Source organism: Pantoea sp. A4 (assembly GCF_000295955.2).
GTDB classification, from domain to species: Bacteria; Pseudomonadota; Gammaproteobacteria; order Enterobacterales; family Enterobacteriaceae; genus Pantoea; species Pantoea multigeneris.
Map to the genome: position 1 here is coordinate 173,015 of NZ_ALXE01000019.1, position 230,686 is coordinate 403,700.

209 protein-coding genes, 1 tRNA gene and 7 pseudogenes (2 of these 217 cut by a window edge) are annotated in these 230,686 nt (G+C 51.4%); 106 read left to right on the top strand and 111 right to left on the bottom strand.

Going from position 1 to position 230,686, the window contains the following annotated elements:
* From pabB to B880_RS24745, 4 genes are all read left to right on the top strand, one after another.
* Nucleotides 1-106, top strand: the 3' portion of a protein-coding gene (gene pabB, locus B880_RS0105310; RefSeq protein WP_017346342.1) for an aminodeoxychorismate synthase component 1. Its footprint begins 1,256 nt before the window's first position; the window shows 106 of its 1,362 coding nt (coding positions 1,257-1,362); its start codon lies beyond the left edge, outside the window; its stop codon occupies nucleotides 104-106.
* Complete coding sequence (locus B880_RS0105315; RefSeq protein WP_017346343.1) at nucleotides 103-669, top strand: CoA pyrophosphatase; 567 nt, start codon at nucleotides 103-105, stop codon at nucleotides 667-669. The genes pabB and B880_RS0105315 overlap by 4 nt, the downstream gene beginning before the upstream one ends.
* 190 nt (nucleotides 670-859) lie before the next feature.
* A complete protein-coding gene (locus B880_RS0105320) occupies nucleotides 860-2,224 on the top strand; it encodes an L-serine ammonia-lyase (RefSeq protein WP_017346344.1) in 1,365 nt (454 codons plus the stop codon).
* 225 nt (nucleotides 2,225-2,449) lie between these two features.
* A complete protein-coding gene (locus B880_RS24745) occupies nucleotides 2,450-4,054 on the top strand; it encodes an EAL domain-containing protein (RefSeq protein WP_017346345.1) in 1,605 nt (534 codons plus the stop codon).
* 3 nt (nucleotides 4,055-4,057) lie between these two features.
* On the opposite strand, the gene exaC is transcribed toward B880_RS24745, so the two are convergent.
* Nucleotides 4,058-5,578 (bottom strand): acetaldehyde dehydrogenase ExaC, encoded by a 1,521-nt coding sequence (gene exaC, locus B880_RS0105330; RefSeq protein ID WP_017346346.1) that lies wholly within the window; start codon nucleotides 5,576-5,578, stop codon nucleotides 4,058-4,060.
* A gap of 228 nt (nucleotides 5,579-5,806) precedes the next feature.
* Between exaC and B880_RS0105335 the strand changes: the two genes are divergently transcribed.
* Complete coding sequence (locus B880_RS0105335) at nucleotides 5,807-6,370, top strand: class I SAM-dependent methyltransferase (RefSeq protein ID WP_017346347.1); 564 nt, start codon at nucleotides 5,807-5,809, stop codon at nucleotides 6,368-6,370.
* Here B880_RS0105335 and B880_RS0105340 read toward each other — a convergent pair.
* Nucleotides 6,358-7,077, bottom strand: coding sequence for a glutamine amidotransferase (locus tag B880_RS0105340; protein ID WP_017346348.1), 720 nt, complete (start codon nucleotides 7,075-7,077; stop codon nucleotides 6,358-6,360). The genes B880_RS0105335 and B880_RS0105340 overlap by 13 nt on opposite strands.
* Nucleotides 7,078-7,256: 179 nt before the next feature.
* Between B880_RS0105340 and B880_RS0105345 the strand changes: the two genes are divergently transcribed.
* Together B880_RS0105345 and B880_RS0105350 are read left to right on the top strand one after the other, a co-directional pair.
* On the top strand, nucleotides 7,257-8,141 hold the full coding sequence (locus B880_RS0105345; protein WP_017346349.1) for a DMT family transporter: 885 nt from the start codon (nucleotides 7,257-7,259) through the stop codon (nucleotides 8,139-8,141).
* A 41-nt stretch (nucleotides 8,142-8,182) separates the two neighbouring features.
* Nucleotides 8,183-9,541, top strand: a complete 1,359-nt coding sequence (locus B880_RS0105350) for a CoA transferase (protein WP_017346350.1) — start codon at nucleotides 8,183-8,185, stop codon at nucleotides 9,539-9,541.
* A gap of 3 nt (nucleotides 9,542-9,544) precedes the next feature.
* Here B880_RS0105350 and B880_RS0105355 read toward each other — a convergent pair whose 3' ends face one another.
* A complete protein-coding gene (locus B880_RS0105355; protein ID WP_017346351.1) occupies nucleotides 9,545-10,132 on the bottom strand; it encodes a TorD/DmsD family molecular chaperone in 588 nt (195 codons plus the stop codon).
* 632 nt (nucleotides 10,133-10,764) lie between these two features.
* Between B880_RS0105355 and B880_RS0105365 the strand changes: the two genes are divergently transcribed.
* The 5 genes from B880_RS0105365 (at nucleotide 10,765) to B880_RS0105385 (ending at nucleotide 18,163) form a co-directional block, all read left to right on the top strand.
* A complete protein-coding gene (locus B880_RS0105365; RefSeq protein WP_017346352.1) occupies nucleotides 10,765-11,817 on the top strand; it encodes a LacI family DNA-binding transcriptional regulator in 1,053 nt (350 codons plus the stop codon).
* Between the two features lie 782 nt (nucleotides 11,818-12,599).
* Nucleotides 12,600-13,328: a gluconate 2-dehydrogenase subunit 3 family protein gene (locus B880_RS0105370; protein ID WP_017346353.1), complete on the top strand. Its 729-nt coding sequence runs from the start codon at nucleotides 12,600-12,602 to the stop codon at nucleotides 13,326-13,328.
* A gap of 15 nt (nucleotides 13,329-13,343) precedes the next feature.
* Complete coding sequence (locus B880_RS0105375; protein WP_017346354.1) at nucleotides 13,344-15,113, top strand: GMC family oxidoreductase; 1,770 nt, start codon at nucleotides 13,344-13,346, stop codon at nucleotides 15,111-15,113.
* 2 nt (nucleotides 15,114-15,115) lie between these two features.
* Complete coding sequence (locus B880_RS0105380; protein WP_017346355.1) at nucleotides 15,116-16,429, top strand: cytochrome c; 1,314 nt, start codon at nucleotides 15,116-15,118, stop codon at nucleotides 16,427-16,429.
* 555 nt (nucleotides 16,430-16,984) lie between these two features.
* Nucleotides 16,985-18,163 carry a Gfo/Idh/MocA family protein gene (locus B880_RS0105385; protein WP_017346356.1) on the top strand — a complete coding sequence of 393 codons (1,179 nt, stop codon included), beginning with the start codon at nucleotides 16,985-16,987 and terminating at the stop codon, nucleotides 18,161-18,163.
* 227 nt (nucleotides 18,164-18,390) lie between these two features.
* Here B880_RS0105385 and B880_RS0105390 read toward each other — a convergent pair whose 3' ends face one another.
* On the bottom strand, nucleotides 18,391-19,218 hold the full coding sequence (locus B880_RS0105390; RefSeq protein WP_017346357.1) for a sugar phosphate isomerase/epimerase family protein: 828 nt from the start codon (nucleotides 19,216-19,218) through the stop codon (nucleotides 18,391-18,393).
* Between the two features lie 14 nt (nucleotides 19,219-19,232).
* Nucleotides 19,233-20,237 (bottom strand): LacI family DNA-binding transcriptional regulator, encoded by a 1,005-nt coding sequence (locus B880_RS0105395; RefSeq protein ID WP_026042438.1) that lies wholly within the window; start codon nucleotides 20,235-20,237, stop codon nucleotides 19,233-19,235.
* A gap of 347 nt (nucleotides 20,238-20,584) precedes the next feature.
* Between B880_RS0105395 and B880_RS0105400 the strand changes: the two genes are divergently transcribed.
* Together B880_RS0105400 and B880_RS0105405 are read left to right on the top strand one after the other, a co-directional pair.
* On the top strand, nucleotides 20,585-21,508 hold the full coding sequence (locus B880_RS0105400; protein ID WP_017346359.1) for a substrate-binding domain-containing protein: 924 nt from the start codon (nucleotides 20,585-20,587) through the stop codon (nucleotides 21,506-21,508).
* Nucleotides 21,509-21,766: 258 nt separating this feature from the next.
* Nucleotides 21,767-22,689 (top strand): annotated as a pseudogene (locus tag B880_RS0105405) (TIM barrel protein).
* A 49-nt stretch (nucleotides 22,690-22,738) separates the two neighbouring features.
* Here the strand turns inward: B880_RS0105405 and B880_RS26630 are convergent.
* Nucleotides 22,739-23,101 carry a hypothetical protein gene (locus tag B880_RS26630; protein WP_157060511.1) on the bottom strand — a complete coding sequence of 121 codons (363 nt, stop codon included), beginning with the start codon at nucleotides 23,099-23,101 and terminating at the stop codon, nucleotides 22,739-22,741.
* Nucleotides 23,102-23,477: 376 nt separating this feature from the next.
* On the opposite strand from B880_RS26630, the gene B880_RS0105415 reads away from it, so the two are divergent.
* On the top strand, nucleotides 23,478-24,104 hold the full coding sequence (locus tag B880_RS0105415; RefSeq protein ID WP_017346362.1) for a DUF6216 family protein: 627 nt from the start codon (nucleotides 23,478-23,480) through the stop codon (nucleotides 24,102-24,104).
* 167 nt (nucleotides 24,105-24,271) lie between these two features.
* On the opposite strand, the gene B880_RS0105420 is transcribed toward B880_RS0105415, so the two are convergent.
* Together B880_RS0105420 and ghrA are read right to left on the bottom strand one after the other, a co-directional pair.
* Nucleotides 24,272-25,009, bottom strand: coding sequence for a phosphatase (locus B880_RS0105420; RefSeq protein ID WP_017346363.1), 738 nt, complete (start codon nucleotides 25,007-25,009; stop codon nucleotides 24,272-24,274).
* A gap of 39 nt (nucleotides 25,010-25,048) precedes the next feature.
* Nucleotides 25,049-25,990, bottom strand: a complete 942-nt coding sequence (ghrA, locus tag B880_RS0105425; RefSeq protein WP_017346364.1) for a glyoxylate/hydroxypyruvate reductase GhrA — start codon at nucleotides 25,988-25,990, stop codon at nucleotides 25,049-25,051.
* A 141-nt stretch (nucleotides 25,991-26,131) separates the two neighbouring features.
* Here ghrA and treA point away from each other — a divergent pair, with 141 nt between their 5' ends.
* Nucleotides 26,132-27,814, top strand: coding sequence for an alpha,alpha-trehalase TreA (gene treA / locus B880_RS0105430; RefSeq protein ID WP_017346365.1), 1,683 nt, complete (start codon nucleotides 26,132-26,134; stop codon nucleotides 27,812-27,814).
* A 40-nt stretch (nucleotides 27,815-27,854) separates the two neighbouring features.
* Here treA and B880_RS0105435 read toward each other — a convergent pair whose 3' ends face one another.
* Entirely contained in the window at nucleotides 27,855-28,103 is a 249-nt protein-coding gene (locus B880_RS0105435) for a GlsB/YeaQ/YmgE family stress response membrane protein (protein ID WP_017346366.1), read from the bottom strand.
* A 230-nt stretch (nucleotides 28,104-28,333) separates the two neighbouring features.
* Here B880_RS0105435 and B880_RS0105440 point away from each other — a divergent pair, with 230 nt between their 5' ends.
* Nucleotides 28,334-29,068 carry a flagellar brake protein gene (locus tag B880_RS0105440; RefSeq protein WP_017346367.1) on the top strand — a complete coding sequence of 245 codons (735 nt, stop codon included), beginning with the start codon at nucleotides 28,334-28,336 and terminating at the stop codon, nucleotides 29,066-29,068.
* A 2-nt stretch (nucleotides 29,069-29,070) separates the two neighbouring features.
* On the opposite strand, the gene B880_RS0105445 is transcribed toward B880_RS0105440, so the two are convergent.
* The gene (locus B880_RS0105445) at nucleotides 29,071-29,697 is read right to left on the bottom strand and encodes a transglycosylase SLT domain-containing protein (RefSeq protein ID WP_017346368.1); all 627 of its coding nucleotides are present in this window, start codon (nucleotides 29,695-29,697) and stop codon (nucleotides 29,071-29,073) included.
* Nucleotides 29,698-29,865: 168 nt separating this feature from the next.
* Between B880_RS0105445 and ldcA the strand changes: the two genes are divergently transcribed.
* A complete protein-coding gene (gene ldcA, locus B880_RS0105450; RefSeq protein ID WP_017346369.1) occupies nucleotides 29,866-30,792 on the top strand; it encodes a muramoyltetrapeptide carboxypeptidase in 927 nt (308 codons plus the stop codon).
* A 97-nt stretch (nucleotides 30,793-30,889) separates the two neighbouring features.
* On the opposite strand, the gene B880_RS0105455 is transcribed toward ldcA, so the two are convergent.
* On the bottom strand, nucleotides 30,890-31,096 hold the full coding sequence (locus B880_RS0105455) for a hypothetical protein (protein ID WP_017346370.1): 207 nt from the start codon (nucleotides 31,094-31,096) through the stop codon (nucleotides 30,890-30,892).
* Between the two features lie 207 nt (nucleotides 31,097-31,303).
* On the opposite strand from B880_RS0105455, the gene B880_RS0105460 reads away from it, so the two are divergent.
* Nucleotides 31,304-31,639: a hypothetical protein gene (locus B880_RS0105460; RefSeq protein ID WP_026042440.1), complete on the top strand. Its 336-nt coding sequence runs from the start codon at nucleotides 31,304-31,306 to the stop codon at nucleotides 31,637-31,639.
* 5 nt (nucleotides 31,640-31,644) lie between these two features.
* Here the strand turns inward: B880_RS0105460 and B880_RS0105465 are convergent, their stop codons facing one another.
* Nucleotides 31,645-31,851 carry a DUF2767 family protein gene (locus B880_RS0105465; protein ID WP_017346372.1) on the bottom strand — a complete coding sequence of 69 codons (207 nt, stop codon included), beginning with the start codon at nucleotides 31,849-31,851 and terminating at the stop codon, nucleotides 31,645-31,647.
* Between the two features lie 134 nt (nucleotides 31,852-31,985).
* On the opposite strand from B880_RS0105465, the gene B880_RS0105470 reads away from it, so the two are divergent.
* From B880_RS0105470 to B880_RS0105495, 6 genes are all read left to right on the top strand, one after another.
* Nucleotides 31,986-32,234: a DUF883 family protein gene (locus B880_RS0105470; RefSeq protein WP_017346373.1), complete on the top strand. Its 249-nt coding sequence runs from the start codon at nucleotides 31,986-31,988 to the stop codon at nucleotides 32,232-32,234.
* Nucleotides 32,235-32,548: 314 nt separating this feature from the next.
* Nucleotides 32,549-34,753 carry a FepA family TonB-dependent siderophore receptor gene (locus tag B880_RS0105475; RefSeq protein ID WP_071524380.1) on the top strand — a complete coding sequence of 735 codons (2,205 nt, stop codon included), beginning with the start codon at nucleotides 32,549-32,551 and terminating at the stop codon, nucleotides 34,751-34,753.
* Nucleotides 34,754-34,918: 165 nt separating this feature from the next.
* Complete coding sequence (locus tag B880_RS0105480; protein WP_017346375.1) at nucleotides 34,919-35,281, top strand: hypothetical protein; 363 nt, start codon at nucleotides 34,919-34,921, stop codon at nucleotides 35,279-35,281.
* A 116-nt stretch (nucleotides 35,282-35,397) separates the two neighbouring features.
* Entirely contained in the window at nucleotides 35,398-35,496 is a 99-nt protein-coding gene (locus tag B880_RS26635; protein ID WP_157060512.1) for a YoaK family small membrane protein, read from the top strand.
* A 390-nt stretch (nucleotides 35,497-35,886) separates the two neighbouring features.
* Nucleotides 35,887-36,402, top strand: a complete 516-nt coding sequence (locus tag B880_RS0105490; protein ID WP_017346377.1) for an Ail/Lom family outer membrane beta-barrel protein — start codon at nucleotides 35,887-35,889, stop codon at nucleotides 36,400-36,402.
* A gap of 280 nt (nucleotides 36,403-36,682) precedes the next feature.
* The gene (locus B880_RS0105495) at nucleotides 36,683-38,797 is read left to right on the top strand and encodes a TonB-dependent receptor (RefSeq protein WP_017346378.1); all 2,115 of its coding nucleotides are present in this window, start codon (nucleotides 36,683-36,685) and stop codon (nucleotides 38,795-38,797) included.
* A 43-nt stretch (nucleotides 38,798-38,840) separates the two neighbouring features.
* Here the strand turns inward: B880_RS0105495 and B880_RS0105500 are convergent, their stop codons facing one another.
* Genes B880_RS0105500 through B880_RS0105515 form a run of 4 tightly spaced genes read right to left on the bottom strand, consistent with a single transcriptional unit; the run spans nucleotide 38,841 to nucleotide 42,285 of the window.
* Entirely contained in the window at nucleotides 38,841-40,274 is a 1,434-nt protein-coding gene (locus tag B880_RS0105500; protein ID WP_017346379.1) for a 6-phospho-beta-glucosidase, read from the bottom strand.
* A gap of 33 nt (nucleotides 40,275-40,307) precedes the next feature.
* Nucleotides 40,308-40,649 carry a PTS lactose/cellobiose transporter subunit IIA gene (locus B880_RS0105505; RefSeq protein WP_017346380.1) on the bottom strand — a complete coding sequence of 114 codons (342 nt, stop codon included), beginning with the start codon at nucleotides 40,647-40,649 and terminating at the stop codon, nucleotides 40,308-40,310.
* Nucleotides 40,649-41,965 (bottom strand): PTS cellobiose transporter subunit IIC, encoded by a 1,317-nt coding sequence (locus B880_RS0105510; protein WP_017346381.1) that lies wholly within the window; start codon nucleotides 41,963-41,965, stop codon nucleotides 40,649-40,651. The genes B880_RS0105505 and B880_RS0105510 overlap by 1 nt, the downstream gene beginning before the upstream one ends.
* Nucleotides 41,962-42,285 carry a PTS sugar transporter subunit IIB gene (locus B880_RS0105515; RefSeq protein ID WP_017346382.1) on the bottom strand — a complete coding sequence of 108 codons (324 nt, stop codon included), beginning with the start codon at nucleotides 42,283-42,285 and terminating at the stop codon, nucleotides 41,962-41,964. The genes B880_RS0105510 and B880_RS0105515 overlap by 4 nt, the downstream gene beginning before the upstream one ends.
* 257 nt (nucleotides 42,286-42,542) lie before the next feature.
* Here B880_RS0105515 and B880_RS0105520 point away from each other — a divergent pair, with 257 nt between their 5' ends.
* Nucleotides 42,543-43,550 (top strand): LacI family DNA-binding transcriptional regulator, encoded by a 1,008-nt coding sequence (locus B880_RS0105520; protein ID WP_017346383.1) that lies wholly within the window; start codon nucleotides 42,543-42,545, stop codon nucleotides 43,548-43,550.
* Between the two features lie 228 nt (nucleotides 43,551-43,778).
* Here B880_RS0105520 and icd read toward each other — a convergent pair whose 3' ends face one another.
* A complete protein-coding gene (gene icd, locus B880_RS0105525; RefSeq protein ID WP_017346384.1) occupies nucleotides 43,779-45,029 on the bottom strand; it encodes an NADP-dependent isocitrate dehydrogenase in 1,251 nt (416 codons plus the stop codon).
* A 131-nt stretch (nucleotides 45,030-45,160) separates the two neighbouring features.
* On the opposite strand from icd, the gene rluE reads away from it, so the two are divergent.
* The 8 genes from rluE (at nucleotide 45,161) to B880_RS0105565 (ending at nucleotide 52,969) form a co-directional block, all read left to right on the top strand.
* Complete coding sequence (gene rluE, locus B880_RS0105530) at nucleotides 45,161-45,781, top strand: 23S rRNA pseudouridine(2457) synthase RluE (protein WP_017346385.1); 621 nt, start codon at nucleotides 45,161-45,163, stop codon at nucleotides 45,779-45,781.
* Between the two features lie 46 nt (nucleotides 45,782-45,827).
* Nucleotides 45,828-46,301 carry an NUDIX domain-containing protein gene (locus B880_RS0105535; protein WP_017346386.1) on the top strand — a complete coding sequence of 158 codons (474 nt, stop codon included), beginning with the start codon at nucleotides 45,828-45,830 and terminating at the stop codon, nucleotides 46,299-46,301.
* Nucleotides 46,302-46,342: 41 nt separating this feature from the next.
* Entirely contained in the window at nucleotides 46,343-47,455 is a 1,113-nt protein-coding gene (mnmA, locus tag B880_RS0105540) for a tRNA 2-thiouridine(34) synthase MnmA (protein WP_017346387.1), read from the top strand.
* Nucleotides 47,456-47,485: 30 nt separating this feature from the next.
* Nucleotides 47,486-48,127: a high frequency lysogenization protein HflD gene (gene hflD / locus B880_RS0105545; protein ID WP_017346388.1), complete on the top strand. Its 642-nt coding sequence runs from the start codon at nucleotides 47,486-47,488 to the stop codon at nucleotides 48,125-48,127.
* Between the two features lie 47 nt (nucleotides 48,128-48,174).
* Nucleotides 48,175-49,545 carry an adenylosuccinate lyase gene (gene purB, locus B880_RS0105550; RefSeq protein WP_017346389.1) on the top strand — a complete coding sequence of 457 codons (1,371 nt, stop codon included), beginning with the start codon at nucleotides 48,175-48,177 and terminating at the stop codon, nucleotides 49,543-49,545.
* 108 nt (nucleotides 49,546-49,653) lie between these two features.
* A complete protein-coding gene (phoP, locus tag B880_RS0105555) occupies nucleotides 49,654-50,328 on the top strand; it encodes a two-component system response regulator PhoP (protein WP_017346390.1) in 675 nt (224 codons plus the stop codon).
* Nucleotide 50,329: 1 nt separating this feature from the next.
* Nucleotides 50,330-51,790 carry a two-component system sensor histidine kinase PhoQ gene (gene phoQ / locus B880_RS0105560; RefSeq protein ID WP_017346391.1) on the top strand — a complete coding sequence of 487 codons (1,461 nt, stop codon included), beginning with the start codon at nucleotides 50,330-50,332 and terminating at the stop codon, nucleotides 51,788-51,790.
* Between the two features lie 57 nt (nucleotides 51,791-51,847).
* Entirely contained in the window at nucleotides 51,848-52,969 is a 1,122-nt protein-coding gene (locus B880_RS0105565) for a ribosomal protein uL16 3-hydroxylase (protein WP_017346392.1), read from the top strand.
* A gap of 50 nt (nucleotides 52,970-53,019) precedes the next feature.
* Here B880_RS0105565 and B880_RS0105570 read toward each other — a convergent pair whose 3' ends face one another.
* Genes B880_RS0105570 through B880_RS0105580 form a run of 3 tightly spaced genes read right to left on the bottom strand, consistent with a single transcriptional unit; the run spans nucleotide 53,020 to nucleotide 57,490 of the window.
* Entirely contained in the window at nucleotides 53,020-54,978 is a 1,959-nt protein-coding gene (locus B880_RS0105570; protein WP_017346393.1) for a hydantoinase B/oxoprolinase family protein, read from the bottom strand.
* A gap of 1 nt (nucleotide 54,979) precedes the next feature.
* A complete protein-coding gene (locus tag B880_RS0105575) occupies nucleotides 54,980-57,025 on the bottom strand; it encodes a hydantoinase/oxoprolinase family protein (RefSeq protein WP_017346394.1) in 2,046 nt (681 codons plus the stop codon).
* Between the two features lie 18 nt (nucleotides 57,026-57,043).
* Nucleotides 57,044-57,490: a GNAT family N-acetyltransferase gene (locus B880_RS0105580; RefSeq protein WP_017346395.1), complete on the bottom strand. Its 447-nt coding sequence runs from the start codon at nucleotides 57,488-57,490 to the stop codon at nucleotides 57,044-57,046.
* A 248-nt stretch (nucleotides 57,491-57,738) separates the two neighbouring features.
* Here B880_RS0105580 and B880_RS0105585 point away from each other — a divergent pair, with 248 nt between their 5' ends.
* Entirely contained in the window at nucleotides 57,739-58,053 is a 315-nt protein-coding gene (locus tag B880_RS0105585; protein WP_017346396.1) for a hypothetical protein, read from the top strand.
* On the opposite strand, the gene B880_RS0105590 is transcribed toward B880_RS0105585, so the two are convergent.
* From B880_RS0105590 to yedD, 18 genes are all read right to left on the bottom strand, one after another.
* On the bottom strand, nucleotides 58,054-58,854 hold the full coding sequence (locus tag B880_RS0105590) for a DUF4225 domain-containing protein (RefSeq protein ID WP_017346397.1): 801 nt from the start codon (nucleotides 58,852-58,854) through the stop codon (nucleotides 58,054-58,056).
* Between the two features lie 468 nt (nucleotides 58,855-59,322).
* The gene (locus B880_RS26640) at nucleotides 59,323-59,547 is read right to left on the bottom strand and encodes a hypothetical protein (RefSeq protein ID WP_157060513.1); all 225 of its coding nucleotides are present in this window, start codon (nucleotides 59,545-59,547) and stop codon (nucleotides 59,323-59,325) included.
* 123 nt (nucleotides 59,548-59,670) lie between these two features.
* Complete coding sequence (locus B880_RS0105600; protein ID WP_017346399.1) at nucleotides 59,671-60,183, bottom strand: Lrp/AsnC family transcriptional regulator; 513 nt, start codon at nucleotides 60,181-60,183, stop codon at nucleotides 59,671-59,673.
* A gap of 141 nt (nucleotides 60,184-60,324) precedes the next feature.
* Entirely contained in the window at nucleotides 60,325-61,641 is a 1,317-nt protein-coding gene (gene gabT, locus B880_RS0105605) for a 4-aminobutyrate--2-oxoglutarate transaminase (protein ID WP_017346400.1), read from the bottom strand.
* A gap of 134 nt (nucleotides 61,642-61,775) precedes the next feature.
* Nucleotides 61,776-62,702 carry a 2-hydroxyacid dehydrogenase gene (locus B880_RS0105610; protein ID WP_026042441.1) on the bottom strand — a complete coding sequence of 309 codons (927 nt, stop codon included), beginning with the start codon at nucleotides 62,700-62,702 and terminating at the stop codon, nucleotides 61,776-61,778.
* A complete protein-coding gene (locus B880_RS0105615) occupies nucleotides 62,702-63,550 on the bottom strand; it encodes a GNAT family N-acetyltransferase (RefSeq protein ID WP_017346402.1) in 849 nt (282 codons plus the stop codon). The genes B880_RS0105610 and B880_RS0105615 overlap by 1 nt, the downstream gene beginning before the upstream one ends.
* A gap of 10 nt (nucleotides 63,551-63,560) precedes the next feature.
* Nucleotides 63,561-64,892 (bottom strand): NAD(P)/FAD-dependent oxidoreductase, encoded by a 1,332-nt coding sequence (locus tag B880_RS0105620; protein ID WP_017346403.1) that lies wholly within the window; start codon nucleotides 64,890-64,892, stop codon nucleotides 63,561-63,563.
* An 86-nt stretch (nucleotides 64,893-64,978) separates the two neighbouring features.
* Nucleotides 64,979-66,643, bottom strand: coding sequence for an ABC transporter ATP-binding protein (locus B880_RS0105625; protein ID WP_017346404.1), 1,665 nt, complete (start codon nucleotides 66,641-66,643; stop codon nucleotides 64,979-64,981).
* Nucleotides 66,640-67,491, bottom strand: a complete 852-nt coding sequence (locus B880_RS0105630; RefSeq protein ID WP_017346405.1) for an ABC transporter permease — start codon at nucleotides 67,489-67,491, stop codon at nucleotides 66,640-66,642. The genes B880_RS0105625 and B880_RS0105630 overlap by 4 nt, the downstream gene beginning before the upstream one ends.
* Nucleotides 67,488-68,444, bottom strand: a complete 957-nt coding sequence (locus tag B880_RS0105635) for an ABC transporter permease (protein ID WP_017346406.1) — start codon at nucleotides 68,442-68,444, stop codon at nucleotides 67,488-67,490. The genes B880_RS0105630 and B880_RS0105635 overlap by 4 nt, the downstream gene beginning before the upstream one ends.
* A gap of 28 nt (nucleotides 68,445-68,472) precedes the next feature.
* Nucleotides 68,473-70,077 carry an ABC transporter substrate-binding protein gene (locus B880_RS0105640; RefSeq protein WP_017346407.1) on the bottom strand — a complete coding sequence of 535 codons (1,605 nt, stop codon included), beginning with the start codon at nucleotides 70,075-70,077 and terminating at the stop codon, nucleotides 68,473-68,475.
* Nucleotides 70,078-70,121: 44 nt separating this feature from the next.
* Nucleotides 70,122-71,399 (bottom strand): NAD(P)/FAD-dependent oxidoreductase, encoded by a 1,278-nt coding sequence (locus B880_RS0105645; RefSeq protein WP_017346408.1) that lies wholly within the window; start codon nucleotides 71,397-71,399, stop codon nucleotides 70,122-70,124.
* Nucleotides 71,400-71,416: 17 nt separating this feature from the next.
* Nucleotides 71,417-72,085 carry a haloacid dehalogenase type II gene (locus tag B880_RS0105650; protein ID WP_017346409.1) on the bottom strand — a complete coding sequence of 223 codons (669 nt, stop codon included), beginning with the start codon at nucleotides 72,083-72,085 and terminating at the stop codon, nucleotides 71,417-71,419.
* Between the two features lie 30 nt (nucleotides 72,086-72,115).
* Nucleotides 72,116-73,585: an aldehyde dehydrogenase family protein gene (locus B880_RS0105655; RefSeq protein WP_017346410.1), complete on the bottom strand. Its 1,470-nt coding sequence runs from the start codon at nucleotides 73,583-73,585 to the stop codon at nucleotides 72,116-72,118.
* Between the two features lie 352 nt (nucleotides 73,586-73,937).
* Nucleotides 73,938-75,398, bottom strand: a complete 1,461-nt coding sequence (locus tag B880_RS0105660) for an NAD-dependent succinate-semialdehyde dehydrogenase (RefSeq protein ID WP_017346411.1) — start codon at nucleotides 75,396-75,398, stop codon at nucleotides 73,938-73,940.
* A 165-nt stretch (nucleotides 75,399-75,563) separates the two neighbouring features.
* The gene (locus B880_RS0105665) at nucleotides 75,564-79,412 is read right to left on the bottom strand and encodes a membrane-targeted effector domain-containing toxin (protein ID WP_017346412.1); all 3,849 of its coding nucleotides are present in this window, start codon (nucleotides 79,410-79,412) and stop codon (nucleotides 75,564-75,566) included.
* Between the two features lie 93 nt (nucleotides 79,413-79,505).
* Entirely contained in the window at nucleotides 79,506-80,465 is a 960-nt protein-coding gene (gene cbl, locus B880_RS0105670) for an HTH-type transcriptional regulator Cbl (protein WP_017346413.1), read from the bottom strand.
* A gap of 206 nt (nucleotides 80,466-80,671) precedes the next feature.
* Nucleotides 80,672-81,148 carry a lipoprotein YedD gene (gene yedD, locus B880_RS0105675; RefSeq protein WP_017346414.1) on the bottom strand — a complete coding sequence of 159 codons (477 nt, stop codon included), beginning with the start codon at nucleotides 81,146-81,148 and terminating at the stop codon, nucleotides 80,672-80,674.
* Nucleotides 81,149-81,317: 169 nt separating this feature from the next.
* Here yedD and B880_RS0105680 point away from each other — a divergent pair, with 169 nt between their 5' ends.
* Complete coding sequence (locus tag B880_RS0105680; protein WP_017346415.1) at nucleotides 81,318-81,641, top strand: DUF6388 family protein; 324 nt, start codon at nucleotides 81,318-81,320, stop codon at nucleotides 81,639-81,641.
* A gap of 339 nt (nucleotides 81,642-81,980) precedes the next feature.
* Complete coding sequence (locus B880_RS0105685; RefSeq protein WP_026042442.1) at nucleotides 81,981-82,220, top strand: DinI-like family protein; 240 nt, start codon at nucleotides 81,981-81,983, stop codon at nucleotides 82,218-82,220.
* A 38-nt stretch (nucleotides 82,221-82,258) separates the two neighbouring features.
* Here the strand turns inward: B880_RS0105685 and B880_RS0105690 are convergent, their stop codons facing one another.
* The 4 genes from B880_RS0105690 to B880_RS0105705 all read right to left on the bottom strand — a co-directional run bounded on the left by B880_RS0105690 (nucleotide 82,259) and on the right by B880_RS0105705 (nucleotide 84,015).
* Complete coding sequence (locus B880_RS0105690) at nucleotides 82,259-82,525, bottom strand: hypothetical protein (RefSeq protein ID WP_017346417.1); 267 nt, start codon at nucleotides 82,523-82,525, stop codon at nucleotides 82,259-82,261.
* Nucleotides 82,526-82,805: 280 nt separating this feature from the next.
* Complete coding sequence (locus tag B880_RS0105695) at nucleotides 82,806-83,228, bottom strand: hypothetical protein (protein WP_017346418.1); 423 nt, start codon at nucleotides 83,226-83,228, stop codon at nucleotides 82,806-82,808.
* Nucleotides 83,229-83,309: 81 nt separating this feature from the next.
* Entirely contained in the window at nucleotides 83,310-83,645 is a 336-nt protein-coding gene (locus B880_RS0105700; RefSeq protein ID WP_017346419.1) for a hypothetical protein, read from the bottom strand.
* The gene (locus B880_RS0105705) at nucleotides 83,626-84,015 is read right to left on the bottom strand and encodes a hypothetical protein (protein WP_017346420.1); all 390 of its coding nucleotides are present in this window, start codon (nucleotides 84,013-84,015) and stop codon (nucleotides 83,626-83,628) included. Before B880_RS0105705 ends, B880_RS0105700 begins: the two co-directional genes overlap by 20 nt.
* A gap of 135 nt (nucleotides 84,016-84,150) precedes the next feature.
* On the opposite strand from B880_RS0105705, the gene B880_RS0105710 reads away from it, so the two are divergent.
* The gene (locus B880_RS0105710; protein WP_017346421.1) at nucleotides 84,151-84,780 is read left to right on the top strand and encodes a helix-turn-helix domain-containing protein; all 630 of its coding nucleotides are present in this window, start codon (nucleotides 84,151-84,153) and stop codon (nucleotides 84,778-84,780) included.
* Between the two features lie 129 nt (nucleotides 84,781-84,909).
* Here the strand turns inward: B880_RS0105710 and B880_RS0105715 are convergent, their stop codons facing one another.
* The 4 genes and pseudogenes from B880_RS0105715 to B880_RS0105720 all read right to left on the bottom strand — a co-directional run.
* Nucleotides 84,910-85,383 carry a type II toxin-antitoxin system YafO family toxin gene (locus B880_RS0105715; protein WP_017346422.1) on the bottom strand — a complete coding sequence of 158 codons (474 nt, stop codon included), beginning with the start codon at nucleotides 85,381-85,383 and terminating at the stop codon, nucleotides 84,910-84,912.
* Nucleotides 85,368-85,514 carry a hypothetical protein gene (locus B880_RS26875; protein ID WP_192841068.1) on the bottom strand — a complete coding sequence of 49 codons (147 nt, stop codon included), beginning with the start codon at nucleotides 85,512-85,514 and terminating at the stop codon, nucleotides 85,368-85,370. The genes B880_RS0105715 and B880_RS26875 overlap by 16 nt, the downstream gene beginning before the upstream one ends.
* A gap of 318 nt (nucleotides 85,515-85,832) precedes the next feature.
* Nucleotides 85,833-85,997 carry a hypothetical protein gene (locus B880_RS27310; RefSeq protein WP_443146813.1) on the bottom strand — a complete coding sequence of 55 codons (165 nt, stop codon included), beginning with the start codon at nucleotides 85,995-85,997 and terminating at the stop codon, nucleotides 85,833-85,835.
* A gap of 73 nt (nucleotides 85,998-86,070) precedes the next feature.
* A pseudogene (locus B880_RS0105720) lies at nucleotides 86,071-86,457 on the bottom strand (terminase); the annotation flags it as partial.
* Nucleotides 86,458-86,613: 156 nt separating this feature from the next.
* Between B880_RS0105720 and B880_RS25605 the strand changes: the two are divergent.
* Both B880_RS25605 and B880_RS27050 read left to right on the top strand, forming a co-directional pair.
* Nucleotides 86,614-87,102, top strand: coding sequence for a hypothetical protein (locus B880_RS25605; RefSeq protein WP_017346424.1), 489 nt, complete (start codon nucleotides 86,614-86,616; stop codon nucleotides 87,100-87,102).
* A gap of 56 nt (nucleotides 87,103-87,158) precedes the next feature.
* Nucleotides 87,159-87,355, top strand: a pseudogene (locus B880_RS27050) (hypothetical protein); the annotation flags it as partial.
* 35 nt (nucleotides 87,356-87,390) lie between these two features.
* On the opposite strand, the gene fliE reads toward B880_RS27050, so the two are convergent.
* Nucleotides 87,391-87,702 carry a flagellar hook-basal body complex protein FliE gene (gene fliE / locus B880_RS0105730; RefSeq protein WP_017346425.1) on the bottom strand — a complete coding sequence of 104 codons (312 nt, stop codon included), beginning with the start codon at nucleotides 87,700-87,702 and terminating at the stop codon, nucleotides 87,391-87,393.
* Between the two features lie 222 nt (nucleotides 87,703-87,924).
* Here fliE and fliF point away from each other — a divergent pair, with 222 nt between their 5' ends.
* The 17 genes from fliF (at nucleotide 87,925) to B880_RS0105815 (ending at nucleotide 104,282) form a co-directional block, all read left to right on the top strand.
* Nucleotides 87,925-89,616: a flagellar basal-body MS-ring/collar protein FliF gene (gene fliF / locus B880_RS0105735; protein ID WP_017346426.1), complete on the top strand. Its 1,692-nt coding sequence runs from the start codon at nucleotides 87,925-87,927 to the stop codon at nucleotides 89,614-89,616.
* Nucleotides 89,613-90,605 (top strand): flagellar motor switch protein FliG, encoded by a 993-nt coding sequence (fliG, locus tag B880_RS0105740; protein ID WP_017346427.1) that lies wholly within the window; start codon nucleotides 89,613-89,615, stop codon nucleotides 90,603-90,605. The genes fliF and fliG overlap by 4 nt, the downstream gene beginning before the upstream one ends.
* Nucleotides 90,598-91,293: a flagellar assembly protein FliH gene (fliH, locus tag B880_RS0105745; RefSeq protein WP_017346428.1), complete on the top strand. Its 696-nt coding sequence runs from the start codon at nucleotides 90,598-90,600 to the stop codon at nucleotides 91,291-91,293. The genes fliG and fliH overlap by 8 nt, the downstream gene beginning before the upstream one ends.
* Nucleotides 91,293-92,654: a flagellar protein export ATPase FliI gene (gene fliI / locus B880_RS0105750; protein WP_017346429.1), complete on the top strand. Its 1,362-nt coding sequence runs from the start codon at nucleotides 91,293-91,295 to the stop codon at nucleotides 92,652-92,654. Before fliH ends, fliI begins: the two co-directional genes overlap by 1 nt.
* A 29-nt stretch (nucleotides 92,655-92,683) precedes the next feature.
* A complete protein-coding gene (gene fliJ / locus B880_RS0105755) occupies nucleotides 92,684-93,127 on the top strand; it encodes a flagellar export protein FliJ (protein WP_017346430.1) in 444 nt (147 codons plus the stop codon).
* Nucleotides 93,124-94,383: a flagellar hook-length control protein FliK gene (locus B880_RS0105760; RefSeq protein ID WP_017346431.1), complete on the top strand. Its 1,260-nt coding sequence runs from the start codon at nucleotides 93,124-93,126 to the stop codon at nucleotides 94,381-94,383. Before fliJ ends, B880_RS0105760 begins: the two co-directional genes overlap by 4 nt.
* A 129-nt stretch (nucleotides 94,384-94,512) precedes the next feature.
* Nucleotides 94,513-94,998 (top strand): flagellar basal body-associated protein FliL, encoded by a 486-nt coding sequence (gene fliL, locus B880_RS0105765; protein WP_017346432.1) that lies wholly within the window; start codon nucleotides 94,513-94,515, stop codon nucleotides 94,996-94,998.
* 4 nt (nucleotides 94,999-95,002) lie between these two features.
* A complete protein-coding gene (fliM, locus tag B880_RS0105770) occupies nucleotides 95,003-96,010 on the top strand; it encodes a flagellar motor switch protein FliM (RefSeq protein WP_017346433.1) in 1,008 nt (335 codons plus the stop codon).
* Nucleotides 96,003-96,413, top strand: a complete 411-nt coding sequence (gene fliN, locus B880_RS0105775) for a flagellar motor switch protein FliN (RefSeq protein ID WP_017346434.1) — start codon at nucleotides 96,003-96,005, stop codon at nucleotides 96,411-96,413. The genes fliM and fliN overlap by 8 nt, the downstream gene beginning before the upstream one ends.
* Before the next feature lies 1 nt (nucleotide 96,414).
* Nucleotides 96,415-96,810 carry a flagellar biosynthetic protein FliO gene (gene fliO, locus B880_RS0105780; RefSeq protein ID WP_017346435.1) on the top strand — a complete coding sequence of 132 codons (396 nt, stop codon included), beginning with the start codon at nucleotides 96,415-96,417 and terminating at the stop codon, nucleotides 96,808-96,810.
* On the top strand, nucleotides 96,810-97,544 hold the full coding sequence (gene fliP, locus B880_RS0105785; protein WP_017346436.1) for a flagellar type III secretion system pore protein FliP: 735 nt from the start codon (nucleotides 96,810-96,812) through the stop codon (nucleotides 97,542-97,544). Before fliO ends, fliP begins: the two co-directional genes overlap by 1 nt.
* 19 nt (nucleotides 97,545-97,563) lie before the next feature.
* Nucleotides 97,564-97,833 carry a flagellar biosynthesis protein FliQ gene (gene fliQ / locus B880_RS0105790; protein ID WP_017346437.1) on the top strand — a complete coding sequence of 90 codons (270 nt, stop codon included), beginning with the start codon at nucleotides 97,564-97,566 and terminating at the stop codon, nucleotides 97,831-97,833.
* Complete coding sequence (gene fliR, locus B880_RS0105795) at nucleotides 97,833-98,618, top strand: flagellar biosynthetic protein FliR (protein ID WP_017346438.1); 786 nt, start codon at nucleotides 97,833-97,835, stop codon at nucleotides 98,616-98,618. Before fliQ ends, fliR begins: the two co-directional genes overlap by 1 nt.
* A 620-nt stretch (nucleotides 98,619-99,238) precedes the next feature.
* Complete coding sequence (rcsA, locus tag B880_RS0105800) at nucleotides 99,239-99,877, top strand: transcriptional regulator RcsA (RefSeq protein WP_026042444.1); 639 nt, start codon at nucleotides 99,239-99,241, stop codon at nucleotides 99,875-99,877.
* Nucleotides 99,878-100,004: 127 nt separating this feature from the next.
* Nucleotides 100,005-101,705, top strand: coding sequence for a methyl-accepting chemotaxis protein (locus B880_RS0105805; protein WP_026042445.1), 1,701 nt, complete (start codon nucleotides 100,005-100,007; stop codon nucleotides 101,703-101,705).
* A gap of 525 nt (nucleotides 101,706-102,230) precedes the next feature.
* The gene (locus B880_RS0105810) at nucleotides 102,231-103,031 is read left to right on the top strand and encodes a mannosyl-3-phosphoglycerate phosphatase-related protein (protein ID WP_017346441.1); all 801 of its coding nucleotides are present in this window, start codon (nucleotides 102,231-102,233) and stop codon (nucleotides 103,029-103,031) included.
* Between the two features lie 30 nt (nucleotides 103,032-103,061).
* On the top strand, nucleotides 103,062-104,282 hold the full coding sequence (locus tag B880_RS0105815; protein WP_017346442.1) for a glycosyl transferase: 1,221 nt from the start codon (nucleotides 103,062-103,064) through the stop codon (nucleotides 104,280-104,282).
* A gap of 39 nt (nucleotides 104,283-104,321) precedes the next feature.
* Here the strand turns inward: B880_RS0105815 and B880_RS0105820 are convergent, their stop codons facing one another.
* The 7 genes from B880_RS0105820 to B880_RS0105850 all read right to left on the bottom strand — a co-directional run bounded on the left by B880_RS0105820 (nucleotide 104,322) and on the right by B880_RS0105850 (nucleotide 107,851).
* Entirely contained in the window at nucleotides 104,322-104,501 is a 180-nt protein-coding gene (locus B880_RS0105820; protein WP_017346443.1) for a YodC family protein, read from the bottom strand.
* A 163-nt stretch (nucleotides 104,502-104,664) separates the two neighbouring features.
* Entirely contained in the window at nucleotides 104,665-104,796 is a 132-nt protein-coding gene (locus B880_RS27235) for a hypothetical protein (RefSeq protein ID WP_017346444.1), read from the bottom strand.
* A gap of 30 nt (nucleotides 104,797-104,826) precedes the next feature.
* Nucleotides 104,827-105,738 (bottom strand): DUF808 family protein, encoded by a 912-nt coding sequence (locus B880_RS0105830; protein WP_026042446.1) that lies wholly within the window; start codon nucleotides 105,736-105,738, stop codon nucleotides 104,827-104,829.
* Nucleotides 105,739-105,753: 15 nt separating this feature from the next.
* Nucleotides 105,754-106,026 carry a hypothetical protein gene (locus B880_RS0105835; RefSeq protein ID WP_017346446.1) on the bottom strand — a complete coding sequence of 91 codons (273 nt, stop codon included), beginning with the start codon at nucleotides 106,024-106,026 and terminating at the stop codon, nucleotides 105,754-105,756.
* Between the two features lie 64 nt (nucleotides 106,027-106,090).
* On the bottom strand, nucleotides 106,091-106,567 hold the full coding sequence (locus B880_RS0105840) for a very short patch repair endonuclease (protein WP_017346447.1): 477 nt from the start codon (nucleotides 106,565-106,567) through the stop codon (nucleotides 106,091-106,093).
* A gap of 254 nt (nucleotides 106,568-106,821) precedes the next feature.
* Nucleotides 106,822-107,073 (bottom strand): hypothetical protein, encoded by a 252-nt coding sequence (locus tag B880_RS0105845; protein ID WP_017346448.1) that lies wholly within the window; start codon nucleotides 107,071-107,073, stop codon nucleotides 106,822-106,824.
* Nucleotides 107,074-107,158: 85 nt separating this feature from the next.
* Entirely contained in the window at nucleotides 107,159-107,851 is a 693-nt protein-coding gene (locus B880_RS0105850) for a phosphohydrolase (protein WP_017346449.1), read from the bottom strand.
* 542 nt (nucleotides 107,852-108,393) lie between these two features.
* Between B880_RS0105850 and B880_RS0105855 the strand changes: the two genes are divergently transcribed.
* The 3 genes from B880_RS0105855 to B880_RS0105870 all read left to right on the top strand — a co-directional run bounded on the left by B880_RS0105855 (nucleotide 108,394) and on the right by B880_RS0105870 (nucleotide 110,712).
* On the top strand, nucleotides 108,394-109,077 hold the full coding sequence (locus B880_RS0105855) for a hypothetical protein (protein WP_026042447.1): 684 nt from the start codon (nucleotides 108,394-108,396) through the stop codon (nucleotides 109,075-109,077).
* A gap of 153 nt (nucleotides 109,078-109,230) precedes the next feature.
* Nucleotides 109,231-109,306: transfer RNA gene (locus tag B880_RS0105865), tRNA-Asn, on the top strand.
* A gap of 161 nt (nucleotides 109,307-109,467) precedes the next feature.
* Nucleotides 109,468-110,712 (top strand): tyrosine-type recombinase/integrase, encoded by a 1,245-nt coding sequence (locus tag B880_RS0105870; protein WP_017346452.1) that lies wholly within the window; start codon nucleotides 109,468-109,470, stop codon nucleotides 110,710-110,712.
* Nucleotides 110,713-110,833: 121 nt separating this feature from the next.
* Here the strand turns inward: B880_RS0105870 and B880_RS0105875 are convergent, their stop codons facing one another.
* Complete coding sequence (locus tag B880_RS0105875) at nucleotides 110,834-111,292, bottom strand: GNAT family N-acetyltransferase (protein WP_017346453.1); 459 nt, start codon at nucleotides 111,290-111,292, stop codon at nucleotides 110,834-110,836.
* A gap of 52 nt (nucleotides 111,293-111,344) precedes the next feature.
* Nucleotides 111,345-111,872 (bottom strand): Lrp/AsnC family transcriptional regulator, encoded by a 528-nt coding sequence (locus B880_RS0105880; RefSeq protein ID WP_017346454.1) that lies wholly within the window; start codon nucleotides 111,870-111,872, stop codon nucleotides 111,345-111,347.
* An 86-nt stretch (nucleotides 111,873-111,958) separates the two neighbouring features.
* Here B880_RS0105880 and B880_RS25945 point away from each other — a divergent pair, with 86 nt between their 5' ends.
* The 16 genes from B880_RS25945 to virB10 all read left to right on the top strand — a co-directional run bounded on the left by B880_RS25945 (nucleotide 111,959) and on the right by virB10 (nucleotide 124,834).
* Entirely contained in the window at nucleotides 111,959-113,134 is a 1,176-nt protein-coding gene (locus tag B880_RS25945; RefSeq protein WP_071524376.1) for an MFS transporter, read from the top strand.
* 150 nt (nucleotides 113,135-113,284) lie between these two features.
* A complete protein-coding gene (locus tag B880_RS0105895; protein WP_237760987.1) occupies nucleotides 113,285-114,160 on the top strand; it encodes a hypothetical protein in 876 nt (291 codons plus the stop codon).
* Nucleotides 114,161-114,280: 120 nt separating this feature from the next.
* Nucleotides 114,281-114,475: an AlpA family transcriptional regulator gene (locus tag B880_RS0105900; RefSeq protein WP_017346458.1), complete on the top strand. Its 195-nt coding sequence runs from the start codon at nucleotides 114,281-114,283 to the stop codon at nucleotides 114,473-114,475.
* A 15-nt stretch (nucleotides 114,476-114,490) separates the two neighbouring features.
* On the top strand, nucleotides 114,491-115,075 hold the full coding sequence (locus B880_RS0105905) for a DUF2857 domain-containing protein (RefSeq protein ID WP_017346459.1): 585 nt from the start codon (nucleotides 114,491-114,493) through the stop codon (nucleotides 115,073-115,075).
* A complete protein-coding gene (locus tag B880_RS0105910; RefSeq protein WP_017346460.1) occupies nucleotides 115,065-115,274 on the top strand; it encodes a TraR/DksA family transcriptional regulator in 210 nt (69 codons plus the stop codon). Before B880_RS0105905 ends, B880_RS0105910 begins: the two co-directional genes overlap by 11 nt.
* 392 nt (nucleotides 115,275-115,666) lie before the next feature.
* Nucleotides 115,667-115,900, top strand: a complete 234-nt coding sequence (locus B880_RS0105915) for a hypothetical protein (RefSeq protein WP_017346461.1) — start codon at nucleotides 115,667-115,669, stop codon at nucleotides 115,898-115,900.
* A gap of 77 nt (nucleotides 115,901-115,977) precedes the next feature.
* Nucleotides 115,978-116,688: a lytic transglycosylase domain-containing protein gene (locus tag B880_RS0105920; protein WP_017346462.1), complete on the top strand. Its 711-nt coding sequence runs from the start codon at nucleotides 115,978-115,980 to the stop codon at nucleotides 116,686-116,688.
* Nucleotides 116,688-116,981 carry a TrbC/VirB2 family protein gene (locus tag B880_RS0105925; RefSeq protein ID WP_017346463.1) on the top strand — a complete coding sequence of 98 codons (294 nt, stop codon included), beginning with the start codon at nucleotides 116,688-116,690 and terminating at the stop codon, nucleotides 116,979-116,981. Before B880_RS0105920 ends, B880_RS0105925 begins: the two co-directional genes overlap by 1 nt.
* 10 nt (nucleotides 116,982-116,991) lie before the next feature.
* On the top strand, nucleotides 116,992-119,736 hold the full coding sequence (locus B880_RS0105930; protein ID WP_017346464.1) for a VirB3 family type IV secretion system protein: 2,745 nt from the start codon (nucleotides 116,992-116,994) through the stop codon (nucleotides 119,734-119,736).
* A 20-nt stretch (nucleotides 119,737-119,756) separates the two neighbouring features.
* Nucleotides 119,757-120,461: a type IV secretion system protein gene (locus B880_RS0105935; RefSeq protein WP_017346465.1), complete on the top strand. Its 705-nt coding sequence runs from the start codon at nucleotides 119,757-119,759 to the stop codon at nucleotides 120,459-120,461.
* Nucleotides 120,462-120,472: 11 nt separating this feature from the next.
* On the top strand, nucleotides 120,473-120,697 hold the full coding sequence (locus tag B880_RS0105940; protein ID WP_017346466.1) for an EexN family lipoprotein: 225 nt from the start codon (nucleotides 120,473-120,475) through the stop codon (nucleotides 120,695-120,697).
* A gap of 10 nt (nucleotides 120,698-120,707) precedes the next feature.
* Nucleotides 120,708-121,772 (top strand): type IV secretion system protein, encoded by a 1,065-nt coding sequence (locus B880_RS0105945; RefSeq protein ID WP_026042449.1) that lies wholly within the window; start codon nucleotides 120,708-120,710, stop codon nucleotides 121,770-121,772.
* A gap of 83 nt (nucleotides 121,773-121,855) precedes the next feature.
* Nucleotides 121,856-121,993: a hypothetical protein gene (locus B880_RS26880; RefSeq protein ID WP_017346468.1), complete on the top strand. Its 138-nt coding sequence runs from the start codon at nucleotides 121,856-121,858 to the stop codon at nucleotides 121,991-121,993.
* Nucleotides 121,986-122,669, top strand: a complete 684-nt coding sequence (locus tag B880_RS0105955) for a virB8 family protein (protein ID WP_017346469.1) — start codon at nucleotides 121,986-121,988, stop codon at nucleotides 122,667-122,669. Before B880_RS26880 ends, B880_RS0105955 begins: the two co-directional genes overlap by 8 nt.
* Nucleotides 122,669-123,580: a P-type conjugative transfer protein VirB9 gene (gene virB9, locus B880_RS0105960; protein ID WP_017346470.1), complete on the top strand. Its 912-nt coding sequence runs from the start codon at nucleotides 122,669-122,671 to the stop codon at nucleotides 123,578-123,580. Before B880_RS0105955 ends, virB9 begins: the two co-directional genes overlap by 1 nt.
* Before the next feature lie 12 nt (nucleotides 123,581-123,592).
* Nucleotides 123,593-124,834, top strand: coding sequence for a VirB10/TraB/TrbI family type IV secretion system protein (gene virB10 / locus B880_RS0105965; RefSeq protein WP_017346471.1), 1,242 nt, complete (start codon nucleotides 123,593-123,595; stop codon nucleotides 124,832-124,834).
* Nucleotides 124,835-125,143: 309 nt separating this feature from the next.
* On the opposite strand, the gene B880_RS0105970 is transcribed toward virB10, so the two are convergent.
* The gene (locus tag B880_RS0105970; protein ID WP_017346472.1) at nucleotides 125,144-126,151 is read right to left on the bottom strand and encodes a hypothetical protein; all 1,008 of its coding nucleotides are present in this window, start codon (nucleotides 126,149-126,151) and stop codon (nucleotides 125,144-125,146) included.
* A 37-nt stretch (nucleotides 126,152-126,188) separates the two neighbouring features.
* On the opposite strand from B880_RS0105970, the gene virB11 reads away from it, so the two are divergent.
* From virB11 to B880_RS0106025, 8 genes and pseudogenes are all read left to right on the top strand, one after another.
* Entirely contained in the window at nucleotides 126,189-127,208 is a 1,020-nt protein-coding gene (gene virB11 / locus B880_RS0105975) for a P-type DNA transfer ATPase VirB11 (protein WP_017346473.1), read from the top strand.
* Complete coding sequence (locus B880_RS0105980) at nucleotides 127,205-127,603, top strand: cag pathogenicity island Cag12 family protein (protein ID WP_017346474.1); 399 nt, start codon at nucleotides 127,205-127,207, stop codon at nucleotides 127,601-127,603. Before virB11 ends, B880_RS0105980 begins: the two co-directional genes overlap by 4 nt.
* 48 nt (nucleotides 127,604-127,651) lie before the next feature.
* Complete coding sequence (locus B880_RS0105985; protein ID WP_017346475.1) at nucleotides 127,652-127,954, top strand: TrbM/KikA/MpfK family conjugal transfer protein; 303 nt, start codon at nucleotides 127,652-127,654, stop codon at nucleotides 127,952-127,954.
* 49 nt (nucleotides 127,955-128,003) lie between these two features.
* Nucleotides 128,004-128,309, top strand: coding sequence for a dopa decarboxylase remnant (locus tag B880_RS0105990; RefSeq protein WP_017346476.1), 306 nt, complete (start codon nucleotides 128,004-128,006; stop codon nucleotides 128,307-128,309).
* A gap of 779 nt (nucleotides 128,310-129,088) precedes the next feature.
* Nucleotides 129,089-130,825 (top strand): type IV secretory system conjugative DNA transfer family protein, encoded by a 1,737-nt coding sequence (locus B880_RS0106000; RefSeq protein ID WP_017346477.1) that lies wholly within the window; start codon nucleotides 129,089-129,091, stop codon nucleotides 130,823-130,825.
* Between the two features lie 8 nt (nucleotides 130,826-130,833).
* Nucleotides 130,834-131,637, top strand: coding sequence for a MobC family replication-relaxation protein (mobC, locus tag B880_RS0106005; RefSeq protein WP_026042450.1), 804 nt, complete (start codon nucleotides 130,834-130,836; stop codon nucleotides 131,635-131,637).
* Nucleotides 131,630-132,679: pseudogene (locus B880_RS24765) on the top strand (DNA-methyltransferase). The gene mobC and the pseudogene B880_RS24765 overlap by 8 nt, the downstream one beginning before the upstream one ends.
* A 367-nt stretch (nucleotides 132,680-133,046) precedes the next feature.
* Entirely contained in the window at nucleotides 133,047-134,120 is a 1,074-nt protein-coding gene (locus B880_RS0106025) for a hypothetical protein (protein WP_017346482.1), read from the top strand.
* Between the two features lie 423 nt (nucleotides 134,121-134,543).
* On the opposite strand, the pseudogene B880_RS27315 reads toward B880_RS0106025, so the two are convergent.
* Nucleotides 134,544-134,776, bottom strand: a pseudogene (locus tag B880_RS27315) (zincin-like metallopeptidase domain-containing protein); the annotation flags it as partial.
* A 511-nt stretch (nucleotides 134,777-135,287) separates the two neighbouring features.
* Here B880_RS27315 and B880_RS24770 point away from each other — a divergent pair.
* Both B880_RS24770 and B880_RS0106035 read left to right on the top strand, forming a co-directional pair.
* Nucleotides 135,288-137,339: a retron Eco8 family effector endonuclease gene (locus B880_RS24770; protein WP_017346483.1), complete on the top strand. Its 2,052-nt coding sequence runs from the start codon at nucleotides 135,288-135,290 to the stop codon at nucleotides 137,337-137,339.
* Nucleotides 137,340-137,527: 188 nt separating this feature from the next.
* Complete coding sequence (locus B880_RS0106035; protein WP_017346484.1) at nucleotides 137,528-138,583, top strand: reverse transcriptase family protein; 1,056 nt, start codon at nucleotides 137,528-137,530, stop codon at nucleotides 138,581-138,583.
* 252 nt (nucleotides 138,584-138,835) lie between these two features.
* Here B880_RS0106035 and B880_RS0106040 read toward each other — a convergent pair whose 3' ends face one another.
* The 5 genes from B880_RS0106040 to B880_RS0106060 all read right to left on the bottom strand — a co-directional run bounded on the left by B880_RS0106040 (nucleotide 138,836) and on the right by B880_RS0106060 (nucleotide 147,678).
* Nucleotides 138,836-140,293: an argonaute/piwi family protein gene (locus B880_RS0106040; protein ID WP_017346485.1), complete on the bottom strand. Its 1,458-nt coding sequence runs from the start codon at nucleotides 140,291-140,293 to the stop codon at nucleotides 138,836-138,838.
* A complete protein-coding gene (locus B880_RS0106045) occupies nucleotides 140,290-142,152 on the bottom strand; it encodes an SIR2 family NAD-dependent protein deacylase (protein ID WP_026042451.1) in 1,863 nt (620 codons plus the stop codon). The genes B880_RS0106040 and B880_RS0106045 overlap by 4 nt, the downstream gene beginning before the upstream one ends.
* A 404-nt stretch (nucleotides 142,153-142,556) precedes the next feature.
* Nucleotides 142,557-143,501, bottom strand: a complete 945-nt coding sequence (locus B880_RS0106050; RefSeq protein WP_017346487.1) for an ArdC family protein — start codon at nucleotides 143,499-143,501, stop codon at nucleotides 142,557-142,559.
* 628 nt (nucleotides 143,502-144,129) lie between these two features.
* Nucleotides 144,130-145,356, bottom strand: coding sequence for a hypothetical protein (locus tag B880_RS24775; RefSeq protein ID WP_051005680.1), 1,227 nt, complete (start codon nucleotides 145,354-145,356; stop codon nucleotides 144,130-144,132).
* A 39-nt stretch (nucleotides 145,357-145,395) separates the two neighbouring features.
* A complete protein-coding gene (locus tag B880_RS0106060) occupies nucleotides 145,396-147,678 on the bottom strand; it encodes a hypothetical protein (protein ID WP_017346489.1) in 2,283 nt (760 codons plus the stop codon).
* A 183-nt stretch (nucleotides 147,679-147,861) separates the two neighbouring features.
* On the opposite strand from B880_RS0106060, the gene B880_RS0106065 reads away from it, so the two are divergent.
* The 7 genes and pseudogenes from B880_RS0106065 (at nucleotide 147,862) to B880_RS26645 (ending at nucleotide 157,270) form a co-directional block, all read left to right on the top strand.
* Complete coding sequence (locus tag B880_RS0106065; RefSeq protein ID WP_026042452.1) at nucleotides 147,862-148,266, top strand: transposase; 405 nt, start codon at nucleotides 147,862-147,864, stop codon at nucleotides 148,264-148,266.
* Complete coding sequence (gene tnpB / locus B880_RS0106070) at nucleotides 148,263-148,628, top strand: IS66 family insertion sequence element accessory protein TnpB (protein ID WP_017346491.1); 366 nt, start codon at nucleotides 148,263-148,265, stop codon at nucleotides 148,626-148,628. Before B880_RS0106065 ends, tnpB begins: the two co-directional genes overlap by 4 nt.
* An 11-nt stretch (nucleotides 148,629-148,639) precedes the next feature.
* Nucleotides 148,640-150,178: pseudogene (gene tnpC / locus B880_RS0106080) on the top strand (IS66 family transposase).
* Nucleotides 150,179-150,603: 425 nt separating this feature from the next.
* Nucleotides 150,604-153,270, top strand: a complete 2,667-nt coding sequence (locus B880_RS0106085) for an AAA family ATPase (RefSeq protein WP_017346494.1) — start codon at nucleotides 150,604-150,606, stop codon at nucleotides 153,268-153,270.
* A 79-nt stretch (nucleotides 153,271-153,349) separates the two neighbouring features.
* A pseudogene (locus B880_RS0106100) lies at nucleotides 153,350-154,460 on the top strand (IS3 family transposase).
* A 983-nt stretch (nucleotides 154,461-155,443) separates the two neighbouring features.
* The gene (locus tag B880_RS0106110) at nucleotides 155,444-156,691 is read left to right on the top strand and encodes a hypothetical protein (RefSeq protein WP_017346500.1); all 1,248 of its coding nucleotides are present in this window, start codon (nucleotides 155,444-155,446) and stop codon (nucleotides 156,689-156,691) included.
* 159 nt (nucleotides 156,692-156,850) lie between these two features.
* Complete coding sequence (locus B880_RS26645) at nucleotides 156,851-157,270, top strand: hypothetical protein (RefSeq protein ID WP_157060514.1); 420 nt, start codon at nucleotides 156,851-156,853, stop codon at nucleotides 157,268-157,270.
* 448 nt (nucleotides 157,271-157,718) lie between these two features.
* Here B880_RS26645 and B880_RS0106115 read toward each other — a convergent pair whose 3' ends face one another.
* The 10 genes from B880_RS0106115 to zwf all read right to left on the bottom strand — a co-directional run bounded on the left by B880_RS0106115 (nucleotide 157,719) and on the right by zwf (nucleotide 171,969).
* Complete coding sequence (locus tag B880_RS0106115) at nucleotides 157,719-161,711, bottom strand: NACHT domain-containing protein (RefSeq protein ID WP_017346501.1); 3,993 nt, start codon at nucleotides 161,709-161,711, stop codon at nucleotides 157,719-157,721.
* A 639-nt stretch (nucleotides 161,712-162,350) separates the two neighbouring features.
* Nucleotides 162,351-162,650, bottom strand: coding sequence for a hypothetical protein (locus B880_RS26885; protein ID WP_192841073.1), 300 nt, complete (start codon nucleotides 162,648-162,650; stop codon nucleotides 162,351-162,353).
* A gap of 22 nt (nucleotides 162,651-162,672) precedes the next feature.
* Entirely contained in the window at nucleotides 162,673-163,257 is a 585-nt protein-coding gene (locus B880_RS25970) for a hypothetical protein (RefSeq protein ID WP_157060515.1), read from the bottom strand.
* Nucleotides 163,258-163,317: 60 nt separating this feature from the next.
* Entirely contained in the window at nucleotides 163,318-164,028 is a 711-nt protein-coding gene (locus B880_RS0106125) for an NlpC/P60 family protein (RefSeq protein ID WP_017346503.1), read from the bottom strand.
* 450 nt (nucleotides 164,029-164,478) lie between these two features.
* Entirely contained in the window at nucleotides 164,479-165,411 is a 933-nt protein-coding gene (feaR, locus tag B880_RS0106130) for a transcriptional regulator FeaR (protein ID WP_017346504.1), read from the bottom strand.
* A gap of 56 nt (nucleotides 165,412-165,467) precedes the next feature.
* Nucleotides 165,468-166,955, bottom strand: a complete 1,488-nt coding sequence (locus tag B880_RS0106135) for an aldehyde dehydrogenase family protein (RefSeq protein ID WP_017346505.1) — start codon at nucleotides 166,953-166,955, stop codon at nucleotides 165,468-165,470.
* Nucleotides 166,956-167,014: 59 nt separating this feature from the next.
* Complete coding sequence (locus B880_RS0106140) at nucleotides 167,015-168,460, bottom strand: APC family permease (protein ID WP_017346506.1); 1,446 nt, start codon at nucleotides 168,458-168,460, stop codon at nucleotides 167,015-167,017.
* Nucleotides 168,461-168,520: 60 nt separating this feature from the next.
* Nucleotides 168,521-168,895, bottom strand: a complete 375-nt coding sequence (locus tag B880_RS0106145; RefSeq protein ID WP_017346507.1) for a cupin domain-containing protein — start codon at nucleotides 168,893-168,895, stop codon at nucleotides 168,521-168,523.
* A gap of 41 nt (nucleotides 168,896-168,936) precedes the next feature.
* The gene (locus B880_RS0106150) at nucleotides 168,937-170,238 is read right to left on the bottom strand and encodes an NAD(P)/FAD-dependent oxidoreductase (protein WP_017346508.1); all 1,302 of its coding nucleotides are present in this window, start codon (nucleotides 170,236-170,238) and stop codon (nucleotides 168,937-168,939) included.
* A 255-nt stretch (nucleotides 170,239-170,493) separates the two neighbouring features.
* Nucleotides 170,494-171,969, bottom strand: a complete 1,476-nt coding sequence (gene zwf, locus B880_RS0106155) for a glucose-6-phosphate dehydrogenase (protein ID WP_017346509.1) — start codon at nucleotides 171,967-171,969, stop codon at nucleotides 170,494-170,496.
* A 359-nt stretch (nucleotides 171,970-172,328) separates the two neighbouring features.
* Between zwf and B880_RS0106165 the strand changes: the two genes are divergently transcribed.
* The 3 genes from B880_RS0106165 to B880_RS0106175 all read left to right on the top strand — a co-directional run bounded on the left by B880_RS0106165 (nucleotide 172,329) and on the right by B880_RS0106175 (nucleotide 176,074).
* Complete coding sequence (locus B880_RS0106165) at nucleotides 172,329-173,180, top strand: MurR/RpiR family transcriptional regulator (protein ID WP_017346511.1); 852 nt, start codon at nucleotides 172,329-172,331, stop codon at nucleotides 173,178-173,180.
* A gap of 138 nt (nucleotides 173,181-173,318) precedes the next feature.
* On the top strand, nucleotides 173,319-174,761 hold the full coding sequence (gene pyk / locus B880_RS0106170) for a pyruvate kinase (protein WP_017346512.1): 1,443 nt from the start codon (nucleotides 173,319-173,321) through the stop codon (nucleotides 174,759-174,761).
* Nucleotides 174,762-174,841: 80 nt separating this feature from the next.
* On the top strand, nucleotides 174,842-176,074 hold the full coding sequence (locus B880_RS0106175; RefSeq protein WP_017346513.1) for an MFS transporter: 1,233 nt from the start codon (nucleotides 174,842-174,844) through the stop codon (nucleotides 176,072-176,074).
* A gap of 37 nt (nucleotides 176,075-176,111) precedes the next feature.
* Here the strand turns inward: B880_RS0106175 and lpxM are convergent, their stop codons facing one another.
* The 3 genes from lpxM to znuA form a co-directional block, all read right to left on the bottom strand.
* Nucleotides 176,112-177,086 carry a lauroyl-Kdo(2)-lipid IV(A) myristoyltransferase gene (lpxM, locus tag B880_RS0106180; RefSeq protein WP_017346514.1) on the bottom strand — a complete coding sequence of 325 codons (975 nt, stop codon included), beginning with the start codon at nucleotides 177,084-177,086 and terminating at the stop codon, nucleotides 176,112-176,114.
* Between the two features lie 121 nt (nucleotides 177,087-177,207).
* Nucleotides 177,208-178,545 (bottom strand): murein DD-endopeptidase MepM, encoded by a 1,338-nt coding sequence (gene mepM, locus B880_RS0106185; RefSeq protein ID WP_026042455.1) that lies wholly within the window; start codon nucleotides 178,543-178,545, stop codon nucleotides 177,208-177,210.
* A 14-nt stretch (nucleotides 178,546-178,559) separates the two neighbouring features.
* The gene (gene znuA / locus B880_RS0106190; RefSeq protein ID WP_017346516.1) at nucleotides 178,560-179,519 is read right to left on the bottom strand and encodes a zinc ABC transporter substrate-binding protein ZnuA; all 960 of its coding nucleotides are present in this window, start codon (nucleotides 179,517-179,519) and stop codon (nucleotides 178,560-178,562) included.
* A gap of 78 nt (nucleotides 179,520-179,597) precedes the next feature.
* Here znuA and znuC point away from each other — a divergent pair, with 78 nt between their 5' ends.
* Both znuC and znuB read left to right on the top strand, forming a co-directional pair.
* Nucleotides 179,598-180,353 carry a zinc ABC transporter ATP-binding protein ZnuC gene (gene znuC / locus B880_RS0106195; protein WP_017346517.1) on the top strand — a complete coding sequence of 252 codons (756 nt, stop codon included), beginning with the start codon at nucleotides 179,598-179,600 and terminating at the stop codon, nucleotides 180,351-180,353.
* Nucleotides 180,350-181,135: a zinc ABC transporter permease subunit ZnuB gene (gene znuB / locus B880_RS0106200; RefSeq protein WP_017346518.1), complete on the top strand. Its 786-nt coding sequence runs from the start codon at nucleotides 180,350-180,352 to the stop codon at nucleotides 181,133-181,135. The genes znuC and znuB overlap by 4 nt, the downstream gene beginning before the upstream one ends.
* Before the next feature lie 7 nt (nucleotides 181,136-181,142).
* On the opposite strand, the gene ruvB is transcribed toward znuB, so the two are convergent.
* From ruvB to aspS, 6 genes are all read right to left on the bottom strand, one after another.
* Complete coding sequence (gene ruvB, locus B880_RS0106205; RefSeq protein ID WP_017346519.1) at nucleotides 181,143-182,150, bottom strand: Holliday junction branch migration DNA helicase RuvB; 1,008 nt, start codon at nucleotides 182,148-182,150, stop codon at nucleotides 181,143-181,145.
* 8 nt (nucleotides 182,151-182,158) lie between these two features.
* Nucleotides 182,159-182,773 (bottom strand): Holliday junction branch migration protein RuvA, encoded by a 615-nt coding sequence (gene ruvA, locus B880_RS0106210; protein WP_017346520.1) that lies wholly within the window; start codon nucleotides 182,771-182,773, stop codon nucleotides 182,159-182,161.
* Nucleotides 182,774-182,850: 77 nt separating this feature from the next.
* A complete protein-coding gene (gene ruvC / locus B880_RS0106215; RefSeq protein ID WP_017346521.1) occupies nucleotides 182,851-183,378 on the bottom strand; it encodes a crossover junction endodeoxyribonuclease RuvC in 528 nt (175 codons plus the stop codon).
* Between the two features lie 78 nt (nucleotides 183,379-183,456).
* Nucleotides 183,457-184,200, bottom strand: a complete 744-nt coding sequence (locus tag B880_RS0106220) for a YebC/PmpR family DNA-binding transcriptional regulator (protein WP_017346522.1) — start codon at nucleotides 184,198-184,200, stop codon at nucleotides 183,457-183,459.
* Between the two features lie 141 nt (nucleotides 184,201-184,341).
* Nucleotides 184,342-184,773 (bottom strand): dihydroneopterin triphosphate diphosphatase, encoded by a 432-nt coding sequence (gene nudB, locus B880_RS0106225; protein ID WP_017346523.1) that lies wholly within the window; start codon nucleotides 184,771-184,773, stop codon nucleotides 184,342-184,344.
* Nucleotides 184,773-186,560, bottom strand: coding sequence for an aspartate--tRNA ligase (gene aspS, locus B880_RS0106230; protein WP_017346524.1), 1,788 nt, complete (start codon nucleotides 186,558-186,560; stop codon nucleotides 184,773-184,775). The genes nudB and aspS overlap by 1 nt, the downstream gene beginning before the upstream one ends.
* 221 nt (nucleotides 186,561-186,781) lie before the next feature.
* Between aspS and B880_RS0106235 the strand changes: the two genes are divergently transcribed.
* Nucleotides 186,782-187,603: a DUF72 domain-containing protein gene (locus B880_RS0106235; protein WP_017346525.1), complete on the top strand. Its 822-nt coding sequence runs from the start codon at nucleotides 186,782-186,784 to the stop codon at nucleotides 187,601-187,603.
* A gap of 6 nt (nucleotides 187,604-187,609) precedes the next feature.
* Here the strand turns inward: B880_RS0106235 and B880_RS0106240 are convergent, their stop codons facing one another.
* Nucleotides 187,610-188,041, bottom strand: a complete 432-nt coding sequence (locus B880_RS0106240) for a hypothetical protein (RefSeq protein ID WP_017346526.1) — start codon at nucleotides 188,039-188,041, stop codon at nucleotides 187,610-187,612.
* 521 nt (nucleotides 188,042-188,562) lie between these two features.
* Between B880_RS0106240 and cmoA the strand changes: the two genes are divergently transcribed.
* Together cmoA and cmoB are read left to right on the top strand one after the other, a co-directional pair.
* Nucleotides 188,563-189,291 (top strand): carboxy-S-adenosyl-L-methionine synthase CmoA, encoded by a 729-nt coding sequence (gene cmoA, locus B880_RS0106245; RefSeq protein ID WP_017346527.1) that lies wholly within the window; start codon nucleotides 188,563-188,565, stop codon nucleotides 189,289-189,291.
* Nucleotides 189,288-190,256, top strand: a complete 969-nt coding sequence (cmoB, locus tag B880_RS0106250; protein ID WP_017346528.1) for a tRNA 5-methoxyuridine(34)/uridine 5-oxyacetic acid(34) synthase CmoB — start codon at nucleotides 189,288-189,290, stop codon at nucleotides 190,254-190,256. The genes cmoA and cmoB overlap by 4 nt, the downstream gene beginning before the upstream one ends.
* A gap of 2 nt (nucleotides 190,257-190,258) precedes the next feature.
* Here the strand turns inward: cmoB and B880_RS0106255 are convergent, their stop codons facing one another.
* From B880_RS0106255 to B880_RS0106280, 6 genes are all read right to left on the bottom strand, one after another.
* Complete coding sequence (locus tag B880_RS0106255; RefSeq protein WP_017346529.1) at nucleotides 190,259-190,882, bottom strand: LysE family translocator; 624 nt, start codon at nucleotides 190,880-190,882, stop codon at nucleotides 190,259-190,261.
* A 75-nt stretch (nucleotides 190,883-190,957) separates the two neighbouring features.
* Entirely contained in the window at nucleotides 190,958-191,806 is an 849-nt protein-coding gene (locus B880_RS0106260) for a hypothetical protein (protein WP_017346530.1), read from the bottom strand.
* A 77-nt stretch (nucleotides 191,807-191,883) separates the two neighbouring features.
* Entirely contained in the window at nucleotides 191,884-192,510 is a 627-nt protein-coding gene (locus B880_RS0106265) for a glycoside hydrolase family 19 protein (protein ID WP_017346531.1), read from the bottom strand.
* Between the two features lie 114 nt (nucleotides 192,511-192,624).
* On the bottom strand, nucleotides 192,625-193,680 hold the full coding sequence (locus tag B880_RS0106270; protein ID WP_017346532.1) for an acyltransferase family protein: 1,056 nt from the start codon (nucleotides 193,678-193,680) through the stop codon (nucleotides 192,625-192,627).
* A gap of 905 nt (nucleotides 193,681-194,585) precedes the next feature.
* Nucleotides 194,586-195,338, bottom strand: coding sequence for a copper homeostasis protein CutC (gene cutC / locus B880_RS0106275; protein ID WP_017346533.1), 753 nt, complete (start codon nucleotides 195,336-195,338; stop codon nucleotides 194,586-194,588).
* Between the two features lie 260 nt (nucleotides 195,339-195,598).
* The gene (locus tag B880_RS0106280) at nucleotides 195,599-196,156 is read right to left on the bottom strand and encodes a VOC family protein (RefSeq protein ID WP_017346534.1); all 558 of its coding nucleotides are present in this window, start codon (nucleotides 196,154-196,156) and stop codon (nucleotides 195,599-195,601) included.
* Between the two features lie 621 nt (nucleotides 196,157-196,777).
* Here B880_RS0106280 and argS point away from each other — a divergent pair.
* The gene (gene argS / locus B880_RS0106290; protein ID WP_017346535.1) at nucleotides 196,778-198,508 is read left to right on the top strand and encodes an arginine--tRNA ligase; all 1,731 of its coding nucleotides are present in this window, start codon (nucleotides 196,778-196,780) and stop codon (nucleotides 198,506-198,508) included.
* Nucleotides 198,509-198,590: 82 nt separating this feature from the next.
* On the opposite strand, the gene flhE is transcribed toward argS, so the two are convergent.
* The 18 genes from flhE to B880_RS0106385 form a co-directional block, all read right to left on the bottom strand.
* Nucleotides 198,591-198,980: a flagellar protein FlhE gene (flhE, locus tag B880_RS0106295; RefSeq protein WP_017346536.1), complete on the bottom strand. Its 390-nt coding sequence runs from the start codon at nucleotides 198,978-198,980 to the stop codon at nucleotides 198,591-198,593.
* 1 nt (nucleotide 198,981) lies between these two features.
* Nucleotides 198,982-201,069, bottom strand: coding sequence for a flagellar biosynthesis protein FlhA (gene flhA, locus B880_RS0106300; RefSeq protein ID WP_017346537.1), 2,088 nt, complete (start codon nucleotides 201,067-201,069; stop codon nucleotides 198,982-198,984).
* Nucleotides 201,062-202,213: a flagellar biosynthesis protein FlhB gene (gene flhB, locus B880_RS0106305; protein WP_017346538.1), complete on the bottom strand. Its 1,152-nt coding sequence runs from the start codon at nucleotides 202,211-202,213 to the stop codon at nucleotides 201,062-201,064. The genes flhA and flhB overlap by 8 nt, the downstream gene beginning before the upstream one ends.
* A gap of 225 nt (nucleotides 202,214-202,438) precedes the next feature.
* Nucleotides 202,439-208,522 (bottom strand): hypothetical protein, encoded by a 6,084-nt coding sequence (locus tag B880_RS0106310; protein ID WP_017346539.1) that lies wholly within the window; start codon nucleotides 208,520-208,522, stop codon nucleotides 202,439-202,441.
* A 215-nt stretch (nucleotides 208,523-208,737) separates the two neighbouring features.
* Nucleotides 208,738-209,376 carry a protein phosphatase CheZ gene (gene cheZ, locus B880_RS0106320; protein ID WP_017346541.1) on the bottom strand — a complete coding sequence of 213 codons (639 nt, stop codon included), beginning with the start codon at nucleotides 209,374-209,376 and terminating at the stop codon, nucleotides 208,738-208,740.
* Between the two features lie 9 nt (nucleotides 209,377-209,385).
* Nucleotides 209,386-209,775, bottom strand: a complete 390-nt coding sequence (cheY, locus tag B880_RS0106325) for a chemotaxis response regulator CheY (protein WP_017346542.1) — start codon at nucleotides 209,773-209,775, stop codon at nucleotides 209,386-209,388.
* A 39-nt stretch (nucleotides 209,776-209,814) separates the two neighbouring features.
* Nucleotides 209,815-210,864, bottom strand: coding sequence for a protein-glutamate methylesterase/protein-glutamine glutaminase (locus tag B880_RS0106330; protein ID WP_017346543.1), 1,050 nt, complete (start codon nucleotides 210,862-210,864; stop codon nucleotides 209,815-209,817).
* Entirely contained in the window at nucleotides 210,864-211,733 is an 870-nt protein-coding gene (cheR, locus tag B880_RS0106335) for a protein-glutamate O-methyltransferase CheR (protein WP_017346544.1), read from the bottom strand. The genes B880_RS0106330 and cheR overlap by 1 nt, the downstream gene beginning before the upstream one ends.
* 84 nt (nucleotides 211,734-211,817) lie before the next feature.
* Nucleotides 211,818-213,488: a methyl-accepting chemotaxis protein gene (locus B880_RS0106340; RefSeq protein WP_017346545.1), complete on the bottom strand. Its 1,671-nt coding sequence runs from the start codon at nucleotides 213,486-213,488 to the stop codon at nucleotides 211,818-211,820.
* 140 nt (nucleotides 213,489-213,628) lie between these two features.
* A complete protein-coding gene (cheW, locus tag B880_RS0106345; RefSeq protein WP_017346546.1) occupies nucleotides 213,629-214,129 on the bottom strand; it encodes a chemotaxis protein CheW in 501 nt (166 codons plus the stop codon).
* A gap of 23 nt (nucleotides 214,130-214,152) precedes the next feature.
* Nucleotides 214,153-216,111, bottom strand: coding sequence for a chemotaxis protein CheA (gene cheA, locus B880_RS0106350; protein ID WP_017346547.1), 1,959 nt, complete (start codon nucleotides 216,109-216,111; stop codon nucleotides 214,153-214,155).
* Nucleotides 216,112-216,121: 10 nt separating this feature from the next.
* A complete protein-coding gene (gene motB, locus B880_RS0106355; RefSeq protein WP_017346548.1) occupies nucleotides 216,122-217,066 on the bottom strand; it encodes a flagellar motor protein MotB in 945 nt (314 codons plus the stop codon).
* Complete coding sequence (gene motA, locus B880_RS0106360; protein ID WP_017346549.1) at nucleotides 217,063-217,950, bottom strand: flagellar motor stator protein MotA; 888 nt, start codon at nucleotides 217,948-217,950, stop codon at nucleotides 217,063-217,065. Before motA ends, motB begins: the two co-directional genes overlap by 4 nt.
* Nucleotides 217,951-218,085: 135 nt before the next feature.
* Entirely contained in the window at nucleotides 218,086-218,664 is a 579-nt protein-coding gene (flhC, locus tag B880_RS0106365; protein ID WP_017346550.1) for a flagellar transcriptional regulator FlhC, read from the bottom strand.
* A complete protein-coding gene (gene flhD, locus B880_RS0106370) occupies nucleotides 218,661-219,014 on the bottom strand; it encodes a flagellar transcriptional regulator FlhD (RefSeq protein ID WP_017346551.1) in 354 nt (117 codons plus the stop codon). The genes flhC and flhD overlap by 4 nt, the downstream gene beginning before the upstream one ends.
* Nucleotides 219,015-220,009: 995 nt before the next feature.
* The gene (otsA, locus tag B880_RS0106375; protein ID WP_017346552.1) at nucleotides 220,010-221,446 is read right to left on the bottom strand and encodes an alpha,alpha-trehalose-phosphate synthase; all 1,437 of its coding nucleotides are present in this window, start codon (nucleotides 221,444-221,446) and stop codon (nucleotides 220,010-220,012) included.
* On the bottom strand, nucleotides 221,443-222,228 hold the full coding sequence (gene otsB / locus B880_RS0106380; protein WP_017346553.1) for a trehalose-phosphatase: 786 nt from the start codon (nucleotides 222,226-222,228) through the stop codon (nucleotides 221,443-221,445). Before otsB ends, otsA begins: the two co-directional genes overlap by 4 nt.
* Nucleotides 222,229-222,507: 279 nt before the next feature.
* Nucleotides 222,508-222,915, bottom strand: a complete 408-nt coding sequence (locus tag B880_RS0106385; protein ID WP_017346554.1) for a MarR family winged helix-turn-helix transcriptional regulator — start codon at nucleotides 222,913-222,915, stop codon at nucleotides 222,508-222,510.
* Nucleotides 222,916-222,995: 80 nt separating this feature from the next.
* Here B880_RS0106385 and B880_RS0106390 point away from each other — a divergent pair, with 80 nt between their 5' ends.
* The 4 genes from B880_RS0106390 (at nucleotide 222,996) to B880_RS0106405 (ending at nucleotide 227,284) form a co-directional block, all read left to right on the top strand.
* The gene (locus B880_RS0106390; RefSeq protein WP_017346555.1) at nucleotides 222,996-224,762 is read left to right on the top strand and encodes a chloride channel protein; all 1,767 of its coding nucleotides are present in this window, start codon (nucleotides 222,996-222,998) and stop codon (nucleotides 224,760-224,762) included.
* Between the two features lie 242 nt (nucleotides 224,763-225,004).
* Nucleotides 225,005-225,529: an HPP family protein gene (locus B880_RS0106395; RefSeq protein ID WP_017346556.1), complete on the top strand. Its 525-nt coding sequence runs from the start codon at nucleotides 225,005-225,007 to the stop codon at nucleotides 225,527-225,529.
* 67 nt (nucleotides 225,530-225,596) lie between these two features.
* Nucleotides 225,597-226,475 (top strand): substrate-binding domain-containing protein, encoded by an 879-nt coding sequence (locus tag B880_RS0106400; protein WP_017346557.1) that lies wholly within the window; start codon nucleotides 225,597-225,599, stop codon nucleotides 226,473-226,475.
* 62 nt (nucleotides 226,476-226,537) lie between these two features.
* A complete protein-coding gene (locus B880_RS0106405; RefSeq protein ID WP_017346558.1) occupies nucleotides 226,538-227,284 on the top strand; it encodes an SDR family oxidoreductase in 747 nt (248 codons plus the stop codon).
* A gap of 54 nt (nucleotides 227,285-227,338) precedes the next feature.
* Here the strand turns inward: B880_RS0106405 and B880_RS0106410 are convergent, their stop codons facing one another.
* The 4 genes from B880_RS0106410 to umuD all read right to left on the bottom strand — a co-directional run.
* Complete coding sequence (locus B880_RS0106410; protein WP_017346559.1) at nucleotides 227,339-228,523, bottom strand: aminotransferase-like domain-containing protein; 1,185 nt, start codon at nucleotides 228,521-228,523, stop codon at nucleotides 227,339-227,341.
* Between the two features lie 259 nt (nucleotides 228,524-228,782).
* A complete protein-coding gene (gene umuC, locus B880_RS0106420) occupies nucleotides 228,783-230,045 on the bottom strand; it encodes a translesion error-prone DNA polymerase V subunit UmuC (protein ID WP_017346561.1) in 1,263 nt (420 codons plus the stop codon).
* A 134-nt stretch (nucleotides 230,046-230,179) separates the two neighbouring features.
* Nucleotides 230,180-230,482, bottom strand: a complete 303-nt coding sequence (locus tag B880_RS0106425) for a DUF2913 family protein (protein WP_017346562.1) — start codon at nucleotides 230,480-230,482, stop codon at nucleotides 230,180-230,182.
* A gap of 52 nt (nucleotides 230,483-230,534) precedes the next feature.
* Nucleotides 230,535-230,686 carry the 3' portion of a translesion error-prone DNA polymerase V autoproteolytic subunit gene (umuD, locus tag B880_RS0106430; RefSeq protein ID WP_017346563.1) on the bottom strand. It continues 271 nt past the right edge of the window, so only the last 152 of its 423 coding nucleotides appear in the window; its start codon lies off the right edge, out of view — the gene reads right to left on this strand; the stop codon is at nucleotides 230,535-230,537.

The window sequence follows — 230,686 nt, forward strand, 5'->3', positions numbered from 1 at the left end:
AGCGGGCGGTGGCCTGGTGGCTGACAGCCAGGTGGATGCCGAATACGAAGAAACATTCCACAAACTGAGCCGTATTCTGCCCGCGCTGGAGGAAACCGGGAAATGAGTCAACTCACGCTGGATCAGTTTATTACCCGCTTCCAGCTCCATCAGCCCGTTGCCGGATATCAGGCGCCCGCGCAGCGCCATGCCGCCGTGCTGGTGCCGGTTATTGCGCGCCCACAGCCTGGCCTGCTACTGACTCGCCGCTCACTGGCGCTGCGTAAACACGCCGGGCAGGTGGCATTTCCTGGCGGGATGCAGGATGCGGAAGATCGTGATGCTAATGCAACCGCACTGCGCGAAACCTGGGAAGAGGTCGGGATTACGCCGGATCGCGTGCGGGTGATTGGACAGCTTCCTCCGGTAATCAGCAGCACCGGTTTTCAGGTGACGCCAGTGGTGGGGGTGATTGCCCCCGATTTTACCCTCACCCTCAATCCCACTGAGGTGGAAAGCGCCTTCGAAATGCCCCTGGCTGAGGCATTGCGTATCAGCCGTTACAGCGCACTGGATATTGAGCGTGCCGGAAAACGCCACGCAGTGTGGCTTTCGTGGTATCAGGATTACTTTGTCTGGGGCATGACCGCAGGCATCATTCGCGCTTTGGGACAACAAATCGCCTGGTAACCAGGCGATTCAGCACAATATTCTGCTTTTTCACGCTCTACCCCGCCACTCCCGCTTAAATAAGTTTTTTCTCAGCACTGCATAAGTTAATTTCATGCGAAAAGCCACATCTTTTTCTGCACGGATCGTTACTATTAGCCCCATAAACTGCTGTGGCAGCAATAATTATTATTTGTGAGAGGTGTCTCCCGTGATTAGCGTATTCGACATGTTCAAAGTGGGCATCGGCCCATCCAGTTCCCATACCGTAGGCCCGATGAAAGCGGGCAAACAGTTCGTAGAGTTGCTGGTTGAGCAGGGAAAATTACTCGACGTGACGCGGATTGCCGTAGATGTGTATGGCTCCCTCTCTTTGACCGGTAAAGGCCACCACACGGATATCGCCATTATCATGGGACTTTCAGGTGCCGCGCCCGATACGGTAGACATTGACGCTATTCCGGCATTTATTCAGGACGTTGAGCAGCGCCAGCGCCTACTCCTCGCGAATGGCCAGCACGAGGTAGATTTCCCGCGTGAAGGTGGCATGGTGTTCCGCAGTGATAACCTGCCACTGCATGAAAACGGGATGCGCGTGCTGGCCTTTTCCGGCGAACATCTGATCCTGAGCAAAACCTACTACTCCATCGGCGGCGGATTTATCGTCGATGAAGAACATTTTGGTAAATCCGTACTGGATGAAGTCAGCGTGCCGTGGCCGTTCAATTCGGCGAAAATGCTGCTCAGCCACTGTCAGGAGACCGGGCTTTCCCTGTCTGGGGTAGTGATGAAAAACGAACTGGCGCTCCACAGCAAAGCTGAAATTGAATCCTACTTCACGCAAATCTGGCAGACCATGCAGGCCTGTATCGATCGCGGTCTTAATACCGAGGGCGTGCTGCCTGGCCCATTACGCGTGCCGCGCCGTGCCGCCTCCTTGCGCCGCCTGTTGGTCTCCTCCACCAAACACTCCAGCGACCCGATGAACGTCATCGACTGGATCAATATGTTTGCCCTGGCCGTGAACGAAGAAAATGCCGCGGGAGGACGTGTAGTCACTGCGCCGACCAACGGCGCTTGTGGCATCGTGCCGGCGGTATTGGCCTACTACGACCACTTTATCGAAAAGGTGACGCCGGAAATCTTTATCCGCTACTTCCTCGCTTCAGGGGCCATTGGCGTGCTGTACAAAATGAATGCCTCCATCTCCGGCGCAGAGGTGGGTTGCCAGGGTGAAGTGGGCGTGGCCTGTTCAATGGCTGCCGCCGGTCTGGCGGAGTTACTCGGTGCCAGCCCGGAACAGGTGTGTGTCGCCGCCGAGATCGGCATGGAGCATAACCTTGGCCTCACCTGCGATCCCGTTGCAGGCCAGGTGCAGGTTCCCTGTATTGAACGCAATGCTATCGCTGCAGTAAAAGCGATCAATGCGGCACGCATGGCACTGCGCCGTACCAGTGAACCTCGCGTTTCACTGGATAAAGTGATTGAGACCATGTACGAGACCGGTAAGGACATGAATGCCAAATATCGCGAGACTTCGCGCGGTGGCCTGGCGATCAAGGTCCAGTGCGACTAGTGACAGTGTCACTAAAATAAATTCACCACCCTGACGCAATATTCAAACAGTCAGCGCTGTCACATTGCCCGCAAACGCTGTAGATTGTTGTTCCACGTGATCTTTTCAGTTCACGTGGTCATCGAAACCACTTTATTTCGCAGCACGGCTAAATTTGCGACGTGCCATGCCGATAACTTTTCCGTCAGGTTGGTTTTTTTTATTGTCTTTGGAAGGTGGTTACTGATGCACATGGCCCAGCAATCTGTTGGCAAATTTCGCCGTCAGCGTTTGCTGATCGCGCTGGTCGTTGCCGCTATGGTGCTGCTGCTGACGCTGACCTTCCGCTTTGTTCAGGCGCGTTCAAATATCGAACAGCGCTCACAGGACTTTGCCAACAGCGCTATCGATCGCTTTGACCGGATGCTTTCGCCACTCGACGTATCAGCCAGCAATACCCTGGGTCTGGTCGGTGTGCCCTGCCAGAACGTCCGTTTTCCCCTGATTGAAAAAATTGCGGCGCTGCAAACAGTGCGCGCAATGCTATTGGTGGATCAGGACACCATCTACTGCTCCAGCATTTACGGTGAACGTAATCTCTCCTTCAGCCTGGCCTTTCCTGAACTGGCGCTGAATGGTCAACGTATGCTGTTAACCACCGACGCCTGGCTGCTGAAAGGATCGCCGGTTCTACTGCTCTGGAGCCCCAAGTCGCTGGACAATCGCTCCGGTATCGTGCAGATCGTCAATATTGAACTCCTCAGCAATTACCTGCTGGTGCCAGAGTTGCCCTGGGTCGAGCGCGCTATTTTCAATGTGGGCAATGAAAGCCTGGAATACGGTAATCCGCTGCTTGAAGGTACGATGCCGGCAGAAGATGAAGTGAAGTTTGAGCAAGCCTCACTGCGCTATCCCTACACCATTACGCTGTATGGCCCTGCCCCCTGGCGATTAGCACTGGCCACACTTCCCGGGCAACTGCCGCTCGCACTGCTGCTGAGCCTACTGTTTGGTTACATCGTCTGGATGGCCACCGCCAACCGTATGAGCCTGAGCTGGCAGATCAATTACGGCATCGGCGCCGATGAGTTTAGAGTGTATTGCCAACCGTTAATTGATGGCCGCAACGGCGAGTGCGCCGGCATTGAACTACTCCTGCGCTGGCACAACCCTCGCCATGGCTGGGTCGCGCCGGATGTGTTTATCCCGCTGGCAGAACGCCACAACCTGATTGCGCCTTTAACCCGCTTTGTCATTAGCAAGGTGGTTGAGCAGTTGCCGCAACTGCCGCAACATAGTGATTTCCATATCGCGCTTAACGTTGCCGCCAGCCATTTTCGCGACTGCGAAATTGTGCATGATCTGGAAGCATTATGGTGGCCAGCCGAGCCAGGCCCCAGGCTGGTGCTGGAGTTAACCGAGCGTGATGCGCTGCCGGTGGTGGATCAGCAGGTTGTGGCGATGCTGCATAAAGTGGGCGTACAACTGGCGATTGACGATTTTGGCACCGGACACAGTTCGCTAGCCTACCTGAAAGATTTACAGCCCGATATCCTGAAAATCGATAAAATTTTCACCGCTGCGATCGGCACGGATGCGATTAATGCCACCGTTACGGATATGGTGATTTCCCTGGCTCAGCGGCTGAATATCAGCCTGGTGGCCGAGGGTGTCGAAACCGCAGAGCAGGCAGAGTATCTCCGCCTGCGCGCTGTAGATGTTCTACAGGGCTACTTCTTTGCCCGGCCAATGCCAATAGAAGATTTTTCGAACTGGCTGCGGCAGTTTGAGATGCAGCGCAGCCAGGTGCACATGAACAGTGCCAGCGCCACACAGGGCACGCTGGCCTGACACTCAGAAGAACCCAAGCGGCTGGACGCTGTAGCTCACCAGCAGATTTTTGGTTTGCTGGTAATGGTCGAGCATCATTTTGTGGGTTTCACGCCCGATGCCCGATTTCTTATAGCCGCCGAAAGCCGCATGGGCCGGATAGAGGTGGTAGCAGTTGGTCCAGACGCGTCCGGCTTTAATCGCCCTGCCGACCCGATATGCACGGTTAATATCCCGCGTCCACACCCCAGCCCCGAGACCATAGATAGAATCATTGGCAATCGCAATTGCTTCGGCTTCATCCTTAAAGGTGGTGATACCCACCACGGGCCCAAAGATCTCCTCCTGGAACACCCGCATACTGTTAGTCCCTTTCAGCAGCGTAGGCTGAATGTAGTAACCGCTGGCAAGCGAGCCTTCCAGGATTTCTACTGCTCCCCCGTGCAGCACTTCTGCCCCTTCCTGCTGCGCAATCTCCAGATAGGAGAGAATTTTGTCGAATTGCTGCTGCGATGCCTGAGCACCAATCATCGTTTCGGTATCTAATGGGTCACCACGCTTAATGGTTTTCACCCGTTTCAACACCGCCGCCATAAATGGCTCATAAATGGACTCTTGTACCAGTGCGCGTGACGGGCAAGTGCATACCTCACCCTGGTTCAGGAAACCTAACACCACGCCTTCTGCCGCTTTCTCAATAAAACTCTCTTCCGCCTGCATAATATCTTCAAAGAAGATGTTCGGTGATTTACCACCCAACTCCACGGTAGAGGGGATCAAACTTTTGGCGGCCAGCTCAAGAATATGTCCGCCGGTGGCGGTTGAGCCAGTAAAGGCTACCTTTGCGATGCCGGGATGCGAAGCCAGCGCCTCACCCGCCTCTTTGCCATAACCATGTACGATATTCACCACCCCTTTGGGCAGCAAATCCTGAATCAGATCGACAAACAGCGTAATTGACAGCGGGGTCTGCTCGGCGGGTTTCAATACCACGCAGTTACCCGCCCCTAACGCCGGAGCCAGTTTCCACGCGGCCATCAGCAGTGGGAAGTTCCACGGGATGATCTGCGCCACCACGCCCAGTGGCTCATGAAAATGGTATGCCGCCGTGAACTCATCAATTTCAGCGGCACTGCCCTCCTGAGCACGCACACACCCGGCAAAATAGCGGAAATGATCCACAGCCAACGGCAGATCCGCCGCCAGCGTCTCGCGTACTGGTTTGCCGTTGTCCCAGGTTTCATTCAGGGCCATGTACTCAAGATTTTGCTCCAACCGGTCTGCAATTTTTAGCAGAACCAGGGAGCGCTGCTGGGGTGATGTTTTGCCCCAGCTATCTGCCGCAGCCTGTGCCGCATTGACCGCGAGGTTTACGTCATCACCATCGGATCGCGGAAACTCACCAATGGTCGAACTGTTGATGGGTGAGGTGTTGACGAAATAATTCCCGTTGACGGGGGCAACGAATTCGCCGTTGATGAAGTTGTGATAGCGCGCTTGCAGTGTAATCAGGGAACCCGGCTCGCCCGGTGCAGCATAACGCATGATGTCTCTCCTTCAGGCTTGAATTTAACAACCACAAAACATGCAATTAACATGGTGGATAAATGCCAGCTTGTCAGATCGCCTCTGCGTAAACTGTGAGCGGGATGGAGGAAAAACGTTATCGTTTCGGGCCGGAAAATTCTGAGTTTAGGCCGCATGACGCAAATAGACGAAACTTGTCCCGGCGTTGTGGTCAATATGGGAGAGATGACAAATAAGGAGACCGGCATGTTAGCTTCCGCTTTCACTATGATGCGTGCCAAGGCTGATTTTGTGCAGCAGTTCATTCGTAATCCGCGCGCAATCGGCAGCATAACGCCATCCTCTGAAGCACTGTGCCGAGCCATGACAGAGGCTGTTAATCTGCAACGCCCGCTGCGTATTGCAGAACTGGGTGCAGGAGACGGCGTACTGACCCGACAAATTCTGCTGCGCATGGGGTCAAAATGTCAGTTGGATGCGTTTGAAATTAGCCCGCCGCTGGTTGAGAAACTGCATCAGATTAACGATCCCCGCTTGCACGTGCGGGCTTGCTCAGCAGAGCTGCTGAGCGGTGAGTATGATGTGGTATTTTCCGGCTTGCCGCTGCTGTCGCTAGCGCCCGCTTTGCGTAACACTATTCTGGCCGCGGTACACGATGTCCTGGGCACCCATGGGGTTTTTGTCCAGTTCCAATACACATCTCTGACGCAGCCGGATCTGTCACGTTACTTTACCTGGCAACGCCAGCGAGTGTTAAAAAACGTCCCGCCAGCGTGGGTTTATCGCTGCACCCGTCACTACGCGCCCTGAGCCGCACTCAACGGACGCGTTTGCTGCCAAAAGGCTTCAATCAACGCACGTGCCCAGTCTTTGCCCTGCACGTCCTGGCTTTCGTCGAGAATACCGGGCGGCGTGCAGGCAATCATAATGCGGCGATCAAATTCTGGGTGGAACTGTACGGACAGCGCCTGTGGGCTGTAGCGCAGGATCTGGCAGCCATCGCTAGCCGATGCCGCCAACACCGTCGCGTTTGACGGCGGCACCAGCACTGACTGCCGGTGAGACAGCCAGGCACTGAACTGGGCGGGAAATGCCGCCAGCAGTGGATCTTGCTGAATGGCTGGGGCACTCACTAGCGGTAACAAACCCCGCTCCCAGCCGTGCGGATTATCATCCACCTTTCCGCCGAGCGCATAGGCCATCAGTTGGTGCCCATAACAGACGCCTAACAGCGGCAATTTCGCATCAACCGCCGCACGTACCCAGGCCGCCGTGCGCTCACTCCATTCGGCATGATCCGTCACCATCGCCCAGGAACCACTCAGGATAGCGCCGCTGACTGTGCCAAATTCCGGCAGCGATTCACCGAGATCCGGTCGCACAATGACATACTCATCAGGCTGGAGTGCTAACGCCTCAACAAACCACTGCGACTGTTCGCCAATTTTGGCGGCGACGTGTGCGGGAGGAACTTCAAGTTGAATTAAAGCCAGGGGTAAAGCCGTGCTAGCGGTCATACGTGCAGGTGTCCTCGTCTTAGGTGCGATGCGAATCTCAGTCTGCCAGTAAACCTACAACCTGTCTTATATTTTTCCTGAAATTGGTGCACAGTTTTTTTACTGTAGGCACAGCTAATCCCCCTGGTTCATGTCAAGATAGGCTTATCATGTCGTCACTCGCACAATAAGGAACTGCTGTGGCAACCCGGCATTTTTTTCTGATTTTACTGGTGGTTTCGCTGTGGGCATTTAACAACATCGCGGTGAAGTGGGGCCTGTATGAACTGCCTCCGCTGTTCCTCACGTGGATGCGTTTTGTCGTTGTTGCTCTGCTGCTGGTGCCATTTTGTCGTATTAACCGCCAGCAACTTCCCTGGCTCCTGCTGCTGGGTTTTACCTTTGGCTTTTTGCATTTCTCGCTGCTGTTTGTCGGTATGCGCTACACCGATGCGGGCACCGGTGCGATTGTCGTGCAACTGGGCACACCGATTGCGATGTTGCTGGCCATGGTGGTGTTGAAAGAGAAACTCCGTCCCATACAGCTGTTCGGCATTATGATTTCTCTCAGCGGGGTTGTGGTCCTGGCAGGCAGCCCGACGATCCCGGCCTGGTGGGTATTGCTGATCTTGATCTGTAGCGCAACGGGCTGGGCTATCAGTAATCTGATTGTGAAAAAATCACCGCCGATTCCCCCGCTCACCATGACTGGCTGGATCGCGCTTTTCGCTTTGCCGGTGGTGGGCCTGGCCTCACTGACACAGGAGAGTGAACAACTGACTGCACTGCGTCATGCGGGATGGCACGGCTGGTTTGGTATTTTCTACAGCGCCATTGCTTCTTCCATTGTGGCTTATACCCTGTGGTACTGGCTGCTGAAGAAATATAACGTCAATCTGATCATGCCCTATTCGCTGCTGACGCCGGTGCTGTCGGTCATCATGGGGATTTTATTCCTTGGTGATAGCCTGAACAGCTTCAAGATTTTGGGGGCTGCACTGGTGGTGCTCGGCACCGCTATCGCGGTCGTCAACTTGCGCAATTTGCGGATGCACGCGCGTTTTCCCCGCCTGCGCCGCCGCTAAAATCCCCTGCTATGCTTTGCGGCAGACTTAAAGGAGCCAAAATGGACCGTTTACTCGCACAGTCGCTGTGGCAAGAGATGAACACAGCGCTCTATCCAGATACTCTGCCCCGTGCCGTTCCCCTCTGGCAGGAGCCGCAGGGTTATGCTTCCGCCTTTGCGGTGAGCGAGTTGGCAGCCACCTCAATGGGCCTCGCCACCCAGGCAGTGGCGGAGTTGATCGTATCGCCTCATCCAGTGAGTGTGAATGTGCGTCTCGCTTCACGCTGGTTTAGCAGTAGCTTTAAGCCACTGAATCGTCCCCCTGCCGAGCTATGGGATGCGTTCGCGGGGGATTATGCAGGTGCTGACGGCTGGATCCGCCTCCATACCAACGCGCCACACCATCGTGCGGCGATGGAAGCGGTATTGGGCAAAAGCGACCATCGCGAGCAACTGGCCGAACGGGTTGCCCAGTGGCGCGTGGAGGAACTGGAGCAGTTAATTGTTGAGGCTGGAGGCTGTGCCGCAGTAATGCGCAGTGCTGAGGAGTGGCAACGGCACCCGCAGGGGCAGGCGGTCCAGCAGGAAGCCCTGATTCAGTGGCACCCTGCGCCAGCGGCAAAAAAACCGCACTGGCTACTGCCTCCAGCCCGCCCGCTGTTGGGCATCAAAGTGCTGGATTTAACCCGCATCATCGCCGGTCCGGTAGCAACGCGTTTTCTCGCCGGGTTGGGAGCAGAAGTACTGCGCATTGATCCTCCGGGCTGGCAAGAACCCTCGCTGGATGAAGAGATCACCTGCGGCAAGCGTCGTGCGGTGTTAGACCTGAAGCGCAGCGAAGGACTACAGCATCTGCGCCAGTTACTCGCGCAGGCTGATGTGTTAGTACACGGCTACCGCGCCGATGCACTGGAAAGGTTGGGCCTTGATGCGGAAGAGAGACAACGTATTGCACCGGGATTGGTGGATATCTCGTTAAATGCCTGGGGCTGGAACGGCCCGTGGCGCAACCGACGCGGCTTTGATAGCCTGGTGCAAATGGGATGTGGTATTGCCGAGGCAGGCATGCACTGGAGCGGTAACCCGCGGCCAACGCCATTACCGGTGCAGGCACTGGATCACGCCACGGGCTATCTGATGGCCGCCGCCGCGCTGCAAGGCCTGCGGCAGCGGCAGATTCATGGACATGGCAGCCGGGCACAACTTTCCCTGGCCCGCACCGCACATTTACTGATTCAGCACCCCAGCGTGACGCCTGCCAGTGGCATCACGGCAAAAGCCGGTGATGCACTGACCGCGCTGGAACTGACGCCATGGGGCATCGGCGAGCGACTGCATGCCGCCACCCATCTCCCCGGTACGGCGCAAATATTCAGCCGACCAGGCTCACTGCCAGGCAGCAGCAACGCACAGTGGTGACGCTCAGGCGTCATCACCCTCTTCGTCATCTTCACCCTGTTCAGCTTCAATTTCTGCCAGCTCTTCGCGCATCGCCTGAATCGCCTCGCGGCTCAGTGCCGCCAGAGTACGGTAGAACGGCGTAGTCGCATGTGCTTCTACTTTGCCAAGGAAGGAGCCACACCATGGCATCAGGTATTCATCAAACAACTCGCTGAGGGCCTGGAATTCATCCGCCTCCGCATGATCTTCCAGCCAGGATGCTGCCAGCAGCAAAACACCAAAGTGGTCGGCTGGGGCTTCGCTTAATGGCATACCGCGCGCTGACAGGAAAGCACGAATTTCCGCTTCCGGTTTGCCCTGTGGCCACTGTGAGGCATAAGGGGAGACGCGACACTCGGTGCCAATAAACAGCGCGTTATAGTCACTCGCCAACGCCTGGGGATCGCTATCTTTTTCCAGCCGTTGCAGCAGTTCATCCTGCTCCAGCGGCCACTGCGCCCGCAGTTTGCCCTCTTTCAAGGCGGTGAACAACGGCACCAACAATGGATCCTGAGGTTGGCGGTTAAACAGAGTACCAATAACGCGACACAGGATAGAAAACTCATTCATGCAACAATGTTCCTTGAGAAAGCAGACAAAAAGAGGGGTAAACACACGCTATGCACGCCATTAGACACGTCTCAGGCGGGAAAAGCCACAGCCTGTTCAACACCTGAGAGTGTAAACTGGCAACGTCTGCTCACACTGTACCGAACTCCGTAACTTATCCAGACTAGCGGCTTACATCTAACCCACGCATTCTCACAATCTATCCATCTTTATTTTCAGTCATCGGGCTACAATTCCGCCCCCTGGAGGTATTTATGAGATTGTGCTTTCACCCTGACCTGGCATTGATTTTGTTGCCGGTGGCCTGTTATCTGCTGTTTAAACTGATGAAGCCTTGATGACGGCAGGCACCTGCCGTCACGTCAGCTCACCGGCAGGTTGCAGCGCAATAATCTGCGTGAGATCAGAGTCCCGCGACCAGCCCTGAGGGCGGCCTCGCCTCTTTACTCTCTCTTTGATGTATTTTTTCTGCACCCATAAAAAACCATCATTTTTTTAACTCAGTTCAATCACACCAACTTAGTGTTTAAAATCATTATGATAAATGAAAAACTTTCGATGGATGACAGTACATCAGCAGGAAAGTGATAAGATAAGCCGTTATCAACACATGAAAAAACGGCCAACCTGCCATGACAAACTCTCAAAACAAAAAGAAAAAAGTGACTCTCGCCGACGTTGCCGCAGAGGCCGGTGTTGGCCAGGCTACGGTGGATCGCTTTTTGAGCGGCCGTACCACGGTGAAGCCATCGACCGCCGATAAAATTAGCCGTGCTATGGCTAAATTAGATTATCGCCCCGTTAATTCCAGCAGTTCGGTGGAAGCATTAACGTTCGATCACATTTCGCCCGCCAGGATCGGCTTTATATTCCCGTCGGTCTCCGACAGCATGTACGATACGTTGCTTAATGGATTAAAAGAAAAACTCGCCCAAACATTTAAAAGCTCACCGGATATTATTGTTTATGAATGTGACATTCAAAACCATGCTGCGGTGGCATTATTAATTGAGACGTTGAGTCATAAAGTGGGTTATATAGGATTAGTCGCGCTGGATGATCCTATCATTGGCCTGTCAATTAAAACTGCTGCGGATTCAGGCGTGAAAATCTTTACCTTATTCTCTCCTCTCGCCGATTACGGGCAGGTTGCTCACCTCGGTCTTGATGACAGAAAAGCAGGCAGAAGTGCAGCGTGGATAGCCTACAAGCTGCTCAAGGAAGGCGACAATGTTGCTATATTTCAAGGTCATAACCGGTTCTTGTGTCAGGAAGTTTGCGAGATTAGCTTCAGATCTTATTTCCGCGAAAAAAATGTCAATATCAATATTCTGGGTCCAGTCCTGACGCATGAAAAGATCGAACTGGCGCGTAAAGAGACGCTAAGTCTCGTCAATAAAAATGCCAAAGTGGATCTGGTTTATGCCCCATGCGGGGGCGTCGTGGGTATTATTGATGCTCTGAAAGAAAATGAAAACAAAAAGAACACCTTCTTGATCTGCCATGGCCCGTTCCCAGGTTGGCAAGCCATGCTCATTAATGATGCAGTCGATGTTATTATTTATCATGACATTCACGGCCTGATAGAAAATATCACCAAAGTCATCAATACCGATTTTCAAACGGCAGCTTCGCCTCTGTTTATGCCGGTAAATTTTGAAATAAAAATGCGCGAAAATATTTAATTCGCCACCATCGCGTTATGCACCTGGACCCTGCCGGTCAACCGCAGGGTTCACTCATCGCTATCGACTGAAAGTGTATCCCCCTGATGCTGGCCTCACCAGTGATCAATCGCTCTCAACTCATTTCCCCCTTTTCCCGGCAAAATCCTCACTCTTGAGACAACGAGCTGTATAAAAATCCCTCATTAGCACCCGGTTGCAAATCGTCGAATTGATCACAAAAAAATTTGCAATCGGGTGCAAAGATCAAACATAATCGCAACATTAGTAGGGGATAGCCATTAACCCTCATTTTGATAGTTTTCCATCATTTAAGGCTATAAGCGGTAATGTGTGACCTGAACTAACAAGGCTGCGGGCGTATCTGAGCAAAAAATGACACTGCAAAATAGCAGGCGAATGTGGGTGGCAGCGAGAAAGCTGTCATGGCGCTAATGACCAACGCATGGCGATGAAACTGGCATCGTTGGCTCCTTACACCCAGGTAATTTTTTATCGTTGAGTCATGTCATCCAGACACGGGATAAAAACAGACAAATATTTTATAGGGTACTGACTGTCCATTTCATCAGCTGATCAATGCGTCAGTTTTAGGGACGGGCGTTATTTCGCCTCGGGTTATTTTTATGTGATTTTATTATCACAGGAAATACTGCGCCTGAATAAATGCAAGGTCGTGTTCTTTTACAGGGCGAGTATGTGAAAACATACTCATTTTTACTATGTCACAAGCATAGAGACAGTGCGGCTGGTATTTTATCAGCTTGTTGAAGGTATTATTTATGAACCGAAGAGAAGCACTCTTTTCCTTGAGTTCAATCGTGGCGACGCTCACGGTTGCACCTAAACTTCGTGCCGAAGAATTGCACAATGTGCCGTTAGAAACACAGCTTAATGCCGACCATACGCCGCAACCCGCGTGGGAAAAAGGCTATCAGGTCCTTACCGATGAGAACGACCGTAAAACCCTTACCGCCATCTTCGATCGCCTGATTCCAGCAGATAAACTGGGCCCTTCCGCCAGTGAAGCGGGCTGTATCGAGTTTGTCGATAGCCAACTGGCAGGCGACTACGGCAGCGGTGCTGCACTCTATCTTGAGGGTCCGATGAACCCACAAAATGAAGCCGCGATCATGGGCAGCCCACAATTCCTGAGCACCCCGCGTGAACGCTACTTAACCGGTTTAAAGGCCTTACACCGCTGGTCACAGGCGCACCTTAATAAGCCTTTTTTTGAACTGGAGAGCACGCAGATTGATGCCTTCCTGACAGAAATGGAAAAAGGGAAAGTCGACTTAGGTGGCGATATTAATAGCCAGGCACTGTTTGAGTTAATGTTACAAAATGCGCGCGAGGGTTATCTCGCCGATCCTGTCTATGGCGGCAACAAAAATATGGTCGGCTGGAAAATGATTGGTTTCCCCGGCGCACGTTATGATTATCGCCCTTATATTGACCGTCGTAATGAAAATCTTCAATTAATCCCCGTTAGCCTGATCCCTGATAATTAATCCCGGAGCTGTAAAATGTCGTTAATAAGAAAAAAAGCGGATGTTGTCATCGTCGGCTTAGGCTGGGCGGGTTCCGTCATGGCGGAAGAACTTACCCGTGCAGGACTCGAAGTGGTTGCGATTGAACGAGGTGCCTGGCGTGACACCTCAACGGATTTCCCCCCTGCTGTGGACCCCGATGAACTACGCTGGCATACCCGGCGCAAAATCATGCAGCCGATGAGTGTAGAAACCACCACGTTCCGCAATCGTAGCGATCAAGATGCCGCGCCGGTGCGCAACTGGTCTGCATTCCAGTTTGGCTGGAACGTTGGTGGCGCAGGAACACACTGGGCGGGCATGTCCTGGCGTTTCACACCGTGGGATTTTGAAGTTGCCACACAAACCCGTGAACGCTATGGCGCGGACAAAATGAAAGGACTCCAGCTACAAGACTGGGGGGTGACCTACAGTGAAATGGAGCCGTTTTACGATCGTTTTGAACGTATTGCCGGGACGTCTGGCAAAGCGGGGAATTTAAACGGACAACCCCAACAGGGAGGCAATGTCTTCGAAGGCCCACGTCAACGTGACTACCCTACTCCGCCACTCAAAGACACGCACTGGATGAGTAAGTACCGCAATACCACGGAAAAGATGGGATATCATCCGTTCACCGTGCCAGCAGGTAACATTTCTCAGGCCTATGTGAACCCGTTAGGCGTCACCATGGGTCCATGCACTTACTGCGGATTTTGCGATTTTCACGGCTGCGGCAACTTCTCTAAATCTTCGCCGCAGGCCTGTATTCTTCCGGCTCTAATGCGCCGTAAAAACTTTACGCTGCTGACGAATACCGAAGTGTTACATGCGGTTAAGCATGCAGACGGTAAAACGGTGACCGGCGTGAAGTTTATCTCTGAAGACGGTAAAGAGGGCTTCCAGCCTGCGGATATCGTCTGCATCACCGCGTACCAAATGGATAACGTGCGTCTGATGTTGCTCTCTGGCGTTGGCGAGCAATACGACCCACGCACCGGTCGCGGCACCATCGGGCGCAACTATAACTATCAAACCTGCTCCAGCGTCACCGGCTTCTTTGATAATGAATATATGAATCCGTTTATTGGCGGCGGCGCGCTGGCGGTGCAGATCGACGATTTTAACGGTGATAACTTCGACCATAGCCAGCTGGACTTCATTGGTGGGGCCGGCATCATGGGCTTCTCCACCAATGGCCGTCCGATTCAGAACATGAATGGACTGCGCCCAGGCACGCCGCGCTGGGGTAGCGCATGGAAAGCAGGCTATGCCCGCGATTACCAGACGGCAGGCACCATTTTCTGCCAGGGCACCTCAATGCCGGTGCGTGAAGCCTTCCTTGACCTCGATCCGGTCTATAAAGACCGTCACGGCCAACCGCTGATCCGCATGACCTTCGACTGGAATAAAAACGATATCCGGATGGCAAATTACGTTACCGACCGCGCCATCAATATCATGAAGGAAGTGGGTGGTCAGCATCTGGTGGTGGATAACCAGACGGAGAAAAGCTGGAACCCCTATATGCAGCACAGCTCGCACACCATTGGCGGCGCGGTAATGGGGGCAGACCCAACCACCTCTGCACTTAACCCTTACCTGCAAAGCTGGGATGCCCACAATCTGTTCGTGGTGGGTGCCTCGGCATTTCCTAACAATGGCGGATACAACCCAACGGTCACGGTGGGCGCATTAGCGGTTCGTGCAGCACAGGCTATCTACCAGAAATACATCAACAATCCATCACCACTGGTAGGAGCATAATCATGGGAGTGAAGAAAAAGCTGATTTACGGTGCCGCCATCGTGGTGGTATTGGCCGGTTTAGGCGGCAGCTATCGCTTGTGGACGGTATTAGAAAGCTCACGATCTGCTGTCGCGGACAACAGCGTCAAACTGGCGGATTTTAAGAGCAGTGATGTTGACGCTATCAAGCGCGGTGAGTATGTCATGCGCCTGGCAGACTGTGCGGCCTGTCATAATGCCTCTTTCAACGGAGGCTATAAAATCGATACGCCATTTGGTGCGCTCGAAACCTCAAACATTACGCCCGATCGCGCAACCGGCATTGGCAACATGACGGAGCGAGACTTCTTTACGGCGGTGCGTCAGGGTCGTGGTGAACATGGTTTCCTCTATCCCGCCATGCCTTACACCGCCTATGCGAAAATGTCGGACCAGGACATGCACGACTTATGGGCCTATTTCTCCACTATCGCGCCGGTGAATCATGCGGTTGACGAAAATGCGGGCATGCACTTCCCGTATAACATCCGCCTCGCCATGCTGGGCTGGAACGTCCTGTTCTTTGACAGTTCCGCCTATAAAGTGGAAACAGCCAAAGACGAAGCCTGGAATCGCGGCAAGTACATTGTGGATGGCCCCGCTCACTGTAGCGTGTGCCATACCGCCCGTAACGCGCTGGGCGGAGAGATCAGCGGTGCCTATCTGCAGGGTGGGAATCTCGGTAGCTGGTATGCACCTGACATCACTCCGAATCCACACGCAGGTATTGGTGACTGGAAAGCCGGAGAGATTGAAGACTACCTGAAAACCGGTTCAAACGGCACCAGCGTGGCAGCAGGCCCAATGGCGGAAGCCGTTGAGCATTCAACGCAGTACTTCAACAAGGATGACCTGCAAGCAATTGCGACTTACTTACGTTCATTGCCGCCTTCGACGACGCCAGCGCAACCGGCGTTTAAGATGGATGCCACCCGTGAGCAAGCCGCCGCGCTGAGCTATGAAGTGAACTGCTCTGCTTGCCATGGCTTACAGGGGGAAGGGATCACCGGTATGGTGCCCGCTTTCGCCGGTAACCGCGCGATGCAAAATGACCCGACGAATATGATCCATGCCATGCTGATGGGCGCACGTGCCCCCCATACGGAAGAACGGCAAACGGCAGCGGGCATGCCCTCTTTCGCATGGAAAATGAACGATCGGCAGATTGCTGATGTGCTCAACTATGTGCGAAATGGCTGGAACAACCAGGCTGTTGAAGTTAAGGCGGAAGACGTAGCGAAAATGCGTCAGGCCGTTGATGCGAAACAGAAGCTGAAAACCCCTACCCAGCAGTAGTTATCACATCATGGTCTGGCATTATGCCAGACCATGATTTTCTGCTTTCACCCGCCATGACACATGATTCTTTCGCTAAGCCGATCGGTGAGTAACCTAACGGATTCGCCTGCTGTGCTGGTTCCAATTCCTGACTCAAAAAACACCCTGTATGCCAGACAAACCCTTTCACGCCGAAAAAACAGTTTAAGAACCTGACTGACCATAAACAGGACTGATGACGATCGCCAAACAAAATACATCCATTATTAATCAATGCTTTACTTAAAATTTTGTACGAAAAATCATTGCACCACGCAGTGGATTCTTTAACCGATCCACGATGCCGTAAAACCAAAAATGATGCAATCCCCCTCCATTGCAACCGGGTGCAAAATGTTATGATTTTGTGACCTGCCCATAAAAGACGCACTTCTCCCGTTTACTTTATTCGCCCGTTGTTCAACATTTAGCTCACGTAACAGTCAGCCAGACTTTTTTTTTGCCTCATTTTGCACCCGAGTGCAAAAAGTCATCATAAAGAGAATGGCATCAGATAAACAATCAGGAGTGGCTATGTTAAATGGTGAAAAACAGATTCCCCGTCCGCTGCGTTGGGGCATGATTGGTGGCGGCAGACTGAGTCAGGTAGGTTACAAACACCGTAGCGGTGCGCTGCGTGATAATACGGCTTACCAGCTGGTTGCTTCCGCCTTTGACGTGGATGCCGCTCGCGGCCGCGACTTTGGGGTAAATCTCGGCCTTGATGCTGCGCGCTGTTACGATAATTATCAGCAGCTGCTGGAGCAAGAGGCAACGCGCCCAGACGGTGTAGAAGTCGTTTCAGTGGCAACGCCCAACGGCACACATTACGAAATCACCCGTGCTGCGCTGCAAGCCGGTATTCATGTCATCTGCGAAAAACCGCTGTTTTTCACCTCTGCTGAAGCACGCGAAATTAAACAACTGGCAGAACAAAAAGGCCTGATTGTCGGCGTCACCTATGGTTTCTCCGGGCATCCCCTGTTGATGCAAATGCGCGCCATGATCGCTAATGACGAGTTGGGTGACATCCGCATGGTGGATATGCAATACACCCATGGCTTTAGCGCAAACGAGGCGGCGGATAAGTTTAGCGACGCACAGAAATGGCGTGTAGATCCGAAAATTGCCGGCCCCACCTTCGTGCTGGGGGACATTTCTACCCATACTTTCTACCTCTCCCAATTGCTGCTGCCGCAACAAAAAATCGCCGCCCTGCTCTGCGATCGGCAAAGCTTTATTGCTTCACGCGCACCGCTGGAAGATAACGCCATGGTGCTGATCCGCTACCAGAGTGGTGCCGTGGGCCGGATGTGGGCTTCCTCCATTAACGCCGGTGCGATGGATAGCCAACGCATCCGGGTTATCGGTTCTCGCGCCAGCCTGGAGTGGACCGATTCTAATCCCGGTGAACTGAAATATGACGTGCAGGGCCAGCCGAATCAAACCCTGCATCACGGTATGCCCTATCTGCATGAAAGCGCACTGGCTGATGAGCGTCTCGGTGCTCTTCATACCGAAGGCCTTGCCGAATCCTGGGCCAACATCTATTTGAAATTTGCCATCGCGATTGATGCTAAACAGCGCGGTGATGAAGAGACGCTCAGTAAACTGGTCTATCCCGACATTAATGCCGGGATAGAAGGTGTGCGCTGGCTGGAAAACTGCGTACGCTCTGCGGATAACCACGCTTGTTGGGTCAACTACGAATAATCTGGGTTGAAACAGGCCCACCCTCGGCACTGAGCAGATATACCCTCCTTAATAAAGAAAGCCCCCACCCAACGCAGTATCCGGGTGGGGGCAGTAAGAGCGTAGCAGCAAAAAAGCACGGAAAAAGGCCATAAAACGTATGGCCTATTTAGCAGGGAAAATTAAATAAAATAGAATCCCCGCCGTAGCAGAGAGCGCTAACATTTTGATGTTTAAATAATTAAAGGCTATTTAATGCCATATTCATGCAAGCTATCGATGCAGGATTTGGCAATATCGGCAAGATCCCATTCCCAGTGGTGCGGGCTTAATAACTCAGGGCACCATCCACCGGTGTAACCCGTTTGCTTCACCGCATCCAGCCAGGCTGGAATATCCACTTCGCCCTGACCGGGCGCGTAATCTCGCTGCACCCACTCATCCCAGGTTTCACCCGACCGCGCGGCACGGCCATCACAGAAGTGAATGCCATAAATAAGATTGACGTCCATCTTTGCCACCTCTTCCGGTCGGGTATTACCGCCCGCATGCAGATGCCAGAAATCGACCACTAACCCAACATTGTCCCGATCAACGGCGGCAATCATATCTAACCCCTGTTGGAGAGAGTTAAATGCCGTAAACGCCACCACTTCGATCTGGAATTTGATGCCCAAAGGTTTGCCAATATCGGCGATTTCCCGAATGTTATCGCGCAAAATGGCGTTTCGTTGCGCTTCAGGGAGGGAATCCAGTTCGGTTAGCGCCATAATTTGCACCACCGGGCAGTTCAGTTCTGCTGCGGCATGACAGATGCGTTCCGCTTCTTTCATCAATGCGGCACGCTCTTCAGGCTGATGACGGCCAATGCGTTTTAGCGCATTGATGCAGGTTATTTCAATGCTGTTTTCAGCCAGTAATGCCCTGAATTGCGCATAAGATCCGCCGTTTTCCAGGTAACGGTATAAGTGTTCGGGCAATATTTCTAAGCCATCAAAACCAGCCTCGCGAGCCAGACGAACCTGAGTAACGGCATTGCTATACCAGACAGATACACCGTGCAAAGACAACTTCATGCTTTCTCCTTAAGTCAGGCCTTCAGATGAGAGCGCCGTATACGCAATTCTCCCTGTTGCCATGAATGATCATTACTGACTTTCCCATCAACCAGACGGTTGAGTGCCTCATGCATCAGCCGGTCAATACGCTGGCTGACCGTGGTCAGTTGCCAGCTTTCCGCCGACGCTTCTTCAATATCATCAAACCCGACGATCCCAGGTTGCCATTCAGGTGCCATCACCCGCTGTGCAGCCATCGCACCTAACGCCAGCACATCATTTTCACAAAACAGCGCGTTGATCCGCTGCTCCATGGGCGTTACCTGCAAATAGTCACGCACCGTTTTCCAGCTCATTTCCCGATCATAACTGCCTGCGGTCAGCGTCACTGCCAGGGAAAACCCGGCCTTCTCCAATCCCGCTTGATAACCTTCCCTGCGCAACGTATGCGACGTTGGCGTGTCTGGCCCTTTCATGTAGCCGAAACGGGTATATCCCTGTGCCACCAGTAATTCTGCAATCTGTTCACCGGCGCGCATTCCCTCCACGGCAACGGCATCTATCTCGTCGGACGCGGCGCTGCGGCAAACCTGCACCAGTGGAACCCGGTAGATATCTTCTGCCAGATCAATAATCTCCGAGGACAGAATGGTTCCCAGGAACAAAATACCGTCGACCTGCAACTGATCGGCCTGCGCCATCACAGAGGAGTAGTTTGCACCCGCGGAAATATTCAGCAGCAAGGCCATCAGCCCCCGGTCTTGCATCTGCCTTGTGGCCTCATCCAGCATCATCAGGGTATGCGGGTTCTTCATCTCATCAATCACCACCCCAATAATGTTGGACTTCTTCTTACCCAAACTGCGTGCCAGCAGATTGGGGCGATAGCCCAGTTCATGTGCGACTTTAAGCACGCGCTCTCTGGCATGATGAGAAACGGACGCCTCGGGATCGAAAGCTCTGGAAACCGTCCATTTTGAAACTCCCGCCTGGCGTGCTACGTCACTGGCGGTAATGCGGTGCACTTTCTCTCTCATTTACCCGTCCATGTTCAGTTAATTTCTGATATTGAAAGAGAAAACGTCATGAAAAGAAACCTTCACTGCACCCACTCACGTGACGCACCTCTCATCGCGTGTACGCCCGGAGTATGCTCCTCAACTGCACCCGAGTGCAATGCGGTTTTTGCACCCGATTGCAAAAATTTTCAGTTCTGTGACCGGAACAAAAGTTTCGCTATTTCCACCGTTGACTAATTTATACACACACCAGAAATTGAAGATTCCCGAGATGTTTAATTACCGATAAAAACGTAGCCGCATATTCATCTCGTTAAGTTTGCACCCGAGTGCATAAAAACAGATACCCCTACAGGAAAACAAACATGAACAAGATCAAATGGTTTTTGTTAGCAGGCTGCCTGTGTAGTGTTCTTTCTGTGCAGGCGAAAACGTATATGGTCGGCATAGCGCTGGCGAACCTTGACCTCAATTTCGTTTCCATTCTGCGCGGGCAAATGGAACAGCAGCTCAAAGCGAAAGGATTGAAAAGTCAGTTTGCGGATGCCAAAGGCGATGTTTCTCTTCAGATTCAACAGGTTGATGATTTTATCAATCAGGGTGCAGACGCCATTATCATCAACCCGGTAGATACCCAGGGCGTAATGCCGGTCATCAAAGCGGCTGAAAAAGCCAATATTCCCCTTATTTTTGTCAATCGTAAGCCTGAGGTTCCGCTATCAGGAAAAATCGCCTACGTGGGGTCGGATTCAGCACAAAGCGGAAAAATGCAGATTGAAGCGCTGGCAGCGAAAATGCACGACAAGGGAAATATTGCCATCCTGATGGGGGCGTTATCCACCGAAGAAGCGCGGCAGCGCACCAAAGCCGTTGAGGATTTTGTCAGCGCTCATCCGGGGATGAAAGTGGTTCAGAAACAGACGGCTAACTGGCAACGTAACGAGGCCGTGGATAAAACGCTTTCCTGGTTGCAGGACGGCAACGATATCAATGCCATCGTGGCGAATAATGATGAAATGGCGATTGGTGCCATCATGGCACTGGATCAGTTACAGAAAAAAGGCGTTTTAGTGGCCGGTATCGATGGCACACCTGACGGCCTGCAATTTATCAAAAACGGGAAAATGGCCGTCACGATCTTCCAGGATGCCAAAGGCCAGGCCATTGGTGCGGTGAATGTTGCCAGCGATATGCTGGCAGGCAAAAAAACCGAGACCTATAACTGGGTGCCGTATCAAACCATCACTCAGGCTAACTACACGCAGTTCAGCGAAAAGAATCAAAAGTAACTCAGGGTTTGAAAGCGGGGATGCGTTTATGAAACGGCATCCCTGAACTTAAAAATAATCATTAAAATCAAAGAGATGATGCTACGCGATCAACATCTTCGCTGGTGATCCTCGCCACAAAAAAATTGTAATGATATTTTTTTATCATAACAATGAGGTGAAATAGTTTGATCAATATCAAAAAATGAAAGTTCCATTATTGATGAATATGGAATGAACATTTGATAATGAGGCAACTCAACCCCGTAAGGAAACCTCATGTCCATCCATATTGCGAATGCGCCCTGCAGCTGGGGTGTTGATGACCCTAAAAACCCTTTCCTGCCGCCCTTCAAAAAGTGCTCTCCGAAGCAGCAGCAGCTGGCTATAAAAGTATTGAATTAGGCCCATGGTCTTATCTGCCAACGGATGCAAATGCACTGCGTCAGGAATTAGAAGCCCACCAGCTTTCCCTGGTGGCAGGAACGATTTTTGATGACCTGGTCAGCGAAGCAAACTTCCCTGCCATGGTGGAACTGACGCACAATATTTGCCGCAACCTGGCGAAAGTGCCCACCGCAGAGAAGGCCCACGCCGAGAACCGGCCTGCGCCCTATCTGGTCATTATCGATTTTGGTAATCCAGAGCGCGCCAGGTATGCCGGTCAATCGGAGAAAGCCCCTCGCCTGCCAGACAGTGAATGGCAGCGAATGATGCAGCACATCACCACCCTGAGCCAGATCGCCTGGAATGAGTACGGTGTGCGCGCAGTGATCCACCCTCATGCCGGTGGCTGCATTGAGTTTGCGGACGAAATTGAGCAACTGGTGCAAGATATTCCACACGAGGTGGCGGGACTGTGCCTCGATACGGGCCATCTTTATTACTCCGGCATGGACCCGATCCCCGCGCTGAGACGTTACTGGGATCGCATCGACTACCTGCACTTCAAGGACGTCAACGATGCCGTCTGGCGTGATGTTATCGCCCGGGGTGTGGATTTCTTCTCCGCCTGCGCGGAAGGTGTGATGTGTCCGATTGGCAAAGGAGCGATTGACTACCCCGCCGTCCGCGCTTTCCTGGCCGAACGTAATTACCATGGCTGGATCACCGTCGAGCAGGAGCGTGACCCACGCGATGCCGATACCAGCCTGCGCGATGTCACCGCCAGCCTGCACTATCTCAGGTCCGTGGGTTTTTAATTCTTTGCCGCTCTTCCGTGCCGCAGGGAGCGGCACGGTTGCGGGATGTTTAGTCGAAGTAGCTGACAGAGAGATCAGAACATTTAATCTTCGCAATGTAACGTTGGTTGGCAGTACGGGACGTAGTGAAATTTACCGTTGCGAAGGGACCGCTGGTTATTACAGAGTACGGTTCAATGTGAATATCGCTTGCGGTAAGGTGGTATTGCCCAAAACGACGATTATCAGGACGGGTTACATCGGCGATCACTGCTTGCACTGGCTGTTGTGGCGTCAGTGTATGGCATATTTTAGTTTCAGCAGCATCAATCTGAGCCGGAAGAAGGCCAAGACTTCTTTGAACCAAGCCGATGGCAATCGCCCCCACCAGCACGACCGCCGATACCGATATAATCCAAAGCCATACTTTCATTGCTATCAACTCCTTGATGATTGAAATTTTTTCCATTGGAGCAGTTATAGCGGTAAAGGGGAGTTATTACAACTTAAAGCTCCAAGAAAGGATTAATGAAATTAAAAGCCACCTTGTGGAAGATGACTTTGCCTAAACCATTACAATCAACATTTTACATCCTATCAAACAGTTCCAGTTAACACCAAAAGAAAAGACAAGATAAAGAAGTAAATTCCTCGCCCGTTATTAAAAAACACTTACGCTAAACACCTCCATAACATCACCAGTCATGATTTATAAATAAGCAAAGGTAATTGATTTGCTTTTTTATTCATGCCATATTCATCAGCCAAATCGGAAGTCGTTACATTTAAAAACATGGAGTAAAAATCACATGGCTGATATATTAAAAGATTACATAATTCCTGGTGTAGGCTATTTAATTCCCGTCATTTTTTGCTTGCGCTCAAGAAGTAAAAGCACAAGCTCATCCGTCATTATTAATAAATTATGGGCATTATTTGTTGGTGAGAAAGATTACTATAATCCTGTAATTAATGAATTCGCAAAACATCAGCATGATGTAGATAAATTCAACTTATCCTTTAACTTCTCATTTAAGGACATCAGTGAAATTGAAAGATTCTTAGAGTGGATAAAAAACAATTCATATCAGGTCTATTATTTCACAAATCTTGGTTCTTTATTTTTTGAAGATACCACATCAACACCCGTGACTTTCAAAATCAAAATAATAAAGTGGTACATATGTGCAGTTGCAATAGCGCTAGCGATTATACTTTTCTCAGCGAGCTTCCTGCTTATTCACTCTAAATTTTTTGGTTGGATTGCATGGCCAACAACTGGTTTAGAGGCTTATGGCCCACTAGCCATTTCTCTAGAGTTTATCGTGGCCGGATGTTTCATAATCGCTGAACCCATCCGAAATTATAAAGCATATAAAACTAAAAAACTCGTAAAACCTAATCATATAAAAATTGTCAGAACGATTCACCACTAGTTTGAGAATTATCCATTAGAGCTAGCAGTGTATGAACAACCGCCTCACTCTAACGAGGCGATAATTGCAGAGCAGGCCTCCTTGTAATACGATCACAATTAATAAGCCTGCTCGTGACAATTATTCAGGCAATCGGCAGTACATGCCTTATAAAGGCCGTAGCTGTCCTATAACCCCGCCAGCTCCGGAATCACTTTCCCGGTGCGCATGGCAAGGAAATCCAGCAGGCGGCGTGGTGTGACGTTGAGGATGCGCTCTTCCGGGAACCCGATCTCCTGGGTGATGTTCAGGCAGTGCTCAAAATCCCCCAGCGTAAAGCAGGTGTGGGAATCTGAACCAAATGCCAGCCGTCCACCGGCCTTCGCCACGGCTTCCGCCACCAGGCGACAGTTCGGTGCACTACCCGGACGGGAAGTGGTAAAGGAGGAGTTGTTCAGTTCCAGTGCGACGTTGAAGTGCGCCGCAGCCTCGGCAATCGCTGGGATGTCAATTTCGAACTTCGGGTTGCCTGGGTGGCTGATAATATGTACCAGTCCCTGTTCCATGGTGGCGATCATTGCTTCGGTGTGGTGATGTTTATCACGTGGGGCGTAAACCGGCTCGTGGAAACCCGCAACGATCAGATCCAACACCTCTAACATGGGGCCAAAGCAGTCGATATCCCCTTGCTGATTCTTGATGTTGGCCTCAATACCTCGCAATACCGCAACACCGTCTATCACCCGAGGCCAGATTTTCATATTAACGAAGTGCCAGTAGTGCGGTGCGTCTGCCATATCCGGGCCGTGATCGGTGATAGCAAACAGCTGAATACCGGTTTTCTTCGCCTGAGCCACGTAATCATGCAGCGTGCTGTAGGCGTGCGTACTGGCAACCGTGTGCATATGTAAATCGACTGGATACATCCTCTTCTCCTTTAAGGCCGCCCGTGGGCGGCAGAACGATTAATAGCCTCGTTGACGGTCAACCTGTCCGGTGGGCATTTCACCGGCTTCCAGTAATTTGATCGCGTGGGCGTAATAGTCCATAGATTCGCCTGGTAAGGTGACAGCAGCATTATGTGGCGTCACCGTGACGCGCGGGTGTCGCCAGAAAGGGTGATCCAGCGCTAGTGGCTCCACCTGAAACACATCAAGCGCAGCGCCTTTAATCTGTCCACTCTCCAGGGCCGTCAGCAGATCGCCCTCAACCACGTGTGCACCACGCGCCAAATTGAGGAAGAAGGCGCCGTGCGGTAGCTGCGCTAACAGTGACGCATTGATGATGTTCACGGTTTGTGGCGTGCTGGGCAGCAGATTGATCAGAACCTGTGTCCCCTGGAGAAAATCATTCAGGGATTCCTGACCGGCAAAGCTGGTCACCCCCTCAATCTGCTTCTTGCTGCGGCTCCAGCTACGCAGCGGGAAGCCCCATGGTTTCAGGCTTTGTGCCACACTTTGGCCCAATACGCCCGCCCCGAGAATCCCCACCGTGAAGGTTTCCCGACGGTATTCTGGCAGCTCTAACCAGCGAGGTTCCTGCTGTAACTGACGATAGTCATCAAAGCGGCGGAACCAGTTCAGCACCTGACACACCGCATATTCCTGCATCTGAATCGCCATGCCGGTATCTTCCAGACGGAACACCGGCACGGAATCAGGCAGCAGATCGGGGTTATCCCTGAGCTGTGCCATGATTTCATCCACACCTGCACCCAGCGCAAAGACACCACGTAAATCATGGCGGCCCGCCAGCATTTCATTAGGCGGCTTGCGCACTAGTGCATAATCCGCCGGGCCATTGTCACCCGGTTGCCAGTGGCGAACAGAAACCCCGGGCAGCCGTTCACGCATCCCTTCCAGCCAAACGTCTGCCGACATCGAAGGGTGATACCAGATAATATTCATTGCATTCTCCTGTGTTTCCACCAGCCTCAGACAAAAGCGGCCAGATGGCAAGCAAAAAGCAAAACCCGGCAATCGCGTCTAAAGTTAGTTGGGTGGTCAATGTGTTACAGCAAACGACCCCAACGACAAGGAGAATCACCGATGATAAGACCGGCCATACCACAACCCTACTCTCGCCGTCCCTACGCCCGTACTTGCCTGGCATTATTACTCGCTTCCACCAGTTACCTGGCACAGGCCGCAGACGATCAACATCTGCTGGCCGGGCCGCCTCAGCCACCAGATATCCAGCTGGGTCCTCTATTTAAAGCGGTACAACAGGCGAAACTCTGGGAAGATCAAAAAACTTTCGCCGATGCAGTACCAAAATCCGATCCCGCTTCCATCGTCGCGGACTGGCAAATGCAGCGACATCAGCGCAATTTTGATCTGAAACACTTTATTGCTGAAAACTTCATCCTGCCGACCGATCAGGCAAAATATGTCCCACCGGCAGGGGAAACGCTGCGTCAGCATATCGATGGCCTCTGGCCGGTGCTGACACGCACGGCAAAAACCCAGAATCAGTATGATTCCCTGCTGCCGATACCCAAACCCTATGTCGTGCCCGGTGGTCGTTTCCGCGAGGTCTACTACTGGGACAGCTATTTCACCCTGCTGGGGCTGGCAGAAAGCGGCCACTGGGATCGGGTACAGGATATGGTAGATAACTTTGCCTGGGAGATTGACCGCTACGGCCATATTCCGAACGGCAACCGTAGCTACTACCTCAGCCGATCCCAGCCGCCGTTTTTCAGCCTGATGGTTGATCTTCTGGCGCAGCACAACGGTGACAAGGTCTATCAACATTACCTGCCGCAGCTGCAAAAAGAGTATGACTACTGGATGGCTGGCAGCGATAGCGTAGCGGCCGGACAAGCCAGCAAACGCGTGATCAAACTCACCGATGGTAGCCTGCTTAACCGCTACTGGGACGATCGCGACACACCGCGTACAGAATCCTGGCTGGCGGATGAAGAGACGGCTAGGCAGTCACCGCAGCGTAATCAGGCTGAGCTGTGGCGTGATCTGCGTGCAGGGGCCGCTTCTGGCTGGGACTTTAGTTCGCGCTGGTTTAGCGATCCACAACAGTTAGGGTCAATCCGTACCACGCAGTTAGCGCCAGTTGACCTTAATAGCCTGCTGTATCATCTGGAAGTGACGCTGGCGAAGAGCTACCAGTTACAGCAGCAGGCAGCACAGGCGAAGCACTACCAGCAGCGTGCCGATCAGCGCAAAACCGCCATCAACCACTATTTATGGGATGAACGCCAGGGCTGGTATGCCGATTACGACTGGAAAACCGGCAAGGTTCATCAACAGCTCACGGCAGCCACCCTGTTCCCGCTCTATATGCAACTGGCGACAGATAAACAGGCCGACCGTACCGCCTCAGCGGTGGAGAAACAGCTGCTGAAACCCGGCGGACTGGTCACCACCACCGTCAACAATGGGCAACAGTGGGATGCACCCAACGGTTGGGCACCGTTACAGTGGGTGGCCGTTGAAGGGCTGAATCACTACCATCACGCCGATCTGGCGCGCAAAATTGGCCTTAACTTCCTGAATAATGTACAGACCACCTATAACCAACAGCACAAGCTGGTGGAAAAATATGTGGTGGAAGGGCCACAGTTGGGCGGCGGTGGCGGCGGGGAATATCCGCTACAGGATGGTTTCGGCTGGACCAACGGCGTCACGCTGATGCTGCTGGATAAATATTGCCCCAAAGACAAAACCTGTAGCAATGCCAGTGACATTCCTGTCACCGCGAAGCAACAATAAAAAAAGGCGCACCGCAGTGCGCCCTCTTTATTCAATATCGCTATTTTCGTACGGCGCGATAGATCCACAGCACCACGATTGCGCCAATCACCGCAACCACAAAACTGCCGAAATTAAAGCCGTCAACTTTCCCGAAGCCAAAGAAAGTACTGATCCAGCCACCGACGACCGCACCGATAATACCTAAAATTATCGTGATGATGAAACCGCCACCATCTTTACCAGGCATGATCCATTTGGCGAGAATACCGGCAATCAAACCAAAAATGATCCATGAAATAATTCCCATCGCTAACTCCTTAACGCATCGTAAAAATAGTGACCACCCGGCTGGGAGACTATAAAACAGCCCCTCTACTTCAGTGGTGAAAGCCTGATTAATCAAGCTGTTCCGGTATCAAGTATAGCGGGCCTGCGCAATCCTGCCTGGCGCAGACAGGAATTACTAAAGATTTTTTTCTGCTTTCCGATAACGGCTGAAGAGCGCGAGAGCGCTGCATAACCGAACTGGAGCCGGACGTGACAAAAAGCGACAAAGAACAATATATAAAACGTGGCACGTTGGCGGTGCTTAACTGCATGCGCGAGCTGTTGACCAGCCGTGCGCCCTTAATGGTGAGCTTTTCTTCGGGACAGTTTATCAGTCGGATGCTGAGCGCTGACGATCACTCCCTCTATTTTGATCTGGGCAGCGATGAGCAGGAAAATACGCTGGCACAACAGAGTACGCAATTGAACATCTCTGCGGAAACGTCTGGAGCGAAAATAGAATTTTGTCTCCCTGCCATCACGATTGACACGCACGATGGCCTGCCTGCTTTTCGCGCTGCCCTGCCCGACCTTATCTGGCAAATTCAACGCCGGGAGTTTTTCCGCGTCACTGCGCCGCTGGAACCCACTTTTTGGTGCACCAGCCAATGGCCTGACGGCAGCAAAGCGCGTTTTCGTTTGCAGGATCTCTCATTGGGAGGGATTGGCGCACTGCTGGATGATCCCCTGCCGGAAGGCGTCAGCGCGGGCGATATGTTCCCATCGCTGGAGGTGGAACTGGGAGAGTACGGTAAGTTTTCCGTCGCGGCACAGCTGCTACACATTGGTGAGCGGACGATCATCACCAGTAAAAATGAGACGCGAATAACGCCGCGCCTCAGTTTCCGCTTCACCACCATCGCGCCAGCGCAGGCACGGGAACTCCAGCAGGTGATTTTTGCCCTGGAGCGACTCGCCCGTGATAAGGCGAATCGCTTCCAGTGACATCAGATAGTGCGATACGCCGTGGTGACTTTCCATAAGTAGCGTGGCGCCTGAGCCGCTGGATGGCGTGTCTGCACGTAGTGATAGAACTGTTCTGGCGTCAGCGCATTGATTTTGGCAATCGCTTCACTGCGATCGCGTGAGAAGGTACGCAGCAGCGCGCCTGCCCCGTTGGCATAGGAGACAATGGTGGCATAACGCAAGGTCAGTGGATTTTCGATACCGGCCAGCGCGCTGTCTTGCAAGATTTTGATATAAGCTGCGCCAATATCAATGTTGCGCGCCGGATCGCGAAGATCGGCGGTGGTTGGCTGTCCACGACGTCCCTGAGAGTGATAAACCGCTCGACCGGCGGTGGAGGCCTTGATTTGCATCAATCCCACCGCGTGAGAACGGCTGATGGCATCTGGGTTACCCCCTGACTCGACACTAATAATGGCACTGAGAAGACGTTCGTCGATGCCATAATGAGTGGCGGCAGTCGCAGTAAACAATGACCATTCGCCCTGAATCTGTGTTGGTGCTGCCTGGGTTAGAGGCGTGTACTGCTGTTTTACTACCGTATGAGGTGCCTGACTGGCGCAACCTGTTAAGAACAGCGCCGAAAGCACAAATAACCGGATCTTCACTGATTGAAAATTCCATAATAGAGTTGGCTTCGCCTATATTACCTGGCCAGCACGTTAACAAAATTACCGTTTGTCCTAAAAAGCATAAATCAGCGGGATTAATGACATTCGCGCTTGAATTCGTCATCATCATAAAATTCTGATACTTGCTGTCACAGGGATCATACCATGACCGCCTCTCGCCGTATTCGCCTTATCGCCCCTTCGGGTTACTGTGTTAATCAAGCTGCCGCACAGCGGGGGATTGCCCGCCTGAGTGAAGCTGGCCACCAGGTTGAGAACCTACAGGCTGTCACCCGCCGTTTTCAGCGCTTCGCCGGAGACGACCAGCAACGGTTAGACGAGATAAACCAACTGGCAGAACTGGACTCATTGCCGGATATCGTGATGGCCGTGCGCGGAGGCTATGGTGTGGGTCGGCTGCTGGAATCCATTAATTATCCGGCGTTGCAACGCCGCCTACAGCACCAACCGCTGGCATTGTGCGGTCACAGCGATTTCACTGCCCTGCAGCTGGCACTGCTAGCCGAGTGTGGCTTAATCAGCTTCAGCTCACCGATGCTGGCCGGCAATTTTGGGGCAGAAATCCCCTCTTCCTTTACGGAACAGCACTTCTGGCAGGCCTTAACTTCTGAGACTTACACCCTCAACTGGCAAACGCTCACCCCCGATCAGGGCACATGGCAGGGGCAACTTTGGGGGGGCAATCTTGCCATGATCTGCTCGTTAATCGGCACACGCTGGATGCCTCAGATTGAGAACGGGATTTTAGTGATCGAGGATATCAACGAGCATCCGTTCCGGGTGGAACGGATGCTGAACCAGCTACAGCAGTGTGGCATTCTTGCCCGCCAACAGGCGATCATTACCGGTAGTTTCAGTAAAAGTACGGTGTCAGATTACGATCAAGGCTTTGATCTCGATAGCGTCTGGCAGCGACTGCGTGCGCAGTATGGCCTGGTGGTGGTCAGCGATCTGGCTTACGGTCACGAAGCCGATACGGTCACTCTGCCGGTAGGGGCACAAGCACAGCTCAATGTCAGCGAGGGCAATGCAAAGCTCGCCATCAGCGGGCATCCGATACTGCGTCGCTAAGAGGTACAGGCAAAAAGGGGGGATGACAAGCCAGAGTAACAATGACCAGCGTTGGTACTCTTCGGAAAACGTCGGCCCTTCTTTTGGTCATCAAACGTTATCGTTCTGTCTCGGTGCCCGGTTGCTCATCAGCCGCCACTTCTGCTGCCACCACCATCAGCGCCAGCTCGGCATCTTCACGGTTAAATGCGCTCATGGTTTGACGTAATGCAGCAACACAGGAAATAACTTGCTGTTTTTGTTGATCTTCTAATTGAGAGACACTGTGGCGGATAATCATCAAACTGGCATCTTCTTCTCGCATCTTACGACTCCTGTTCGGTTTTCCCGGTGCGTGACAATGGCAAGGGTACCCTTTCTACGCAATCAATGTCATCCAGTAACCGTGCTAATGCTTAACAATTAACCCAGCCAGAGATTACCAGAGCGTGGGGAATACCACAGCAGCAGGTTGCGCATGTGATAAACTCAGAATTATGCCATTAGTGATGGAATCAGGCAGGTAAAGGAAATGCGGCGACTTATTTTACTCAGTATGGCTTTGATTATTGCGGGCTGTTCATCCACGCCGCACGGGGTAGACTGCCCCGGAGAGGTAGCAACCATTAGCGGGCAACCGATGGGCAAAACCCAGGGACATATTTTTGACCTCGTCACCTCATTCAGCGTGAGTAAGGGTGGCGTAGTGGTAGACAGCGGCAGACTGCACTCGCTCGATCGCTTTCAGTATGTTCCTTCTGCGGTCACGAGCGAGGGATACTACGCTCAACGGCTCTCCGATCACCAGTTCCGCCTGATTAATCCGTGGCAGGACACGATGATCACCTGGAATTGCCCGGCCAGTTAACGCATTTAGGGTTTGACCAGCCTGATGGCATGCTCCAGCAGCCGCTGTTCGTCTCTTTCACTGTGCGCTCGCTCATGGCGAGCGCGCTGAAGGACATCCGTCAGTGCCAGACGGCGAGTGTCACGCCCACTCTCAGCCAGGACAATCACAGCATCACCAATAACGCGGCAAACTTCGTCATAGTCTTCTTCATTGAGTACATCACGTTTCATACGTTCCTCCTCTTTCGACGCGGTCCAATAGGTAAACCTAGTCACGCCTGGGCCATCCTGCAAGCGAAGCGCCTGCCCGGCAAAACTGAATGCGTTTGCTATGCTTTATCTGAACGCAAACCATGGAGAACACTATGTCCGGGAAAACGAAAGACACGTTGGAAGAATTTGCCGGTGCTGCTGAACAGCAGTGGGGAGAGGTGACTGACTCACCGCGCCACCAGTTACGTGGTGCTGCACGTCGCTACTCACACCGGGCCAGCCATGCTGCCAAAGATGCCGCCGATTGCCTGCAACAGCAGGTGAAAGAGAACCCAACGGCGGGGCTTGCCATTGCGGCAGGTGTGGGTCTGTTGGTGGGCTTTTTATTGGGCCGTCGCTAGCCATTAATTGGCAGGAAACTGTTAACCTGAAAAATTATCAGTTTCCTGATATTTCCACGGCAAAACCCTGAAACCACCTCTCCTTAATCCCTCCACAAACCTAACGTTTTCTAAACGTCAATACAGTTCCCTGACAGGGCATGTAACCAAATGCGCTGACTTATTGCAAAATATTTCAAATGTATTACAAATGAGAATCATTATGATAATTATTCCCTGCTTCATTTTATTGTGTTGATAATGATTACAGGGTGTAACTTATGTCGCAGTCTTTTTACAGCAAAAAAACAACGCTTTCGATACTCATCGGGTTAATGATTAACGGTGGCTACGCACTGGCCGCAACAGACACGGCGCCTCTGTCGCTAACCGGCAATGATGCCGCGACCGCCAGCACGGAGAAAAAAGCCAATCCCACCAATGAACAGGATTTAGTGGTTACCGCTAAAGCCGAAGATGCGCTCAAGCAGCAGCCGGGCGCATCTCTGATTACCAAAGAAGATATTGAAAAACATCCGCCGGTTAACGATCTGTCCGACATCATTCGTAAGATGCCGGGGGTGAATTTAACCGGCAACAGTGCCTCAGGCAGCCGGGGTAACAACCGCCAAATTGATATTCGCGGTATGGGCCCGGAAAACACGTTGATCTTGATCGACGGCAATCCAGTGACTTCCCGTGATTCCGTTCGCTACAGCCGTACCGGCGAACGCGATACCCGCGGTGATTCTAACTGGGTGCCAGCGGAAATGGTTGACCATATCGACGTACTGCGTGGCCCCGCTGCCGCTCACTACGGATCTGGGGCGATGGGCGGTGTGGTTAACATCATCACCAAACGTCCAACCAACGACTGGCATGGCTCGCTTTCGCTGTTCACCAACCAGCCGGAAGATGACAAAGAGGGCGCGACCAAGCGCATGAACTTCAGCCTCAGCGGTCCGTTGATTGATGATGTTCTCTCCATGCGCCTGTATGGCAACATCAACAAAACCGACGCTGACGCCTATAACATCAATACCGCTGAAAATGGGTCCTACGCTGCGGGCCGCGAAGGGGTGCGTAATCGCGATATTAATACCCTGTTCCAGTGGAAAATCAGCCCAACGCAGATCCTCGACTTTGGCTACTCCTACAGCCGCCAGGGCAACATTTATGCCGGTGATACCCAGTACAGCAACAGCAACCTCAGTACGCTGGTGCCCGATCTGTATGGCGCAGAAACCAACCGCATGTACCGCCAGAACTGGAACATCACCCACAACGGTATCTTCGACTGGGGCCAGTCACGCCTGAGCCTGAACTACGAGAAGACCAACAATACCCGGCTGGCCGAAGGTTCCACCGGTAAAGTAGAGGGGATGATCAACAGCAATACCTATACCACCAGCCGTTACAAAGCCTTCCGCGCCAGCGAAGAGCTGACCATTCCCTTTACGTTGTGGGTCGATAACACGCTTACCTTGGGTGGAGAGTGGAATCGTGAAACCCTCAACGATCCGGCTTCAATGCAGGAGACGGATGCCGGTGATGTGAGCATTGATGGCGTTTCTGGCAATTCAGCCGACCGCAGTGGCAAGAACTCACAAGAGCTGAGTGCACTGTATATAGAAGACACCATGGATGTGCTGGATGGCACCACGCTGATTCCGGGCCTGCGTCTTGACTACAGCGATCGCTTTGGCAGCAACTGGAGCCCAAGCCTGAACCTGCAGCAGGAGCTGGGGGATGACTTCACCTTTAAAGCCGGTATTGCACGCGTGTTTAAAGCACCGAACCTGTACCAGTCTAGCGATGGCTATCTGTTAGCAAGTAGCGGTAATGGCTGTGCGGTGGGCAGTTCAGGCGGATGCTACCTGTTGGGTAACAGCAATCTGAAACCTGAAATCAGCGTCAATAAAGAAGCCGGTATCCAGTGGCATCACGATGGCTATGCGGCCGGGCTGACCTACTTCCGCAACGACTACCAGAACAAGATCGTTGCCGGTGATGACTCGCTGGGCACCGTCGCGGTAAGCGGCTGGTACAGCTCCAGCTACAATGTCTACCGTTGGGAGAACGGCGGCAAAGCGCTGACGCAAGGTCTGGAAGCCAACCTGACGCTGCCACTGATCGAAGACACGCTGACCTGGCGCACCAACGCGACCTATATGTTCACCTCACGCTATAAAGAGACCGGTAACCCACTGTCGCTGATCCCGAAATATACTGTGAACACCTGGCTTGACTGGCAGGTCACCGATCAGTTCTCTACCAGCCTGAGCATGACCAACTACGGACGTCAAAAGCCACGTCACACTGCGGATATTCGCAAAGAAGTGGGTTCAATGTCTGATACCGAAGTGGCGGCTTACACCCTGTTTGGCCTTGGCGCGAACTATCAGGTGAATAAAAATCTGCGCTTTACTGCTGGCATCAGCAACCTGCTGGACAAACGCATCTACCGTTCCAACGATGGTGCATCAACCTACAATGAACCAGGCCGCGCTTACTACGCAGGTGTTACCACCTCGTTCTAATCCCGTCTGATGATGTGCGGCACTGCGGTGCCGCCATCCCCGCCCTCTCCCCGATAAAATAAATTAGGCATTTTTCTTATTCCATTCTGCGCAACAGCGACTAAGCTCTTATGACGCGACGTAGTGGTCGCCAGATAAAAAATTGTCTATAGGGAATATACGATCATGAAAAAATCAATTTTAGCGCTTTCACTGGTACTTTTCGCCTCTTCTGGCTGGGCAGCTGGTGCTTTAACACACGCAACTGACAGCACAGTAGAAAATGCACAGGCCGGTGCCAATACGGCAAAAGAGAAACTGCATCAGGCAGAACACCGTGGTTCTGAGCTGAAAACCAAAGCACAGAACAAAGCTGAGAACGGCGGCAACACCACCGGTGATAAAATTCAGGAAGGCAGCCAGAAAGCCTGGAACAAAACCAAAGAGACCACTGAAAAAGGCTGGGACTCAACCAAAGAAGCCAGCCAAAAAGGCTGGGACAAAACCAAAGAAGGTGCCAGTGACCTGAAGAAAAAAGTCACTGAATAAACCGCACTGCTGCTTCACCCCCCTTTACCGGGGGTGAAGCCCATCTTTTTGCTGTCTCTTTGCTCCCCGCCAGTTAAAATACCCCCTCCCGGAAACCTCTTTAACAGGATTTGTGTGTGAGAATCGGTATTCTTTTTCCTATCGCGATCATCGTGGCTGGTGTCAGTTTACTGGCGTGGTTTGTCCTCAGTGGCGCCTGGATGCCAGGCAGCTGAACAATAAAGCGGCAATTGCGGCGTTTATACAGGGGCTCTTGCGCCAACGCCGCGCGTTTAATTTATCATTCCATGCGCTTTCCTTAACGCTATTTCAGCATGATACACACTGACAACGCTCTCATTTCATTTCAATTAATGAAGTAAACGGACATTATTCACCCTTTATCTGCCTACAATAAATACAATATGCATTAAAATGCGCACAAATTGAAAAAAAACGCATTTTCAGATAATGAAATTAACACTTTCACACAGACTTCAACGGCAGCTCAACGATATTTATCCTGATTGAACGATCTCACAAAATGCCAAAACATTCTTTCAAGCTGATGACAGAATTCATTCCACAGAAGCAAATGCGTTTATGTCTTTATAAGGTAATACACCATGAAAAAAATTATTATTTCTTCAGCACTGGTACTCGCAGGTTTAACTTCAGTAGTTGGCGCAGCAAATGCTGCCGCTGGCGACGTCACCACCACCATCGGTTATGCACAGAGTCATTTCAACCACACCCACGGCACTGACGCTAAAGGCGTACAGCTGCAGGGTCGTTATGAACTGACTAACGACTGGGGCGTAATGGGTGGCATTACTTACACCGGTAACAACTACAGCGATTCAGGAGACGGTTCACACCACTACTTCTCTCTGAAAGCGGGCCCAACTTACCGTATCAACGACTGGTCTAGCGTTTACGCAGACGTTGGTTACGGTTATGCGAGCAGCAAATTCAGCCGTAACGCAGTGACCCAGAACCACGACAGCTCACTGCTGGTTTACGGAGCAGGCGTACAGTTCAACCCATACCAGAATATCGTTCTGGATGCGGGCTACGAATACGGTACCGCGGGTCACACTCAGGTTGGTACCTGGAACGTTGGCGTAGGTTATAAATTCTAATCAGCCCTTGCTGATAGACAAAATATAAACAATAAAGGAAGCCCCAGGGTTTCCTTTATTATTTTCGCCCTGTTTATTCTTCCGGTGAAAATATTCGCCCTCATTAACCCGCCCTCCTCTGCTGTTTATTTTTTACGCTACACATTCCCTCCACAATTGTTGAAATTAAACCCAACCTCAACAAACTGTAAGCGATCCTCAAGAAGAATTACAAATAGCAATCATTTTCATTATCATTCCGGCGCTTGATTTACTTACTGAAACAGGACGTCTTTCGGACATGAAAAATAATGATAAAGCTGCGGGATTATTCAGCGCAGCACTGATTGCACTACTACCGAACCTGGCCCAGGCTGCAACCGCAGACGACACGCTGGTCGTCACGGCGAATGGCTATGAGCAGAAGCTGACGGATGCGCCTGCCTCTGTCTCCGTGATTAGCCAACAATCACTGCAGGAGAAAAACTACCAGGATCTCGGCGAAGCGCTGGGAAATATTGAAGGGGTCAACGTTCACGGCAGCACCGGGAAAACCGGTGGCCTGGATATCAGCATTCGCGGGATGTCGAGCAGCTATACGCTGATCCTCATCGATGGCGTTCGTCAGAATGCCAGCTCAGATCTCACCCCCAACGGCTTCGGTACCCTGAACACGGCGGTGATGCCGCCGATGTCGGCCATCGATCACATTGAGGTGATCCGTGGCCCAATGTCGACGCTGTATGGTTCAGATGCCATCGGTGGTGTCATTAACATCATCACCAAAAAAGAGAGCAAAACCTGGCACGGTGCGGTAGATATTGGCCATAACGTCCAGGAGCATAGCAAGTGGGGCGACAGCCAGAAGTATGATTTCTATGCCAGCGGGCCGTTAGCCAGTGACAATCTCAACCTGACGCTACGTGGCAGTTTCCTGCACCGTCAGGGCTCCAGCGTCACCTCACTCAGCGACAGCGGCAGCAACACCCGCGTCCCCTACCCAACCCAGAGTGATAACTACAACTTTGGTGGCAAGCTGAGCTGGAAAACCAGTGATAAAAACACCCTGTGGATCGACGCAGACACCTCACGCCAGAAGTATGACAACCGTAACGGCCAGTTGGGCCCGGTTGGCACCTCCGGTGGCGGCTACACCGACACCCTGCGCTATCAGCGCAATAAGCTGATGGTTGGCCATGATACGGATTTAAGCTTTGGCCGCTGGAGTTCGTACCTGCTGTGGGATAACACCGCCAATACCGGACGCCTGCTGACGAAAAAGACGCTCAATGCGGCGAACAGCAGTAAAGCAGGCGAAGGCCGTCAGTTGCGTAATACCAACCTGATGCTGCACACCTCCCTGGTGGCACCGATTGGTGATTCACATCTGGTCACTGCCGGTGCAGAGTTCTCGCAAGCCCGGCTGAAAGATGGCATCGTGCTCGCCAACAGCGGCGAAACGTTCGATCAAAAAACCTGGGCGCTGTTTGGTGAAGATGACTGGCAGTTACTCGACCCGCTGACGCTAACTTATGGCGCACGCGTTGAAAAGCATGATGACTTTGGTAGCCACATCAGCCCACGCGCCTATCTGGTCTGGAATGCGCTGGATGACTGGACGGTAAAAGGCGGCGTCAGCACCGGCTATAAAACCCCTTCTCTGGCACAGTTGCACGATGGCGTCAGCGGCGTTGGCGGGAACGGCTTAACCGAAACCATCGGCAATCCAAACCTTAAGCCGGAAGAGAGTGTTAACTACGAGCTGGGCATTTACTACAGCAATGATGCGCAGTTCAAAGCGAACATCACCGGCTTCATTAACAACTTCCGCAATGCGATTGAATCGCAGACGGTGAACGACACCACCACCACCTACGCTAACGTAGGCAAAGCGCGTACCCAGGGGATTGAGTTCGCCACCTCCTTCCCGCTGTTCGTGCCAGAAGTGACGTTCAACGGTAACTACACCTACACCCAAAGCCAGCAAATCGGTGGCGATAACCCAGGTGCCGCATTGACCAACACGCCTCGCAGTGCCGCTAACGCGCGTATTAGCTGGCAGATCAATGAAGATCTGAACAGCTGGATCGAAGCGCAGTATCAGGGCAAGACCGTCCGCTTTACCGACAACTACAACAATCTGTCGGCGGTGGAACAGGCGGTGTATAACAACAAGGGGGCGTACCTGAAAGCCTGGACCGTGGTGAATCTCGGTGCCTCTTATCAGCTGACGAAAAACGTCAAACTGAACGGCTCGGTGAATAACCTGCTGGATAAAGACTTCTCAGAAGTGCAGCTCTACCAGTCTGGTAGCAGCAGCATGTATGCGGGGAACTACTTCAATACGCAGGCTTCCACCAGCGGCTATGTGATGCCAGGCCGCAACTACTGGCTGTCGCTTAACTACAGCTTCTGAGTGTTATCTGGCGCCATCCCGGGTGGGATGGCGCTCTGCCCGGTTACAGCTTGTCGCCATTTGAGGCGATCACCTGTTGATACCAGTAGAAGCTTTTTTTCCGCCGCCGCTGGAAATCCCCCGTCTGATCATCATGGCGATCGACATGAATAAAGCCATACCGTTTGCTGTATTGCCCCGTGCCAAAGGAGACGCAGTCCAGACAGCCCCACGGCGTAAAGCCCAGCAGATCAACACCATCTTCCAGCATCGCTTTTTTCATCTGCACAATGTGTTCACGCAGGTAGTTGATACGATAATCATCGTCAATTTCCCCACGCGGATTCACCTCATCCACCGCACCTAGCCCGTTCTCCACAATAAACAGAGGTTTCTCATAACGCTCATAGAGCAGGTTGAGGGTATAGCGCAGCCCGGTGGGATCGATCTGCCAACCCCAGTCGGACGCCTGGAGGTGTGGATTTTTTTTGCTGCCGGGATAGCTGTCTTTATCTTTATGCTGTGCCGCTGCCGCGTGCTGTACCACGTTACTCATGTAATAACTGAAGCCAAGATAGTCACAGCAGCCCTGTTGCAGGATCTCCAGATCCCCTTCCGCAATCTCAATCTGGAAACCACGATTCGCCCACTCCTGGCGCACATAGGCCGGGTAATGACCGCGCATATGAACATCACCAAACATCAGGCGTTCACGGTTTGCCTGATGTGCATACATCACGTCTTCGGGATCGCAAGACCAAGGATAGAGCGGCACCATCGCCAGCATACAGCCGATTTTGAACTCAGGGTTTATTTTGCGCCCTAATGCCACCACCTGGGCGCTAGCTACAAATTGATGATGCAGAACCTGGTACATCACCTCTTCTGGCTTTTCAAACTCGGTAAAGATTACGCCGGAGTTACTGTAGCCATATAACGGTTTGCGCCAGTTGCGCTGGTTGTTGATCTCATTGAAGGTCATCCAGTATTTGACCTTGTGCTTGTAGCGCTCCAGCACCACTTCGCTGTAGCGCACAAACAGGTCAATCAGCGCACGATTGCGCCAGCCACCGTACTGTTTAACCAGGTGCAACGGCATTTCGAAGTGCGACAGCGTGATCACCGGTTCAATCCGGTGCTCACGCAGCTCGTCGAACATCGCATCATAAAAGTGCAGGCCCTCTTCATTAGGCTCAGTTTCATCGCCATTGGGGAAAATGCGCGTCCAGGCGATCGAGGTACGGAAACAGCGAAAGCCCATCTCGGCAAACAGGGCAATATCTTGTGGGAAATGATGATAAAAATCGGTCGCGACGTGATTCGGGTAGTGTTTGCCAGGCAGGACGCCATCGGTAATTTCACGATCGACACCGTGCGCGCCTCCGGTGAGCACATCGACAATGCTGGGACCTTTTCCGCCCTCCTGCCAGCCGCCTTCAACTTGATGGGCTGCAACCGCTCCACCCCAGAGGAAATCTTCGGGAAACTGTTGTGACATAATTCCACCTTGTTTTGCTTAAACGATCAGAAATTAGTGTGAGTGAGCAGTGTGTAGCGACCGCAGTTGGCGATGCAGGTAGATCAGCTCTTCCACCAGATCACGACATAACATCGCATTCATCAGATGGTCCTGCGCATGGACCAGAATCAAATTGACCGGGATTTTACCGCTGCCTTCATCGGCACCGATCAGGCTGGTCTGTATTTTGTGGGCTTCGCGCGAGGCAACTGACGCCTGTTGCAGCAGATCATCCGCCTGCTGCCAGTTGGCCTCCCGCGCCGCTTGCAACGCCTGCATCGCAGCCGAACGGGCCTCTCCGGCATGGATGATTAACATCATCACGGTGCTTTCCATCTCTTCGGTTTGCATCATCAAGCCTCCTGTTCCGCGACGTTCTCAGCCGCCATATCCACCTCTTGCTGTAGCAACTGGCGTTCGTACATTTTGAAAAACGGGTAATAAATCAGGGCCGATAAGCCGATTAAAAACAGCACCAACACCACTGCCCGCAGGTCCCAACCGGTAGACCAGGCGGCACCAATTGGCCCCGGTGTCGTCCAGGGAGCCAGCGAAATAACGTGATTAATCAGCCCGGTGCGGGTTGCGGTCCAGGCGATCACCGCATTGATGAGCGGAGTCGTAATAAAGGGAATAAACAGCAGCGGGTTCATCACCACGGGCGAACCAAAGATGACCGGTTCATTAATATTGAACATCCCCGGTACCAGACCGAGGCGACCAATCGCCCGCAGGTGCGCTGAGCGACTACGCAGATAAAGCAGCACCAGACCCAACGTAGCCCCCGAACCGCCCACCGTGATAAAGAACTGCCAGAAAGGTTCGATGAATATTTTAGTGACCGTTTCACCGTTGTTGAGCGCCGCCTGGTTCAGCCCCAAATTACTCAACCAGAACGCCTGTAAAATGCCGCCGACAATCGCCGCGCCGTGAATACCCGCAAACCACAGCAGGTGACACAACAGCACCGCCAACAGTACTGCGGGTAGCGAATCCGCGGCGGAAATCACTGGCGCGAACAGTGCCATGATGGCCTGTGGGATCAGCAGACCAAATTGACTTTGCATCCACAGACTGAGTGGAAACAGCGTCAGGAACATCACCATAATCGGGATCAGCAGGTCGAAAGACTGACGGATCTTGGGCGGAACCTGCTCAGGCAGGCGGAACCCAATATGGTATTTATGCAGCAGATGCATCACTTCGGTGGCATACAGGCTGATCAGAATGGCGGTGAAGATCCCTTCCCCTCCGAGCGAAGCAGCAGAGAGCGTGCCCCCCTGTTGCGGCGCGGCGACCAGCAAAAATGACATGACGGCCAGCAGCGCCGCCATCAGGCCGTTGAGTTTGTAACTCTGCGCCAGGTTATAGGCAATCGCCCCGGTGATAAACACCGACATAATGCCCATCGTCATGTTGTAGGGCATCATCAGGGTTTCGTTGTGGGCTTTCACGATGCCTAACCACCACTGGGCAAAAGCCCACTGGCTGTCGGCGCTGAATGGCGGGTGTGAAAACAACAGCATGAACGAACCGACGATGAGAAAGGGCATCGAGGCAATAAAACCATCTTTTATTGCCACCACATGACGCTGGCTGGATAAGCGGGCAGCCACCGGGCTGATACGATTTTCTATCACGCCAAATAAGCTGTCCGCGAAGCTGCTCATACCGCCCCCTTATTGGCGGCAATTAACGAAAGCGCGGACTTAAATATCTTCTCACCGTTTAACATGCCGTAATCCATCGGATTAATAACATCCACCGGAATATTTAACTCACTCGCAACCTGTTTAAATTCCGCCAGTTTGTATTTGATCTGCGGACCCAGTAAACAGCAGTCGAATCTCGGTAAGGTATCGCGGAACTCTTCAAGTGAAACAGCCAGTATTTCAGCTTTTAAATCAGCTTGTTGAGCGTACTTTTCCATTTTCTGCACCACCATACTGGTGGACATTCCGGCAGAGCAACACAATAAAATTTTCACCATGACTCACCTCCTGTTTTTTTAACTATTAGCGCATCACTGCCGCAACCTGCAACCGGTTACAGATTAATCTTTGTTCTTTTGTGATCCCTTCCGCAATCAGCTACCTGCACTGTCATAATAAAACCAGGAAAAATGTGATACCGGTTTCATATTGCTGCAAAGATGACGAAAAAAATCCATTTACCCAGAAAGCGTATTTAATTAGGCTTATGCTTACTATCCGTAGCTCAGCGGTGATCCAGCCAGGCAGGTGAAACATGGTAACAATGCGAGAGGTGGCCTTACGTGCAGGCGTGTCAAAAGCCACGGTCTCCCGGGTGTTGGCCGGACACAGTTATGTCTCTAAACCGGTGCGGGATAAAGTCTTACAGGCGATTGCAGCGCTGGGTTATCGGCCTAATCTGGTGGCGCGCAACCTGGCTACGCAGCGCTCACACAGCATTGGTTTAATGGCACCAAATACCCTGTATCACGGGCCATTCTTCAGTGAATTGCTCTATCAGGCTGCGATCCTCACCGAGCAGTCAGGTTCACAGCTGATGCTGGCAGACGGCAAACACAGTGCGGAGCAGGAGCGCGAAGCCATTCAGTTTCTGGCAGATATGCGCTGTGATGCGATGATTCTCTACCCCCGTTATCTCGACGTCGCGCAGATAGATGCCCTGATCCCGCAGCTCAATCAGCCACTGGTGGTGCTTAATCGCCAGTTGGTGCAGCATCCTGAACTGGCTGTATGTATTGATCATCAGGCGGATGCACATGCTGCGGTGAGCGCACTGATTGCACGCGGGCATAAAAGCATCGCCTTTATCCGCGGCATGTCCCATTCCCCTACCGGCGATAGCCGCTGGCAGGGTTATCTTTCCGCTTTGCAGGCACAAGGGTTGACGTTGAATGCACAGCTCGTCGCCGAAGGTGACTGGACCCCAGCCAGTGGACAACGTGCAGCCAGCGAAATATTGGCCAGAAAGGTGGTGTTTACCGCCCTGGTGGCCAGTAATGATGATATGGCGATGGGTGCCGCGCAGGCGCTGCGTTCGGCAGGAAAACAGATCCCGGAGGATGTCTCTTTGATGGGGTTTGATGATATTCCCCTCGCACAGTGGTTCCACCCGCCGCTTAGCACCGTGCAAGTGCCGATGGCGGCCATGGTCGAACAGGCTATCACGCAGTTGCGCAGTATGCTGGCAGGAGAAAAACCAGAACCCCGCCCTCTCCTGCGCAGCCAGTGGGTAGAACGGGATTCGGTGCGTGCTTTAAGGTAGCGCCTGCCAGATTCAGCCCAGCGTCAATTTCGCCATCTGGGGTAAATTTTCCTTAGATTCATGTCGGGGCATCAATCCTGCGTGTCGTGGATAGACTCAAAATCGTCATCCATGCCACTTCTGTGCATAGATTTATTCACCAGTCAGATCGAAGGTAATTCTGGTCGCTCAGGCAATAAAAAACCCCGACCGCCCAGAGGGCGACCGGGGTTCTCATCTTACCGAGTCTTACATGTTCGCGATAATCGCGTCACCAAACTCAGAAGATTTCAACAGCTTAGCGCCGTCCATCAGACGTTCGAAGTCGTAGGTTACGGTTTTAGCCGCGATTGCGCCTTCCATACCTTTAACGATCAGGTCGGCCGCTTCGAACCACTCCAGATGACGCAGCATCATTTCTGCAGACAGGATAACGGAACCTGGGTTCACTTTATCCTGACCAGCATACTTAGGTGCAGTACCGTGGGTCGCTTCGAACAGTGCACATTCGTCACCGATGTTAGCGCCTGGTGCGATACCGATACCGCCAACCTGTGCCGCCAGGGCATCAGAGATGTAGTCACCGTTCAGGTTCATACAGGCGATAACGTCGTATTCAGCTGGACGCAGCAGGATCTGCTGCAGGAAGGCATCGGCGATCACATCTTTAACGATGATCTCTTTACCGGTGTTCGGGTTTTTAAATTTCTGCCATGGGCCGCCATCAATCAGCTCGCCGCCGAACTCTTCTTTCACAACCTGGTAGCCCCAGTCTTTGAAAGAACCTTCGGTGAACTTCATGATGTTGCCTTTGTGAACCAGGGTCAGTGAGTCACGATCGTTGGTGATGGTGTACTCAACAGCAGCACGCACCAGACGCTTAGTGCCCTCTTCTGAACACGGCTTAACACCGATACCACACTGCTCAGGGAAGCGAATTTTCTTCACGCCCATCTCTTCGCGCAGGAACTTGATCACTTTGTCTGCTTCAGCAGAACCGGCTTTCCACTCGATACCCGCGTAGATATCTTCTGAGTTCTCACGGAAGATCACCATATCGGTATCTTCTGGACGCTTAACCGGGCTTGGGGTGCCTTTGTAGTAACGTACTGGGCGCAGGCAGACGTACAGGTCCAGTTCCTGGCGCAGAGCAACGTTCAGAGAACGAATACCGCCGCCGACCGGCGTGGTCAGTGGGCCTTTGATGGCAACGCGGTATTCTTTGATTAAATCGAGGGTTTCCTGCGGTAACCATACGTCCTGGCCGTACAGTTCAACGGATTTCTCACCCGTGTAGATTTCCATCCAGGAAATTTTTCGCTCACCGTTGTAGGCTTTCTTCACAGCAGCGTCGACGACTTTCAGCATCACAGGAGAAACATCAACTCCGATGCCGTCACCTTCAATGAAAGGGATGATTGGGTTATTCGGTACTACCAGTTTTCCCTGATTGAGGGTGATTTTCTGACCTTCTGCCGGAACAACTACTTTGCTTTCCATTAACCTCTCCTTCGAGCGCTTTTTTGTTAATGATTTGTAAGATGCGGCTCAATACTACTCGAATATTGTCGCCACGCCAATCATCGCAATTTCGCGCTATAATGCGCCAATTGTGACTGACTGCAAAGACCATGCGAAAAACTTCTCAACGAAATCACCAGGATAAACGATTCAGCCGCCCCGCACGCCGCCCGGAACGCGCGCGCGGGCCTCGCCGCGTCATACTCTTTAACAAACCTTTTGATGTTTTGCCGCAATTTAGCGATGAAGCAGGCCGTCAAACGCTGAAGGATTTTGTTCCCGTGGCGGATGTGTATGCGGCAGGTCGGCTCGATCGCGACAGCGAAGGGTTGATGGTATTGACCAATGACGGCCAGCTCCAGGCCGCACTGACCCAACCAGGCAAACGCACCGGCAAAATTTATTTTGTTCAGGTGGAAGGCCAGCCGCAGGAAGCCGATCTGGCACAATTGCGGGCTGGCGTCACCCTTAATGATGGCCCGACCCTCCCGGCCGGGGTGGAGGCGGTCGACGAGCCAACGTGGCTGTGGCCGCGCAATCCCCCGATTCGTGAGCGCAAAAACATTCCCACTCAGTGGCTAAAGATCACGCTATTTGAAGGCAGAAACCGTCAGGTTCGCCGCATGACGGCGCATATTGGTTTCCCCACCTTGCGCCTGATCCGCTACGCAATGGGGGAGCATACCTTAGGGCAGTTAGCATCGGGTGAATGGTGCGAAATCACCGCCTAACGGGTTCAGCAACACATAACCGCAGGTTAACTTAACGGGAGATTCGATGTTCAAACCTCATGTTACCGTCGCATGTATCGTCGCAGCACAGGGTGAATTACTGGTGGTAGAAGAGCGAGTTAACGGCCGCCCCACGCTCAATCAGCCTGCTGGCCACCTCGAAGCCGAAGAAACCGTGCAACAGGCTGCGCAGCGCGAGCTGTATGAAGAGACCGGAATTCATGCCGAAATGCAGTATTTCCTCGGTGTTCAACAGTGGATCGCCCCGGATAACACCCCGTTTCTGCGCTTCTTGTTCGCGCTGGAGTTAACAGAAAAAGCGGTTACCCAGCCGCAAGACAGCGATATAGACCGCTGCTGGTGGCTGACACCGGAACAGATTATCCATGCAGATAACCTCCGTTCGCCGCTGGTCGCCGAAAGTGTCCGCTTATGGCAGCAAAATGTGCGTTATCCGTTAACGTTGTTGAGTGCCTTTCAGTGGCCGTTTGCGCAAGGTGCGCAACAGGGACAGGCGTGATAGAATACGCCGCCTGTTTTTATCGCTAGTGAGTTAAAGTCATGTCTGACAACAGCCAGAAAAAAGTGATCGTCGGTATGTCCGGCGGCGTCGATTCTTCCGTTTCCGCCTGGTTACTGCAACAGCAGGGTTATCAGGTTGAAGGCCTGTTCATGAAGAACTGGGAGGAAGACGACGGCGAGGAGTATTGTACCGCAGCTGAAGATCTGTCTGATGCACAGGCTGTCTGTGACAAACTGGGGATCAAGCTCCATAAAGTCAATTTTGCCGCCGAGTACTGGGATAACGTGTTTGAACACTTCCTGGAAGAGTACAAAGCGGGCCGCACGCCTAACCCCGATATCCTGTGTAACAAAGAGATCAAATTCAAAGCGTTTCTGGAATTCGCGGCGGAAGATCTCGGTGCCGACTTCATTGCCACCGGCCACTACGTGCGTCGCCAGGATATTGACGGTCGCAGCCACCTGCTGCGCGGGTTAGATGGCAATAAAGACCAAAGTTATTTCCTCTACACCCTCAGCCATGAGCAGGTCGCGCAGAGCCTGTTCCCGGTGGGCGAGCTGGAAAAACCCGAGGTTCGCCGCATCGCTGAACAGCTGGATTTGATCACCGCGAAGAAAAAAGACTCTACCGGCATCTGCTTCATTGGTGAGCGTAAGTTCCGTGACTTCCTCGGCCGCTATCTGCCAGCACAACCCGGCGTCATCGAAACCGTCGATGGTCAGGTTGTGGGTGAGCATCAGGGTCTGATGTACCACACGCTGGGCCAACGTAAAGGTCTGGGCATTGGCGGTCTCAAAGAGAGCAAAGACGATCCATGGTACGTGGTCGACAAAGACGTTGAACGCAACCGTCTGATTGTGGCTCAGGGGGGCGAACACCCGCGCCTGATGTCCGTAGGATTGGTCGCCGGGCAGCTTCACTGGGTTGATCGTGCTGACATTACCGCACCCTTCACCTGTACCGTGAAAACCCGCTACCGTCAGACCGATATTCCTTGCACCGTAGCCCCGCTGGCTGATGGCCGCATTGAAGTGCGTTTTACCGATCCGGTCGCCGCAGTGACACCAGGCCAGTCTGCCGTGTTCTACCTCGGCGAAGTGTGCCTTGGTGGCGGCGTGATTGAAGAACGCTTGCCGTTAGTGGCGCAGTAACGTTGTTGCTCCCCGTATAAAGGAATAATCGTGGCTAAGAACTACTATGAGATTACGCTGGCACTGGCAGGTATTTGCCAGGCCGCACACCTGACGCAGCAGTTAGCGCATCAGGGGCAGTGCCAACCCGAAGCGTTCACCACCTCGCTGCGTAGTCTGCTTGATCTTAGCCCCACTTCCGTACTGGCTGTGTACGGCAACCAGGAAGCGAATTTACGGCTTGGCCTCGAAACGCTGGTTGCGGTGTTGAACAGTGCGACCCGGCAGGGAGTAGGCGCGGAACTGACGCGTTATACCCTCAGCCTGATGGTGCTGGAGCGCAAACTGAATGCCAACAAAACCGCGCTAAACACCCTGGCACAGCGCATCGGCCAGTTAGATCGTCAACTGGCGCATTACGAGCTGGAATCAGATACCATTACCAGCGCAATGGCGGGGATTTACGTTGATGTGATTAGCCCCCTTGGGCCGCGTATCCAGGTCACTGGCTCCCCCGCCGTTTTACAGAACACCCAGGTCCAGAGCCGGGTGCGCGCCACGCTGTTGGCGGGCATACGTTCTGCCGTATTATGGCAGCAGGTTGGCGGTGGCCGCCTGCAGCTGATGCTTGCACGCAAACAGCTACTGCGTGAAGCGAATAACCTTTTATCCCGCCTGCCGCCAGCGTACTAAGCTGGCGCGGCATTCACGCTTTGCTAAATGATTCAGGAGTTGCACTGATGGAATTATCCTCTCTGACCGCCGTCTCACCAGTCGATGGTCGTTACGGCGACAAAGTCAGCCCACTACGCGCTATCTTCAGCGAATTTGGTCTGCTGAAATTCCGCGTTGAGGTGGAAGTTCGCTGGTTACAAAAACTGGCCGCGACCGCAGAGATCAAGGAAGTTCCTGCTTTTGACGCTGACGCAAACGCTTTCCTTGATGCAATTGTCGCCAACTTCAGTGAAGAAGATGCCGCACGCATCAAAACCATTGAACGCACCACCAACCACGATGTGAAAGCGGTTGAGTATTTCCTGAAGGAAAAAGTGGCTGACGTCGCTGCCCTGCACGCGGTTTCTGAGTTCATTCACTTCGCTTGTACTTCAGAAGATATCAATAACCTGTCTCATGCCTTGATGCTGAACACCGCGCGCCGCGATGTGATTCTGCCTTACTGGAAGCAGATCATTGATGCCGTGAAAGCGCTGGCACAGGAATACCGCGATATTCCTCTGCTGTGCCGTACCCACGGTCAGCCCGCTACCCCATCAACCATGGGCAAAGAGATGGCAAACGTGGCGTACCGTCTGGAGCGCCAACTGCGCCAGCTCGGCAACATCGAAGTGCTGGGTAAAATCAATGGCGCCGTAGGTAACTACAATGCCCACATCTCTGCTTACCCGGAAGTTGACTGGCACCAGCTGAGCGAAGCTTTCGTTACCTCACTGGGCATCACCTGGAACCCGTACACCACACAGATTGAGCCGCATGACTACATCGCAGAGCTGTTTGACTGCATCGCGCGTTTCAACACTATCCTGATCGATTTCGATCGTGATATCTGGGGTTATATTGCACTCAATCACTTCAAGCAGAAGACGATTGCGGGCGAAATCGGCTCTTCTACCATGCCGCACAAAGTTAACCCGATTGACTTCGAAAACTCCGAGGGCAACCTGGGCCTGGCTAACGCTGTGTTGCAGCATCTGGCGAGCAAGCTGCCTGTTTCACGCTGGCAGCGTGACCTGACCGACTCCACCGTACTGCGTAACCTGGGTGTTGGCGTGGGCTATGCCCTGATTGCCTATCAGGCAACGCTGAAAGGCATCTCCAAGCTGGAAGTTAACCGCGCACGTCTGCTGGATGAGCTGGACCAGAACTGGGAAGTCCTGGCGGAGCCAATCCAGACCGTTATGCGCCGTTATGGCATTGAAAAACCTTACGAGAAGCTGAAAGAGCTGACGCGCGGTAAGCGTGTTGACGCTGCGGGTATGCAGGCATTTATCGACAGCCTGGCGCTGCCAGAAGAAGAGAAAGTGCGTCTGAAGCAGATGACACCCGCCAACTATCTGGGACGCGCCATCCAACTGGTTGACGACCTGAAGTAAGTACCCTCTCGCAGACCGGGCCTCCGGTCTGCGTTAACCTGCTGTTTAGCCGCCATCACCTATACTTTCCCTTTCATACTTCATCGTTTCGTTAGTTAAGGATCATATATGCGTGTTTTGGTCGTGGAAGACAATGCCCTGTTGCGCCACCACCTCTCCGTGCAACTGCGTGAAATGGGCCATCAGGTTGATGCTGCCGAAGACGCCAAAGAAGCCGATTATTTTCTGCGTGAGCACCTGCCGGATATTGTCCTGGTCGACTTAGGTTTACCGGATGAAGACGGCATGACACTGATTCGCCGCTGGCGCAGTGAAGATGTCCGGCAGCCCATTCTTGTCCTGACTGCACGTGAAGGCTGGCAGGCGAAAGTCGAAGCGCTGGAAGCCGGTGCCGATGACTACGTCACAAAACCGTTTCACATTGAGGAAGTTGCCGCACGTTTGCAGGCATTGATGCGTCGCAACAGTGGGCATGCCTCACAGATTATTGCGATGACGCCGTTTCAGGTTGATCTCTCGCGGCGTGAACTCACTATTCACGATGAGCCAGTGAAGCTCACCGCCTTTGAATACACCATCGTAGAAACCCTGATTCGCAACGCAGGCAAGGTCGTGAGCAAAGACTCACTGATGCTCCAGCTTTACCCGGATGCGGAACTGCGTGAAAGCCACACCATTGACGTATTAATGGGCCGTCTGCGGAAAAAAATCCAGGCGTTGCATACCTTTGAAGTTATCACTACAGTGCGTGGTCAAGGTTATCGCTTCGATTTAAACGGGTAATATGACCGCACTTAAGATCAAAGGTCCATTTTCACTGCGCGCCCGCTTTTTGCTGGCGTGCGCTGCTATCGTGCTGTTTCTCTCACTCTCCTACGGCATGGTGGCCGTGGTTGGCTATGTGGTCAGCTTTGATAAAAACGCCTATCGCGTCATGCGGGGTGAAAGCAACCTGTTTTACACCCTCGCACAATGGCAGGATAACCGCCTGACGATTGCCCAGCCGGAGCGGATGACGCTCAACTTTCCTACGCTGGTATTTATTTACGATGAGCACGGTCGCTTACTGTGGCAGCAGCGCGATGTGCCGCAGATTCGTAATAAAATTAAACGTGAATGGCTGCTGAAACCTGACTTCTACGAAATTGATACCAACAATCGTACCAGCGTTGTCGCCATCGGCAATAACGAAGCCGCACAGCAGCGTATCCATGCTATTGACAGCAATAACAACGATACCTTTACCCACTCCGTGGCGGTCAACCGCTATGATGCCACCACAAACCTGCCCGCTTTAACCATTGTGGTGGTGGACTCCATCCCACAGGAGCTACAACACTCCGACGTGGTGTGGTCATGGTTCAGCTATGTGCTGGCCGCCAACCTGTTGCTGATTATTCCGCTGCTGTGGCTTGCCGCGCAGTGGAGTCTGCGTCCGATTGGCCTGTTAACGGCACAGGTGCGCGAGTTGGAAACCAACCAGCGCGAAAGCCTGGACGATAATCCACCGCAAGAACTGCGCAGTCTGGTCCGTAACCTTAATCTCCTGCTCGGCAATGAGCGCCAGCGGTATACGCGCTATCGCACCACGTTAGCCGATCTGACGCACAGTCTGAAAACGCCTCTGGCCGTGTTACAGAGTACGCTACGTTCCCTGCGAAACGGCAAGCAGCTGACGATCGAACAGGCCGAGCCGGTGATGCTGGAGCAGATCAGCCGTATCTCGCAACAAATTGGCTATTACCTGCACCGTGCCAGTATGCAGGCCGATCACAACCCGTTACAGCGCGATCTCCACTCCGTCTCTGCGCTGCTCGACAGCCTGTGTTCCGCGCTAAACAAAGTTTATCAGCGTAAAGGGGTCTCCATCAGCCTGGATATTTCCCCTGAACTGACCTTTATGGGCGACCAAAACGACTTTATGGAAGTGCTGGGTAACGTGCTGGATAACGCCTGCAAATATTGCCTGGAATTTATTGAGGTCAGTGCGCGTGAAACGGAACATGCCCTGCATCTCTTTATTGACGACGACGGCCCAGGCATCCCTGAAAGCAAACGCGATTTAATCTTCGTGCGTGGACAACGTGCCGATACCCTGCGTCCTGGCCAGGGACTGGGTCTGGCCGTGGTCCGCGACATCCTCGAGCAGTACGATGGCAAAGTCACCGCATCTTCCAGCCCGCTAGGCGGTGCACGCATGGAAGTGGTGTTTCATCGCCAGGAAGTGGAACATCGTCGCGAGTAGAATCGCCCGCAGGCTGTTATACTTGGCTCCTTGTGTCTTCCTGAGTGGAACAGCGGTATGGACTATCAGCTCGATCTAAACTGGCCTGAATTTATTGAACGCTATTGGCAAAAACGCCCGGTAGTGTTGAAACGTGGTTTTAAAAATTTCATCGATCCTATTTCGCCTGATGAGCTGGCCGGCCTGGCCATGGAAAACGAAGTGGATAGCCGCCTGGTCAGCCATAACAATGGCAAATGGCAGGTTGCACACGGCCCATTCGAGAGCTACGACCATCTCGGCGAATCCAACTGGTCACTGCTGGTGCAGGCGGTTAACCACTGGCATGAGCCTTCTGCGGCACTGATGCGCCCGTTCCGTGCGCTGCCAGACTGGCGTACCGATGATCTGATGATCTCCTTTGCCCCTCCGGGCGGTGGCGTTGGGCCACACCTCGACCAGTATGATGTGTTTATCGTACAGGGCACCGGCCGCCGCCGCTGGCGCGTGGGGGAGAAAATCCCGATGAAGCAACACTGCCCTCACCCGGATTTGCTGCAAGTTGAACCCTTCGACGCCATCATCGACGAAGAGATGGAACCGGGCGATATCCTCTATATTCCACCTGGGTTCCCGCACGAAGGCTACTCGCTGGAAAACGCCATCAACTACTCTGTGGGGTTCCGCGCGCCAAGTGGTCGCGAGCTGATCAGCAGCTTCGCCGACTATGCGCTGGCCAATGAGCTAGGCAGCTACCGCTTCAGCGATCCTGATGTGCCAGCACGCGACTGCCCGTCACAGATCCTGCCACAGGAGATTGAAGGCATTCGTCAAACCATGCTGGATGTGATTCAACAGCCAGAGCAGTTTGATCGCTGGTTCGGTGAGTTTATTTCGCAGACGCGCCACGAGCTGGATCTGGCACCACCAGAACCGCCGTATCAGCCGGATGAGATTTATGATGCGCTACAGCAGGGTGATGCGCTCACCCGCCTCGGCGGCTTGCGCGTGCTGACCATCGGCAACGCGGTCTATATCAACGGTGAACAGCTCACTTCCCAGCGCCCGGAATTCCTCGCGGCACTGGCTCATCATCAGGAGCTGACGCTGGAAGATTTCGGCGATGCGCTGGATGATCCCGCCGTACTGGCGCAGTTGGCCGGGCTGGTCAACAGCGGTTACTGGTTCTTCGGCGAATAAGACTTCGCGCTGAACGCACAGCCCCGGCACAGACCGGGGCTGTTTTCTGGCTAACCCGCCATCAGGTCGGGGAACTTGTCCCGCAATGTGCGGAATATTTTGCCCATATCAGCCTCCTCACCACTGGCTTCAACCGCCTGAAACACCTGTGTTTTCAGATAATGTCGCCAACTGATCGGCGCGGCCGCAAGAAACGCCGTTAAATGTTCATAGCGCTGCGGCGTCCATAGCGCTTCAAAGGCCTCACGTGCCGTCCCTTTATCAAAATGGCCCTGACTGGCAGGCATCTCCGCACGCAATGCTGTACTGGCAGCGTCATCGACTTGTCCATCGATAATCACCACACCATACTGTTCACGCGCGGCGCGCACCGTAATGAAACCACAGCGCACATCTTGCAATACTGCCTGAATATCGCGCCGTGCCGGGTCACCATATCCCCCTGCGCCCGGCCCACACACTTCGACCACGTCTCCCGGCTGGCAACGAATCACATCGGTATTACCGTGTTCAATCACCTTCCCCTGACGGTGGGTACGAAAGTGCGATAATCCTCCCGCGCGTCCACCCAGTACTCCCGCAGAAGCAAACACCGAGCGATTGCGGTTCCGCGCAGTAATCACCGTTTCCGGGGCAAACACTTCAAATATCATCTGGGTTGCCAGACCACCGCGATAACGTCCGGCACCCGCGCTGTCGGACTTCAGGCCATAGCGATGAAAACGAATCGGCACTTCAGCTTCGTTTATCTCAACCGGGGTATTTTTCAGAAACGCAGAGAGCCCACCAGAACCGTCTGGCCCATCGTGCCGCGGCGTCCCCCCGGCCCCTCCGCCAACCGGTCCAAGAGAGGCCACCACGCTACGATTGCGACTGTCGCTGGTGCGGATGTTCATAATGGAGTTACCCCCCGGCGAATTGGCGGGTAGCCGGTCAGGCATCGCCAGCGAAAAAACGCCAATCGTCGCAATCTGTGACAGCGCACAGGTCAACGAACGCATGCCAACAGCGGCAGGCGCTTCGCAGTTCATAATGGTGCCCGGTGGTAAAATGGCGCGCGTTGGCCGTAGCGTACCGGCGTTCAGCAGCAGGTTACGATCCAGCGTCGAGAGAACATAAGTGACGCCGACCAGCGCCAACGGATGCCGTTCGCGCCCACCGGTTGGCATATTCAGCGAAGACGCTAACTGCGGATCGCTACCGGTATAATCCAGCTCCAGCGTCTCTCCCTGCACCCGCAGCGTGATCGCGACCCGGCAGGGATAACCCCCTTCGCCATCTTCATCGGCATAATCCGCGTAGAAGTATTCACCGTCGGGAATGGAGGCAATAATGCTGCACGCCTGACGTTCGGCGTAGTCCAGAATGCCTTCAATGCCCGCCACAAAGTCGCGAAGGCCAAAGCGTTTGATGATGTCATGAATTTTGCGCTCACCCACGTTGACCGAGGCAATTTGCGCTTTGAAATCACCCCAGTTCTGATCCGGCACGCGCACATTGAGGCGCATAATCCGCGCAACATCTTCGTTCAGCTCGCCACCGCGCATGATTTTCAGCGGCGGTATGCGAATGCCCTCCTGCACAATTTCGCTGAGCGAACGTGAAAGTGACGCAGGCACAGCGCCACCTACGTCAGTATTGTGAATATGCCCTACCACGAAGCAGACAATTTCCCCCTGCCAGAAGACCGGCTTCCAGATATGAATATCCGGCGAGTGCGTCGCGACATTACCGGCGTAGCTGTCGTTGGTTATGCAGATATCCCCTTCAGCATAATCTTCGATTAACGCCAGAACCGGCGCATAGTCGATGCCACTGTACCAGGGCGCGCCAAAACTGCGCGGAGAGGCAAAGGCCATCCCGTCACGGCTGACAATCTGGCAGGAGAAATCTTCCGTCTCTTTCACAAAGGTAGAGTGGGCAGTACGCATCAGGGTGAAGGCCATGGCATCAGCCGCCGCAGCGCAGTAGTTTGCCAGGATTTGCAGGTTACGTCCGTCAATCGCCATCTTATTCCCCCTCCACATGGGTGATCAGCAGGTTGCCAAAGTGGTCGACATTGACCTCCATGGCCGGTGGAACACAGGTGGTACAGTCATCCTGGGCGATAATAGCCGGGCCAGGTATGTGGTGCCCGGCGCGTAGCGTATGGCGGGCAATCACCGGGACCTGATGTGTCGCGCCATCGATCCAGGCCTGAGCATATTTGACCACCTCTACCGCGCCACTGGCGGGCGGCAGACGATTGAGCTGCGGTTTCGCCGTGGGTGAAGTGATCACCAGGCGCAGGTTGATCATCTGCACCGCTGCGTCCGCATCACAGTGTCCAAACAGTTGCTGATGCTGGCTATCGAAAGCGGCATGGATAGCACCGACATCAGCCTGATGCAGCCAGGAGAGTTGCAACGGAACTTCAATTTCAAACGACTGGCCGCGATAGCGCATATCGGCACTGAACAGCAAAGTGGCGGGTAGCGCACCGTGTTCGTGAGCTAACCACTGCCGGGCGCGCTGACTCAGGGCTTCCGCTTCGGTGGCGAGTTTATCGGCCAAACGCAGATCGAGGTCACTGTAGAGCGTGCGAATAAAATCATTACGAATATCGGCCACCAGGCCACCCAGCGCGGAGAGCACGCCAGGCGTAGGCGGCACGATGACCCCTTTCATGTTCAGCTCTCGCGCAAGGAAGCAGCCCATCATTGGCCCTGCGCCTCCAAAGGCCAGGAACCAGAATTCGCGCGGATCAAGACCAAAGCGAGAAAGCAGGCCACTGGTGTCACCATACATCCCCGAAATAGCCAGCTGGATCGCCGTTTCTGCCGTCTCTTCAACGGAGATGTGCAACGCATCGGCCAGTGGCTGCCAGGCAGCACGAGCGGCTGCAACGTCCACCTGCACGGCGTTGTAGCCCAGGTCACCATGGCCGATCATACCGCAGGCAGCAAAAGCATCGGTTGCGGTAGGCTGGGTGCCGCCACGACGGAAGCAGACCGGCCCAGGCAGCGACCCCGCACTGTCGGGGCCCATTTGTAATACGCCCTGGCCGTCGATCCATGCCAGCGAGCCGCCCCCCTGCCCGACTGAAGTGACGGCTACGGAAGGGATGTAAATGGGGAAGTCACCGATAATTTCGCCATTGCCCTGGGCAACGTGTCCCTCCACAATCACCGCGACATCGGCACTGGTGCCGCCAATGTCCAGGCTAAGGATTTTGTCGAAACCGCAGTGAGTAGCGATGTAACTGGCCCCAATTACGCCGGATGCCGTGCCAGATAGCACCATCTGCACGCACTCGCGCTTCGCCTGCTCCACCCCCATCACCCCGCCATTAGATTTGGTAATACGCGGTGGCGGCTTAACGCCCATGGTGGACAGCGCCTGCTCAAATTTCTCCAGATAGTTAATGACCATCGGCTGTACATACGCATTGATCACTGCCGTGATGGTACGTTCATATTCACGGATGATTGGCCAGATCTCGGAAGAGCACGACGTCAAAAACTCAGGCGCAGCTTCAGTAATGATCGCTTTAACTGCCGCCTCATTTTCACCATTTCGGTAGCTGTGCAGTAATGAAACCACGATCCCCTGACAGCCTGCGGCCCGCGCTGCGTCAATAGCCGCCAGCACGCTGGCACGATTGACCGGCTGTAATACCCGGCCATCACGATCGGTCCGTTCCTCAATCGCAAAGACCCGATCGCGGCTAATCAGCGGTAATGGGCGTCGTGAGAAGAGATCGTGAATATGGGGGATTTTCAGCCGTGCCAGCTCCAGCACATCGCAGAATCCCTCGGTGGCAAACAGCGCCAACTTCACGCCGCGCCGTTGGATCACCGCATTGATGCCCACTGTGGTGCCGTGGGTGAAGTAGTCAATTTGCTGCGGATCGATGTTATCCCGCTGGTGAAGCTGCTGTAGACCGGTAAGAATTTCACTGCCTGGCTGGTCTGGCCGTGACAGGACTTTCAGGGTGTGGATCTGGTTTGTGTGCTGATCCAGCACGGCGAAATCGGTAAACGATCCGCCTATATCAACGCCAACGCGGTAGCCCATGGTGAGTAAAGCTCCAAATCAGGAGAGAGGGAATTCCATCAACTTGTGTGGTTCCTGCACCACGCGCCAGCCGAGCCGCTGGTAGATTGCGTGAGCATCATTGGTCGAGAGCATCCAGCGGTGGACCGTTTGTAGTTCCGGGTGTTCACGTACACAGATCGCCAGCCAGCTACCTAAACCGCGACCACGCCAGCGGTCATCGATAATGACATCGCACAGCCAGCCAAAGCGGGTGTAATCGGTAATTAAGCGAGCAAAGCCAATCTGCTGCTGCTGATAATAGAGGCCAAACGGCAGCGCACCGGCTATGGCACGCTCGGTCTTAGCCCTCGGCTGGCCTTTTGCCCAGTAAGAGCGTTCCGCCAGTTGATGATGGATCCAGTCAATATCCAGCCGTTCACGGCAGGTTGAAATCTCAAATTCATCTTGTTGCCACTGTTGGTCGGCAATGTTCAGGCTGCTCATGGTGGCTTCCGGTTATGGGGGGAAATTTATTGTAAAACGGTGATGTGATGACGGTTGCTGAAACTGCCGAGCAAAGCGTCGCAAACTGCGCGAATTTTCCCGGGAAATGAAATTTTATGCTGCGGATGAACTTTTGGGGCAGCCATAATTAAACGCGATGGATGTAAATAAAGATAAAGCGGGTTGACGGGTGTTGGTGATTGGTAAATAGTTTGCGCCACTGTGGGATATGGATAAGGGAGTAACAGATGGATAAGGTGAATGAAGAGACATTGTTGGCGGCAGGGTTTGACTCCATGCAGATTATGATGTTGCAAAATGCAGTCAAGAACAGAAAGGAGTCTTTTTCCTTTCTTGTAAGAAGCCTTTCCGCGCGTTTCACTTTAAATATCTGGATTAACTTTTTATTTTTAACATTACTTATTTTAAAGTATGTAAATGGACCAGATCTTCACTTCAAAGCATTACTAATAACAGTAATGATATGCGAAGTGATAATCTGGTCAGTAATGCCTTCCAGGTTAGCGTATATTTCCTGGAAGGCCAAGCGCAGAGTTATTTAGTTATTCTTCTACAGCAGCATTAATAACACCTATAATAGCCTTTGCTTCAAGCCCAAAACCAACAACTTTTATCGTAAGCATCGAGCTGGACATTTTATCAGCATTTCTATAGAAATCACGTGGAATATGCCTAAACAATGAAAATGTCCCTTTCTTTTTCAACAACCCGAAAACATTAAATGTGTTCGCAGCTAAGCTTATAGTTTTGTATGTCGCAAGCCCTACTTTTGGACTAAACCCTAAAAATTTAGCCATAGAAATAAATTCATCTGCTACTATACCTTCATATTTTTTATCCCCACTGATGGAACTCACAATTTCTTTAGAAATTGTATTAAAACCATCAATAACCAGAACCGCACCAGCAACCATTCCCACAGGATGGAGTGTTGCAAAGAGAGATGAGCCTGCAACTATTGAAAACACGCCTAAGATCAACGTGACACCAGTGATAATGTATCCTACGATTTTATTTTCATCCCGAACAATTTCTACCTGGGCATAAACCTTAGCAATTTTTAAACGTAATGATCGGTCTTGTTCCTGCAGATGCTCACTCTCTTCACGTAATGCTTTAAATGGTTCAAGTAAAGCCTCCGAGCTTTTAGCTGTTCGTGCAATAGCAAATTGTTTCTCTATGAACTGCTGAACCTCTTTGAGGAAAGATAACCGTGTCAGTCCATCCTTAAGATGGTAAGCGCCTATCTTTGTTGCCAAAGAGGTTAACTTTCCTGCCTCAAGATTAATCATATTCACAGCCCAGGCACGGTCGCGCTGCCCGTTGAAGTGGGTAATATCCATTATCGCTTCCTTTTTTAGATAATAGTAAACCGCAGAACGACAAAAGCGTTCTGCACAGAGGTTAAAATTTAACAGCGCGTTTTTATCTCACACTCAAATTCAAATAACAACAAGACCGTTCTGAGCGAGAGAAATATTTATTATTAGTAGATAATGTAAGTTATTCAGTTTATTCACTGCGAGGTGGAGAGTTTTTCAGTTATGAGACACCCCTCTCAGTTACGTGAAATTCATTACATGCACCTAATTGCCATTCATTAAAAAATACCACTTTCGATTGCAATGTAAATAAATATAAACCAAGTTGACGGATAACAGCGGATTAGTGAATAGTTTGCGTCACGATAGTATTTGGGTAAGGAAGTGACAATTGGATAAGGTAAATGAAGAGACGTTACTGGCAGCAGGGTTTAGGCCGGTTGATATATTCCTCTGTCAGATTATCAGCGAAGATAACACGATGGAACTTCATGAATCTCTTCCTGAAATAGTTAAAAGATTCAAACGCCTGTTTAAATGCCTCTTTTCGATAATACTTTTCTCTTTATTGATAGTAGACATTTCTGACTGGAACATTCTTTTAGCGTGTACACTTATATCATATTCACTTATTCCTGCTACTTTTCCAGTCAGGATCGGATACAAAGCCTGGCTGTTATACAGCATTAAAATAAAACCACTTAACAACATCATTACCAAATAAAACCTGAATGAATTTTTTAGTCAACCATCAAACCACACTTTTTGCAATAATCTTAGGCAGAAAACGGCTATGCAAGCTCTATCTATAATAAAACCTGCACAGCGCAGTGTGGCTTAAGCACCAAATTCCACGGAGTTCTGTTTAGCAATCAGAGAACGCAGGGGAACCGTACTTTTCATGATCGGGGATTTAATCACGATATAGCTGAAATACTTGTCGATGCCGATTTGGGCATCCAGCAGTTTCTCAATCACTTCCTGGTAGTGTTCAATACTGCGGGTAATAAAGCGCAGTAAATAGTCGTAACCACCGGTAATCAGGTGGCACTCCAGCAGCTCGTCCACTTCGCGGATCGCATTCTCAAACTTCATAAAGTCTTCGCGGCGGTGGCCGGAGAGCGTCACTTCAGTAAACACCGTCACGGAGTCCGTGATCTTGGTCAGATTAATATGCGCTTCATAACCGGTAATAAAACCGGCTTGTTCAAGGCGCTTTACGCGCTGCAAGCAGGGGCTGGGTGAGAGTCCGACTGCATCTGCCAGATTGACGTTGCTGATACGGCCATCTTTTTGCAGTTGCACCAGAATGTTGATATCGATGCGGTCTAATTTCATTAAGCCGTTCATAGCACCCCTCATTGTTAAACAACTGTGCAGGATATCCCGATGGTATAGCATGCTTTGCCCTGGTTGTGCCAGCGTTACCGCTGGCAGGCATCATCGGGACTGTTATGTAATTATTCCAGCAAAATCAATGAGGAAAGACGATTACCCCAGGCGACCCGTGGCGCGAGCCAGCGCGATATCGAAGATATGCAGCGCCTCTTCCAGTTGGGAATCGGTGGTGACCAGTGGCGCAAGGAAACGCACGGTATTGCGATGTAATCCACACTTAATCAGCAGCAGCCCTTCCTGACAGGCACTGTCGAGGATTTTTTGCGTCAGCGCGGCATCGGGCTTACCGGTTTCAAAATCAAGAATTTCCACCGCCTGCATAAAGCCAACGCCACGCACATCACCAATGCAGGCATATTTTTCAGCCAGTTGACGCAGACGAGCATTAAGCTGTGCGCCCAGCTGATTCGCACGTTCCAGTAAATTATCGTGCTCCAGCAGATCCAGCACCGCCAGTGCTGCTGCACAGGCCAGCGCATTTCCCCCGTAGGTGCCACCCAGACCACCCGGTGTCGGTGCATCCATCATAGCAGCACGCCCCACCACACCCGAGATAGGCAGACCACCACCCAGGCTTTTCGCCACGGTGACCAGATCCGGCTGAATACCTAACTGCTGGAAGGCAAACATCGTGCCGGTGCGGCCAAAACCGGTCTGCACTTCATCGCAGATCAGCATAATGCCGTGCTGCTGGGTGATACGGCGCAGAGACTGCATAAAGGCGGCACCCGCTGGCAGGAAGCCACCGTCACCCTGAACCGGTTCGATAATGATTGCCGCCACACGCTCTGGCAGGATCTGCACCGCAAACAGCTGGTCCAGCGCTTTAAGACAGTCAGCCTCAGTCACACCGTGCAGTGGATTAGGGAATGGCAGACGATAGATGTCTGAGGGGAACGGACCAAAGTTCTGCTTGTATGGCTGGCTCATCCCGGTCAGGGTCACACCCAACAGCGTACGGCCATGGAACGCGCCATCAAAGGCGATGACACCAGGGCGATTCGTGTGTGCACGCGCAATTTTCACCGCATTTTCTACCGCTTCGGCACCGCTGGTGAAAAACACACTCTTATAGGCTTCGCCCTTGCCCACCAGCTGATTGAGACGCTGAGCCAGCTCAATATAGCCGGGATAAGCCACCACCTGGAAACAGGCGTGTGAGACCAGACCTAACTGCTTAGTCACCGCATTAACGACCGCCGGATGGTTATGCCCGACGTTCAGCACACCGATACCACCCACAAAGTCGAGATAGCGATTCCCTTCTACATCCCACACTTCGCTACCTTTCGCACGTTCGATTACCAGCGGATGGGCAGTAACAATACCACGCGGCACGTTCTGCTCACGCGCATCCAGTAACACATTGTTGTCCGACCAAGTCTGTTGTTCTGTCATGACATTCTGCATTTTAAACCCCTATCCACGTCACATTTGATTGGCTCAAGTATCGCAATCTGCTGGCATCTTCTGCTGCCGTTATTGGCGATCCTGCGGCATTTCCTGTCAAAATCGGCACACTTACAGTAAAGATCTGTTGAAGATTAATAACCCTGCTGGCGGTCAATCACACCACGTAAACTCTCTCCACGCTGCCAGCGACGCAGGTTCTCCAGCAAGGCGGCGAGCGCCGTTTCAGCCTGAGTCGTGCTGGCGATATGGGGCGTCAGCCAGATCGCGGGATGTCGCCACAGCGGGTGTTCGGGAGGAAGCGGTTCAGGATCGGTCACGTCCAGCACCGCAGCAGAGAGCTGGCCACTCTCCAGTGCCGACAGCAGATCACCCTGCACCAGTTGCTGTCCACGCCCTGCCTGAACCAAAGAGGCACCACGCGGTAACTGGGCAAACAGTTGCGCATTGAGCAGCCCTCGGGTCTCAGGGGTTAGCGGCAACAGGCAGATGAGAATGTCGGTACGGGCGAGAAAGTCAGCCAGCTGTTGATTACCGGCAAAGCACTGTACGCCGGGGATCTGACGCGGCGAACGGCTCCAGCCAGCACAGTCAAAGCCCAGTGAGACCAACTGCTGGATCGCTGCCTGCCCGAGCTCGCCTAACCCCATAACCCCTACCCGCCGCTGCGCTGGCGGTTTAATCGGATGTGTCTGCCACTGTGCGGCTCGCTGTTGCTGGAAATAGCGTGGCATATCGCGATGCAGGCCAAGCACCGCAAAGGTGACATACTCCACCATGCCTTGCGTCAGGCCCGGTTCGATCATCCTCACCACCGGCAAGCTGGCAGGCAGTTGAGTGAGATCGAACTGGTCCGCGCCGGCACCCACCGAGATCAACAGTTTCAGATTTGGGAATACCGTCATCAGATCGGCGGGAGGCTGCCACGCCACCAGCACCTCAACCTCCTCCGCAATGCCGATTTCCGGCCACAGGTGGAGCTGAATATCCGGTGCATGCTGTGCCAGCCACTGCTGCCACAGCAATCCACGTTGCGGTTCCGATTTATAAACGATCTGCATCATGCCATCGCCTGTGTCATCAGGCCGAACGGCTGCATCCCACCGGCCTGTGCTGACCATGGCGTGCCTTTGAACATCAGCACTGGCGCATCGACTTGCACCAGTCCCAGGGTATTTAACCACTCTCCCAGAGCCAGACTGCCATCGGTATCGATACGCACAAACTCACCTTGCAGGCCCTGAATCAAGTTCGTGACTAACGCCTGGGCACTAGCCAGATCGGCGGCAATCACCGGACCAATCGCCCAGCCGTGACCAAAACGGCGCAACGCGGCGAAACCGCGTACGCTGCCATCTTCCTGCCGGGCAATCTGCACGGTTGCACTGCTGAGGAGTTGGTCGATCAGTGCGGGGCGCAGCAAGCCGTGCGCCTGATGATCCAGCGCCGTTAACTGTGCAGCCTGCTCCACGCCCGCGGGATGAATGCTGATGCCTTGCGGCAGCATGACTGGCGGGACACTCGCCAGTGATCGCGTCTGGTGCTGCTGAATATGGCCGTAGCTGCGAAAACCGAGCTTTTCATACAGCCCTTTGCCCATTTCCGTCGCGTGCAGGCGCACGTTGTAACCGGGATATTTTTCCAGCAGCCCCAGCATTAACTGTTTACCAATGCCTCGCCCCTGATGTGCATCGCTGACGATCACTAAACCCAGCGTGGCGTAGTGTTCACCCCAACGCCAGCCAATGGCACTGCCGACCAGTTCACCCTGATCCTCTGCCACGATGCCCTCACCCAACGCCAGCGCCTGCTGCCAGTCTTCTGGTCGATGTGGCCATTTAAGATGCTGCGTCATGCTGTAGCAGGCGTTGAGATCTGCGGCGGTCATAGTACGAATGATGATGCTCATGGCTGTCTCCTTACATCATGCCCGGCGCGGCAAGATCGCTGCCATCCACCAGGCGGGAATAACGGTAGGGGGTGGGATCGACAATCGGTGTATCGCCAGTAGCGAGATCCGCTGCCAGCCGTCCCGCACCAGGACCGATACCGAAACCGTGCGCGCTGTAGCCCGCCGATAAGATCAGACCTGGCAATTTTGGCACCGCTGAGATCACCGGGATGGCATCTGGCGTACTGTCGATCATGCCCCCCCAGGATTGGGCAACGCGCAGGTTTGCCAGCGCCGGATACTCTTTGCGCATCGCCATTAACCCCTCCTGCACAATGGCCTGATCGGCGTCCGGATCCATAATGCGCACGCGCTCAAAGGGCGAAAGCTGGTCAAACTCCCAGCGACCAAACGCCTCTGGCCCGCGCAGGAATGGCCGGATGCCCGGACGGAACTTCAGATTTTTACGGCGGCTGCGGAAGGTGTCCATAAACTGACGCGCATAGCGAATGCCCTGCGCCCCCGGTTCCAGACGTCCACGCCCCGATACCGAAACGGTATAACTGCCGTCGATCTGCGGGCGGCAGGCAAAGCCTGGCGTGTAGAGCGGCAACGCAATCGCCTGTTCAATGGGATAGGTGCGGAAGGCCGTGCCTATCACGTTACCTAACGGGAGATCGATGCCGTGACGGCGACAGAACATTGAGGTCCAGGCACCGGCCGCGCAGATCACACGGGTGGTTTTAATCAGGCCACGTTCGGTCCAGACGCCGCTCACCGCACCTGCGGAAATGTCCAGCCCGCGCACGGCACACTGCTGAAAGACCTGAGCGCCTTGGCGCTGTGCAGCAATCACTAACCCGGCGGAGGCCAGACGCGGCTCTGCATGGCCGTCGGTTGGAGAGGAGACACCGCCTAACCAGCGGCTGGTACTGCCCGGCGTCATCGCCTTGGCCTGTTCGGCGTTAAGAATGTCGCTGCGCACGCCGTACTGTTTTGCCATCTGGCCCCACTTTTCCCACGCGGCAATATCACTCTCATTGCCGGTGGCGTAGACCAGCCCTGAACGACGGAAACCCAGCTCTTCACCGGTCTCGTTACCGAGTTCACCCCAGCGTTGCAGCGCATGGATGATCAACGGGAGTTCACGTTCGTCGCGGTTCTGTTGGCGGCACCAGCCCCAGTTGCGGCTGGACTGTTCACACCCCACCAGACCTTTCTCTACCAGCACAACTTTTAAGCCTTTTCGGGTCAGTTCCCAGGTGGCGGCTGAACCGGCGATCCCCGCACCGATGATCACAACATCAGCGGAATCGGGTAAATATGCACTGTCCTGGACGTAGCGTATTGGTGCTGGCATAGCCTTGTTACCTCTGTATTTTCTGGAGGGATTCCCCTCACTGCTCAATTCATCTGTTTTACGGTGAAGCTGAACATCATCTGCGGCTACTCCGCCTTTAACACTTCTTCGTGCTCATCCAGCCAGCCCTGCCGTAGCTCTGGCACGGCGCGTTTGAGGCGCTCGAAATAGAGCTCCGTACTCGGTTTATCGTAATCTTCACGCGGGAGATGGGTCACGATACGCCCACTCTTCATCACGACAATATCATCACAAACAGCACGCACGGCGTGCATATCGTGGCTGATAAAAATCACCGACAGCCCCAGTTCACGGCGTAGTTCGTTGATCAGATCCAGCACCGCAGAGGCCACGACAGTATCCAGTGCAGAGGTCACCTCATCACACAGAATAATGTCTGGCTCGGCCGCCAAAGCGCGGGCCAGATTGACGCGCTGCTTCTGGCCGCCGGACAACGCCCAGGGGCGGCGATCCAGCACTGTCCGCGGCAGTCGCACCAGATCCAGCAGTTGATAAAGACGCTGCTGACGTGCCGCACCGCTCAGACCGTGGAACAGTGCCAGCGGTCGGCTCAAAATGCGCTCCACGCTGTGCGCCGGGTTCAGCGCAGTATCCGCCATCTGGAAGACGTACTGAATGCGGCGCAGTTCATTATCAGGGCGTTTGTGCATGTCCCCCGCAATATAGTGGCCGTTAAATAACAGGTGACCGTGGCACGGCGCATTCAGGCCCGCAATGGCGTGCGCCAGCGTAGTTTTCCCCGACCCTGATTCACCAATAATGCCAATCGACTGTCCCTTCCAGAGCTGTAGATTAATGTCAGCCAAAATCAGGTTTTTTGGCTGACCGCTGCTGTCACGCGGGCCATAACCGGCTGAGAGATCGCGCACTTCCAGCAACGGCTGCATCTCCGAGTCCGCACGCAGCCAGCTACTCGGACGTGGTGCCTGACGAGCCGCATCCATTAACTGTTGGGTATAAAGTTCTTGCGGCGCACCGATCAGCTGTTCCGTTGTGCCATATTCAGCAATGCGTCCACGCAGCAGGACCAGAATCCGGTCGGCCATCTGCGCGACCACCGCCAGATCGTGGCTGACATAAATCGCCGTCACACCACGCTGTGCCACCACGCGACGAAACGCTTTCAGCACTTCAACCTGGGTCGTGACATCCAGCGCCGTGGTCGGTTCATCAAGAATTACCACATCCGGGTCGCCAATCAGCGCCATTGCCGTCATTAAACGTTGCAACTGGCCGCCAGATACCTGATGCGGATAACGATCGCCAATATGGTCGGGATCGGGCAGTGCAAGCTCACGGAACAGCGCCAGCGCTTTCGCTTTGGCCTCTTTACGCGTCATGGTGCCGTGGATCACCACCGGCTCGATCACCTGATCGATAATCTTCATACCGGGGTTAAACGAGGCTGCGGCACTTTGGGCAATATAGGCCACTTTGTTACCGCGAAATTCGCGCAGCTGGGCAGCACTGAGGTGGTGCACATCCGTTCCGGCAACATGAATCGTGCCGCCGGCGATGCTACAGCCCTGGCGGGCATAGCCCATCAGCGCCATGGCAATGGTGGTCTTGCCCGATCCAGACTCGCCGATCAACGCCAGCACTTCACCTTTTTGCACGGTAAAGCGGATATCGGAGACCAGATCGATCTCATTGCCACTGTCGGTATGCGCAACCACACGCAGGTTTTCTACGGCAATAACGGGACGTGCAGAGTGGGGTGTCACGTTCATGCTCCCTCCTTCGCCAGCGTCATTGGACGCATCGCTTGCAGGCTGTCAATAAACAAGTTGGCGCCGATGGTGAGACTGGCAATGGCCAGTGCTGGCATCAATACGGCGGGTGAGCCGTCAAACAGCCCCTGCAAGTTTTCACGCACCAGCGTGCCCCAGTCGGCATACGGGGGTTGAACCCCCAGTCCGAGGAAACTCAAACCGCTCAGCAACAGCACGATGTAGACAAAACGCAGGCCAAAGTCGGTCAGCATCGGGTGCAGCATATTCGGCAAGATGTCATGGATAGCGACATACCAGCGGCTCTCACCACGCAAGCGAGAAGCACGAACGTAGTCCATATTGCGCAGGCTACTCGCCATGGCAAAGGCAATGCGGAAAGCACCGGGCCAGTAGGTAAACGTAGCGGTCAGGATCAGCATCGGCAGTGAAGAGCCAAAGACGGCAACAATCATCAGCGATAACACTTTGCCTGGCAGCACCAGCAGTGCGTCGTTAACGCGACCGAGCAGCTCTTCAATCCAGCGTCCGGCCACCGCCGCCAGCAGGGCCAGCAGGGTGCCGACCAGGCTTGCCAGCAGGGCAGCACTGAGCGCCAGACCGATGGAGAAGCGGGCACCATACAGCACGCGGCTCAGCATATCGCGTCCGAGATAGTCCGTGCCCAGCAGGTTTTCATGGGTGAAACCGCCCAGAATCGGACCGCCGCCAATGTCTTCTACGCTATGAGGAGCCAGGGCGTTACCAAACAGCGCCATCAGCAACCAGAACAGGGATATCGTCAGCCCGAGTCGTCCAGAAATGGACAGGGCACTAAAGAAACGCCACGGTAGCAGTAAAATTCTCATGCGCTTCTCCATTTAGGGTTAAAGGCGATGGTGAGGATATCTGCCAACAGCAGCAACAGCAGATAACACGCAGCAAACAGCATCACACAGAACTGCACCACCGGCAGATCGCGGTTGCTCACGGCATCCACCAACTGGCTGGCGAGGCCCGGATAGCTAAAGATGCTTTCAATGATGATGACGCCGCCAAACAGGTAGGAGAGACTCAGACAGATAGCATTCGCAATCGGTCCGACGGCGTTGGGTAAAGCATGACGCAGTACCGCACGGATCGGCGAAACCCCTTTCAGACGCGCCATCTCCAGGTACGGGCTGTCCAGTTGGTTGATGATGGCTGCGCGGGTCATACGTGCCATCTGTGCGACCAGCACACAGCACAGTGTTAACACCGGCAGCGCATAAGCTTTGAGATAGCTGATCACATCAAGATGTGCGCCGCCCAGCGACATCGCAGATACCCAGTGCAGCTTCACGGCAAAAATCAGCACCGCGACGGTGGCCACCAGAAACTCAGGTACGGCAACTGTTGCCATGGTAGCGATCACCAGCGCCCGATCCAGCAGGGAACCGCGATTCATCGCAGCGATAATGCCAATCGTCAGCGCCAACGGCACACAGATCACCGTGGTGATCCCCGCCAGCTCGAACGTGGCGGGAATGCGCTGTGACACCAGTTGCATGACCGGCAGATGACTGGCAAAAGAGGTGCCAAAATCGCCCTGCAACATACCGCCCAGCCAACTGAAGTAACGCATCAGCAGGGGTTGATCCAGCCCTAACTGCTGGCGTAACGCGGCTACCGTCTCTGGCGTCGCGTTTTGCCCGAGGATCATTTGTGCGGCATCGCCGGGCAACAAGCTGGTGATAAAAAACACCACCGCCGAGACGATCAGTAAAGTCAGAATGCCAGCACCGGCGCGGCGGGCAATCAGGAACATCATGTATCGGTTCATCGGCGAACCCCCTCTTCAGACAGAACAATCAGGCAGTAAGCCAGGCGAACTCATGGAAGCGATAACCCATCATCATGCCCGTTGGCCAGGCCTCTACCCCTTTCACTTTTTTGCTGTAACCGTCATTCGCACTGATAAAGGTCGGAATGAGGGTGCCACAGTGGTCATAAATCAGGGTCTGCATATCGCCATACATCTGCTTGCGTTTCGCCTGATCGCGTTCACCGCGTGCCGCGACGACCAGCTGATCGAACTGCGGGTTTTTCCAGCCAGATTCGTTGTTCGGCGCACTGGAGAGATAAAACTGCGAAAACAGCATATCCAGCGTTGGGCGCGGGTTAATGGAACCGTAACCGATGGGATCTTTGGTCCAGTGCGTTGACCAGTAGCCGTCATAAGGCACACGCCGGACTTTTACTTTCAGTCCAGCCTGCGCGGCAAACTGTTGGATCAGCTGCCCACCTTCCACTGAACCCTCGATATTTGGCGTGGTAACGATCTCGACGGTTTGCCCCGTCATACCGGCTTTCTGTAAGTGGAATTTGGCTTTTTCCACATCCAGCGCACGCGGCTTCAGATCGGCGTTATACAGCGGATGCCAGGGTGGCACTGGCGTATCATTACTGACATCGCCATAGCCTTGCAGCACGGTCTTCACCAGCATTTCACGCGGTTGCAGGTACTTCATCGCCAGCACGAAATCTTCGTTACTGCCCGGCTTGAGGTCGGTACGAATGATCAGGTTGGTGTACATGCCAGATTTACTCTCCAGCACGGCAAAATCACTGCTGGCTTTAATGCGCTTGCAGTCAGAGGCGGTCAACGTAGAAACGATATGCAGATCGCCAGAGAACAGCCCGTTGACGCGTGCCGCCTGGTCGGTCACACCTAACAACTCCACTTCGTCCAGATGTGGCAAGCCTGCCTTGAAGTAGTTCGGATTGCGTGTCCCCACTGTACGCAGTCCCGGCTGGAACTCTTTCAGGACAAAAGGTCCGGTACCGATGCCTTTACTGAAATCTTTGGTTCCATCCGGGATAATCAGGAAAGGGGCGGATGAGAGCATAAACGGCAGATCAAAATTCGCCTGAGATAACTCCAGTTTCACCTCGCTATCATTGACGGCGGTGAAGGTTTTGAACTGCTCTGCCAGTTTGAAAGCGTTGGAGGCCACGGCAGGATCTTTATGGCGACTCAGCGAGTAGATAACGTCTTTGCTGGTTAACGGCTGCCCGTTATGGAAATTTACCCCTTTACGCAGCACCAACTGCCAGGTAATACCATCATCAGAGTGCCAGCTTTCCGCCAGCGCGGGCTGGACGTTCAGGCTTTTATCCAGCTCGGTTAAACCGCTGTAGAACATGTATTGGCGGCTGTAGTCACCGCTGTTATTACCCTTGGCGGGGTCGAGTGTGTCGGTGGCAGAGGCGTTGGCAAATGCGGCACGCAGCTTGCCGCCCTTGACGGGGGGCTCGGCTGCAAAGCTGGTTTCAGGAAAACCCACCAGGCCCGTGCTCATCACTGCACCTGCGGATAACAACTTCATCAGACCACGGCGCGATAACCGCGCTTCAGTAATGGCCTGGGTCAGGGCTGGATTTATTGCGCCAGACTCTTTATTAAATTTACTCATCTGCACACCCCTCAAAATGGAACTGTTATTGATAAAAATGCGTTTCAGGAAATCCGGTCTTTGAATCGGTAATAGAGCCCCGCCAGCGGCAAGAACCAGGGCTTGCCGTGGTAGCCCGGTAGTGCAGGCCACTCTTCACGCTGCCAGGGGTTATCCACGCGCTTTTCCATCAGCAAATTGGCCATTACGCTGCCCATCCACACCGACATTTGTGTGCCGTGTCCGCTGTACCCCATGGAGTAGAACACCCCTTCGTGTTCGCCAGCGTGCGGCAATCTGTCGGCGGTCATATCCACCATGCCACCCCAGCAGTAGTCGATGCTGGCCGCTGCCAGCGCTGGGAACATCGCCACCATTGAACGGTGCAAGATTTCACCGCTCTGGGTATCTGAAGTGGGATTACTCACCGCAAATCGCGCCCGGCCGCCGAAGATCAGGCGGTTGTCAGCGGTAGTGCGGAAGTAATTGCCAATATTCATGGAAGTGACATAAGTGCGGTCCTGCTTCAGCAGCCCCTCGATCAGCGCACGTTCCAACGGCGCAGTCGCCACGATAAAGCTGCCGACCGGCACAATGCGACGCTGGAACCACGGGAAGGGCCCAACGTTTGAACAGCCGGTGGCCATCAGCACTTTGTCCGCAATAATTTCACCCTGGGCGGTCTGAATGCGATGCTGATGCCCTTTGATGCGGGTCATTCCTGTCACCGCATGATGGGGGTAGATCTTCGCCCCACTGTTAGCCGCTGCCTGCGCTAAACCGATGCCAAATTTGCCCATGTGCATCTGGCCACCACGCTTTTGCAGCAGACCACCGTGGAAGTTATCACTGCCGACTTCCTGACGAATTTCATCTTTGCTGTACAGCACGACGTCAGGATCAACCGTGGTGCGCATCATCTGCCAGGCATCACGCAGCCCGGCGAAATGCGATGCTTTACTGGCCAGTTTGATCTTGCCGCACATGCGAAAATCGCAGTCAATATTCTCTTCTTCAATCAGCTGCTGGACGTAGCTGACTGCCCCGTCATAAGCACGATAGAAACGGCTTGCCTGTTCCAGCCCTTTGCTGGCAACCAGCGCAGAGAAGTTCTGGGCCAGCCCAGTGTTACAGTGACCGCCATTCCGCGCAGAGGCCTGGCTCATCACATTGCCGCTTTCCAACAGCACAACGTCAACGCCGCTGCGTGCCAGATTGAGGGCGGCAGACATGCCGGTAAATCCGCCTCCTACCACCACGACGTCTGCGCGTGCAGGTAAAGGTGCTGTGGCTGCGCCGTTAAATACCGGTGCTGTTGCCTGCCAGAAAGATTCCAGTTTCATTCCACCGCCCTCCGCGATTAGAGTCCCACTACAGCAGGCAAGCCGCCGATATCTTTAATTTCGGTATACCCAAATGCCGGGTTGGCAAAATCATGGCCACGGTTAACCCAGACTTTGTTCTTAATGCCGAGGTCGTGTGCGGTCATCAGGTCATAGCGCAGGCTCGAGGAGACATGCAGAATGTCTTCCGGGCCGCAGTTGAGTTTATCCAGCATGTATTCGAAGCCTTTCATTTGCGGCTTGTACGCCCCGACTTCTTCAGCGGTGATCACCATATGAACCGGCGCACCCAGGCGAGGCACATGGTGAGTGATCAGGTTATCCATGGAGTTAGTCAGTAAGACCAGTGGGAACTCTTCGGCGGTTTTGGCTAAACCGGCTGGCACATCCGGGTGTGGTCCCCAGGTGGCGCAGTCCGTGTAGATAAAATCGCTGTCGGCTTTGTCCCAGGCTACGCCCCACTTTTTGCAGGTACGCTGGAGCGCATTGCTCACCACGTCATAGTAGGGTTTCCAGGCACCGAGGACTTCATCCATACGGTAGCGGGCAAAATCAGTGGTAAAGGCTGCCATACGCGCCGGTTCAACACGTTGGGCAAAACAGCGCTCTGCTGCACCTGCCATATCAAAGTTAATCAGCGTGCCGTAGGTATCAAACGTAATATACTTAGGTTTAAAGATCGCCATTCCATCACCTCATCGTTGAATTGAGTACACTCAGAAATCGATTAATACGCTTTTCTGCCGTTGGCAGGCTTGAAACGCCTGGCGGCCCAAATCTTTACCAATACCAGACCCAAGGAAGCCCCCGGTCGGGATAATAAAGTCACCGGAACGACCGTAGCGGTTGATCCACACCGTACCTGCTTCAATGGCTCGCATGGCGCGCAGTGCGCGCGGCAGGCTCAGCGTGTGTACGCCTGCACAAAGCCCGTAGGTGTCATGCGCGGCCAGCGCCAGCCCCTCTTCCTCGTCGTTAAAGGTTTGCACTGTCAGTACCGGCCCAAAAATTTCCTGCTGGACCGCCGGGTTGTCGCTGTTAACGTGGCTGAGCAAGGTCGGCTGCCAGAACCAGCCCGCTTCGGTATCACCGAAACGCTCCCCGCCTACCAGCACTTCTGCACCCTGCGCTTTTGCGGCGGCAACCACACTGGCGACTTTGCAACCCTGACGTTCATCGATCAGTGGTGCATAGCGGCTCTGCTCGTGCCAGGTCACACCGGGCTGTACTTCACGACACAGTGCTACCAGTCGGTCGGTGAGCGCTGCGGCAATGCCTTGCTGCACAATTAAGCGGGTGCCGGCCACACAGGCCTGCCCGCCGTTTGCCGTGAAGCCCCGCATAATGCGTTGCGCCAGCACATCGAGGTCGCCTGCGTCGTCAAACACTAACTGCGGGCTTTTGCCGCCAAGTTCGAGCGTGACCGGTTTCATGCCGTGCTGCGCGGCATCACTCATGATGCGTGCACCCGTCAGGGTTGAGCCGGTGAAGGAGACTTTGCGTACCAGAGGGTGTTTTACCAGCGAGCTGCCGGTTACCGCCCCACCGCCCTGAATAATGTTCAGTACGCCTGCTGGCAAACCGGCCTGAATAGCCAGTTCTGCCATTCTCACGGTTGAGAATGGGGTAAGTTCTGACGGTTTCAGCACCACCGCATTACCGGCGGCAAGTGCCGGACCACATTTCCATGAAGCCATCGACAGCGGGAAGTTCCACGGGGTGATCGCGGCGATGACGCCATAAGGCTCACTCACCAACATGCCAAGGCTGCTGTCGCGGGTAGGGAAGACATCCCCGCTGTATTTGTCGGCACATTCGGCATAGAAGCGAATGGCTTCAGCGGTAAACGGAATCTCATGTTGCACCACATCGCTGATCGGACGCGTTGAACCGAGTGACTCCAGCTGAGCCAGCAGCAGATCCTGCTCAATCAGGTCCGCCCAGCGACGCAGTACCCGGCCACGTTCACGTGGTGGGCAGCTCGCCCAGCCGCTCTCTTTCACTCGCCGATGCGCAACCTGCACGGCACGATCCACCAGCGCGGCATCTGCTTCATGCAGTGTGGCGAAGACCTTGCCATCGGAAGGACGCTTAACCGCAAAGGCAGTACCTTGCGCCTGAACATGCTGCCCATCGATATAATGGCCTACGGGCAGAGAGACGTTATCTGGGTCGAAACTTAACATGGAGAAATCCTTATTTGTAACAACCGTGACAAGCTGAAGAATTATTTTTCCTCGCCTGTTATTACCGACTTGAATAAGCTAATGCAGAAAGTATGCCAGTCAGGCAAAAAATTAAAATGCGTTTAAATAGGCGGAAAAAAATTTTCTGCCGTATTCCCATGGGAAATCTTGCTGAATTGCCGAACAATTAAGCAGATGATTTAGCTCACAATTTTACCGCCTCCCTTTGGTGCAACCAGCATGAAACTTGCACTAAAACGGCGAGAGGCTTGAAAGAGAGATCTTGCGCACAAAATAAAAAAGCGCCGGTTATTATGCACAACCGGCGCTTGATAAACCTTATTACGTTGTTTTAATTCAGGCTGCCAAAGTGGAAAGATTTCTGCTCAAGGTATTCATCAATACCGTAATGCGATCCTTCACGACCAATACCGGATAATTTAATGCCACCAAAAGGGGCGACTTCAAGTGATATAGCGCCGGTATTGAAACCAACCATGCCAAACTCCAGCGCTTCACCCACCCGCCAGGCGCGACGAATGTTTTCCGTGAAGAAGTAGGCTGCCAGGCCAAACGGGGTATCGTTAGCTAATGCCACCGCTTCTTCCTCATCGTCGAAGATGAACAGCGGCGCAACCGGGCCAAAGGTTTCTTCATGGGCAATGCGCATTTTGTTAGTCACATTACCCAATACGGTGGGAGTCACAAACGTCCCCGGCCCATGGCTGCCACCACCGGCCAGTAGCGTTGCCCCGTGGCTCAGTGCATCGTCAATATGGCTTTTCACCTTCTCAACGGCGCTGTCATTGATCAATGGCCCAATGGTACTGCCCTGTGCAAAACCATCGCCCACTTGCAACGTGGCAACCGCTTCCAGCAAGCGATCTTTAAATGCTTCATAGATGCCGCGCTGCACCAGAATGCGGTTAGCACAGACGCAGGTTTGTCCGGCATTACGGAATTTACTCGCCATCACACCCGCGACAGCGATCTCAATGTCCGCATCATCAAACACAATCAATGGCGCGTTGCCACCCAGTTCCAGGCTAAGCCGTTTGATACTGTCGGCACTCTGTTGCATCAGCAACTGCCCAACACGCGTCGATCCGGTAAAGGAGATTTTGCGTACGGTGCGGCTCGCCGTCAGAGTTTCGCCGATCGCTTTTGGCAGCCCGGTCAGGATCTGGATGACCCCAGACGGGAAACCTGCACGTTCGGCCAGCACCACCAGCGCCAATGCAGAGAGCGGCGTCAGTTCAGAAGGTTTGATAATGATTGGGCAGCCCGCCGCCAGCGCCGGAGCGACTTTGCGTGTGATCATCGCAATCGGGAAATTCCAAGGGGTAATGGCGGCCGCCACGCCGACGGGTTGCTTTAGTACCAGAATGCGTCGATCGCCTGTCGGGGCGGGGATAGTATCGCCGTAGATCCGCCGGGCTTCTTCCGCAAACCATTTCACAAAGGTTGCACCATACAGCACTTCACCTTTGGCTTCTGCCAGCGGTTTACCCTGCTCCGCGGTCATGATCACCGCCAGGTCGTCCGCATGGTGCAGAATGAGCTCGTGCCATTTTTCCAGCAACACGGCACGCTGTGCATTGGGGGTTTTCGCCCATGAGATGCGCACTGACTCAGCATAATCTATCGCCGCAGTAGTTTCTGCTGCACCGAGCGCAGGAATGGCCGCCAGCGTCTCGCCCGTCGCAGGGTCAGTGACCTTCAATGTTTCCCCACTCTGCGCACCTTGCCATTGCCCGGCAAACAGCGCTTGCTGACACAACAGCGAGCTATCGTTCAGTTTAATACGTGACATAAGTCCTCTTTAGATCAGGTTCGCAGCATCATTGATTCACTTTACCCCCCGCTACACAGCGCAGGATGTTGTTAACAGTCAGCGTAGAACATCTGAACGGCGTTTTTCCCCATAAGAGAAAATTTTATGCCGTGCCGAGGGAAAAGTTGGATGCGAGGGCCAGATTCAACCGGCATATTTCATCCCCGATCGCTTCAGTGCCACCACCAACGCCGGTATGTCAGCATAACGGTGCTGGATAAAAGTAGGATGCTGAATAAAAACGCCTCGACTATCGCGCTGAATCGTTTCTTTTACGATTGAGCCACTACGAGTAGCGTGGCTCAGCACGGGTTCGCCGTTCGCATGATGCTCAATCATGAACATCCCCGGCTGCGTTAACCGTTGGGCGGAAGTGACGGCAGGCTGCGCGCCCGGCAGCTGGAGATGATAATCAGCCTGAACCCAGGCACCACCGGGGAAATCACAACCCAGGGGATCATGGGGGTAATAGTGCCCACCATCGGCAGCTAGTTGCCTGGTAGATCCTTTGGGGCCATCACTGACACGCAAACTGATAGCACCCGTTAGTTCTGCTACCCCCGGCACCTGTGAAAACTGGCTAGCATGGCTATCCCCCATCAGTGCAACCCATTTTCCCTCCCCGCCCTGACGAATCTGGCTGCTGGCATAGTAGTTAAACATTTTTTGCCGCGGCGCAGTGATGTCAGTCTGTAGGCCATTCATGTAATACCCGGTGGCGACATCTGCGGGCACAACTCGCAGCCCATGCTGGCGTGCGCGTATCACCACTTTTTCAAAGGTATATTTTTTACCGGGATCGGTGTGGTGTCCCTGATCAAGCGTGCGTAGAAAGCGTTTCAGGCCTTCAGGCATGCGGCCACTGCGCATAAAAGCATCGAGATCGACCTGGTGCAGATCGGTCTGTAAATGCTCCATATAGAGGGTTGTTACTCCGTTTTTTTTCATCGTGGCAAAGTTTTCCAGCAAGAAGCGTTTGCTGGCTATGGCATCGTGTCGCTCCCCTAGCACCAGCCCCTGTCCTTGGCGAAAAACACTTTTGATAAAGCTTTTCGGCCTGTTCGCCTGGAAATCCGGCACGGTGGGTCTGGCGGGACGTTGAGGCTGCGAGAGCGCCGCCTCGGCGCTTGCCAGCAGTAACTGTTGTCTTTTAAAAAACTGCTCGCGGCTGCTGCCGCCATAATACGCAGAATTAAAAAAGTGAGGCCGATCCATTTGCTGCTGAAAAGCAGCGCGGGACTCGACAGGCACCCCAAAGCGATTGTTCAGTGCCACAGCTTCCCTTTCAGGCTGTCGTTGAAGCGATTGTGCAGCCCCTCCCCCCAGCAGTTTCCCTCTTCGACCCGGTTGCCATTCGCCGTGGCGGAACAACACCGGAATACTGTCTTCACGATTAAACGTGGTGTAAATTTCCCGTCTTCCGTTTCGCAGCGCACTCTTGAAAAAATGCCCCTCTATTTCGATGAACTGCTCTCCCCCCGCCGATTGCCAAACGTGGTGCTCAAGCAAGCGTAAACCGCGTTTATCCAGTGCGGGTATACGGTAAGGACGTAATGCCGGATCGCCAAACGCCCTACGTCGACGCTGCTGCCAACGGCCGTGTTGCCCTGCGGCCACGCCATCGGTCAGCGCCGCTAAGGCGTCAATCAAATCCCAGGCAGCCTGCTCTTTATTTCCCGCGAGCCAGGACTTAATCCCCAGGGTGGTATGGATACCGACCCGAATCAATGTGACTGGAATCGCCACTGCGGGAGGCATAAACGGAACAATTAAACTTAACAGGGCTGAGGTGGTCACCTTTAGAATGTGCTGCGTAGACGCCTTATCAACCTGCTGCGTGGTAGCAGCCACTTTGGCAACATCTTCCAGCGCCTGTGTCACGACCTGCTGCCAGTGAGTCTGAATAAAATCACTGCTGATTAACTCGCGATGCAGGTTTATCTTTGCCGGGCCACGAAAGGGGAATGCGGTCTCGAGCGTCTGCTTCCCACGGATCCCCACCCGTTGATAGAAATACATTTTCATCGCTGGCTGGCGTAATAGTTGGCGAAACAAGCTTAGCGCATTGGTGGACTCGCGAAACAGTCGCCCATCAGGTGCGCCAGGCAAATAGAGCACAACATGTTGAGGGTGAGCAGGATCAGTGTCGCTAAAGGTGAACGCCCCCGGCAGCAGGTGCTCACCTATCTTTACCGCATGCACCTGCACCTGATGGCGGTTAATGGTCGAACGTGTAGCCGGTTCTGGGCTGTCTAACACTGCCTGGACCCAGTTTAAGCCTTTTCCGCTGGCAGGCAGAAAGTCACCGTTAATACTGGCTGTCAGTGCATCTACCCGCATTTGCGCCAGCGTCAGACGCTGAAACGTATTCTGAATATGTTTGCCTTCCGCCGAATCTGCCAGCAGATGACGAATTTGACGCGTATAGTGCGTGCCGATATCAGCCTCTCTTACCAGCGCCGTCAATTGATCCGCGGTTAATGTGGTGCCTCTGACCTTACTGAATTGATTCCAGGCGCGTAGCCAACCAATATTTTCCAGACTCCACTCCGTCAGGCTACGCCAGTCCGGTTCCAGCCGCGTACGTTCACCATTGTAGGTATAACCCCCTATTGGTGATGCCGCCCCCTGAATTAACTGCGGCAAATTAAGCTGAATACCATCAGGATCGATAGAGGCGTTATAGCGCTGTTTTGCCACAGCCTTGAGGCGTTTCACTGCGAAGCGTTCAATCTTCTCCACACTCTGCGCTTCTGGCCAATCGGTAGGGGTGGCTTCGAAGCGACAAGCTTGCAAACGTTGTACCGCTGCCAGCCAGGCAATCCGTACGCCAGGGCGCTCATTCTCCGCCTGTTGGTTCAGCCATTTATCCAGCCTGAGGCGTGCCTGTAACTCGCTATTTGCATCGGCAATCGCGGTGAAATCAAGCCAGTCGCGCAGGTCGTCACTGTTGTTGAGATCGCGGATAAAGCGGCCCACAGGTGCACCTTCGACCAGGGCTTCTACTCCGTCTTCCACCGCCTGACGTACCTGCACCTGCTGCCATTGCCGTATCGCCGCCACCCGGTGTTTGAAAGGATCGTCTTTCAGGTCAAGCAGCGTTACATTAGGCTTGGCGAGTTGGGGTATCGCCCTGAGATCGTCAAACGCCTGAATTGCTTGCCCTGGCTGCCACAGGATGGCATGTCCAGCCTGCTTCTTCGCTAAGTGCTCGGTAATAATGTAAGCGGGGATATTGTCATCTGGATCAGCGTGGAGGATAAACCAGCCTCGGGCGGCAGCACGGTATTCAACCAACTCGCGCAACAGCGTCTGTCCGGTTTCGGGCAGCGAACCATCCTGAATTCGCTGCTGCAGCTCAAGGCGAAGCTGGCGGCACAAGATGTTTTCCAGCCAGTTTGCTACGGGTAGCCCCTGGCTAAAATAGGCAGATTGCTGCCAGAATCGATCCAGCTCGCTTTGTATGGCAGCTATAGCCTCCGCCGGGTGCCAATTCTCTGGCATCTGCATCAGCCGTGATTTCACCTCAGCGCTGTTGAGCGTCTTAATCACGTCCTGCTGTTCGCCCCGTACCTGCACGATTTCGAGATGTTGAATCAGACTGGACGGCAGCCTCTGCGCCGCCCCCAGCCAGAAAAGGTCAGTCAGCGGCTGTGTCTTGTTGTCGTGTGACATGCTGAACGTTAGCTGTTCGAGTTTCGCAATGCCCGCGAGTGACGGAAATGCGTCGCTAAACTGCTGTTCCAGACGGTGTAACACCGCCTGTTCTGGCAACGGCAGTGCATCATTTAGCTGTTCAACCGCACATTGCAGCGGTGTAAACAAGGTGTCCCACGTAGCATTGCTGGGGGAGGTCAGACTGGATGGTGCAGCCCGATGGCGCGTACAAATAGAGGGATCTGCATCGGGGACAATCAGGGTGTGGGAAGGACTCTGCGCTTTCCCGCCATCAATCGGTGATAAGGCAGGAATAGCAATCTGTTGGATATGCATAGAAATCGCCTCGCTGAAGAAGTTGAATAACTCTCATCAGTTCTTCATTGAGGCGATAAGTTGTCCGCATCATCACGGCGGACAGAAAGAAAATTAAATCTGGAAGTCGATGGCCGGTTCATCTTCCGTCTGATAAGAGAGCGCCTGGCGCTTAATCTCTTCCAGCGACAGATTTGCATTGCACAGCTCAAGGAATTGCCAGACATAGTTGCGTTGCAACTGGCCGCGCTTTAATCCCAGCCACACGGTGCTGGGATCGAACAAGTGCTGGGCATCAATCCGCACCAGCTCATCGTTTTGGCCGGTTTCACAGGCCTGATCGGCCAGTATTCCCACCCCTAAGCCCAGCTGGACATAGGTTTTCACCACGTCGGAGTCCTGCGCACTCAACACGACGTCCGCTTTTAGCCCCGCCGCCTGGAAAGCACGGTCAACGCGTGAGCGTCCGGTAATCCCCTGACGATAGGTGATCAGCGGAAAACGGCTCAGGCTGCTTAAGGTCAGCGGCTGTGCCTGCACCAGTTCATGATCTTTTGGCACTAACAGTGAGTGGTGCCAGCTAAACCACGGGAAAGCCGCCAGACTCGGATTGTTCACTAACTGCTCACTGGCGATGCCAATGTCTGCTTCACCCGCCAGCAGCATGGTGACAATTTCCTGTGGCGATCCCTGATTCAACTCAAGCCGCACATTAGGGTAGAGTTGGCGAAACGCTTTGATGATTTTGGGCAGGCTATAACGCGCCTGAGTGTGGGTAGTGGCGATGGTCAAAATGCCGCTGGTCTCATTCGTAAAGACATCAGCAAGACGACGCACTTTACCGGCTTCATCCAAAATACGCTCAGCGATGGTGAGCAGAGCTTTACCTGGCTCGGTCATGCCTAATAAACGTTTGCCGCGACGAATAAAGATCTCAACGCCGAGTTCATCTTCTAAGTCGCGAATATGGCGACTCACGCCTGACTGGGAAGTAAAGAGCGTATTAGCAACTTCCGTCAGGTTGAACTCGCAGCGCGCTGCCTCGCGTATGATTTTAAGTTGCTGGAAATTCACGCTATTTACCTCGCTTTACGAAACTGTTTCAACTGATGTTAAAAACGAATTCAGATAACAACAAATAATAAAAAAGTCGTTGTTATGCAGAATCAGAATATAGCGAGGATTTCAGCGGTGGTTTGGCCCTGTCAGACGACACAATTGAGGCCTTTTGCAGTGCGGTGCAAAGCGATTTCCGCCACCGCAGGCGATGGCGGAGAAACTTACTGAGCCGCTGGGGCTGGCGCGTCAGTATGAGGTTGCAAAATCTGGACATCCACATTCTGGATCTGGTCTAGATCGGGATACTTGCTGGCCATATCCTGCGCCTGCTGACACTCCAGGGTTGGGCGGTCAACTTTACGCAATGTCAGGCCATCGTAGTGCAGCTCACCCTTTTCCAACACCAGCGGCATCACGCGCACCTGGCGATTCACATTCACCCACTGGTCATCAAACCGGGTCAGCTTGCCAGGCTTAGCAATGACGCGCATCCACTGTCGGCAGTCCAGCGTAGAGCCATCTGCACCAATGTAGAGTGAGCCGATCGCCTCTGGGCTAACCAGCGCGCTCTGCGCCCCTACCGTTTGCCAGTTACCCTGCAGGTCAGCGGGTGCCGGTGTTTTCACCGCTTCACTGTAATTGTTGAGCTGCGCACAACCGCTTAACGCTAGGGTCGCAATGACAATCCACTTTTTCATTCTCAATTCCTGAAATCGCCTTGATGGCGGCTACGTTATAATTTTTTACCTGCGCAGTGCAAGGCATCTGCATAACCAACGCGCCAATACCGTGAATTATCGGGGGTGAACCTGACAAAACCTTATGGCATGGGTAAACTGTGCGCCTGCTACAGATTCAGGAATCAAGATGAAAACCCCAGAAGCTTATTATGCGCAGGCGCGCGAGATGTTTTTCACTGCCCACCCGGATTTCCAGGCCGCCCTGGATGCGCTGAGTGCTGATGATGCCACCACAGCAGGTATGACACTGGAAGCCCTGCGCGCCTGGCACGCCGAACGTATTTATGCCGCCTTCCTGCGCCAGAAAAAGCTGGATGGCATGATTTTCTCAATTCAGTTAGCTGAGCCAGACAAAGCGGTTGCCGCCGATGCCATTGAGGCGTATCTCAAAAGCCACGCGGCATCGCTGGGCATGAGCTGGGAAGAGTTCTGTATAAAAAACGAACTCTGATCGGTGTGGCCCGAAAAAAAGTTGCACAAAATCACGTTCAAAGTTGTACAAGAAGGAAAAACTTGTATAAGTTTAATCAACGACGTCAGTCGTGATTGTCCTTGAACGAAGAGTGCGCTTGCACTGCCTCTGGAGGTATCACTGGATTTCTACCTCCAGAGGCTATTTTTTCCCCCACCAGCGCAGATACACCGCCTCCTTTTTGCTCATACCTGCACTGACCCGGCCCTGACGAGGACCAACCTGCTGTTTTTTCGCTGTTCCAGCCCCTGCTGTTATTGATACTGTTTTTATTTACAGTAAAATAGCGGCAATTTTATCGGTATGGACGGCAAAAGCATGTTTGTGGAACTGATTTACGATAAGCGCAATGTGGCAGGCTTGCCAGGTGCGCGGGAAATGATCCAGCAAGAGCTGGAGAAGCGGGTACAGCGCGTTTTTCCAGATATTGAAGCTCGCGTTAAGCCGATGGAGCGTAATGCCATCGAAACTGACATGAGCAAGAATGATAAAGCCACGCTGGCGCGCATTATTGAAGAGATGTTCGAAGAAGCGGAGATGTGGCTGGTGGCCGAGTAACGCTCAGCCACCGTGCAGTAAACAGATAACAGCGGGCCTTATTTTTCCTGCTCGCTGTGATTTATCGCAATTTCAATGTCCTGAATCACCGTATTAAACTCATCCAGCAGCTTACCTTGCTGGTCAATCAAGGTTTCAAAACGGGGTGCGAAGGTTTTGTCTTTGTATTCACCGGCATCAAATGCCAGCCAGGCAGACGATAGCTTTTCAGTGTTGGTTTGCGCATAGTGCTGCATCTCTTTCACTTGCGAAGTGACATCGCGCAGATAATCGGTTTTGCTCTTCACCTGTTCTGATTGACTCATATTTTCTGCCCCTTTATTTCTCTTTGAAATGATAAAAGCACTGTTTTCATGCTTAAAGGTAGCGGATATAGCCAACCTTTCCTTAGGAATAGTCGCAAGTGTGCTTGTCGCGTGCGCAATGTTCTGCCGTGACGACGTTGGAACCTCTGTCTCCTTCCAGGCAAAGCGGTCAGGCTTCTACGCAGAAGCACGCTTTAGGTATGTTGTAATTAACTGCGCATTAAACACAAAAAAGGGGACGCAAGGTCCCCGTCATGCAACGTGATGAGCAGGAACACATTCAGAGATATTTCCGTGCCAGTGCCAGTAAATCACCTTTAGATCCCAGCCCCAGCAGGCTGATGCCATGTTCGACAAAATGGTAGGCAGCGACGAAATCCTGCACCCCGCTAGTGACCGCTTCTATGCCTTGCGGTAATCCCGCCAGCCCACTCACTAATGCTGTGGCGGTGGTGTCCACTGCGGTATCGGAAGCGACATTCACTGCGCTGGCCACCGTAGTGCTATCACCCGCAGCAGTGCCAGCATCAGGCACATCGCCGCTGTCGTCCACTACCGATGCCGCCGTGGTTCTGCTGCTGTCACCTGCGGGTTGTTGCACCGCAGTGGTGGTTTGTGAAGCGGCGGCGGCAACATCGCTCGCCTCACCGGTATTCGTCGCTGAAAAAACCGCTTCTGGTGTGGTATCGCTGATATCAGTCATAACGTATTCCTTCTTCAGATTCAGGTAAGGTGAAGGGAATGCTAAGTCAGATAGCCGCATCTCCTCACCGCTTCTACTGCGTTACTGCGACTGCTTCTCTTTCTCTGTCAGGTCATTGCTGACCACCTGCTTAACTTTGTCCGCCGTTTTGCTGGCGGTGCTTTCCGGGAGGGTATCGAGTTTTTTCTGCAGCCCCGCCACCTGTTCAGAGAGCAACTCGACTTTATTTTCACGGCGGTTCGATATTTCCCGGTACTCGCGGCGAATATCCGCCACCCGGTGGTTCGCTGCATTATTGACGTAAAGCGAAATGATGGTGATAACGGTACACAGCAGCGCCAACGTCATCAGTAATCCACCCAGCATCAGATGGCGTTTGTGTCGTAACCATGGACGGTCAAACCTGATCTCTGCCATTTTCTCGATCCTCTAACGTCGCGATCAGCCGGGTTAGCTCACGGTGCAGCCTGTCACTCTGATCGCTTTCCGTCAGGGAGAGCAGTAGCGCCAATGCGTTTTTCATCAACTTCAAATCGGTTTCACGTCCGGAGATCAGGCGCTGGCTGGCATCATGCCGAATACGTAAAGCATCATTTTCCTGACGTAAAAGCGCCTGCTCCTCTTTCAACATCATGACTTGCTCTTTATAACTGGTGATAATCTCTCCTCCAGCACGATTGCTGGTGACAATGGCTGCAATACCTGCCATTAAGGGTTTCCAGAACAGGGCAGCGGCACTGCCCCCCATGACTAAAGCGCCGATACTGGTTATCAGGCTACTTTCCATGCCCCACCTCTCTCGCTTGCAAGGTGTATGGACCGAAACAAAGACAGAAAAATCTGTCCGGTGCTGAGTCAAATTTAAGTTATCTTTAATTTGACTTAAGATTACTTAAGTAAATCTTCAAGGAGTTGTCAAGTGATGAAAAAAGAAACGATTGGCGATCGCATCAAATTGCGCCGCAAATCGCTGCAACTCACGCAGAAAGCACTGGCGGCACAGTTGGCGGTGTCACACGTGGCGGTGTCACAATGGGAGAAAGAGGAGACGCAGCCGCGAGGTGAGAATCTGCTGCGGCTGGCGGAAGTGTTGAGCTGTGCCCCTGCCTGGTTGATTGATGGTGAGGGTCAGGTCTTTGTTCTGCCCTCCACCCACACAGGCCAACAGATACCGCAGCTCGAGCAGACAGCACTGGATAACTGGTTAGTCACCGGTCTGGTGAGTGGCGATGAGATATCTGTCTCTGTAGATACCCCATGTTCTGCGGGCAGTTTTGCCCTGCGACTGGAAGAAAACGCGATGCAGCCCGCGTGCCAGCGTGGCGATGTGCTACTGTTCGATCCCGAGGTTCTGCCCCAGCCTGGCCATTATGTGTTGGCAAAGCATCCCCAGCAGGGTTATCTCCTGCGCGTCTGGCGTCCACGCCAGTCGGAACAGGGCGAGCACTATTTCGAACTGGCCGCGCTGAACCCCGATTACCCGCTGCTGCGCTCCACCCAGCATACGTTGCAGGTGGTGGCAACACTGGTGGAAATGCGGCGGCGTTTTTAAGTAAAAGCGGAAACCTGTGTTTCGATGTAAAACGTGCTAAACCATCCTGAATTGAATGTTTGCGTGCGTTTTTCTGACGGCGTGACTTTATTCATCCATGAGGCATAAAAAAACCCACTCTATCGTGGGTTAGATATTCAGCATGCGGAATGCTCTTGCCTGTTGAGTCCATTGAGCAACTTGCGATTTATCTTCTATCAGTTTGTGAGCATCATCTCGGCAATAGTCTATGACATAAAAATGATGATCATCATCACGGTCTCTAAAGTAAGAGTAGACAACGTAGCTATCACTGGTAGAAGCCCACTGCACCAGCAGGCCGTCTTCATCTTCCCAGCAACCCCCCTCCTGCCAGACATGTACATGATGAAGTTCTTCGCTTCTTGCCTCTACAGGTCTTTCCATCAGCTTATCTCTGCCGATGGTCTCTAAGTGGGCGGGATATTCAAGCTGAACATGAATAGCAGGAGCAGGAGCAGGAATATCACTAAGATTAATGCATTCCTGCTTATATTGTTCAAATTCCGAAATGGGTAGTTCAGCTAAAGGAAACTCCGAAATAACATCAGATAACATTTGCGATCGACTTATTTTGAATCCCATAGATGTCGCTTTTCTTCCATTTTTTCCGCGAGAAGTGAAGAGGCTTCAGCCAGCTTAGCCTTGAACTCATCGGAGCGACGTACAGTTCTACGCGGCTTCTGTGTTGAAGGATTATCACGCTTTTCAGTCATAATTTACACCTTATCACCAACAGTGATTTTCCGCTCATTATATAAGCGCCGCCGGTTGCATTCAACACGGAGTTATTCATTTTTTCAAAGGTGATGAGACATGCCGCACCCAAATCTATTACACACCATCGCAGCGACTGGAGCCCATCTGGATGTATCAGATCAAAGTTACCCCTACCTTTTTCTCGAATTAATGGAAATCAATAGTAAGGGCTGGTGGATACTAAACAGTTAAAGGATCTCATCCTGATGTTATGCTTCCATTAGCTCGGATAGGGAAGCATCATTTGACCATCAAATCGTAGAAGCAAAAATATATCATCTGTTTGCTGATAATAACGTACCAGACTTGGCCTTGCTTGCGCAGACTCTAAGCCACTCTGGTTGATTACCGCAATTGGATTGCGCCAGCAGGACCATTCCCACTTCTGACATGACGCCCTTCCTGTAAGCAAAGGCCCACTTTCCAGATCGAACCGGCACAACCTCGCCAGTTAGTCGGTTTAAGTCCTGATCACAACACCTACAAAATTGCCATCGCAGCCATCAGCATCGGCTTGCTGAACTCTGAAACGTGCAGATAACGCGGTGTGCCGTCACGGAATGACGCGCTGACATACAGTGAGCGGCCTTTACTGAATACCGACTATCCAGCAGAATCATTGCTCGCCGGGTTTACCGCCCTGATCTCATCTAGCAACGAGTCATAGGCATTTTTCACCTTTTCTCGGCACAGGCGCTTGGCATCGCTCAGGCTGTGGGCGAACAGAGCGCACCTGGCAGCGTCGAACAGCGCTGCGTCGAGTTGGATAATACAAACTTCAGTGGTGAAGCTAAGCTGTCGGGCATTCAGTATGTTGTTCCTGGTATGCATCCCCTCAACGTATTCAAGCTGCTCCGGCGTCATTTTGAACCAAACCGAATGACCTTCTTTATCGGTTAGCTATGTGGATAGTTATCACTGGTGATGACTATCCAAAAAACGTCTTATCATTACTCACTTGATCTGCTCAAAAAATCCACTTAACGTATGGCTTACGTACGGTTAGGTTTTGCCCCACTAATACTTAATTCTTCTTAAAAAGGACTTGCGTGGTATATGAAAAAAATAATTTTGGCACCTTTGATCTTGTTGTTTTCAGTCCCTTGTTTTGCTGATTTAAAGGAAACATCTCCAAAGCAAGTTTGCTCATTTCTAAGTGATTTAGATCTAAAAGGGCGGGCTTGGACTGATTACGGTGATGGCACAGCTGGATGTGCGAGTAATTACAAAGATATAGGTACTGGCTCACCGCTAGCAAACAATCTCGCATTCTATGCAAATGGCAGTGATTCAACTGTTAACAACGTAAAACTTGTTCTAAATTTTAACCAGCCAAAATCTAGAGATTTGCCTATTAGAGAACTTAAAAAGGCTTCAGAAAAACTCTCCCTTGAAGCCCTCGGCGCCAAACTTCCAGATAGTATTAAAAAGGCCATTTCTCTTGGTCAGCCTTTAACAGCTAAGGTTGGAACAGGAACTATCGATATAACTCGTGACGATTGGCCTTCAGGTAAGGGTTATGAAATTAAAGTAATTATGAAATAAAATAACCCTAAGGCAGATTTGTTTAAAAGATGCGGATAGTTATGTCTGTTCATGACTATCCATACGCATGCTGGTCACTTTCTGCGGGAGCAAACCCCAACTTCATAGCCAGTCAGATGGGGCATGCTAATTCGCAAATGGTTTACCCGGTATACGAATCCTGATGAAGGACAACGACAAGGAACAAAGAAGCCTTCTGAACGAAAAACTCAACGAGTTTGTCCCATCAGCGCCCCACAGCAAAGCGATATAATAATATTTGATATGCACATCAAATAGTTAACTACCCTACACCTGCATCGACATCACTTCACTGTAAGCCTGCACCAGCTTATTGCGCACCTGCACGCCCATCTGCATCTCCACTGACGATTTTTGCAGATCGACCATCACATCATTCAGCGCCACACCGGGTTTACCTAGCTCAAAGTCCTGGGCCTGGGTTTTGGCGGTGTTTTGCGTATCGCTGATTTTATCCAGTGCGGCTTTCATGGTGGCGGAGAAATCTAACGGGCTGGACGCGTCGCTGGCACGGTTGTCGGCTTGCAGTGCCGTGAGATGCAGTTGTTGTAAAACGCCGTCAATCGCCTGGATAGTCATGAGAATACCTTAATGAGGAGGTCAAGTTGGCGAAAAGGTAGCACAGCGAACAGGTGGCAAAGGCGCTAAATAACCGCAAAAAACCCGGCTTATTCGGCCATCAAATTTCCCGATTCAGAAAATAATGCCCATAACAGGAATTGAATTTACCCAAAGCAGTGTCAGGGAGTCCCTTTTGTCACCACAACCCACCCGGTCAATGATGTCAGGCAGGAATCGTTCATGAATGCGAGTGTAACCGCAACCCAGGATAAAGCCGCCAAGGGCATCAGCGAGATCCTCGCTCGCCTGCGCGCCAATCCACGTATCCCCCTTATAATCGCAGCCGCCGCAGCCATTGCGGTGATTTTTGCACTGGTGCTCTGGGCGAAAGCCCCCGACTATCGTGTGTTGTTTAGCAATCTGAGCAATGAAGATGGCGGTGCCATCGTCACCCAACTGACGCAGATGAACGTGCCATACCATTTCGAAGAGAATGGTGGCGCGTTAATGGTGCCTGCCGACAAAGTCTATGAACTCCGTTTGCGTCTCGCGCAACAGGGGCTGCCTAAAGGCGGCTCTGTAGGCTTCGAACTGCTGGATAAAGAGAAGTTTGGTATTAGCCAGTTCAGCGAACAGGTCAACTACCAACGCGCCCTGGAAGGGGAGCTGGCGCGGACCATCAGCACTCTGGGCCCCGTAAAGGATGCCCGCGTCCACCTGGCGATGCCAAAACCTTCGCTGTTTGTGCGTGAGCAAAAAGCCCCTTCAGCCTCTGTGACCTTAACGCTGCAACCGGGTCGCGCCTTAGATGAAGGCCAAATTCAGGCCATTGTGCACATCGTCTCCAGCAGCGTGCCTGGGCTACCGCCCGGCAATGTGACGGTGGTGGATCAGGCGGGACATCTGCTGACCCATGCTGACAGCGGTGGCCGCGATCTTAACGACAGCCAGTTGAAATTTACTTCCGAGGTTGAGGCCCGCTACCAGCAGCGCATTGAAGCCATCCTGAACCCCATTGTGGGTCAGGGTAATGTCCACGCGCAGGTTACTGCTCAGCTCAACTTCGATACCAGCGAACAAACCATCGAAAACTACCAGCCGAACGCCAATCCGGCCAACAGCGCGGTGCGTTCACGCCAGACCAGCACCAGCGAGCAGAATGGTTCGCCTTACCCGGGTGGTGTGCCTGGTGCGTTGTCGAATGAACCGGCGCCGGCTAACACCGCGCCAGTTACGAATCCTCCTGCGCAAAATGGCGCGGCCGCGAATAACGGCACCACCACCAGCACCGCGAAAAGCAGTGGCCCAAGCAGCTCACGCCGCGATGATACGGTGAACTACGAACTGGATCGCACCATCCGTCATACCCGTCTCAACACCGGTGATGTACAGCGCCTGTCTGTCGCAGTGGTGGTGAATTACCGCCTGGACGATAAAGGCAAAGAGGTGGCGCTCAGCGACCAGCAGATCAAGCAGATTGAAGACCTGACGCGTGAAGCGATGGGGTATTCAAAGGATCGTGGTGACAGCCTCAACGTGGTGAACTCTCAGTTCAATCTGACCGATACCAGCGGTGGCGAACTGCCGTTCTGGAAACAGCAAGCCTTCTTCGATCAGTTGATGAGCGCAGGTCGCTGGTTACTGGTTGCGTTGGTGGCCTTCATTCTCTATCGCAAGCTGGTGCGTCCACAGCTGATGCGTAAACAGGAGGCTGAAAAAGCCGCCGCCGAAGCCGTGGCCCAGCAGGCCGCCGCCGAAGAAGAGGGTGATGCCTACAGCGTACAGCTCAGCGGTGAAGAGCTGGATCAGGAACGCAAATCCAATAGTCGCATGAACGCCGAGGTCATGAGCCAGCGCATCCGCGATATGTCTGAAAACGATCCACGCGTAGTTGCGCTGGTGATCCGTGAATGGATGAGTACCGAACTATGAGCCTGACCGGAACTGAAAAAAGCGCCATCCTGATGATGACCATCGGCGAGGAGCGTGCGGCTGAAGTGTTTAAACACCTGAGCCAACGCGAAGTACAACATCTGAGTGCCGCCATGGCGAATATGCGCCAGGTTTCACACAAGGTGTTGACGGAAGTCCTCCGTCAGTTTGAGGTGGATTCCGAGCAGTTCGCCGCGCTGAGCCTGAATAACAATGAGTATCTCCGTGCGGTGCTGGTGAAGGCGCTCGGCGAGGAGCGTGCCGCCAGCCTGCTGGAGGATATCCTCGAAACCCGTGAAACCACCAGCGGCATGGAGACGCTGAACTTTATGGAGCCGCAGGCAGCGGCAGACCTGATCCGCGATGAGCATCCGCAGATTATCGCCACCATTATGGTGCACCTGAAACGCAGCCAGGCAGCCGATATTCTGGCGCTGTTTGATGAGCGCCTGCGTCATGACGTGATGCTGCGTATTGCCACCTTCGGCGGCGTACAGCCAGCCGCACTGGCGGAACTTACCGAGGTGCTCAACAACCTGCTGGATGGCCAGAACCTCAAGCGCGCCAAGATGGGCGGCGTGAGAACCGCAGCGGAAATCATCAACCTGATGAAAACGCAGCAGGAAGAGGCGGTTATCGAAGCGGTACGCACCTTCGATGGCGAGCTGGCACAGAAGATCATCGACGAAATGTTCCTGTTCGAAAACCTGGTGGAAGTGGACGACCGCAGCATCCAGCGTCTGTTGCAGGAAGTGGAATCCGAGCAGTTGCTGGTGGCGTTGAAAGGTTCCGAGCAGCCGCTGCGCGAGAAGTTCCTCAAAAACATGTCGGCGCGTGCGGCTGACATTCTGCGTGACGACCTCGCTAACCGTGGTCCGGTGCGCATGTCTGCGGTGGAAAATGAGCAGAAAGCCATTCTGTTGGTGGTACGTCGCCTGGCGGAAGCCGGTGAGATGGTGATTGGTGGCGGCGAGGAAACCTATGTCTGATGCCTTCTCTTCTCACCCCTGGCAGCTGTGGCAACCGGAAGATCTGGCACAACCGGTCGAACCCGAACCTGAGTTGCTGCCGGAAACGCTGGAGGACGTGGTTGACGAAGCCGCCAATGAGCAGCAGCAGTTAGAACGCTTACAGGCCGCTATGCGCCAGCAGGCACACGATCAGGGCTATCGCGAGGGCCACCAGTTGGGGGTCAGCGAGGGCCAGAAAACCGGTTATGACGCCGGTTTTCAACAGGGCTTAACGGAAGCCCAACAGCAGCAAGCCCCGATCCAGGCGCGTATGCAGCAGTTGGTCACCGAGTTCCAGCACAGCCTGGAGGCGCTGGACAGCGTGATTGCCGCACGTTTAATGCAGCTGGCACTGGAAGCGGCGCGCACAGTGATCGGCCAGTCTACCAGCGTGGATGGCAGTGCCTTACTGCGCCAGATCCAGGGCCTGATTCAACAGGAGCCGATGTTTAGCGGTAAGCCACAGTTGCGCGTCCACCCGGATGATTTACAGCAGGTCGAACAGACGCTGGGGGCAACCCTGGATCTGCACGGCTGGCGGTTACTGGCCGACAGCACGCTGCATCCGGGCGGTTGCAAGCTCAGCGCGGAAGATGGCGATCTGGATGCCAGCGTGGCGACCCGCTGGCAGGAGCTGTGCCGTCTTGCGGCACCGGGAGAATTGTAATGACATCACGTCTTACACGCTGGCTGGGATCGCTGGACGCCTTTGAAAACCGTATCGCACGGGTGCAACCGGTACGCCGCTATGGCCGACTGGTGCGGGCCACCGGGCTGGTGCTGGAAGTAACAGGCTTACAGTTACCGCTGGGGGCCACCTGCGTGATCGAACGCCACGACGGTAAACAGATGGATGAAGTGGAAGCCGAAGTGGTGGGCTTCAACGGACAGAAACTGTTTTTGATGCCGCTGGAAGAGGTGGATGGCATCTTGCCGGGAGCTCGCGTTTATGCGCGCTTCAACGGCGATAATCCTCATGGCGGCAAACAGTTGCCCCTTGGCCCTGCCCTGCTGGGCCGGGTACTGGATGGCAGCGCCCGCCCGCTGGATGGTCTTCCCGCACCGGATACCGGCTACCGTGCCCCGCTCTCTACCGCACCGTTTAACCCGTTGCAGCGCACGCCTATCACGGAGGTGTTAGATACCGGCGTGCGGGCCATCAATGCCTTACTGACCGTGGGTCGTGGTCAACGCATGGGCCTGTTTGCCGGTTCTGGCGTGGGCAAAAGTGTCCTGTTGGGCATGATGGCGCGCTACACCCAGGCCGATGTGATTGTCGTCGGGCTGATTGGCGAACGTGGCCGTGAGGTTAAAGATTTTATCGAAAACATTCTCGGTAGCGAGGGGCGTGCTCGCTCGGTAGTGATTGCCGCGCCAGCCGATGTGTCACCGCTCCTGCGTATGCAGGGTGCGGCCTACGCCACGCGGATTGCGGAAGATTTCCGCGATCGCGGGCAGCACGTACTGCTGATCATGGATTCCCTGACCCGCTATGCCATGGCACAGCGTGAGATTGCGCTAGCCATCGGCGAACCCCCGGCCACCAAGGGCTACCCCCCTTCTGTCTTCGCCAAACTGCCCGCACTGGTAGAACGAGCCGGAAATGGCACCCACGGCGGAGGCTCAATTACCGCTTTTTATACCGTGTTGACCGAAGGCGACGACCAGCAAGATCCGATTGCCGACTCCGCCCGCGCCATTCTGGATGGGCATGTGGTCCTGTCACGCCGTCTGGCTGAAGCGGGACACTATCCGGCGATTGATATTGAAGCCTCGATTAGCCGAGCCATGACCGCGCTGATTGACGAAAGCCATTATGCGCGGGTGCGCCAGTTTAAACAGATGCTCTCTAGCTATCAGCGCAACCGCGATTTAGTCAGCGTAGGTGCCTACGCGGCTGGCAGCGATCCTCTGCTGGATCGTGCCATTAAACTCTACCCGGAAATGGAAGCCTTTCTGCAACAGGGCATCTTTGAGCGTAGCGAGTACGACAATGCCTGCCTGCACTTACAGGCACTGTTTGGTTGAGTTGTTGTGACTAGCCGGAGGCCAGACTGATGAGAAATGGCTCTGCCATTGAGACACTGCGCGATCTTGCCGAGAAGGATCTGGACAAGGCGATGATCCATTTAGGGGATATGCGTCGCGCACAACAGCAGGCTGATGAACAGTTACTGATGTTGCTGGAGTACCAGGATGAATACCGTAACAAGCTGAACCAGGACATGAGCGGCGGCATTGCCGCCAATCGCTGGTCCAACTACCACCAGTTTATCGCCACGCTGGAAAAAGCCATTGAACAGCATCGCGCACAGTTAACCCACTGGAATCAACGACTGGAGCAGGCGCTGGTCAGCTGGCGTGAGAAAAAGCGCCGCCTGAATGCCTACCAGACTTTACAGACCCGTGCCGCCGAGACGGCCTTACAACAAGAAAACCGGCTCGATCAGAAACGGATGGATGAATACGCCCAACGGGCCGCTTTGAGGAAAAGTGATTGATAACGCTACCAAAAATTGCCATCACTAAGGCCGATATCAACCTGACAGACACCAGTGACAGTAGCGAAGCGCAGGGCGGTGTGGCCGTGCTCCCCACGGATTTTGTCACTCAGCTAGGCAACCGCTTGCTCAGCCTGGTGAAACAGCAAGGCGCCTCTGCGCAATCGACGGATAGTGATGATAAAAACAGCGAAAGCGCCTCTCCTACAACGCAGTTAAACGCGTTGATGGGTGCGCTGCAGGACCCACAGACCCTTAGTGCACTGTTAAACCGGGAAAATATTAAAGACACGGCGAAATCCGCCGATGATACAGATAATTCTGAATCGCCTGGGTTGAGCACCAGTGAGATGCAGAGTGTGCAGGCGCTGATGGCGATGTTGCCTGGCACAGCAGCCCCCCCAGTAGAGACGCGCGCGGCAGAAGCTAGTGCAGTCGTCACTTCAGGGGCTTCACCTCTGGTGAGCAAGCTGGTGCAAAGCGAGCAGCAGCAAACCGCGAAAGAGAGCGGTGTAAGTCAGGAGACGCCTACCACCTCGCTGAGTGTAAAAAGCAGCGTCAGTCCGGATGACGTCAACAATACACCGGTGCGCAGTGATGCCGTCAACACGCTGACACCGACACAGAATAAAGATTTTCAGCAGACGCTGAATAACCTGGTGACTCAGAGCAGCAACGGCAATCAGGCCGTTAAAAGCAGTGACAGCAGTAACGATAGTCAGAGTACGGCAGTCACCTTTAGTGCGACCAACGTAGTGAGCCAGCCACTGGCCGCCGCCAGCAATAATACGCCAGCCACACCGACGTTAAATGCACAGCTAGGCAGCAATGAGTGGCAGCAAGCGCTGAGCCAACAGGTAGTGATGTACAGCCGCAATGGACAACAAAATGCGGAGCTGCGCCTGCACCCGGAAGATCTGGGTTCGATTCAGATCAGCCTGAAACTGGAGAACGATCAGGCGCAGTTAACAATGGTTTCCAGTCACAGCCACGTCAGGGCAGCACTGGAAGCGGCTCTACCGCAATTGCGTACGGCGTTAGCGGAGAGTGGTATCAACCTGGGGCAGAGCCAGGTCAGCAGTGACAGCTTCTCGCAAGGCCAGGGTTCCCCGCAACATCAGGAGGCCCGCCGCGATGGACAGCACGGCAGCTTCTCTCTGGCTCAGGAAAATGATAGTGCAACAACACCGATCGCCGTTCCTGCCTCACTTCAGGCCAGGGTTACCGGGACAGGTGCTGTTGATATCTTTGCCTGACAGCGACAAACGCTGAAGGTAAGCGTAAAACCCGTGTCTTTTCTTGCCATTGTTTGACTTAAGACACGGGATAATCTGTCCAGGCGAGCCGAAAAGCCCGCCCATAATTCACAGGAAGTAACTGCAAAAATGTCTGATAACGCGAAAGCTAAAGGCCGCAAACGTTCAATTTTAGTGCCGGTGTTACTGTTCGTCACCCTGGCCGCTTGCAGCGTAGCAGGCTATGCAGTCTGGCGAATGATGAATAAACCCGAGGGCGAAAAGTCGGCTGCTGCGAAAGTAGAACCGCCGGCCGCGCCGGTCTTTTTTGCACTTGATACATTTACGGTTAACCTGGTCAATCCCGATAACGATCCGGACCGCGTCTTGTATGTAGGCTTTACCCTGCGTCTACCGGATGAGGACACCCGTCGTCGGCTGAATGACTATCTGCCCGAGGTGCGCAGCCGTTTGCTGCTGCTGCTTTCGCGCCAGAGTGCTGGTGCGCTGGCAACAGAGCAAGGAAAACAGGCATTGGTTGAACAGATCAAGCAGGTGCTGGCCCCCCCTCTGGTAACAGGTCAACCTCCGCAGGCGGTAAACGACGTACTGTTTACGGCCTTCATTTTAAGGTGAGTCAATGGGCGATAGTATTCTCTCCCAGGCAGAGATTGACGCGTTGCTCAATGGCGACAGCGACAGCGCGGAAGTTGAAAAGAGTCAAAGTGGTCCCGAGGGCGATATCCGCCCTTACGATCCTAATACCCAGCGCCGTGTGGTGCGTGAACGCTTACAGGCGCTGGAGATTATTAATGAACGTTTTGCCCGACAGTTCCGTATGGCGCTGTTTAACCTGCTACGTCGCAGTCCGGACATCAGCGTTGGTGCAATTAAAATTCAGCCTTATCATGAATTTGCCCGCAATTTGCCGGTGCCAACCAACCTGAATTTGATCCATCTGAACCCGCTGCGTGGCACCGCTCTGGTGGTGTTTTCCCCAAGCCTGGTGTTTATCGCGGTGGACAACCTGTTTGGTGGCGATGGTCGCTTCCCGACCAAAGTTGAGGGGCGTGAGTTTACGCACACTGAGCAGCGGGTCATTCGCCGCATGTTGAAGCTGGCACTGGAAACCTACAGCGAGGCCTGGAAAGCCATCTACCCGCTGGAAGTGGAATATGTGCGTTCAGAGATGCAGGTCAAATTCACCAATATCACCACTTCACCGAACGATATTGTGGTGAATACCCCGTTCCAGGTTGAGATCGGTAATCTGGTGGGTGAATTCAATATCTGTATTCCCTTCTCAATGATTGAACCGCTGCGCGAGCTACTGGTCAATCCGCCGCTGGAGAACTCCCGTCAGGAGGATAACCACTGGCGCGAAAATCTGGTGAAGCAGGTGCAGCACTCCGAACTGGAGCTGATTGCCCACTTTGCTGATATTGCGCTCCGCCTGTCGCGCATTTTGCAGTTGAAACCGGGCGATGTTCTGCCCATCGATAAACCGGATCGCATTATCGCCCACGTCGATGGCGTACCGGTACTGACCAGTCAATACGGCACCCTGAACGGCCAGTATGCGCTGCGTGTTGAGCACTTGATAAACCCGATTTTGAATTCGCTGAATGAGGAACAGCCCGATGAGTGAGACTAACAAACCGTCCGAAGACGCCATCTCTGCGGACGATCTGTGGGCTGAAGCCATGAACGAGCAGGCGGCAACCGCACCTGCGGCATCACGCGATGGCGTGTTTAAATCGTTTGAGAGCAACGATCTTGCCAGCTCATTCCAGGATATCGATTTAATTATGGATATTCCGGTCAAGCTGACCGTGGAGTTGGGGCGCACCAAAATGACCATCAAAGAGCTGCTGCGCTTAACGCAAGGCTCGGTAGTGGCGTTGGATGGATTAGCCGGGGAACCGCTGGATATTCTGATCAATGGCTATCTGATTGCCCAGGGCGAAGTGGTGGTGGTGAATGATAAATACGGCGTGCGCATTACCGACATTATCACGCCATCTGAACGTATGCGTCGCCTGAGCCGTTAAGATGAATCCACAATCACCCCTGCTCCATGCGACCAGTCACACAGAGCCCGTGGTTTCTACCGCCTCTGTTCTGATGCAAATCGTCGGTGTTCTGGCGTTTATCATTTTACTGATTCTCGCCTGCGCCTGGCTGGCACGCCGTTCAGGGTTGGCAGCCCCGAAGGCGAGTAGCCACAGCCTGAAGCTGGCTGGCAGTTTGCAGGTGGGTCAACGCGAGCGGGTGGTGATTGTCGAAACCGCAGATGCCCGCTTAGTGCTGGGGGTGACTGCGCAGCAGATCGCCCTGCTACATACGCTTCCCCCCGCAGAACCGGGCACCGATGCGGCTGCAACCAGCGCCACGCCGGATTTCCGTCAACTGCTGCAAACCTTCAAACGCCGTGGAAAAAAATCCTGATGCGCCGATTTTCACTTCTTCTGCCCCTGCTATTTCTGCTGCCAGGTGCCGCGCAGGCTGAATTGCCAGGTTTGCTTAGCCATCCGCTGCCTGGTGGCGGCCAGAGTTGGTCACTGCCCGTACAGACTCTGGTCTTTATTACTTCACTGACCTTTATTCCAGCCGCACTGCTGATGATGACCAGCTTCACCCGCATCATTATTGTCTTCGGCCTGCTGCGCAATGCGTTGGGTACCACTTCAGCCCCACCCAACCAGGTTTTGCTGGGATTAGCGCTGTTTTTAACCTTTTTTATTATGGCACCCACCTTCGATAAGATTTATCAGGATGCCTACCTGCCTTTCAGCCAGGATAAAATTGCCATGGATGTCGCCCTGGACAAAGGCGCACAACCGCTGCGTGAGTTCATGTTGCGCCAGACACGCGAGGCCGATTTGGCCCTGTTTGCCCGTTTAGCCAATACCCCGCCGATTCAGGGCCCGGAAGCGGTGCCAATGCGCATCTTGCTCCCCGCCTATGTGACCAGCGAGCTGAAAACCGCCTTTCAAATCGGGTTTACCGTGTTTATTCCCTTCCTGATTATCGACATGGTGGTTGCCAGCGTGCTGATGGCGCTGGGCATGATGATGGTGCCCCCTGCCACCATCTCACTGCCGTTTAAGCTGATGCTGTTTGTGCTGGTGGATGGCTGGCAACTGCTGATCAGCTCACTGGCGCAAAGTTTTTATTCTTAATCGCACAAGGCAGAACAAGATGACACCTGAATCGGTAATGATGATGGGGCAAGAAGCCATGAAGCTGGCCCTGATGTTGGCCGCCCCCTGCTTACTGGCGGCACTGGTCAGCGGTTTGACCATTAGCCTGCTCCAGGCGGCGACCCAAATCAACGAACAGACGCTCTCCTTTATCCCCAAAATCCTTGCCGTCGCGGCCACGGGGGTCATTGCAGGGCCGTGGATGCTGGGTCTGCTGCTGGATTACATGCGCAATTTGTTTACCAACCTGCCCTACATCATTGGCTGATGGTCACTTTAGACAGCGCCCAACTGGTACATTGGGTCAGCCAGTTTTTCTGGCCTCTTGCACGTATTCTGGCCCTGTTTGCCACAGCACCTTTATTCAGCGAAAAGAACATCAGTAATCGCGTAAAAATCGGCCTTGCGGTGATGGTTACCTGGCTACTGGCTCCGCTGCTCCCGGCGGTCAATACCACGCTGTTCTCTGCGGCTGGCTTCTGGGTGTTATTACAGCAAATTCTCATCGGGGTGGGCCTCGGCTGGACCATGCAGTTGGCTTTCGCCACGGTGCGGGCGGCAGGGGAAGTGATCGGCCTGCAAATGGGGCTCTCATTTGCCACCTTCTACGATCCCGGTAGCCGTGCCAGCATGCCGGTGGTGGCCCGACTGCTGGAAATCTTAGCCCTGCTGTTGTTCCTCTCCTTTGATGGACATCTGTGGTTAATTTCGCTGCTGGCTGACAGTTTTCATATCCTGCCAATAAACGACACGCCCCTGAACGCCTCGGCGTTTATGGCATTAACCCAATCAGCGTCACTTATTTTTCTTAACGGTATGATGCTGGCATTGCCCTTAATCGTCTTGCTACTCACGCTCAATCTGGTCCTTGGATTGTTAAACCGCGTTTCACCACAGCTCTCTATTTTCGCCATCGGTTTTCCCGTGACATTAACAGTAGGAATACTGACATTAGGGTTAATGATGCCGTTGCTCGCACCATTTTGTGAACATATTGTTAGCGAAGTGTTTGATTTAATCGCGCGATTCTTGCATCAGCTTGCGAATGACTAATCATTAGCCTTCTCATCACCTGTTTACGCCCAATAGTTAAGCGATCAAAATGTATCTGAGCATTTTTTGCACCATTTATAACTGAAAAAAGCTAAGGAAATTCTGATAAGTGCGATTAGGGAGTGAAAATTATTCTTATTAAAACGCGCTTCGCGTATTTTAGGTGTCGTGTTCAGTTAGCTGTAACTGCACATAATTTATGACAATTCCGGTAATAAACTGTTTTTCAGGTAAAAATCGGCCATAAGCGATTTTACTTGTCAGATAAACATTTTTCCGGCATTGTCAACATTCGTTGAAACGTTACACTTTCGAGAAACAAATGCATTTAAGAATTGTCCTATCAGCAACTAACGAGTTATCAGCGATAGTGGCAAGGGTTAAATCACAACGCATCTGTAGTAACACAGCGACCTCGGTTGTAAGGGGGTTGGTGACGTCTCAGCTCAATAATATGCTTAGCAAATTAGTGCATGGAAGTAGACTCCTCTCTTTGGGAATCTCTGTGTAACGATGCCAGGTTATAAAAAAATAAAAAGTATTTTTGAAATCTCTCTCGTACCACAACGTGAAATTCATCGTTGATTTAAACGGATAACAAATTGGTGAGGGTCGCTAACATGCCAACAATTATTATGGATTCATGCAACTACACACGACTGGGGTTGACGGATTATATGTCCTCGAAAGGGGTCAAAAAGAAAAACATATATTCAGTTAACGATATAGAACAGTTACAACAAAAGTGTGCTCAGCTTAAACCTGGTGTGGTCTTTATTAGCGAAGAGTGTTTTATCCATGAGGCTGATTCAAGCGATCGAATCAGACAGGTCATCATTCAGCATCCTGATACGCTTTTCTTTATTTTTATGGCGATCTCTAACATCCATTTTGAGGAATATCTCTACGTTCGTAAGAACCTGATTATTACATCAAAATCGATGAAGACATCGACACTGGATTCGCTGTTAACCACATATCTACAGAAGAAATTCAACCTTTCTTCACGGATCTCTTCTGGGCTGGATGTTCATCCGCTCACGTTGAGCCAGACAGAATCAAATATGTTGAAAATGTGGATGTCAGGACGCGACACCATTCAAATTTCCGAAGAGATGCAAATTAAGGCAAAAACCGTTTCTTCACATAAAGGTAATATTAAACGCAAAATTAAGACGCACAATAAACAGGTGATTTATCATGTGGTGCGTCTGACCGATAATGTCACCTCTGGTATTTACGTCAATGTAAGACCTTAATCTCTGTTGTCCGGAGCCTGACTCAGGCTCCGGTTCATTTTGCTAGCCAGATCTCATTTCCCCCACTAAGTATTTTCCCGCGGGTGCCGATGCTTTCTCATACCACACTGCCTATGAGAGAGATAACATGCATACCGCTCCGCTTCATCCCCGAACCGATTCCCCACGTCGCTGGCAAAACCTGCGGATGGTTCCTCTTTTCACCCTTATTTTCACCGGTATTTTACTGCTGTTTGCGCTGTGTATTAGCGTGGCCAGCTATTACCTTCATCAAAGCGATCAGGCCCTGAAAGACGCCACTGAAGAAATTCAGGTGCGTATGGCCATTTCCAACAGTTCTAACCACCTGCGTACTGCTCGCCTGAACGTCATTCAGGCTGGCGCAGCAACACGCATTGGCGAGATGGAGACATTCCGCAAGGATTTGGCCCGTACCCAACAGCGGATTCAGTTAGCGAAAGACGGGTTTTCGGCCTATCTCCACCGTCGGGTCAAAACCCCTGCCGATGCGGCACTCGATGCCGACCTTGAAACCCGCTTTAATGACTATGTGCAAAAGGGGTTGCAGCCAATGATCGAGTCGGCCCGTCAAGGGAGCTTTGAGGGCATTGTTTCACAGGAGACTGACGTCACGCGCAAGCTGGATGATGCCTACAATGAAGTCCTGCTGAAAGTGATTCAAATCCGTACGCAGCGCGCAGATAACATTCGTCTTGAGGCAGAACAGCGTGCACGCACCGGTTTCATCTGTATGGGCGTCGCATTTGCTCTTGCTCTGGCATTAACGCTGCTAACTTTTGTTTTCTTGCGTCGGGTGATCATTACCCCACTGCGCCACGCGGTTAGCCATATCACCCTGATTGCACAAGGCGATCTCACCTCACCGGCGCAGCCACAAGGCCGCAATGAGATTGGCACACTGCAGACCCATCTGCAAAAGATGCAACATGCGCTGGCCACTACGGTCAGCGGTGTACGTGAAGGGGCCATGGCTATCTATCAAGGCTCGGGTGAAATCAGTGCCGGAAACACAGACCTCTCTTCCCGAACGGAACAGCAGGCTGCCGCGCTGGAGCAGACCGCCGCCAGCATGGAACAACTCACCGCAACCGTGAAACAGAACGCAGAGAACGCCCATCATGCCAGTCAACTGGCGGCCGATGCCTCTGCCAAGGCACAGGATGGTGGCGAGTTGGTTGCCGGGGTCGTTACCACTATGGATAACATCTCCAGCAGTTCGAAAAAGATTGCCGAGATCACTAATGTGATTAACAGCATTGCCTTCCAGACCAACATTCTGGCACTGAATGCCGCCGTTGAAGCGGCCCGTGCGGGTGAGCAGGGACGCGGTTTTGCCGTGGTCGCCAGTGAAGTGCGTAACCTGGCACAGCGCAGTGCTCAGGCCGCCAAGGAGATTGATGGCCTGATTGCAGAATCCGTCGCGTTGATCGGTGAAGGATCGCAACAGGTTGGCAGTGCGGGTGGCACCATGCACGAGATTGTCACCGCCGTGCGCCGCGTGACCGATATCATGGCTGAAATTGCCGCCGCTTCAGATGAACAGAGCCGGGGTATTCAACAGGTGAGTTTAGCGGTGACTGAAATGGATAATGTTACCCAGCAAAATGCTTCGCTGGTTGAGCAGGCTTCTGCCGCTGCCGCCGCGCTGGAAGAGCAAGCGGGTCGTCTGACTCAATCTGTGGCGGCATTCCGCCTCGACAGCCACAGTGGAATCAGCGCTCCCGCCGCCATGCCGGTGGCCGCGATTGCACGGCCCACCCGACTTGCGGCAGTGACGTCAGATAACAGCCACTGGGAAACCTTTTGATTCTGGCGGGCGCTCACCCTCCCGCTCTGGCTTTTCACTTTCTTAACATTTCCCGTTGAGACTTTTAGCGCTGTAATTTCTTACACTTCTCTCACTGCACCAACCCCAAAGGCGCAGTCAACCTAAAAGTAACAAGGATTTTTGCCCGCGCAGCGCGGGCTTTTTTTTATCCCGCATTTAACTCTTCCTCTTACCGCCAGCGAAAACATTCACCGAACGCCAGCGCCCATAAAAAAACCCGACACGCTGGCCGGGTTAAAAAGACACAAAATTTCGTTACACCAGGGAATTCACTAACAGTTCACAAAATGAACTCCCCTGCCGCTCAAGACAAGTCTTAATCTTCATTTGCAGCATAAAAATGTGATCAACACTGCAATATCTGGCTACAGAAACAGCGCCCCGTCGTGATTTTATCTGTCGTAAACTCAGGTTAAATCCCTCCGCTGACGAGAGCCGTCATAAAAGCGGTCTATACTGTTGAAATCACAGGATCATAGCCACGTAACCGCAAGGAGCTGAGCAATGATTGACCGGCAACACCCCTTGTTGATTGTCACTGACCTGGATGGATCGCTGCTCGACCACCACAGCTACCGCTGGGATGCCGCGCAGCCCTGGCTGGAGCGCTTGCGCCAGCAGTTGATCCCCCTGGTTATCTGTTCCAGTAAAACAGCCGCAGAGATTGTTCCGTTACAGAAGCAGCTCGGGCTGTCAGGCAGTCCGTTTATTGCGGAAAACGGTGCAGTGCTGCAACTGAACAGTGAGCAACGCCTGCAACCCAACAGCACGTCGCCCAGCTATTCCGCCTTGTGTCAGCAGATCACCCACTTGCAGGCACAGTTTCACTTCACCCCTTTCCACCAATTGAGTGATGTGGAAGTCAGCGCGGTGAGTGGGCTCACTTTGGCCCAGGCGGAGCTGGCACGTCGGCGTGAAGCTTCTGAAGTGCTGATTTGGCGCGACAGCGAGGATGCGTTTGCCGCGTTCCGACAGCAACTGGCCGCACAAAATTTGTCGTTGCTACAAGGCGGGCGTTTCTGGCACATATTGCCAGCTGATTGCAGTAAGCAAGCGGCGCTGGCCCAGCTCCTCACCACGCTCTGTGCGACGGCGGGCGGAAAATTGACCACCATTGGGCTGGGTGATGGCCCCAATGATGCCTCGATGTTAGACAGCGTTGACTACGCCGTGGTGATCAAAGGCTACAGTAAACAGCCGGTTGAGCTACACCGCACGGATAAAGACAACATCTACTTTACTGCGCACTACGGCCCTGAAGGGTGGAGCGAAGGAATGGACTACTTTCTGACGCCAGACACCTAATCCCTGACCGCTAACCAGAAGGATGATGCGATGAGTGACTTTTATCAGAATGGCGTAATCACCAATTTCCATAACCTCACCCACCGCAGCGTATCCTCGCTGGAGAATGATTTGGTGCGCTTCTCGCACAAACGCAAAATGGGGCTCATCTTGCCCTCGCTGTTTTCCGAACTTGAAGGCCCAGCGCTGGATAAAATCGTTAACGAACTGGCACAGGTGCCCTATCTGGAAGAGATCGTGATCGGCCTGGATCGTGCCGATCGCGATCAATTTCTTCACGCACGGGAATTCTTTTCCCGTCTGCCACAGCGCCACCGCATTTTGTGGAATGATGGCCCACGCTTGAAGGCACTGGATGCAGAACTGGACAAAGAGGGGCTTTCCCCCAGCCAGCCCGGCAAAGGACGGAATGTCTGGTTCTGTACCGGTTACGTTTTAGCCTCTGACCGCAGCAGCTGCGTGGCACTGCATGACTGCGATATTGTTACCTACGAACGCGGGATGCTGGCTCGCCTGCTCTACCCCCTCGCCAACCCGGCGTTTCAATATGAGTTCTGCAAAGGATTCTATGCCCGAGTGGCAGATGGCAAGTTGAATGGCCGCGTCGGACGTTTGCTGGTGGGCCCCTTGTTACGTTCCCTGCAAAAAGTCTACGGCCATTCGGAGTTCCTCGATTACCTCTCCAGTTTTCGCTATCCCCTCTCTGGTGAGTTCGCGATGCGCACCCATGTGTTGAATAACATCAAGATACCTGGTGACTGGGGGCTGGAAATCGGCGTGCTGTCTGAGATTTATCGCAACTACACCACGCGCCAGACCTGCCAGGTGGAGATTGCCGATAACTACGATCACAAGCACCAACCGCTGGCCGAAGAAGATGGCACCGGGGGGCTGAAGCGCATGAGTAATGACATTGTGCAGTCGTTGCTGCGTAAACTTGCCACCATGGGGGTGAACCTCACCAGCGATTCCTTCCGCGTGTTAAAGGCAACCTACTACCGCAACGCGCTGGACATGATGGAAACCTACAACCATGAAGCGGCAATGAATGGCCTGAAGTTCGATCAGCACAGTGAGGAAGCCGCGGTGGAGATGTTCACGCAGGCGATTCTTGATGCAGGCCAGGCCTTTATTGAACGCCCTAATGAGAAACCGTTCATTCCGAGCTGGAGCCGGGTGCAATCGGCATTTCCGGATATTTTGCAGCGTATTTATCAGGCGGTTGAAGAGGATAATGACGGGACAGTTTGAGGAAAATGATACGGGGATGCAGGTGCATCCCCATTACCGCTAGCCGACCAGTTCGCCAACGATGGCGCTGTGGCTCAGCTCATCGCTACGAAAGGCTTCCTGTCTTACGGCATAGCCATCATACCAACGACACTCAACCATGCCGCTTGCATGACCGGTCACCACCATAGTGGGTCCGCCATCTCTGTGCTGAACTGCATCACTGACTGCAAAGACCATAAGTGCTCTCCCTTTGACCGAAATTAGAACCCTGAAAGGTATAGCATCCTTAAGTTATTTTGACCTCTAAAAGAATGTGAAATGTGTGCGAATTCAGAATTTGGCAGATAAAAATGCGGAATATAAAAAAAGCGGATAAAAAATATCATCCGCTTTGAAGGGGTTAAATCTTGCAGCTTTCGCACTCGCCTTCGTCGTTCAGGTCAGCTGGCACCGCGCCCGCTTTCTCTTCAGCGCGCGCTTCGGCATCGGCTAACTGTGCGTCAATATCAAATTCAAACTCGTCATCTTTCATAGTGGGTACTCCCGTCAGGTTTAGCGCGCGTTATACCTCTTTACCCCGCACTCTGGCAATCAGGCTCACCAGCAATAGCACGATCGACCCAACGATAAAGCCCAGAACCAGGTGGCTGCCGTTGTTCAGCAGCATCGTAACGATGCCGCTAAAGCCCGCAGTCAGTTGTTCCAGCTGATGGCCAAGCCAGGGAATACCGTGCACGATAATGCCACCGCCCACCAGGAACATGGCGATCGTGCCGACAATCGACAGGAATTTCATCAGCAGGGGGGCAGCAGCCAGTAGCACCGCGCCGAGTCCACGGGCAATCGCCGAGGGCTTTTTGTCTAACCAATAGCCAAGATCGTCAATTTTTACGATCACCGCCACAATGCCGTAGACGCCCACCGTGACCAGTAACGCAATACCGGCCAGAATCATCACCTGGTTAAGTAAAGGTGCCTCGGATACCACCCCTAGCGTCAACGCCACGATTTCCGCCGAAAGAATAAAATCAGTGCGAATAGCCCCTTTCACCTTCTGCTTTTCGTATTGCATCGCGTCCTGGCGGGCCAGGTTATCCAGCCTTTTCTGACGCGCTTCCGGGCTGTTTTCCTCTTTATCTCGCTGGAAGCTGTGGAGCACTTTTTCCACCCCTTCGTAACAGAGATAGGCCCCGCCAATCATCAACAGCGGCGTGATAAGCCAAGGCGCAAAGGCAGAAATCAACAGCGCCAGCGGCACCAAAATCACTTTATTGAGTAGAGAACCTTTTGCCACGCCCCAGACCACGGGCAGCTCACGGTTGGCCTTCACGCCGCTGACCTGCTGCGCGTTCAGTGACAGATCATCCCCCAGAACCCCGGCGGTTTTTTTCGCCGCGATCTTTCCCATCACGGAGATATCATCCAGAAGTGTTGCTATATCATCCAACAATGTCAGTAGACTTGTTCCTGCCAAGATTAACTCCCTCTTTTATTCATCTTCATGCTGACAACAAGGACAGCGCTCTACCGGCACAACGCTAATATCCGCAATGCCCGCGCAATCCCATTCCACTCTGATCGCCTCACCTTCCTGCCATGTGGCGTGCAGGTATTTACTGACTGGGCTCTCCGTCATCCCGCTTATCTCTTCCGTGGCAATCAGCCTTTCGCCTACATAGATGCGCGCGGTGGCATGGGTGCCGACCATGCGCTCATCCTGGAGTTGATACAGCCTTTTCACGGTAAGCTTAATACTGGACATGCTATTTTCCTGTTTGACGGACAAGACGCCTCATTCAAGCAACCAGGCTACTGATTTGCAAGAACTAGTCCGGCTGATAGCGGCGAATGCCGTTAGCGTCAATCTCGGCGCTGTAGGGAATGTCTAACAACCACTCTTCAATCCTGTCATGCAGTTGGGGATCGCTCAGGTGCAGTTTACCGCGCAGCGCACACTCCCAGATGACCAGGACTTTCCAGTGTTTCTCTTCAAGCTGCTGAATATAGCGCTTATCACGCTCGACGTTGCTGTTGATTTTACCCGCCCAGAAGCCGGTGCGCGTTTCCGGCAGCTTAAACAGGTAACAGTGATGTCGATGCCAGAAGCAGCCATGCACAAAGATAATCGCCTGATGGCTGTGCAGGACGAAATCGGGTCTGCCGGGCAGTGTTTTATCCTGTGCGCGCCAGCTAAGCCCTGCGTTGCTTAACAGAGCCGCCACGCGTTGTTCGATCACCGTGTCCTGCTGGCGAATAGCACGCATGTTTTTACTGCGAATGTCGCGTGAATGCACATCTGCCATGTTGACCTCTGGGGTTGGCTTTGCAGGATGACCCGATAACGCGACACCGAAATGTCACTGCGGGCGTTAACCGCAGAACCGCTAAGCACCAGTAAAAGACTATAGCCGAAAAAACTCCCAGATTGACGCGTTGAGAAAGCAGCATGGGAGGCCGATCGGAAGAAAATACGGAGAGCGAGCCTGCAAACAGACTCGCGGGTAGAGCAGAAGAAATCGCCGCGCCTGAATGAGTCAGGACTTGAAGACCAACGTAGTTACTTTTTCTTTTTTGACTGCTTTTTCAGCAGCGCACGCAGCTGTTTAATTTCCGCTGCGCTGAAGGGAGATTCCGCGGCTTCTTCGGTGTTCTGGTTGTCAATTTCTGGTTGAGCCTGCTGTGAGAAGCTTGCCGTCAGGCGTTCAACAATCTCCTGGCTCATTGAGACCTGCTTGTCCAGTGCCAGTTGTTTGATCTGTTCTTTTAACGCAGGATCAATCTTGATCGTCAAATTAACGTTGTCACTCATTCCACTACTCCCTTGGTTTTTATACTCAACCTAGCGGAACGGTGTGATGAAAAGAAGACTGTCACAAAAATTTAATATTTCCCTGTCATCCAGGCGCGAAGTCACGCAGCACGGACTCATCAATGCCGGTCATGTCCCCTTGCAGTTCTGCACAGATTTTTGCCATGTAACCCACTAAAAATTGGGCATTATGTTGTGCCAGCTCGCGTCCTGCTGCCGTCTGCATTGTGGCGGGCAGTCGCAGTAGTTTCGTCTGGAAATGATCAAGCGTCCAAAGTACATCATTCAACTCGCGCGATTTACCTAAGGGATCTTCACTGTTAAACAACGGACGGCCCATAACCCCTGCGGTATAAAACACCCGGGCAAGACCTATCGCGCCCAGCGACTCCAGGCGATCGGCATCCTGCACAATTTTGGCTTCCAGGGTCACCGGCGTGATGGCCGCGCTGAAGCTATGCGCCTGTACCGCATGGGCCACGCCTTCAATACGATCAACCGGGAAATCCGGGAAGGATTCCGTCAATACCTGACGGGTTTTTTCTGCTGCATAGGTTGAAGCAAGCCGACGTTCAGGGTGGTTTTTCGGTAAATTCACCACATCATGGAAATAGCAGGCCGCCAGAACAGTGAGTGCGTCAGCATTGCTGTTCGCCATGATCTTTTGCGCACTGCCCCACACCCGGCGCAGGTGGCCGATATCGTGGGCCTGGTCATCATGCACCCAATTCTGTTCCATCCAGCGCTCAAAGCGGCTTTGCCACAGTGTCAATGACATGCTTGTTCTCCCTGTACTCGTGATCAACATCATAACGATGCAATGATGACAATTTTTTGACAGCCAGATGTACAGCCAGAAAAAATCATCCCTCTTTTATGGGTTATAGCCTGTTCTGTTGCCAGCCGATACCGTCACTTACAATCCAGGATTTAGTCTATAGCTGAAAGTCCGTTCTTTATTTAGTGGCGCTAATGTTTTCCACTCAACAAAATCGGGCTGAATGACGGTGTTATCGGACAAAAACCGGGTCATGTTCCCAGCCATTTTTTTCTGATTTTGCCTGGGGGATTTCCTAAAGGGTTCCCATTTGGCGCGCTATCACGTACTGTATCCGGGATGCGGAACCGGTCAAAAACCCGGACGATCACCGCAATTTTCCAAACGGATAATTTGTTAACATTACACACAGCTTTCTCCTGCCCGTGAGCCGATAAAATATTAAGCAAAATGATTCAAACACATTATGCTAAAGCTGTAACACACAGGCAGTAGTCCATTTCAACCTGTAACCGGGTTGGATTTATAACAAGAGGTAGAACATGAAAGAACGGCCAATTCTTTTTTCAGAACAGCGAGTTAGAGCCTTGCTGGCTGGCCAACAGACCCAAACCCGGCGCATCATCAAGACGCAATCCTTTGGCCCTGGTCAGGATCATCATGAAGGCGTCCACGCTTTTGACGTCAGTGCCAATCATTTGCAGGGTTATAAGTTGATGTCGATGGAAGATGTCAGCCAGCACTGCCCGTTTGGTAAACCTGGTGACCGACTGTGGGTGCGTGAAACCTGGCGTGGGCCGATCATCCCCCAGGCGCGCGCGGCAGAGTTTGATAACGACCCCGAGTATTTCCGTCAGTCTGCTTTTTGTCAGTATCGTGCCGACAGTAATGAAGCCGGGCTACTGGTACAAAGCTCTCCCGAAGCCGATCAGTTTGGCTGGCAGACCGCCATTCATATGCCACGCTGGGCCAGCCGTATCGATCTGGCGATTACGTCCGTCCGGGCAGAAAAGATTCAGGACATCAGCGAAGATGACATCATGGGTGAAGGGGTTCAGACCGACAGCCATTTTCTCAATAATTTCTTTACCATGAACAGCGCCAGCGAGTCGCCGAAAGAAGCCTACCGCAAAGCCTGGCAAAAGCAGTACGGTGCCACCAGTTGGGAAGTGAACCCGTGGGTCTGGGTGATTGGTTTTGAGCTCAACCACAATCAGCCCGTCTAAAACGGGATTTTCTTTGGGTTTAAGGTGATAAAAGTCGCAGCAATGTGTATTTTTTCAACAAGTTGCATTAAAGCTAGCCAGTTGAATGATAAACTGTTTTTTGCTGTTGACACCCAGAGCACGCGCCATTAATATGCGCCCCATCGAAACGATTCCTCTGTAGTTCAGTCGGTAGAACGGCGGACTGTTAATCCGTATGTCACTGGTTCGAGTCCAGTCAGAGGAGCCAAATTCTTGTTTTCATGCCGCTCTGCGAATCCTTATATGATTTTTATTCAATGAGTTAGCGTGAAAAGTCTTCCCGATGCATTTTCAGTTTTCCCTCTGCATCGGGAGAATTTGGTGGTCAGATTTGGGGTCAAGTTGGTTCGATGACGGAGTGACCCCCAAATGTCTCTTAACGACTCAAAAATCCGCAAGTTAAAACCATCCGAAAAACCCTTTAAAGTCTCCGACTCTCACGGTCTATACCTTTTGGTAAATCCAGGCGGTTCACGTCTTTGGTATCTCAAATATCGTATCAATAGAAAAGAATCGCGCCTCGGTTTAGGTGCCTATCCCGATGTGTCTCTGGCGGACGCTCGTCAGCAACGAGACGGTATCCGTAAAATGCTGGTGCAGAATATCAATCCAGCACAACATCGCTCTGCGGAGAGAGCCATTGCCTCATCAGAGGAAACCTTCAAATCAGTGGCGCTAAGTTGGCATAAAAGCAACAGATCATGGTCGGAGAACCATGCCGCTCGTCTGCTTTCCAGCATGAACAATCATATCTTCCCGATAATTGGACATCTGCAAGTCACAGAACTGAAAACCCGCCATTTCATCGACCTGCTGAAAGGGATTGAGAAAAAAGGTCTCCTGGAAGTGGCGGCACGAACCCGGCAGCATATGTGCAACATCATGCGTCATGCCGTGCATCAGGAGTTGATAGAGCATAATCCAGCGGCCAATCTGGACGGTATAATCGCCCCGCCCGTTAAACGCCACTACCCTGCCCTTCCGCTGGAGAAACTACCGGAACTGTTGACGCGCATTGAGGACTACAAGCAAGGGCGAGAATTAACCCGTTTGGCGGTATCACTTACTCTGCACCTTTTCATCCGTTCCAGCGAGTTGCGCTTTGCCCGTTGGTCTGAGATCGATTTTAGAAACAAAATCTGGACCATCCCGGCCACCCGTGAAGCCATTCCCGGTGTACGTTATTCTGGGCGTGGTGCCAAAATGCGCACGCCACATATCGTTCCCCTATCCCGTCAGTCCATCACTATTCTCAAACAGATACGGGAAATCTCCGGGCATCAGGAACTGATATTCCCCGGTGACCATAATCCGTATAAACCAATGTGCGAAAACACGGTCAACAAAGCGCTGCGCTTGATGGGTTATGACACGAAAGATGAAGTTTGCGGCCACGGATTCCGGACAATGGCCTGTAGTGCCCTAATGGAGTCTGGAGTTTGGCCGCAGGATGCAGTTGAAAGGCAGATGAGCCATCAGGAACGTAACAGTGTACGTGCGGCTTACATACACAAAGCTGAATATCTGGACGCGAGGAAAGCGATGATGCAATGGTGGTCGGATTATCTATCTACTTGCCAGAAAGCATACGTGCCACCATATTTTTTCAATTAATGGAAAGCTAGATTTATAACGTAAATCATTGGTGGCTTTATCTGCTCAGACTGACACTGCCACCAATGAAATAATCTTGACAAAATGAAACTCTAGATATTTTCCATGATACCAATATACATTAAAGCTTAAGGTTAAACATAATATATTCTGTTTTATAAAAACCACACCGTTCGTATGCCCTAATTGCAATTTTATTTGATTCATGAACATAAAGTCGAATCTCTAAAGCATCTTCTGACCTAGCTTGATTCGCAACACACTCCATCATGTAATCAGAAATCCCTCTCCCTCTTTGTTCTGGAATAATATAAAAACTTTGAATCCACCAATAGTCACCACCATAAAAATCACTCCATTCCTTGACAATTGAAACATTAGCAACAATATTATTTTTAGTATCTTCCAACACCCAATAACATGACTTTGGTGATTCAAGAAACGCTGCTGATACACCTCTCTCAACGCAATTAATATCAACCTCACTCCCCTGGGATTCCTTAGCCTCACTTATGGTAAATTCTACAATCTTACTGATATCATCAGTAGTGGCAAGACGAAATGTATACTCAGAAATCATATTTACACCTTTTAATGAAGTTAATTTTTAAGCACTTATGCTTTTTACAAATCTATCTATCTGGCATTGGAAATAATAAATCATCGCTAACCTCAGGTTGTATTGTACGCTCTAAGTAAGTTGATAGGACAATAGACGTTTTCGTTGACGAAACCCCAGGCAATCCATATAGTTTTGCGATTAGAATTTCTAAGGACCTGGCATCTATTGTCCTTACTTTCATAATCAAAGAAGCATCGCCAGCAATTGAATGTATCTCTTCAACTTCTGGATATTCTGATAGTTTCAATAGTTCACTAGTCATACCCCATCCTGAGGTATTCACATGAATAAATGCAACCAAGCTTTTACCTAATGATATCGGGTCAATTATTACTGAGCTTTTTTTTATAACACCACTATTTTTAAGACGCTTGACCCTTTCGTGAACAGCGGGAGCAGACAAAGATACCTTTTTTCCTAGTTCTGCATAGCTCAACGCTGAATCTTGCACCATTTCGGTTAATAATCTTCTGTCTACAGCATCGATCTCCCTCGTACCTTGGCCATTATGCTTAATATTCTCTGTATTTTTCTTCATAAAACACCACCCTCTTTTTACTGAAAAAAATTAATGTAATAATCAACAATGCTGAATAATATTAAGTATTACAGAGGATAAAAAGAATGGCAACCCCCACTAATCTTGAAAGAAAAAAACAAGAGGCTATACCCATAACTGCGTATGTCTTAACCTTCTGTATTGGAATCATTGGATCAAACTCCTTGATGCTCGGTCCTATAGCTCCAGTCGTTGCAATATCCTTTGGTTCATCAGTTCCAGATGTCATGCTGGCTTCCTCTGCCTTTGGGCTAGGCACTTGTTTGAGTGCTCTGTTTTTAGCTAGATACATAGACATATTCGGAGCATTTAGATCTATCAAAATATCAATGACTATTATCTCACTATCGGTTCTACTTAGCGCAACTAGTCCCAATTTACTTACTTTGATTACATCTCAATTTTTTGTCGGTGTTTTTACTGGAATTGCAATACCTGCAATATATGTAGCAGCTTCCCATATAGCGCCTCCTTCTCTTGAAAGAAAAACAATTGGTGTTGTTTTAGTTGGATGGACATTGAGTCTAGTTGCAGGTGTTTCATTCTCATCATTAATTGCAGAAAATACAAGTTGGAGATATGCCTTTCTTATACTATCAATCCTTAATATTTTATCAGCATCCGTTATTCACTTTATCACCCATGAAGATACACAAGTAACGAATAAAACCAAAACACCCCTATCCACACTTAATAACAAAGAAATAGTTCACTTACTGATTATTTGCATGGCAACTATGACTTCATTTTATGGTGTCTACTCTTTCCTTGGTGACTTTATATTCACCAAATTAAAACAGCCGTTAAGCTCCAATGGCGTCTTGTCAATTTTATATGGATTGGGATTTGGTAGTGTAGCAGTATTTAGAGGGAAACTAAAAGCAGCATGTGAAAAAATGGACTTGGGTGTTAATTTATTATTGTTAAGTTTAAGTTATTCTTTTATGCTTTTTTCAGAGAGTTTTTTTTGGATTTCTATTTCCATAACAATCTTAGGGAGCATAAATCACATTGCAGTGAATAATATAATAACAAAATTGAATATTGCCGGGAAAAATGAAAAAGGCAGTGTAATGGGACTTAATAGTGCTGTGACATACTTCTCTGTTTTTATATCAAGTAGCATTCTAGGAGTAATATATTCGAACTTTGGATTCAAAAGCATAGTACTTACTGCATTTTTACTTTGTTTCTCCGCAAGCATTTATAACCATTTAAATACACGCCCTTTTAAAACATAAACTTTATTCTGGGATTTACTACACACAACCTTAATAACTCCAATTTCAGGCGTCAGAGAACAAGACTAAAAATGAGCATGAATTATATGACGATCGATAAAGAATTCATCTTGTATCAAAATGCAGATAACATACATAGGAATTCGAACCGTGGAAAACAATATATTTTGCTGGCTAACATTAAAAGAGGCTGTTAATTTCATTAATGAAAATAATAAAATAAAAATAAGCGAAGCGGACATATATAGGAATGCACTCACAAGAAAGATAAGTTTGTCAATTTACTTCCAATCATTTTTTATATTGAGAAGAGTGAAAAAATTTAAAAACAAACCTATCCTGTGCACGATTAGTGATAACATTATCAACAGGTTGTGTGTTTTAGAGAAGAAATGTTTCCTGAATGGCAGAAATTTCACTGTCAAAACGGAAGGCATTTACATTAATCCAGAAAATATGATTCTAGATACACCGCTATTAGGTTACGAGTTTTTCTTAATTCAAAACTTACTGGCCAATGAATTAAAAATACCATCACCATTAAAAAAAACCAACTACGGAATTACAGTTAACATAAAGGAAGATGTTTATCAAATAGTTACAAAAAGAACATGGAGAGAAAGGCTCAATGAACAAATTAAAAAACTCCCTAGAAGAGAACACAAAAAATACTTACCCCTGAAAAAACAATCATCTCTTGATTGCCATAATTATTTCCCTGTTTATGATTTACCACCTGATGCCTGCTTTGTGATAAAGTTTGAAGAAGTCGAAAAAATAGTTAGTTACCAATCAATTAAGGAACAATTACAACCACCTTTGCCCCGTATCTCTACGCCATTATCTCGTATGTTCTGGCTTTCATGCAAACATAATGAAAAAATCGGCTCGCTAATAAGCCAACCATATAAACTACTGTCTATTTTCGAGCAATGGGCATTAGTCGAAGGGATCACTGATCGGTTGAGCGGCGACACATTAAAGACTGCTCTTGAACGCGGTTCACCAAAGTCTAAATTACGATAAAATCATTTTAGACCCTAATCCTTATTACGAGTAACTGCCCACGTAATACGGTCTCAAATACTTCCTTCCATCATCCCTCTATGCTTCTTTGTTATCTCCATTTCAGAACTGGAGGAAGCTATGACATCTCATCAGTTATTACGCCTGAAACAAGTGGAAGTAAAAACCGGTTTGAAACGTTCACAAATTTATCTGTACATGAAAGACGGTACATTTCCTCACTCTATAAAAATTGGGCCAGCCAGTGTCGCCTGGCTCGAATCTGAAATTGATGAATGGATCAACCTTAAATTAGCGAATCGATTAACACGTTGAAGGGAGATACTAATCATGTTCCCATCATTAAATCACGCATTATTGACTGAAGCACTGTACGCCCTGAAAGAAGGTAATTTTCGCCACTGCGAAACACTGGGATTCACTTTTGACGAAATGAACTCACTTAATCAGCTTACCCTTGATCAACTGTTTATTATCAGTCGGACCTCAGATCAGTTCATGAGAGTAACCGTCCATCATGATGCTTTCCAGCGGATTTTGGCGCGGTCCCGTCAGGAAATTCAGCGTCAGCAACAGATGAGTCGGGCCATTAGGCTAGGTGCATCAATTACCCTGTTGAGCCAATTTTATGGCCTCACCTCTAATGAAATCTGTTTGCGTCGCCGCCTGCTGGGCATCGTAGTTCCTATGGGACGTCCCCCAGTTCCGGATGAGGAGACGGATGCTGAAATCTGGCGGCGGTGGCAAAACCATCGGGTGGAAAATCTTCTGTCATTTGAAGCACTGGAAGTGATGATGCAAATCACCGAAGCGCTGTCCTCGCTTGTTGAAAGTCCCTCTCTGAACGTTGTATGGAGTCGTATATCCCTTTGCGAGAAGGAAAAGTCGACCAGGAGGTCAACACATGCCGGATGAAATCGATCGCGATCAGGAATTCAATGAGCAACGACTGGACGAGATGATTGAACAGAGTCGTTTCAAACCAGGTGTAACACCATCACTGTTTCAGTGTTGCGTATGTGGTAAACCCATTCCAGAAAAACGCCGTCAGACGCTGCCGGGTGTGACAACCTGCACGCAATGCCAGGAAAAGCTCGAACGCCGTAGACGTTAATTTTTCTGCAAGACGTGGAGAAGGTATTTCTCTCCACGTCTTTATATATATCTGAAACTCAAAATAGCATCCTATTATATTTTCCTGATACCCATGATTATTTATAATCTCTTAATCATCACCAGATAAACTCTTTCATTTTTATTTTGAATTTATCGTTCAAAAAATAACTCCAGACCTTCATCCTGAATATGCCGCAACATAATATCCGACCTGATGGGCTTTACCTCGTCCGGGCCGAGTATCGCTCTTTAACAAAATGTATCGGGCTATCACATAACCACAATTCAGGATGCCGCTGAATGTTCTCGCTGACCCGTTAAAACCGGAATGCAGAATCGGGATGTGACTCGTTTATTTCATTCGTTGTAGTTCTGATGAGAGGATAATTCATGAGAAAACCCATCTACCACGTATTTGTCACCCAGGAAGGCCCGTCTGATATGCAGGGCGAAAAAAACACCTACTGGACCAGGGTTGGTGTGGCATTTGCCCATAACGGCAAACCCGGCCTGAATATTGTCCTGACACCCGGTATTGCGGTTTCCGGCAAACTGGTCCTGCTTGAGCCACGGGAGGATAGCAATCTGCCACAGAGTACGGAGCCAGGCGAAACGGCGCTTTAACCCTTCTTTATTACTCCTTACTCCGCAGCGTGCAGGGGCCACAGCCTGTGCACACTGCCTTCAATTCCGAGGCAATCATGCTTTCCACCACTGCCTTTCTGGCGGCGGCCATGCAGTGTGCCGCCAGCATTCATCCGTCCACTGCACTCGACGTGGCACGGGTGGAATCCGGTTTTAACCCTTATGCCATCGCCGAAATTATCCCGAAGGCCACTCGCTCCCTCGGAGATAATAATATTATCTCCTATCAGCCCGCCAGCCGGGACAAAGCTGAGCTCATTATTCGCCGCCTCGTGACACAAGGCCGCCGTTACTCTGTGGGACTGATGCAAATCACCAGCACCAATTTCCGTCACTACGGCGTGACGGCTTCTGATCTGCTTGATCCCTGCACCAACCTGTCTGTTTTTGAACGCATCCTTAGCGACTGTTACCGCCGTGGCGGTTCCCTGAAAAGAGCACTGAGCTGCTATTACTCGGGCAATTTCCGTACCGGGCAACAGCCGGAAGCGGCGTTTTCCGGAACGAGCTATGTCCAGCGGATCGGCTATGCTCCACGATCCACCCTCTATGCTGTCCCCGGCACCCGCGAGGATAAATCAACAGCTGTCATTCCCCTGAAAGCCTTTCCTGCCGCTGATGCCTCCCGCCCCCGCGTGATCTGGCCGGGCGCTGTCGTCCGTGGCGTTCCCGCGAACCTCCGTCGGAAAAACATCACCACCGCACAACTCTCCCCGCCGTCAGTGCGCCAGAGTCTCCCGCAGCCACCCCTTAAGGAGGAAGAATAATGAGGCTTTTCCGCAAGCTAAAGAGGGCAGTCCGCGCAGTGTCTGCCGGTGCGCTGACCGCGTTCTCTGTCAACCCGGCTTTTGCCGACGGGTTTCAGCGCGCAAATACCGTTATGGAAAAAGTCTCCACCGGCCTTCATGGTCTGGCGGCCATCACCATCACTGTGTCAGTAATCTGGGTGGGTTACAAGACGCTCTGGAAAGGCGAAAGCCTGTCCCAGTGCGCCTACATCATTATTGGCGGGATCCTGATTGGTGGAGGCAGTGAGATCGGCGCACTGCTGATGAGCTGAGAGGTCATCTATGGCAAAGCTGCTCAAAGCAATGAAACGCCCGGCGGCGCTGTGGGGGGTACCGATGGTGCCCCTGCTGGGTGTTACGGGCATCACTATTATCGTCGCTGTCTGGACCTCCGTCGCTTTCCTGGCCCTCCTCCCGGTTGAATTTCTGGTAATGAAGTCTGTCACCCGAAATGAACCGATGCGGTTCAGCCTGATTGCCGTCTGGCTCAGGGCAAGAGGAAAACCGGCAGCAAACCGTCTGTTTGGCGCAACCGCATTTATGCCCGTTGAGCATGAGGCTGTTGATATTACGGAGTTTCTCAACGCCATGAAACTGAATCAGTGTGCCACGCTCAGAAAGTACATTCCGTATTCATCGCATATTCATCAGCATATTGTTCGCTCTCCCAACAGTGACCTGTACTGCACCTGGGAGCTAACGGGCACCCCGTTCGACTGCGAGTCAGAAGACACTCTCAATACTGACCGGAACCAATTGCACGGGCTTATCCGCTCATTCGAGGGAATGCCGGTCACTTTTTATGTTCATAATGTGCGGGCCCCCTTTACTGACTCGCTGCACAAGCCGTCCGGCAACCCTTACGCCGATGAAATCAGTCGCCTTTATTATGCCTCGCTGGCGGCGGATCCGTTTCGCCGTAACCGCCTGTTCCTGACCGTCTGTTACCGTCCGTTCGTCACCCTGGAAAAGGCCGGGCGCAGACGCATGAATGACGGCCAGAAACTGAAAGAGCTTGACGCTGCGCTGCGGGAAATGCTGGAAATCAAAGGCTCGCTCGATACCGCATTGTCACGCTACGCCGCACATCCTCTTGGGACCTTCACTGATGGACACGCGGTATTCTCCTCCCAGTTATCCTTTTATGAGTACTTGTTGACGCACCAGTGGCGCAAGGTGCGCGTCACCCGCGCTCCGGCGTATTCGATGATGGGGTCGGCGGCACTGTTCTTTTCTGGCGAGTCCGGGCAGATAAACCACGCCAGCGGTACAGGGTATTTCCGGGGGCTGGAAGTGAAGGAGTTCCCGGAGGAGACCGCGACAGGGATGATGGATTCGCTGCTGTACGCCCCCTGCGATTACGTGATCACGCAGTCCTACACCTGCATGTCACGTGAAGAAGCCCGGAAAGCCATAAAACGCACCCGCCGTCTGTTAATGAGTGCAGATGATGATGCCGTTTCTCAGCGACTGGATTTGGATGTGGCACTTGACCTGCTGACCTCGGGGAAAATCGCCTATGGAAAACACCATTTCGCCATCATGGTGTTTTCCCACTCACTGGACAATCTGGTGGCCGATACCAGTGAAATCAGCAATGCCCTGAACAACCTCGGCATTACACCGGTTCCCGCCGCGCTTTCGCTTTCAGCTGCGTTTATGGCGCAACTGCCCGGCAATTATCATCTGCGACCCCGCAAAGGCGAACTGAGCAGTCAGAACTTTGTTGAACTGGCCGCACTGCACAATTTCTACCCCGGAAAACGTGATAATGCACCCTGGGGGGATGCGATGGCCTTACTGCGCACCCCGTCAGGCGATGGTTACTATCTGAACCTGCATAACACGCTGGCGGACAAGGACGAGTTCAACGAGAAGAACCCGGCCAGTACCTGCATTCTCGGCACCAACGGTTCGGGTAAAACCATGCTGATGACTTTCCTCGAAAATATGCAGCAGAAATACGGCCCTCCGGACAGTTTTTCTCCGGATGCGAAAACTAAACGACTGACCACCGTTTATCTGGACAAGGATCGGGGCGCGGAGATGAATATACGGGCGCTGGGAGGCCGTTACTATCGCATCACGCATGGCGACCCCACGGGTTGGAATCCGTTTTCGCTGTTGCCCACGAAACGCAATATCAGTTTCATCAGTCAGTTGATGAAACTGTTGTGTACGCGTAACGGCGCTACCATAACGCCCCGTGATGAACGCCGTCTGAGTGACGCCGTGCTGGCGGTGATGAGTAATGAACCACAGTATCGCATCTATGGGATCACCCGTTTACTGGAGAATCTGCCAGAGCCCGCCACCCGGGAAGCGCAGGAGAACGGTCTGAGTATTCGCCTGTCGCAGTGGGCGCAGGATGGCGAGTTTGGCTGGGTGTTTGATAACGCATCAGACACCTTCGATATCGGCCACTGCGATAACTTCGGCATTGACGGCACAGAGTTTCTGGATGATGCCAACGTCTGTGCGCCTATATCCTTTTACCTGCTGTACCGCATCACCACGCTGCTCGACGGCCGACGACTGGTTATCTTCATGGATGAATTCTGGAAATGGCTGCGGGATCCGATTTTTAAGGATTTCGCCTATAACCGGTTGAAAACCATCCGTAAGCTCAACGGCATGCTGGTTGTGGGGACCCAGTCCCCGGCGGAGATCATCAGGGATGAGATTGCGCCCGCCATCATTGAGCAGTGCGGAACACAGATCCTGGCAGCCAACCCCAGTGCGGACCGGGCGCACTATGTTGACGGGATGAAGTTTGAACCGGAAGTGTTCGATGTGGTGAAAAATCTGGATCCGCAGGCCCGCCAGTATGTGGTAGTGAAAAATCAGTTCAGGCGTGGCGACACAAAACGTTTTGCTGCACGCGTGACGCTCGACCTCTCCGGTATCGGCAGATACACCCGAGTGATGAGCGGCAGCGCCGACAACCTCGAAATTTTTGATTCCCTGTACCGCGAAGGGATGCAGCCCCATGAATGGCTGGAATCCTACCTGGCTCAGGCACTCTGATAACCCAAAGGAGATCCATGATGAAAAGGCGTTTTCATGCCCTGGTTTTCGCGTACGTCATTGCCAGCCCGCTGGCGCACGCTGGTATTCCGGTCCTTGTTGATGCTGACCCGCTACGTGAGCTCGAATGGCTGAAAGAAGCGCAGCGCTGGATGCAAACCGCGCAACATTACCAGAGCCAGATCCAAGCGTATAAAAATCAGTTAGCGACAGCCACCGGCGTCCGGGATATCGCAGATTTTGTGGATCAGGCGAAGAGTCTGAAATCGGATCTGGAAAAACTGCGCAAGCCAGGCCAGACACTCAATGATCTGCTACTTTCCGGCGGCACCTCAGGACAGTTCGATGCGCTGTACGCGAAGTACCGGGTTTTCGATACCTGCAATGCCGAACAGTCAGGAAGTTATGCCAATACCTGCAAACAGTTGGTCATCAACAAAGCGATACAGTTTGAGCAGACTGACGAGATCCAGGAACAGGTCAGCCAGACACTGGGCGAGATTAACAGCCTCTCGAACCGTATCGCACGATCCAAAGACTCAAAGGAGTCTCAGGACCTTGCCAACAGTATTCAGCTAAAATCAGTGATGCTGAACACGCTCACTGACCAGTGGGAAATGAGCGTGAAGGCAGCAGAAAAGCGCGAAAAAGTACTGGAGGATGTGCGTATTAAACAGTGGAATCAGCAACAGTTAACTGCGCCAACCCCTGATTTAAACGGCTAAAGGAGTCTCACATGCGGTTATTAACCCTCTCTTTCCTGTCCTTAGTATTCATCATCAGTGGCTGCAAAGAAGAAGCCAAAACCATTCAGTGGTACAAAGATCACCCCGATGAGCTAAAAGTGGTGTATGAAAAATGCCAAAAAACCGGCGATGCCTCAGATAACTGTAAAAACGCCAATGAAGCCCATTATCAAATTCAGCAGTTAAATGCCCCCACTCCCGACCTGAACTCATAGTGAGGTTAATATGCCCGGTGGTGTATTTATCGGTGTTGAAAAACACCTGATAGGAGGAGTTACTGACGCCACAAAGGGACTGATGATGTCATATTCCTCCATGATGGTGGGGCTGGCGGCAACGTCAGCCACGCTTTATATCATGTGGCGCGGTTACCAGACTCTGGCTGGTAAGTTGTCCACGCCAATGGAGGATGTCATGTGGGACATCATGAGGATGGCAATCATCCTGTCCTTTGTGGCAAATGTCAGCGGTTATCTCGATGGGGTGATTGATGCCATTAATGGCCTGAAGGAGGGATTTTCCGGCAGCGATAATATCTGGCAGTTACTGGATAGCTTATGGGGTAAAGCGAAGGTATTAGGTAAAACGTTACACGACATGGATAACTCAACGTATATAAAAGATGAGGGAATGACCGCTCAATTTTATGTCTGGCTTGGGATATTCGTTTTAATGATTATCACCGCCTTTATTTCAATGATCGCGGAAGTCATGGTTTTACTGCTGAGTATTACCGCCCCCGTCTTTATCTTTTGTCTGCTGTATGGTTTTTTACGCCCCATGTTTAACAACTGGCTGCAAAATGTTTTCGCCGCCATATTAACGGTTCTGTTTTCTGCGTTGTCGCTACGCATTGTCGTTAATTATTTAAACTCGCGGTTAGATATTGCAACCCAACTGTCTGCACAATCCAACATTGTGGAGTTAGGCGCGCAGGTCTGTCTGGCTGGTGTCTGTGCTGCAATACTGGTCTACCTCTCCGCAAAACTGGCCGGCGCGCTGGCCGGAGCCAGTGCAACCGTATCCATGCAGGGGCTGGCGGCGGTGGGTATCGGCGCGGCAGCGTTTGGTGCCGGGAAACTGGCAGCAGGAGCCGGGCAGCAGACAACCCGCACCCTTCAGGACAATATTCAGGGCTGGAGAAATGCCAGTGCGGGTAAACCCGGCAGTGGTCCGGGATACAGTGCGGCTCAGGCGCGTAAAAACGCGATTGAGCAGATGATTGCCCGCAACGAAGCCCGGCGACTGGCGCAATTAAGAGAAACGGCCGTTCAGAAATTCCATCATTAAACCTGTCATCCCTGCTGAAATACTCCCGTTAATTCCTCCGATGAAAACATAAGCCTGTCTTCGTCTCACTAAGGAAACACCCCATGAAACGCTTAATTGCGCTGGCTTTGCTGTGCGCACTTTCCGGCTGTGCGCAGTCCCCCCGTCCCCCTGCCTTTGGTGGTCAGGGCATCCCGGTGAACACCCCTCAGATAATGGCGGAGTTAAACAGTCATGAGTGAACAGACCCTCATTGCGGATTCCCGCACCTTTGAACAGCAGATGATTGAGCGGGACAAACGTGCCACAAAAGCCGGGTTTGTGGTGGGCGGCGCGGGCCTGCTCACCGCCGCACTGGCGCTTACCGCCGTGGTGCTGATGTTGCCGCTGAAACAAACGGTCGTGGAACTGTACACCGTGGATAATCATACCGGACGAGTGGAGCACGTCACCCGCGTATCAAAGACCAGCCTGACGGCCGAGGACGCTTATCAGAAGGCGATAACCGCCAGCTACGTCAGACTGCGTGAACGGTACGTTTACCCTTCCCTGCAGGACGATTACGCCACGGTACAGGTTTATAACAGTCCTCAGGTTAACGATGACTACCTGGCGCTGTATGCCGGAAAAGATGCCCCGGACAAGGTCTGGCAGAACGCGGCTCATACCGTGCAAATCGACATCCTGTCAAACCAGATCACCGAAGGCACTGCCCCCGATAAAGTCGCAACTCTCCGATACAAAAAGACTATCCGCCGCCTCGCTGATAACAGTATCCGCACCGAATACTGGGATGCCCGCCTGACGTTCCACTCCGATCCCGGCAGAGAAATGAGCGATACGGAGCGGGAGATTAACCCGTTCGGTTTTACCGTGACCAGCTGGCAGGCAGACCGTGAAATCCGGGGAGGTGAATAATGAAAAGCATCATCCTTATCGCACTGGAGCTGATGCTGTGCGGCACGGCATGGAGCGCGGCCGTTCCGCAGGCGAGTCGCTATGATGCCCGCGTTCAGCAGGTTGTCTATAACCCGCTGAACGTTACCGTCGTCAATACCCGTCCCGGTTTCATGACCACACTGGTCTTTGACAGCGACGAGGCGGTTATCACCGCCAGACCCGGTTTTGAGGAGGCTTGGGAAGCCACGCCGGACGCCAACAGGGTCAACATTCGTCCGGTGGCGCTCGTACAGGGCGCGCCCGGCGCGGACGGTAATACCACGCAGGTGGTCATCCCGCCCAACAGCCGGGACTGGCACACCAACCTGCTGGTCGTCACCACCCGTCGGCTGTACAACGTCGAGCTGAACGTCATCGATGATAAGTCACCTCAGCAGCCTGCTTTCCAGGTGAGTTACCGCTATCCGGTCGAAGACAGGGAGAAGGCCAGCCGTGAGACAGCGGCCAGAGCGCTGGAGCGGGAGCAAAAACAGCAGCAGACTGACATTGAGCAGGCCCTGAATGCCGCGCAGACGCCACGCAACTGGGACTACCTCAAATATCCGGGGCGCGACAGCACCCGTATCGTTCCGGATTTTGCGTATGACGATGGCCGCTTTACGTTCGTGGGCTTCTCCTCGGCCAAATCTATTCCCTCCGTGACAAAAGAGCTGAACGGCCAAGAGCATGTGGTTAACAGCAGTATCCGCAGAAAAGGCAACTTCACCGTACTGGCCATTCAGGAGATCACGCCCCGTCTGGTCCTGCGTTCCGGAAACGCCGTGGTCGGCCTAGAAAATCGTGGTTTTGGTAAGGTCCAGGCCGCTGATGGTGCCACGGTTTCCCCACAGGTTGAACGGGTGGAAAAACCTCACCCCACTGACAACTAAGGAACCATGCAGATGAATGACGAATATCAGCATTCTGTGTCTGATGGAGCCCGACCTTCTCCGGCGCAGGCAGATGACGATATTGCCGCGCTGGAGCGCGAGGCACGTACAAAGCGTGAAGCGGCACTTCTCACAGAGCAGGACGATGAAGAGAATGATCCGCTACAACCCGCCGTCAACAAACTAAAAAAGCGCAGGCGCGGGAAAGCCACCGCTTTTCTGGCGCTCGCCGCCGTTGCGCTGATTGCCCTGGCATGGGCGGGCAACTGGGTATACCGCAATCTTCTCTGGCAACCCGGTGAAGAAAATCGACAGGATACTGCGCCACAGACAAACCGGACAGATTACCGGCAGCGTACCGATCTGGGTACGCAAAATGCCGAAGCCGAAGCGTCGGAACCGGAGGAAAACAACCCGCGCATGACGGCAGTCTCGGAGCCTGGGGGGCCTCCTCAACTTAATAAAGCCCATTTTTTAATTCGTCGCGATAGGTCAGCCGCTGCGACCCAAGCCCCGGTACAGAGCCGCCAGCAGGAGGTGACGCAGGCAACCTCTGACGGGCAACCGTTAGAAATGTCATCCACTGCCCGGCAAAATACCACCGCACCACAACCGGAACTCTCTCCTGCAGCGGTCCAGCGTATCCCTTACAACCCGGACCTGTACGTTCCGGAAAATACCGCCATTCCCTGTTCTCTGGATTACCGCTTTGTCTCGGACCGGGCGGGGAAAATCCGCTGCACGATCGCCGAAGATATCTGGAGTGCCAGCGGTAATACGAAGCTGATTGAAAAAGGGACCACCGCCACGGGCATTTACCAGACTGGCGCAGAAACAGAGATGACGCACGGACAGGGCCGCGCCTTTCTCATCATCACAAAGCTGCGTACCCGCCAGCCCCCTTACCTCGATATTCCGCTGGTCGATACCGGTGCTGCCGGAGAACTGGGCGAGGCTGGCGTTGACGGCTGGATCGACACGCATTTCAGAGAGCGATTCGGTGGCGCATTACTGGTTGGTATGATCCCTGATATTGGTGCATGGGCATCCAACAGTGCTGGTCAAAAAGATCGAAACACGGACTATACCGAAAACAGCCGTCAGGCAATCGCGGATATGGCACGTACCACGCTGGAAAATAGCATCAATATCCCGCCTACCCTCTACAAAAATCAGGGGGAGATCATCAATCTGATCACAGGGCGGGATATTGATTTTTCCGGCATCTATACGCTGAGGATGAAGAGTGAATAATCGAAAGTTTCTGTTTGGCGTCACCGCGACAGACGTCATCGTCAGGGACGATTACAACAATGCCGTAGTCAACGACGTAATGTCACACCTTACCGGGATTAGGAGAATAGTCATGACATGTTATCGTGCCGGGGGCACATTGACAGAGCTCATCATTGACTTTGGGGAAGAACAAACGTTCTGCCTCACCATCGGTGAAGGTTCTCTGGATGTACCGCCTTTTACCTCAGACGATATCCGGCTGGCACATAAGCAGATATCGCTTCCTGACATCACCGATATTATCATTCTTGTGACGACATTAGCCCGCTATGCCGGACTGTCCCCCTCCTGCTCCGGGGATGGAGAATCATCTACCCTGCTGGAGTTCAGCTCGTAGTAAATCGCCAGTTGGCGCAGCTTTGATATTTCAAGGTTGATAACGGATTTTCCTGCGCTATTTTCCCTTTCAAAAACAACCGGATTGAGCAGAAATACACGGAAATATCTGACGTTCTCTGTGTCCAAAATTTCATCGATATAATGACCAAATAGCCCTTTCGCCATCAGATCTTTACTGACATACAGGCGAACAGGTTTACCCTCATATTTATCAAAGAAATTAATAAGAAAACCCCGGCCATACCGATGCATCAGGGTCCCACCGCCATAGATGACGCCCGCGTAGGGATTAGTCAATCCTCGCTGAATATGCGTTATATATTCATGAAGATGGACCTGACCGTGATGCATGATCCTGAGTCTCAATGCCCTGAACTCATCCTGAGGCAGCGTTTCTTTCGCTTCCTGCCATGTGTCGATCAGTCGCTGCAGCTGGTTAGTTCGCGTATAGCGACTCCAGCGTGGCTCTTCATCTGCACCGGACTTTTCGTCATCCCCGACAGGTTTTTTTACATGAGCGGGAGTGGCAAGCTTCAGGGGATCAGCTGGCTCACCCTCAGGATCATCAATCGAAGGGTCAAAGCAGTTTATATAGTCCGTCAGCTTTTGCTTTGCTTTTCTTTCCGTGAAATCAGCCTCTGATTCGTCCGGCCGTCTGTCCTGATCGGCATCCTCGGTGAACGCGATCCATTCACATCCGAACTTGTGAGGATGGGGGGAACGGAAGTGTGCAGCCCTGAATTTTTCGCCATCCTCAGCTTTGACGTGATAGTTAACGCCGCTAATGGTGACATTACAGTTGCGATCGCTACAGGAAAAAGTGAACCGCTTTCTTTCTTCCGGCTTTCTGGAAAAAAATTCCGTTCGCGCTTCATCAATGGACAAGCAGCGCCTCAGTTCATGGCAATAAGCGAACAGTATCTTCGTCTTCGACATGCGCCCTCCATACGTTAATCCGATTCAAGGATATCACATGAAAAACCTCTCTCTCGACCGCTATAAGCAGCGATTTTTTGGCGATTTTTTGGATCGCCGGGGACTAACAGAGATCGCCGTTAACCGCCCGGGTGAGCTTTTCACCAAAATTAACGGCGTCTGGGAACAGCACACCGTCCCGCTGGATTATGAGGGCTGCTACAACTTCGCCAGATGCCTGGCGAAGCATCACGGGGACAATATCGAAGATATCAAGCCGGGGCTGTCAGCCACGCTGGAATCCGGCGAACGTTGTCAGGTTATTGTGCCCCCGGCCTGCGAACGTAACACGGTGTCCATCACCCTGCGTAAACCCTCACAGGTGCAAATCCCGCATCAGGACTATATCGCCGCCGGGTTTTATAACCGGGTGATGGGCACGGAAAAAACACAGACGCACGATCAGGAATTACTGGCCTTATATAATGCAAAGGACATTCCGCGCTTTATGGAGAAATGTGTGGAATACGGTAAAACCATTGCGGTGGCCGGGGAAACCAGTACCGGGAAAACCACCTACATGAAGATGCTGATTAGTTATATCCCCCTTCATCTGCGTATTACGACCATTGAAGATAATCCGGAAATCACCTTATTTATGCATAAAAACTACGTCCACCTTTTTTATCCGTCGGAATCGGCAGATGAAAAAGGGTCAATGGTGACGCCCGCCAGCCTGCTGCGCTGGAATTACCGCATGAATCCCGACCGCATACTGTTAACCGAAGTACGCGGCGGTGAGGCCTGGGATTTTCTCAAGATAACCGGTTCCGGCCATGAAGGCAGTATGACCTCTGTCCATGCCGGTTCGGCAATGGAAGCGGTAGACGGGTTTATTACCCGCTGTTATGAAAACCGACAATGCGCCCGACTCCCCTACACCTTTATGTTACGCAAGGTACTGGACAGTCTGGACGTTATCGTGAGTATCGACCTGGACGGTAATGTGCGCCGGATGAATGATATTTATTTCCGGCCACTGCACCGCAGCGCCTTTTTTGAGGAGATGAAAGCATGATGAAGGTTATCACTATGCTGCTATTTTCGTTGGTGCTTTCCGGCTGTTCTTCACCCCCGCCACCGATGCCTGTTGAATGGGATAAACCGGGCCAGTCAGTCAATACCGATTTAACGCAATGGCGAGACAACCCGGTTATCATTCCTTCTCCAGTGGTTAAAGATAAATGGTTGTTATCCATTCACGCACGGAATTTTAATGAGACACGCTGGACGCCCGCAGTATTTTACGCGGTCGCCCACTCTGCGCGTATTGTTGTTTCTGCACCATCAGGCGAAGAATTTTTTACTGCAAAAAACTGGCTGCGTCGGTATGGCGCAAAAGGCGTTATTGAATACCAGCCTGTCTCTGGATGCCTGACATGCAGCGACACTCGCATTTATTTTTCACATTAAATACTCCCTCTCACATCCTGAAATTAATCTTAGGGTAAGGTATCCATCATGAAATACTCCGTTATTGCGGCGGCAGTGCTGTGCATTGCTGTCGGGACGCCTGTTTATTCTTTCGCTGCTGCCCCGTGCGAAGTTGTGCTTTGTATGTACGGTAAGGCAACCGGAAACAGCGGAGGAAGTGAATGTCGTTCTGCGGAGCGTGCTTTCTTCACTATCGTTAAAAAGAATAAACACGGTTTTTTACCTAACCACACACTGAATGCCAGAAAAGCCTTTCTGGGAGAATGCGCCAGTGCTGACCCGGAGGCGGTGAATAAAATCCTTTCCAGGTTTGGCAGGGTCAGAGGGTAATCCAACACTGGCCGTTATCTTAATATACTTTCTGCATGGAGAAACAAAAGTGAATAAAGAAGACCTGTTTATTTCCAACATTAACTCAACGCATCACGACAGAATATCTGTCACGTGTATCTATGATTCTCTTTCAAAAGAAGCCAATCAGGGATGCGGGCTTTATTACGAGATATATGAGAGCCGGTTTGTCGGTTTATTGCGACATCATCTGTCACTGCTTAATGAACCGGACGCAGAGAAGCTCAGGCAGTATGCCGAAAGTCAGGGAACGAAATTCGATGATGACACCTACCATGCGGTATTAAATGCTGAACGAGAATGCCGGGCTGAAATAGCCCGCGAACAGATGTGAATAACAAACATTGATAATGTCTCGAATGACGCCACAGACTGACAGACGGCGGGTTTAAGGCATGCTTATTTTTGGCTTCAATTTCGGAGAAATTGTTAAGCCGTTAAACAAGCATGTGGAGCGCGGACAGAAAATTCGATTTCGCAGAAATTGCTAATTTTCAGGCACCGCGCCCACCTGCGAACATTCGCCCAAAGCGAATTGAGCAGGCCGGGGGGAGCCGAATAAATTTCGCCGCCCCAGCGAGCGAAAAGCTGTCGCCCACGACAGCGGTTTATTTGGGGGGCAAAGCCCCGCACACCGTCAAGCCAGGTAATATTTCCCGCCCCAGCGGGGAATATTACCGATCAGGCGCGACCAACCCCTTTAAAGCAGCGTTCCCGTTTTTTGGAGCTTGCGAAAAAAACAGGCGAAACGCGCGTCTTAAAGGGGTTGGTCGCGCGTAGCGTGCGACGGTGTGCCGCCTTTGACCCAGGGGGTTTTGGCGCGGCGTCCAGCCGCGACATTACCCCCATGTGACATGCAGGGAGAGCGTCCAGCCCGAGCGAAATGCCACACGCCGTTGCCCGTCATTCGGGCGTTTCAGGAGACTGACGACCACGGGTCGGCTGTTTTCTGAAAGCGCGGATCACGAGCATGAGCGTCGGAGACGTTCAGTGCTTTTCATCCTTTTATCGGCGTCATCAATAGGCGTCGCGTATGGGCGTGGGGTGTGACGTCCATCGATGACGTCCATGTGATGCGCCCTTCACACCGAAATCAGACCGGAGATCACTGCGATGGGAACCCATCTGATGCAAAGGCTGAATGCCTTTTCGGATGCCTTTTCTTTTTTTCTGCTGTGGCTGCAACACAACCCGGCAATATTATCCATTTTTGCCGGGCTGACGCTGCCATTTATCTTTCATCTGCCACGTGAAGAAAGAAAAAACGCACCCTTCTGGTTAAAACTGGTGGCGGGTGTATCCACCTTCTTTCTCATATTTGGCACCCTGTCACCGCTGACCATTCAGGGGCTGAGTTTTTTCTTCAAAGTACTCGACAATAACATTCTGCTCAGATTACCACTCTGGATACTGACGGTTGGATTTACGTTTGCAGGTCTGGCTTTTCATATTACTGCCCGAAGGCTGCTGGCGGGTGAAATCGACAGTTTAAAACATCGGATGATAAAAAAAAGTAAACTGGAAAGAAATATCAGAACGGATGTTCGTAAAGTCAGGAACATGTTGCCTGACAGCATTGCATATAATCCATTGAATTATATTGACCTGAATAAAGGTATTTTTATCGGGCTGGATAAAGATAATCAGCCGCAATATATCACCCCCTACGAATTTCAAACTCAGCACGCCGACCTGATCGGCACCACAGGTTCCGGTAAAGGCGTCAGTGCCTGTGTACTGCTTTATCAGGCAATACTTTCAGGTGAAGGCGTGTTTGTCGAAGACCCTAAAAATGATGAGTGGGCACCGCATGTACTGCGGGAGGCTTGTCAGCAAGCGGGAAAACAATTTGTCCTCATTAACCTGAATGACCTTAATTTCCAACTTGATTTACTGGCTGATATTTCTCATGAACAACTGGAGGAGCTGTTTAATGCCGGTTTCAGCCTGGGTAAAAAAGGCGAAGGTGCTGACTTTTATCGTATCGCCGACCGTCGCGCAGCCAGAAATACGGCAGCTATTTACGAAAAGGGAATGACGTTACGCGACTTATTTAACACTGACTTTGTGAAATCACTCAGTGAAGATGTGCCTGCTTTTTATGGCGAGCTTGAAGAAATCGCTTTAGTGAGTTCCATTAATGCCCGCAACGGTTTTTCCTTAAAGACCATTTTTGATGAAGGCGGATGTTGCTACATCATCGGCTCAATGCGTAATCAGAAAATCATATCGGCTCAGCGAATGATTTTAACTCGCCTGATTCAGATAGCCGAAATGCGTGACCGGATAAAAGGCAAACCTCGCCCGGTCGCTATTTTCCTTGATGAACTCAAGTATCACCTGTCCCGCCCTGCGCTTGAAGGACTTGGCGCAGCGAGGGATAAAGGCGTACATATCATCATGGCTCACCAGTCGGTAAAAGATTTGTATGACTGTCCGGCAGATCTGGAGGGTGACGCCGTTGCCGGTTCAGTGATTGAGAACTGCAAGTTTATGCTGGTTTACCGCCTTCGCGATCCGGATACCGCCGACTGGGTGGCAAGGATGACAGGCTCTATTCTGGTAGACGATGAAATGAGAAAAGTTAAAACGGATATATCCCTGACGGAGAAAATAGAAACGGACAGGATGATCCGCCAGGCTGAACGCTATTACATAGACAGCAACATGCTGCTTAACCTCCCCCAGTTTGTTGGTTTTGTTTTTACCCAGAATGATCTGGCGAAGGCAACCAAACTATTCCACATACCGGCGAAAAAGCAATATATCGACCTGCTTTCATTTGAGCACACAAAAAACCTGTATACCGAAAACGAAAGCCAGATCCACAAACCCTCCATTAACCTGTGAGGCTATCAATGCTTGTTCATAACGTTGCTGAAAGAAATGAAGCCGCAAAACGGAGAATGCGGGCCTTACTGTATTTTCTCAAGGAAGAAACGTTCTCTGATTTCCAGACCTTAAAAAAAGTTGTCGGCTATAAAGGAAAACATAACCATGCGATGTATAACCTGCTTAATAAAGCGGTTGCGATGGGCTTCCTGAATAAACATGAATACCCGATATTGACCGGAAAAAAATCATTGTGGGGGATCACCATGCAGGGACTAGCGATGGTGGTCAGCGCTAATGACAAGGTTTTCCCTGCCTATTTTGAGCCGGGCAAACTCAGACACTGGACGCTGGAGCATCGCCTGTTAAACCAGCGGGTCAGGATCGCCTTGGAGGAAAAAGGCGGCACAGGCTGGCTTAACGGCGACCGGGGAGAGTTTATGGCGCGGTACCCAGGTGTCCGCCACCGACCGGACGGCATTATTACCTTAAGCAGCGGTGCCATCGTTGCGGTGGAAACAGAGCGCTCAATGAAAACCCGCTCCCGTTACATCAGCATTATTAACAGTCATCTTGCCGCCAGCGACGCCGGACGCTGGCACTATGCGATGTATGTTATGCCGGATGATAAAACGAAAGAATCACTGGTCAGGCTGTTTGGCAGCATCAGGACGGTGATGAGAAACAGTGTTCCCGTTCCGTTTGATGCGAAGCACCGCGAGATGTTTCTGTTCCGCACAATTGATGAACTGGAAGGGAGTATCAGTTATAAGCAGGAAGCCCCTTCTTCATCAGCTCATGGAGATGACGGGAGGGAATACCATGCATGACGTTCTGAGCCATGGCGAATGCCTTGACGTACTGCGCAATATTCCGGGCAACTCGGTGGACAGCATCGTGACCGACCCGCCCTATGGTATTAAATTCATGGGTAAGGCATGGGACTATGATGTTCCTTCACAAGCCATCTGGGAAGAATGTCTGCGCGTACTCAAACCCGGTGGTCATCTGCTGTCCTTCGCGGGATCCCGTACTCAGCACCGGATGGCAGCACGTATTGAGGATGCGGGCTTTGAAATACGTGACATGATTGTATTTCTCTATTAGACCAATAATGCTGCTCATGCCCTAATTGAAAGTTTGTCTCCGGACCAGCTCAAATTGCTGGACGCGGCATTTGGACATGACGGAATGCTGGGTTGGGTATACGGTTCGGGTTTTCCTAAATCTCACTATGCGTTAAAGCCCGCACTGGAGCCAATTACCCTTGCCCGTAAGCCATTCAGGGGGTCTATAGGATCGAATCTGTGCGCGCATGGCACCGGCGCTCTGAACATCAGCGAATGCAGGATCCCTCTGGTAAAAGGGGAATCACCCTATGATTATCCAAATGGACCGGGTGGATCTGAACCCAACCATATGTGGCGCGGAAGAAGTAAAGGTGATGGCGGTATCGCCAGACAAGGAAGCCCTGATGGTCGCTGGCCAGCCAATCTTATCCATGATGGCAGTGATACAGTACTTGCTATGTTCCCTGATACCTCTCAGCAGACAGAAATTAGCAGCGTCAGTCGGTTCTTTTATTGTGCGAAAGCCAGCAGAAAGGACCGTGGTGATGGTAACAATCATCCATGTGTAAAGCCCACGGAGCTGATGCGTTACCTTTGCCGCCTTATTACTCCACCGGGCGGCACTGTACTTGATCCCTTTATGGGAAGTGGAAGCACCGGCAAAGCCGCGGTGATGGAAGGTTTCTGTTTCATCGGTATTGAGCGCGAAGTGGATTATGTGAATATTGCTCGCAGGCGTATTGCAGCAGCGCGTAGTACCACGGCTCGTTCTGACGATGCAGGAAGACACATTGATAATTGAAGTCGGGTAAAATGCATCTAAGAGTGTGTAGCTCAGATTTGAGCTAACATTTTTATGCCTCAGGGCCATAACCTAATCTGAGTGGCAGCTTTGCTGCCATAATAGGACCTTATCGATAAGGTTGTGCATTAGTTATAAGGCATGATTGGCCAATTGCACGCAACTACATTTATCAGCAGGTTCGGGCTCAACAACTGGTCAGTTGCGGACCATATTGCAAATTGCGTAGACAAGTTTATCAATGTTTACTAATGTGCTTATATAACACAGAATCTTTAATTTGCTAGTATATGCTATATCAAGGGGATGTATAAAAAATTCTGATTGGTTAGGACTACAAGTGACTTAAATAAGGAAAGAAGATAAAATGGGTAACGCAACACGAAATGCATTTAAAATAATTGCAACACTTAGTGGCGCTCTTAACATACAAGATGAGCATCACACTCTTCAATATAAATTCTCTAGAAGCCACACCGATGAACTGATAATCTCATCAAACAAAATAACAATATCAGGAACCCGTTCTCAAAACCCAAACTTTGATGATGTGTTTAAAAACAACAAGAGTGAGATTTATTTTCAATTTATTAAGTCATATGTATATTATTCAATAACAAATGGAGTCATCCCTGAAATACAATCAATAGTTTGCTACGATAAAAAAAACAGTCCTGTAAAGACTTATACTCAAGGTGAATTAAGAAACTTGCAGCCAAAAAGGAGTGCGACAGTTCTTCAGAAGATTGATAAAACACAATTGCAAATTATATTCAAATCCACAAATGAAGGCATTAAACACTTATACGCTACAACCACTTTGATTCGCTCACTCTGTAGCGATGATGAGAACGATATATTCGAGAAGCTTTGGAAATCATACAATTCAATTTATAGAGTGCGAAGCGCTAAAAGTCAGGAATGGGAATGCCTTGAAGAAATGGGGAGTTTAATGATAAACACTCCTACGGATTACCCGCTTTCCACAACACATGTCAGTAGTTTAACCAAAACTGATATAATAGATGCTACTCGATGGCATGCTATGCTAGAAAACAAATTCATAACAAGGATGAAGATAAGTAGAAGAGAACAAGAATTCTCTGACTTCCTCACAAAATATCATGATTTACGATTGATTGAAATAGCAAGTGAGACAATTGATTTCAAAAGAAATTTCTGGACAGCACAAGCATTACGAACACATTCATCAGCAGTAATAGCTTCAAGACTAGGTAACGCAACTAAAAAAAACATTGAATTAGTTGATGTACTATGTAACTGTTATATGTATTACTTAAGGAACAAAATATTACACGGTGAGCAAGCGGATCATTCATTTAGATTCATCCCATTTAATAAGGAATCAACAACCTTAAAATTCTCATCTGACTTGTTGTTCTTAGTTGTTTGTGATCTTATAAACAATCACACTTTCTAAAAAAAGGGGCGTCACTCTCATATATAATGATGCTGCTTTTCGTGGCGCTATAGATTATTAAAGTAATTGAGCTACCCAACATGGTCTTACTGCTGGGAATGAAGGAGCATTCCCCAGTAACTGGTCCAGAATTAAAATGATGTGGTGCATCACCTTGAGTCTCGATAGATCCGCTTCTCGCTCCTACTTGGCTATCATGTTTAATTGAGTTCTAACACAGAACACAACTAGATCAAGTTTGAGTCAATACATCTCAAAGGATCAGCGGGCTCTTTGCCGCCCGCCCCGCAACCTGCGAATTTTCATGACACTCAATGCCATGAAAATTCGCAGGGGAATTATACATCCCTGAAGCCACCGTTACTCTCCCCGCTGTTCTATAAAGTTAAAACCACATTCCTTTATGGCTTCTTCCCCCTACCCTTAAGCTTTTTTCATCAAATAAAGATACGCTTTTAATGCAGCATTGGCAGGTTTGAAAATATAGCATTTGTCGTTTTCAGTGTTGTCAGCTAGTAAATAATATAGCTTTCGTGTTGGACCTCTCCGACAATTCCCTGATCCTCCATCATGAATGCGCTTTAAATCTCGGCGATTAACTCCTGAAAAGCGTAATCTTCTCTACCAAATATTCCTTTCATTCCGCGATTCAGACGGTTTTACCACCACTCTAGTGCTCTAGTACTCTAGTACTCTAGTACTCTAGTACTCTAGTTCATGCATTCTGATGGCGTAGAAATTGGCCGCACCAGAAAATGTAATGCTCCAGCAGCCAGACTTCCTCAGTTGGGATTTCGCTTTGATAAATGTTTCTCAGGAAACGTCCCCCCCTAACAGACCATCGTTTTCAATTTATTAATTTTGCTGCTTGCTCTGTGTAAATATTTATAATAATGCGGTACCGTGAACATCAGTTCTTTCATCTAAAATAGATATTTAAATCTCAACAATACTAATAGCCAGTAAGTATGATAGAAAAATCCATGCATTACGTACTGACGTTTTTATCACATATTTATCGGAACCAAATCAAAGAGAAATTCATTAGTAAAAATAGAAACACATAGATAACCTAGAATTATTGAGACATAATCAAACTTCAAATAAAAAAACATTTAAATACGTTAAAGAATGATGTATATTAGTTTATTTCACATGGGTAGAATCATGTCTATCAAATCAATTTCCATTAAAAATATTTTATCATTCGATATCATTGAGATTAAAGACATAAAGGATTTAACTTGTATAATCGGGCGTAATAATGTAGGGAAGTCTAATCTATTAAAGGTCATTAGTTTTTTTTATAGTCAACTAGAAAACAAGAGAGAGTTACCACCTGAGCTTTTTTCTAATTATGGTATGCAAGGGGAAATCGAGATTACTTACGATTTGAGCAGAATAAGAAGAATAGTATTATCTTCAACAGGAAAGAAAAATAAGTTTTTCAACCATATCTACAATTCTTTTTTTGATATCTTTAGAGAATTACTTAATGATGACAATTCAAGCAAAACCTATGATGTAGGTGAGGAGTATAAGTTAAAATTGATTGTCAATAAAAACGGCTCGATAGAATGGTCCGAAAAAGAAAGTGAACGCAGAAGCATAATTAACTATTTATTCCCTTTTTTTGAGGTTGATGCAAGGCACTTAAATCTTCATGACTGGGATAAACTCTGGGAGTTAATCATAAAAATAAAATCTTTTAAGCTATCTGGAATTAGCCACAATATGATAAGAGATTTTTACGATGAACAAATAACCCAAGGAAGTGATGAATTTAGTCAGTTTATAGCGCTGATTGAAAATTCCATAAACATTAAAAAATACACACACAAAGAAAAACTTCTGAGTTTAATAAAAGCAAGTCTTCCAGGAGATACCTTTTATAGTTCAGGCTCGCTTACTATCAAGCAATCTGATGGCACTAATTCATTCAATTACATCGATACTGCTTTAAAATTATTAATAACTCTTACAAGAAGAGAATATATTTCACCAATAATATTCATTGATGAACCAGAGGTTGGTTTACACCCTAAAAAAAGCGAGCAGCTAATAAATAATCTTCATGCAACGGTTCAAAAATCAAAAAAAAATACTAATAATCGACCTGTAAACACTCCCTTGCCCAAAATAATTTTATCCACTCACTCTCCTAACATAGTAAAAGAAACAATTAGAAAATTTAAAGATAAACAATCCATTTATAACATGAATAACTTTGATGGCTCATCCAAAGTTTTCAAATTAAAATCGACATACGAAAACAATCAGTTCCTAACCAAATTTAGTGATAATGAAGCACGCCTTTTTTTTAGCAATTTTATTTTATTCGTAGAAGGTGCAACTGAAGAAGAACTTTTTGCCAATGAAGATCTTCAAAAGTTATATCCTGTACTGCAATATATAGATGTTTACCAATGCGCTGATAATGTAATATCCGAAACCATTAACCCGTCATGCACGAATGCGTCAATTCCTTATCTGTTTGTATATGATATTGACAAAGCATTCTCATTTAAAAAAACAAATAAATTTAATCAATTACAGATCGAATTGAAGAATACCAGTAGCATCATGAATTTCAGTCAACAAGCTCTTTCAACAGATAGACTGTACTATAAAAAAGGATATAGTCTCGAACACAAAAAAATGGTTGAGCTAATTGATAAAATAAACAACTATCATGATCGATTTTTTCGTATACGAAGTAACTTTGTCGATTTTAAAGAAAGATCATCATTTCAGACATTACAAAGCTTAATTCGTCAGTACGTCAAAGGCAGAAATGTCAATATTCTATTTAATACAACAGAAGGCGCTTTGATTAATATTGAATCCAAGGAATTATTTTATAGGTGGTTATTCGAAATAGAAGGGTGTGATATTTATACGCTTTTGGACAAGATAAAAGGAAGAAATATCATTAATGAAGATATGTTAATTCATTATTTAAGAGTGATAATGAACGGCAAGCCTGATACACAGATAAATATAAATAAGTATCAAAGAGCAAAGAGAATTAAAGATTTCATTGTAAATAACTTGCAACTCAGCTCCAGAAAGAAGACGAGCGGTTGGGTCACTTCTTTTTTAACATTTGCTATTGAAACACTAAGAAGGAGATGTGCTTCCGACTCAGAGCTTTTGCATGAATTCACTAGACATTTCCCAGAAATCGATGGTATCATTAGAAATGTTTACATTCGGTAGTAATAGAGATTGCCTTGTGCAATGTAGGGAAACCTACCATCTTTCTTTGCGACAGTGTAGATTTTATATCATTAGTAAAATTTTATGCTTAAGCTTGGTTAGAACAGTCTCCACATACCAGTGTGATTACTTTGATATTCGCGCATTATGTGTCACACGTGAATGTTTGTTTTTGTACCGGATTAAACATGAAAATAACTAAGATAGCGCTCTCAGATGATCTGAGAGCCTTTCTTACTAACGATGACGTTCAGTTAGTGAGAGAGATGAAGATTAAAAAAGATTTTTTTTATCATCTAGAATCAGAAGAAACAGCCAGATATCACAAAAAAATTGAAATCCTGATATCTAAATATATCCCTGTAAGCCGTTCTTCATACGGTTTTGTAAAAGGAAAATCATATTTTGATTTTCTTTCGCCTCATCTGGATTCAAAACACTTCTCTCGATTAGATATAAAAAAATTCTTTCACTCAATCTCTGCTGATGATATTTCAAAGAAACTAAAGCCGTACTTTGTTGATAAGTTAGATAAAGATTCCAATGTTAGATTAATAGATTTAATTTTAAAAAAATTAACTTATGAAGTGCCAGCCAATTCAAAAAACCAATATTTCATAGGTAAAAAAATCCTCCCAATTGGATTCCCCTGCTCCCCGATTATTTCTAATCTAGTTTTAAGGCCTATAGATATACAAATTGAGAAAATCTGCAAAGAGCACAATGTCATCTATACAAGATATGCCGATGATATGCTTTTTTCTTCAAAGTATAAGCTATCACTTTTCAATGGGGAAATAAAAAACTCCGTTAATAGAATTATTTCCCATATAGGGTTGACTTTGAATGAATCAAAAACAGTTATAACATCTGGGCATATATCGTTAAACGGCTATGTTATTGATGGAACAACAAATACTCTTCGAGTTTCAAATGAAAAAACGATGAAGTTAAAAAAAACAATTCGTTTGATTATCTTAAAAAAAGAAAGATTTTCAGCTATAGCGTGCAAATATTACGGGCTAAATGTTAAGAACCTCCGTTATCACAATGCTAATACCGACAAATACTTCGAGACATATTGTAAAAATATCATTTTGAACAAACTATCAGGCTATAGGGCTTATTTTATTTCTATTTTAAAATTTGATTCCGAACATAATGTTCTAGATCAAAAATCCATAATTAAATATAATTTAATCATATCAGACTTGGACAAAATACTGAACGAATACAGAAACTAATAAGAAGCCACTATGGATTTTATGTATTTAAAAACAAAAACATACTGGCGCTCCGCTTAGTAGCATCAGTATATCAAGCTCAAGCCCCGACTCGAATTGAACCGCAGGACCAAGTTAAACCTTGTTCGTTCCAGCTAGCCAACTCTAAAAACTCTTCATTCTTCAACGAAGAACTAAGTCGCGTGGGTACACAATTAGCATCCTCAGACCTATATGCAGGTTTTGATTTAGTCATCCTAGACAACCATTAATCTACATAAACAATCGATAAGCATATGCATTTCCTGGTAACGTAGGGACGTTAGCGATGGTTTTTGCCAAACGTTGGGAATACCGAATAGTAACAGGAACGGGGTCATACAAGGCATCGTTATTCCAGTCCATTTTTGTCAAAGCAAGAGCTTCAAATGCAGTCAATTCAATTGGACCCAAACCAGCATACCTTACAATATTGAGTGGACGCGGAATACTTTTACCCCCCTGGTAATAGTCACCACGAGATGCGGCACGGGGAGCATTTCCTGCAACCCAAACTAAAGCCGCATTTCCCGAACGCTGTAGAATAGTGCCTCTTGGTACAGGATAACCATCAGGCTCGCTTCTTTTTTGAGATGCTGGATTCAGGTTTTCTTGTAACCACACACCACGCCATCCAGAATTACTAGATACTTCCACACACTCAACTTCACGAATAGCGGAAAGCGCGTCCAAGGCTCCGTCCAATTCTTCTGATTTAAATGATGTTGTCTTATGAATGACCAAACGACGGGGAAGCAAACCACCATTACGGCTTTGATAAAGCGCCAAGCTCCGAGCTAGCACAGCCCTCATGTCATTTCGGCTAAGGAAGGGGTTTCGACGCACATCTTCAATGTCCCTGACAGGATCCCGAGCTTCGAAAGCAACAAACTGCATACCGCCTCCATCGGCATCAAAAACCTGCGAGCAACAAGTCACATAACGAGCATCTTTTGGGTTACCCCTCAGTGCATAGGCTAATCCGATATACGCAGTGTTTTCTGGCACGCCTTCTAATGGCGCTAACTTCCAGGGTATTCCTCCAGCCTTTACATAAAGTGCAATTGACAAACGCCACGCTAGCGATGCTTTATACCCAAACGAAAATACTCGGTCATTGATAACCTGAGTCGGAATACTATAGCCCGCACCAATTGCCTTAAGTGTATCGTGTACATCAAAACCGGGAGCACGAAATGCGCTCTGCCAATCATCTGGAAGATGCACTAATACAACATCAAAGTGATCGCGTGCTAATGCTAGGCATTGTATTCCTGTCCGCAACGCATTTAATAGACGGATATGTGGTGGCCCTTCCGCCCCTAAAGATCCAAGGTCATCCGGTAATTTGATGTGTGCTTCACTAATTTTAGCTGCGACCAGCGGAATATTAAATGTGTTTTCAAAGCCACGAAATCCTGGCACATACTGCTTTCGATCAGTTGGAGCGTGGTTTGATCGCAACGTATCAACCAAATTACGCAGGTTTTTCCATCCACTAACAGGCCCTATCGTCGCTATCCTAAGTTCTGGAGTGTAGGTTGGAAAAATTGAACTGCTGTAAGCACCGTTTTGAACAATCCCCCGCAAGGGGTTCACGTCTAGTAACGTATCTTCTGGATTAAAAGTAAGGAGAGGTTCTTCTAATAAAGAAAAAGGTGGAAGTTTCGACGTATCATACCGCATATTCATCGCCCGCTCCGTTGGAAATAATCATGCTCATGGCTTGGCCGCCCCCATGCTGTAATGGAAGACAGCTGAAATTCTGCGTCCAAACTTGATCCAGAATCGTCTTTAAAACCGATAGCTTTAATGAGGCCACCGTTACTTCCAGGCAAAAATTGTGCCCATCCAGCAATAATGCGTGACCATTCCTTATTTCGTCGACCAGCCCACCGTTCCCTTTGCCAATCGATTGAGTGATTTGCCCCATGGACAAATGATGAAATGTTGTCACCAGGGCTAGATTCTCCACCACGCTCTAGGCGAGGTAATTCAACGCAAGTAAAAGGTTCGAATACACACCACCAACGCTCTGCCATATAATCTAATCGAATCTGCACTCCTTCGTTGAACGGATAGCCGTACCCATCCACTTTCCCTGTCAGTGGTGCTGAATATGCTTGTCGAAGAGAAGATAACTTCTTTTTACGCGATGCAACATGTTCTGGTTTGTCTCTGGAAGAGCCATTTGCCACTATAATTGCATGACCTCTACGCCGCAAACGCGGTAACAACGGCCTACCTCTGCTAATAGCCCAAACCAAAGCATCGTACAGCAGGCCCAAAGCCCAACTGTCATTTTCGGGTTGAAGATCGACGGTGCCTGCAAGCCGTGCTCCAACTGATGAGAATGCGCTAAGTAGTTCTGCATCGTGACCAAAGGCGACAATTTCGCTACCAATACTAGCTACAATAGCCTTTATTTTCGCGTCGCGAATCAGTTCTCGAGCACGAACAGTCGTTATAGCAGTATTGATTTCAATACGACGGGCTTGCTGCGGCATAGCGAGGATTGGTAGTGCAGAGCATTGCAACACAGGGAAGTTGCGTTGTTCCTGTACAGGAAGTGGTATCTCTGCTAAAACCTGAGCCGCACGAACCATCTGAACATGCTGAAATAAAGATGGCGGCAAACTTATTTCATCGATGATATATCCGGCTAACTCATCGAACGTAGGAGATTCGACAATCGCTGCCGTTACTCCTTTCTGAATAGCTTTTTCAAGTAATTCGCTAACAGCAGGTAGAACGGAATGGGCAGAAGGGGTAACCCAGTAGATACCTCCAGGAAAGGCATTTGGTTGTTCTAATACCTCATTTAGTACTGCCATAATCGATTCGTCTCGGCCACTATAGCCCACAATCACTAATCCAAAACGAGCGCAGACAGTGCCAAAAACACGACGCATTCGAACATCCTGCTCTCTTAGTTCATCTGTTGTATTCTTCAACTCAACCGACTGGAAATCACCATGCAGTTTAGCCAGAAATGGCCAGTTTGATTCGCGTAAACAACGTTCTGCACGTTCTGCATTATCAATTGCAGCAGTTGTTAGGTTCGCACGCTCAGTAGTTGGAACTAACTGATCAGTCAATGTGGTTGCTATTTCGACCAATTGGTCAAAATTGGTTGTAAAGACACATGGAATACGACGAGTAGTCAGTAGCGAGGCGAGCGCTCGGTGAGCATACGATGGCGTACCCATCGTGACCGCCTTTTCTATATAGATACGGCGACCTTCCGCTGTCGGGTACACAGCCTCGAAGGCTTTTGCATATTCAGTGGGATCGTTTGGCGCAGGTAATTCCGAACGCTTACTGAAGAACATATCAATTCTCTGTTGCCACAACGGATCATTGGAATCTACTTCACGTAAGCTGATTTTGGTCAACTGACAGAACAAACGTTTTTTGAAGTCTAAAATCATTGAGTAACCGGTTGGAATACCTGCAGACGCCGAAGCCCCAGCACCGAGAAACCAGGAAAATTGTTCAGGCCTCAAGCAGAAGGTATTTGCAAACTGTGGTCCTGTGAATATCTTAATCAACAAAATATCCTCGTCAGGTAATTAAATGATTTCCAACGATTGCAGATTCAACTTTGCTTAGAATCTGTTACATGTTACCTCAATTAGTACGTAATGGCTTATATTTCAAGCCTTATCCAAATGACATACTCCCGGCGGGTTAACATGCTTTAAAATTAGTATCAGCTGCCATTGCCATTGCCCGACATCAAAGTTAATTTGACCCAATGAAGTAAGTGCACCAGATTTAACACATGTCAGTATAGTATGATTAGCATTGACAATATTGTTTTCCACATTGTTTTCCAATGCGCGGGGCGTACTGTTCAATACTCGCTATGCTGCGTCCAGCCTCAATCTGTGCCTCGCAACGCTGCCGTTAAAACCTTATAACCGCATTCCCTTGCGGTTATCCAGCTCTGGCCTCAGAGTTTATCCATCAGATAACGATGCGCTTTCGATGCTGCGCTGGCGGCTTTGAAGATATAGCGTTTATCGTTCTTCAGTGCTTTCAGCCAGGAAGCGATATAGCTTTCATGCTGAACCTCTCCGACAATCCCCAGATCCGCCATCAGGAACGCACCTCCCAGCTCGGCGATCAATTCTTCAAACGCATAACCTTCACTGCCAAACTTCCCTTTCATCTCACGGTTCAGACGGCTTTTTGCGCCGCTCCAGTGTACCAGCTCATGCAGGCCAGTAGCGTAGAAATTGGCGGCATCAGCGAAAAGACTACGCTCCGGCAACCAGACTTCATCGGTAGACGGTCTGAAAAAGGCGTTTTGTCCTTTCTCAATGATGTTTGCGCCGCTATTCTGGAACAGATTTTCAGCCTCCGGCAACGTGTCAAAGGTTGCTTCTGGGCTGACTGTTTCAGTTGTCAGCGGAAGGCCATCAATTTGTTCAAGATTGAACACATTGAAGGTTTTCAGCATAGGGATCTGGTCGATTTCGCCGTCTTCGTTTTCCTTCTCTAAGGTTGTATAGAAAATGGCTGTCGTGCCGTGCTCGCCTTTGCGAACCTGCCCACCAACTGCCTGCGCCTGTTTGTAGGTCATCCAACGTGAATCACCGAAGCCCTGTTCTGACGCACTGCACCACAACAACATGATATTCATTCCGCTATACGAGATACCGGTTGCGAAGTTGGAAGGCAACCCAGACATGCCTGGTACTCGTTGCCATGGGCAGGACCAGGGTTTTACACCGGCTTCAAGCGCTGTAATGATGTTGTCGGTGACGGTCTGATAAATATCTGTTCTGGTTTGAGAAAATTTCGTTTTTGAGGAGCCTGACTGCTCCAGCGGGGATACGCTGGTCGCCGCTGCGGTGTTAGGGGCGCTAGTCTGGGTATGCAGGGAAATCGTCATGGTTTTTTCTCCGTCAGTGGTGTGATTTTCGTCTTCGTATCGCCTGACGGTTCGCTTTCCCGGCATCGCTCCGGCACGCAAGGGCGCAGCATGCGTGCCATTTACCCTTGCGGGACGGGTTGTGTTGGGAAACGATTAGCCGGAAGCTGATACGGGAACGGAAATCACTGGGGGAGAAAAAACTGCCCCTGCATAGGCGGGCGTAGCGCCCCTTGGTTTGCAGTGGTGAAAGAGGTTAAGGCTAGAGATCTGTAGTGGCTTGATTGACTTGAGGATAAGGTCTAAAAGGAAAATAAAAAGCAGGGGTGTTAACTCTTACAGGGTCTGCTACATGTAGCAGCTATAGCAAATGTATGAATAGTATTTTTTAAAAAAAACCAACCCTATAATTTAATAATCAATATGCTCTAGGCCGATTTTAAATCCTTAGTTTCATCGAGAAGTAATTACCTGAAGTTTCAGCTCCTTATTGAATATGAATGAAAAACATGTAATTTATTTCAACCCTGAGTAAGGAGAAACTTCTTTTACAATTCCAGCTTCTATTTTACTTTTTAAGTTTTAATGATGTTTTTTATAAAAACCATCCATTCCCAGCCATTATCGAAATAGAATCGCCAGTTTAATTTCAACTGTTTTTTGGATATCCAAAAAACATAGAGCATCTCTCAATAATCGATGGCAACATATTATCTATTAAATCATTCCTTAAAGCATGTCTGGAGTATGGCCGAGGTAAGATTATAGAAGACAACTCCTGTAATGTGATAACCGAGCTTGGAAAAACTGCATCTGAACCAGCTAAGATTAAAGCCTCACGCCCTAAGTGTATTACTGAGTCGATACAATCTGCACACATTGGCGAACTCTCATAATCCACTGCTTTTTTCTCAGAGTTGAATAGAGGAACCTTCTTTATTTCAAGTACCCAAGGGTTTTTCTTCGAAGCTCTGACACACTCAATTTTAATTCGTTTACAACAAGGGCACACCCATCGCTCATCATATCTATTCCAATATTTACCCCTGGTAGAGGAAAGGTGAGAAATCTCATTTAATGTTGGCTCACGTTTAGCGACAGACCTTTTTTTCATCCTCCAAGAGTTGGTTGTTCCTTTAAAAACCTCAGTGTTATACAGTAAACTTTCAGGCCAATACTGATCAAACTCTAACAATCCATTAACCCTAAAAAAATGCCTGGCTAAAGTTTCTGTCTGTTTAGCAGTTTTTTCTGATGGCTGGTACCAGTCTTGTTTTTCGGCAGCTATAGTTGCAAATTTCCTAGCCATATCCATGCGAATATTAAATACAGGCTCTACCCTCTCCCACACTTTTTTGGCAGCCTCAAAATTTATTTTATGTTCGCGATTACTGGCAACATGAATAAATTCCGATATCTCCGTTGGTGAAAATGAAAAAAAACGATGGCATTTAACTAAGCGCTTAGCATCAGCATCGGCTTTATTACAGTCAGAACATATTACCGTATTGTCATAGGCTGATAAAGAAAATGCTGTCTTTATGGCAAATCGTTCAGAGAGAGCATCCGCAACAATGATTTTTTTCTTTGTTGAGAATTCCTCAAAGAGGGACTTTACGACCTCTTTCATATGGTCATGATGTTCATGTAGTTGACAGCTTAAAAAATTATTTTTATTCAGCCTCACTATTTCTGATTTTTTCCTTCTGCAGCAGGGGCAAATCCACTCTACCGGGGTCATAACCCACCATTTATTAAGATGTGCCCCATCTGCTTTAAAAAGTGAAACTAAACGCTTTGTTGATAATGTGAATTCTGAATCAAGCCCCGAAAGGTCTCGCTGTGCAAGAGAGAGTTTGAATATTTCCCAATCCATTTTAGGCCTCAATCATTATTAACAATACTGCTAAGTATTTTACTCATCAACATCATCGAAAATACTCCGCCCTGAAGAAAAATTTGTACTCTGGGCTTCTTCTGTTTCTAATTCTTCGTAATCCACAGCCTCGGATTGCTTCTGCTTCAACCTATCTTTCTTAGTTTCGATTTCACGGATGAATTGTTCAGATTTTTGCCATTCATCTTCATCATAAAATTCCGCACAGTAAAGTTCATTGTTCTCGTCACGAAATCGCTCCAAAAGGCGTGTGACATCGTAGAATGCTTCGTCTACATCATCATCTGTACCCCAAGAATCCTCTATATCTTGGATTATTTCATTCATGTTAGAGTAAAACCTGATTTTTTGGACTGAAAGCCTGACTGCATTCTCTTCTTGCGAGAGTAAAACTCCGACAAAGTCAGCATCAATGAAACAATCTGAATAGTTTATTGCGGCAAGAACGCTCAGCCTGTCAAGTACTTTTATTCTGAGATCATCACCGAGTAGACCATTTTCATTCAGCCTACCCAATATTGTAAGGCTATTATCGTATCGTCTCGCAGAGTTGATTAAATCAAGCAAATTAGCCTTTGTTTTGTCGCTCTTGAAATAAAGCCCCAAGAATTCAGATGAACACCTGCTTGCTAAAAATGAGAGTATTGGCTTAGTGATGGAGGCTCTGTTGCCACTAGGATCGATGATGTCCAGAACGCTGTTGAACATACTGGGTGGCACGACCAGTTTTATCCCCTCAATACCCATATTCCCACAACTGATTTCCTCGATTAATCTTTCCTTTGTGACTCCGGAAAGGTAGATATCGATGAGTTCTGGATTACTGGAAACATCAGTTGCGAAAGCATCGCGAATGGTTGGATGGCGGAATTTCCAGTAGTGTTCGTCTTGTGTTTTGCTAATTCTGATGAGTGAATCATCTAATGCTGACAATGCAGCTTTTACGTCGCCAAGATTTGATTGCATGGACGTGATGATATTGGTTGTCTGAGGGTTTTCTAACCGAAGTGGGATTGGTAGTTCCCCTCCATTAGCAAATACGAGGGCTAAGGCCGCTCTTTCAGCGGGTGCAAGCCCACCAATAATGTCTGCCATGATCCCCGTGGGATTTGAGAAAAAATCAACGACCCTAACTTCGTTAGGCACAAGCTTATTTGTGAACTGCGGATTGGCGAATCTCCTGGCAATTTCCGGAAGAAATTTGGGCACTGATACTACTGACGGTAGAAAACTCTTTATTGCCCTTCGAAATGCTTTAGTCTGTTTCCCAAGCTTCAGGTGGTTGTACAGGATCATGGCTTTTTCAGGATCGGAGAGTTTCTCAACTTCAATTGTGACTCGGCTATCGTTGAATAACTCGAATTTATTTGTATTTAAGCGATTCTGGGCTGCACGGAAGATATAGCTGCGCGAAGTGAAAACCACTCGCGCTCCCTTATGTATAGCAGCTTTCAACTTAGGAAGCCTTTGATTCCACTCCTGGACTCGGTTAAAGTCGCAATGATTAGATCCAAAAGCATCGTCAACCCAAAAAAATTGTCCTGGATCGTCTGGGTTCCATTGCCTATCCAAATCTTCCGGCGAACTTAAAATCAGCGTTTGCAACCCCCACTCATCAGCCGCTGAAAGCGCTAACAAATTAGCTATCATAGTCTTACCACTTGCAGGCTCACCTATAAGCATCACGAATCCGTGATCCCTGAGAGCATGTGCACAACGTCGGTATGCCTCTGTAGGGACGAAGCATGCAAGATCTGGAGCAATCGAATCGAGAACACTTTTTGCTTGCCGGAATGCCTGATTTGTAATTATCTGGGAAAGATCACCAAGACCATATATTCGGGGTACCATACGCCTAAGACTTGGGTGTGAGGATATGCTGTGGTTTATCCATTCGGCCCCGTAAATCCTTGCGAACTTTGCACCAGCTTTCCGTATGTCCTCTTCCATCAAGGCGGCTGTTTCAGCGGAAACTGAACAATTAGTGAATAGAAGGTATACATCGGCCAGCCCTTTACTCACAAGCCGCTCAATCTTAGGAAGTTCATCACTAACAACTCCCTTTGAAAGCTTCATATCCTGTTTGCTGGAATGTTTACATTGAGTAGTAAAACTACTGCTGGTGTCATTGCCGAAACCAGTTCCAACCCAAGTGCCATAGAAAGCCCCATCGCGGCCGCCATCAACGCCGTCAGAGAATACTTGAAATGTCTGCCCAAGGGTCTCTTTCAAGATACATGATACGAGATCCTCGAAAGCTTTCCACCCAAGTTTGTGGAGGTCGAACTGGATTGATTGCATTGTTTTTTAGAATTTCGGATTTAATAGATACTTATTTTAAAGTGCATGTTGGGGATGTCTAGGGATTGATTACAAGAAGCGAGTGAGGTAAGTGTTTAGTAAGGGTCAACTCAGCACCGTCTGGTTTACTTCATCAGGTACTGTAATTTAAGCGTCCACTTATTTTTGCAGGTGGACACCTCCGTGAGTGCTAAAGAACGACGTTCCCGTAAGCATTATTCTCCTGAACTGAAACTCAGATTGGTCAAAATGGCCTTTGAAGCCAGCAAAGAAGGCAGCAGCGTTGCCGCGATTGCCCGTGAGTACGGTGTTAATAACAATCTGCTCTTCAAATGGATGCGCATCTGGCAGCGCGAAGGTCTCATATCACGACCGCGCGGCAAATACCGTAAAACCGCATCTCCCGTGCTGTTACCTGTTCAGGTTACTTCGTCAATGCCCGTTTTACCGCCCGTCACGACACCTGCTGAGCCGCAAGGCTGTGTCTGTCATGCCCGACTTCGTCAGGGTGAGATCACGCTGCATAATCCCTCAGTGGAGCTGATTAGTCTTATGCTTCGGGAAATGATGGGCGGAGAACCACCATGATGCATCTCCCTGCTGGCACTAGAATCTGGCTGGTCGCCGGTATTACCGACATGAGGAACGGCTTCAATGGCCTCGCTGCCAAGGTACAGACCACGCTGAAAGATAACCCGATGTCTGGCCACGTTTTTATGTTCCGGGGACGCAGTGGCAATCAGGTCAAACTGCTGTGGGCCACTTGCGATGGTCTGTGCCTGCTGACAAAACGGCTTGAGCGCGGCCGCTTCGCCTGGCCGTCAGCCCGCGATGGCAAAGTGTTTCTGACGCCGGCACAACTGGCGATGCTGATGGAGGGCATCGACTGGCGACAGCCAAAGCGGTTGGTTAACTCTCTGTCTATGTTATACAAATTCGTACCCCGATAATCTACCGGGCCATGAACAAGCATGCATCCAACGACATCCTTATGCTGAAACAGCGCCTGGCCAAACAGGAGGCGCTGATACAGGCCTTACAGGAAAAACTCAATGAATGTGAGCGAGAGATTGACCAGTTGCAGGCGCAGCTGGACAAACTCCGTCGTATAAACTTTGGCAGTCGCTCAGAATAGATATCTCGGCGTATCGCGCAGATGGAAACCAGCCTGAAGGCACTCCAGCAGGAAAGCGATACCCGCACTGGTCGGGTGGATGACCCAGCGGTTCAACGCCTGCTGCGCCAGCCCCGCACCCGTAAGTCCTTCCCTGAATCACTGCCCCGCGATGAAAAACGCCTGTTGCCAGCAGAACCCTGTTGCCCGGACTGCGGCGGTGCGTTGTGCTACCTCGGTGAAGATGCCGCAGAGCAGTTGGAGCTGATGCGCAGCGCCTTCCGGGTCATCCGCACCGTGCGTGAGAAGCATACCTGTCGGCGCTGCGACTGCATTGTTCAGGCAGCGGCACCGTCACGGCCCATAGAGCGCGGTATCGCCGGACCGGGACTGCTGGCGAGAGTGTTGACATCCAAGTATGCGGAGCACACACCGCTGTATCGTCAGTCGGAAATCTACGCGCGTCAGGGCGTAGAGCTGAGCCGCTCCGTACTGTCGGGCTGGGTGGATGCGTGTTGCCGGCTGTTGTCACCGCTGGAAGAGGCGCTGCAACGCTATGTGCTGAGCGATGGCAAGCTGCATGCGGAGGATACACCGGTGCCGGTACTGTTACCAGGGAATAAAAAGACGAAAACCGGGCGGCTGTGGACCTACGTTCGTGACGACCGCAACGCGGGTTCTGCCCTGCCGGCCGCGATCTGGTTCGCTTACAGCCCTGACAGGAAAGGCATCCATCCGCAAACTCACCTTGCTGACTTCAGCGGCGTATTGCAGGCGGATGCGTACGCCGGGTTCAATGAGCTGTATCGCGATGGCAGCATAAAGGAAGCCGCCTGTTGGGCGCATGCCCGCCGCAAAATCCATGACGTACACGTGCGAACGCCATCAACAACCACAGAAGGAGCGCTAAAGCGTATCGGCCAGTTGTACAGTATCGAGGCAGAGGTGCGCGGGCAGTGTGCCGAACAACGGTTGACCGAGCGCCAGTTGAGAGCAAAACCCGAGCTCAAGGCACTGGAAAGCTGGTTGCGGGAAAAGATGAAAACGCTGTCGCGACACTCAGAGCTGGCGAAAGCGTTCGAGTATGCACTGAACCAGTGGTCAGCCCTGATGTACTATGTGGAAGATGGCTGGGCAGAGGCGGATAACAACATCGCCGAGAATGCGCTGCGGCTGGTGAGTCTGGGGCGAAAAAACTGGCTGTTCTTCGGTTCCGATCATGGAGGTGAGCGTGGTGCGTTGCTGTACAGCCTGATCGGCACATGCCGGCTGAATGGCGTGGATCCAGAGCGTTATCTCAAACAGGTGCTAGGCATCATCGCTGACTGGCCGATTAATAGGGTCAACGAACTACTGCCATGGCGCATTGCCCTGCCAACTGAATAACCTGCTTCGTCAATACGGTTCTGGTCGTACGCTTACAGTGTTTACTCAAACAAGAACTGCTGTTAGTAGTAGTCAATGAAAATTGTCATTTCTGACGTAATGTCTAAGTAATGGGTTTAATAGTTGACGTAACCAGTGTTCGGTAGGTCTTTTGCCGATAATTTCGAGAATTGTGATTATCTCGATAGTCCAACACGCCTTCATCTCACGTAGTAGCCTGTGTTTCACAGCGCTTATCATAGCTTGATGACTGTAGTTTGATGTGTGCCGCATTGATCTCTTCCCTTTGTTCAGTACCGCCATAAAGTGCCAGACTGTGTCAAATAATTATAAATATCTAAGCGATTAATAGAATTTTATATTGAGCTACGAACGTCCGTTGCGATATCTTAATCAAAGATAGCGTCACTCAAAGGGAGATGGGCATGGCATCTGCGAGACAGGATTTTGAAAGCTTTGTTCGATGGCTATACCACCCTGAGAGGCAAGTTCAGGGTGACGTTCGCCGCTTGGCTACTTTGGCCCTTGCTAACTTTGACGAATTAGCGGGAACCTCGCGACAGCGAAGTCAGCGCTCCACATTTCTCGTCAGTCTAATGCGGCGAGAGCTCGGCAGCATAGCTGAGGTGCCTCCACCCGACATAGCTGAAGCAAACGCCGGTGTTTGGTCTTGGAACAGGTTGCGTCATCTGACACTCGGCCCATTTAGGGGATTCCGTGCACCTGAACCTTTCGATCTAACAAAGCAGATCATCCTATTCTACGGTCCAAATGGTAGCGGGAAAACCAGCCTTTGCGAAGGATTAGAATATGCCCTTCTTGGAGATGTCGAAGAGGCCGGAAGCAAACGCATTGCGGCGAGAACGTACCTATCGAATATACACGATAAAAGATTCGCCCCCCCAGTATTGAAGGCAACAGATCAACAAGGACGTGAGGTTGACGTTGTTGCCAACCTCGACACCTATCGCTTCTGCTTTATTGAAAAAAACCGAATTGATGCATTCTCAAGAATCGCTGCCCGACCCAATGCCCAACGCGCTGAACTGATTGCTACGCTATTTGGTATGGACCAGTTCAATGAATTCGTAAGAAACTTCAACGAAAGCATCGATGGACAACTTGTTCTAATCAGTGATCAACAGAATGCCTTGTCACTTCGCCGTAACGCGTTGGCGGCAGATCGATTGGCCGTTGAGGGTGCCGCTGCCTCCCTGCAAATATTAGATGAAGAGGAGTTGTCTCTGGCGAAGGAGTACGCAGTTGAACTCACATATCAAACCCTCAAGGGCTTGATTGGTACTGCTGAAGCTCCAGGTCGTCTTCAAGAGCTTGATGACATTTTGGGGGCGATTCCACCGAATATTCTTGGCACCACACGCCAAGGTCTACAAGACGCTTTTGCTGAGGCACATCAATGCTCCGAAGAACTTGATGCAGTAATCAATGATCTTCGTGCCAAAAGCGACCTAGTTTCCTTCAAGAATCTTTACAACTCTGTTCTCGCCCTGCAGAAGGCTATTGGAGATCGTTGCCCCGCTTGCGATACGCCACTGACAGGTGATGCTCGTGTTGCCGTAGATCCGTTTAGGAAAGCAACAGATGGCTTGGTGCAGCTTGGAGAACTGGGAGCCCTTCAAGACAAACAGCAAACTATTGAAGTAAAACTGGGTCAGGCATCTCGCGCGTTGCGGCAGATGCTAACTTCCTTCTGCACATTTATAACTGCTCATCAAGAAGAGGAAACAGCAATCGGTCGTTGGGTTTTGCAACTTCCTGCTGAGCCTGTCGGACGATGGTGGGCAAATATCTACCCCCAGTTGCCCGCAAGTCCGCAAGGATTGCCGTCATTTGAAGATATTCTCTCTTTTGTAGATCGCATGGTAGCTCAAGACGATGCGTCACGTAAGGCTCAGGGAGAGCGACAACCGCACATCGACGAACGTCGGCGACTCAATGAGTTTCAACTAAAGGTCCAAGCGCAAGATCTCAAACGGCAACAACTGCAAGCGGATATTGAAGCAGCGCGTAACCGAATCAAAGCCTTCGATGAAACAAATGCTGGGTTGATCGCGCAAGCGAATCAGGAAGCACTAGATATCGTCCGCGACACACCATACAAGACTGCCTATGACAGATTTCTTGAAGCATTGAGGTCTTATAGAGATCAACTTCCCGGACAGCTAATGGCAGGCCTAAACGAAGCAGCCAAAGATCTCTATAACGCTTTCAATCGTAATGATCGCGAAGAAGACAAGCTATCAGCGCTGTATCTGCCTTTAACCGATGATGGCAAGATCGAAATCAGTTTTCAGGGCAATCCTGATGTTCGCGTCGATGCGCTCCATGTGCTTAGTGAGGGACATATTCGCTGTCTCGGACTGGCAATCCTGATGACTAAGGCGAAGAGCATCGGCTGTCCAGTTATCGTCTTCGATGATGCCATCAATGCGATCGACCATGACCATAGAGGTGGAATCCGAGAGGCTATTTTTGAAAGTGACCACTTCACAAACACCCAATTGATCGTCACGTGTCATAGCAATGAGTTTATAAAAGATATCCAGCAACACCTGCCTGCTCAGCGTAGGAATGGGTGCCAGGTTTATCTACTAAGACATCACGATGGTAACTATCAACCTAGAGTAACCGGCAACATACCTAGCGCGAACTACATCGCCAAGGCCAGAGCAGCCAGAGAAGCGCTGAACGACCGAGATGCGTTGGCTGCGTCACGCCAAGCTTTGGAGATGCTGAGCGAGAAAACTTGGCGCTGGCTTGGAAGTCATGATCTTGGTGTGCTAAATCTCATGCTCGCTGGCGTCAGCGCTGAGCCCGGATTGAGAAACTTATGCGAAGCATTGGTCAAGAAATTGCGAGATTCTCCAACCTTTAATCACGCGAACAAAGAGCCACTTCTTACATCTTATGGGCGTATTTTGGGCATTCCCGTTAACAATCTTGTCTGGACCTATCTCAACAAAGGCACTCACGAGGAGGCAGACCGCGATGACTTTGATGGAGAACATGTGGAGTCCGTTGTCCAAACTCTTGAAGAACTAGATCGCCTCGATCTGCGAGCCGGCCGTTAGTGTAAGCATCCCGGCAAACCGGACCATTCACTTTTAGAGCTCTTCCGGCATACTGATTATGTCCCTGGAGGAGATCGCCATGCGCAAAGCACGATTCACCGAACACCAGATCATCGCCGTTCTGAAGTCTGTCGAAGCCAGACGCACCGTTAAGGATGTCTGTCGCGAGGCCGGGATCTCTGAGGCATCGTACTACAACTGGAAAGCGAAGTTTGGCGGTATGTAAGCCTCTGATATCAAAAGGATGAAAGACCTTGAGGATGAAAACCGCCGGCTGAAACAGATGTTTGCGGACCTGAGTCTCGAGTGCCGCGCCCTGAACGACGTTATTGAAAAAAGCTTTAAAACCAGCGATAAAGCGTGAGCTAGTCAGCTATCTGACCTCGCAGTTTGCCATGAGCTTACGTCAGGTATGCAGGACATTGTCGCTGAGCAGGACGGTATTTCGTTATCAGCCGGATACGCGACGTGATGAGCCGGTGATTATGGCGCTGACCGTGGCAGTTGAACGCTATACGCGATACGGATCTAAAAAGCTTTTTCAGGTACCTCGCAGGCAGGGCAAGACCTGGAACCATAAAAGAGTTCACCGTATCTACTGCCTGCTGAAACTGAATTTTCGCCGTAAGGGAAAACAGCGCCTGCCGGTGCGTAATCCGGCTCCTCTGGCAACACCAGAGGCGATGAACCAGAGCTGGTCCATCGATTTTATGCACGATGCGCTTATGTGCGGCAGACGCTTTCGGACCTTCAACGTGGTGGATGATTTTAACCGCGAAGCACTGGCGGTCGAAATTGATCTGAATATCCCGGCGCAGCGGGTTGTGAGAGTGCTGGACAGGTTCGTGGCAAACCCCGGATATCCGCTAAAAATGCGGATGGATAACGGTCCTGAGCTGGTCTCGCTGACGCTGGCACAATGGGCAGAAGAGCATGGTGTGATGCAAGAATTTATCAGGCCCGGAAAGCCCACGCAGAATGCCTTTATCGAACGGTTCAACCGGACGTACCGGACAGAAATACAGGATTTTTATCTGTTCAGGACGCTGAATGAAGCACAGAAAATTACAGAGCGCTGGCTGGCTGAATATAACAGCGAGCGCCCCCATGAATCCCTGAATAACCTGACGCCGGAAGAATACCGGCTGATGGCTAAAAACCCGGAAATCTCAAAAAGTGCGTGGAACTAAAACGGGTGTGCTTACATTGCGCTTCGACCGCTAGTGGAAGTTTAATTTTAGAAACAGGACATTTGCTATTCCCCCGCCCGCCAGGTTAGTCCCGATGTACTCTCTTCCGGATGCTGGGCAAAAATGGACACGCCATATATTGTGCTACTGTCCCATCAGACCATCGATATCCTAAACAGATAGGAGAAATCTTTAGGTAGCCGGAACTGGTATTCGTAATCTGTGTAATCTAAAGGGTGAAAATGCGATTAATAGGGCTTTACCGTTGATTTAGTATGATACTAAAGAGTATATTTGCAGCTACAGACTCTAGGAAATGGCCTGTAGTGCACTGACAGAATCGGGTCTCTGGTTGAAGGATGCAATTGAACGCCAGAGGAGTCATCTGGAACCCAACAGAGTTCGTATTCCCAAGAAGGAGTATATGGAAGCCAGCAAAGTGATGATGCAATAGCGGTAGGATTATCTGAATGGACGCTGGGGAAAATATACCGCAGCAATATTTTAGCCAATTATAAAAGCAAATATGCTGCCTAATCCAGGCGATTAATCATTAGGTAATTAAAGATATAACAGTTCTTTCCATTTCAGTTCTTTTAATAACTTTTTTTGTTGAAAATCCATCATATAATTACTGAAGTTTGCAATACTCACATAACATAATTATCAACATCCTCTACATTTCAATACAACAATTTTCAATCTGTTAAGTGGAAAAACTATAACTGAATCAGAAATAAGACTATTACATCATAAATTCGCGCCTCGGGAAATAATTAACATAGTTCACTAACATGAAAATCAGAAACTAACAGATAAAAGACCATTCTTTAAAATTCGTATAACCAAAAGAAATATGCACAACAACCACTAATTTTAATAAAGGCATTAATAAATAACAAAACATCTTGTCACACAAAAAAAACCAAGTATTATACAGTAGTCGGAAAGTTGCGAACTTTTATTTGATTTATGGAGACTCAATGAAGATTTATTTACAGGATTTTGTAATTCCAAAGTCAGCTAAATTTTATAAACTAACAAAAACCCTACAGCCAGAAACAATAAAACGCTGCCTCAATGAGTTATCAAAAGAAAAATTAGGTTACTTTCTCAATCATGAGATAAAAATAAACACAACAACACCCTCTGGGAAAAAAGCCACAGTATCATCGGCTTGTTTCAGAATAAACAACGACATAAGTTTCATAAAAAACAAAAAAATAAAAGAAATAAAACACGCCTTCATTATAATGATCGAGTTTGATAAATACTTAGCTATTTTCAAAAAAAATTGTTCAGATCCATTTTGGGTGCTAAATGAATATTTAGATTTATTCACCAGTAGTGAATTAAGTAGCTACATAGATGAAACCAACAACCCATGCTGTGAAAAATTGTCTGTAAATGGAATGTCTGTCGGAAAATACGATATACTGAGGAAATCATATGAAGCGCATAACCTAATGGATTCACTTCCAACATTTAACAGTCATCGTCTGATTCCGAGAACTGCTAAATTCAGTGAAAATAAAAATAACTATTCAATTTCTATAAATACAAACAGAATTACAGAATTCTCTGCAAAAGACTCAGTTCAAAATATAATAGACTGGTGTTTCAATTTTAAATCACGAATTGAGAATAATAAAACCTCTCAGTTTATGGAGCAATTTTCCTCATCAATCGATTTAAAAAACTTACCATCTGAAATCATCCCAACAGGGGTTTTGATTAATGTCAATAGATTAATTGAAAGTTTAGACGAAAACCTTGAATTACATTATAACTCGCTCCCAATATCTGATATAAGAAAAAATCATTTACTTAGAAAAAGTAAAGAATTGTTAGCTGTAAAAAAAGCAAAAAAAAACACTTATACTCTCATTGAAAGACATTTATTTTTGGTAAAGAATGAAAAATCATTCACATTCAAATCAAATTCCTTATCTAAATATAGCATCTTTGATGCGAACAATGGCACAAGGAAAAGCATTCTATCCTTCTTAAACTTAAAGGGAAGCTTTGATATAACCTTTTCAGAGCTAAGTTATTTTTACACAAACAAACGACTTTATAAAGACTCAAATATGATTCAAAACGTTAGATTTATAACAGGAATTTATGAAGGAGTTAAATCATTTGAATACGCATTAACTGAGAAAGGAGAAAAATACATATCAAAAACTAGTGTATCATTCCCTACTCACTCACTGTTCCATAGAGTTTAAGATTATTATAAAAATCAATCTGACATAATTATTTGCGATGATTTAGGAAGTCAAGAATGGGCTGACCACTTTATTTTCAAAAAAGTGAAATCAGGAACACCAAGTGTTATTCTCGTCCATAGTAAAGCTAAAGAAAAGACGTCACATGGCGCAAGTGAGATGCAAGAAGTTGTGGGGCAAGCAATTAAAAATTTAGGCAAGGTTATTTTAAGCGACGCAAACATTATAGATAAAAAAAATTTATGGACAAAAGGATACTCTCCCTCAATAAAAACACCGAAAGGTCAACCCAAGAAAAAAAGCTTTAACTCAAAGATCAACAGAATAAAATACCATTCAAATTTCAAATTTGATCACATAAAAAAACACATACTAGATATTATGTCATCTCCAAACTGCCAAAGAGAAGTCGTTTTAGCTGTTAACTTTGTAAAAAAAAGCCATATTGATAATTTGGTAATTAAAGCTGAGAATAAAAAACTCTCATCTCACGAAAGTCAATTGCTTTGGTTAATGTCATCGTTTGTTTCCTCCTGTGTTGAGGTTGGAGTCCGTCCCAAGGTTTTATGTCGCCCATAGCCCAAAAAATTAACTATTTATTTCTCATAATTTTTTAACGCAAAAAAATAAAAGGGATTAAATGGCCTAAATGATTTTAGGCCGTTTCACTGTCATCGAAATTGAATGTCATGCTGCCCTTCATTGATTTCTTGCAACAGCATCAACTGGTGAAGACATTTTTATTAGTACTGGCCATGCCGCTTTACAGGCCGATGGATAACAACGTTTTAGCCGAAAAAACAAAAGCATTTCTCGGCTAAATAGGAACGCCGACATAACTCAATGCCTAATATACCGAAAGGATGCAGACTCCCCTTAGACAAGTGCCGTGTTTCTGCTTATTTCAGAGGGAAAATTCTATCTGTTAGTCGATATAACGCGTCTTATTATGCTAGATGACCTCTTTCTTACGAAGAAGACTGGTCGAATACTCTACCTTACGCAGATACTGAACAACGTGAAAAGATCACACTGCTGTCTGGTGTGTCAGGTCCAGCACCACGATCTCTACACGTCCCTGCTGGAATGCCTGGCAGCGTCGCTCCAGCATTTCTTTCATCTCGGATGGCGACCTGGGTTTTGCAACCTTGCCTCCCGGGCTTTTAAGGGCGTGATTACGCCCTCCTCGTTTGCCAAACCACAATACTAGATAGATGCCGATACCGCTTGCTCGGTAATCAGGAGTATACAACCTGTCCAACTGTTCGTCGGCGGCGGTCCATACGGACTGGTGCCACTGGCCCTTCACTTCGATGCAGATGCGAGGTGTGCCGGCGAAACAGGCGATATCGGCTTTCTTGTCGGCGGCAAGATGAGCTTCAGGTTCGTAAGCGACAAGTGACGAACCTTCTCGCAGCAAGGACACCAGCCAATCCCGGCAACGCTCTTCGCCATGGGGCTCGAGTTGGTTATCGCAGTAGAAGCCTCGCCAGGAGTCCACGTCATCGCTGGTAATCTTGCCCTGGACAACATTGAGCTCAGCCAGTACGAAAGCTTTCAGATCAGCTTCGTTATCAGGTGCGGCGTCATCTGCAATCGCTCGTAGGTCCTTTAGTGTAGCGGGGGTGTATGATGCGTCGTATTGGCGTCGTCGCTGGTTTGCACGCGCTTCGAGCAGTCGTCCACTGTAGCTATTGAGCCGGCCTGTGCAGAGCAGATCCAACGCTTCCACTGCTTCTGGCGTAGTGAGGTTTCCCAAGGCGTCGATAAGGTGAACCAGACTAGCGGCCATATCTTGGTTATGAAAAGATCCTGTGTCGAGGTCCCCCATCCTACATTGGGGCAGTGGCCACAACGAGCGGAAACTCTTGATCATCCAAGCCATTACCGGGACTTCCAGTTTTATCGTGCGGCCGTCCCAACCACCGTAGCGTCCGATGATCAGTTCACGAAATTCTTCCAGCAAGTGTTTGTTCAGTCGCTTCTGTACAAGGCGCTCTCGGGTATCGTCAAAACTGACCACCAAACCTACGGAGTCCCAGATAAGGCTGTGCTCCTTAGTGAGAGGGGGGCGGGTGCGGGCCAGTGAACGTAAGGCATCGTACTCTTCAGCGTCCAGCAGCATCCTGACCAGTTCCCGTTCGATGTATGTAGGGAGTGAGTCAAACTGCTCAAGCCATGTGCGCGCTAGGTCGGCAGCGAAAACACGGGCGTCGTCGTCGTAGAGAAGCTCGCCCAGCCCATTGTCGGTATAGCCGCCAAGTATGTGGGGTTCGCAGCGAAGTCGTAGTGCTTTTTGCAAGAGCATGCGTGACTTGAGCTCTGAGTTCAGGTCTGTCTGCAAAGTGCGAGGGTCGTTTTTGAAGAGATACTGCACCGCTAAGAATCCGGTCAACAGCACAACCTCGTCGAGATCCTTGAAACCTCTTCCGTCTTGTTGTCGCACAGTGAGTGCAGCAGCGATGATGAAAGGAGAAAGCCCCTCTTCCTCCGCGAGGTCATGGGAGGGTAAGAACCATTGCTGCTGTCCAAGGAAACTGGCTATCTCGGTGAGTGACAGGCTATGAGGTATCTGCTGGAGATAGGCTTCAAACCCCAGCAGAAACGACTGAGCTAGGTCTTGCCCCAGCCAGCTCGCCAAGCGTTCGGTATCGCAAGCGTCGAATCGAAAGGCTTTTGAGCTGCCGAGGTAGACTTGGGCGATTTCGATGAGACTGGTGAAATCTCCCTTGAGGATCGACTCGGTTTTTACCAAGTAGGTACTCCGCAAGGCCGACAACTTTTGCTGTTGCTCGAGTGCGTGTTGTTGCTCGAGTTCCTCTGTGAGAGAACTGAGTTCTCGGTTCGAGGGGAAAAGTTGCAATTGCGCGAGCCACGCCAGTCGATCGCCATGTTTAGCTGCGAAAGCATGAGCCGCTTCACGTAATGCGACACCTTGATCCTCGGTATGGTGTATGAGAACGACGATTTCTTGCCAGCGTTGGTCGCCAAGATCCTGTGGATTGAGCGAGTCCAGCAGAACAATGGCATCCTCTTCCGAACATCCTAGATGTTGCGAGGCTCTTTGTAAGTCCTGCTCCCTTTGCATCAAGCTCTCCTCTCCAACGTTTTCGAGTAGCACCAATTTCTGCAAACGGCGGCGCAATACGCTGTCGTCCCGCAAGTGTTGGTGGGTCTCCTCGGCCATGATGGGAAAGGATCCGTGAAGGGCTGAAAAATGCAGCCAGCCCCAAAGCTCATTGATATCAGGCATTTGCTCTTTCAGATACCGCCCGATCAGTTGCATCACCAAGTCCGCCAAGCCGCTTCTCTGTTGATCTGGGCTGAAGGGGGCCGGTGAACTGACGCTAGCTGTGAGCACGTTCAAGAATGAAGCCATACGATCGGTAGGAAAGTGCTTTATGACGTGGTCGTATTTCGACATGCCCATATCACCGATACGGAAAGGGTGGTGCTCGCAACAAATCACGCACTCGGCCATTGTAGTGTTCGGAAAACTGTAGCCGTGCAAACCGATCAGGTTGAGAGCGAGTTGGCTTGCGTCGTTTGAACCCTGGCTTCGTAGCAAAATCAGCAGCTCTGTCGCCTGTTCTGATGTTTGCTGCGCGCAAAGCGCTTGCAGCGCTGACCGCCGTAATGCGAACGCTTCCTTTGGGTCAACCACTAGCGACCGCAGAATAGTTTCCAGTTGGTTGACGACAGGGTTTCCCTGAATGGACTCGAGCAGCAGCAAGCGAAGTTGAAAGGGCATGCCCTTGTCAGGCAGGATCGCCAGCAACTCGGTTTTCATTCCGGGCTTGATCGCCTCCCTCAAGCTGATCTGATGGTTGGCGGGTAGGAAGCCGGGATTGTCGGTGGCCAGTCGTCGCAGCGCGCGCAAGAGCATCGATGCTTGCACTTCGCTGAGTTGCCCGACATCACCGTACTCGATGATGCCCATCGGGTCCGTAGCAATCACATCGGATGCGAGATGAGTATCCAGGGCCAGCCAAGCATGGAGGCCGCGCAGATGGCTTGGGACAATACCTTGTCGATGGAATAAGGCTAGTAGCCTGCGCCGCTTGCGATGTGTATCGGCACAACGCATGAGCCAGTGCGCTGCCAAGTATTCGCCAAGACTGCGATGGGCATATGTGAAGCGGTCCACACCAACAGCCTCGAACAGGCGGGTCGATAGTGCAGCGAGGAGATGATCCGCGTCTGCTAGTTCCTGGACCTCGACCAATCTTAATTCGGCAGTAGTGTCAGCCTTACGACAGATAACTTCGCAGCCGCTGATGATCATTGCGGCGCAAGCGGCACTAGCGGCATGGCGTTGACTATCTTGGCTTGGTCCCCCAGCGGATTTGACCTCGTTTCGCTCCTTAAGCAGTTGCCTAGTGGCGAGTTCGAACATCTGCTTGCGACTTTCCGGTCTTTCGCCCGCCTTGGCGCTTTCCACCAACAGCTCCAGTGTGTAAGGGTTACCCAACCAATTGTGCAGCCAGCTTGCGCGCAAGCGCTCGAAAAGGTCCGATGCCACTGCATGCGGTAGCTTATCGTTCAGGAACCGGCGGATCTCCTCATCATTCAATGCGCGCAGGTGCAGTTGTACGGGCTGTTTCTCATACGTCGATTCCACGGCCCTTGTAGCTGCGGCGCCAAACCAGTCCGCCGCACGACAAGAAAGCAGGAATGGTGGGTAGCCTTTCTCACCAAGTCTATCGAGTACTCGCTCAATGGCTTCTACGGATGAGTGGGCCGTCAGCTCGTCCAGAGCATCGATCACTAGAATCTGGTTGGCATCTATGTCTTGCAACCTGCGTGGCGGGTGTAGGAGTTGGTGGGCGGTGATGAAAAGGTAGCCATGTTGGTTAGCAAGCCACTTGAGCAGAGTGGTCTTACCCATACCGGCGTCACCTAAAATGATCAAAGGCTGGGCATGGATGTTGAATTTAGCATGGAGTTGGGTATGCGCTAACTCGATCCTCTCTCTGTTTTCGCTGTACCAGAGTGTCCTTGGTAAAAAACTGTGTCCCATGGAGAGCTCTACTGTCTCAAATGTAAGTGGGGTTACGCTAATACTACCAATTGCTGGCGTTAACCGGATTCGAATCTTTTAGTTGTGTATCACGGGGCTGATGACTCCCCAAAAAAACAGGCATGGAGTGCTATGATCTACTGACTAGGCTAACAAATTCAATGAGATCTCCTCTATGCCTATTCGTCTAGCATGTCAGACTCTTCTGTAATGCTTTACTCTCAACACACGAATGTCGGCAAAATACGATTATCGATTCCATGGTTGCACTTATAGAGGGACAACGCTTTCTCTCACGAGTACTGGACGTTATTTTAGCGTTACTCATTCAGCAGTCTAGCATCATCAATATAAATGTCCGCATTCCTTTGCAGCGCTGATCCAAATCAGATTTTATCTATCTGATAACCCCCCCCTTGATTGATATGTTGTATCAATGGCATTTTGACTTAAACAGTTCTTTTAAACAGTTTTGCGCAGCCTTCAGCAGTTGGTGGTCACTCTGGTGGTCTTGACAGAAAGAGAATTCAGGTTTAGCTTACTTATTAGCCAGTTACTGGCAAAGGCGATCCCAGTCAGAGGAGCCAAATTTAAGAAACCCGCTCAGGTAAACCTGAGCGGGTTTTTTGTTATGGCTACTCATTCATGCGCTGTAGTCGTTTGCAATGATGATTTTGTGTTCCATAAGGGTGTTGTGTTGATGTTGTTATGGGGCAAAAATGATTTGCCATCAGGTTTAATTGCATCATGCATATCGTTAATTTCTTTAGTTATTTCAGGATCTTCCTGTCCTTTACTCATATGGATGTTTACAATATCGGGGGGAGGCTGGCCTATAAGCTTCATACATTCCTCAGAAGGATTAATCCTATCGCATTCTGCATAGCTAAAATGAATAGGAGTGAACATTAAAATTACAAGTAAAATTTTATTACTCATATTACCCCCTAAGATTAGATAACTAAGATTTTTCTTTGTCATTGATTGAAGCTTGACTATTTTTGTTTTCACTAACGGGTCGAGAATGCTGTTGATTACTCGCAGACATTTCACCTTTTTTGTACTGGAAATCATAGGGAATATGGAGAGCATAAAGAATAATAACACCACCGATAACTATCCCAAAAATGCCCGGTGTTTTAGTTGTTAGCGTGACACTTTTGAACACACTTTGATTATCACCTGTCGAGAAGGTTGAATCATCTTTTCCAGAAAAAAATGAGAGAGATAATCCACCAAAAACAATTGCTCCTCCCATAAGGATACTTAACCCGCGTAAAAACTGTGAAGCAATCATAGCCGCACCGCTAATTGCAATCATAGAGTTACTATTAATACCACTAACAAGCAGTGGAATTTGACGATCAAGGACAAGACAAGCATACAAAATACATAAAACGGTTATCAAACCAAAACCTAATACAACAACCATCCACACACGTGACTGCCAGACAGGGAAAAGATTGTTAAAACGTCGCCTTTCTACAAAAGGTTGATTAGGATTCGTAGCATCAGGAACACTCTGTTTATTCATTTCTTCTGACATAAAGACCTCGTAATTTTATAAAATCACTGTGTGATTTGACATGGGATCTTTAAAAGAAATTTAGCTTTCATCCCATGAAAGGCTTTCCTTTCTTGAGCAGATAAAAGAGCCAGCATTTGGGTTGTTGACGCAGGATGGCCAGCGGCTAGTCAGGTAGCGATTTTTTGCAATCCAGGCGATAGAAACACTATCTCCTTGGTTACCGCCTAATATCCTGTAATTATTTTCATCTTCACCAACATAGAATCCGACATGGCCTGATACCCCCTCTTTAGATTTCCGCCAAAACACCATAACGGCTCCAGGTGTGGGTTGTGCATCTACGCCAAAGTTTTTCCATGACCGGGCCAGTAATGGGTTTGTCGGTAAGGACTCATCCTGTAATGTACTGCCAAGGCAATGAGCAACAAATAACCCACACCATGGAATTTCATCGTCCGGGTAGTGAATATCCAGGTCATTTGCCCAGTCAAGAATGATAATATTCGATCCAGGGCCTAATTTTTCTCTAACACCTAGTAGCCTTCTCGCTTCGTTCAACCAAACCAGATCCAGTCGAAAAACAGATTGCTGAGCCGGGAGGTCCACATTTTGCGACGGGAAAAGCGCAGCGAGCGTTTTCTTTCCCGGAATACCATCAACAACGAGATTATTTTTACTCTGAAATATTTTCAACGCATTAATTGTTTTTCTACCATAAACACCATCAATAGGACCAGGATCGATACTTAATACTTGTAGCCGTTTTTGTATCTCACTTATTTTAGGCATGGGAATGTCCTCACTATTATAAATAAAAGTGATCGGGCTGTGTGGAGGTAAATCTAACGCATGAATACTAAAATGGCTGTAATGTTATGTCAAAGTATTACAGCAGTGCGGGTAATGTCAAACATATCATTTTTTAATTAATTTTCATTATACTATTTAAAAATCATTGTATTAGCGAAAATACCACGTTAAATATCGCATTAACGAATAAAAAGAGAGATTTGTTTTATGTGGGTGACAGTTTCAGTGGTAAATCATCTATATCGCAGATTTTCCTCTTTGAATATGAAGATGACTTTCACTATTTTTCAATGTCATAGCTTATTTAGCCAATAGCATTACCCTCTGGCCAACGGGTTATAAAACCGAAATGTTTTACTCTTTATCGGACATTCAAACCTGCAACAGGATTAATATCACATTAGAACTAATAGATTGTTGATGTTATGCCTATCCCCTACGCCACAGGCTCGGGCTTACGCCATAGGCCCGCTTAAAAGCATGGCTAAACCAGGTGGCATCTGAAAAGCCCCACATAAATGCCAGTTCGGTGATGTTTTTATCATGGAAGGCGGGATCGCGCAGGCTGCTGGCAATACGCTTCATGCGCTCCTGTTGGATATATTTCGCGGGCGTGCTGCCATGCAGTGAAAATAGCCGCTGTACCTGCCGACGTGAAACGCTGAAATGGCGGGCGATCAAATCCGGGCTGAGCTGTGGGTTATTGAGGTTGGCATCAATAAAAGCCTGCATACACTGCCAGCGCTGCTGGGTAGAGGTACTGTTCGGTAACGCAGCGGGATCATCATGGGGCGATTGCTGCCAGCTGGCAGCCACTAGCGTCAGCAACACCTGTTGCAGTGATTCCTGCGTACCCTGCTGCTCACCAAATTCATGCAAATAGTCGTGACAGGACTGGCGAATCAGGTCTCGCAGCATCCGGCCGCTCAGGGTCTGGCAGCTCAGCTTACGAAACAGCGAACCAGAATGATTGAGCAACTGCTGTAATTCCGCGCGGGGGAGATGAATAGAGGCATGGGTAATCAGCCCTTCAGGCACAATTTCACACGCACTGATGGTGTCCAGCAGCAGGAGTTCGCCCTGCCCTAGGTGGCATTTGATATCACCTTGCTCAATCCAGCTTTCGCCCTGCACCTGGTAAATCAGGAAACAGTGCGCATTTGCATGTGCCGGTGAGCCCGCAATGCGCCCGGCGTTAGTCCGAATCAGGGTGAAACCGATCCCCGCCAATTCGCGGTACACGATATCGCCAATAAACAGCGAATGAGTCTGTGCTGGCTGGGCGTGAAAGGTGCCGCACACCTGCCGCAGAGCAGAATTCCACGCCATTACATCCGTGGTATGACAGGTTGCTGGCAGCATCTCACTCCCTCAGGCTTTATCCAGCTGGCAGCCGCTGCTGCCAGCAGGCGAACACATCAGTGGCGAATAATCACTGATTTCAGTTCGGTATAGTCATTGATAAACGCAGAACCAAATTCGCGGCCAATCCCTGAAGCCTTCGCTCCGCCAAAAGGCACCGCCGGATCGAGGAAGGTGTGCATATTCACCCAAACCGTACCCGCTTCAATACGTGGAACATAGTTCAGCGCCTTACTCAGGTCGCTGGTCCACAAACTGGCCGACAAACCGTATGGCGTGGCATTGAACAGACGCAGCAACTCTTCTTCATCATCATAGGCGTAGAAAGTGGCCACCGGGCCGAAGGTTTCCTCATTCAGCAAGCTGGCACCGGCGTCCGTCACGCGGATCACCGTCGGCTTAACAAAGTAACCCGGCCCTTCCAGCGACTCTCCGCCATACACCACTTCATCCCCTTCACTGCGCGCCTGGCGGAAGAACTGATTAATCTTGTCGAAATGCGCCTGATTCGAGAGCGGACCGAACTGCGTTTCCTCATCCATTGGGTCGCCAATTTTCAGGGTTGCCAGTGCCTGTGAAAGTTTTTCCAGCGTCTCATCAATGCGTGAACGGTGGATAAAGAAGCGCTCGCCCGCTGCACACACTTGTCCCTGATGAACAAAACCGGCTTCCAGAATACCCGCAACGGCGGTATCCGCATCCACATCCGGCAGGAAACCCACCGAGTTTTTGCCGCCCAGTTCCAGCGTTGCGCGGGTCAACTTCGCTTCCATAGCGCTGCGCCCGACCGCAATCCCGGTTGGCACAGAACCGGTGAAGCTGACTTTATTGGTGCCTGAATGTGCGATCAGTTGACGTCCGGCATCGCCGCCGCCACACACCACGTTCAGCACACCGTCCGGCAAGCCGGCTTCGGTCGCCAGTTCCGCAATACGCAGCATAGTTAACGGCGTAAACTCACTGGCCTTGATGATGCTGGTACAGCCCGTCGCCAGCGCTGAGGCAAACTTCCATACCGCAATCATGATAGAGAAGTTCCACGGCACAATCCCCACCACCACACCAACAGGTTCACGACGGGTAAAGGCGCTGTAACGCTCGCCGTTAAAGGACGGCAGTGACGGGGTGATGGTTTCACCGTTGATACGTGTTGCAGCGCCAGCATAGTAGCGCAGGAAATTAACCGCCTGATCCACTTCAAAAGCACGGGAAATCTGAATAATTTTCCCTGACTGGCTGGTTTCGATTTGCGCCAGTTCTTCGCGGTTTTGCGTAAACAGATCGGCCAGACGCAACAGGAAATTGCCACGTTCAGCCGGAGTAGTCTTCGCCCATGCGCCATGAAACGCACGACGGCTTGAGGCCACTGCGGCATCCACTTCCTCGCTGGTCGCATCTGCGATTGAGGCGATAGGCGCGCCGGTTGCGGGATTCACCACCGCAATACGCGCACCGCTGCCCGCCACGGCTTTACCATCGATAAAGTGGCCATGCTGACGGGCCAGGAAGGCTTCAACCTGCGGTAATAATGAAACAACAGCCATATTGATAACTCCATACTCAAAGAGGTTGACCGACCACTGCAAAGTGCTCGAGCGAAAAATTACACTTCGTTATTTAAAGATTGCCCTAAGTTGGCATACTCAGCAGGCCGATAGCGCCGCAGCCAAATGGCCACTAATGCGCCGTACAGTGCGATAAGCACCAGGCCTGACGGAATCAGCCAGTCCAGCACGGGGACACCCCCCGTCAGTAAATCCATGTTCATGACAATCAAAATCACTCCAAAGCCCATGGCACCGATCGCCAACAAGGGCGCGACTAAACGCTGCCACAGGTTGGTATGACGCCGGTTACCTTTGAAGTAACCAATCACCGCACAGGATGTCAGCACCTGTACGCTGAGAATGCCCAGTGCTGCTGGTGCACTGCCTATCGGTAGCAGTCCGGTCATGGGATTAATATGGTGTAATCCACATGCCAGTAATAGAACAAAATGGACAAGACTTAAAATCAGGCTGGCCAGCCAAGGTGTTTTGTGACGCGAATGCAACCGGGCAAAATGTGACAGGAATACACCCTCGCGTCCCAGCGCATACAGGTAGCGTGAGAGCGTGTTTTGCAGGCTAAGCACAATGGAGAACAGGCTGGTAATCAGCAGCACATTCATCACCACGGCCAGCCAACCGCCCACATTGCGTTCAGCCGCGATGAACCACACATCGCCCGGATGGGCGGTGACCTGCTGCAAAATGTTTGACGGGCCAAAACTCAGGATGAGCAGCCAGGAGGAGCACACCAACAGTGCGGTGATCAGAATCACGGCAATATAGGTGGCATTAGGCACCGTACGTTCCGGATTGCGCGCCTCCTCTGAATAAATCGCGGTGGTTTCAATCCCCATAAAGGAGCTGGCGACAAAAACAAACACCGCTCCCACGCCGTGCGACATAAAACTTCCCACGGTAAAGGATTCGGTACTGAAACCCGCTGGCCCCCCACCGTGCAGCACGCCCCCGAGATCAAACAGAGAAATGACGATCACTTCCAGCGTCATAAACAGGCCCAGCGCTTTGCCATTCACCGCGACATTGCGCGTGCTGAGCAGTTGCACCACCAGCACCACAAACAGGCTGCAACACCACCAGGGCAGTGCAAGCCCCGCCAGCCCCAGCCCGTGGGCAAGGAAGAAACCAATCATGCCGTAGCAGGCGATTTGTAATCCGGCATAGGCCACAATCGCCAGAAAAGCGGCTGCGGTGCCCGCCGGTCTTCCCAGCCCATTGGCTACGTAAGCATAGAACGCACCGGTATTGCGGATGTAACGGCTCATCGCCACAAAACCGACACAAAACAACAGATAAACACCGCCAGCGACCAAGTAGGCGCTGGGCAAACCAATACCGTTCCCTAATAAAATCGCCGTGGGTGCAACGCCCACCAGTCCTGTCAGTGGACCGTTGGTCGCCAGCACAAAAAACACCAGGCTCCATAGGCCGATTGCATTACGATTCAGCCCACTGTTGGCTGTCGTGACATTATTTGTCATTCTCTGTTTTCCCTGTCCCCTGCCATGCAAAACGGGCACCTGAGTGCCCGCTGCATGTTGTTACGCTGGTACTACTGCGTAGTAGTGCTTGGTGTAACCGGCTGAAACCACTTCCCACAGCGTGGAAGTGCCCGCAGTGATGAACCAGCTGTCACCGGCCTTGTAAAAGTGGGTTTCACCGGTGGATTCATCGGTGATTTTGACTTCACCCCAGGTGATAGTGGCCTGCTCGTCAAACGGATAGACCAGACGATAGCGCCCTTTAGTGGTGCCAAAGTAACCGGCATTAATCGGGTCTGTTGGCGTACCGTGGGTCGGCTTAACGTAGAATTTCACGTCGCCACCTTCAAAAATGTCTGCGCCTAGCGCGGCCAGGCTGCCCGCTTCGTGTAAATCGGCCAGAGTGATGCCAGACTGGAGTTTGGTTAAAGCCATGGAAAGATCCTCATAGTGAAAAAATGACAGGCTGGCGGTGCTTAACGGCGACCGTGCAAATAGCCTGAAGACTGGTGAAGAATTTTGCCCAGAGAGCACAGCAGTGCACGGTGGCGATCTTTGCCGGGAATGGCCGGATGGCTGACGGCGCTGATCAGGCGATAGCGCTCAGATTCGCCCAGAATCCCCTCTGCCAGAATTTTGCAGATGATCTGACTCGGAGTGACGCCAAAGCCGGAGTACCCCTGGACATAAAACACATTAGGCCGCCCAACCAGCGATCCGATCTGCGGGAACAGGTTGGTGGTGGCCGCCATGGGGCCACCCCACGCCAGATCGATCTCGACGTTGTGGAGGTACGGGAACACTTCCAGCATCAGCTTGCGGTTCCACGCTTTAAGATCCTGCGGAATGTGCTCAATTAATGCCGTCGATGAGCCAAACATCAGGCGATTGTCGTTGGTCACACGGAAGTAGTTGATGACGGGACGAATATCGCTGTAGGCACCGCGAATCGGGCTGATGCGGCGAATCAGCTCATCGCTGAGGGGTTCAGTCACCGAGTTATAGGCGTAGACATTAATGGTGCTGCGGTGCAGTTCCGGCTCCAGGTGGTTATTGAAGCCATCCACCGCCCACACCAGTTTGCTGGCGCGTACGCTGCCTTTCGCCGTCCGGACTTCGACCCGGTCGCCATAGGTCACTTCCAGTGCCGGGCTGTATTCGAAAATCTTAACGCCATAGACGTCGCGCAGCGCCTGGGCTTCCCCCAGCAGCAGGTTCAGTGAGTGAACATGCCCGCCACCGCTGTGAAACAGCGCTGAGTGGTACACGTCAGAATCGATGATCTGTTTAACCTGCGGGCCAGCCAGATAGCGAATGTCATAGCCTGAACCCAGCGACTGAAACTCTTTTTCCCATGCTTGCAGCGTTTTCGCCTGGCGCGCGTTGTACGCCAGGTAGCCATAACCGCTGCAAAAATCGGCATCAATGTTATAGCGAGCGATGCGATCGCGCATGATTTGTGGGCCGACATCACTGAGAGCAAAAATCGCCTTTAGCCCCTCAACGCCGACATCTTTCTTGATGGCATCCAGATCGTGACCGATACCGGCCATCACCTGTCCACCATTACGGCTGGTCCCGCCGTAGCCCAGATAACGCGCCTCCAGCACCACGGTGTTGGTAATGCCCTGTTCTGCCAACTCCAGCGCCGTGTGAATGCCGGAGAATCCGCCGCCGATAATCACCACATCGGCATCAATGTCCTGTTCCAGAGAGGGAAAACTCAGCGCGTACTTTTTGGTTGCTGTGTAGTAAGTCGCCTGTTCATCAACATGCATGCTTTTACCCGCCTTTTATCTTTCGCTTCAATCCCGAGGTGTTAAATCAAACGAAACACTGTCTGCGCCATTTATCGCATGTTGTCTGACAGGGTGCTTGTCTGGGAGAGACAGGGAGGTTGTGTTTTTGTACCGAGGCAGGCGAAAGCGTGAAATATGCGCCAGGATTGTCGCGCAGCTCACATTTTATAACCGGGGAAGGGATCAAAAAAGGGCGTCAATCGACGCCCTTAAGGGAAGCATTAAGGCAGGGGATTACTCGAACTCGTTCCAGGAACGGCCATCACGGGTGATCATGGCAACGGACGCCACTGGACCCCAGGTACCCGCCTGGTAAGGCTTCGGCGCATCAGCATCTGCGTTCCATGCATTGATGATGGAGTCAACCCACGTCCACGCGGCTTCGACTTCATCACGGCGAACGAACAGTGCCTGAATACCGCGCATGCTCTCCAGCAGCAGACGCTCATAAGCATCCGCCAGGTGCGACTGGTTAAAGGTCTCTGAGTAGCTTAAGTCCAGTTTGGTGGTTTGCAGCTTATGCTTGTGATCCAGACCCGGTACTTTGTTCAGGATCTCGATATCTACCCCTTCATCCGGCTGCAAACGAATGGTCAGTTTGTTCTGCGGCAATTCAGCGTAGGAGTCTTTGAACAGGTTCATCTCTGGGTTCTTGAAGTAAACCACCACTTCAGAGCATTTGGTCGGCAGACGTTTACCGGTGCGCAGGTAGAATGGCACGCCCGCCCAACGCCAGTTGTCGATATCAACACGGATCGCGACGAAGGTTTCTGTGGCGCTGGCTTTGTTAGCGCCCTCTTCTTCCAGATAACCTGGCACTTTACGGCCCTGCACGAAGCCCGCAGTGTACTGACCGCGTACGGTTTTATCGCGCACGTTGGTTTGGTCGATGCGGCGCAGTGAGCGCAGCACTTTCACTTTCTCATCGCGAATCGCATCAGCGCTGAGATCGGAAGGTGGAGACATGGCAATCATGGTCAGAATTTGCAGCAAGTGGTTCTGAATCATGTCGCGCATCTGACCCGCCTGGTCAAAGTAACCCCAGCGACCTTCGATCCCCACTTCCTCTGCCACGGTGATCTGCACGTGGTCGATGGTGCGGTTGTCCCAGTTGTTAACGAAGATCGAGTTGGCGAAACGCAGCGCCAGCAGGTTCAGGACGGTTTCTTTACCAAGATAGTGGTCGATACGGAAGACCTGGCTCTCTTCAAAGTACTCACCAACGGCATCGTTGATCTCTTTTGAGGTCGCCAGTGAGGTTCCTAGGGGTTTTTCCATCACAACACGCGCTGGCTTAGCGTTGAGTTTGGCGGTGCCCAGCCCCTGGCAAATCGCACCGAAGGTGCTTGGCGGCATGGCAAAGTAGTTAATGGTGGCGCGTTTTTTCTGATCCAGCATCTTACCGAGACGCGGGAAATGCGTGGTGTCATTAACATCGAGGTTGCAGAAGTCGAGACGATTGCTGAGCTTATCCCACAGCGCTTCGTCAATCTTCTCTTTCATGAAGGTTTCCAGCGCTTCGCGTACCACTTTGGTATACGCCGCCTTGTCCCACTCCGCACGGCCTACGCCGATGATGCGGGTATCTTCATGAATTTGTCCTGCTTTCTCTAACTGGTACAGTGAAGGCAACAGTTTCCGGCGTGCAAGATCGCCTTTGGCACCGAATATAACCAGATCGCATGCCTGGGCTGTTTGTGTTACCGCCATTTTCCTCTCCTCGTTGCAGGATATACCCGAAATCGCAGGGCTGCGCATGTCGGGTCCATGTTGTAATTTTCTTTCAGCACAATGTACTTTTTTCCCTGCGCCAGGTAAACCGGAACACCCGATTCAGCGGGCAACTCTCCACATATTTCGTGCTATTGGTCAGTATCTCCACGCTGATGTCAGGGGGATTACGGCCTTTTGGCTCAGTGAAAATGAGCAACCTGAGCAGTATGGCAAAAAATGGTTGGGTGAGTTTATCCATCGCTGCTCGTCAACCAACAACCCGCTATATTCGCGCGGCGTTCATGGTTAAGATGCTTCAGACAAATAAGATCAATAATGAACATGGCCCTCCGTGAATGAACATACTGGAAAAAATTCAGGCGCAGCTTGATGCGCTAAGCAAATCCGAACGTAAAGTTGCCGAGCAGATCCTGGCACAACCCCAAGAATCCATGCACTCCAGCATCGCAACGCTGGCGAAAGCTGCACAGGTGAGCGAACCCACCGTGAACCGTTTTTGCCATCGCCTCGGCACCCGCGGATTTCCCGACTTTAAGCTGCAGCTGGCACAAAGCCTGGCGAAGCGCCAGAACAGTTGGGTCAGCCAGGATGTGGAAGAAAATGACAGCGTTGAGCGCTACAGCCTGAAGATTTTCGACTCTGCCCTCGCGGGGTTACACCAGGTGCGCCAGGAGCTGAATTTCAACGTGGTGCAACAGGCGGTCGCTCACCTCTCCTCGGCCAAGAAGATCACCTTCTTTGGACTGGGCGCGTCTGCGGTGGTGGCGCATGACGCCTTCAATAAATTCCTGCGCTTCAATCTGCCTGTCATCTGGTCAGACGATATTGTGATCCAGCGCATGAGTTGCATAAATAGTCAGCCTGGGGATGTGATTGTGCTGATCTCGCATACAGGTCGGACCAAAAATGTGATAGAACTGGCTCGACTGGCGCGTGTAACCGGTTCCACTGTGCTGGCGGTCACCTCACCGGGCACACCGCTGGCCGCTGAAGCCACGCTGGCTCTTACTCTGAATGTGCCTGAAGATACCGATGTTTTCCTGCCAATGGTGTCCCGGCTGGCGCAACTGACCGTGATTGATGTGCTGGCAACCGGCTTTATTCTGGCTCGCGGCAGTGACTTCCGGGAAAACCTGAAACGGGTCAAAGAAGCGCTGAAAGATTCCCGGCTTGAGAAGCATCGCTAATAAACATCAGCTTTAGTTAAAAATAATTAACATCACATTTACAATGTGAGTCGTATCGCAATCCTGGTATCGTATAGAATAGTGAGCTTAACGTGCGCCTGACAAAAAGCGCACGAACATCAGCCAATGGAGCCCTTCATGTCAAGACGTCTCAGAAGAACCAAGATCGTTACAACCCTCGGCCCGGCTACCGATCGTGATAATAACCTCGAAAAGATTATTGCCGCAGGCGCTAACGTGGTACGACTGAACTTCTCCCACGGCACGCCGGAAGATCATAAACTTCGGGCAGATAAAGTACGTGAAATCGCTGCAAAACTCGGCCGCCATGTGGCGATTCTGGGCGATTTGCAGGGGCCAAAAATTCGCGTATCCACCTTCAAAGAGGGCAAAGTTTTCCTCAATGTAGGCGACAAATTCCTGCTGGATGCCAACCTCAGCAAAGGTGAAGGCGATAAAGAACAAGTGGGCATCGACTATAAAGGTCTGCCTGCGGATGTGGTGCCAGGGGATGTCCTGCTGTTGGATGATGGCCGCGTACAGCTGAAAGTGCTGGAAGTACAAGGCATGAAAGTGTTCACGGAAGTGACCGTGGGTGGCCCGCTCTCCAATAACAAAGGCATCAACAAACTGGGTGGTGGCCTGTCGGCTGAAGCGCTGACCGAAAAAGACAAAGCCGATATCATCACCGCAGCCATGATTAACGTCGACTATCTGGCGGTCTCCTTCCCACGCTGTGGTGAAGACCTCAATTATGCTCGCCGCCTGGCGCGTGATGCAGGCTGTGAGGCAAAAATTGTCGCTAAAGTCGAGCGTGCAGAAGCCGTAGCCACCCAGGAAGCGATGGATGACATCATTCTGGCGTGTGATGTGGTGATGGTGGCGCGTGGCGATCTGGGTGTGGAAATTGGTGACCCGGAACTGGTGGGGATTCAAAAAGCGTTGATTCGCCGCGCCCGTCAGCTTAACCGTACCATCATTACCGCGACACAGATGATGGAATCCATGATCACCAACCCAATGCCAACCCGTGCAGAAGTCATGGACGTGGCGAACGCCGTGCTGGATGGTACAGATGCGGTCATGCTCTCAGCAGAAACCGCAGCGGGTCAGTACCCGGCAGAAACCGTCTCCGCGATGGCAAAAGTGTGTCTGGGTGCCGAAAAAATCCCTAGCGTTAACGTCTCTAAACACCGTCTCGACGTGCAGTTTGATAACGTTGAAGAGGCGATTGCAATGTCAGCCATGTATGCCGCTAACCACCTGCAAGGGGTTACCGCAATTATCACCATGACCGAATCAGGCCGCACGCCAATGATGACTTCGCGCATCACCTCTGGCCTGCCGATTTTCGCCATGTCACGTCATGAGCGCACGCTTAACCTGACAGCGTTATATCGTGGTGTAACCCCGGTTTATTTTGACAGTGTTAATGAGGGTGTAGCCGCCGCGCATGATGCGGTAAACTTGCTGCGCGATAAGGGCTTTTTGTTATCAGGCGATCTGGTCATTGTGACACAAGGTGACGTAATGGGCGCAACTGGCACCACCAACACCAGCCGGGTGTTGCGCGTCGACTAAGACCACAAGAAGTCACAATCTGTAGTTATGCTTAACGCGACTGGCTTCAGTCGCGTTTTTCTTTTTTATGAGGAGCCTGGATGGCGCAATTTATCCCTGTTAAATCACTCAGCGGCCGTGCGTTGCTGTTCCCTTTGGCGTTGGTGTTGTTCGAATTCGCTACCTATATTGCTCACGATATGATCCAGCCAGGCATGTTGTTGGTGACGGATGAGTTTGCCGTCGGACCGGAATGGGTCTCCACCTCCCTGACCGCCTACCTGATTGGCGGCATTACTTTGCAATGGCTGCTGGGCCCACTGTCAGACAAATATGGCCGTCGTCCGGTGATGCTGAGCGGCATTCTGTTTTTTATCCTGGCCTGCATTGTCACCAACTGGGTCAGTAACATTGAGCAGTTTGTGGCGCTGCGCTTTTTACAGGGCATCAGCCTGTGTTTTATTGGTGCAGTGGGCTATGCCGCCGTGCAAGAAGCCTTTGAAGAGGCGCTGGCGGTGCGCATGATGGCGCTGATGGCGAACGTTGCCCTGCTGGCCCCATTGGTTGGCCCGCTGGCAGGTGCAGCCTGGCTGACGGTAGGCAGTTGGCGCAGCATGTTCTGGCTGTTTGCCGTGTTGAGCACGCTGGTGTTGGCAATTTTACTGCGCGTGATGCCTGAAACCGCAGGCGATCGCAGCCACTCAGTGGCCTTACCCGCGTTGGGGCGCGCGTATGGCCGCCTGGTGCGCAACCGTCAAGTGATGTATGGATCGGTGGCGATTGGCCTGGTATTTATCCCGATCCTCACCTGGGTTGCTTTGTCTCCCGTGATCCTGATGCGCGATGAAGGCCTGAGCCGTATGACCTATGCCCTGCTGCAATTGCCGGTGTTTCTGGCGATGATTGCCGGCAACCTGACGCTGAGTAAACTGGCAGGTCGCGTGCCGATTGAACGCCCGGTGGTACTCGCCGCCTGGCCGATTTTAACCGGTTTAACCGTCGCACTGATCGCCAGCCTGTTGAGCAGTCACGGCTACATCCTGATTACGCTCGGGCTGAGCCTGTATGCTTTCGGCGCGGGAATGGTGAATGCGGGACTCTATCGTCTTACGCTGTATGCCAGCGATCAGGGCAAAGGCAGTATTGCCGCCATGCTGGGGATGGTGAGTTTACTGATTCTGGCAGTAGGGGTAGAGCTGGCAAAAAGCAGTTACTTCACCCTGGGTACCGGGGGCTTCAGCGCGCTTAACTTCGCCAGTGGCGCGCTGTGGTTTGGACTGATTCTGCTGTTTATGCGTGAACACCGCCGTAACAGCCGCGTGACCGCACTCTGATAAGCTCGCGCTGGGCATCAGGCCCAGCGCTTAGCCGTTATTTACGCGGATACAGCTCTTTGCGGTCGTAAGGCTCTTGATCCCCCGGTTTACGGGTTTTCAGTAATTTCAGGATCCAGGTGTACTGCTCTGGATTTGGCCGCACAAACACTTCCACTTCTTCGTTCATGCGACGCGCCAGCGTCGGGTCATCCGCTTCCAACAGATCATCCATCGGTGGACGCACAAAAATATCCAGCTGATGGGTTTTACCGTTGTACACCGGGAAGAGTGGAATGACGCGCGCACGGCACACTTTCATCAGACGACCGACTGCTGGCAACGTTGCTTTATAGGTGCCAAAGAAATCGACAAATTCACTGTGCTCTGCGCCGTGGTCCTGATCGGGCAGGTAGTAGCCCCAGTAGCCATGACGTACTGAACTGATAAACGGCTTAATCCCGTCATTACGTGCGTGCATACGGCCACCGAAGCGACGACGCGCGGTGTTCCAGACGTAATCCATCAGGGGATCGCTCTGGTTATGGAACATCGCCGCCATCATCTGGCCTTCAGAGGCCAGCAACATCGCCGGAATATCCACTGCCCAGCCGTGTGGCACCAGGAAGATCACGTTCTGCCCTTCCGCTTTCATCTGTTCGATGATTTCACGTCCGTGCCATTTCACCCGTTGCTGAACGGCTTTCGGGCCACGCAGATAGAGTTCACCCATCGTGACCATCGCCTGTGGCGCGGTAGCAAACATTTCATCGACGATTTCCGCCCGAGCCTCTTCACTCAGCTCTGGCAGACAGTAATACAGGTTGATCAAGGCACGACGACGCGCACCTTTCGCCAGCTTACCGGCAAATTTACCCAAACCGGCCAGCAACGGATCGCGCACTTTAACCGGCAAATAAGCCAGTCCGGCTAACGCACCGATCGCCAACCAGTTGCCCCAGTATTTAGGCTTTAGAAAAGAACGCTGAAAAACGGGAATAAATTCGATGTTATTTTTTTTACGGTTATCCATGCAAACGCCTCAAGGAATGACGCGCTAATGATAGTGTCGGCTGATGAATTTGCAATCCATAACCGACGAAACGCAAAAACCGGCGGTAAATACCCCCGGTTTAGTCAAAATTGCGCAGTTATCAGTCGGCTTTCAGACCCAGCTGTGGCAACCAGCTCTTCACCTGAGCCAGGTAAGTGCTGCGATCTTTACCGGTCAGACCTTCCATACGCGGCAGCTTGGCCGTTAATGGATTGACGGCCTGGTTATTGATCCACACTTCAAAGTGCAGGTGTGGACCCGTAGAACGGCCGGTATTCCCCGAAAGCGCAATACGATCGCCACGCTTTACTTTCTGCCCTGGCTTCACCAGCACTTTGCTGAGATGCATATAACGCGTCATGTACTGACGGCCATGACGCAGTGCAACGTAATTCCCCGCTGCGCCACCATTCTTCGCCACCAACACTTCACCGTCACCCACCGCTAACACCGGTGTGCCAATCGGCACCGCGAAGTCAACACCGCGGTGCGGCGCAATTCTGCCCGTGACGGGATTCAGACGACGTGGATTGAAGTTGGAGGAGACACGGTACTGACGCACCGTCGGGAAGCGCATAAAGCCTTGCGCCAGACCGGCACCGCTACGGTCGTAATATTTACCGTCTTCGGCACGGAACGCATAATAATCTTTACCGGCGCTGCGTAAATGCACACCAAGCAGCTCACTCTGTGCGCTCTTACCGTCCAGCATCTCGCGGGACATCAGCACGCTGAATTTGTCACCTACGCGCAACTTACGGAAATCCATCTGCCACTGTAGGGCTTTAATGACGTTGCTGATTTCAGTACTGGTTAATCCCGCGCTACGCGCGCTGCTGGCAAAACTACCCTGCACCACACCCTGCATCACGCTATTGCGCCATTCACCTTTTTGTAGCGTCTGCTGCATGGTGAATGAGCCGTTGTCATTGCGGGTGTAGGTACGAGTTTCGCGGCGGGAGGTTTCCCACGTCAGGGATTGCAGGCTGCCGTCATCGGTGAGCGACCAGTTAAGCTGCTGGCCTACCTGTAACGTCCCCAGCGCTTTGTCGCTGTTGACCAGGGCGTTGATATCACCCATATCGATACCATACTGATTCAGCGCGCTGCTGAGGGTATCCCCCGTGGCGACGGTGTATTCGTGCGCATCTGGGCTATCGGCCACATCTTTATCGATTTCATCGGTGGGAACGGCGTCGTCATCCGGTTCATCCGCATTCTGATCAACCGGTTCGCTCGCCTCAGGCAACAGGGCTTGCAGGTCGTTTTTATCTATCGCAATTTGTCTAATCACCGGCGACATCTCCGCCGGATGATAGACAAATGGCCGCCAGACAGCGACGGCCAATGTGACAACAGTTAATGAACCCAATATTACGCGGTGGGGACGCGGCAAATTATTAAATGCGAGGGCGACAGAGCGGGCTATCTGCTGCACGTTAACTATTTCCTTTATGCTCCATTCAGGCAGCTGACATACTGGCTCGACAGTTGTGAAAGGAATTGCACATAGCTGTCTTTATTTAAGCTGATCGCTGTGCCGAGGGGATCAAGAGTCCCTTTGCGTACAAAAGTACCTCGCGCTACAGCATCGATGACTGCTGGCCTGAATTGTGGCTCAGCAAAGACGCACACCGCCTTTTGCTCAACCAACTGTGTTCGTATTTCATGTAAGCGCTGCGCGCCCGGTTGGATCTCAGGATTCACGGTAAAATGCCCGGTTGGGGAGAGACCGTAATGCTTTTCAAAATACGTGTAAGCGTCGTGAAAAACGAAATATCCTTTACTCTTCACCGGTGCGAGTTGCGCACCAATTTTCTGGTCAGTATCCGCCAGATCCGCCTCAAAGTGTTGCAAGTTGGCGTCAAGTTTGGCTCTGCTTTGCGGCATAAGTTCCAATAATTTCCCATGGATTGCAACTGCCGTTTGCCGGGCTATCTCCGGGGACATCCAGAGATGCATATTAAACTCACCATGATGGTGGTGAGCATGAGACTTATCCTGATGATCATCGCCACCTGCCGCATGGCTATCTTCATCATGATCGTCATCTTCATCTCCTCTGACCAGCAGAGATTTTACGCCAGGAAGGGCTGCCATTTCGAGGTTTTTTTGCGCAGGTAGAGATGCCGCTGATTGCGTCATAAAGGCTTCCATTTCTGGCCCAACCCACACCACTAAGTCTGCGTTTTTAATACGTTTTATATCAGACGGGCGCAGAGCATAATCGTGCTCTGAAGCACCATCTGGCAGCAACACATCCACGGGCGTAACACCATCAGCAATGGCTGCGGCAATAAAGCCTACCGGTTTAATTGAGGCCACAACATCCGCCTGTGCAGGCAGAGCAAATGCAGCAGCTAGCGCTACAGCAGAAAAGGTGCAGATAAAGCGCGATTTAATATGTAACATAATGCGTCATTCCATCGTGTCGGCAGGCGGGGATGTGATATTATAACATTATATTTTTTACGCAACCTGTAAATAACCATGTCACCTTTAGTTACACTCAGAGATGTTTCGGTAAAGTTCGACCAGCGCCAGGTGCTGTCGGGCATTAGCCTTGACCTTTCTCCGGGCCGCATACTCACGCTGCTTGGGCCTAATGGCGCAGGCAAATCAACGCTGGTGCGCCTGGTGTTAGGGCTACTCGACGCCAGCAGCGGCACCATTCAACGCGAACCCGGTTTGCGCATCGGCTATGTGCCACAAAAACTGCATATCGACCCTACCCTGCCGATTACAGTTGAACGTTTTATGCGTTTATCACGGGGCGTAAAAAAAGCGGCGGTACTGCCGGCTTTGAAACGAGTCCAGGCCGGGCACCTGCTCAATTACCCGCTACAGAAGCTCTCGGGCGGTGAAACCCAGCGCGTGTTGCTGGCACGAGCTTTGCTGAATCAGCCGCAATTGCTGGTGCTGGATGAACCCACGCAGGGTGTGGATGTGAATGGCCAGGTCGCCCTGTATGATCTCATCAACCAGCTGCGCGTTGAACTGAATTGCGCGGTGCTGATGGTGTCCCACGACCTGCATTTAGTGATGGCAAAAACTGACGACGTCCTGTGCCTCAATCACCATATCTGTTGTTCCGGGACGCCTGAAGTGGTTGCCCAGCATCCCGAATTTACCGCGATGTTTGGTCAGCGTGGTGCCGAGCAACTGGCGATCTATCGCCATCATCATAATCATCGTCACGATTTACAGGGACGTATTGTTCTACGCCGTGGACAGGGGCCGTCATGATTGAATTACTGTTACCGGGCTGGTTGGGCGGCGTGATGCTGGCACTGGCCGCAGGCCCGTTAGGCTCGTTCGTGGTCTGGCGTCGCATGTCCTATTTTGGCGATACCCTCGCCCATGCGTCACTGCTTGGCGTGGCTTTTGGCCTGTTGCTTAATGTTAATCCTTACTATGCCGTGATTCTGGTGACGGTGTTTATCGCGCTGGGCCTGGTGTGGCTGGAGCGTAAACCGAATCTGGCGATTGATACCCTGCTGGGGATTATGGCGCACAGTGCGCTTTCCCTTGGGCTGGTGGTCGTGAGCCTGATGTCCGGTGTGCGAGTCGACCTGATGGCGTATCTGTTTGGTGACCTGCTGGCAGTGACCCCGCAAGATCTGTGGCTGATGGCGGGCGGCGTTTTGGCTGTGCTGCTGGTGATGCTGTGGCAGTGGCGTTCACTGCTCTCAATGACGCTCAGCCCGGAGTTGGCGCAGGTGGATGGCGTTAACGTGCAGCGTACTCGCCTGATGCTGATGCTGGTTACGGCGTTGACGATTGGCGTGGCAATGAAGTTTGTCGGTGCGCTGATCATCACCTCGTTGCTGATTATTCCTGCCGCAACCGCTCGCCGTTTTTCGCGTTCTCCAGAACAAATGGCCGGCTTCGCGGTGATTGTCGGCATCCTTGCCGTGAGCGGTGGCTTAACGCTCTCTGCGTTATATGACACGCCAGCCGGCCCTTCCGTGGTACTGGCTGCCGCACTGTTGTTCGTGCTAAGCCAGTTACGTAAACCCGCTTCCTGATCCGCGCTTAACTCTCGCGTGTGATCCCGAAATGACGGTAAGCATGCTGTGTGGCCATTCGGCCACGCGGTGTGCGCTGAATGAACCCTTGCTGGATCAGGAAGGGTTCAATCACATCTTCGATGGTTTCCCGCTCTTCACCAATAGCTGCTGCCAGGTTATCCAGACCCACAGGACCACCGGTGAATTTATCGATGATGGCTAACAGCAGTTTGCGGTCCATGTAATCAAACCCTTCGCTGTCGACATTCAGCAGGTTCAGCGCGCTGGTCGCCACTTCCCCGCTCATCTCACCATCCGCTTTTACTTCTGCGTAATCCCGCACGCGGCGTAGCAGTCGATTGGCGATACGCGGCGTACCGCGAGAACGCCGTGCCACTTCCAGCGCACCTTCATCGCTTAGATCGAGCCCGAGGCAACTGGCGCTGCGACTCACAATATGCTGGAGGTCTTTGACCTGATAAAACTCAAGACGCTGCACAATACCAAAACGGTCACGCAGGGGAGACGTTAAAGAACCGGCTCGGGTGGTGGCACCAATCAGGGTAAACGGTGGCAAATCGAGCTTGATGGAGCGTGCCGCTGGGCCTTCACCAATCATGATATCCAGTTGGTAATCTTCCATCGCCGGGTAGAGTACCTCTTCTACCACCGGAGAAAGACGGTGGATCTCATCAATGAACAGCACATCATGAGGTTCGAGGTTGGTCAGCATCGCCGCCAGATCGCCCGCTTTTTCCAGCACCGGGCCAGAGGTAGTGCGTAAATTCACCCCCATCTCATTGGCAACGATGTTTGCCAGAGTCGTTTTTCCTAACCCTGGCGGGCCGAAGATCAGCAAGTGGTCCAGCGCATCGCCACGCAGTTTCGCCGCCTTGATAAAGATTTCCATCTGCTCACAGACCTGCGGTTGGCCGACATACTCCGTCAGCCGTTTTGGGCGAATGGCGCGGTCAAGGCTCTCTTCTTCGTTAAAAGAAGGTGCAGCGGAAACAAGGCGATCGGCTTCTATCATGACTTACCTCAAATGGCAGCGCGGAGCGCTTCGCGGATCAGGGTTTCACAATCAGCATCTGGCTTACCGATTTTGCTTACCATACGGCTGGCTTCCTGCGGTTTATACCCCAGCGCAACCAGTGCCGCAACGGCTTCTGCTTCAGCATCATTGCCTTCAGGTTCTGGCCCCGGCGTGGTGAGGGTAAAGGTAGAATCGCCACCGAACAGATCGCCGTGCATGCCTTTAAAGCGGTCTTTCATCTCAACGACCAGACGTTCAGCGGTTTTCTTACCGACGCCAGGCAGTTTGATCAGCACCGCGATCTCTTCTTTTTCCACCGCAGTGACAAACTGCTGCGCAGACATGCCGGAAAGGATTGCCAGCGCCAGCTTTGGCCCAACGCCGTTGACTTTCACCAGCTCGCGGAACAGTGCCCGCTCCTGTTTATTATTGAAGCCAAACAGCAGTTGCGCATCTTCACGCACCACAAACTGGGTGAAGATCACGGCTTCCTGATGGATTTCAGGCAGTTCGTAAAAACAGGTCATCGGCATATGTACTTCGTAGCCAACGCCATTCACTTCTATCAGCACCAGCGGGGGCTGCTTTTCCAGAATTGTACCGCGTAAACGCCCTATCACCTGTTTCTGTCCTTTCTCAATGCATAATGCGCTGTTTATAACATAAAAAAGGCTGGATGAATATCCAGCCTCACCGGTTAGACCGAACGTAGCCTGCCACGGGTTAACGTCAGTTTGCTGTCACTCATGCGCGCAGCATTCTGACTAACATGGCAGTGCGTAATCGCGATAGCCAGGGCATCCGCCGCATCCGCCTGCGGATTAGCCGGTAATTTGAGCAGCGAACGAACCATATGCTGCACCTGGCTTTTCTCTGCCCCACCGGTACCGGTGACGGTTTGCTTGACCTGACGTGCCGCATATTCAAACACCGGCAGATCCAGATTGACCGCCGCCACGATCGCCGCACCGCGTGCCTGCCCCAGCTTCAGCGCGGAGTCTGCATTTTTCGCCATAAACACCTGCTCAATGGCAAAATAGTCTGGCGAAAACTGGGTGATAATTTCGGTGACACCGGCATAAATCAGTTTCAGGCGGGAGGGAAGGTCGGTCACGTTGGTGCGAATACACCCACTACCAAGATAAGTGAGTTGGCGTCCGGTTTGGCGAATTACGCCATACCCCGTGACGCGGGAGCCGGGGTCAATGCCTAGAATGATCGCCATATCAACTCCCCGTTAAGCGATAACGCAGCGGCACGAGAATGGCCGCTGCGTGCACTGCAATCAGTGATGCGCGAGGCATTACAGCGTTGCCGCCACCTCGTCAGAAATTTCACCGTTATGGTAAACTTCCTGCACGTCATCGCAGTCTTCCAGCATATCGATCAGACGCAGCAGTTTTGGTGCGGTTTCCGCATCCAGATCGGCTTTGGTCGATGGGATCATTGAGACTTCGGCGGTGTCTGCTTTCAGACCACCCGCTTCCAGTGCATCACGCACCTTGCCCAGCTCTTCCCAGGCAGTGAACACGTCAATCGCGCCGTCGTCATAAGCGACAACGTCTTCTGCACCGGCTTCCAGTGCTGCATCCATCACCGCATCTTCATCCAGACCTGGCGCAAAGGAGATCACCCCTTTTTTGCTGAACAGGTAAGATACAGAGCCGTCAGTACCGAGGTTGCCGCCGGTTTTGGTGAATGCATGACGCACTTCACCTACGGTACGGTTACGGTTGTCACTCAGGCACTCAATCATGACCGCTGAGCCGCCAGGACCGTAACCTTCATAAATGATGGTTTCCATATTGGAATCATCTTCACCGCCTACACCACGGGCAATCGCACGGTTCATGGTGTCACGCGTCATGTTGTTTGACAGCGCTTTATCCATTGCTGCACGCAGACGTGGGTTAGAGTTTGCATCGCCGCCGCCCAGTTTTGCTGCGGTAACCAGCTCACGGATGATCTTGGTGAAGATCTTACCACGCTTGGCATCCTGTGCCGCTTTACGGTGTTTGGTGTTTGCCCATTTACTATGTCCAGCCATTTCTCTTCTCTCTTGTCTATTGCACGGGGTACTGTGCCCGGTTACTGCTGAGGCGGTTCCACCCGATGGTTCAATGCAGAGGTGCAGTACAAGAGACTACACCCGATAAACAAAACGTTCAGCTGGCGGTCAGACCGCCATTCAGACAAATTCTTCAATTGCCTGGCGGTTACTCCAGGACTTGGTTAATGCTGCCGCTTCCGCTGCGCTGAGCCAACGCGCCGCCAGATGTTCACTGATAGTCACGTCACGCTCGACCGGTAAGGTTAAACGAAACCAGTGTTCGCGATTGTGGGTGACATCCGGCGCATAGCGATGGCGGTAGTGGGCGAAGATCTCAAACTCAATCTGTTTGTGGCAATCTTCCAGCGCCAGCTGTTCGGCTCTGGCATCAATGCCCGTCTCTTCTAAGACTTCCCGCCATGCGGCTTCAGCCGGTTGTTCACCCGGCTCCAGGCTACCGGTGACCGATTGCCAGAATTCCGCATCATCGCGCCGCTGCAGCATCAGCACCCGGCCGGTATCCTGCGCAGTAATCACGATCAGTACCGATACCGGGTGTTTATAGCCCATTACTTATTCTCAAGATTGTCTTTATTTTCTTTTTTGACGACCTGAATGCCCAGGTCCACCAGCGCTGCCGGATTGGCATAGCTTGGTGCTTCGGTCATCAGGCAGGCAGCCGCGGTGGTTTTCGGGAACGCGATAACATCACGGATGTTGTCGGTGCCGGTCAGCAGCATGGTCAGGCGATCGAGACCAAATGCCAGGCCCGCGTGCGGAGGCGTGCCGTATTTCAGGGCATCTAACAGGAAGCCAAACTTCTCTTGCTGTTCCTGTTCTTCAATACCCAGAATGCTGAACACGGTCTGCTGCATTTTACCATTGTGGATACGGACTGAACCGCCACCCACTTCATAGCCATTGATGACCATGTCGTAAGCATTCGCCACAGCCTGGGTGGGATCCACTTTCAGTTCTTCTGCCGAGAGGTCTTTCGGCGAAGTGAACGGGTGGTGCATAGCCGCCAGGCCGCCTTCATCATCCGCTTCGAACATTGGGAAATCCACTACCCACAGCGGTGCCCAGGCTTTCTCATCGGTAATTTGCAGGTCACGTCCCACTTTCAGGCGCAGTGCACCCAGCGCATCCGCTACCACTTTAGCGCGGTCCGCGCCGAAGAAGATCAGGTCGCCATCTTGTGCGCCGGTACGGCTGAGGATGCCTTCAACGATGTCAGCGGTCAGGAATTTAGCCACCGGGCTCTGCACACCTTCAAGGCCGTTGGCACGTTCGTTGACCTTCATCCAGGCCAAACCTTTAGCCCCATAGATCTCAACGAATTTGCCGTATTCATCAATCAGTTTACGCGTCAGGCTGGCACCGCCTGGTACACGCAGCGCAGCAACGCGGCCTTTCGGATCATTCGCCGGGCCCGCGAAGACCTGGAATTCGACGTTTTTCAGCAGGTCAGCCACGTCGACCAGTTCCATTGGGTTGCGCAGGTCAGGTTTATCTGAACCGTAACGTTGCATCGCCTCGGCGAAGGTCATCTGCGGGAAGGTGCCGAGATCCACACCTTTTACGTCCAGCCAGAGTTCACGGATCATGCGCTCCATCATTTCACGCACTTGTTCAGCGCTGAGGAAGGAGGTTTCTACGTCGATTTGGGTGAATTCAGGCTGACGGTCAGCGCGCAGGTCTTCATCACGGAAGCATTTTACGATCTGGTAGTAGCGATCAAAGCCCGACATCATCAGCAGCTGTTTGAAAAGCTGGGGTGATTGTGGCAACGCATAGAATTTGCCTTTATGCACACGGCTTGGCACCAGGTAGTCACGCGCACCTTCTGGCGTGGCTTTGGTCAGCATTGGCGTTTCGATGTCGAGGAAGTCGTTGTCATCCATAAAGCGACGAACAAAGCTGGAGATGCGGGCACGGGTTTTCAGGCGCTGAGCCATTTCCGGGCGACGCAGGTCGAGATAGCGGTATTTAAGGCGAGCTTCTTCGCTGTTGACCTGGTTGGAGTCCAGCGGCAGGGGCTCAGAGCGGTTGATGATGTTCAGCTCATGGGCGAACACTTCAACATCGCCGGTTGCCATGTCGCTGTTACGGTTTTTTTCGTCGCGAGCACGCACGGTCCCGGTGATCTGGATGCAGAATTCGTTGCGCAGCTCTGAAGCCAGCTTGAAAGCCTGCTGACGGTCGGGATCAAAGAAGACCTGCACAATACCTTCACGGTCGCGCATATCGATAAAGATCAGGCTGCCCAGATCGCGGCGACGGTTGACCCAGCCGCAAAGTGTTACCTGTTGACCCACATGTGACAGATTGAGCTGTCCACAATATTCTGTACGCATAACGCTATCCTTTTAACTTCGCCGCTGCTGCCTGGCAACACCAGGCCACGTAACCTGAAGTGATGCTGCCGCAAAAATGGCGATTAGTATAATTTAAAAAGGCAGGCAGGATAAGTAGAGCGAACAGACTATGCAACTCTGTCGGGTTGAATCGTGACTTTTCATTTGCTGGTAAGCTGTTAGCGGGCAAAAATCGTGCTTAAGGTAGAGGGAATTCTGTTGTGACACTTCGTATTGGTCTGCCGCAATGGCAGCATGCACACTGGAAGCGCTGGGGCATTGAGAGCCTGGCGGACTATGCGCGCTATTTTCAGTGCGTGGAGGGCAATACTACACTGTATGCATTGCCAGATGCCGCCACGGTTCAGCGCTGGAAGGCCATGACCCATGACGATTTCCGGTTTTGTTTTAAGTTTCCTTCCGCGATTAGCCATCAGGCTGCGCTGCGTCAGTGTGACGATCAGGTAGATGCGTTTTTCCGTCTGCTTGATCCACTTTCTGCACGTATCGGCCAGTACTGGCTGCAGTTACCTGCGTCATTTTCCCCGGCCCAGTTGGCGGACCTGTGGCGTTTTCTGGACGCGTTGCCGAAATGTTTTCACTACGGCGTTGAAGTCCGCCACGCGGCCTTTTTTGCTAAAGGTGAAGCCGAGCAGGCGCTGAATCGGGGTTTGCATCAGCGTAGTGTGAACCGGGTTATTCTCGATAGCCGTGCGGTACATGCTTCGCTTTCCACTTCCCCCGCCGCCATTGAAGCGCGCAGTAAGAAACCACGCGTGCCGCCACACGCTATCCGTACGGCGACACAACCAATGGTGCGGTTTATCGCCAGCGATAGCGTAGAGGAGAGTGTGCCACTGTTTGCTATCTGGCTGGATAAATTACGGCAGTGGCAGCCGGAAAGTGACCCGATGGTGTTTTTGCATACGCCGGATATGGGTCAGGTGTTTCCGTTAGTTCAGGCGCTGTGGCCTCAGTTGCAGCAGTTGGATTCCGCAATAGGCAGCGGGCCAGACTGGCCACAGCAAGCGGCACTGTTTTAGTTCGCGTTATCCTTCCTCAAGCTTGTTTCTGATTCTCTTCAGGATGTTGTACGGGCCTGTGAGTATGATCTGGCCCGATAGGCTTTCAATGTAGATACGCTGCGATTTGAATTTCATGCGTTTATGAAGAGGCACGTCATAGTAACCGGCACTGGTGGCGTGATATTTCGCTTTGGTCAGTATAGCGGTGAGCTGGTCAGGCGTGACGTCACCCGGTAGCGTGAGGCGCGCAATGCAGGTGAGCCAAAACGTGGCTGCCAGTCCACAGATGCACCCCACAATACCGTCATGAATGTTGCCATGTACCCACAGCGGCAGCACCCAACGGATGATGCAGCTGTATATCACCAATACCGCCAGCGAAAAGTAAATGCGGTAGCTGTCACGCCGCCACTGTTCCAGCAGGTTTAACCGCTGAAGTTTTGCCTTAATGAGCATAATGTTTCGTCCTTAAAATGAAGCCTGTCCCTAATTTGCTTGAATGACTGTCTTACGCGCTTAGCTCTGGAACGTCAACGTCAACTTCTAAACCATCGTCTGATAGATCGAGATACCTCGGCCTGTCAGGGCAATCGGGCTGCGACGTGGCTCGCTCCGATCACCCTGCCCTCCGAAATCCATACGGTTGTTTTGCCTGATACTAAGCCGTCTGGAAAAACAGCGCTAAAACTCACCAAGGGCTCGGGCTTCTGACAGCCGCACTGATGCTGTTGGGAAGATGATGGGGGGTATGACAGCAAATGCCTCTGGCACATGGATGTGCCAGCGGATCGTAGGGATACAGATTCCTTTGCAGTCATACCCCCCCATTGTCTGACCTGCCACCTGAATACACAGCGGCTTCTCAACACTCAGCAATAAAGGTCAACACGCGCGCCTGGCAAACCGCTAAGAGATGCAGCGCGCGCGCATTTCTGCCAAAATAGCGCCTTTGATGTCGATTCTTCGGATTTTTCGCTATGCCTGACCGCGATACCCTATTCTCCGCACCCATTGCCAAACTGGGTGACTGGACCTTTGATGAGCGCGTGGCTGAAGTCTTCCCTGACATGATTCAGCGCTCCGTACCTGGTTACTCCAACATCATCTCGATGATTGGCATGTTGGCAGAACGTTTTGTTCAACCCGACAGCCAGGTTTATGACCTCGGATGCTCACTTGGTGCGGCAACGCTCTCAGTGCGCCGCAACATCCATGTGCCGGGTTGTACCATTATCGCCATTGATAACTCCCCCGCGATGGTCGAGCGCTGCCGCCGCCATCTTGATGCCTTCCGGGGTGAGACACCGGTCAACGTCATGGAAGCGGATATTCGCGATGTCGAAATCGAAAATGCTTCGCTGGTGGTGCTCAACTTTACCCTGCAATTCCTCGACCCCGAAGCACGGTTGAAGCTGCTGGAAAAAATCTGGCGCGGACTGAATCCCGGTGGCGCTTTGGTGCTGTCAGAGAAGTTCAGCTTTGAAGACGCCGAAGTCGGTGAACTACTGTTCAACATGCATCACGACTTCAAACGGGCCAACGGCTACAGCGAACTGGAAATCAGCCAGAAGCGCAGCATGCTGGAAAACGTCATGCTGACGGACAGCGTTGAAGCCCATAAAGCACGCCTGAAAACCGCAGGCTTCTCCCATGCTGAGCTGTGGTTCCAGTGCTTCAACTTTGGTTCTCTGGTGGCGCTGAAATGATTGATTTTGGCCGCTTCTATCAGCAAATTGCCACCGGCCCCCTGGCCAGTTGGTTAGAAACTTTACCGGCACAGGTTGCCACCTGGCAGCGTGAAAACCTTCATGGTCACTTCCGCAACTGGGAAAAGTCCGTTGAACACTTGCCCCAACTGGCCCCGCAGCATCTCGACCTGGTGGATAGCGTCAGCGCACAACATGACGACCTGAGCGATCGCCAGCGACAAGGCATTGAAAAACTCCTGCGCAACCTCATGCCATGGCGCAAAGGGCCTTACTCACTGTATGGCACCGAAATCGACACGGAATGGCGATCGGACTGGAAGTGGGAACGCGTACTGCCGCATATCTCACCGCTGGCTGGCCGCACTATTCTGGATGTCGGCTGTGGCAGCGGCTATCACATGTGGCGCATGGTTGGGGCTGGCGCGCGCTTAGTGGTCGGCATCGACCCGATGCAGCTCTTTCTGTGCCAGTTTGAAGCCGTGCGTAAACTGCTGAACGACGATCGTCGGGCTCACCTCCTGCCGCTCGGGATCGAACAGCTTCCTACTTTGCAAGCCTTTGATACCGTCTTCTCAATGGGCGTGTTATATCACCGCCGCTCACCGTTGGATCACCTGCTACAGCTGAAAAATCAGCTGGTCAGCGGAGGCGAACTGGTGTTGGAAACGCTGGTTATTGAAGGGGATGAGAATCAGGTACTGGTGCCAGGCGAGCGTTACGCACAAATGCGCAATGTCTACTATATCCCTTCGGCGGCAGCACTGAAAAGCTGGCTAGAAAAATGTGGTTTTGAAGACGTTCGTATTGCCGATTATGCCGTCACTTCCACCGAAGAGCAGCGCCGAACCGCCTGGATGACCAGCGAATCACTGGCTGAATTCCTCGACCCGAACGACAGCAGCAAAACGGTAGAAGGTTATCCGGCACCGCTGCGCGCCGTGCTCGTGGCGCGCAAACCGTAACATCAGTGGCGTGACAGTGCCAGTCGCGCCGCAAAGCCGATGAACACCACACCGGTCAGTCGGTCCATCACTTTCTGGACCGCTGGCCGACGCAAATGCGCGGAAAAGTAATGGCTACCGCCAATCAACACAGCATTCCACACTAAGCCAATCGCCATATGGGCCAGCGCCATCAAAAAACACCACAGGGGCACTGAGGCACCAGCCGGAATAAACTGCGGCAAAAAGGTCACATAAAACACACCCACTTTCGGATTGAGCATGTTGCCGAGCAATCCGCGGGTAAAACAGGCAAACATCCCTTGCTGGGCCGGCGTTTCTACCGCCACTTCTGCCACGGCTTCCGGTTTCTTCAGCAACAAACGCAAACCCAGATACAACAAATAGGCCGCACCCACCCATTTCAGCGTGGCATAAGCCACTTCCGAGGCCAGCAGCAGTGCGCCCAGGCCAAAACCTACAGCAACACCCCAAGCCAGACAGCCAGAAGTCACACCTAATGCCGTTGCCGCCGCACGGCGCGATCCCTGAGCAGCCGCAGAACGCAGCACCAGAGCGGTATCAAAACCGGGGGTTAACGTCAGAATGGTGATCGCAAACAGAAAAGAGAGCCACAGCGTCGTCATTTACATCTCCTTATTCAACTGCCGCCAGTGTACCCAGGTTTAGCAGCCGAGTCCTGTTGACAACGAATTCATTGCTCATTGATTGTCGCTTTTGCTGCCCCAGTACTGATAGCGATAGGCCGAAGTAAGATGGCGCTCGATAACGCCTTGAGCAAAGACCTCGGTTTCATGCAGATAACTCAAGGTGCAGTTGCCGGTTTCATCCCACAACTGGCACTCATCGGCCGAGTGCAACATGCTGACGGAGGTTTGTTCAGTGGAATCGAGTTTCCATTCACGGCGCTGGTTGTCATAGGTGTAACGATTTTTACTGTGGTCGGTATCCGCATTCGTCACCTGACCCTGCGCATTCCAGCGATAGCGATTAACCCCGTTACTCTCTTCATCGCTGCCGCGCGCCACACTGTTCTGCAACCGCAACTGCGGATCGTAGTGGTAGGTAATATCGGTAAAGCCATTTTTCCCCATGCTGGTAAAACGATCAGAGCTGCTGGTGATGGTGCCGTGTCGCCCCACATGCCAGCTCACCGTCCCCTGGCGATTATCCACCACTTCTTCCTTGCCTTGCCGCATCACTTTAACCAGATAGGCATATTCAGCAACCCAGCCGCCCTGCACCCGTGAAATGTGCTGTTCCATGCTGAAGGCAACATTGCGTTCGTTCTTGTCATAGCTGATATCCGCCACCAGCAGCGATCCACAGCGATCAAACTGCCCCAGCACCCGCTTTTGTGAATCCACATCCTTGCCAAACTCACCCGCCACCACCTGCTGCACGTTGCCCTTTGCATTCCCACCCAGCAAAACCCAGTTATTACTGGCAGAGATGGCAGCACTTTTCGCCATACAGGCAGACTTTGCCTGGAGTGATGGACTACAGACCACAAGTAAAGCCGCGATTGCGGTAAAAATGACCTGTTTCATACGCTTACTCCCCAGTCGCCATCTAATCAGTGTAAACCGCTCTGTGCGACGGGGAGAAAATAATCTTTAGCCTGAATTCACACCAGCACCTGACTGGCTCGTTGCGTCCGGGCTATACGATCGGCCAACCCATTTTCGCCCCCGTTGATACGCCGCGTTAGCGCTTCAACGTTCCCACTGTCGGCTATGGGATTCAGTTTGTTCGCCTGCCAGAACCAACCGGCGGAACGCGCTGCATTCACATCCTGCAGCAGCAAATCGGGTTGATCCAGGAGCGGCAGTGCTAATGCTGTGCCACAGGCGGCGTAATTGGCGCGAAAGGTAATTTGCTTGAGGCCTCGACCACGATAGGTCCAGCCGTCATCGGGTTGTGTATTTCCATAACGGCCACCATACACCAGATTAGCAATCTGTCTCTGGCGCGCTATCGGAACTATCGCTTCACTACTGCGCCGTCCGAGTTGTTGACGCTGCTGTAACGTCAATCGGTTAGCAAAAATGGCCAAACCTGCCACTGAATAGTTAAAACTCTCCACCAGACGACTAAAACCGGCGGACTCCGTGCCTGTTTGTGCGATGAAATTCGCCTGGCGTGTTGGGGTATCGATGCCAAACTCTGCCATGGCATCCGTGATGGGTTTAAACCAACGAACCGCGAGCACAGCACTAATGCCTGCCGCCTTCTGGAACTGATCCTGAGTCATAAATAAGCCCTCTGTTAAGCTCTCACTCTTAAGCTTAGACAGAGGGCAAAAAAACCCGGCATTTGCCTGACTGTAACGCTTGTTTTCGGATAAATACGCCAGGAAAAAGACAGCTTATTCGGTTGCTCTTACCAGAACACGCGACGTTTTCCGGCCAATCATTGGTTTTTCAATCAAGAACCATGAGAGTGCAGCCATTACCAGCGTAACCAGCAGCGATAACAACATGGATGACCAGAAACCAATACCCAACTCATTAATTGCAATCTGTTGCACTGGAAACGCATAAATATAGATGCCGTAAGAGAAATCAAAGCGACCTTTAATCAAACGGTCGCGGAAGGAGATCCCAATCAGCAGTGTCAAATAGCAAACCGCAACCGTGTACAGCGTTTTTACCAGAATAATATTAAGGCCCGAAAGCAACAGCGCAATCAATGCCACTGCCAGCAATATAATTTTCACTTTGACATTATTGATCCAGTGGTCGCGATAAACGCAAAACAGTGCACCAACGGCAAAGGGAATAGAGAAATGACTGGTCGCCACCAAGGCAAGCTTAGTGATACCAAAGTGCAGACATAATAGTTGCAACACCACAGAACCCACGAGGAATATCCATAACCCTGCGTTATAACGCGAGAACCACTTCAGGCAAAACGCCAGCACTATATAATCAAACACTTCGAAGAAAAGCGTCCACAAACTGCCATTCATCGTATTCGGATAAATATAACTATTAGTGAAGTTATTCATCCCTTCAGGCGTGACACCCACAAACCCAATGCCGGTCAAGCCCATCACACGAAGCCAGGTTTTAAGCGCATCCCAGGAGGTTACCCAGTGGAGGAAGCTCTCGCTACCGAGTAACCCACCGCAAATATAGATGGTGAAAACCAGACACACGGCAAGCCCCGGATACACCCGGAGAAAACGTTTGCGCGCATATTCGAAATCAGATGAAGAACGCTGGTAACTTTGCGTAATGAGATAACCAGAAATAGAGAAGAAAATAATCACTGCGGTGGTACCAAACGACTCAAGCCCCAAAACTTGCGGCTCGTCAAATCCACTCAAAGCAAAGTGGTGACTATAAATAACAGCAACTGCCGCCAGCAAACGAATGATATCAAAACTGTTGTCGTGCTTAGCAGAATAGGTTGTTGTCATACCCCCCTCCCATATAAGTAACGCGCAGGAAAAATCAGTCGGCCGGTTAAACCGCCAACATTTATTATTAAAATAGAACTAAACCACCCACGGAAACTGGCGTAGTTTAGCTACCCACGGAGATCGACCTAATGTGGGGAAAAAGCCATATTTCGTCTTATCATAAAACTAATAGAGAAAAAGCACATAGCAGAGACATGGCTAATCATCGACTCACCCTACCTGTGAATTGAATCTGCCTGGCTGAAAGTGTTTAGTTTCAGGCAATGAGTTACATAACTGGTGTTAAAATAATCGAGCCAATAACGACAAGATGATACTTACAGTAAACTAATACTACCATTACGATTTAACAACATATTTTTCTCTATATTTCACTGGATTAATCTTAAGACATTCCATGATTACCGCGCTGTGGGGCGCAGACACTGCCCTACCTCACTGCTGAGACTACTGAGCAACACACCACACACACTGTAAGGATATCGTTAGGGAATTAATCATCACTATGGACACTGATAACACATCGTTAACTAAATTCACCAAAAAATGCGGGTGTTTGTGACAAACCTCATGAAAAATTACTCAAATAACACTCAATTGATAAGCACCGTTTTTCAATGATGCAAAAGTTGATCTGGATCAAAATTAGGACTTTTCAGTGTGTTAGGATGCCTCCCGAGTTGTTGTTACGAGATTGGTAAGCAGTTGTCTGACTAAGGTTTTCTGACTGGTTAGTTAGATTTTTCACCCCGCATAATGCGGGGTTTTTTCTTTGTAGCAGAACGGTGACGGGTCTGGCTGGAAAACCGCAGATAAAAAGAACCCCAGCAATAGAGGCCGGGGCTTGGTACTTGCAAACATCACGTCAGGTTCGACGCGCTGCGCGGCAAAAACGGGCAGATTCAGGCAACACGCATATCGCCTATCTGCATCACACTCTTCATTGCTCCTACTATATCGCCATCAACGCAGTTACGGCTGAACTCGTCGACATCAACGTCGCTACCCATCGAAACACCTGCTTTACGGTAGCGCATTGGCGAAGCAATGCGTTGGCTGGCTGAACTGTGAAGTTCCTGCAATCCGACGTCCAGGAATTTTTGCACGTTGCTCAAACGTACTCCTGCCCCAGCCATAATGATTGGACCTGGCGTGCAGGCATTAAGTTCCCGCAGTAACACAATTCCGCTTTCTGCACTCTGCTGCTGGCCCGAAGTGAGTACACGAGCCACGCCCAACTCGGCCAACTGCTCTAATGCTCGCTTCGGGTTATGGCACAGGTCGAAGGCGCGATGAAAAGTTACCGCCATTCCTTCACATAATGACATAAGCTGCTGCATGCGCGGCATATCAATGTGCCCGTCTTCATCAAGGGCCCCAACCACCACGCCCGGGAACCCCAGCTCCCGCATAATGGCAATATCCGACTTCATGAGCGAAAACTCACGCGCGCTGTAACAAAAATCCCCTCCACGCGGGCGTACAATCGGGTGTACCGGTATCGTAATTTCGGCACGTGCTGCCGATAACATACCGGCGGAAGGCGTTAACCCGCCTTCACGGGGTGCACTACAAAGCTCAATGCGGTCCGCACCTGCCTGCTGTGCCGTCAGCGCACAATCTATGCCATAGCAACAAATTTCCAGTGTCAGCATCTGAATCCTCCGGTGGTGGCATCTGGTTGAAAAATCATTGATCAGATACGGCTAAACAGCGGCCAGCTTGGCCAGACAGCGCTAACTATGGCACTCAATAGTGATTCCTGAATCGACCGGGGTCACAGCAAAGGTTTGAAATTGCATAAACATGACACAGCTTACATTTTGGTGGGTCACCACGCCGTTAAGAAAGTGAATAAATCCACCTTTTGATTACACCCCGATAACAATCAGGGCGCAATGCGAGAAGAGAGAAGCTATTCTTGTTCGCTGGCGACGATCTCTTCCAGGCTCCAGGGATGGAATTTAATGGTGGTTCGGCCATCACTCACCGCTAAAGTGGGGTTCGGTAAGCGTTCATTTTCTCCCTGCGGGCTACTGGTCTTAAAGGTAATACCGGGGGTGACCAAAGCCTGATCGGCAATCAGTGCCATTGCCCGCACGCCCAAGGTGGCAGGATCGCCACGCAAGACGATTTCTATGTGCTCCCAGCCCTCATGGCGATAAAGCTTTTCACCTGGCCACGGCAGTTCGACAACCTTGATGGTCAAACCGGCTACCGTCAGAGGCTGATGCAAACGATACAGGCAAATTGGGCGGCCATTGATCATCGCGCGCGAGAATTCCGTGCCAATCTGCAATAGCCCCTGCTGCCAGCGCTCAGCCGTTGCATTTTGGTGGCAACGCAGCGCGATATGGTCTGCCTCACATCCCACAAGGTTCAGGCCCAGTAATTGGGAAAATTTCTGTAATTCATTGTCAAAACGTTCTAAATCCACGGTCAGATCTTCAAGACCCGCAGTTGACAAACTCATCTTCGACCCACCTCATAATATAGTTAGTTTCTTTAATCATTTAATTTAATTTGATGTGCAAAATATCGCCAAACCGTAGATCGGACTCATCCGAATTCACCTGTTTTTTGGCTTTATAGCCCCTATTTTACGCGGCTATTTCGGATACATCTATATATCAGGGCCACTAATTAATACACAAAGCAGTAATAACACCATGTTTTTATTAGTGTTAATTAGTACAATGAGAAACATCTTAAATTACAGCCAGAGGTTTGCAGTTTTACCTGCATTACCTGTAAATTTGCAGCTTCATTACTGCAAGGAAATTTTTATGGCCATGCTCATTGTTGTTGCAGTCCTGATCGCCGTGACGGGATTTGCTATTTCCCGCCACTGGAAGGTGCGAGCAGACAAAAGCGTTAAAAATACACGTCGTCATACACGACGCCGTTAGCAGAAAGTGGGAAGGCAGCTTCCCCCTTTGTCCCTCGTAACGACAACCGCTGCTGACGCCCCGCCACAATTCACGTATACTTAGCCCCTTAATTTTTTGTTTTTCCTGTTGGTTAACCCTAACAGGAGATAACCAGCGGCCCGCTGTTTCTCAGCCGGGCCTTTTCAGCTTATGAAGGTAACGCGGTGAATATTCAGGCTCTTCTTTCCGATAAAGTCAGTCAGGCAATGATTGCGGCTGGCGCACCCGCCGATTGTGAACCTCAGGTTCGCCAGTCGGCCAAGGTCCAGTTTGGTGATTATCAGGCCAATGGCATTATGGCGGTAGCGAAAAAGCTCGGGCAGGCACCGCGCCAGCTGGCTGAGGTCGTGATCCAACATCTGGATCTCACCGGGATTGCCAGCAAAGTTGAAATTGCTGGCCCCGGCTTTATCAACATCTTCCTTGATCGCCAGTGGCTGGCAGAGCAGACAGCACAGGCGCTGCAACTTCCTCGTCTTGGCGTAAGCAGCCTGAAACCGCAAACCATCGTTATTGACTACTCAGCGCCTAACGTCGCCAAACAGATGCACGTGGGCCACGTTCGCTCCACCATCATTGGTGATGCAGCCGTTCGTACGCTGGAGTTCCTCGGCCACAAGGTTATTCGCGCTAACCACGTCGGCGACTGGGGCACGCAGTTTGGTATGTTGATTGCCTACCTGGAAAAGCAGCAAAACGAGCATCATGAAGATATCGCCCTGGCGGATCTCGAAGAATTCTACCGTGAAGCCAAAGTCACTTATGACGCGGATGAAGCTTTCGCGGAGCGCGCTCGTGGCTACGTCGTGAAGCTGCAAGGGGGTGATGAGTATTGCCGCACCCTGTGGAAGAAGCTGGTCGACATTACCATGAGTCAAAATCAGGAAGTGTACGATCGCCTGAATGTCACCCTGACCCGTAACGATGTCATGGGTGAAAGCCTGTATAACGACATGTTGCCTGGCATCGTCAGCGATCTGCGCGAAAAAGGGCTGGCCGTCACCAGTGAAGGTGCCACTGTGGTGTTCCTTGATGAGTTCAAAAACAAGGAAGGCGAAGCGATGGGCGTCATCATCCAGAAAAAGGATGGCGGCTATCTCTACACCACCACGGACATTGCCTGTGCGAAGTACCGCTATGAAACTCTGGGTGCAGACCGCGTGCTCTACTACATCGACTCACGCCAGCATCAGCATCTGCAACAGGCGTGGACCATCGTGCGTAAGGCCGGTTATGTTCCGGAATCTGTACCTTTAGAGCACCATGCGTTTGGCATGATGTTAGGCAAAGATGGACGTCCATTCAAAACCCGTAGCGGCGGTACCATTAAACTGGCAGATCTGCTGGATGAGGCGGTCGATCGCGCACATGCCCTGGTGAGCGAGAAAAACCCGGAGATGTCGGCACAGGAGCTGAAAGATCTGGCGGAAGTCGTGGGGATTGGCGCAGTAAAATATGCCGACTTGTCAAAAAGCCGCACCACAGATTACATCTTTGACTGGGATAACATGCTGGCCTTTGAAGGCAACACGGCGCCATACATGCAGTATGCTTACACGCGCGTACTCTCCGTGTTCCGCAAGGCGGGTATTGAAGCCGATTCCCTCAACGCGCCGGTAATCATCACTGAAGATCGTGAAGCACTGCTGGCAACGCGTTTGCTGCAGTTTGAAGAGACCATCACTCAGGTTGCCCGTGATGGCACGCCACATGTGATGTGTGCTTACCTCTACGATCTGGCGGGCCTGTTCTCAGGCTTCTACGAGCACTGCCCAATTCTGAGTGCAGAAGATGAAGCCACGCGTAACAGCCGCCTGCAACTGGCTGCGCTGACCGCAAAAACCCTGAAACAGGGCCTGGATACGCTGGGCATTAAAACCGTAGAACGGATGTAATGTTTACTCTGCGGTCACTGAGTATCAGTGGCCGCAGTTCTCATCTTTTCACTAACCCCTCTGATTTTCATCCTCCTGATATTCAGTGGTAGTTGACCATCACTTCGCTGCTCACGACGCGCAGCCCCGGTGGCAGATCACCTTTTCCCGTAAAACCAAACGCAAAATGCAGTGCCTGATTAGCAGGCAGGTGTGCCAGGCCCAGCGTGATACCACTGGCCCCCTCTAACAAGACACAGCGTTGAGGTGCGCACAGCCGCACCTTCAGGCCAGAAGGCGCGGGCATATTAAGTTGATAACGCCAGTTGACCATGGTAATTGCCCCGCTCACGCCGGTTGCAGGCGGTAATGCCGGTGAAACCAGCCAGCTTCCGCGTTGGGTTAAGCCCGGCCCACTCACGCTGGCGTGCCAGCCGCCGCTGGCAGCATGGGCCATCAACGGCAACAATAACAATCCCCACAGGCTCTGCATGTTATTTGCCTCCGATGGTGGCGGTCATGCGAATTTGACGGTTTTCACTCAGTTCCATGTTTGAGAGCACCACCAGCTGTGGCAGGTTACGACGCAGGAAGCGGGCTAATAAGGCGCGCAATGGATGGTTGACTAACAGTACCGGCGGCGCACCCAACATCTCCTGACGTTGTACCGCGTCTTGCGCCTGCGTCAGCAGACGGTCGGCAAGGCCTGGCTCCAGCCCACCGCCGCCTTGTAACGCCTGGAGTAACAGACGTTCAAGCGTGGCATCGAGACCAATCACCTGTACTTCATCCCCGCCCGGATACCACTGTTGCGTAATCGCCCGGCCCAGGGCTACGCGCACGACGCTGGTAAGTTCCTGAGGATCGTTCTGTACCGGTGCATGTTCCGCGAGGGTTTCAATAATGGTGCGCATGTCGCGAATCGACACGCGTTCAATCAACAGATTCTGTAGCACTTTATGCAGCGTGGTCAGGGAGATCACGCCTGGCACCAGGTCTTCCGTCAGTTTCGGCATCTCTTTGGTCACGCGATCCAACAGCTGCTGTGCTTCCTGACGTCCAAACAGTTCGCTCGCAAACTGGCCGATCAGGTGATTAAGATGCGTTGCCACCACGGTACTGGCCTCTACCACGGTAAAGCCCTGAATCTGCGCCTGCTCTTTAAGCGCAGCATCGATCCAGATCGCGGCCAGCCCAAAAGCAGGATCGACCGTGGCTTCGCCCGGCAAAGTGCCCGCAGCCGTACCGGGGTTGATCGCCATCCAGCGGCCCGGCCAGGCATCGCCACTGCCAATCTCCACCCCTTTCATCAGGATACGATAGCGCGAAGGTGGCAGATCCATGTTGTCACGGATATGCACCACCGGCGGCAGGAAGCCAAGCTCCTGCGCCACTTTCTTGCGGATACTGCGGATACGCCCCAGCAGCTCACCATTTTGCAGATGATCAACCATGGGGATCAGTCGATAACCCACTTCCATCCCCAGCGAATCTTCCAGCTGCACATCGCTCCAGGAAGCTTCAACCACCGACTGGCTCTCCTGTGGCTTACTGCTGACCACGGCAGAAGCAGGGTTTTTTGGCTGTATCTCACGACCGCGCACCCACCAGGCCAGGCCCAACAAGCCTGCGGTGAACAACAGAAACACCAGGTTTGGCATGCCCGGCACCAGGCCCAGCAATCCCAATACCCCGGCACTCAATACCATCACGCGGGGGTTATTAAATAGCTGCCCCACCATCTGTTCACCGACGTCCTGATCGGTGCTCACACGCGTAACAATGACACCCGCCGCCGTCGAGATCACCAGCGCCGGGATCTGTGCCACCAGGCCATCACCAATGGTTAACAGGGTGTAACTCTCTGCGGCGTGGCCCAGATCCAGACCGTGCTGCACCACACCCACCAGTAATCCCCCGATCACGTTGATCACCATGATCATGATCCCGGCGATGGCATCACCACGGACAAACTTACTGGCACCGTCCATGGAACCGTAGAAATCGGCTTCCTGGGTGACATCAGAACGCCGCCGTTTCGCTTCGTCCTCGCCAATCAGTCCGGCATTCAGGTCAGCGTCGATGGCCATCTGTTTGCCCGGCATACCATCCAGTACAAAGCGCGCACCTACTTCAGCAATACGCCCGGCACCTTTGGTGATCACCATAAAGTTGATGATCACCAGAATAATGAACACCACGATACCGATGGCAAAATTACCGCCCACCAGGAAGTGACCAAAGGCCTCCACCACGCGCCCCGCCGCTCCAGCACCTGTGTGTCCTTCAAGCAAAATAATACGCGTTGATGCCACATTCAGAGAGAGTCGCAGCAAGGTGGAGAACAGCAAGATGGTCGGAAACGCGGCAAAGTCGAGCGTGCGCTGCGTGAACATCGCCACCAACAGCACCATGATCGACAGGGCAATATTAAAGGTAAACAGAAGATCGAGAATAAAGGGCGGCAGCGGCAGCACCATCATCGACAGGATCAGAAGAATCAGTACTGGCCCCGCCAGCACCTGCCATTGGGTCTCTTTCAGATTCCCCGGTAAACGCAGTTTTTCGGCCAGGTTAGCCATGATTTTGCTTCTCTCCTGCTATATCCATCTCTGCCGGCACCGGCAGATTATCGGGTTTTTTCGGGATCAGTCCGCCTTCACGCTTCCAGCGGCGCAGTTGCCACACCCAGGCCAAGACCTCGGCCACCGCAGCATACAACGCGCCAGGAATAGCCTGACCAATCTCAGTATGGCGATACAATGCGCGCGCCAGCGGCGGTGCTTCCAGCAGCGGCACACGATGCTCTGCCGCCACTTCTCTAATTTTCAACGCCACTTCCCCCATGCCTTTCGCCAACACTTTGGGGGCACTCATCTTCTTTTCGTTGTATTGCAGCGCCACGGCATAGTGGGTGGGGTTGGTAACAATCACGTCCGCTTTTGGCACATCAGACATCATGCGGCGGCGTGCGGCGGCGCGCATTTGCTGACGAATACGCCCTTTCACATGCGGGTCGCCCTCTTGCTGTTTGAACTCGTCGCGGATCTCCTGACGGCTCATGCGCAACTTTTTGTAATAGCTATAGATTTGCCAGAAAACGTCATAGCCCACCATGGGGATCAGGCCGAGCATCACCAGCGCGCACCCCATGGCAATCATGTTCAAGCCGTGACGCAGGGCCATTTCCGGTGACTGGCTCATCAGGCGCAGCATCTCCGGCCAGTGCGTCCAGATAAACCAGCCGCCCACGCAGCCGACTAACACCGCTTTAAGCACACCTTTAAACAGTTCAACCCAGGCCTGCATCGCGAACATCCGTTGCAGGCCCGGCAGCGGGTTGAGTTTGGTGAGGTCGAACTTGATCACTTTGCTGTTCAGTACAATGCCGCCCAGTAACATAGGTGCCGCAATGGCAACCAGCACCAGGCCCGCCATCATCGGCAAAATGGCCAGCACCGCCTGGCCGATTAAATCGCCGACGTGTACGCCGGTTTGTTTGTCATCCGTCACCATGCCATGGTCGAACAGCAACCCACTTGCCAGCATATCCGCCAGCCGCTGCGCCATCGCCCCGCCCCCCAGCCACAGGATCATGATGCCCGCCAGCAGCATCAGTAATGACGTCAGCTCGCGCGATCGCGGGATTTGCCCCTCCTCACGCGCTTTTTCTATTCGGTGGGGTGTGGCCGATTCTGTTTTGTCGTCATCGCTGTCATCAGCCATAACACACCTCTCGACTCGCAGGAATGGTCGCTACAGGATGCCAAAGGTGAACACAACTAATGCGAGAAATACGGGGGTGAAAGAGGGGCTTTTTTGGCAATAGAGCCTTGGTTGTGCAACTGAAGCTGGAGAGTAAATCAGCAGACGTTACACTTCGGCCACTGTCTCATGCTGAGTAGACAGTGGCTAAAGAAGCCTACAGCGGTGCTGTTCACGCAGTTAACATTACTCATCATCTTTTAAAATTTCCTGCACTAACGCCTGAAAGCTTTCTTTAAACTTAATATCATACTCACCGGTAAAGATATTTGCTATATTCTGCGACTGGCTAACACTGCCTGAGGAGGCCGGTTTAGAATATTTATCCAGGGATTCATTGATGCCATTTAAAACATTTTTCTGAGTTATAGTCAGCCGCGACCCTCCGGCTGGAGAGTTCAGTTTTTTTGTTACTTCCTCTCCTGGATTGGTCAATTTTGAGTACAGTCTCCTGCCTGCTCTTCGCTGCAGATCAACCACCAAATTTTCTGATTTTTTTACAGAGGTAGAACCGCCTTTCCCGATACCTTTTAAAATTGGCGCGGTAATTTTACCCAAAAACAATCCAAAGAGTTCAGCTATCACCATCGCCTGCAACTCCTGTCCTAATGCCTCTTTCTCTGCTGCTTCATCAGCAGCAAGATAATTGATTAATGTCGGTATTACGCCTAATACAGCAAACGCCATTAGTCCGGTAACCACCATATAAGGAACACCTACCAATGCAAGTGATGTTAAAGGTACTGCAAGGAATTGCAAAATTTCACCAGCCAGTTTTTTAAAATACTCAATATAAACCTCAGTTGAGGTTTTAACCAACGCTTTAATTTCCCGACTCGCTTTTTCTATTTTCCATGAAAGTATTTCGCTATAAACTTGACTCAAGTTGTACACCTCAGATGAAAGTAAAAAATATTTACGACTATAACGTTCCTCATCTAAATAAAAGTGAGGTTTCAACCAATTAAATAGACTATCATTTCCTTTCAAATCCTCAAGGTGATGAATAATAAAAGGGATGGAATCATCTCGAATTGATAATATGGCATACACATTTTCCATTTGCGAATCCTTGCAATTCACAACAAACACCTCAGGTACTACATAGCGAAATGTAGGGCTTTGGCTATGTAGAGACCTGAACACAGGGTTAGCGTCAACAGTGATACCCCGATAATTTCTGACGCGAGTTAATGCTTTATCTACCTTATTTTTAATTAAAAAAAGTTGTGCATTACGTTCCTCGGAAGATAGATTCCACTTTCTATTTTCATATCTTGCTTCTAAATCTATATCATTTAACGTTTTTTGCAACGGTTCTTTACTCTGAATATAGGGCGGCCAGATAGTTGATTGAATATTGTTTCTTCTGTAATTTTCGTTTTTTATCTCACCAGCCAAGACTACTTTTTTAAGGATTACCTCACGCAAACTTAGCTGTTCTCTACGTGGTAGAAATACGCTCTCTAAAAATCCTTGCGACAGCATGTTAAAGGAGACATTTTGTTCCAAATCAATTCTGGTATTTTCAGGAACGCCATAATCTTTAATAGCATCAATAATTTGTTTATCCAGCCACACTCTGGCATCCAACATAGCGATGGCATCGTTCTTTCTACGATTTTCCTTCATTACTTCATCAAATGCAGCATTAGCCCTTTTATTTATTTCTACATAAGTAAGTGACCGGGCCAACTTAAAATCTTCTTCCGTCATCCCTGAGGTGTAACTCTGCATCACCCAACCATTACTATCTGGTTCCCATTTAACGATTTTTCCGGGATGATCGCTGGTGGGAGGGAATAAATTCAAAGCATTAAACCCAGGTGAAAGTACGACTCGCAAAGGGAATTGTTTATCGATATAGGATTTATCTTTTTCTGAATACTGTGTCACGGTAATTAATGAATTTAGAGAAACTTCAGGTGCATTATCATTAATCCACGTTTTAACTTCTTTTGGAACGTATATGTCTGTGTGTCTCTCAACTGTTCTGAACCTCCCTTCCATTCTCGAGATCGAACTGTTACCTGCCACAACATAGAGAATCTCATCACCTTGCCAGTGAATAGATACGCCTTTTAAGCGACGATCATCTTTACACTCCTCCTGAAACTGTTCAATGACATCTCTTTTCCAGTTTGCATTTTTTAGCGTTTCCGCTCGCTTACGGGCTCTTTCTGTTTCTGTGTCAGAGGGGTTTTCACGATACCTTTGTGGGATAAATGCATTTTTATAGATTTTGTCGTTACTATTTCCCCAGGCTATGATTACAAAGACTTTATTCGATGGGAAATCTGACTCAGCATCCTGTTTGCTCATCAACTGGGGCATTTTTTCAAACCGCCAGGTAGCATCGGTAAGCAGACTTTTATCACCTGCAATAAAAATATTTCTGAGTGATGATTTAGCAACTTCATCAACAATTTCAGGGCGTGAAGTGTTATAACTTTGCTCACTAATACTTTCTACTCTGACACGATAACTTTCAGGCAAACTTTCCATATCTTTATTTATTTGCCGAGAAATATCAGCATGCCATTCATCTTCTTTATTACTTGTTTCTGGCATGTACTTTTTAGAGAATTTTATTTCATTATTTACTTCAAGCTCAAAATTAAAGTATCGCCCTTGAGGGAATGAACGAACACCAACTCGCTTATCATGCAGAATACCAATAACCCTGTTCCAATACTTACCCCATGTACGATAACCATTGGTACCTTTAACCGATAATGCACGCCTGGATCCTTTATTAAGAACAGGATCATAAATCATACCTTTTTCAATGAGTTCTACTTTTATTTTTTTATTTATATCTGGACGCCCCGATAAAACCTCATAAGCTTTAGAGCGTTGTTGATAAGAAACACGCCCAATAGTGCTTAATATCTCTTCGGTACTCATTGATTGCCAGTCTCGGTCGCGGTTTGCCTCAGCCAAACGCTCTGCTTCTGCTCTTTTTTTGGCTTCGTCTGCCTGTCTCTCTGCATCTCTCTGATTTACAGTGTCCTGTGCTCTGCCTTGCTGCATGGACCCCATGCCCATGGGGCTTGGGCCGGACTGTCTCTCTTGAGGAAACGTATGAATGTTTCTGGCATAGTCAGGAATGCCATCATTTGGGCTATTAAATACCCCGCTATTTTGTTTTACAGCCATTGCATCTGCCTGTTGCATCGCAGCCCGTATCTGTTCCGGTGACGCCGTGGCAGCATCATCCCCCAGAGTCTCCAGCAGTTTCTCAGCCGTAAGGGCCAATAATTCGCTGCCGCTCTCCTCCTCTCTTTCATCCAGCTGCGCTAACTGCCTGCGTAAGTTTTTCGCCTGTTGGGCGTAGCGCCACCAGTAATAGCCCCCTACCGTAGCCGGGAGCAACAGCGCCGCCCCGACTGACCAGAATAGCCGTTCATTATTATTCAACGTAGTTTTCAGGCGACTCAACACGCCCTGGGGGACTGCATGCTGAGCGTCAGCCGCCTGTTCCGCCTCCCTGACCACAAAATCCGGCGAGGTTGTGGATAACTCATCCTCAGGAATTTCTCCGCGCCGGTAGGCATCATAAACTTTACCGGCCCGAATACCCGCGCCCATACCTCCTATCAGTAATGAAAGGACGCCAGACCCCAGGCTTACGCCTTTGGCGATTTTCCTGCGTTTCTCAATACCCTCAAGCTGTCCGGTAAGCTGATTTCTGTAGGCTTCTTTTTCTTCCGGATGCTCAAATTCCGGTATTCGCTGCGCATGTTCCTGGTTTCTGAATAACACATAGAGTCCAGCGCCGCCCGCAATGACCGCAGACCCGATGGCAACGCCTTTAATCGCATTTTTCTTCGTGCTGCTCATATTTTGCCAGCGCTGATAAACATCCTGCCCCTGTCCCCGGGTATACTGACTGATATTTTTCCATGCGCTGACAGCCTGCGGCATAAATGCCTGAACCGCTGAACGCAGCTCTGCGGGTTCGGTTATATCGTCATCAAGACTGATTTCCTCAAATCCCTGCGACGCCAGGTCATCGGTTTTTTCTTTATTTTCGAAGTAACCCATTACGCTATTACGTACCGAGGATACTCTGTTCGTCCCCAGCGTATTAAATTTTCTTAGCGCGCTTATCGCGTTATTTTTACCCGTACGTAGCGTGCTGCTGGCAAAATTTCCGATCTCTTCTTTATTCAACCATTGTGTGACATCAAACTCTGACAATTGCACAATCTTTTCCCGCTGCTGCTGGAGAAAGCCGGTGGTGACACCCGCCTGTTGAGACGGCTCTTCCGCTTTATCCGCCAGGATATTTTCAGCGCCTGCCCCCAACGCAATATCTATCACCGGGTTTAGCCCCGCTGCCATTTCATTTTGTAGCGCTACCATTTTTGGTGTCGGATGGCGTTCTGCCTCGCTTTCCACGTTAGATAATAATTCAGCTCCCCAGTGGAGAAGAGATGCGTGATCCTCAACCTGAGGCACGCCCACACGGAGATCCCACGCCATACGAATCATCGGCAGCCAGCTGATCATCGGCTGTAGCATCCTCAGATCCTGCTCAGGGAAATACTGCATATAGGTATACAGCGTTGACTGCGCCTGCTGAATTCTCTGCTTTTTCTCCTCCAGCTTCTCCTCCAGCGAAGATGCTGTTCCCTGCAGGCGGCTGACCTGCCACAACTGCCACATCAGCCCTAATTTAATCAGTTTATCGAGCACTTTTATCAGGGGCACATCTCTGATGTACTCACTTAATCTGGAGATTAATATTTCCAGCCAGTTATCTTTATGGGATAAATCATTCAGTAGCAGCATCAGCGTTTTTATTAACGCACCCAGTAAAGGAAACTTTTCCACTTCTCTGAGCAAGGCCGAATCTTTTCTATTCAGTTCATCGCTGAGGCTTTTCAATGCAGCAGCGGGAAGCTGGCGCCATGTCATCGCCCCCCAGGTAGCTACAAACTCAGAATTCCAGCCAAGGTTAACGATATTTATCGCTGCAACAAACGTGCCCAGTGAGTAATCAACGCCGGTTTTTAACAGTGAAACGGTTAAATCCCACCACTGCGTTTCACTGGCACAGGCTTTGACAAACTCCATCCAGCCCATGTCTGATTTCATCACCTTAAGCATGTTTTTAAACAGCATGCCGGAATAACTGCCTGCCTGGGTATACTGACCGGCCTGCCTGAGAATGGCACCTACTTCGCGGCCAATATACAGCCTGTTTTCACCTGCGGTATCCTCATTCCCCTGCACCAGTTTCTGGGTGAATTTATCATCAGTGACGCGCAGGAAATACTCCAGCGAGGTTGCGACTGAGCCATGACGCGGGTCTATTTCGCTGGCTTCCACCTTAAAGGTATCCAGGGTCTGGAAGGCCTCTGCGATCAACGGGATTTTCTGTCTGATGAGCGGATAAATAATCTGCATAACCTCCTCATGTTGCAACATATGAAACAGGACTTTCATGCGCTCTCCCAGGCTTCCTGCGCCAGAATAGGCTTGAATGTATCCTTTAATCCATGCCAGGGTTTCTGGTAGATCCCCCTCACCGAGTTCAGCAACCCACTGCTGTAAATACTGGTATAAATCCTGTACCTGGTGAATAAACTCAGCGGCCCATTCGGGTAATAACGCAGAATCAAAGATGAGGTTAAGATAATCGGTAATGTTGTTCCGTGGCGCGGTGTAAATTCTGACTGACCATTGAATATGCTGCTTAAGTGAAACTAAATGCTCTCTCCAGTAAAAGAGGAAATCTTTATCAACATGGCTGACCACACTGTGAAGTGACAGTACGTTGATAAAGGTATCCAGCATAGCGGGAATATCTTCAGGTTTGAGGGAAGTACTGATTTTTAGTGACAAGCCGTCAAATGCGGTCAGCGTAGCGGAAACATCGTCGCTCCAGCCGGTATCAAGAGACTCAATTAGCGTGCGAAAGGCGACAATTTTTCTGCTTAAGGAAATCGTGTCGTCATTAATTATCGCCCGCACTTCGTTAAGTTGCTGCCCTATCTTATCCAGCGGTTTGAGATATTGTTCGCATATCGTAATAAAATAGGCATGAAGCAGTTGAGATATCATCCGTTGAAAAACGGGCAACATCGTTTTAGCCAGAATAGGAGCCCCTTTATTTGATGGGAAATCAATTACTGGATTAGAACTCACTTCTGATGATAACAGCGAAGTCTCTTCTATTAATCTGCCTTGGCTATGTGTTAGCGCACTATCCTCGTTTAAAACATCATTCTCTTGTTGGTTTAATACATCATACTCAGACATTTTTATCTCCAGACAGAGTTAACCCTTTGCCGCCGCGATAAAAACCTCATCAAATAAAAAATATATATTTAAATTAAATGGCTTTGAAGAAAGGAGGATATTTATTATAAATAAAAATGGGAATTTTCAGGATAAGTATCGGTGAAGTTGCTGAAAATGCAAGCAGTGCGATCGGAACGATCGCACTGTACCTGTCAAAAGAGCGTGCCCCTGAATCAGAAGCCTAAACTGTCCAGCAGGTCATCTACCTGATCCTGGCTGGCTACCACGTTGGGTGCCTCGGCATTGATCTGCGGACCATTTAGCAGACCGTTATCTTCTTTACGTGCCGCACCTGCTTCTGGAATATTCTCCAGCAGTACCATCAGCAACTGACGCTCAATCTCCTGGATAACATCCATCATGCGCTTGATCACCTGACCGGTGAGGTCCTGGAAATCCTGCGCCATCATGATATCGAGCAGCTGCTTGTTGGTGAACGAAGTATGCTCTGGCACGGCGGCGAGATAATCACGCGTATCCGAAACCAGTGCACGGGCGTCAGTCAGTTCAATCGGGTTGTCAAACCACGCATCCCACCGCACGCTTAATCCCTTCGCGCCTGCCTCCATCGCATCCTGATGCGGCTGCGAGGCCTCAACGCTGTTCAACGCACGATCGGCGGCCTGGGCCGTCATCTGTACGACATAATCCAGGCGATCGCGGGCATCCGGAATCGCTTCCGCTGCCTCTGCAATCGCCTGATCCAGCCCGAGCTCTCGCAAGCTATCGCGCAGCATACGGGTCAGCGCGCCGATACGAGAAATGATATCGTGCGCCGAAGCATCCTGAGCAGGTTTCGGAAGTACGCTCATCACATCTCCTTACATACCCAGTTTTTCAAAGATCTTGTTTAATTTCTCTTCCAGCGTCGCGGCGGTAAAGGGCTTCACCACGTAGCCACTGGCTCCCGCCTGTGCCGCAGCGATGATGTTCTCTTTTTTCGCTTCTGCGGTCACCATCAACACCGGCAGCTTCCCTAAGGTGGCATCGGCGCGGACCGTTTGCAGCAGCTCCAGACCATCCATATTGGGCATGTTCCAGTCAGAGATGATGAAATCAAATCCACCGGCACGCAGCTTGTTCAGCGCATCAGCACCGTCTTCTGCCTCTTCCACATTGTTGAATCCCAGCTCTTTCAGCAGGTTGCGGACGATTCGACGCATGGTGTTGAAATCATCGACCACCAGAAAACGCATATTTTTATCAGCCATATTTACTCCTGTGTTTATCTGCCCGGCTGGACGGGCGGGTTAAATTCGTAATGCCTGACCGGCACTGATCTTCGCCAGCATGCGCTGACTGATCTCTCCCAGGTCCAAAACCTCGCTCACTCCACCGAAAGCAATCGCTTCTCGCGGCATGCCAAACACCACGCAGGTTTTTTCGCTCTGCGCGATAGTCCAGGCACCGGCGCGGTGCAGGTCTGACATGCCCGCCGCGCCGTCATTGCCCATGCCCGTCAGGATCACCCCCACCGCATTACGGCCGGCGTGGAGCGCCACCGAACGGAACAGCACATCCACCGAGGGTTTATGGCGATTCACCGCAGGCCCGTCATGGAGCCGCACCACATAGTTCGCGCCACTACGGCCCAACTCCATGTGCAGTGCGCCCGGTGCGATATAGGCGTGTCCCGGTAAAATTCGCTCGCCCTCTTCTGCCTCTTTAACCGTGATCTGGCAGAGTTTATTCAGGCGTTCGGCAAATGAGCGGGTGAAGCCCGGTGGCATATGTTGGGTGATCATCAGCGCAGGGCTGGTCGCCGGGAGCGGCTGCAGCAGATGCCGGATCGCTTCGGTGCCCCCGGTCGAAGAGCCAACAGCAATCAGTTTTTCGCTACTCAGCAGCGGCCCGGCTTTGATCACCGGCGGCGCAGATGCGGGGGTGCGAGGATGCAGCCTGGCACGGGATGCCGCACGGATTTTGTCCGCAATCATCTGGCTATAGGCCAGCATCCCCTCACGGATGCCAAGTTGTGGTTTGGTGACAAAATCCACCGCCCCCAACTCCAGGGCACGCAGCGTCACCTCAGAACCTTTACCGGTCAGTGAGGAGACCATCACCACCGGCATCGGGCGCAGACGCATCAGCTTTTCAAGGAAGTCGAGGCCGTCCATGCGCGGCATTTCAACATCCAGCGTCAGCACCTGCGGATTAAACTGTTTGATCAGATCGCGAGCCGCCAGCGGATCTGGCGCGGTCGCCACCATTTCCATATCGGGATGGCTGTTAATGATCTCAGTCATCAACTGGCGCATTAATGCGGAGTCATCCACGCACATCACAGTGATTTTGCTCATTATCTTTCCTTCGTCAGTCCATAGACGGTTTGCCCACGTAACCAGAACTCTTTACTGATCTGACTGAAGTTTTCTGAATGTCCGGCGAACAGCATTCCGCCAGGTTTCAGCAGCGGGACAAAGCGTCGCAGGATTTTTTCCTGGGTCTCTTTATCGAAATAGATCATGACATTGCGGCAGAAGATGGCATCAAACGGGCCAGGCAGTGACCATTCGTTGGCGAGCAGATTAAGCTGCGCAAACGTCACGTTATTCGCCAGTTCAGATCGCACACGCACCATGCCCGCCTGTGGCCCGGTGCCACGCAGGAAAAAGCGCTGCATCTGCCCCGGTGACAAAGTGCGTAACTCTTCCTGGCGATAGACACCGTTAACCGCTTTTTCCAGCACCTGCGTGTCGATATCGCTGGCGTAAACCTGGAATTTACCCGGCCCGTTACCCAGGGTTTCGGCCAGGGTCATGGCTATCGAATAGGGCTCTTCACCGGTGGATGCGGCGGTACTCCAGACGTTAAAACTGCCGCTACGTTTGCGCGCCAGCTCGGCCAGAATGGGAAAATGGTGTGCCTCGCGGAAAAACGCCGTGAGATTGGTGGTCAGTGCGTTGATAAACGCCTGCCACTCAGCGCTATTCTGATCCTGCTCAAGCAAGGCCAGATAGCGGCCAAAGTCATCAATATTCAACGTGCGCAGACGGCGAACCAGGCGGTTGTAGACCATTTCGCGCTTATGGTCCGCCAGCACGATCCCGGCACGCTGATAGATCAACTGACTGATACGACGAAAGTGGGTATCGGAAAGCGGTAAGCGCTGGACCATTTGCGACAACAGCGTGGTGGTATCCTGTTCCAGTAATGACGTTTTTTTCATGTGATTCCACCTGCCCGGACAAAACGGTTATTTGCTCGATTCGACGACGAGCTACCCCGCATTCGCGGGGTAGCCGGGCAACGCTTAGAAGGTTTCCCAGTTGTCGTTACTGCTGCTCTGGCGCGCCAGCGTCAGCGGTGTCTCTTTCCTGACGCTTTTCACGGCGCTGCTGACATTAACGGCCTGGGTGGCATATTCTTTACCAATATTGAACACCGCGACCGACTGCTTGAGGCGGCTGGCCTGCTCTTCCAGTGAGGCCGCCGCTGAAGCGGACTCTTCTACCAGTGAGGCATTCTGCTGCGTAACACGGTCCATCTCGGTTACCGCCAGCCCAACCTGATCGATCCCACGGCTCTGCTCATCGGAAGCCGAAGCGATCTCGCCCATGATGTCGGTGACACGGGTCACCGCATTGACGATTTCACTCATGGTTTCGCCTGCGCTTTCTACCTGCACAGAGCCGGTGTTAACGCGGCTAACCGAGTCTTCGATCAGTGATTTGATCTCTTTTGCCGCCTGCGCACTGCGTTGGGCCAGACTACGCACTTCACCCGCGACCACGGCAAAACCACGGCCTTGCTCACCCGCACGTGCCGCTTCAACCGCGGCGTTCAGCGCCAGAATGTTGGTCTGGAAGGCAATACCGTCGATCACACTGGTAATATCCGCAATTTTCTTGGAACTTCCGGCGATCTCTTTCATGGTGGTCACCACGCCATCCACCACTTTTCCGCCCTGCTGCGCGGTCTCTGACGCGTTCAGCGCCAGTTGTGATGCCTGACGTGCGTTCTCCGCATTCTGTTTCACCGTGGCAGTAAGCTGTTCCATACTGGCTGCCGTCTCTTCCAGCGAAGCGGCCTGCTGTTCAGTACGTGAAGAGAGGTCATTATTACCGGCGGAAATTTCGCTGGCACCGTTGTAGATGGCATCTGCGCCATCTCGCACCGTACCCACAGTCCGCACCAGCTCCTGCTGCATGTGACGCAATGAACTCAACAACTCACCCATTTCATTGCGCAGCGTGACATTAATCGGCTGCGTCAAATCGCCGCGTGCGATGTGCTGAATGTGTTCAATCCCCTCTTTCAGTGGGGTGATCAGAATGCGGCGCATCCCGGTCCATACCAGCGCAATCACCAACAGCGTCAGAATCAGAATGCCGCTCACCAGCACAATGGAACGGTTATAAGCCTGCTGATTGGCATCAATACCGCGCTGACCAAGCACCACGTTGTAATCCAGCCAGGCGTTATACAGTTTGGCGAAGCCATCCTGATACCCCTGGGTTGGCTCATCAACAAACGCCTGGAAGCGCCCTTCATCCAGATCGGCAATCAGACGGCTCAGTGAGTCGTAATACGCGGTATAGCTGGCTTTCAGCGCCAACACGTTTTCTGCGGTTTTGCCTTTTTCCGACAGACTGGCATTGAACTGATCCATACCCACATCGGCTTTTTTCATCTCCCCCTGAGCCAGTGCCACCAGCTCTTTAACCGTGGCACCCGAACCGCTTTGCGTAGAATCCTGCATGAAGCGGATCCCGGCACGGTTCAGGGTGTTACGCGCCTGAATCAACGCCACCCAGGAGGAACCCATCGCCCGTTGCAGATCGCTCAGGCGTTGGTTGTAAGAGAAATTCTCTTTGTCGGTCTGAACGGTGGTAAAAAACACTCCCCCGGAAAACAACTGAATAATGGCAAACAGGACCAGCACACTCAGCAAGCCTGTGACCACACGAACACGATTAAACATACACACCTCAATTGGTTGGCGAATCACAGGTGTTATCGGCAAAGTGCGCGGTTTTGTTAGTGGAGACAGGCGAAAAAGCAGGAATATTTGCGGAGAAAAAAACCCGCCAGCAGGGCTGACGGGCAAGAAGATGAGGCGGTTTACAGCGAGTGATGCAGGCCATCCACCAGCGCCATCTCGTCACTGCTGAGCAGCTTCTCGATATCCACCAGAATCAGCATGCGATCGTTAAGTGCACCCAGTCCGGTGAGGTACTCGGTAGACATGGTGACGGCAAATTCGGGGGCTGGGCGGATCTGCTCTTGCGTCAACGACAGCACATCAGACACGCCATCGACCACAATGCCGACCACGCGCTGCAACAGATTAAGCACGATCACCACGGTGTTGTCGTTGTAGTCCACATCCGGTTGGGAGAACTTCACGCGCAGATCGATAATCGGCACTATCACACCGCGTAAGTTGGTGACGCCTTTGATGAACTCAGGCGTATTCGCTATGCGTGTGACCTGATCATAGCCACGAATCTCCTGCACCTTGAGAATATCAATGCCGTACTCCTCTTCACCCAGTGTGAAGACGAGGAACTCCTGCCCGACGGTTTCACCTGTGATCTTAGTGACGGTCGCCATTCCACTCATGTATTTTTACCCTTATTAATCAATTACGCTGCGGCACCGGCCACACGTTTTTCGCGATTGAGTGATTGCAACGCTGAGACATCCACAATCAGTGCTACACTGCCGTCGCCGAGAATGGTGGCAGCGGAAATCCCAGGGACTTTGCGATAGTTGCTTTCGAGGTTTTTCACCACCACCTGGTGCTGACCAATCAGTTGATCCACCAGCAGGGCATAGCGCTTGCCCGCGCTCTGCAGGATCACCACAATGCCCTGCGTGGCATTGGTTTTTGCCCCCTGCACGTCAAAGACATTCCACAGCTCCACCAGCGGCAGATACTCACCCCGGACTTCGAGTACGCATTCGCCACCCGCCAGCGGTTTCAACTCTTCGGCTCGCGGTTGCAGTGACTCCATTACCGCGTTCAGGGGCAAAATAAACACTTCGTCCGCCACCTTGACGGACATCCCGTCGAGGATCGCCAGCGTCAGCGGCAGCAGAATGCGGATGGTGGTGCCTTTACCCTGCTTCGAGGCAATTTCAACGTGTCCACCCATCTCCTGGATATTACGCTTCACCACGTCCATGCCGACCCCACGGCCAGAGACATCCGTCACCGTTTCCGCCGTGGAGAAACCTGGCGCAAAGATCAGCATCCCCACTTCTTCATCGGTCATGCTGTCACTGACTGGCAAGCCGGAAGAGAGCGCCTTCGCCAGAATGCGCTCGCGATTAAGGCCCGCACCGTCATCGGCCACTTCAATGCAGATGTTGCCGCCCTGGTGCTCCGCAGACAGCGTCAGGTTGCCCACCGCCGTTTTCCCTGCGGCCAGCCGTTTTTCCGGGGCTTCAATGCCATGGTCCAGGCTATTACGGACCAGGTGGGTCAGCGGATCGATAATGCGTTCGATCAGGCTTTTATCCAGCTCGGTTGAACTGCCCGATAACGTCAGCTCGACTTCTTTACCCAACTTGCTCGCCAAATCGCGCACCAGACGTGGGAAGCGGCTGAACACATACTCCATTGGCATCATACGGATCGACATCACCGACTCTTGCAGATCGCGGGCGTTGCGCTCCAGCTGCCCCATGCTGTTCAGCAGATCGCCGTGATTAACCGGATCGAGGCTGCCCGACCGCTGCGCCAGCATCGACTGCGTAATCACCAGCTCACCGACCAGGTTGATCAACTGATCGACCTTCTCAACCGCAACACGAATGCTGCTGGACTCCCCGGCTTTGGCGGCGGGGGCTGCACGTCGGCTGTCGCGTTTGACTTCTGCCACCGCAACAGGCGCAATGTCAGTGACGACGTTTGCCGTGGCTGCTGCTGGTGCTTCCACCTCAGAGGCGGTCGCTTCCGGGAACAGGATCTGCTGCTCTTCCAGCACAAAACAGAGCACCGCCACAATGTCATCTTTTTCGACGCCCTCAACGGTGGCGTCCAACTGGTGTTGGCTTTTACTGACCTGGCTCACTTTGCCGAGATTACTCAGCTCCTCCAGCATCAGATCGACCTCTTTCTCTTTCAGGTCGACCAGCTGTATGCGCAGGCCAGGTGTCGCGGCACTGGGTGCAGTCACCGCGACCACGGCCGCTGGCTCAGGCGCAATTCCTTTGGCTTCTAACGCCAGTTGGCGCAAGGCTTCACAAATGTAGTTGAAGCTATCGGCATCTGGCTCCTGGGCCGTTTTATAGGCATCGAGCTGTTCCTGCATAATATCTTTGGTTTCCAAAAACAGGTTGATGATGTCGGTGCTGAGCTGCATTTCATCGCGGCGTGCACCATCGAGAATGTTTTCCAGGATATGGGTCGTTTCCTGCAATACCTTAAAACCAAAAGTACCGGCCCCCCCTTTGATTGAGTGGGCGGCGCGAAAAATCGCATTCAGCTGCTCGGCATCCGGCTCCTGCGGGTCGAGGGCCAACAGGTGCTGCTCCATATCCGCTAATAGCTCATCGGCTTCATCAAAAAATGTCTGGTAAAAATCGCTGATGTCCATGCTCACGGGATCACCTCGGTTGTGAGGAAGTAACAGGGGTTACCGCAGCAGCGCCGGGTACAGGCGGCGCGGTAATGTGTTCAAGCTGCGCCGGATCGCTGACCTGTGCGGCATCGCTCTCGGCATTCTCTTTTTCAATTTCAGCTTCGGTATCGTGGTTCAGTACCAGCAGGCTAATACGTCGATTCACCGCATCATCGCCACCGCGATTTTTCAGCTTCATGGTGTCGGCCATGCCCACCACACGCAGGACTTTGGCACCGTCCAGACCACCAATGATCAACTCGCGCCGCGAAGCGTTGGCGCGATCCGCCGAGAGCTCCCAGTTGCTGTAACCGCGATCGCCGTTGGCATAGGGAATATCATCCGTATGTCCCGCCAGGCTGATTTTATTTGGGATGTCATTCAGGACTGGGCCAATGGCGCGCAGAATATCGCGCATGTAGGGCTCCACTTCTGCACTGCCGGTCTTAAACATCGGCCGGTTCTGACTGTCGATGATCTGAATGCGCAAACCCTGATCCACCAGGTTGATAATCAGGTGCGGCCGCAGCGCTTTCAGGCGCGGATCGGCTTCGATCAGCTGATCGAGCCGCTCGCGCAAGCGATTCAGGCGGATATCATCCAATTGACGCTTTTGTTCATCGATATTCGGTTCTTTGTGTACTTCACCCTTTTTCTGCGTCGGATCATCACCGCCGCCAGGGAAAGGACTGTCGCTGTCACTGCTGCGCTGCCCCCCGGTCAACGCCACTTTGAGCGGCGTTTTGAAGTAATCAGCGATTTGCACCAGCTCCTGCGGATTGGCAATGGAAATCAGCCACATCACCATAAAAAACGCCATCATCGCCGTCATAAAATCGGCATAGGCAATCTTCCATGATCCATGGCTGCCCTCATGCTTTTTATGCTTGCGCTTTTTTACCAGCACAATCGGGCGGTTTTCATGCTTCATGAATTCTCATCCGCCGTCTGCTTCGCTGGATTTTTGGCATTGCGCACATGCTCTTCCAGCTCATTGAATGAGGGACGATCGGTGGAGTAGAGAATTTTACGGCCAAACTCCACCGCAATTTGCGGGGCGTAGCCGTTGAGGCTGGAAAGCAGCGTCACCTTGATGCACTGCATAATTTTGGTGGTTTCTGCGCACTTCTGTCGCAGCACCGATGCCAGTGGCGAGATAAAACCGTAGGCCAGTAAGATGCCGAGGAACGTTCCGACCATTGCGTGGGCAATCAGCCCGCCCAGCTCTGCCGCCGGGCGATCCGCCGAAGCCAGCGCGTGGACTACCCCCATCACGGCGGCAACAATACCGAACGCCGGTAAGCCATCACCGATGGCGGAGAGACTCTGAGCAGGCACATCGCACTCATGCTCATAGGTCTCAATCTCTTCGTCCATCAGCGCTTCAATTTCATGGGCATTCATATTGCCGCTGACCATTAAGCGCAAGTAGTCAGTGATAAAATCTACCAGCATTTTATCGGCCAGAATGCGCGGATAGCTGGCAAAAATTTCGCTCTGGCTGGGGTCTTCAATATCCCGCTCCAGCGATAACATGCCCTGCTGGCGAGATTTTGCCATCAGGCGATATAACAGCGACATTAAATCCATGTATACGGCTTTGTTATATTTCGATCCTCGCATTAACAGCGGCAATGCTTTTAATGTTTTTTTGATTGCCGTGCCGTTGTTCCCGACTAAAAAGGCACCAACGCCCGCGCCCCCGATAATCAGCAACTCCGAGGGTTGATATAATGCCCCCAGATGGCCACCCACCATTAAATAGCCGCCGAGTACGGAGCCAAGGACAACGATATACCCTAATATGATCAGCACAAAAAATCCTTACGTCCGTAACGTGTTGGTGGAAGTTAAGCCAGAGGGCGCGGCCGAGTGTTATTCGCAAACGCAAGCAAAAAAAAAGCAGCGGATTAACCGCTGCTGGTATGTGCTTCCCCATTGCGAACAGACTTAAACGGCGCGTTTAACCTGTTCATCCAGCAGTTGAGGAGAACTATCGGCAAATTCTGGAGAAAGTTTACGTCTTTTTACCGCACGCGATGGCGGCTGGCACAGGCTACAAACAAAGCTGCCCGGCGGCTGATGTGCATGATTAATAAAGCTGCCGTTGCAGCAGCGGCAATCTGAGAGTTCCAGCATTCCACTTTCGACAAAGCGTACCAGCGTCCAGGCGCGAGTCAGCGCTAACAGTGGCCCCTCATCAGTCTGCGGACACTGTTCAAGATAGAGCCGATAGGCCTGAACCACGGCTTCGATACCACTCGTGAGGCCGGTTTTGAGCAGAAATTTCCACGCATTACAGAACATGGAAGCGTGAATGTTCTGCTCCCAGGTCATAAACCAGTCCGTGGAAAATGGCAGCATCCCTTTTGGCGGAGGGCAACCACGCAGCTCTTTGTACAGTTTAATCAACCGGCCACGGCTCAATTGGGTTTCGCTCTCCAGCATTTGCAGGCGAGCCCCGAGGGTGATCAGTTCCATGGCCAGGTGAATATCGCGCGCTTCCTGGACAATACTTTTTTCACTCATGACACCGCCCTCTTCTTCGCCGGAGTTTCCTCAGACGATCCATTCCGCAATAAACGGCTGGATAAGAGAATACCGGTATGGATTTGCTGTAAATCATCCACGCGGGATTCCTGGGTCAGGCGGTTAATCAAATTATGATCGTTAAAACGGAACTGACACACCAGCTGATTAGTTTCAGCCAGTTTCACCATTTCAGGTAAGGTCAATTGAGACAAAGTATCCGCCATCGACTCATCAATACCGAGGCGAAACATTGCAGAAGCTTTTTCCTGGTTTATTAATCGTTGCGCAAGCAACAAATATGACAAATTAATGTCATAAATATGTTTCAGTAATTCTGTAGTACCCATTTTTCCATCCCGACAGACGCGTACTGATACTTTCGCAGCCGGTAAGCTGCCACGTTTCGTGTTGCTGGTTGTTAAGAGCTTAACGATGGTAAAAGTTGTCTTTCGCAAACGTTTGGCTATCTCGAAGCAAGCATTATTGTTTTCGCTTCGCCTTCACCCTGGCCCTTACCTGGCCCACTCATTTACTGAGTTTTTATGGTCTCTTCCCGGACGTCTGTTTACAGTTTTCTAAGACTATTCTGAAAACAAGGCAAATCTATCCCTTCTGATTTCGACATACAACGACACCTGGATGAAATTTTAGATAAAGTGTGATCCACATCACACTTTTAAGGCAAATTATTTTCACAAAGCTTCAGTGTCGCTGTTCTTTTGCCCCTTTTTTGTACCGCAAAGGTTTTTTTTACTTAACTTTCCCCACTCAAAGACAGCAGAAAGTATGACATTCTGCTACACACTCCCTGGGCCAACCCAAACCGATTTTATCTCTGATTTATTGCGCTTTAGTCGGCCAAATACGCCTTAAACTCCGCTTAAAGCAGGATATAACGCCACATTGAGGGTTTTATAACCCACATAAAATTAGTCACTTAGAGCAAATGTTACGCAGAATGATAAATAGCGCTATCACTATGGCGTCAAAAATTGGATAGAGTGGCGTTAGGGTGCGTTAACAGAGAGTCAAGCATGTTTAGTCTATGCTAGCAGGTGTAACAAAGAGTTACATTAGGGAATTGAATGTATTGATCGGAGTGCAGAAGGCAGGATTTGAGGTATCGGCAGCAGAATCAACTTCTTGAGCCTGTTTTATGATAAAACGCAAAAAATAAAATTAACTTACTGTATATAAAAGATAAAAAAATACTGCCGCGGGGCCTGAAAACGGGAATTTGCACGTGAGTAGTACCCGGAGTTTATCGGCACGTTAACCGGTAAAGCCGCGCGCTTTACTGGAAAAGGGCCGGTAACGTTCTACAACGTTACTGGCCCTGCTATCAGGCGAGTTTAGGGAATGTCGCCACATTACCCGTTGTCGTACCCTCGCTGTCACACAGCGTGATGGCATTGAGATCGCGCAGGAAAGACTCCCGCCAGAAGGTAATATCGTTTTTCCGCAGCACCGCCATCATATCGTTGTACCGCGAAATACGTTCGGTGCGCGACATGGTTAGCGCCTGATCTAGCGCGGCGGCAACCTCATCACGATCGTAAGGGTTGACGATCAACGCTGATGTCAGCTCATTTGCCGCCCCGGCAAAGCGCGATAACACCAGTACACCAGGATCGTCTGGGTCCTGGGCCGCCACATACTCTTTCGCCACCAGGTTCATGCCGTCGCGCAACGGTGTGACTAACCCCACATCCGTCAGCCGGAAAATTTTCATCAGCAGTCGGCGGTCAAAATGCTGATTCAGGTAGTAGAGCGGCGTCCAGCCCAGCGTGCCATATTTACCGTTAATGCGGCCTGCTTCGGTCTCCAGCTGGTGGCGAATGTCCTGATATGCCTGCACCTCACCGCGTGAAGTCGGCGCAATCTGTGAATAGCGAATTTTGCCCCGGTGCTGAGGATAGTTCTCCAGTAGCGCTTCATACGCGAGGAAGCGTTCCGGCAGCCCTTTCGAATAGTCCAGACGTTCGCAAGCGATGATGTTCTGAGCATCCCCCAGCTCTCGCTTCATGGCGGCCATCTTCGGTGGCAGCGCCCCTGCTGCCATCTCTTTAATACTGTCCGGCTCAATGCCAATTGGATAGGTTTCGGTAACAAAGTCGTGACCAAAAGCACGATGGCATTTTTCGCCCTGATTCTGCACCGTGGTGAGCTGGCTCAGACTATCGAGAAAGGCGATACGGTCAGTCTCGGTCTGGAAGCCTAGCAGATCGTAGTCACACATCATCTCCAGCAGATCTTCATGAGGCGGCAGCGCGTTGAAGATTTCCGGGGACGGGAATGGAATGTGCAAGAAGAATCCAATGCGGTTATGAACGCCTGACTCCCGTAACGCAGCCGCAAACGGCAGCAGATGGTAATCATGGATCCACAGGATATCGTCGGGTTTTAACAGTGACTTTAAGCGCTGCGCCAGCTGCTCATTGACCCGGCAATACACTTCCCAGGCTTCGCGCTGATACTGCACTAAATCAAGACGATAATGAAAAGCAGGCCAAATGACCGTATTTGAGAACTGGCAATAATAGAGGTCATAGTCGTTCTGGTTCAGGGGGACGGACGCATAGGTAATGCCCCCGTGTTCTACCAGCTGCAGGTCGTCATCTTCCTCGCCAGAAATTTCACTGATCTCCCCATTCCAGCCAAACCACAGGCCGCCCGTTTTGCTCAACGCATCAAGAATCCCGACGGCGAGGCCACCAGCACTGGCTTTGCCCCCTTCAGGCATCGCGATACGGTTCGAAACAACCACTAAGCGACTCATAAGCTGAACTCCTTACCCACATTATTTTGTTGTTGTAGTAATGATCCCTCAAGCCATGCCCACACCGCCTCAACGCTGTCGAGGTGATATCGGGCATGGGTTGAGCCTGCGCCGACTTTAATCGAGACGCCTTGTAATGCATTAACGGCCAGAAAGCCTTTTTCATCGGTGAGATCGTCGCCGATAAACACAGGAATTCGCCCTGTAAACGGGGATTCCTGCATAAATGCGCGAATAGCCTCCCCCTTATCAACGCCCTGCGGTTTGATCTCCACCACACATTTTCCCGGCTGTAGCACCAGCTCAGGGAACTGGGTAACCACCTCTTCGGCCAGTTGCATAATCTGGCTTTCATATGCCATGCCACGCCGGTAATGCAGCGCAAAGGCCATGCCTTTACACTCCAGCTGCGTACCGGGCCACTGCGCGAGTGTGGACGTGAGCCGGGCTTCCAGCGCCTGGACCAGCGCCGCCGGTAACGAAATCACGTGGAGATTGCCTTGGGCATCGCGTCGCTCAGCCCCGTGGACGCCAGCCAATGGCGCGTTTAACGGGGCCGCCAGCCGATCCAGCTCCGCTATTGGACGGCCTGAAACCAGCGCCAGTGCGCCCTGTTGCTGCGCGGCAAGTTGCTGTAGATGTTCCCGCACGCCAGCGGGGATCGTCACGGCTTCCGGGCGAGATTGCAGGGTGGCGAGTGTGCCATCCACATCAAAAAAGAAGGCATACGGCCCTTCACTTAAGACAGGGAGCGTGCCATGTGTACTGCATGAATCGGTCACTGGTACCTCCTGGTGGTGACTGTCCCATCACGGGATGCAATATCCGTAGCGCTGCTACGGATCCAGAAGACGATGTCACAGCAGGAAATTTATGCGGGTGCCGGCTTTCGCGCTAACACCGCGTAGAAGGGGCTAACAGAGAGAATTGCGTGCACATCACGCCTTAAACCGCTCAACCTAACGCCGTCACAACATCCTGACTGCGAACATAGTCAACGATAAGTGTAGACGGCATTGCGGGTTTTGCCATAAATAGCAGGCTAATTGCCATTTGCGGAATTATCCGAAACGAGTAATTAAATCAATCAGTAGCGGTTTTAACCGCCGTAATTCTTCCAGATGCACCGTGGATAAGCTCTCCAGTAACGCCTCTGCTTTTGCGGTTAACTGCAACAGGGTTTTACGTTGATCGTCTTCGCAGGGCACCCGTTCCAGCATCTCCAGCTCTTCCAGCCTGCGCACCAGTCCGGATGCGCTGTGCGGTTGCAGAATCAGCCGGTTAGCCACAAAACCTATCGTTGCCTCACCGGGGTTGGCCGCGCGGATCGCCAACAGCGCCTGATGCTGCTGTGGCGTCAGTCCCACCTCTTTGGCTTCCCCCTCACTGAAGGCAAGAAACTGGCGCAACGTGGCGCGAAAATCCGCCAGGGCGGCGTACTCCTGATCCTGCATAGCAGATTTTTTCATCGGCCTATATCCGTTTGGTTGTTGCATTTGTATCGTAATGCGATATAAATGCGCACTGTTTAACTGTGAGGAAGATGACAATGAATGCGCCGCTGGTCAACCTGCCACGACGGAATAAACCGGCCGATCACTCGGTGGATCGCCGGATGCTGGGCCTGATCGTCATGAGTCTGCTGGTAGGCAGCGGCGGTGCTATGGGTGCCTGGCTGCTGCTGAAGATGATCGCGCTGGCGACCAATCTGTTCTGGTTCGGCCACTTTTCCACCGACACCCGCGCCATCACCGAGGCGCATCAGGGCATTAATGTGCTACTGACGCCCGTATTAGGCAGCCTGATTATTGGCGTTATGGCTCGCTTCGGTTCAGAGAAGATCAAGGGCCACGGGATCCCAGAGGCGATTGAAGCGATTTTATATGGCGAGAGCCGTATGTCACCGAAAGTGGCGCTGCTAAAGCCGCTCTCTGCGGCCATCTCCATTGGCAGCGGCGGCCCGTTTGGCGCAGAAGGCCCGATCATCATGACCGGTGGAGCGATTGGTTCGCTGTTCGCCCAGAGTTTTCACCTCAGCGCCGCAGAGCGGAAAACGCTGCTGGTCGCGGGCGCGGCGGCAGGGATGACGGCCATTTTTAATACGCCGCTAGCGGCAGTGTTACTGGCGATTGAAGTGCTGCTGTTTGAGTGGAAACCGCGCAGCTTTGTCCCGGTAGTGACCGCAGTGATGGTCTCATGGTGCTGGCGCAATGTGCTGTTTACGCCGGGCCCGTTGTTCCCGTTCCATAGCGTTGCCAGCCTCAGCGGCAGTCTGGTACCGGGTGCGGTGGCATTGGGTATCATCACCGGGGTCTTAGCGATTGTGCTGTCAAATGGTCTGTATCGCATTGAGGATCTGTTCCATCGCCTGCCGATACACTGGATGTGGTGGCCGGCATTAGGGTCGATAGTGGTCGGCGCGGGGGGATTGATCAATCCGCATGTCCTTGGCACCGGTTACGACAACATCCAGAACCTGCTGGATGGCTCTCTGGCGATGCAGGCGATCATGCTGTTGTTGGTGGTGAAAGGTGTGGTCTGGCTGGTCTCGCTCGGTTCCGGTACTTCCGGCGGCGTGGTGGCACCGCTGCTTATTCTGGGGGGTGCATTGGGCGCGCTGGCGGGTCACTTCCTGCCGGGCGGCGTTGGACTGTGCGCCATGTTAGGCATGGCGGGCATTCTCAGTGGCGCGATGCGCGCACCGTTAACCGGCGCCTTGTTTGCTGCTGAAGTCACGGGGCATGTGCCGCTGCTGCCGCTGCTCCTCGCGGCCTCGGTCACCGCCTACGCCATTAGTGTGATGCTGATGCCTCGCTCAATCTTCACTGAACGTCTTGCTCGCCGTGGTCGCCATGTGTTGCAGGAGTATCATGTTGATCCGCTGGAGACTACCCCAGCCAGCAGTGTGATGACGCAGGATGTACAAACGCTGCCGGGCGATCTCAGCGCCAGCGCAGCCGTGGCCTTTTTCCTGCGTGAACATCGGCACCACAGTTATCCCGTGGTCGATAATCAACACCAGCTGCTGGGCGTCGTTTCACGTGAGGCGGCGCTGGAGTGGCAAAATCGTGCGGATTATCACACGCTGACCCTCGCGGACCTGCTGCTCAACCAGGCGCAAACCGTGGCCGCCAGTGACACACTGTGCGCCGCGCTGGCCGACCATCTGTTTGACAGCCAGCACAACATGCTGCCGATTGTAGACAGCCACGGCCAACTCTCGGGCGTCGTTACGCGCTTTGACTTGCTCAAAGTACGCGGTACCTGGCGTCGCCATGAAGCCAGCCGCCAACGATTTATTGGTGCACGGCGGTAGTCTCATCGCGGTTAAGTGAATATGCGCTGCGGTAGCTGGGGGTTGTTTCACGCGGTTAACGCCAGGGCTACACCGGCCCGGCGAGGGATTTACCCCCCGCGCGACAGACCGCCTGATTGCCGCTGGGCTTTTGCTTTATCAATACAGATCGGTACACTCAGTGAAAATTGTACAGCGCTGCGCTTCGAGCCTATCAGCTTTCCGTGGCGGGTAATAACAGGAATTTCTTATGGAGCAGGACTATGCGTAAGTTACTTGGCGGAGGTGCTCTACCGCCGAAAGCGGGCTTCTTTCATCTGTTTAAGGGCTTCCTCGGCGGCACGTTGGGTATTTTACTGTTGGGTTATCTGAGTCAACTCAGCGGGGAACCCTGGCTGATGGCTCCGCTTGGTGCGACCTGTGTGTTGTTGTTTGCGGTTTCCGCCTCTCCGTTGGCGCAACCGCGCAATGTGATTGGCGGGCATTTGCTCACCGCGGCCATCGGTATTGCGGCTTTGCATCTGTTTGGTGATGCGCTGCCGGTGTTAGCTATCGCGGTGGGTTTATCCATTTTTGTCATGCAATACACCCGCACCGTGCATCCGCCTGCGGGCGCTAACCCGGTGGTGATCATGCTGGCCGGGCACGATGTCGGCTGGCACTTCATGTTAACGCCGGTGCTGGCAGGCAGCGTCGCGCTAGTGGTGATTGCTTCGGTGATCAATAACCTCGGCAAAGCCAATCGCTGGCCGCACTACTGGCATGGCGTGGGACAAACAAAAGAGTAAATCGGGTGATTCTGCTGCTGTTATTCTTTTGTTACTCTGGGGTAACTCTACCAACCGGATCATAATAATGAATAACGCAGCAGCGCAGAGCCGAATCATCGGGGTTGTCAGCGATGAATTCAGCAATCCTTATACCTTACAACTGTTAAATGAAGTCACCCGCCAGCTTAATGCGCGGGGTGATCTCACCCTGCTTCTCAACGTCACCTCACGCGATCAACTCCAAACCACGTTGCAAGCGTCTGCTCAACTGCCACTGGCGGGCTTAGTGTTCCTCACCTCCGTCTGTGCTGACGAACGCCAACTGGTTGCCGCCGCACTGCCTGGTGTGCCGACGATACATATTGCCAGCCATACCGACGATCCACAGGCTGAGGTTATCGCCGTGGAAGGTTACGCCGCCGGTGCCGAAATCGCCCGGCTGCTGCTGGCTCAGGGGCATCAACGTGCGGGTTATATGAGATCCCTCCATGCCTCCCCAACACATTTGCAGCGCATGGAAGGCTACGCCAGCGCGTTGGCCACCGCAGAGAAGCCGCTGGAAGACGTGATCACAGCCACCAGCTATGACCGTGAAGTAGCGTATAACGCCATGATGGCCTACCTGAAACAGGCGCGAGCTTCTGATCGTATCAACGCGCTGTTCTGTGAAAATGACGTCCTGGCATTGGGTGCTATGCAGGCCATCCGCGACTTTGGTCAGGGCGCGCATATTGCGGTGGTGGGGTTTGACGATATCAGTGAAGCGCATGCCCCCACCTGGCACTTAACCAGTTGGGCGCAGCGCAGTGACCTGCTGGTGACGGAAGCCCTGAGCCGCCTGCTGGAGGGGAAAGCCCATCCAGACGGTGCATGGCGACACGGTGAGCTACAGCTCAGACACTCGCACCTTGGCAAACACGTGCACGGTGAGATGCACAAGTGTGGCTGTGCTATCCGTCACTGATCCCCACACTGAGCCAGCCCTGCTGGCTTTTTTATTCGCGCTGACAATTCAAAGAGGCAATGATGCCAAAAACTCTGCTTATTACCGGTGCAGGACGCGGTATTGGTGCTGCCTGCGCCCTGCTCGCTGCGGAACAAGGCTACCAGGTGTGTGTTAACTATCGTGCGGATGAGCAAGCCGCTGCCCAGGTGGTGGATCGCATCCAGCAACGCGGCGGTAGCGCATTTGCCGTTCAGGCCGATATTGCTGATGAAGCACAGGTCGAACGCCTGTTTCGCCAGTTGGATGATCGCTTTGGTCCGCTCCACGGATTGGTTAATAACGCCGGTATTTTGTCGCAGCAGATGCGGGTTGAGCAGATGAGTGCCGCACGCATCCAACAGGTCCTGAGCACCAACATCACTGGCAGCCTGCTGTGCGCACGCGAAGCCGTTCGGCGCATGTCAACACGCCATGGCGGGAGGGGGGGCGCGATTGTTAACGTCTCTTCACGTGCAGCCGTGCTGGGGTCGCCCAATGAGTATGTCGATTACGCGGCATCAAAAGCGGCGCTGGATGCTATCACAATCGGGCTGTCGAAAGAGGTCGCGCAGGAAGGCATTCGCGTTAACGGCGTCCGTCCTGGGCTGATTCACACCGGGATGCACGCCAGCGGCGGAGAACCCGGTCGCGTCACGCGGTTACAAGGTGGCGTGCCGATGGGGCGTGGTGGTCAACCAGAAGAGGTGGCGCAGGCGGTATTGTGGCTGCTGTCTGATGCCGCGTCTTACAGCACCGGCACGTTTATTGACGTTTCCGGGGGCCGCTAAGCGCCGCATCAATGAGACAGCCCTTATGCGGAGATAAGGGCTGCCGAGCATCACTTAGGGCAGAGATGCTTTCAGGCGCTGTGCCGCTTTCAACAGGTTCTCTTCCGAGACGGAGGCATAGGATAAACGCAGCGTAGACTGGTCTGGATTATCACAATAGAAGAACTCACCCGGCACGTACACGACGCCGTTTTGCAAGGTGGTTTTCAGCCATTCGGTGGTGTTGAACGGCTCTTTAAAGGTCGCCCACAGGAACATGCCGCCCAGTGGACGGTGGAAGCGAATACGGTCGCCCAGTTCGCTTTCCATTGCTACGCACAGTGCATCACACTTCTTTTTATACTCTTTGCTGATCAGGGCAATCTGCGACTGCAAGCGGCCCGTTTCTAAATAATGGCGCGTTAAAGACTGGGATAATGAGCTGGTATGCAGGTCGGTCGACTGTTTAAGGTTCACCACCGACTGTTTCAGCCAGGAAGGTGAAACAATCCAGCCCACGCGCGCACCCGGTGCCAGGATTTTAGAGAAGGTAGAGGTGTAGATCACCTGATCGCTGGCTCCCATCTCCTGGGCATACGATTTCAGGGTGCGGAACTTCTCGCTGCTGAAGTTGATTTCGCTGTACGGGTCATCTTCAAAAATCAGGAAACCGTGCTGCTGTGCCAGTGCCACTAACTGCTGACGGCGTGCCGCAGACAAGGTCACACCACTTGGGTTACCAAAAGTCGGGACGATGTAGACCGCTTTGATTTTCTGCTTTTGCACCAGTTCGGCCAGCTCATCGACGATCATCCCTTCCCCATCGGTGCCGACTGACGCTAACTGCGCCTCCGCCAGCTGGAAGACCTGCAATGCTGCCAGGTAGGTGGGTCTTTCCACCACGATGGTATCGCCGGGATTGATCACCGCACGCGCCAGGATATCCAGCGACTGCTGCGACCCGGACGTCACCATCACATCATCAATTGTCGACTGGATGCCGCGCTCTGCCAGAATCTGACAAATCGCCGCTCTCAGCGCCGGGTCCCCTTCGCTCAGCCCATACTGGAACGCATTATGGCGCTCCGTGGTCATCACTCGCTCCATTGCCAACTCGAGCCCTTCGGTATCAAAGAGATCCGGGTTAGGGATCCCCCCGCCCAGTGAAATGACCCCTTCCATTTTGCTGTGCTTGAGCAAATCACGAATGGCTGATGACTGAAGTGCTTTAACTCGATTGGCTAACTGTTGTGACGACATCCTGCGAACCCTTTTTTATGTTAATACAGCATTCATATCACAATTTTGCTTCGGTTAAATACTGCTAATGATGCTCCAGGCAGGGCCTGCTAACAGAAATTTTTTTTTGCCCTCTGTGTTGGCGATTTAGCGCTCACCAACACAACAAAAAATCACGCGGCGTTAAAATTATTTTTGCAAATGATCAATAAAAATCAGGCAGTAAAAATATTTACTCACAGATAATTTAATCAATGAATTAATGAACTTATACTCTTCTTCATCCTGCAACCGGCAAATCCTTCACGCGCGTGGTATAAGCAGGCGATAACATTTCTCGCTTCATTGACCAGGGCTTTTCAATCCCCTGCCCGGCAAACCACAGCTTGCTATGGCCCTTATTATTAATACGATCGATCACCGCCATCAGCGCATCACTATTAGCCTGCGGTGTAAAGTCGTCAAACAGATTTAGCTGCGCGACACCCTGACTGAAGAAATCCCCCAGCATCACGCCGGCTTTCATATAACGTGGGCCATCACGCCAGATGCAATCCAGCGCACCCAGCGCCGCACGGGTAATGTCACGCGTATCGTTTGATGGGGTCATCAGTTGCTGACTGGCGGAGTTGGCATAGTAAGGATGGTGTGGATCGTGCGGGCTGGTGCGGATGAATGCGCCGATATAGCGGCAATACTGACGTTCACTTCGCAGTTTCTCTGCGGCACGAGCGGCATAGCTGGCGACCGCTTCTCGCATCGCCTGATACTCAGTCACGCGTTCACCAAACGAGCGTGAGCAAAGGATATTTTGCCGGTTCGGGATGGTCTCATCAAACGCCAGGCAAGGCTCACCACGCAGCTCGCGCACAGTGCGTTCCAGCACCACACCAAAATGTTTGCGTACCAGCGCGGTTGGCGTATCGGCCAGATCCAGCGCGGTATGAATGCCCATCAGCTGTAGTTTCTTCGACAGCCGACGCCCCACGCCCCACACGTCTTCCACACTCACGAGTTGCATCAGCTTACGCTGGCGCAGCGGTGCGGAGAGATCCATCACGCTTTCCGCCTTGGTCCAGCGCTTTGCTGCCCAGTTCGCCAGCTTAGCCAGGGTTTTAGTGGGTGCAATACCCACCCCAACGCGCAGATGCGTCTCTTTATAAATCCTGTCGCGGATCTCGCAGCCAAACTGTTGCAGCGACATATAGCCACTGATGCCGCTGGCATCAATAAAGGCTTCATCAATGGAGTACTCATCGACGCGTGGTGCAATCAGCGTCAAAGTATCCATCACTCGTCGTGACATATCGCCATACAGCGCATAGTTGGAAGAGAACACCACCACCTTGTGCTGCATCAGTGCTTCACGCTGCTTAAAATAGGGGGCCCCCATTTTCAGGCCCAGTGCTTTTGCTTCACGACTCAGGGAAATAATGCAGCCATCGTTGTTCGACAGCACCACAATCGGCTGGCCGCGTAAATCGGGGCGAAACACCGTTTCACAGCTCGCATAAAAAGCGTTCACATCAACCAGTGCGTACATAGGATCACCAAAAATACTGTATATAAAAACAGTATAATTAGGCGAGCAAGAAAAGCGAAGTGTTGGGGAAAGAAAAACAGACGGCGGGTGCGCTCTCCCCTGACAGATGCGGGAGAGCCAGAGTTCGCGGCGAACTAACTGCCTTGCTGTGCAGCCTGCTTCATGGTGCTGGCACGCTGTGAGGTTTCATACACATACTGCAGCATCGGTTCCAGATCGGCGTCTGGCCCGGAGGTAATAATCTTTTTGCGCAACCACTCGATTTCACTATTGATATCAGAGTGAAAGAGGTTGTTATTCTGCGCATTGCGTAACCATTTCATCAGGAAGTTATTTTTTCCCCGGACGTTCGCAGACGCATTTTTTTTGTTATTCATTTTCACGGCGACCAGCACGCAGTAATAGAAATGAACACGCTGGCTGTAAGAATTGTACATGCTGTTTTTCACTCTCGTGGGCATCCATGTATGACATAAACCAGAGCCAATTTTACCTCTTCAGCGTTTTAATGACATGTCGCACAACGCCAAAAATTTCAAACTGGTCGCTATCAGAGATGCGGATAATCGCATGAGCGGCATTCATCGGTTTTAAGTGCAGATAAGGCCGTAGCATCAGCTGTTTAACCGTAAACTCCCCCC

Bases quoted from the DNA above. Each gene is read 5' to 3' on its own strand.
- B880_RS0106400 (WP_017346557.1), top strand. From the start codon at position 225,597: ATGAATAACGCAGCAGCGCAGAGCCGAATCATCGGGGTTGTCAGCGAT.
- B880_RS0106115 (WP_017346501.1), bottom strand. From the start codon at position 161,711: ATGGGACACAGTTTTTTACCAAGGACACTCTGGTACAGCGAAAACAGA.
- B880_RS0105850 (WP_017346449.1), bottom strand. From the start codon at position 107,851: ATGTCATTGACACTGTGGCAAAGCCGCTTTGAGCGCTGGATGGAACAG.
- pyk (WP_017346512.1), top strand. From the start codon at position 173,319: ATGTCAAGACGTCTCAGAAGAACCAAGATCGTTACAACCCTCGGCCCG.
- fliH (WP_017346428.1), top strand. From the start codon at position 90,598: ATGTCTGATGCCTTCTCTTCTCACCCCTGGCAGCTGTGGCAACCGGAA.
- B880_RS0105660 (WP_017346411.1), bottom strand. From the start codon at position 75,398: ATGTCACGTATTAAACTGAACGATAGCTCGCTGTTGTGTCAGCAAGCG.
- lpxM (WP_017346514.1), bottom strand. From the start codon at position 177,086: ATGGATAACCGTAAAAAAAATAACATCGAATTTATTCCCGTTTTTCAG.
- B880_RS0105465 (WP_017346372.1), bottom strand. From the start codon at position 31,851: ATGAAACGTGATGTACTCAATGAAGAAGACTATGACGAAGTTTGCCGC.
- ruvB (WP_017346519.1), bottom strand. From the start codon at position 182,150: ATGATAGAAGCCGATCGCCTTGTTTCCGCTGCACCTTCTTTTAACGAA.
- yedD (WP_017346414.1), bottom strand. From the start codon at position 81,148: ATGAAAAAGTGGATTGTCATTGCGACCCTAGCGTTAAGCGGTTGTGCG.
- B880_RS0105940 (WP_017346466.1), top strand. From the start codon at position 120,473: ATGCGGTTATTAACCCTCTCTTTCCTGTCCTTAGTATTCATCATCAGT.
- B880_RS0105640 (WP_017346407.1), bottom strand. From the start codon at position 70,077: ATGAGTAAATTTAATAAAGAGTCTGGCGCAATAAATCCAGCCCTGACC.
- treA (WP_017346365.1), top strand. From the start codon at position 26,132: ATGATAAGACCGGCCATACCACAACCCTACTCTCGCCGTCCCTACGCC.
- B880_RS25605 (WP_017346424.1), top strand. From the start codon at position 86,614: ATGAAAAAAATAATTTTGGCACCTTTGATCTTGTTGTTTTCAGTCCCT.
- B880_RS0105635 (WP_017346406.1), bottom strand. From the start codon at position 68,444: ATGAACCGATACATGATGTTCCTGATTGCCCGCCGCGCCGGTGCTGGC.
- B880_RS0105655 (WP_017346410.1), bottom strand. From the start codon at position 73,585: ATGTTAAGTTTCGACCCAGATAACGTCTCTCTGCCCGTAGGCCATTAT.
- B880_RS0105810 (WP_017346441.1), top strand. From the start codon at position 102,231: ATGATTGACCGGCAACACCCCTTGTTGATTGTCACTGACCTGGATGGA.
- B880_RS0105945 (WP_026042449.1), top strand. From the start codon at position 120,708: ATGCCCGGTGGTGTATTTATCGGTGTTGAAAAACACCTGATAGGAGGA.
- B880_RS0106265 (WP_017346531.1), bottom strand. From the start codon at position 192,510: ATGACTCAGGATCAGTTCCAGAAGGCGGCAGGCATTAGTGCTGTGCTC.
- B880_RS0105415 (WP_017346362.1), top strand. From the start codon at position 23,478: ATGGCTGATATATTAAAAGATTACATAATTCCTGGTGTAGGCTATTTA.
- znuA (WP_017346516.1), bottom strand. From the start codon at position 179,519: ATGTTACATATTAAATCGCGCTTTATCTGCACCTTTTCTGCTGTAGCG.
- B880_RS0105480 (WP_017346375.1), top strand. From the start codon at position 34,919: ATGAAAAAATCAATTTTAGCGCTTTCACTGGTACTTTTCGCCTCTTCT.
- cheW (WP_017346546.1), bottom strand. From the start codon at position 214,129: ATGAGTGGAATGGCGACCGTCACTAAGATCACAGGTGAAACCGTCGGG.
- B880_RS0105625 (WP_017346404.1), bottom strand. From the start codon at position 66,643: ATGAACGTGACACCCCACTCTGCACGTCCCGTTATTGCCGTAGAAAAC.
- icd (WP_017346384.1), bottom strand. From the start codon at position 45,029: ATGGAAAGCAAAGTAGTTGTTCCGGCAGAAGGTCAGAAAATCACCCTC.
- B880_RS0106410 (WP_017346559.1), bottom strand. From the start codon at position 228,523: ATGTCGTCACAACAGTTAGCCAATCGAGTTAAAGCACTTCAGTCATCA.
- mobC (WP_026042450.1), top strand. From the start codon at position 130,834: ATGCTTGTTCATAACGTTGCTGAAAGAAATGAAGCCGCAAAACGGAGA.
- B880_RS0105365 (WP_017346352.1), top strand. From the start codon at position 10,765: ATGACAAACTCTCAAAACAAAAAGAAAAAAGTGACTCTCGCCGACGTT.
- B880_RS0105845 (WP_017346448.1), bottom strand. From the start codon at position 107,073: ATGAGTGACAACGTTAATTTGACGATCAAGATTGATCCTGCGTTAAAA.
- B880_RS0105880 (WP_017346454.1), bottom strand. From the start codon at position 111,872: ATGAAGAAAAATACAGAGAATATTAAGCATAATGGCCAAGGTACGAGG.
- B880_RS26885 (WP_192841073.1), bottom strand. From the start codon at position 162,650: ATGAGTAATAAAATTTTACTTGTAATTTTAATGTTCACTCCTATTCAT.
- B880_RS0106270 (WP_017346532.1), bottom strand. From the start codon at position 193,680: ATGACAACAACCTATTCTGCTAAGCACGACAACAGTTTTGATATCATT.
- B880_RS0106165 (WP_017346511.1), top strand. From the start codon at position 172,329: ATGAACATACTGGAAAAAATTCAGGCGCAGCTTGATGCGCTAAGCAAA.
- B880_RS0106035 (WP_017346484.1), top strand. From the start codon at position 137,528: ATGAAAATAACTAAGATAGCGCTCTCAGATGATCTGAGAGCCTTTCTT.
- B880_RS0106000 (WP_017346477.1), top strand. From the start codon at position 129,089: ATGGGAACCCATCTGATGCAAAGGCTGAATGCCTTTTCGGATGCCTTT.
- fliJ (WP_017346430.1), top strand. From the start codon at position 92,684: ATGAGAAATGGCTCTGCCATTGAGACACTGCGCGATCTTGCCGAGAAG.
- znuC (WP_017346517.1), top strand. From the start codon at position 179,598: ATGTCACCTTTAGTTACACTCAGAGATGTTTCGGTAAAGTTCGACCAG.
- B880_RS0106310 (WP_017346539.1), bottom strand. From the start codon at position 208,522: ATGTCTGAGTATGATGTATTAAACCAACAAGAGAATGATGTTTTAAAC.
- B880_RS0105870 (WP_017346452.1), top strand. From the start codon at position 109,468: ATGTCTCTTAACGACTCAAAAATCCGCAAGTTAAAACCATCCGAAAAA.
- B880_RS25945 (WP_071524376.1), top strand. From the start codon at position 111,959: ATGGCAACCCCCACTAATCTTGAAAGAAAAAAACAAGAGGCTATACCC.
- B880_RS0105710 (WP_017346421.1), top strand. From the start codon at position 84,151: ATGAAAAAAGAAACGATTGGCGATCGCATCAAATTGCGCCGCAAATCG.
- B880_RS0105475 (WP_071524380.1), top strand. From the start codon at position 32,549: ATGATTAACGGTGGCTACGCACTGGCCGCAACAGACACGGCGCCTCTG.
- rluE (WP_017346385.1), top strand. From the start codon at position 45,161: ATGCGAAAAACTTCTCAACGAAATCACCAGGATAAACGATTCAGCCGC.
- B880_RS0106040 (WP_017346485.1), bottom strand. From the start codon at position 140,293: ATGAATATGCGGTATGATACGTCGAAACTTCCACCTTTTTCTTTATTA.
- ruvC (WP_017346521.1), bottom strand. From the start codon at position 183,378: ATGGCGATCATTCTAGGCATTGACCCCGGCTCCCGCGTCACGGGGTAT.
- B880_RS26630 (WP_157060511.1), bottom strand. From the start codon at position 23,101: ATGAAAGTATGGCTTTGGATTATATCGGTATCGGCGGTCGTGCTGGTG.
- B880_RS0105875 (WP_017346453.1), bottom strand. From the start codon at position 111,292: ATGATTTCTGAGTATACATTTCGTCTTGCCACTACTGATGATATCAGT.
- flhD (WP_017346551.1), bottom strand. From the start codon at position 219,014: ATGGGTACTACAGAATTACTGAAACATATTTATGACATTAATTTGTCA.
- tnpB (WP_017346491.1), top strand. From the start codon at position 148,263: ATGATGCATCTCCCTGCTGGCACTAGAATCTGGCTGGTCGCCGGTATT.
- B880_RS0105340 (WP_017346348.1), bottom strand. From the start codon at position 7,077: ATGACCGCTAGCACGGCTTTACCCCTGGCTTTAATTCAACTTGAAGTT.
- B880_RS0105700 (WP_017346419.1), bottom strand. From the start codon at position 83,645: ATGGCAGAGATCAGGTTTGACCGTCCATGGTTACGACACAAACGCCAT.
- B880_RS0106050 (WP_017346487.1), bottom strand. From the start codon at position 143,501: ATGACGATTTCCCTGCATACCCAGACTAGCGCCCCTAACACCGCAGCG.
- B880_RS0105460 (WP_026042440.1), top strand. From the start codon at position 31,304: ATGCGGCGACTTATTTTACTCAGTATGGCTTTGATTATTGCGGGCTGT.
- B880_RS0105515 (WP_017346382.1), bottom strand. From the start codon at position 42,285: ATGGTGAAAATTTTATTGTGTTGCTCTGCCGGAATGTCCACCAGTATG.
- B880_RS0105620 (WP_017346403.1), bottom strand. From the start codon at position 64,892: ATGCCAGCACCAATACGCTACGTCCAGGACAGTGCATATTTACCCGAT.
- zwf (WP_017346509.1), bottom strand. From the start codon at position 171,969: ATGGCGGTAACACAAACAGCCCAGGCATGCGATCTGGTTATATTCGGT.
- B880_RS0105395 (WP_026042438.1), bottom strand. From the start codon at position 20,237: ATGAGAGAGAAAGTGCACCGCATTACCGCCAGTGACGTAGCACGCCAG.
- B880_RS0105390 (WP_017346357.1), bottom strand. From the start codon at position 19,218: ATGAAGTTGTCTTTGCACGGTGTATCTGTCTGGTATAGCAATGCCGTT.
- B880_RS24770 (WP_017346483.1), top strand. From the start codon at position 135,288: ATGTCTATCAAATCAATTTCCATTAAAAATATTTTATCATTCGATATC.
- B880_RS0105955 (WP_017346469.1), top strand. From the start codon at position 121,986: ATGAGTGAACAGACCCTCATTGCGGATTCCCGCACCTTTGAACAGCAG.
- B880_RS26880 (WP_017346468.1), top strand. From the start codon at position 121,856: ATGAAACGCTTAATTGCGCTGGCTTTGCTGTGCGCACTTTCCGGCTGT.
- B880_RS0105680 (WP_017346415.1), top strand. From the start codon at position 81,318: ATGAAAACCCCAGAAGCTTATTATGCGCAGGCGCGCGAGATGTTTTTC.
- B880_RS0106125 (WP_017346503.1), bottom strand. From the start codon at position 164,028: ATGCCTAAAATAAGTGAGATACAAAAACGGCTACAAGTATTAAGTATC.
- phoP (WP_017346390.1), top strand. From the start codon at position 49,654: ATGCGTGTTTTGGTCGTGGAAGACAATGCCCTGTTGCGCCACCACCTC.
- feaR (WP_017346504.1), bottom strand. From the start codon at position 165,411: ATGCTGCCAGCAACCTGTCATACCACGGATGTAATGGCGTGGAATTCT.
- virB10 (WP_017346471.1), top strand. From the start codon at position 123,593: ATGAATGACGAATATCAGCATTCTGTGTCTGATGGAGCCCGACCTTCT.
- B880_RS0105420 (WP_017346363.1), bottom strand. From the start codon at position 25,009: ATGTATCCAGTCGATTTACATATGCACACGGTTGCCAGTACGCACGCC.
- B880_RS0105435 (WP_017346366.1), bottom strand. From the start codon at position 28,103: ATGGGAATTATTTCATGGATCATTTTTGGTTTGATTGCCGGTATTCTC.
- flhC (WP_017346550.1), bottom strand. From the start codon at position 218,664: ATGAGTGAAAAAAGTATTGTCCAGGAAGCGCGCGATATTCACCTGGCC.
- motB (WP_017346548.1), bottom strand. From the start codon at position 217,066: ATGAAGCATGAAAACCGCCCGATTGTGCTGGTAAAAAAGCGCAAGCAT.
- cmoB (WP_017346528.1), top strand. From the start codon at position 189,288: ATGATTGATTTTGGCCGCTTCTATCAGCAAATTGCCACCGGCCCCCTG.
- B880_RS0105900 (WP_017346458.1), top strand. From the start codon at position 114,281: ATGACATCTCATCAGTTATTACGCCTGAAACAAGTGGAAGTAAAAACC.
- B880_RS0105855 (WP_026042447.1), top strand. From the start codon at position 108,394: ATGAAAGAACGGCCAATTCTTTTTTCAGAACAGCGAGTTAGAGCCTTG.
- fliE (WP_017346425.1), bottom strand. From the start codon at position 87,702: ATGACTATCCAGGCGATTGACGGCGTTTTACAACAACTGCATCTCACG.
- B880_RS0105510 (WP_017346381.1), bottom strand. From the start codon at position 41,965: ATGAGCAGCTTCGCGGACAGCTTATTTGGCGTGATAGAAAATCGTATC.
- cheA (WP_017346547.1), bottom strand. From the start codon at position 216,111: ATGGACATCAGCGATTTTTACCAGACATTTTTTGATGAAGCCGATGAG.
- B880_RS0105600 (WP_017346399.1), bottom strand. From the start codon at position 60,183: ATGAACGGCTTAATGAAATTAGACCGCATCGATATCAACATTCTGGTG.
- B880_RS26875 (WP_192841068.1), bottom strand. From the start codon at position 85,514: ATGACTGAAAAGCGTGATAATCCTTCAACACAGAAGCCGCGTAGAACT.
- fliI (WP_017346429.1), top strand. From the start codon at position 91,293: ATGACATCACGTCTTACACGCTGGCTGGGATCGCTGGACGCCTTTGAA.
- B880_RS0105495 (WP_017346378.1), top strand. From the start codon at position 36,683: ATGAAAAATAATGATAAAGCTGCGGGATTATTCAGCGCAGCACTGATT.
- B880_RS0105840 (WP_017346447.1), bottom strand. From the start codon at position 106,567: ATGGCAGATGTGCATTCACGCGACATTCGCAGTAAAAACATGCGTGCT.
- B880_RS0106150 (WP_017346508.1), bottom strand. From the start codon at position 170,238: ATGCATGTTGATGAACAGGCGACTTACTACACAGCAACCAAAAAGTAC.
- nudB (WP_017346523.1), bottom strand. From the start codon at position 184,773: ATGGGCTATAAACACCCGGTATCGGTACTGATCGTGATTACTGCGCAG.
- B880_RS0106140 (WP_017346506.1), bottom strand. From the start codon at position 168,460: ATGACAAATAATGTCACGACAGCCAACAGTGGGCTGAATCGTAATGCA.
- B880_RS0105650 (WP_017346409.1), bottom strand. From the start codon at position 72,085: ATGGCGATCTTTAAACCTAAGTATATTACGTTTGATACCTACGGCACG.
- B880_RS0105695 (WP_017346418.1), bottom strand. From the start codon at position 83,228: ATGACTGATATCAGCGATACCACACCAGAAGCGGTTTTTTCAGCGACG.
- fliL (WP_017346432.1), top strand. From the start codon at position 94,513: ATGTCTGATAACGCGAAAGCTAAAGGCCGCAAACGTTCAATTTTAGTG.
- umuC (WP_017346561.1), bottom strand. From the start codon at position 230,045: ATGTACGCACTGGTTGATGTGAACGCTTTTTATGCGAGCTGTGAAACG.
- B880_RS0105970 (WP_017346472.1), bottom strand. From the start codon at position 126,151: ATGTCGAAGACGAAGATACTGTTCGCTTATTGCCATGAACTGAGGCGC.
- B880_RS0105585 (WP_017346396.1), top strand. From the start codon at position 57,739: ATGGATAAGGTGAATGAAGAGACATTGTTGGCGGCAGGGTTTGACTCC.
- B880_RS0106240 (WP_017346526.1), bottom strand. From the start codon at position 188,041: ATGCTCATTAAGGCAAAACTTCAGCGGTTAAACCTGCTGGAACAGTGG.
- cutC (WP_017346533.1), bottom strand. From the start codon at position 195,338: ATGCTGACACTGGAAATTTGTTGCTATGGCATAGATTGTGCGCTGACG.
- B880_RS0105925 (WP_017346463.1), top strand. From the start codon at position 116,688: ATGAGGCTTTTCCGCAAGCTAAAGAGGGCAGTCCGCGCAGTGTCTGCC.
- ghrA (WP_017346364.1), bottom strand. From the start codon at position 25,990: ATGAATATTATCTGGTATCACCCTTCGATGTCGGCAGACGTTTGGCTG.
- B880_RS0106025 (WP_017346482.1), top strand. From the start codon at position 133,047: ATGGGTAACGCAACACGAAATGCATTTAAAATAATTGCAACACTTAGT.
- B880_RS0105375 (WP_017346354.1), top strand. From the start codon at position 13,344: ATGTCGTTAATAAGAAAAAAAGCGGATGTTGTCATCGTCGGCTTAGGC.
- fliO (WP_017346435.1), top strand. From the start codon at position 96,415: ATGAATCCACAATCACCCCTGCTCCATGCGACCAGTCACACAGAGCCC.
- fliQ (WP_017346437.1), top strand. From the start codon at position 97,564: ATGACACCTGAATCGGTAATGATGATGGGGCAAGAAGCCATGAAGCTG.
- B880_RS0106390 (WP_017346555.1), top strand. From the start codon at position 222,996: ATGAATGCGCCGCTGGTCAACCTGCCACGACGGAATAAACCGGCCGAT.
- B880_RS0105805 (WP_026042445.1), top strand. From the start codon at position 100,005: ATGCATACCGCTCCGCTTCATCCCCGAACCGATTCCCCACGTCGCTGG.
- B880_RS0106060 (WP_017346489.1), bottom strand. From the start codon at position 147,678: ATGCAATCAATCCAGTTCGACCTCCACAAACTTGGGTGGAAAGCTTTC.
- B880_RS0105985 (WP_017346475.1), top strand. From the start codon at position 127,652: ATGAAATACTCCGTTATTGCGGCGGCAGTGCTGTGCATTGCTGTCGGG.
- B880_RS26640 (WP_157060513.1), bottom strand. From the start codon at position 59,547: ATGATGTTGTTAAGTGGTTTTATTTTAATGCTGTATAACAGCCAGGCT.
- fliN (WP_017346434.1), top strand. From the start codon at position 96,003: ATGAGTGAGACTAACAAACCGTCCGAAGACGCCATCTCTGCGGACGAT.
- fliM (WP_017346433.1), top strand. From the start codon at position 95,003: ATGGGCGATAGTATTCTCTCCCAGGCAGAGATTGACGCGTTGCTCAAT.
- B880_RS0105705 (WP_017346420.1), bottom strand. From the start codon at position 84,015: ATGGAAAGTAGCCTGATAACCAGTATCGGCGCTTTAGTCATGGGGGGC.
- flhB (WP_017346538.1), bottom strand. From the start codon at position 202,213: ATGGCTGATGACAGCGATGACGACAAAACAGAATCGGCCACACCCCAC.
- B880_RS0106260 (WP_017346530.1), bottom strand. From the start codon at position 191,806: ATGAAACAGGTCATTTTTACCGCAATCGCGGCTTTACTTGTGGTCTGT.
- cheR (WP_017346544.1), bottom strand. From the start codon at position 211,733: ATGAAAAAAACGTCATTACTGGAACAGGATACCACCACGCTGTTGTCG.
- ldcA (WP_017346369.1), top strand. From the start codon at position 29,866: ATGACCGCCTCTCGCCGTATTCGCCTTATCGCCCCTTCGGGTTACTGT.
- B880_RS0105915 (WP_017346461.1), top strand. From the start codon at position 115,667: ATGAGAAAACCCATCTACCACGTATTTGTCACCCAGGAAGGCCCGTCT.
- B880_RS24745 (WP_017346345.1), top strand. From the start codon at position 2,450: ATGCACATGGCCCAGCAATCTGTTGGCAAATTTCGCCGTCAGCGTTTG.
- gabT (WP_017346400.1), bottom strand. From the start codon at position 61,641: ATGCAGAATGTCATGACAGAACAACAGACTTGGTCGGACAACAATGTG.
- otsA (WP_017346552.1), bottom strand. From the start codon at position 221,446: ATGAGTCGCTTAGTGGTTGTTTCGAACCGTATCGCGATGCCTGAAGGG.
- B880_RS0105575 (WP_017346394.1), bottom strand. From the start codon at position 57,025: ATGGGCTACCGCGTTGGCGTTGATATAGGCGGATCGTTTACCGATTTC.
- cheZ (WP_017346541.1), bottom strand. From the start codon at position 209,376: ATGAGCGTACTTCCGAAACCTGCTCAGGATGCTTCGGCGCACGATATC.
- B880_RS0105500 (WP_017346379.1), bottom strand. From the start codon at position 40,274: ATGTCACAACAGTTTCCCGAAGATTTCCTCTGGGGTGGAGCGGTTGCA.
- mnmA (WP_017346387.1), top strand. From the start codon at position 46,343: ATGTCTGACAACAGCCAGAAAAAAGTGATCGTCGGTATGTCCGGCGGC.
- purB (WP_017346389.1), top strand. From the start codon at position 48,175: ATGGAATTATCCTCTCTGACCGCCGTCTCACCAGTCGATGGTCGTTAC.
- exaC (WP_017346346.1), bottom strand. From the start codon at position 5,578: ATGCGTTATGCTGCACCGGGCGAGCCGGGTTCCCTGATTACACTGCAA.
- fliF (WP_017346426.1), top strand. From the start codon at position 87,925: ATGAATGCGAGTGTAACCGCAACCCAGGATAAAGCCGCCAAGGGCATC.
- B880_RS0105455 (WP_017346370.1), bottom strand. From the start codon at position 31,096: ATGCGAGAAGAAGATGCCAGTTTGATGATTATCCGCCACAGTGTCTCT.
- B880_RS25970 (WP_157060515.1), bottom strand. From the start codon at position 163,257: ATGTCAGAAGAAATGAATAAACAGAGTGTTCCTGATGCTACGAATCCT.
- B880_RS0105335 (WP_017346347.1), top strand. From the start codon at position 5,807: ATGTTAGCTTCCGCTTTCACTATGATGCGTGCCAAGGCTGATTTTGTG.
- B880_RS0105355 (WP_017346351.1), bottom strand. From the start codon at position 10,132: ATGAATGAGTTTTCTATCCTGTGTCGCGTTATTGGTACTCTGTTTAAC.
- B880_RS0105690 (WP_017346417.1), bottom strand. From the start codon at position 82,525: ATGAGTCAATCAGAACAGGTGAAGAGCAAAACCGATTATCTGCGCGAT.
- cmoA (WP_017346527.1), top strand. From the start codon at position 188,563: ATGCCTGACCGCGATACCCTATTCTCCGCACCCATTGCCAAACTGGGT.
- B880_RS0105835 (WP_017346446.1), bottom strand. From the start codon at position 106,026: ATGTCCAGTATTAAGCTTACCGTGAAAAGGCTGTATCAACTCCAGGAT.
- B880_RS0105315 (WP_017346343.1), top strand. From the start codon at position 103: ATGAGTCAACTCACGCTGGATCAGTTTATTACCCGCTTCCAGCTCCAT.
- fliP (WP_017346436.1), top strand. From the start codon at position 96,810: ATGCGCCGATTTTCACTTCTTCTGCCCCTGCTATTTCTGCTGCCAGGT.
- B880_RS0105935 (WP_017346465.1), top strand. From the start codon at position 119,757: ATGAAAAGGCGTTTTCATGCCCTGGTTTTCGCGTACGTCATTGCCAGC.
- B880_RS0105535 (WP_017346386.1), top strand. From the start codon at position 45,828: ATGTTCAAACCTCATGTTACCGTCGCATGTATCGTCGCAGCACAGGGT.
- virB11 (WP_017346473.1), top strand. From the start codon at position 126,189: ATGAAAAACCTCTCTCTCGACCGCTATAAGCAGCGATTTTTTGGCGAT.
- B880_RS0105490 (WP_017346377.1), top strand. From the start codon at position 35,887: ATGAAAAAAATTATTATTTCTTCAGCACTGGTACTCGCAGGTTTAACT.
- B880_RS0105715 (WP_017346422.1), bottom strand. From the start codon at position 85,383: ATGGGATTCAAAATAAGTCGATCGCAAATGTTATCTGATGTTATTTCG.
- B880_RS0106085 (WP_017346494.1), top strand. From the start codon at position 150,604: ATGGCATCTGCGAGACAGGATTTTGAAAGCTTTGTTCGATGGCTATAC.
- B880_RS0106395 (WP_017346556.1), top strand. From the start codon at position 225,005: ATGCGTAAGTTACTTGGCGGAGGTGCTCTACCGCCGAAAGCGGGCTTC.
- B880_RS0105350 (WP_017346350.1), top strand. From the start codon at position 8,183: ATGGACCGTTTACTCGCACAGTCGCTGTGGCAAGAGATGAACACAGCG.
- B880_RS0105910 (WP_017346460.1), top strand. From the start codon at position 115,065: ATGCCGGATGAAATCGATCGCGATCAGGAATTCAATGAGCAACGACTG.
- B880_RS0105505 (WP_017346380.1), bottom strand. From the start codon at position 40,649: ATGATGCAAACCGAAGAGATGGAAAGCACCGTGATGATGTTAATCATC.
- cheY (WP_017346542.1), bottom strand. From the start codon at position 209,775: ATGGCTGATAAAAATATGCGTTTTCTGGTGGTCGATGATTTCAACACC.
- B880_RS0105665 (WP_017346412.1), bottom strand. From the start codon at position 79,412: ATGCATATCCAACAGATTGCTATTCCTGCCTTATCACCGATTGATGGC.
- B880_RS0105645 (WP_017346408.1), bottom strand. From the start codon at position 71,399: ATGAAACTGGAATCTTTCTGGCAGGCAACAGCACCGGTATTTAACGGC.
- virB9 (WP_017346470.1), top strand. From the start codon at position 122,669: ATGAAAAGCATCATCCTTATCGCACTGGAGCTGATGCTGTGCGGCACG.
- B880_RS0106220 (WP_017346522.1), bottom strand. From the start codon at position 184,200: ATGGCTGGACATAGTAAATGGGCAAACACCAAACACCGTAAAGCGGCA.
- B880_RS0106330 (WP_017346543.1), bottom strand. From the start codon at position 210,864: ATGAGCAAAATCACTGTGATGTGCGTGGATGACTCCGCATTAATGCGC.
- B880_RS26645 (WP_157060514.1), top strand. From the start codon at position 156,851: ATGCAAGAAGTTGTGGGGCAAGCAATTAAAAATTTAGGCAAGGTTATT.
- flhE (WP_017346536.1), bottom strand. From the start codon at position 198,980: ATGCAGAGCCTGTGGGGATTGTTATTGTTGCCGTTGATGGCCCATGCT.
- B880_RS0105400 (WP_017346359.1), top strand. From the start codon at position 20,585: ATGAACAAGATCAAATGGTTTTTGTTAGCAGGCTGCCTGTGTAGTGTT.
- B880_RS0105520 (WP_017346383.1), top strand. From the start codon at position 42,543: ATGGTAACAATGCGAGAGGTGGCCTTACGTGCAGGCGTGTCAAAAGCC.
- B880_RS0105385 (WP_017346356.1), top strand. From the start codon at position 16,985: ATGTTAAATGGTGAAAAACAGATTCCCCGTCCGCTGCGTTGGGGCATG.
- B880_RS0106405 (WP_017346558.1), top strand. From the start codon at position 226,538: ATGCCAAAAACTCTGCTTATTACCGGTGCAGGACGCGGTATTGGTGCT.
- flhA (WP_017346537.1), bottom strand. From the start codon at position 201,069: ATGGCTAACCTGGCCGAAAAACTGCGTTTACCGGGGAATCTGAAAGAG.
- B880_RS0106425 (WP_017346562.1), bottom strand. From the start codon at position 230,482: ATGTACAATTCTTACAGCCAGCGTGTTCATTTCTATTACTGCGTGCTG.
- aspS (WP_017346524.1), bottom strand. From the start codon at position 186,560: ATGCGTACAGAATATTGTGGACAGCTCAATCTGTCACATGTGGGTCAA.
- B880_RS0106255 (WP_017346529.1), bottom strand. From the start codon at position 190,882: ATGACGACGCTGTGGCTCTCTTTTCTGTTTGCGATCACCATTCTGACG.
- B880_RS0106110 (WP_017346500.1), top strand. From the start codon at position 155,444: ATGAAGATTTATTTACAGGATTTTGTAATTCCAAAGTCAGCTAAATTT.
- B880_RS0106175 (WP_017346513.1), top strand. From the start codon at position 174,842: ATGGCGCAATTTATCCCTGTTAAATCACTCAGCGGCCGTGCGTTGCTG.
- B880_RS0105980 (WP_017346474.1), top strand. From the start codon at position 127,205: ATGATGAAGGTTATCACTATGCTGCTATTTTCGTTGGTGCTTTCCGGC.
- B880_RS0105470 (WP_017346373.1), top strand. From the start codon at position 31,986: ATGTCCGGGAAAACGAAAGACACGTTGGAAGAATTTGCCGGTGCTGCT.
- B880_RS0105610 (WP_026042441.1), bottom strand. From the start codon at position 62,702: ATGCAGATCGTTTATAAATCGGAACCGCAACGTGGATTGCTGTGGCAG.
- B880_RS0106135 (WP_017346505.1), bottom strand. From the start codon at position 166,955: ATGGCTGTTGTTTCATTATTACCGCAGGTTGAAGCCTTCCTGGCCCGT.
- B880_RS0105815 (WP_017346442.1), top strand. From the start codon at position 103,062: ATGAGTGACTTTTATCAGAATGGCGTAATCACCAATTTCCATAACCTC.
- B880_RS0105580 (WP_017346395.1), bottom strand. From the start codon at position 57,490: ATGAGCAGCCTGAACATTGCCGACCAACAGTGGCAACAAGATGAATTT.
- B880_RS0105370 (WP_017346353.1), top strand. From the start codon at position 12,600: ATGAACCGAAGAGAAGCACTCTTTTCCTTGAGTTCAATCGTGGCGACG.
- B880_RS0105615 (WP_017346402.1), bottom strand. From the start codon at position 63,550: ATGAGCATCATCATTCGTACTATGACCGCCGCAGATCTCAACGCCTGC.
- B880_RS0105820 (WP_017346443.1), bottom strand. From the start codon at position 104,501: ATGGTCTTTGCAGTCAGTGATGCAGTTCAGCACAGAGATGGCGGACCC.
- B880_RS0105920 (WP_017346462.1), top strand. From the start codon at position 115,978: ATGCTTTCCACCACTGCCTTTCTGGCGGCGGCCATGCAGTGTGCCGCC.
- fliR (WP_017346438.1), top strand. From the start codon at position 97,833: ATGGTCACTTTAGACAGCGCCCAACTGGTACATTGGGTCAGCCAGTTT.
- B880_RS0106340 (WP_017346545.1), bottom strand. From the start codon at position 213,488: ATGTTTAATCGTGTTCGTGTGGTCACAGGCTTGCTGAGTGTGCTGGTC.
- B880_RS0105380 (WP_017346355.1), top strand. From the start codon at position 15,116: ATGGGAGTGAAGAAAAAGCTGATTTACGGTGCCGCCATCGTGGTGGTA.
- B880_RS0105930 (WP_017346464.1), top strand. From the start codon at position 116,992: ATGGCAAAGCTGCTCAAAGCAATGAAACGCCCGGCGGCGCTGTGGGGG.
- B880_RS24775 (WP_051005680.1), bottom strand. From the start codon at position 145,356: ATGGATTGGGAAATATTCAAACTCTCTCTTGCACAGCGAGACCTTTCG.
- rcsA (WP_026042444.1), top strand. From the start codon at position 99,239: ATGCCAACAATTATTATGGATTCATGCAACTACACACGACTGGGGTTG.
- B880_RS0105630 (WP_017346405.1), bottom strand. From the start codon at position 67,491: ATGAGAATTTTACTGCTACCGTGGCGTTTCTTTAGTGCCCTGTCCATT.
- B880_RS0105570 (WP_017346393.1), bottom strand. From the start codon at position 54,978: ATGGCGATTGACGGACGTAACCTGCAAATCCTGGCAAACTACTGCGCT.
- fliG (WP_017346427.1), top strand. From the start codon at position 89,613: ATGAGCCTGACCGGAACTGAAAAAAGCGCCATCCTGATGATGACCATC.
- B880_RS0105590 (WP_017346397.1), bottom strand. From the start codon at position 58,854: ATGGATATTACCCACTTCAACGGGCAGCGCGACCGTGCCTGGGCTGTG.
- B880_RS27235 (WP_017346444.1), bottom strand. From the start codon at position 104,796: ATGAAAGATGACGAGTTTGAATTTGATATTGACGCACAGTTAGCCGAT.
- B880_RS0106280 (WP_017346534.1), bottom strand. From the start codon at position 196,156: ATGAGTTTGTCAACTGCGGGTCTTGAAGATCTGACCGTGGATTTAGAA.
- B880_RS0105565 (WP_017346392.1), top strand. From the start codon at position 51,848: ATGGACTATCAGCTCGATCTAAACTGGCCTGAATTTATTGAACGCTAT.
- znuB (WP_017346518.1), top strand. From the start codon at position 180,350: ATGATTGAATTACTGTTACCGGGCTGGTTGGGCGGCGTGATGCTGGCA.
- B880_RS0105905 (WP_017346459.1), top strand. From the start codon at position 114,491: ATGTTCCCATCATTAAATCACGCATTATTGACTGAAGCACTGTACGCC.
- B880_RS0105685 (WP_026042442.1), top strand. From the start codon at position 81,981: ATGTTTGTGGAACTGATTTACGATAAGCGCAATGTGGCAGGCTTGCCA.
- B880_RS0106385 (WP_017346554.1), bottom strand. From the start codon at position 222,915: ATGAAAAAATCTGCTATGCAGGATCAGGAGTACGCCGCCCTGGCGGAT.
- B880_RS0106145 (WP_017346507.1), bottom strand. From the start codon at position 168,895: ATGGCTTTAACCAAACTCCAGTCTGGCATCACTCTGGCCGATTTACAC.
- phoQ (WP_017346391.1), top strand. From the start codon at position 50,330: ATGACCGCACTTAAGATCAAAGGTCCATTTTCACTGCGCGCCCGCTTT.